The 230686-nt window shown below is 70.3% G+C and carries 192 protein-coding genes, 2 tRNA genes, 3 pseudogenes and 1 riboswitch (2 of these 198 cut by a window edge); of the genes and pseudogenes, 108 read left to right on the top strand and 89 right to left on the bottom strand.

Annotation, left to right across the window (positions count from 1 at the left end; genetic code table 11):
- On the bottom strand, positions 1-2776 hold the 5' portion of the coding sequence (locus CES90_RS19955; protein ID WP_189786090.1) for an nSTAND1 domain-containing NTPase. It extends 1274 nt beyond the left edge of the window; 2776 of the gene's 4050 nt are visible here — the first part of the coding sequence; it begins with the start codon at positions 2774-2776; its stop codon lies off the left edge, out of view.
- Between the two features lie 449 nt (positions 2777-3225).
- Here CES90_RS19955 and CES90_RS19950 point away from each other — a divergent pair, with 449 nt between their 5' ends.
- The 5 genes from CES90_RS19950 to CES90_RS19930 all read left to right on the top strand — a co-directional run bounded on the left by CES90_RS19950 (position 3226) and on the right by CES90_RS19930 (position 7651).
- Positions 3226-3600: a VOC family protein gene (locus CES90_RS19950; RefSeq protein ID WP_189786089.1), complete on the top strand. Its 375-nt coding sequence runs from the start codon at positions 3226-3228 to the stop codon at positions 3598-3600.
- Positions 3601-3798: 198 nt separating this feature from the next.
- A complete protein-coding gene (locus CES90_RS19945) occupies positions 3799-4272 on the top strand; it encodes a helix-turn-helix domain-containing protein (RefSeq protein ID WP_229914180.1) in 474 nt (157 codons plus the stop codon).
- Between the two features lie 414 nt (positions 4273-4686).
- Positions 4687-5214 (top strand): regulator component, encoded by a 528-nt coding sequence (locus tag CES90_RS19940; RefSeq protein ID WP_189786088.1) that lies wholly within the window; start codon positions 4687-4689, stop codon positions 5212-5214.
- Positions 5211-6467, top strand: coding sequence for an MAB_1171c family putative transporter (locus CES90_RS19935; RefSeq protein ID WP_189786087.1), 1257 nt, complete (start codon positions 5211-5213; stop codon positions 6465-6467). Before CES90_RS19940 ends, CES90_RS19935 begins: the two co-directional genes overlap by 4 nt.
- The gene (locus tag CES90_RS19930; RefSeq protein ID WP_189786086.1) at positions 6464-7651 is read left to right on the top strand and encodes a cytochrome P450 family protein; all 1188 of its coding nucleotides are present in this window, start codon (positions 6464-6466) and stop codon (positions 7649-7651) included. The genes CES90_RS19935 and CES90_RS19930 overlap by 4 nt, the downstream gene beginning before the upstream one ends.
- Before the next feature lie 370 nt (positions 7652-8021).
- On the opposite strand, the gene CES90_RS19925 is transcribed toward CES90_RS19930, so the two are convergent.
- The 4 genes from CES90_RS19925 to CES90_RS19910 form a co-directional block, all read right to left on the bottom strand.
- Positions 8022-8381 (bottom strand): hypothetical protein, encoded by a 360-nt coding sequence (locus CES90_RS19925; protein WP_308437898.1) that lies wholly within the window; start codon positions 8379-8381, stop codon positions 8022-8024.
- Positions 8382-8521: 140 nt separating this feature from the next.
- Entirely contained in the window at positions 8522-8848 is a 327-nt protein-coding gene (locus CES90_RS19920; RefSeq protein WP_208921430.1) for a DUF7336 domain-containing protein, read from the bottom strand.
- Positions 8849-8947: 99 nt separating this feature from the next.
- Positions 8948-15094 carry a DNRLRE domain-containing protein gene (locus tag CES90_RS19915; RefSeq protein WP_189786084.1) on the bottom strand — a complete coding sequence of 2049 codons (6147 nt, stop codon included), beginning with the start codon at positions 15092-15094 and terminating at the stop codon, positions 8948-8950.
- Between the two features lie 378 nt (positions 15095-15472).
- On the bottom strand, positions 15473-16498 hold the full coding sequence (locus CES90_RS19910; protein ID WP_189786083.1) for a DUF499 domain-containing protein: 1026 nt from the start codon (positions 16496-16498) through the stop codon (positions 15473-15475).
- A 204-nt stretch (positions 16499-16702) separates the two neighbouring features.
- Between CES90_RS19910 and CES90_RS19905 the strand changes: the two genes are divergently transcribed.
- Positions 16703-17176 (top strand): DUF1772 domain-containing protein, encoded by a 474-nt coding sequence (locus tag CES90_RS19905; protein ID WP_189786082.1) that lies wholly within the window; start codon positions 16703-16705, stop codon positions 17174-17176.
- A gap of 14 nt (positions 17177-17190) precedes the next feature.
- Here the strand turns inward: CES90_RS19905 and CES90_RS19900 are convergent.
- Positions 17191-17400 (bottom strand): annotated as a pseudogene (locus tag CES90_RS19900) (ISAzo13 family transposase); the annotation flags it as partial.
- Positions 17401-18049: 649 nt separating this feature from the next.
- Positions 18050-19645, bottom strand: a pseudogene (locus CES90_RS19895) (DEAD/DEAH box helicase); the annotation flags it as partial.
- Between the two features lie 506 nt (positions 19646-20151).
- Here CES90_RS19895 and CES90_RS19890 point away from each other — a divergent pair.
- Positions 20152-20925: a ferritin-like fold-containing protein gene (locus tag CES90_RS19890; RefSeq protein WP_189783841.1), complete on the top strand. Its 774-nt coding sequence runs from the start codon at positions 20152-20154 to the stop codon at positions 20923-20925.
- Between the two features lie 124 nt (positions 20926-21049).
- On the opposite strand, the gene CES90_RS19885 is transcribed toward CES90_RS19890, so the two are convergent.
- From CES90_RS19885 to CES90_RS19870, 4 genes are all read right to left on the bottom strand, one after another.
- Positions 21050-21322 carry a hypothetical protein gene (locus tag CES90_RS19885; protein WP_189783842.1) on the bottom strand — a complete coding sequence of 91 codons (273 nt, stop codon included), beginning with the start codon at positions 21320-21322 and terminating at the stop codon, positions 21050-21052.
- A 237-nt stretch (positions 21323-21559) separates the two neighbouring features.
- Complete coding sequence (locus CES90_RS19880) at positions 21560-21787, bottom strand: DUF3107 domain-containing protein (RefSeq protein WP_172639037.1); 228 nt, start codon at positions 21785-21787, stop codon at positions 21560-21562.
- Positions 21788-21939: 152 nt separating this feature from the next.
- Entirely contained in the window at positions 21940-22581 is a 642-nt protein-coding gene (locus CES90_RS19875) for a TetR/AcrR family transcriptional regulator (protein WP_189783843.1), read from the bottom strand.
- Between the two features lie 221 nt (positions 22582-22802).
- A complete protein-coding gene (locus CES90_RS19870) occupies positions 22803-23027 on the bottom strand; it encodes a hypothetical protein (RefSeq protein WP_189783844.1) in 225 nt (74 codons plus the stop codon).
- Between the two features lie 205 nt (positions 23028-23232).
- On the opposite strand from CES90_RS19870, the gene CES90_RS19865 reads away from it, so the two are divergent.
- From CES90_RS19865 to moeZ, 7 genes are all read left to right on the top strand, one after another.
- Entirely contained in the window at positions 23233-24348 is a 1116-nt protein-coding gene (locus CES90_RS19865; RefSeq protein ID WP_189783845.1) for an alpha/beta fold hydrolase, read from the top strand.
- 440 nt (positions 24349-24788) lie between these two features.
- Positions 24789-26135 (top strand): DUF3152 domain-containing protein, encoded by a 1347-nt coding sequence (locus CES90_RS19860; RefSeq protein ID WP_189783846.1) that lies wholly within the window; start codon positions 24789-24791, stop codon positions 26133-26135.
- Between the two features lie 189 nt (positions 26136-26324).
- Complete coding sequence (locus CES90_RS19855; RefSeq protein WP_189783847.1) at positions 26325-28139, top strand: DUF3492 domain-containing protein; 1815 nt, start codon at positions 26325-26327, stop codon at positions 28137-28139.
- The gene (locus CES90_RS19850) at positions 28136-29350 is read left to right on the top strand and encodes a hypothetical protein (protein ID WP_229913915.1); all 1215 of its coding nucleotides are present in this window, start codon (positions 28136-28138) and stop codon (positions 29348-29350) included. Before CES90_RS19855 ends, CES90_RS19850 begins: the two co-directional genes overlap by 4 nt.
- A gap of 126 nt (positions 29351-29476) precedes the next feature.
- Positions 29477-30436 carry an NAD-dependent epimerase/dehydratase family protein gene (locus tag CES90_RS19845; RefSeq protein WP_189783848.1) on the top strand — a complete coding sequence of 320 codons (960 nt, stop codon included), beginning with the start codon at positions 29477-29479 and terminating at the stop codon, positions 30434-30436.
- Complete coding sequence (locus tag CES90_RS19840; RefSeq protein ID WP_189783849.1) at positions 30424-31173, top strand: spherulation-specific family 4 protein; 750 nt, start codon at positions 30424-30426, stop codon at positions 31171-31173. The genes CES90_RS19845 and CES90_RS19840 overlap by 13 nt, the downstream gene beginning before the upstream one ends.
- A 63-nt stretch (positions 31174-31236) precedes the next feature.
- Positions 31237-32415 carry an adenylyltransferase/sulfurtransferase MoeZ gene (gene moeZ / locus CES90_RS19835; RefSeq protein WP_189783850.1) on the top strand — a complete coding sequence of 393 codons (1179 nt, stop codon included), beginning with the start codon at positions 31237-31239 and terminating at the stop codon, positions 32413-32415.
- An 83-nt stretch (positions 32416-32498) separates the two neighbouring features.
- Here moeZ and CES90_RS19830 read toward each other — a convergent pair whose 3' ends face one another.
- From CES90_RS19830 to CES90_RS19820, 3 genes are all read right to left on the bottom strand, one after another.
- Positions 32499-34001: an alpha/beta hydrolase gene (locus tag CES90_RS19830; protein ID WP_189783851.1), complete on the bottom strand. Its 1503-nt coding sequence runs from the start codon at positions 33999-34001 to the stop codon at positions 32499-32501.
- A 116-nt stretch (positions 34002-34117) separates the two neighbouring features.
- Positions 34118-35668, bottom strand: a complete 1551-nt coding sequence (locus tag CES90_RS19825; protein ID WP_189783852.1) for an alpha/beta hydrolase — start codon at positions 35666-35668, stop codon at positions 34118-34120.
- Positions 35669-35806: 138 nt separating this feature from the next.
- Positions 35807-38668, bottom strand: coding sequence for a lysylphosphatidylglycerol synthase transmembrane domain-containing protein (locus CES90_RS19820; RefSeq protein ID WP_189783853.1), 2862 nt, complete (start codon positions 38666-38668; stop codon positions 35807-35809).
- 185 nt (positions 38669-38853) lie between these two features.
- On the opposite strand from CES90_RS19820, the gene CES90_RS19815 reads away from it, so the two are divergent.
- The 5 genes from CES90_RS19815 (at position 38854) to nudC (ending at position 48934) form a co-directional block, all read left to right on the top strand.
- Positions 38854-39219 carry an MGMT family protein gene (locus CES90_RS19815; RefSeq protein WP_308437865.1) on the top strand — a complete coding sequence of 122 codons (366 nt, stop codon included), beginning with the start codon at positions 38854-38856 and terminating at the stop codon, positions 39217-39219.
- Positions 39220-39530: 311 nt separating this feature from the next.
- Positions 39531-42929, top strand: coding sequence for an ATP-dependent helicase (locus CES90_RS19810; RefSeq protein WP_189783855.1), 3399 nt, complete (start codon positions 39531-39533; stop codon positions 42927-42929).
- A gap of 36 nt (positions 42930-42965) precedes the next feature.
- Entirely contained in the window at positions 42966-46478 is a 3513-nt protein-coding gene (locus CES90_RS19805) for an ATP-dependent DNA helicase (protein WP_189783856.1), read from the top strand.
- Positions 46479-46488: 10 nt separating this feature from the next.
- Positions 46489-47892 (top strand): dipeptidase, encoded by a 1404-nt coding sequence (locus CES90_RS19800; RefSeq protein ID WP_189783857.1) that lies wholly within the window; start codon positions 46489-46491, stop codon positions 47890-47892.
- Between the two features lie 94 nt (positions 47893-47986).
- Positions 47987-48934, top strand: coding sequence for an NAD(+) diphosphatase (gene nudC, locus CES90_RS19795; RefSeq protein WP_189783858.1), 948 nt, complete (start codon positions 47987-47989; stop codon positions 48932-48934).
- A gap of 16 nt (positions 48935-48950) precedes the next feature.
- Here nudC and CES90_RS19790 read toward each other — a convergent pair whose 3' ends face one another.
- Positions 48951-49193 carry a mycoredoxin gene (locus tag CES90_RS19790; RefSeq protein ID WP_189783859.1) on the bottom strand — a complete coding sequence of 81 codons (243 nt, stop codon included), beginning with the start codon at positions 49191-49193 and terminating at the stop codon, positions 48951-48953.
- A gap of 220 nt (positions 49194-49413) precedes the next feature.
- Between CES90_RS19790 and CES90_RS19785 the strand changes: the two genes are divergently transcribed.
- From CES90_RS19785 to CES90_RS19765, 5 genes are all read left to right on the top strand, one after another.
- A complete protein-coding gene (locus CES90_RS19785) occupies positions 49414-51636 on the top strand; it encodes an ATP-dependent DNA helicase UvrD2 (RefSeq protein WP_189783860.1) in 2223 nt (740 codons plus the stop codon).
- 164 nt (positions 51637-51800) lie between these two features.
- Positions 51801-52124: a hypothetical protein gene (locus tag CES90_RS19780; protein WP_189783861.1), complete on the top strand. Its 324-nt coding sequence runs from the start codon at positions 51801-51803 to the stop codon at positions 52122-52124.
- Between the two features lie 173 nt (positions 52125-52297).
- On the top strand, positions 52298-52666 hold the full coding sequence (locus CES90_RS19775; protein WP_019072119.1) for a WhiB family transcriptional regulator: 369 nt from the start codon (positions 52298-52300) through the stop codon (positions 52664-52666).
- Positions 52663-52986, top strand: a complete 324-nt coding sequence (locus tag CES90_RS19770) for a hypothetical protein (protein ID WP_189783862.1) — start codon at positions 52663-52665, stop codon at positions 52984-52986. The genes CES90_RS19775 and CES90_RS19770 overlap by 4 nt, the downstream gene beginning before the upstream one ends.
- A gap of 149 nt (positions 52987-53135) precedes the next feature.
- Positions 53136-53345, top strand: coding sequence for a hypothetical protein (locus CES90_RS19765; protein ID WP_189783863.1), 210 nt, complete (start codon positions 53136-53138; stop codon positions 53343-53345).
- A gap of 10 nt (positions 53346-53355) precedes the next feature.
- Here CES90_RS19765 and CES90_RS19760 read toward each other — a convergent pair whose 3' ends face one another.
- Both CES90_RS19760 and CES90_RS19755 read right to left on the bottom strand, forming a co-directional pair.
- Positions 53356-54711 (bottom strand): ABC1 kinase family protein, encoded by a 1356-nt coding sequence (locus CES90_RS19760; protein ID WP_189783864.1) that lies wholly within the window; start codon positions 54709-54711, stop codon positions 53356-53358.
- Positions 54704-55969: a TOMM precursor leader peptide-binding protein gene (locus CES90_RS19755; protein WP_189783865.1), complete on the bottom strand. Its 1266-nt coding sequence runs from the start codon at positions 55967-55969 to the stop codon at positions 54704-54706. Before CES90_RS19755 ends, CES90_RS19760 begins: the two co-directional genes overlap by 8 nt.
- 219 nt (positions 55970-56188) lie before the next feature.
- Here CES90_RS19755 and CES90_RS19750 point away from each other — a divergent pair, with 219 nt between their 5' ends.
- From CES90_RS19750 to CES90_RS19735, 4 genes are all read left to right on the top strand, one after another.
- Entirely contained in the window at positions 56189-56785 is a 597-nt protein-coding gene (locus tag CES90_RS19750; protein ID WP_189783866.1) for a M48 metallopeptidase family protein, read from the top strand.
- Between the two features lie 234 nt (positions 56786-57019).
- Entirely contained in the window at positions 57020-58642 is a 1623-nt protein-coding gene (locus CES90_RS19745) for a TerD family protein (protein WP_189783867.1), read from the top strand.
- Positions 58643-58650: 8 nt separating this feature from the next.
- Positions 58651-59328, top strand: a complete 678-nt coding sequence (locus CES90_RS19740) for an AIM24 family protein (protein WP_189783868.1) — start codon at positions 58651-58653, stop codon at positions 59326-59328.
- 28 nt (positions 59329-59356) lie between these two features.
- On the top strand, positions 59357-60109 hold the full coding sequence (locus CES90_RS19735) for an AIM24 family protein (protein WP_149829416.1): 753 nt from the start codon (positions 59357-59359) through the stop codon (positions 60107-60109).
- 66 nt (positions 60110-60175) lie between these two features.
- Here the strand turns inward: CES90_RS19735 and CES90_RS19730 are convergent, their stop codons facing one another.
- Positions 60176-60697 carry an NUDIX hydrolase gene (locus CES90_RS19730; protein WP_189783869.1) on the bottom strand — a complete coding sequence of 174 codons (522 nt, stop codon included), beginning with the start codon at positions 60695-60697 and terminating at the stop codon, positions 60176-60178.
- On the bottom strand, positions 60694-62109 hold the full coding sequence (locus CES90_RS19725; RefSeq protein WP_189783870.1) for a zinc-dependent metalloprotease: 1416 nt from the start codon (positions 62107-62109) through the stop codon (positions 60694-60696). Before CES90_RS19725 ends, CES90_RS19730 begins: the two co-directional genes overlap by 4 nt.
- Positions 62110-62299: 190 nt before the next feature.
- Between CES90_RS19725 and CES90_RS19720 the strand changes: the two genes are divergently transcribed.
- The 4 genes from CES90_RS19720 (at position 62300) to CES90_RS19710 (ending at position 65568) form a co-directional block, all read left to right on the top strand.
- Positions 62300-63412: an SDR family oxidoreductase gene (locus tag CES90_RS19720; RefSeq protein WP_189783871.1), complete on the top strand. Its 1113-nt coding sequence runs from the start codon at positions 62300-62302 to the stop codon at positions 63410-63412.
- Positions 63413-63477: 65 nt separating this feature from the next.
- Entirely contained in the window at positions 63478-63936 is a 459-nt protein-coding gene (locus tag CES90_RS19715) for a molybdenum cofactor biosynthesis protein MoaE (RefSeq protein WP_189783872.1), read from the top strand.
- Between the two features lie 330 nt (positions 63937-64266).
- A complete protein-coding gene (locus tag CES90_RS51285) occupies positions 64267-64398 on the top strand; it encodes a hypothetical protein (protein WP_268257027.1) in 132 nt (43 codons plus the stop codon).
- A 72-nt stretch (positions 64399-64470) separates the two neighbouring features.
- On the top strand, positions 64471-65568 hold the full coding sequence (locus CES90_RS19710; protein ID WP_189783873.1) for a YlbL family protein: 1098 nt from the start codon (positions 64471-64473) through the stop codon (positions 65566-65568).
- 81 nt (positions 65569-65649) lie between these two features.
- On the opposite strand, the gene CES90_RS19705 is transcribed toward CES90_RS19710, so the two are convergent.
- A complete protein-coding gene (locus CES90_RS19705) occupies positions 65650-66192 on the bottom strand; it encodes a PPA1309 family protein (protein ID WP_189783874.1) in 543 nt (180 codons plus the stop codon).
- Positions 66193-66355: 163 nt separating this feature from the next.
- On the opposite strand from CES90_RS19705, the gene CES90_RS19700 reads away from it, so the two are divergent.
- The 4 genes from CES90_RS19700 to CES90_RS19685 all read left to right on the top strand — a co-directional run bounded on the left by CES90_RS19700 (position 66356) and on the right by CES90_RS19685 (position 71792).
- A complete protein-coding gene (locus CES90_RS19700) occupies positions 66356-69301 on the top strand; it encodes a UPF0182 family membrane protein (RefSeq protein ID WP_189783988.1) in 2946 nt (981 codons plus the stop codon).
- A 44-nt stretch (positions 69302-69345) separates the two neighbouring features.
- Positions 69346-69419 (top strand) — tRNA-Met (locus CES90_RS19695).
- Positions 69420-69590: 171 nt separating this feature from the next.
- Entirely contained in the window at positions 69591-71594 is a 2004-nt protein-coding gene (locus CES90_RS19690) for a tetratricopeptide repeat protein (protein ID WP_189783875.1), read from the top strand.
- Between the two features lie 124 nt (positions 71595-71718).
- Positions 71719-71792, top strand: a tRNA-Met gene (locus CES90_RS19685).
- A gap of 124 nt (positions 71793-71916) precedes the next feature.
- Here the strand turns inward: CES90_RS19685 and CES90_RS19680 are convergent.
- The 3 genes from CES90_RS19680 to hisN form a co-directional block, all read right to left on the bottom strand.
- The gene (locus tag CES90_RS19680; protein ID WP_189783876.1) at positions 71917-72333 is read right to left on the bottom strand and encodes a Fur family transcriptional regulator; all 417 of its coding nucleotides are present in this window, start codon (positions 72331-72333) and stop codon (positions 71917-71919) included.
- 86 nt (positions 72334-72419) lie between these two features.
- The gene (locus CES90_RS19675; RefSeq protein WP_189783877.1) at positions 72420-72812 is read right to left on the bottom strand and encodes a CBS domain-containing protein; all 393 of its coding nucleotides are present in this window, start codon (positions 72810-72812) and stop codon (positions 72420-72422) included.
- Between the two features lie 230 nt (positions 72813-73042).
- Positions 73043-73843 (bottom strand): histidinol-phosphatase, encoded by an 801-nt coding sequence (gene hisN / locus CES90_RS19670; protein WP_189783878.1) that lies wholly within the window; start codon positions 73841-73843, stop codon positions 73043-73045.
- Positions 73844-74095: 252 nt separating this feature from the next.
- Here hisN and CES90_RS19665 point away from each other — a divergent pair, with 252 nt between their 5' ends.
- Positions 74096-74707: a TetR/AcrR family transcriptional regulator gene (locus tag CES90_RS19665; protein ID WP_189783989.1), complete on the top strand. Its 612-nt coding sequence runs from the start codon at positions 74096-74098 to the stop codon at positions 74705-74707.
- A gap of 29 nt (positions 74708-74736) precedes the next feature.
- Here CES90_RS19665 and CES90_RS19660 read toward each other — a convergent pair whose 3' ends face one another.
- From CES90_RS19660 to CES90_RS19645, 4 genes are all read right to left on the bottom strand, one after another.
- A complete protein-coding gene (locus tag CES90_RS19660) occupies positions 74737-75060 on the bottom strand; it encodes a DMT family transporter (RefSeq protein ID WP_189783879.1) in 324 nt (107 codons plus the stop codon).
- Positions 75061-75174: 114 nt separating this feature from the next.
- Entirely contained in the window at positions 75175-76188 is a 1014-nt protein-coding gene (gene rsgA / locus CES90_RS19655) for a ribosome small subunit-dependent GTPase A (protein ID WP_189783880.1), read from the bottom strand.
- Between the two features lie 16 nt (positions 76189-76204).
- Positions 76205-77524 carry a 3-phosphoshikimate 1-carboxyvinyltransferase gene (gene aroA / locus CES90_RS19650; protein ID WP_189783881.1) on the bottom strand — a complete coding sequence of 440 codons (1320 nt, stop codon included), beginning with the start codon at positions 77522-77524 and terminating at the stop codon, positions 76205-76207.
- Positions 77525-77752: 228 nt separating this feature from the next.
- Positions 77753-78475: a M50 family metallopeptidase gene (locus CES90_RS19645; RefSeq protein ID WP_189783882.1), complete on the bottom strand. Its 723-nt coding sequence runs from the start codon at positions 78473-78475 to the stop codon at positions 77753-77755.
- Positions 78476-78525: 50 nt separating this feature from the next.
- Between CES90_RS19645 and CES90_RS19640 the strand changes: the two genes are divergently transcribed.
- The 4 genes from CES90_RS19640 to rsrA all read left to right on the top strand — a co-directional run bounded on the left by CES90_RS19640 (position 78526) and on the right by rsrA (position 81274).
- Positions 78526-79341 carry an SOS response-associated peptidase gene (locus CES90_RS19640; protein ID WP_189783883.1) on the top strand — a complete coding sequence of 272 codons (816 nt, stop codon included), beginning with the start codon at positions 78526-78528 and terminating at the stop codon, positions 79339-79341.
- Position 79342: 1 nt separating this feature from the next.
- Entirely contained in the window at positions 79343-80002 is a 660-nt protein-coding gene (locus CES90_RS19635) for an alpha/beta hydrolase family protein (protein WP_229913916.1), read from the top strand.
- A gap of 292 nt (positions 80003-80294) precedes the next feature.
- Positions 80295-80966: an RNA polymerase sigma factor SigR gene (gene sigR, locus CES90_RS19630; RefSeq protein WP_189783991.1), complete on the top strand. Its 672-nt coding sequence runs from the start codon at positions 80295-80297 to the stop codon at positions 80964-80966.
- On the top strand, positions 80963-81274 hold the full coding sequence (rsrA, locus tag CES90_RS19625; RefSeq protein ID WP_189783884.1) for a mycothiol system anti-sigma-R factor: 312 nt from the start codon (positions 80963-80965) through the stop codon (positions 81272-81274). The genes sigR and rsrA overlap by 4 nt, the downstream gene beginning before the upstream one ends.
- 133 nt (positions 81275-81407) lie before the next feature.
- Here the strand turns inward: rsrA and CES90_RS19620 are convergent, their stop codons facing one another.
- On the bottom strand, positions 81408-81773 hold the full coding sequence (locus CES90_RS19620; RefSeq protein ID WP_189783885.1) for a hypothetical protein: 366 nt from the start codon (positions 81771-81773) through the stop codon (positions 81408-81410).
- Positions 81774-81927: 154 nt separating this feature from the next.
- Here CES90_RS19620 and CES90_RS19615 point away from each other — a divergent pair, with 154 nt between their 5' ends.
- The 8 genes from CES90_RS19615 (at position 81928) to def (ending at position 88918) form a co-directional block, all read left to right on the top strand.
- Positions 81928-82302: a hypothetical protein gene (locus CES90_RS19615; protein ID WP_229913917.1), complete on the top strand. Its 375-nt coding sequence runs from the start codon at positions 81928-81930 to the stop codon at positions 82300-82302.
- Positions 82299-83132 (top strand): hypothetical protein, encoded by an 834-nt coding sequence (locus tag CES90_RS19610; RefSeq protein WP_189783886.1) that lies wholly within the window; start codon positions 82299-82301, stop codon positions 83130-83132. Before CES90_RS19615 ends, CES90_RS19610 begins: the two co-directional genes overlap by 4 nt.
- Before the next feature lie 191 nt (positions 83133-83323).
- Entirely contained in the window at positions 83324-83533 is a 210-nt protein-coding gene (locus tag CES90_RS19605; protein WP_189783887.1) for a hypothetical protein, read from the top strand.
- Positions 83534-83627: 94 nt separating this feature from the next.
- On the top strand, positions 83628-84014 hold the full coding sequence (locus tag CES90_RS19600; RefSeq protein WP_189783888.1) for a roadblock/LC7 domain-containing protein: 387 nt from the start codon (positions 83628-83630) through the stop codon (positions 84012-84014).
- A 156-nt stretch (positions 84015-84170) separates the two neighbouring features.
- On the top strand, positions 84171-85616 hold the full coding sequence (locus tag CES90_RS19595; protein ID WP_189783889.1) for an HD-GYP domain-containing protein: 1446 nt from the start codon (positions 84171-84173) through the stop codon (positions 85614-85616).
- Complete coding sequence (locus tag CES90_RS19590; protein WP_189783890.1) at positions 85613-86854, top strand: HD-GYP domain-containing protein; 1242 nt, start codon at positions 85613-85615, stop codon at positions 86852-86854. Before CES90_RS19595 ends, CES90_RS19590 begins: the two co-directional genes overlap by 4 nt.
- A gap of 278 nt (positions 86855-87132) precedes the next feature.
- Positions 87133-88113, top strand: a complete 981-nt coding sequence (locus CES90_RS19585; protein WP_149829382.1) for a tetratricopeptide repeat protein — start codon at positions 87133-87135, stop codon at positions 88111-88113.
- A 154-nt stretch (positions 88114-88267) separates the two neighbouring features.
- Entirely contained in the window at positions 88268-88918 is a 651-nt protein-coding gene (gene def / locus CES90_RS19580; RefSeq protein WP_189783891.1) for a peptide deformylase, read from the top strand.
- A gap of 34 nt (positions 88919-88952) precedes the next feature.
- On the opposite strand, the gene CES90_RS19575 is transcribed toward def, so the two are convergent.
- The gene (locus CES90_RS19575) at positions 88953-89918 is read right to left on the bottom strand and encodes a GlxA family transcriptional regulator (protein ID WP_189783892.1); all 966 of its coding nucleotides are present in this window, start codon (positions 89916-89918) and stop codon (positions 88953-88955) included.
- 93 nt (positions 89919-90011) lie between these two features.
- On the opposite strand from CES90_RS19575, the gene CES90_RS19570 reads away from it, so the two are divergent.
- Complete coding sequence (locus CES90_RS19570) at positions 90012-90281, top strand: hypothetical protein (RefSeq protein ID WP_189783893.1); 270 nt, start codon at positions 90012-90014, stop codon at positions 90279-90281.
- Here the strand turns inward: CES90_RS19570 and CES90_RS19565 are convergent.
- The 9 genes from CES90_RS19565 to CES90_RS19525 form a co-directional block, all read right to left on the bottom strand.
- A complete protein-coding gene (locus CES90_RS19565) occupies positions 90194-91207 on the bottom strand; it encodes a ribonucleotide-diphosphate reductase subunit beta (RefSeq protein ID WP_189783894.1) in 1014 nt (337 codons plus the stop codon). The two genes, CES90_RS19570 and CES90_RS19565, sit on opposite strands and share 88 nt — an antisense overlap.
- A complete protein-coding gene (locus tag CES90_RS19560) occupies positions 91204-93582 on the bottom strand; it encodes a ribonucleoside-diphosphate reductase subunit alpha (protein WP_189783895.1) in 2379 nt (792 codons plus the stop codon). The genes CES90_RS19565 and CES90_RS19560 overlap by 4 nt, the downstream gene beginning before the upstream one ends.
- 125 nt (positions 93583-93707) lie before the next feature.
- Positions 93708-93831, bottom strand: a riboswitch (cobalamin riboswitch).
- Positions 93832-93894: 63 nt separating this feature from the next.
- A complete protein-coding gene (locus CES90_RS19555) occupies positions 93895-94401 on the bottom strand; it encodes a GNAT family N-acetyltransferase (protein ID WP_189783896.1) in 507 nt (168 codons plus the stop codon).
- A 111-nt stretch (positions 94402-94512) separates the two neighbouring features.
- Positions 94513-95508 (bottom strand): nucleoside hydrolase, encoded by a 996-nt coding sequence (locus CES90_RS19550; protein WP_189783897.1) that lies wholly within the window; start codon positions 95506-95508, stop codon positions 94513-94515.
- 202 nt (positions 95509-95710) lie between these two features.
- The gene (gene mctP / locus CES90_RS19545) at positions 95711-97339 is read right to left on the bottom strand and encodes a monocarboxylate uptake permease MctP (protein ID WP_189783898.1); all 1629 of its coding nucleotides are present in this window, start codon (positions 97337-97339) and stop codon (positions 95711-95713) included.
- Positions 97336-97617 (bottom strand): DUF3311 domain-containing protein, encoded by a 282-nt coding sequence (locus CES90_RS19540; RefSeq protein WP_189783899.1) that lies wholly within the window; start codon positions 97615-97617, stop codon positions 97336-97338. The genes mctP and CES90_RS19540 overlap by 4 nt, the downstream gene beginning before the upstream one ends.
- 148 nt (positions 97618-97765) lie before the next feature.
- On the bottom strand, positions 97766-97963 hold the full coding sequence (locus CES90_RS19535) for a YbdD/YjiX family protein (RefSeq protein ID WP_189783900.1): 198 nt from the start codon (positions 97961-97963) through the stop codon (positions 97766-97768).
- Complete coding sequence (locus tag CES90_RS19530; RefSeq protein ID WP_189783901.1) at positions 97938-100073, bottom strand: carbon starvation CstA family protein; 2136 nt, start codon at positions 100071-100073, stop codon at positions 97938-97940. The genes CES90_RS19535 and CES90_RS19530 overlap by 26 nt, the downstream gene beginning before the upstream one ends.
- 111 nt (positions 100074-100184) lie before the next feature.
- The gene (locus CES90_RS19525) at positions 100185-100949 is read right to left on the bottom strand and encodes a GntR family transcriptional regulator (RefSeq protein WP_189783902.1); all 765 of its coding nucleotides are present in this window, start codon (positions 100947-100949) and stop codon (positions 100185-100187) included.
- A 290-nt stretch (positions 100950-101239) separates the two neighbouring features.
- Here CES90_RS19525 and CES90_RS19520 point away from each other — a divergent pair, with 290 nt between their 5' ends.
- The 4 genes from CES90_RS19520 to CES90_RS19505 all read left to right on the top strand — a co-directional run bounded on the left by CES90_RS19520 (position 101240) and on the right by CES90_RS19505 (position 106046).
- Positions 101240-102520: an extracellular solute-binding protein gene (locus CES90_RS19520; protein ID WP_189783903.1), complete on the top strand. Its 1281-nt coding sequence runs from the start codon at positions 101240-101242 to the stop codon at positions 102518-102520.
- 215 nt (positions 102521-102735) lie between these two features.
- Positions 102736-103722, top strand: coding sequence for a carbohydrate ABC transporter permease (locus CES90_RS19515; protein WP_189783904.1), 987 nt, complete (start codon positions 102736-102738; stop codon positions 103720-103722).
- Positions 103719-104561: a carbohydrate ABC transporter permease gene (locus CES90_RS19510; RefSeq protein ID WP_189783905.1), complete on the top strand. Its 843-nt coding sequence runs from the start codon at positions 103719-103721 to the stop codon at positions 104559-104561. Before CES90_RS19515 ends, CES90_RS19510 begins: the two co-directional genes overlap by 4 nt.
- Before the next feature lie 9 nt (positions 104562-104570).
- Positions 104571-106046 carry a glycoside hydrolase family 3 protein gene (locus CES90_RS19505; protein ID WP_189783906.1) on the top strand — a complete coding sequence of 492 codons (1476 nt, stop codon included), beginning with the start codon at positions 104571-104573 and terminating at the stop codon, positions 106044-106046.
- Positions 106047-106212: 166 nt separating this feature from the next.
- On the opposite strand, the gene nagB is transcribed toward CES90_RS19505, so the two are convergent.
- Positions 106213-106998: a glucosamine-6-phosphate deaminase gene (gene nagB, locus CES90_RS19500; protein WP_189783907.1), complete on the bottom strand. Its 786-nt coding sequence runs from the start codon at positions 106996-106998 to the stop codon at positions 106213-106215.
- A 650-nt stretch (positions 106999-107648) separates the two neighbouring features.
- Between nagB and CES90_RS19495 the strand changes: the two genes are divergently transcribed.
- Complete coding sequence (locus CES90_RS19495; RefSeq protein ID WP_189783993.1) at positions 107649-109115, top strand: sensor histidine kinase; 1467 nt, start codon at positions 107649-107651, stop codon at positions 109113-109115.
- 268 nt (positions 109116-109383) lie between these two features.
- Here the strand turns inward: CES90_RS19495 and CES90_RS19490 are convergent, their stop codons facing one another.
- Positions 109384-109641, bottom strand: a complete 258-nt coding sequence (locus CES90_RS19490; RefSeq protein WP_003992873.1) for a WhiB family transcriptional regulator — start codon at positions 109639-109641, stop codon at positions 109384-109386.
- A 318-nt stretch (positions 109642-109959) separates the two neighbouring features.
- Positions 109960-110931: a diacylglycerol/lipid kinase family protein gene (locus CES90_RS19485; RefSeq protein WP_189783908.1), complete on the bottom strand. Its 972-nt coding sequence runs from the start codon at positions 110929-110931 to the stop codon at positions 109960-109962.
- 282 nt (positions 110932-111213) lie between these two features.
- Here CES90_RS19485 and CES90_RS19480 point away from each other — a divergent pair, with 282 nt between their 5' ends.
- Complete coding sequence (locus tag CES90_RS19480; RefSeq protein ID WP_189783909.1) at positions 111214-111666, top strand: hypothetical protein; 453 nt, start codon at positions 111214-111216, stop codon at positions 111664-111666.
- 18 nt (positions 111667-111684) lie between these two features.
- On the opposite strand, the gene CES90_RS19475 is transcribed toward CES90_RS19480, so the two are convergent.
- The 3 genes from CES90_RS19475 to CES90_RS19465 all read right to left on the bottom strand — a co-directional run bounded on the left by CES90_RS19475 (position 111685) and on the right by CES90_RS19465 (position 113877).
- On the bottom strand, positions 111685-112851 hold the full coding sequence (locus CES90_RS19475) for an RNA polymerase sigma factor SigF (RefSeq protein ID WP_189783910.1): 1167 nt from the start codon (positions 112849-112851) through the stop codon (positions 111685-111687).
- Positions 112848-113261, bottom strand: coding sequence for an ATP-binding protein (locus tag CES90_RS19470; protein ID WP_033525425.1), 414 nt, complete (start codon positions 113259-113261; stop codon positions 112848-112850). Before CES90_RS19470 ends, CES90_RS19475 begins: the two co-directional genes overlap by 4 nt.
- A 355-nt stretch (positions 113262-113616) precedes the next feature.
- Positions 113617-113877 carry a UBP-type zinc finger domain-containing protein gene (locus tag CES90_RS19465; RefSeq protein ID WP_189783911.1) on the bottom strand — a complete coding sequence of 87 codons (261 nt, stop codon included), beginning with the start codon at positions 113875-113877 and terminating at the stop codon, positions 113617-113619.
- A gap of 60 nt (positions 113878-113937) precedes the next feature.
- Between CES90_RS19465 and CES90_RS19460 the strand changes: the two genes are divergently transcribed.
- On the top strand, positions 113938-115533 hold the full coding sequence (locus CES90_RS19460) for a Na+/H+ antiporter (RefSeq protein ID WP_189783912.1): 1596 nt from the start codon (positions 113938-113940) through the stop codon (positions 115531-115533).
- A gap of 11 nt (positions 115534-115544) precedes the next feature.
- Here the strand turns inward: CES90_RS19460 and CES90_RS19455 are convergent, their stop codons facing one another.
- Both CES90_RS19455 and CES90_RS19450 read right to left on the bottom strand, forming a co-directional pair.
- Complete coding sequence (locus CES90_RS19455) at positions 115545-116477, bottom strand: 1-aminocyclopropane-1-carboxylate deaminase/D-cysteine desulfhydrase (RefSeq protein WP_189783913.1); 933 nt, start codon at positions 116475-116477, stop codon at positions 115545-115547.
- Positions 116478-116549: 72 nt separating this feature from the next.
- A complete protein-coding gene (locus tag CES90_RS19450; protein ID WP_189783914.1) occupies positions 116550-117140 on the bottom strand; it encodes an N-acetylmuramoyl-L-alanine amidase in 591 nt (196 codons plus the stop codon).
- A gap of 282 nt (positions 117141-117422) precedes the next feature.
- Between CES90_RS19450 and CES90_RS19445 the strand changes: the two genes are divergently transcribed.
- The 4 genes from CES90_RS19445 (at position 117423) to CES90_RS19430 (ending at position 120779) form a co-directional block, all read left to right on the top strand.
- The gene (locus CES90_RS19445) at positions 117423-118829 is read left to right on the top strand and encodes a family 2B encapsulin nanocompartment shell protein (protein ID WP_189783915.1); all 1407 of its coding nucleotides are present in this window, start codon (positions 117423-117425) and stop codon (positions 118827-118829) included.
- Positions 118830-118840: 11 nt separating this feature from the next.
- Positions 118841-119914, top strand: coding sequence for a family 2 encapsulin nanocompartment cargo protein polyprenyl transferase (locus tag CES90_RS19440; protein ID WP_189783916.1), 1074 nt, complete (start codon positions 118841-118843; stop codon positions 119912-119914).
- Positions 119915-120074: 160 nt separating this feature from the next.
- Complete coding sequence (locus tag CES90_RS19435) at positions 120075-120353, top strand: hypothetical protein (RefSeq protein ID WP_189783917.1); 279 nt, start codon at positions 120075-120077, stop codon at positions 120351-120353.
- A 12-nt stretch (positions 120354-120365) separates the two neighbouring features.
- A complete protein-coding gene (locus CES90_RS19430; protein WP_189783918.1) occupies positions 120366-120779 on the top strand; it encodes a YciI family protein in 414 nt (137 codons plus the stop codon).
- Between the two features lie 176 nt (positions 120780-120955).
- Here the strand turns inward: CES90_RS19430 and CES90_RS19425 are convergent, their stop codons facing one another.
- From CES90_RS19425 to CES90_RS19395, 7 genes are all read right to left on the bottom strand, one after another.
- Positions 120956-121744: a VOC family protein gene (locus CES90_RS19425; RefSeq protein ID WP_229913918.1), complete on the bottom strand. Its 789-nt coding sequence runs from the start codon at positions 121742-121744 to the stop codon at positions 120956-120958.
- Positions 121737-122195, bottom strand: coding sequence for a VOC family protein (locus CES90_RS19420; protein WP_189783919.1), 459 nt, complete (start codon positions 122193-122195; stop codon positions 121737-121739). The genes CES90_RS19425 and CES90_RS19420 overlap by 8 nt, the downstream gene beginning before the upstream one ends.
- Before the next feature lie 53 nt (positions 122196-122248).
- Complete coding sequence (locus CES90_RS19415; RefSeq protein ID WP_189783920.1) at positions 122249-122680, bottom strand: helix-turn-helix transcriptional regulator; 432 nt, start codon at positions 122678-122680, stop codon at positions 122249-122251.
- A gap of 54 nt (positions 122681-122734) precedes the next feature.
- Positions 122735-123589, bottom strand: a complete 855-nt coding sequence (locus CES90_RS19410; RefSeq protein WP_208921429.1) for a carbohydrate ABC transporter permease — start codon at positions 123587-123589, stop codon at positions 122735-122737.
- Between the two features lie 2 nt (positions 123590-123591).
- Entirely contained in the window at positions 123592-124590 is a 999-nt protein-coding gene (locus CES90_RS19405; protein WP_189783921.1) for a carbohydrate ABC transporter permease, read from the bottom strand.
- Between the two features lie 347 nt (positions 124591-124937).
- A complete protein-coding gene (locus CES90_RS19400; RefSeq protein ID WP_189783922.1) occupies positions 124938-126293 on the bottom strand; it encodes an ABC transporter substrate-binding protein in 1356 nt (451 codons plus the stop codon).
- 85 nt (positions 126294-126378) lie between these two features.
- Positions 126379-127398, bottom strand: coding sequence for a LacI family DNA-binding transcriptional regulator (locus CES90_RS19395; RefSeq protein ID WP_189783923.1), 1020 nt, complete (start codon positions 127396-127398; stop codon positions 126379-126381).
- A gap of 180 nt (positions 127399-127578) precedes the next feature.
- Between CES90_RS19395 and CES90_RS19390 the strand changes: the two genes are divergently transcribed.
- On the top strand, positions 127579-128934 hold the full coding sequence (locus tag CES90_RS19390) for a glycoside hydrolase family protein (protein ID WP_189783924.1): 1356 nt from the start codon (positions 127579-127581) through the stop codon (positions 128932-128934).
- A 113-nt stretch (positions 128935-129047) separates the two neighbouring features.
- Here the strand turns inward: CES90_RS19390 and sodN are convergent, their stop codons facing one another.
- On the bottom strand, positions 129048-129443 hold the full coding sequence (gene sodN / locus CES90_RS19385) for a superoxide dismutase, Ni (protein ID WP_149829346.1): 396 nt from the start codon (positions 129441-129443) through the stop codon (positions 129048-129050).
- 145 nt (positions 129444-129588) lie between these two features.
- Between sodN and sodX the strand changes: the two genes are divergently transcribed.
- Positions 129589-130038 carry a nickel-type superoxide dismutase maturation protease gene (gene sodX / locus CES90_RS19380; RefSeq protein ID WP_189783996.1) on the top strand — a complete coding sequence of 150 codons (450 nt, stop codon included), beginning with the start codon at positions 129589-129591 and terminating at the stop codon, positions 130036-130038.
- Here sodX and CES90_RS19375 read toward each other — a convergent pair.
- On the bottom strand, positions 129942-130571 hold the full coding sequence (locus CES90_RS19375; RefSeq protein WP_189783925.1) for a CGNR zinc finger domain-containing protein: 630 nt from the start codon (positions 130569-130571) through the stop codon (positions 129942-129944). The genes sodX and CES90_RS19375 overlap by 97 nt on opposite strands.
- 196 nt (positions 130572-130767) lie before the next feature.
- Between CES90_RS19375 and CES90_RS19370 the strand changes: the two genes are divergently transcribed.
- Positions 130768-131526, top strand: coding sequence for a class I SAM-dependent methyltransferase (locus tag CES90_RS19370; RefSeq protein WP_189783926.1), 759 nt, complete (start codon positions 130768-130770; stop codon positions 131524-131526).
- A gap of 70 nt (positions 131527-131596) precedes the next feature.
- Here the strand turns inward: CES90_RS19370 and CES90_RS19365 are convergent, their stop codons facing one another.
- The 3 genes from CES90_RS19365 to CES90_RS19355 are packed head-to-tail and all read right to left on the bottom strand — an operon-like array spanning position 131597 to position 134301.
- Positions 131597-132358 (bottom strand): amino acid ABC transporter ATP-binding protein, encoded by a 762-nt coding sequence (locus tag CES90_RS19365; RefSeq protein WP_269801949.1) that lies wholly within the window; start codon positions 132356-132358, stop codon positions 131597-131599.
- Positions 132355-133296 (bottom strand): amino acid ABC transporter permease, encoded by a 942-nt coding sequence (locus CES90_RS19360; RefSeq protein ID WP_189783927.1) that lies wholly within the window; start codon positions 133294-133296, stop codon positions 132355-132357. Before CES90_RS19360 ends, CES90_RS19365 begins: the two co-directional genes overlap by 4 nt.
- 39 nt (positions 133297-133335) lie before the next feature.
- On the bottom strand, positions 133336-134301 hold the full coding sequence (locus tag CES90_RS19355) for an ABC transporter substrate-binding protein (RefSeq protein ID WP_189783928.1): 966 nt from the start codon (positions 134299-134301) through the stop codon (positions 133336-133338).
- Positions 134302-134921: 620 nt separating this feature from the next.
- Here CES90_RS19355 and CES90_RS19350 point away from each other — a divergent pair.
- The 4 genes from CES90_RS19350 to CES90_RS19335 all read left to right on the top strand — a co-directional run bounded on the left by CES90_RS19350 (position 134922) and on the right by CES90_RS19335 (position 138377).
- The gene (locus CES90_RS19350; protein ID WP_189783929.1) at positions 134922-136163 is read left to right on the top strand and encodes an NAD(P)-dependent malic enzyme; all 1242 of its coding nucleotides are present in this window, start codon (positions 134922-134924) and stop codon (positions 136161-136163) included.
- 374 nt (positions 136164-136537) lie between these two features.
- Positions 136538-137503, top strand: a complete 966-nt coding sequence (locus tag CES90_RS19345) for a zinc-binding dehydrogenase (protein WP_189783930.1) — start codon at positions 136538-136540, stop codon at positions 137501-137503.
- A 101-nt stretch (positions 137504-137604) separates the two neighbouring features.
- Entirely contained in the window at positions 137605-137814 is a 210-nt protein-coding gene (locus CES90_RS19340; RefSeq protein WP_189783931.1) for a helix-turn-helix domain-containing protein, read from the top strand.
- Positions 137814-138377: a Clp protease N-terminal domain-containing protein gene (locus tag CES90_RS19335; protein WP_189783932.1), complete on the top strand. Its 564-nt coding sequence runs from the start codon at positions 137814-137816 to the stop codon at positions 138375-138377. Before CES90_RS19340 ends, CES90_RS19335 begins: the two co-directional genes overlap by 1 nt.
- Before the next feature lie 60 nt (positions 138378-138437).
- Here CES90_RS19335 and CES90_RS19330 read toward each other — a convergent pair whose 3' ends face one another.
- A complete protein-coding gene (locus CES90_RS19330; RefSeq protein WP_189783933.1) occupies positions 138438-139544 on the bottom strand; it encodes a PadR family transcriptional regulator in 1107 nt (368 codons plus the stop codon).
- Between the two features lies 1 nt (position 139545).
- Entirely contained in the window at positions 139546-140868 is a 1323-nt protein-coding gene (locus CES90_RS51990) for a DUF4097 family beta strand repeat-containing protein (RefSeq protein ID WP_189783934.1), read from the bottom strand.
- A 139-nt stretch (positions 140869-141007) separates the two neighbouring features.
- Between CES90_RS51990 and CES90_RS19320 the strand changes: the two genes are divergently transcribed.
- A complete protein-coding gene (locus CES90_RS19320; RefSeq protein WP_189783935.1) occupies positions 141008-141859 on the top strand; it encodes a hypothetical protein in 852 nt (283 codons plus the stop codon).
- Positions 141860-141898: 39 nt separating this feature from the next.
- Here CES90_RS19320 and CES90_RS19315 read toward each other — a convergent pair whose 3' ends face one another.
- On the bottom strand, positions 141899-142078 hold the full coding sequence (locus CES90_RS19315) for a DUF6104 family protein (RefSeq protein WP_003992906.1): 180 nt from the start codon (positions 142076-142078) through the stop codon (positions 141899-141901).
- Positions 142079-142166: 88 nt separating this feature from the next.
- Complete coding sequence (locus tag CES90_RS19310; RefSeq protein ID WP_232791324.1) at positions 142167-145733, bottom strand: multifunctional oxoglutarate decarboxylase/oxoglutarate dehydrogenase thiamine pyrophosphate-binding subunit/dihydrolipoyllysine-residue succinyltransferase subunit; 3567 nt, start codon at positions 145731-145733, stop codon at positions 142167-142169.
- An 18-nt stretch (positions 145734-145751) separates the two neighbouring features.
- Between CES90_RS19310 and CES90_RS19305 the strand changes: the two genes are divergently transcribed.
- From CES90_RS19305 to aspA, 7 genes are all read left to right on the top strand, one after another.
- Positions 145752-147140 carry an aminotransferase class III-fold pyridoxal phosphate-dependent enzyme gene (locus CES90_RS19305; RefSeq protein WP_189785983.1) on the top strand — a complete coding sequence of 463 codons (1389 nt, stop codon included), beginning with the start codon at positions 145752-145754 and terminating at the stop codon, positions 147138-147140.
- 23 nt (positions 147141-147163) lie between these two features.
- Positions 147164-148117 carry a succinylglutamate desuccinylase/aspartoacylase family protein gene (locus CES90_RS19300; RefSeq protein WP_189785984.1) on the top strand — a complete coding sequence of 318 codons (954 nt, stop codon included), beginning with the start codon at positions 147164-147166 and terminating at the stop codon, positions 148115-148117.
- Entirely contained in the window at positions 148114-149571 is a 1458-nt protein-coding gene (locus tag CES90_RS19295) for an aldehyde dehydrogenase family protein (protein WP_189785985.1), read from the top strand. The genes CES90_RS19300 and CES90_RS19295 overlap by 4 nt, the downstream gene beginning before the upstream one ends.
- Positions 149572-149593: 22 nt before the next feature.
- Positions 149594-150532 carry an aldo/keto reductase gene (locus tag CES90_RS19290; RefSeq protein WP_189785986.1) on the top strand — a complete coding sequence of 313 codons (939 nt, stop codon included), beginning with the start codon at positions 149594-149596 and terminating at the stop codon, positions 150530-150532.
- Positions 150533-150577: 45 nt separating this feature from the next.
- Positions 150578-151243: a haloacid dehalogenase type II gene (locus tag CES90_RS19285; RefSeq protein ID WP_059085101.1), complete on the top strand. Its 666-nt coding sequence runs from the start codon at positions 150578-150580 to the stop codon at positions 151241-151243.
- A 48-nt stretch (positions 151244-151291) separates the two neighbouring features.
- Positions 151292-152575, top strand: coding sequence for an NAD(P)/FAD-dependent oxidoreductase (locus tag CES90_RS19280; protein ID WP_189785987.1), 1284 nt, complete (start codon positions 151292-151294; stop codon positions 152573-152575).
- A 91-nt stretch (positions 152576-152666) separates the two neighbouring features.
- A complete protein-coding gene (gene aspA / locus CES90_RS19275; RefSeq protein ID WP_189785988.1) occupies positions 152667-154076 on the top strand; it encodes an aspartate ammonia-lyase in 1410 nt (469 codons plus the stop codon).
- Positions 154077-154092: 16 nt separating this feature from the next.
- Here aspA and CES90_RS19270 read toward each other — a convergent pair whose 3' ends face one another.
- From CES90_RS19270 to CES90_RS19255, 4 genes are all read right to left on the bottom strand, one after another.
- Positions 154093-156774, bottom strand: a complete 2682-nt coding sequence (locus tag CES90_RS19270; RefSeq protein ID WP_229914178.1) for a SpoIIE family protein phosphatase — start codon at positions 156772-156774, stop codon at positions 154093-154095.
- 227 nt (positions 156775-157001) lie between these two features.
- Positions 157002-158099, bottom strand: coding sequence for an ABC transporter substrate-binding protein (locus CES90_RS19265; protein ID WP_189785990.1), 1098 nt, complete (start codon positions 158097-158099; stop codon positions 157002-157004).
- A 458-nt stretch (positions 158100-158557) separates the two neighbouring features.
- Positions 158558-159448 (bottom strand): RNA polymerase sigma-70 factor, encoded by an 891-nt coding sequence (locus tag CES90_RS19260; protein WP_189785991.1) that lies wholly within the window; start codon positions 159446-159448, stop codon positions 158558-158560.
- Complete coding sequence (locus CES90_RS19255) at positions 159445-160542, bottom strand: NAD(P)/FAD-dependent oxidoreductase (RefSeq protein ID WP_189785992.1); 1098 nt, start codon at positions 160540-160542, stop codon at positions 159445-159447. The genes CES90_RS19260 and CES90_RS19255 overlap by 4 nt, the downstream gene beginning before the upstream one ends.
- A 243-nt stretch (positions 160543-160785) precedes the next feature.
- Here CES90_RS19255 and CES90_RS19250 point away from each other — a divergent pair, with 243 nt between their 5' ends.
- Together CES90_RS19250 and CES90_RS19245 are read left to right on the top strand one after the other, a co-directional pair.
- A complete protein-coding gene (locus CES90_RS19250) occupies positions 160786-162309 on the top strand; it encodes an ABC transporter substrate-binding protein (RefSeq protein ID WP_189785993.1) in 1524 nt (507 codons plus the stop codon).
- Between the two features lie 3 nt (positions 162310-162312).
- Positions 162313-164067, top strand: a complete 1755-nt coding sequence (locus tag CES90_RS19245; RefSeq protein ID WP_189785994.1) for an ABC transporter permease subunit — start codon at positions 162313-162315, stop codon at positions 164065-164067.
- Positions 164068-164782: 715 nt separating this feature from the next.
- On the opposite strand, the gene CES90_RS19240 is transcribed toward CES90_RS19245, so the two are convergent.
- Together CES90_RS19240 and CES90_RS19235 are read right to left on the bottom strand one after the other, a co-directional pair.
- Entirely contained in the window at positions 164783-166270 is a 1488-nt protein-coding gene (locus CES90_RS19240; protein ID WP_189785995.1) for an APC family permease, read from the bottom strand.
- 83 nt (positions 166271-166353) lie between these two features.
- Positions 166354-168012 (bottom strand): amidohydrolase, encoded by a 1659-nt coding sequence (locus CES90_RS19235; protein WP_189785996.1) that lies wholly within the window; start codon positions 168010-168012, stop codon positions 166354-166356.
- 180 nt (positions 168013-168192) lie between these two features.
- Between CES90_RS19235 and CES90_RS19230 the strand changes: the two genes are divergently transcribed.
- Both CES90_RS19230 and CES90_RS19225 read left to right on the top strand, forming a co-directional pair.
- Positions 168193-168807 (top strand): TetR/AcrR family transcriptional regulator C-terminal domain-containing protein, encoded by a 615-nt coding sequence (locus CES90_RS19230; RefSeq protein WP_189785997.1) that lies wholly within the window; start codon positions 168193-168195, stop codon positions 168805-168807.
- A 44-nt stretch (positions 168808-168851) separates the two neighbouring features.
- Positions 168852-169415, top strand: coding sequence for an MBL fold metallo-hydrolase (locus CES90_RS19225; protein WP_189785998.1), 564 nt, complete (start codon positions 168852-168854; stop codon positions 169413-169415).
- A gap of 131 nt (positions 169416-169546) precedes the next feature.
- Here the strand turns inward: CES90_RS19225 and CES90_RS19220 are convergent, their stop codons facing one another.
- Positions 169547-170314 carry an IclR family transcriptional regulator gene (locus CES90_RS19220; protein ID WP_189785999.1) on the bottom strand — a complete coding sequence of 256 codons (768 nt, stop codon included), beginning with the start codon at positions 170312-170314 and terminating at the stop codon, positions 169547-169549.
- A 120-nt stretch (positions 170315-170434) separates the two neighbouring features.
- Between CES90_RS19220 and CES90_RS19215 the strand changes: the two genes are divergently transcribed.
- Complete coding sequence (locus tag CES90_RS19215; protein WP_189786000.1) at positions 170435-171397, top strand: helix-turn-helix domain-containing protein; 963 nt, start codon at positions 170435-170437, stop codon at positions 171395-171397.
- A 152-nt stretch (positions 171398-171549) separates the two neighbouring features.
- On the opposite strand, the gene fabF is transcribed toward CES90_RS19215, so the two are convergent.
- The 5 genes from fabF to CES90_RS19190 all read right to left on the bottom strand — a co-directional run bounded on the left by fabF (position 171550) and on the right by CES90_RS19190 (position 177633).
- Positions 171550-172812, bottom strand: a complete 1263-nt coding sequence (gene fabF / locus CES90_RS19210) for a beta-ketoacyl-ACP synthase II (protein WP_189786001.1) — start codon at positions 172810-172812, stop codon at positions 171550-171552.
- A 19-nt stretch (positions 172813-172831) separates the two neighbouring features.
- A complete protein-coding gene (locus CES90_RS19205) occupies positions 172832-173077 on the bottom strand; it encodes an acyl carrier protein (protein WP_189786002.1) in 246 nt (81 codons plus the stop codon).
- A gap of 246 nt (positions 173078-173323) precedes the next feature.
- Positions 173324-174166, bottom strand: coding sequence for an IclR family transcriptional regulator (locus tag CES90_RS19200; RefSeq protein WP_189786003.1), 843 nt, complete (start codon positions 174164-174166; stop codon positions 173324-173326).
- Positions 174167-174349: 183 nt separating this feature from the next.
- A complete protein-coding gene (locus CES90_RS19195) occupies positions 174350-175372 on the bottom strand; it encodes a hypothetical protein (protein ID WP_189786004.1) in 1023 nt (340 codons plus the stop codon).
- Entirely contained in the window at positions 175369-177633 is a 2265-nt protein-coding gene (locus CES90_RS19190) for an MMPL family transporter (RefSeq protein WP_189786069.1), read from the bottom strand. Before CES90_RS19190 ends, CES90_RS19195 begins: the two co-directional genes overlap by 4 nt.
- Positions 177634-178026: 393 nt before the next feature.
- On the opposite strand from CES90_RS19190, the gene CES90_RS19185 reads away from it, so the two are divergent.
- The 12 genes from CES90_RS19185 to CES90_RS19130 all read left to right on the top strand — a co-directional run bounded on the left by CES90_RS19185 (position 178027) and on the right by CES90_RS19130 (position 194591).
- Positions 178027-178752, top strand: a complete 726-nt coding sequence (locus tag CES90_RS19185) for a TetR/AcrR family transcriptional regulator (RefSeq protein ID WP_189786005.1) — start codon at positions 178027-178029, stop codon at positions 178750-178752.
- A 315-nt stretch (positions 178753-179067) separates the two neighbouring features.
- Entirely contained in the window at positions 179068-183744 is a 4677-nt protein-coding gene (locus tag CES90_RS19180; RefSeq protein ID WP_268257038.1) for a type I polyketide synthase, read from the top strand.
- Between the two features lie 107 nt (positions 183745-183851).
- A complete protein-coding gene (locus tag CES90_RS19175) occupies positions 183852-184973 on the top strand; it encodes a Gfo/Idh/MocA family protein (RefSeq protein WP_189786007.1) in 1122 nt (373 codons plus the stop codon).
- Position 184974: 1 nt separating this feature from the next.
- Positions 184975-186690, top strand: a complete 1716-nt coding sequence (locus tag CES90_RS19170; RefSeq protein ID WP_189786008.1) for an acyl-CoA dehydrogenase family protein — start codon at positions 184975-184977, stop codon at positions 186688-186690.
- Positions 186691-186721: 31 nt separating this feature from the next.
- Positions 186722-186895 (top strand): hypothetical protein, encoded by a 174-nt coding sequence (locus CES90_RS19165; protein ID WP_189786009.1) that lies wholly within the window; start codon positions 186722-186724, stop codon positions 186893-186895.
- Positions 186892-187923: an AvrD family protein gene (locus CES90_RS19160; protein ID WP_189786010.1), complete on the top strand. Its 1032-nt coding sequence runs from the start codon at positions 186892-186894 to the stop codon at positions 187921-187923. The genes CES90_RS19165 and CES90_RS19160 overlap by 4 nt, the downstream gene beginning before the upstream one ends.
- A complete protein-coding gene (locus CES90_RS19155; RefSeq protein WP_229914168.1) occupies positions 187920-188663 on the top strand; it encodes an AAA family ATPase in 744 nt (247 codons plus the stop codon). Before CES90_RS19160 ends, CES90_RS19155 begins: the two co-directional genes overlap by 4 nt.
- Positions 188664-188934: 271 nt before the next feature.
- A complete protein-coding gene (locus tag CES90_RS19150; protein WP_189786011.1) occupies positions 188935-190059 on the top strand; it encodes an NADH:flavin oxidoreductase in 1125 nt (374 codons plus the stop codon).
- Positions 190060-190124: 65 nt separating this feature from the next.
- On the top strand, positions 190125-190370 hold the full coding sequence (locus tag CES90_RS19145; RefSeq protein WP_189786012.1) for a hypothetical protein: 246 nt from the start codon (positions 190125-190127) through the stop codon (positions 190368-190370).
- A gap of 104 nt (positions 190371-190474) precedes the next feature.
- A complete protein-coding gene (locus CES90_RS19140; protein ID WP_189786013.1) occupies positions 190475-191539 on the top strand; it encodes a LacI family DNA-binding transcriptional regulator in 1065 nt (354 codons plus the stop codon).
- Positions 191540-191794: 255 nt separating this feature from the next.
- Complete coding sequence (locus CES90_RS19135) at positions 191795-191959, top strand: hypothetical protein (RefSeq protein WP_189786014.1); 165 nt, start codon at positions 191795-191797, stop codon at positions 191957-191959.
- Positions 191960-192158: 199 nt separating this feature from the next.
- Positions 192159-194591, top strand: coding sequence for a SpoIIE family protein phosphatase (locus CES90_RS19130; protein WP_189786015.1), 2433 nt, complete (start codon positions 192159-192161; stop codon positions 194589-194591).
- A 297-nt stretch (positions 194592-194888) separates the two neighbouring features.
- On the opposite strand, the gene CES90_RS19125 is transcribed toward CES90_RS19130, so the two are convergent.
- Positions 194889-198647 carry an nSTAND1 domain-containing NTPase gene (locus CES90_RS19125; protein ID WP_189786016.1) on the bottom strand — a complete coding sequence of 1253 codons (3759 nt, stop codon included), beginning with the start codon at positions 198645-198647 and terminating at the stop codon, positions 194889-194891.
- Positions 198648-199474: 827 nt separating this feature from the next.
- On the opposite strand from CES90_RS19125, the gene CES90_RS19120 reads away from it, so the two are divergent.
- From CES90_RS19120 to CES90_RS19095, 6 genes are all read left to right on the top strand, one after another.
- Entirely contained in the window at positions 199475-200116 is a 642-nt protein-coding gene (locus CES90_RS19120; protein ID WP_189786017.1) for a hypothetical protein, read from the top strand.
- A 112-nt stretch (positions 200117-200228) separates the two neighbouring features.
- Positions 200229-201089, top strand: a complete 861-nt coding sequence (locus tag CES90_RS19115; protein ID WP_229914169.1) for a glycine betaine ABC transporter substrate-binding protein — start codon at positions 200229-200231, stop codon at positions 201087-201089.
- 76 nt (positions 201090-201165) lie between these two features.
- Positions 201166-201528 carry a hypothetical protein gene (locus CES90_RS19110; RefSeq protein WP_189786019.1) on the top strand — a complete coding sequence of 121 codons (363 nt, stop codon included), beginning with the start codon at positions 201166-201168 and terminating at the stop codon, positions 201526-201528.
- A gap of 373 nt (positions 201529-201901) precedes the next feature.
- The gene (locus tag CES90_RS19105; RefSeq protein ID WP_189786020.1) at positions 201902-203248 is read left to right on the top strand and encodes a flavin-containing monooxygenase; all 1347 of its coding nucleotides are present in this window, start codon (positions 201902-201904) and stop codon (positions 203246-203248) included.
- Positions 203245-204120, top strand: coding sequence for an SDR family NAD(P)-dependent oxidoreductase (locus tag CES90_RS19100; protein WP_189786021.1), 876 nt, complete (start codon positions 203245-203247; stop codon positions 204118-204120). Before CES90_RS19105 ends, CES90_RS19100 begins: the two co-directional genes overlap by 4 nt.
- Positions 204117-205547, top strand: coding sequence for an aldehyde dehydrogenase family protein (locus tag CES90_RS19095; protein ID WP_189786022.1), 1431 nt, complete (start codon positions 204117-204119; stop codon positions 205545-205547). The genes CES90_RS19100 and CES90_RS19095 overlap by 4 nt, the downstream gene beginning before the upstream one ends.
- Positions 205548-205594: 47 nt before the next feature.
- On the opposite strand, the gene CES90_RS19090 is transcribed toward CES90_RS19095, so the two are convergent.
- Entirely contained in the window at positions 205595-206656 is a 1062-nt protein-coding gene (locus CES90_RS19090; protein WP_189786023.1) for an AraC family transcriptional regulator, read from the bottom strand.
- A 227-nt stretch (positions 206657-206883) separates the two neighbouring features.
- On the opposite strand from CES90_RS19090, the gene CES90_RS19085 reads away from it, so the two are divergent.
- Positions 206884-207090 carry a hypothetical protein gene (locus tag CES90_RS19085; protein WP_189786079.1) on the top strand — a complete coding sequence of 69 codons (207 nt, stop codon included), beginning with the start codon at positions 206884-206886 and terminating at the stop codon, positions 207088-207090.
- 69 nt (positions 207091-207159) lie between these two features.
- Here the strand turns inward: CES90_RS19085 and CES90_RS19080 are convergent, their stop codons facing one another.
- Positions 207160-208635 (bottom strand): non-reducing end alpha-L-arabinofuranosidase family hydrolase, encoded by a 1476-nt coding sequence (locus CES90_RS19080; protein WP_189786024.1) that lies wholly within the window; start codon positions 208633-208635, stop codon positions 207160-207162.
- A 922-nt stretch (positions 208636-209557) separates the two neighbouring features.
- Between CES90_RS19080 and CES90_RS19075 the strand changes: the two genes are divergently transcribed.
- Positions 209558-210988: an endo-1,4-beta-xylanase gene (locus CES90_RS19075; RefSeq protein WP_189786025.1), complete on the top strand. Its 1431-nt coding sequence runs from the start codon at positions 209558-209560 to the stop codon at positions 210986-210988.
- 100 nt (positions 210989-211088) lie between these two features.
- On the top strand, positions 211089-212390 hold the full coding sequence (locus CES90_RS19070) for an RICIN domain-containing protein (RefSeq protein ID WP_208921878.1): 1302 nt from the start codon (positions 211089-211091) through the stop codon (positions 212388-212390).
- A 666-nt stretch (positions 212391-213056) separates the two neighbouring features.
- Here the strand turns inward: CES90_RS19070 and CES90_RS19060 are convergent.
- From CES90_RS19060 to CES90_RS19045, 4 genes are all read right to left on the bottom strand, one after another.
- The gene (locus tag CES90_RS19060; RefSeq protein ID WP_189786027.1) at positions 213057-213422 is read right to left on the bottom strand and encodes a sensor histidine kinase; all 366 of its coding nucleotides are present in this window, start codon (positions 213420-213422) and stop codon (positions 213057-213059) included.
- A 329-nt stretch (positions 213423-213751) separates the two neighbouring features.
- Positions 213752-215317, bottom strand: a complete 1566-nt coding sequence (locus CES90_RS19055) for a DEAD/DEAH box helicase (RefSeq protein WP_229914170.1) — start codon at positions 215315-215317, stop codon at positions 213752-213754.
- Positions 215318-215970: 653 nt separating this feature from the next.
- Entirely contained in the window at positions 215971-216327 is a 357-nt protein-coding gene (locus CES90_RS19050; protein ID WP_189786028.1) for a hypothetical protein, read from the bottom strand.
- A gap of 72 nt (positions 216328-216399) precedes the next feature.
- Positions 216400-216732 (bottom strand): STAS domain-containing protein, encoded by a 333-nt coding sequence (locus CES90_RS19045; protein WP_189786029.1) that lies wholly within the window; start codon positions 216730-216732, stop codon positions 216400-216402.
- Positions 216733-217144: 412 nt separating this feature from the next.
- Here CES90_RS19045 and CES90_RS19040 point away from each other — a divergent pair, with 412 nt between their 5' ends.
- Positions 217145-217585, top strand: coding sequence for a pyridoxamine 5'-phosphate oxidase family protein (locus CES90_RS19040; RefSeq protein ID WP_189786030.1), 441 nt, complete (start codon positions 217145-217147; stop codon positions 217583-217585).
- 298 nt (positions 217586-217883) lie between these two features.
- Here the strand turns inward: CES90_RS19040 and CES90_RS19035 are convergent, their stop codons facing one another.
- The 4 genes from CES90_RS19035 to CES90_RS19020 form a co-directional block, all read right to left on the bottom strand.
- The gene (locus CES90_RS19035; protein WP_189786031.1) at positions 217884-218348 is read right to left on the bottom strand and encodes a pyridoxamine 5'-phosphate oxidase family protein; all 465 of its coding nucleotides are present in this window, start codon (positions 218346-218348) and stop codon (positions 217884-217886) included.
- Positions 218349-218619: 271 nt separating this feature from the next.
- Complete coding sequence (gene adhE / locus CES90_RS19030; RefSeq protein WP_189786032.1) at positions 218620-221298, bottom strand: bifunctional acetaldehyde-CoA/alcohol dehydrogenase; 2679 nt, start codon at positions 221296-221298, stop codon at positions 218620-218622.
- A 198-nt stretch (positions 221299-221496) separates the two neighbouring features.
- A complete protein-coding gene (locus tag CES90_RS19025; protein WP_229914171.1) occupies positions 221497-222204 on the bottom strand; it encodes a CBS domain-containing protein in 708 nt (235 codons plus the stop codon).
- An 81-nt stretch (positions 222205-222285) separates the two neighbouring features.
- Positions 222286-222681: a hypothetical protein gene (locus CES90_RS19020; RefSeq protein ID WP_189786033.1), complete on the bottom strand. Its 396-nt coding sequence runs from the start codon at positions 222679-222681 to the stop codon at positions 222286-222288.
- Between the two features lie 289 nt (positions 222682-222970).
- Between CES90_RS19020 and CES90_RS19015 the strand changes: the two genes are divergently transcribed.
- From CES90_RS19015 to CES90_RS18995, 5 genes and pseudogenes are all read left to right on the top strand, one after another.
- On the top strand, positions 222971-223663 hold the full coding sequence (locus CES90_RS19015; protein ID WP_189786034.1) for a response regulator: 693 nt from the start codon (positions 222971-222973) through the stop codon (positions 223661-223663).
- A 167-nt stretch (positions 223664-223830) separates the two neighbouring features.
- A complete protein-coding gene (gene gap, locus CES90_RS19010; RefSeq protein WP_189786035.1) occupies positions 223831-224859 on the top strand; it encodes a type I glyceraldehyde-3-phosphate dehydrogenase in 1029 nt (342 codons plus the stop codon).
- A gap of 90 nt (positions 224860-224949) precedes the next feature.
- Positions 224950-225962 (top strand): annotated as a pseudogene (locus CES90_RS19005) (2-hydroxyacid dehydrogenase).
- A gap of 98 nt (positions 225963-226060) precedes the next feature.
- Entirely contained in the window at positions 226061-227050 is a 990-nt protein-coding gene (locus CES90_RS19000) for an Acg family FMN-binding oxidoreductase (RefSeq protein WP_189786036.1), read from the top strand.
- A 298-nt stretch (positions 227051-227348) separates the two neighbouring features.
- The gene (locus tag CES90_RS18995; protein WP_189786037.1) at positions 227349-228554 is read left to right on the top strand and encodes a globin domain-containing protein; all 1206 of its coding nucleotides are present in this window, start codon (positions 227349-227351) and stop codon (positions 228552-228554) included.
- 60 nt (positions 228555-228614) lie between these two features.
- On the opposite strand, the gene CES90_RS18990 is transcribed toward CES90_RS18995, so the two are convergent.
- The 4 genes from CES90_RS18990 to narI all read right to left on the bottom strand — a co-directional run.
- Positions 228615-228950, bottom strand: coding sequence for a cupin domain-containing protein (locus tag CES90_RS18990; protein ID WP_189786038.1), 336 nt, complete (start codon positions 228948-228950; stop codon positions 228615-228617).
- A gap of 12 nt (positions 228951-228962) precedes the next feature.
- The gene (locus CES90_RS18985) at positions 228963-229811 is read right to left on the bottom strand and encodes a class I SAM-dependent methyltransferase (protein ID WP_189786039.1); all 849 of its coding nucleotides are present in this window, start codon (positions 229809-229811) and stop codon (positions 228963-228965) included.
- A gap of 110 nt (positions 229812-229921) precedes the next feature.
- Positions 229922-230479: a vitamin K epoxide reductase family protein gene (locus CES90_RS18980; RefSeq protein WP_189786040.1), complete on the bottom strand. Its 558-nt coding sequence runs from the start codon at positions 230477-230479 to the stop codon at positions 229922-229924.
- A gap of 44 nt (positions 230480-230523) precedes the next feature.
- Positions 230524-230686, bottom strand: the end of a protein-coding gene (gene narI, locus CES90_RS18975; protein WP_189786041.1) for a respiratory nitrate reductase subunit gamma. Its footprint extends 587 nt past the window's final position; the window shows 163 of its 750 coding nt (coding positions 588-750); its start codon lies off the right edge, out of view — the gene reads right to left on this strand; the stop codon is at positions 230524-230526.

Raw genomic sequence — 230686 nt, 5'->3', positions numbered from 1 at the left:
CGGTCAGCGGCGCCCCGAGCGCGGACGCCCGCCCCGGATCGGCCACGTCCCACAGCCGTACGGTGTTGTCCGAACTGCCGCTCGCGAGCGTACGGCCGTCCGGGCTGAACGCGAGCGAGTGCACGGTGGCCGTGTGCCCCTTCAGCACCCGGGCGAGCGGCACCGGACGCCGCGGGTCGGCCGTGTTCCACAGCCGGACCACGTTGTCGTCGCCACCGGTGGCCATGGTCCGCCCGTCGGGGCTGAACGCCACGGCCCGTACGGGTGCGGTGTGGCCGGTGAGCGGTGCGCCGAGCGGCCCGGCCTTGTCCGGATCGCGCACGTCCCACAGCCGTACGGTCGTGTCCTCGCCGACCGAGGCCAGCGTCTGGCCGTCCGGGCTGAAGGCGAGGAGGTAGATCGTGCCGTTGTCGCCGGTCAGGGGCTCGCCGATCGGCTTCGGGGCGGCCGGATCGCGTACGTCCCACAAGCGGATCGTGCCGTCGTCGCTGGCGCTGGCGAGGGTGTGGCCGTCGGGGCTGAAGACGGCGGTGCTCACCCAGCTGGTGTGGCCGGTGAGGGGTTTGCCGAGGGCCTTGGGACGGGACGGGTCGGCGACGTTCCACAGGCGTACGGTCCGGTCGTAGCTGGCGGTGGCCAGGACCTTCCCGTCCGGGCTGAAGCTGGTGAGGTAGACGGCGCCGCCGTGGCCGAGGAGCGGGGTGGCCAGGGGCGCGTTGACGATCGAGACCAGCCGGTTGTTCGTGCCCTCGTCGTCCGGGCGCAGACCGTGGGCGACCAGGTCGAGCTGGGCGGACAGCGACGGATCCGTGTACTGGACGCGGTCGGCCTCGGCGACCACCTGCTCGAACACCGCGTCGTTGCGCTGCTGCCATGCCACCACCGCCGAGCCGACGGCCAGGATCGCGAGGACGACCAGGGCCGACACGGCGCTCCGGCGGAGCCGGACCGTGCGCTTGCGCAGCTTGACCGAGGCCGCCAGGAACTCCACCGCGCTACGGGTCAGCAGGGTGTCACCGGCGGACTTCGCCCAGCTGTGGGCCTGTTCGAGACGCGAGCCCCGGTACAGCAGCGAGGCGTCGCGTTCGGAGTCCTCCCAGGCCCGGCCGTCCTCCTCCAGCCGCTGGCGCAGCAGATGGTCGCCCCGGCCCTCGTCGATCCAGCCGCGCAGCCGGGGCCAGGCGTGCAGCAGCGCCTCGTGGGTGATCTCCACGGTCTCCGCGTCGAGCGTCAGCAGCCGGGCGCGGACCAGCGCCTCCAGCGACTCCTCCGTCTTGTCCGGGTCCGCCGCCCCGTCCGCCAGCTGACGGCGCGTCCCCCGCCGCCGCGTGGCCTGCGTGTCCTCGCCCAGCCGGACCAGACGCAGCAGCAGCAACCGGGCCGCGGTACGGGCCGCCGGGTCAAGCCCCGACCACGCCCGCTCGGCGGTCGCCGCCACCGCCCCCTGGATACCGCCCGCCGCCCGGTACCCGGCCAGCGTCAGCCGCCCCGCCTTGCGCCGCTGCCAGGTCACGAGCAGGGCGTGCGACAGCAACGGCAGCACGCCGGCGTCGTGCGCCCCCCGCGGCCCGTCCGCGCTCACCTCCCGCACGATCAGCTCCGCCAGCCCCGGCTCCAGCTCCAGCCCCACGGCCTTCGCCGGCCCCGTCACCGCCTCCCTCAGCTCGGCGGTGGTCAGCGGCCCGAGCACCATGTGCCGGTGCTGCAACGCGTCGGCCAGCTCCGGATAGCCGAGGCACTGCTCGTAGAAGTCGGCCCGGACACCGAGCACGACAAGCGCCGGCGCCGGTTCACCGCCGCCGCCGGGCGTGCACGCGGCGCTGAGCAACTGGATGAACGTACGGCGGTCGGCCTCGTCGGAGGAGAGAGTGAAGGCCTCCTCGAACTGGTCGACGATGATGACGGGGCGGGTGGGGGTGCGGGTTTCGCCCGGGGTGGGCGAGCCGTCGGGGGAGGGCGTCTCGCGGTGTGCCCACGTCGCGACCGCCTCCCGTACCGCGTCGGCGAACATCGGGGTGCCGGGCTCGTACGCGGCGGACACGACATTCCCGAGCCCGGGTATGTGACGGGTCAGCTCCCCGAGCGGATCGGCTCCCGGCACGAGTTGGAGCACCTCGCCGCCCTCGCCCGGCCCGTCGACGGCCTCGCCCAGCGCGCCCTCCCGCACCGCGGGCACCAGCCCGGCGTTCAACAGGGACGACTTCCCGGCCCCCGACGCGCCCACGAGCATGACCAGCCCGCCCGTTCGTCCCGCCGAGCGCAGCTGGGCGACGAGGGCGTCCGTACTGCGCTCCCGCCCGAAGAACCACCGGGCGTCCTGCTGCCGGTACGAGGCGAGGCCCCGGTAGGGGCAGACACCGCCGGGCACGGGCGGGCCCTCGACGGCGGGGCGCTGCTCCTCCTCGGACGCCGTGGCCGACCCGGCCGTCGCCGGGCGCTCGCCGGCCGGGTCGGCCAGGGCCCGCTCCCACAAGCGCTGCCACTGGGCCATGTCGTACAGGCCCTTGGACACGGGGGTGGGCCGCAGGCGCCGGGCTTCGGGTATCAGGACCTGCAGTACGGCGGCCAGCGCGGCGAACTGCGCGGGCACGTTCTTCGCCCGCCGCCAGTCGCTGATCCGCTGTACGGACACCCGCACGGGCCGCCCGCGTTCGTCGACCCGCTGCAGTCGTACGACGGATTCGGACACGCTTTTGAGGGGAGGATTGCCCGCTTCCTTGTAGAGCAGCGCGAGACGTTCCGCGAAGGCTGTACGCGCGCCTGAGTCGTGACTCAAGGCTTCCTCCCCCTTGCTTCCCCCACTACCTGGACTACCTGGACCACCTGGACATCCGGACCGGAAAACTCACTTTATATGGCTGACCTGCGGCGAAGCCGTCCGGCTGGTTCCGGACCCTCCTCGCCGTGATCTCCGGCTGGCAGGATCATGGCCAACCACCGCGACGACCTGGTGTCCCCGCGCAGGCCACCGGCACGGCGCCGGCGCGATCCTTCACGACGCCATACGTTTTCGGTCACCTTCAGCGACGAAGCCCTCCGCGCCCGCCTCAGCTCCTCGATCCCTGTCCCCTGACAAGGATCGACATCCCCACACCGTCCGGCACCGGTCCCCACGTGGGGAGGGACCGGTGCCGGACGTGTGAGGCCGATGAGTTCGCACCGCCCCGCCGGTCCTAGAAGACTGGAAGCGGTACGAGAACAGGAGCCACTACCCGGGAGGCGATCATGTTCGGTACGACGAAGGCCTTCAGCGGTTTCTCGGTGGACGACATCGACGCGGCCAGGGAGTTCTACGGCGAGACACTCGGACTCCGTGTGTCCGAGCAGAACGGCATGCTGACGCTGCACATCGCCGGCGGCCGCGACATCCTGGTCTACCCCAAGCCCGACCACACCCCGGCCACGTACACGATCCTCAACTTCCCCGTGGACGACATCGAGAAGGCGGTCGACGAGCTCGCCGACAGGGGCGTCCGCTTCGAGCGCTACGACCACCTCGAGGCGGACGACAAGGGCATCTTCCGCGGCGGCGGCCCTCTGATCGCATGGTTCACCGACCCCGCCGGAAACGTCCTCGCCGTCCTCCAGGAACCGTCGTAAACGATCGCGAGGTGGCCGGGCGCACCCCCGTGGAACCCGGCCACCCGCTGTGGAACACTCTGGTGCGAGCAACTCCCCGGAGAACGTACACCGTAGTTGCGGTCTATCGTCAACTAGAGTTGTTCAGAAGCCACCGCGTTCCGTGCTCATCACGCACCAGAGTGGACACAGCGACGATCAGACAAGGACGTACCGGACGTGACAGAGGGCGACGTGACAGAGGGCGGCGAGCCGCGCACCTTCGCGCAACTGCTGGACTACCTGTTCAAAGAGGTCCACCCGGAAAGTCGCGGACCCTACACGTACGCCGAGGTCGCCGAGGGCATCCGGGAGGCTTCCGGAGGCCAGGGCAAGGGACTCACCGCGAGCGCGATCCAGCAACTGCGCACCGGCGTCAAGAAGAACCCCACGATGCACACCATCAAGGCGCTCGCCGACTTCTTCGGCGTACCCGCCGGGTACTTCGTCGACGAGGAGGCCGCCCATCGCACCCGCGCGGAGATCGCCGTCCTCGCCGCCATGCGGGACCAGAACGTCCGCACCGTCGCCCTGCGCGCCAACGGCCTGAGCACGGAGACCCTTCAGATGGTGACGGCGGTGATCGAACAGGCCCGGATCCTGGAGGGCCTCCCGGGCGAAACGACGCCGAACACCCTCAACCTGGACGACTAGAGGGGCCCTGGCCCCAGGGTCTGTCGTCACATTCCCGTCTGCCCCGCGACGCCATGCACGCTCCCCCACTCTCGGCTTCGCTCGAGCGGGAGGGGCCCCATGAGCGGGAGGGGCCCCCACCGCCGCACCGGGCACACACCCAAGTACATCCAGTACGAGGGTGTATGCCCGGCACGCCGAGAGCACGCGCCCACGCGGACATCAGCCGCTGCCGCGGCGGGCGCGGGGCCGCCCTCCGGGCGACGACGGGAATGTGACGACAGGCCCCAGGGGGTGTGAGCGGTTTCCGGCCATCCGGTCAGAGGACCGGGATTCCCTTGGACCCGCCCAGGCATTCGCCTAAGCTTTCGAGCGATCCGGTGCCGGGGATTCCGGATCGCAGACCGGACATGGATACATGGACCTTGGGCGGACATGGACCTTGGGCGGCTTCGCCGCGAGTGCGAAGAGCGCGTGGCCGCGCTGCGGCTGCCCCACCGCTTCAACACCCGGGACCTGTGCGACGCCGTGGCGCAGAAACGCGGCCGCCCGATCATCCTCAGACCCCTGAACACGCTCGGCGCGATCGACGCCCCGTGCGGAATCCGCCTGGAGACACCCGACGCCGACCTCCTCTTCTACGAGGAGGGCACGTCCGCCCTGCACCAGAACCACATACTCGCGCACGAGGTCAGTCACATCATCTGCGACCACCCCGGCAGCCTGGAGCTGGACGCCGACGCCTTCCGCGCCATCGGCTTCAACCCCACCCTGGTCCAGCGGATGAACGGACGCACGAGCTACTCCACGGACGACGAGCGCGAGGCCGAGATGATGGCCACCGTCATCCGGCAGCACATCTACCGCGGACGTGAACTTCCCCCCAGCGAGCCCGAGAAGGGCGCCGAACGCTGGGAGGCACTGTTCGCCAAATCCACCAAGAAGGGCCGCCGGCACCGATGATCGACCTCTTGTTCGCGGGCGTGGCCATCGTGCTGCTGCTCGCCGCCGGCTACTGGGTGCGCGGGCGAGGCGGCCACAGACCGACCGGCACCTGGGCCATGGCCGCGCTGCTGGTGTCCTTCGCCCTGGCCTTCGCCTCGTACGTGTCGTTCGTGGAAGCCGCCGCCGAAAGCGTCGTCCCCGGCGTCGGCCGCCTCCTCAGCAACTCGTTCACGCTGGCCGCCGCGACCTCCGTCCTGGCGTTCATGCTCCAGCTCAACCTGGAGCCCGACCAGGCCAGACGCAGCATCCGTGTGCGGGTGCTCTTCCTCGGGATCTCCGTCGCCGGCATGACGGCACTGTTCGCCGCCGGACAGCTGAACGACGACTCGCCCCAGCTGTACGCGCTCTACGTGCTGATCTACATCACGTATCTCGGTGTCACCGCGAAGGACTTCGGCGCGCAGACCTGGAAACAGGCCAAGCACTCACGGCGCAAGAGCCAGCGCGTCGGACTGCGCATCACCGCCGCCGGCTGCCTCTTCGCCCTGCTGTACGCCGCGTACAAGGTGTTCGGCCTGGTGTCCATCGGGCTCGAACTGAACCTCCTCCCGCACGGCGTCCGCTGCTCGACGCCCATCAGCCCCGTCCGCTGTGTGTTCAGCGTGACGGCGCCGGCCCTGGCCGTACTCCTCATCACCGTGGGACTGACGCTCCCGGCGGTGGCCTGGCCGTTCAGCCAGTTCCTGCGACGCCGATGGGAGTCGCGCTCCTTCGCCGCGCTCGCCCCCCTGTGGGAGGCCGTCACCGGCGCGACACCCGAGGTCGTCCTGACCGTGGCGGGCGGCGGTGTGCCGGGTGATGCGGACGGCGACGCCGACGACGCCGACGATTCCGACTTCCTCCTGCACCGCCGGGTGATCGAGATCAACGACGGCGGGCTCGCCCTCCGCCCCCACCGTTCTCCGCGAGTCCAGGAGAACGCCGAGCGGGCCGTCGCCGCACGCGGCCTGGCCGGCACCCCGGAAGGGGACGCGATCGTGGAGGCGGCGATCCTGCGGGCCGCCGTACACGCGAAGAAGACCGGCGGCGAACCGCGGCCACAACCCGCGCCACCGGCCTCCGGAGCCGCCTCCCGGGCGGGCAACCTCCGCGCCGAGACCGAGTGGCTGCTCCTCGTCGCCCACGCCTACGCACAGGACGAGACCGCACGCACCGCCACCGACGACGCCGCCGACGAACTGGCACCCTCCGGAACGGACCAGCAAGCGTGACCGACCCGTTGCAGGACCCGCGCTTCTTCGCCGACCCCTACCCGACCTACGCCCGACTGCGCGACGCCGCACCGGTGCGGAAGGTGCCCACGGGTTCCGGAGGCCGCTACAGCTACCTGGTCACGGGCTACGCGGAGGCCCGGGAGGCGTTCACCGATCCCCGCCTCTCGAAGAACACCGCACGATTCTTCGCGGACCGGCCCTCACAGCGCGATCTCCACCCGGCCGTCTCCCAGAACATGCTCGCCACCGACCCACCCGAGCACGCACGACTACGGTCCCTGGTGACGAAGGCGTTCACCACCGGCGCCGTCGCCCGCCTGCGCCCCTACATCGCCGCCCTGGTCGACGAGTTGCTCGACGCCTGGCCGGACCACGGCCCGGTGGACCTCGTCGAGACCCTCGCGGTACCCCTCCCGGTCACCGTCATCTGCGAGATGCTGGGCGTACCGGAATCCGACCGCGGGCTCGTGCGCACCTGGTCGAGCGACCTGTTCGCCGCCGGATCCCCCGCCCGGATCGACGCCGCCTCCCACGCCATCGCCCACTACATGACCGACCTGGTCGCCGCCACACGCAAGTCCCCCGGTGAGAGCCTGCTCGACGACCTCATCGCCGCCCGAGACGGCCAGGACGGCCAGGACCGCCTGACCGAGGAAGAACTGGTCTCACTCGCCGTCCTCCTCCTGGTGGCAGGCCACGAGACGACAACCAACTTCATCGGCAACGCGGCCCTGGCGCTGCTCCAACACCCGGAATACCTGGACCGCTTGAGGTCCGCCCCCCACCTCCTCGAGAACGCCCTGGACGAACTGCTGCGCTTCGACTCACCTGTAGGCATCGCCACATTCCGCTACACCACCGAACCGCTCACCCTCGGCGGCACCGAGATCCCCGCAGGCGCCCCGGTACTCATCGCCCCCGGCGCCGCCAATCGCGACCCCCACCGCTTCCCCGCCCCCGACCAACTCGACCTCTCTCGCGCCGCCAACGGCCACCTGGCCTTCGGCCACGGCATCCACCGCTGCCTGGGAGCCCCTCTGGCCCGAGCCGAAGCCGAACTCGCCCTCCGCTGCCTCATCACCCGCTTCCCCGATGCCCGCCTGGCAGTCCCCGCCGAAAAACTGACCTGGCGCCATACCCGCCTGATGCGCGGCCTCACCTCCCTGCCTCTCGTCGTGTGAAGCCGTGCAGGCTTGCAGCACTGTGGGCCAGTCGGGTTGGCGTTGCCGTGCGATCTGGGACGCCGGGTACGGCGCCGGCGTGCGGGGCCCCCGCTCCACCAGAGAGATGGTCCGGGGCCTCCCCGTCGCCTCTGGCCGTACCCATTTGGCCAGGTCGTACAGGCAGGTCGTACAGGGCAGTGTCCATAGCGGCCTCCGGCCGCGGGGGCCTCCCGGGATCGGACCACGCACGGGATGCGTGTCGCCGCCTCGGGGTTGAGTACGCCGGGGACCTGGGGTCCCCCCCCGGACGGAGTCTGGGGGAGCGTCCAAGACCGTTCGGGGCGTGCGGCTGAGTCGGGATCACTCCCGCTCAGTCCCCAGGAACGGTTCAGTGTTGGTCGTGGTGAGTGAGAAGGCCGTCGGCGAGCCGCCAGTAACGACGGTGGTCGCTGGAGCGCCAGGTCTCGGGGGCGGCGAGCGCCTGGTTGATCCACTCGCCGAGTTGGGGCAGTGCGTATGTCCGCAAGGCAGTCCGCGCATCGGCACGATCAGCCGCGGGAACGGGCAGGACATCGATGCGGAAACCGCTCGCGTCGGGATGAATTCCGCGTCCGTAGTTGAAGGGTTGCGCCGCGGTCCACTCAATTCCGAGGACGTATCCCTCTTCGCTGTGCCCGGTGAGGAAGCTGACATCGCTGACGTGCGCCATCTGATCGTCGAGCGCTTCGCTGATATCCGTGGCCGTCAAGGGCCAGGAGCGATGTCGAGGGAGTCGACGATTCCGGGAAGGCATGAAGGAAAGGGTGCCACGCCACGCTCACGGGTGCGGTGCCGATCGGCACCGCACCCGTGAGCGGGCCGATTCCGGCGTACCCCGGTCCAGGCCGTTCAGTCCGTCTTCTCCGTCTCCTCGGAGCCCTCACCGCCGGTCATGACGGTCACGAAGCCGTCCTTCCACTCGTCGGCGTCCACCGTGAACTCCTCGATGTAGAAGCACTCCGGCTCGTCACGGAACCCCGGGAGCAGACGTGCCCGGACGATGCGCTCCTGGGCCTTCTCCCGGCTCGAGTAGACGCCCAGGAGTTTGACGTCGTCCCCTTCCTCCTCGTCGGCCCAGAAGTCGTCGTCCGCGGCGAAGTGCCGGATCTCCGACCCATCGGCCGGCTCGGCGTGCCTGACATGCCACAGCAGATAGGCCCGGCTCTGTCCGTCCATCGTGATCACCTCGTGTCTCAAAAGGGAGACCGCGGCCCGCTCGGCGTGTTCGCCGACGCGGGCCGCGGATCTTCGGTTTCGCTGGGTCCTCAGTCCTGCTCAGTTACGGGACAGATACTTGCGGACCTTGTTGTAGACCGACCTCGGCCCCTTTTGGTACGGCGGACGGTATCCGCCCTTCTTCATGACCCGGTCGGTCGCCTTGTCGAGCGTTTCATTTTTTCCTTTCCGCTCACCCTTGGCGAAGTCGGGCACATCGTTCCCCTTCTCCTTCCCGGATTTGCGGGCCTCGCGCCAGAGCCTCTTCACCTTGTTGATGGCCCATTTCTTGCCCTTCCACCAGATGAGGCCGATGATCGCGACGACCGCGCCCACACCGATCACGGCGAGTACCGTGCCGGCGCTGACGCCGAGGCCGGCCATGCCGACGAGGGCGACCGCCGTCATCCTGCCGTCGAGGTCGACCAGGTTGATGGGGTCGCCGCAGACGTACTCGTAGCTGTTGCAGCTGCCGCCCGTGACGGGGTCGACGGACAGGAACCGGCCGGTGGTGGGGTTGTAGAGGCGGGCCCCCATGAGGACGAGACCGGTGGGGGTCTCGGCGGAGCGCTGCTTGGCGCCGAGCCAGCCGTAGCGGCCGGCGCCGCCGCCCTCGCGGGCGTTGCCGTACTCGTCCGTGTCGACGGCGACGGGTGCCTTGCTCGCGTCCAGCGGGAGCTGGAGCGCCACGTCGCCGTGGACGGTGGTGAACTGCAGCTCCGTGTCACCGGTCTTGCCGGTGACCGCGGCCAGGTCGCCGGAGACGGACCGCACGTTGCGGCTGACGGCTCCGCTCGCGGTGTCCTCGACGATCCAGCGGGGGTTGTCGCTGTCGTCGCCGTAGTGGTTGACCTTGGACGCGGTCTGCGTCCAGGTGGTGCCACTGCCGGTCTCGGCCGTCCAGGAGCGGAAGCGCATGGCCGCGTCGAGCTGCCAGGTCTGCCGCTTGCCGTTCGCCGTCTGACGGTAGGCGAGGTCGTTGGCGTAGTAGTCGACGGTGCCGCCCGGCAGGGCGGTGGTGCGGCCGAAGGCGTCGTAGGAGTAACCGGAGTCGACGAGCCGGTCGGCGCTGTCGTAGGTGTGGCTGGTGGTGGTGCCTCCCGTGGTGGGGCAGGCGCCGGAGGCCTCGCCCGTCGCGGTGGTCAGGCCGGTGCGGTTGGCGCGCTTGTCGAAGGTGTACGTGCGCCGGGTGCACACCTCGCCGACGGTGTCCTCGACCGTGGTCAGACGCCCGGCCCTGTCGTATCCGTAGCGCTGGTCGGACCAACCGGAGTGGCTGGTCGTCCGTCCCTGGACCGAACGGGTCACCACGTCGGTGTAGACGGTGGTGCCGTCGCTGTCCCGGGTGTAGGCCCTGGACGTCGGGGCGCCGGTGGCGTCCTCGGTGACGTTCAGGGTGTAGCCACCGGGCAGCTTCTCGGAGGCGACGGAGCCGTCCGCGTCGTACGTGGCGGAGAAGTCACCGGCGACGGAGTCACTGGTCCTGGTGACCAGCCCGCGCGGCTCGGCGCTGTGGTCGTAGGTGTAGGTGACGGTCGACGGGACGGTGTCGCTGACCTTGACCGCGCGGTCGAGCACGTCGTAGGCGGTGGTGGTCCGGCCGCCGTCGGCGTCGGTGTACGAGACGAGGCGGCCGAGCTTGTCGTACGCCTTGGTGATCGTGCCCGCCGTCGGAGAGGTGATCTTGGTGACCTCGCCCGTGGCAGGGTCGTACTCCACGGTGGACTCCGGGACCGCCTGGCCGAGGCCGCCGGTCACCGTGGTCTTCAACGGCCGGCCCGCGTCGTCGTACGACCGGGTGGTCGTGCGCGACTGGCCGTTGGCGGTGTCGGTGACCTTGGTCGGCTGGCCGAAGTAGCCGTACTCCACGGTGGAGTCGGTCACCTCGTCGGGCCGGCTGCCGCCACCGGTGATCTTTCCGGCGGGTCCGCTCCAGCAGACCTGGTCGGCCCACTCGGGACGGCCCTTGCAGAAGCCGGTGCCGTCGGCCGCCCAGTACTCGGTGACGCGGCTGGCGGCGTCCTCACCGGTGCCGGCCGGAGGCACGACGTCGGTGATCCGCCCCTGTGCGTCGTACGCGGCGCTGGTCGTCAGGTTCAGGCCGCCGGAGTCCTGGATGACCAGCTTCGGCAGGCCCTTGGCCCAGTCGTACTGGGTCTCGGTGACCCGCTTCTCACCCATGACCGAGTAGTAGTCGCGGACACGGGCGCCGACGATCTTGAGAGTGACCTGGTCCCTGACCTTGGCCGTGCCGTCGGTGGGACGTCCCTCGTCGTACTCGTTGACCGTCCAGGTGCGGGCCGGCACGGACGTGTCGGCCTTGACCAGAACGGTGGTTCCGTCCTTGAGGTCCTCGGTCAGGTCCACCCGGTGGAGGGGGCCGAACTCCTCGAGTTCCCGGGTGCCGGCCTCGTTGAACAGGGAGGTGGTCGACAGCAGGTGCGCTCGCTCGGCCGTGGACCGGGAGATGATGCCCAGACCCGTCAGCGTGTCCTTCTGCGCGTCCGTCGTGCCGAGTGCCAACTCGCGGTTGGCTGCGCTCAGTTCACGGACGGTGTTGCCGAACCGGTCGTACTCGGTGGTGCTGATGTGCTTGCCGGGCTCCGCCGTGTTGACGGTACGGCCGGAGGCGTCGAGGTAGTGCACCTCGGCGCGCGTGTAGCCGCCGCCCGTCAGGTCCGCGCCGTCGTGGGACGGCGGCACGGAGTCGGCCGGGAAGACGGCGGTCGCGTCGCTCGGGGCGTCGAGCTGCCCCCACTTCGCGACGTCGCCGGCGCCCATGGAGTGGGGTGCCTTGGTGCCGGTGAGCGGAACGCCGTAGACGACGCTGGTGACCGCTTCGCCCTCGGTGGTGTCCACCGTGCCCTGCTTCAGCGCCGGGCGGGAGACCTTGAGCAGCATCCCCGCGCCGGGGGAGTTGCCGCTGCCGGCGTTGCCGTAGTCGAAGGTGTACGGCAGCACGCCCGGCGGCTGGAACCAGGTGACGCGGCCCTCGTGGTAGGCGTACTGGGTCTCGGCCTGCTGTCCGATGCGCGGGTCCCAGTGCTGGCGCAGCCGACCGACGGAGTCGTACCGGTACGAGGCCACGGCGGTTGCGGTCGCGGCGCCGGCGCCGGGGGCGGTGGCCCACAGCTTGACCTGCTTGACCTGACCGGTGAAGTCACCGAAGTCGGCGTCGGTCTCGGTACCGGTCGCCGTCGTGGCGGTGGCGTAGCCGAACTCCAGTACCCGGCAGCCCTTGGTGGCCGGATCGGCCTCGCACGCGGCGGCGGTGGCGGCCGAGGTGGGGGCGATGATCCGCTTGGGGCGGGCCAGCGTCTTGCCGTCCACGGTCACGGTCTCGGAGACGACCTTGGTGGTGGTGTTGCTCAGACCGTCGATCAGGGTGGTGGAGACCTGCCACGTCGTGGCCGCCGAACCGGGCTTGGCGAAGGTCGTCACCGTGCCCTCGGTGTCGGACAGGGTGAACGAGCCGGTGACGGAGCCCTTGAGGGTGAGCGCCTCGGCGCCGGGCTCGGGGACCCAGCCGGTCTTGGCCGCGTTGGCGGTGAAGTGGACCGCGTCGCCTTCGGACAGCACCACGTCGACCGCGGTGTCGGAGATCTTGCGGATGTGGCTGTAGTCGGACGTGGTGTCGTCCGCGATGGTGCCCGCGACCCACTCCTTGCCGAAGATCGCGGCCTGGCCTTCCTGCTTCGCGCCCTGGTCGGGGTTCCGCGAGGAAGCGGTCCGCGTCACCGTCATGCCGAAGAACGACGCGTCGGTCTCCGACAGTGTGTAGTCACCGGTGAGCAGGTTCAGCGAACCGGGACCGGCTTCGGTGGTGGCCGCGCCGTCGGCGTTGCGGTCCACGACCACGGTCAGCGGTTCGGTGCTGCTGGAGGCGGAGTTCGGCCCGGTGAAGTCGGCCTTGATCTGGACCGTGCCGTCGGGGTCGACGGTGCCGGCGGCGTTCCAGACCAGCGCCGCGTTCCTGCCGCCCGTGAGCGCGACCGGCCAGGCGGTCAGCGCCGTGCCGCCGGCGGTGACGTCCCCGACGGGGATCTTCACCCAGGCGTCGGCCTCGGAGCGGCGCCAGGAGAAGGAGACCTTGTCGTACTTGCCGCCCTCGGCCTCGGCGACCAGCGGCAGCCGGCGTGCGGTGCGCTCGCCCTCGGCCGGCTGGACGAAGCCGCCGGAACCGGCGTGGAAGGTGTACTCCTTCGCCTCGGACTTGTTGTCCGCCTTGTCGACGGACCTCACCTGGAGGGTGTGGGTGCCGTTCTTGGGCGGGGCGATGGAGATCGCCTTGGCCGCGGCGGCGCCGCCGGTGGCGACCCTGGTCCAGGTGACGCCGTCCAGCGACCACTCCAGCCAGTTGTGGTCCGCGGAGGGCGGGGTGACGGTGAAGGTACCGGCCTGGCCGGCACCCTTGACCCACTGGCCGGCCGGGTAGTCGGTGGAGGTGATCTGCGCCGGGGCGGACGGGGCCGAGGTGTCGACGGTGAACGTCTTCCACGCCGACCAGCCGGTGTTGTAGTGCGCCCCGTCGTAGGGGTTGGTGCGGAACTTGTACGTCTTGCCGTTGCTCAGCACCCCGGACGGGACGGTCACCGACGCCGCGGACCCGGAAGCCACGTACTTCGAGACGATCACCTCGCCGACCTGGGTGTTGGTGGCGTTGTCGTAGATCTGGAAGGTGCCGTTGACCTTGTCACCGTCGGCGTCGACGAAGGTGTCGCGCAGCGTCGGTGTGGTGGTGTTCACCATGTAGGCGCCGCCGTAGGAGAAGAACGGCGGGCCGGCCTCCTGCTTGGTGCCCGTCTTCGGCCGGAAGTTGTAGTTCAGCACGAGCTTCGGCGGATTCGCCGCGGCGTTCGCGGAGTTGACCCGCTTCCACTGCGCCACGGCCGTCTCGCTCGTCGCGCGCACACCCATGTGCCCGCGGGCGGCCTTGGCCGAGGCCCACTCCTGCGCCAGCGTGGTCACATCGGCGTTGATCCAGCCGTCCGGCTGGGAGGTGCACGAGGGGTTGCCGCGGGTCTCGGTCGAGGTGGCCTTCTTCGCCGTCATGGTGGGGCGGTTCGTCCACCGGGAGGACGTCGACGCGGCCCCGGCGGACCACACCTCCCATGACTGCGCCGAGCAGTTCGCCTGGTTGCCCGAGTGGAAGTTCCACAGGCTCAGCTTCGCGCTGGAGACCAGGGCGTCGGCGATCGGCGAGGTGTTCCAGCTGATGAAGGACTGCGCCGTGCGGGGTGTCCCGTCTGCGTTGGTGGTGCCCGGGTTACCGAAGTCCAGCTCGGTGTCGGACGACCAGTCGACCGTCTCGCCCTGCTGCACATAGGTGTCGAAGACATTCGACAGCGAGGACGTCGACGGGTCCACCGTCACGGGGTACTTGGTCTCGGGATCGGCGAGGAACTCGGGATCCGGGGTGACCACCAGGTCGACGCCCGCCTCCCTCTCGACCGTCTTCATCGACACCGGCACCCGGCGGGTGTGCTCGCCGGAGCGCTTGTCGACGGTGGAGTCCCACATCACCGGCGCGGGCATGACGGCCCGCTTCTTGTTCTTCTCGTCGGTGAACTGCAGGCCGCCGTTCTTCAGCGGCTCGACCTTCAGCCCGTCGGTCTCCAACGGCAGCGTGTAAGAGAACCCGCCGGTGTCCGGCCTCTTCTTGATCTCGACGTACTGCTCGAAGCCGGTGCGGGTCGCCTCGACGACCACATCCGCGCCGGGCACCGCGTTGACGTACTCCGCCCGCGTCCCGTCCAGTACCGGCTCCGGCAGACCGCCCTTCCAGCGCAGCGTGATCTGCTCATCACCCTCGCCCAGCGTCACCAGGTCGACGGCCTTCGACTGCTGCGCCGCCCTCAGCGACTTCGCGGGCGTACCCGTCTTTCCCGCCAGCCGCAGCCCGCCCGGGTGCGCCACCGGCTCCACGCCGCTGCCCGACTCGCGCAGTTCCACATCGACGTTCACCCACGCGCCGTCACGCTCGAAGCGCACCGGCCCGGCCGACAGCTCCGTCGTCAGGCTGCCGTCCTTGTTCACCCAGGTCGTCGAGGTCTCGGTGCGCTCCGACAGCGCCTCCACCCGCTTCCCCGACAACCGCGCCGCGACCTTCGCCGACGCGATGTCGGCCGCGGCGGTCACCGCCCCCGGCTTGGCGGGCTTCGCCTGCGGGGCGGCCTCGGCCGCCCCCTGCAACAGGCCCACGGACATGACGGCGGCCAGCCCGCCCGCCGTCCAGCGCAGATACTTGCTGCGCTCATGCCAAACAGTCCTTCTCCGGAAAGGAGAGGACGAATCCCCCAGTGGTCTCAACATCCACCCGTGTTCGGTTCTGAGCCGCCCTAAATGTAAGGCTGCTGTAAAGAAGTGTGGTCAATGTGAAACCTAGTCGCTGCCGGAAGCGACAAAAGGACCGATTATCGCAAAGCTGTGCGACGGATCCCTATTGTTATTGTGACTTGGCCCACACAAGCGGAGGGTGTGCGCTCGCTCACGCGGAGGGCGGGTGGGGTGCTCGCTCCGAGGGTTGCACGCAGTCACTCACGGTTGCTCACACAACACGAATCAGGCCCGCCTAATCGGGCCCGCCTAGGAAACTTCCTGGGCGGGCCTGACCCGGTGCTGCGCTGTCGGGGTGGCGGGATTTGAACCCACGACCTCTTCGTCCCGAAGGTGGGCTGCGTCCCCAACGGTGCCTGGTTCGGAAGGCTCGACCCGGTGCTCGGGATCGAGCAGAGCGAGTGTCAGACGAGGTTCGTCACGGACGTCCGCAGAGCCCAGGACGCCGGTCTGCGTCCGCCAGGGGGACTTGGCCGGAGCCACACTCTTGGTGGCCTCTTCCAACAGCTCGGCGATCGTGTCTTCGGGTACAGCGCTCTCGCGCTCCACGATGACCTTGTTCAGGTTGGGTTCGGTGGTGAAACGGTAGCGGCCGCCCTCGTAGCGCATGTACCAGGCGACATTCCTGACGGTGTCCCGGACATCCTCGAGGGCGCCGCGAGACAGCCCCGGTCGGCCCACACCCACAGCCATCTGGGCGTCGGATGCACCCAGGACTCTGTCGGAACCGAAGGAGTTGACGAAGGCTGTCGTGGCGAGTTTGGCCGCGAGTCGCAACCTCTCGATCTCGCCGCCGCGGCGCTGGTCCTCGATGCGGGCTCGGGAGTCCTCGCGGATGATGTCGGCGTTCAGAGTCGACAGGTAGGAACCACCGGTGATCTTCAAAATCTCGGCTCGCACCCCGGGGTCATGCAGAGGGATGTCCCCCGGGTGAATGAGTGGGGAGACACGCCCCTCCGCATGGAGAGCCTTAATGCTGTGCGCGTCGCGCGTGCGCTGGAAGCCGGACAGCGAGCCCCAGCGATGGGTGAGCGGATCGATCAGCTCGGGGTGGAAGGGGTAAGCGGCCTCGATGCGGTCGCGGTAGACAGGATCACGGTAAACAGCCGGGAGAGCACCACCGAACTGCTCGGCGTAGTAGTCGCCGTAAGCGTCCGCGACCGTACGGCGCTGGGCAGGAGTCCCAGTGCTCTGGAACAGCCGGGTATGCAGGACGGGAAAGATGTCATCGCCCTCGACCGGTGTGATGACGTTCTCCGTCCGGCGCGTGATCACCCTGACTCGCGGCCTCCTGGCCATCAAATCGCTGTGACCGTGCCTCTGCTGACCGCCAACACATCCGCGATTCCGCTTCCAGCAGGGGTCTTTCCGCTGTCGGAGCGGCAACTCCTCTATCATCACGGCGGTCGGCCCGAACACATGTACGCGGACGGGCAGGCTGTAGTCCAGTCAGCCGACACGATCTGGGTTTGGTGAAGCATGAACATCCTGATACACGTGCTCCCGGGTATCGCCGTGCTCACCTGTTCGGCTGTATACGGAGCCGATCTGTTCGCGGCCATCGTCCTTCGGTCTGCGCTGTCCGAAGTCGATGATCGGACGCTCACCACCACGATGGGCCACGTTCACCGGTACGGCGACCAGCGGATGCCTGTCCCGTTCGTCCTCAGCGTCGTCACAAGCGTCCTCAGTGTGGTAGCGGCGCTGGTGGCCGGGCGCACGGCGGTCGCGTTGGCAAGCATGCTCGCGGTGGCGGCCCTCCTCTGTTGGATCAGCATCTACCTCCGAGTCAGCGCACCGATCAATCGTGCGCTCACCGCCGCGGCCGCCGAAAAAAGGGCATTGCCCAACGCTCGTACCCTGCAACGGCGCTGGGACCGAGTGGTTCCGCTCCGCCTCTCCCTACAGGCGATCGCCGTTGCCGCGCTGTGCACCGCGCTCGGCCTGGCCTAAGGGCTTGCCGGGAATCAACACGTCGGTTTGATCTTGGTTTTGTCGGGGTCGAGGAACCTGGCGACGTCTTCCCGGGTGCGGAAACGGGCCGTTGAGGCGGGGAGATGAACGCCATGGGCTTCCAGGAGCGGGCGGACGTCTTTCGCTGCGCGGCTGATGGTCATGGCGGTGGTGTGGAACAGCGGGCCCAGAAGGTCCATGGTCGCGAGTTTTCGCAGGGGCAGCGGAGGTCGTGGACCGGGGGAACGAATCAGGGGCCTGATCCACTCAGTGGATCAGGCCCCTGACCGCTTCACTGTCGGGGTGGCGGGTGCTTCTGTGCTGTACGGCGACAGCTCCGGAGAACCTTGGCTCGTTTGCTGTCTACCCAGGTCACAGCCATGGGCTGGAGACCGGTGCTGCGACCTGGTCGCAAATCCGGACCTCAGTCGGCGGGCATCGCCGGGGCGGTGCGCTGGTGGATTTGTCCGGAAAAGATTGCGGTAGGGGGCGGGTAGGGGGCAGAGTCGGGAGGGGGACAGGAGGCGACCGTGACCGTCCTCGCGATGTTTCTTCTCGTAATCGGCGCAATCTTGATCCTGCTTGGGGCGGTCCTGGTCGTCGTCGGGGCAATCGTGATCCTCATGGGGGTTGCCCTGATCGCCGTTGCGGCCTTCCTGTTGATCCGGAGAGTGCTGAGGCGCCGAGAGTAGAAATGGCAAGGCCGAGGGGAGGTGTCCGTGCGTTCGGTCGGTCGGGCGGTGCTGTGGTGTGACCTGCGCCCGAGGGTGAGGCCGGAGAGGCGGACCGGATCAGGCTCAACGCGCGAGCTGCCGTTGACGCCTGGCTAGGCCCAATACCGGCCACAGCCTGGACATCGGCCTGCGTGGGAGAGCCCTCGGCGGTCTTCACCGCGCTCTCCGCGGCCACGGCACCACGGGTGCGGCGACGGCGCGGCTTGGCGGGCTCCTCGGCGGCCTGGTCGGCCTCGACGGGAGTGCCTTCGACCGTCTCCAGCACGGCCTCGGCCGCGCTCGCGGGCTCCGCGGCGGGAGCCGCACCGGCACGGGTCCGGCGACGGCGGCGCGGCGTACGGGGCTCGGACTCCGCGGAGTCGGCGCCCGGAGCCTCCGTCGGCGGTGCGGACTCGGTGACCGCGGCGGCATCCGGGGACGCCCCGTCGACGGTCGCACCACCACGGGTGCGGCGGCGACGGCGCGGCGTACGCGCCGGGCGCTCGGACTCGGCGGACGACGAGCCCGAGGAACGGCCGCCACGACCGCGCGGACCACGGCCGCCCGGCTCGCCGAGGTCTTCCAGCTCCTCGGCGTCCAGCCCGGCCCGGGTGCGCTCGGAGCGCGGCAGGACACCCTTCGTGCCCGCGGGGATGTTCAGTTCCTCGAAGAGGTGCGGGGAGGTGGAGTACGTCTCCGGCGGGTCGTTGAAGCCGAGGTCCAGCGCCTTGTTGATGAGCTGCCAGCGCGGGATGTCGTCCCAGTCGACGAGCGTGATCGCGATGCCCTTGGCACCCGCGCGGCCGGTACGGCCGATGCGGTGCAGGTACGTCTTCTCGTCCTCGGGGGACTGGTAGTTGATGACGTGGGTGACACCCTCGACGTCGATGCCGCGTGCGGCGACGTCGGTGCAGACGAGGACGTCCACCTTGCCGTTGCGGAAGGCCCGCAGGGCCTGTTCGCGGGCGCCCTGGCCGAGGTCGCCGTGGACCGCGCCGGAGGCGAAGCCCCGCTGCTTGAGCTGGTCGGCGAGGTCGGCGGCCGTGCGCTTCGTACGGCAGAAGACCATGGCCAGTCCCCGGCCGTCGGCCTGTAGTATGCGCGCGACCATCTCGGGCTTGTCCATGTTGTGCGCGCGGTAGATGTGCTGCGAGGTGTTCGCTACCGTCGCGCCCTCGTCGTCCGGCGCCGTGGCACGGATGTGGGTCGGCTGCGACATGTAACGGCGGGCCAGACCGATGACCGCGCCCGGCATGGTCGCCGAGAACAGCATCGTCTGGCGCCTGGCCGGAAGCATGTTGATGATCTTCTCGACGTCGGGCAGGAAGCCCAGGTCGAGCATCTCGTCGGCCTCGTCGAGGACCAGGCACTTGACGTGCTTCAGGTTGAGCTTCTTCTGGCCGGCGAGGTCGAGCAGCCGCCCGGGGGTGCCGATGACGACGTCGACACCCTTCTTCAGGGCCTCGACCTGCGGCTCGTAGGCGCGGCCGCCGTAGATCGCGGTGACGCGGACGTTACGAACCTTGCCCGCGGTCAGCAGGTCGTTGGTGACCTGCGTGCACAGCTCGCGGGTGGGGACGACGACGAGCGCCTGCGGGGCGTCGGTGAGGTCCTCGGGCTTGGCGCGGCCGGCCTCGACGTCGGCGGGAACGGTGACGCGCTCGAGGAGCGGGAGGCCGAAGCCGAGCGTCTTGCCGGTGCCGGTCTTGGCCTGGCCGATGACGTCGGTGCCGGAGAGAGCGACCGGGAGCGTCATCTCCTGGATGGGGAAGGGGTTGATGATGCCGACGGCTTCCAGGGCCTCGGCAGTCTCGGGAAGGATTCCGAGATCTCGAAAAGTCGTAGTCAGGGTGCTGCCTCTTCTGTGTACGCGGTGTGGCGCGAGCGCGGGGGTCGTGTCGTCTGACCGTGCCGAGGGGACATCGGCCGCCCTCACGGGCGGGCCGTGTGGCACGGGACCACTGCCGACGCTCTAGCGCTCATACCGCTGAGGGGTCCCTCCGGACGCCGTACGCGGAATGCCGTACGGAAAAGGAGGGCTGTCGGGTCGGAGCCGATCGGGCCACCGACCGGGCATCCTCATGCGTGCGGCCTGTCGAGAGACGGTCGAGATACCCGAGATGTCGCGGGATACGTCGACGTACTCAGCAGGCGCATTACCACCATACCCCGGAATCGCGCACATGCGATGGCCGATTTGGTCACGTAGTCGTCGTCACACTGATTGACCACGCCCTTCCGCCCTACGGCGAGCGAGCTATTGTGCGCTTCATGACGACGTCTGACAAGCCTGAGAACTCCGCCGCCACTGCTGATACGGCCGACACCACCGCCGAGGTCACCGGAATCGCCGCCCAGGACTGGGACCGGGCCTCCGTCGACCCGCAGTACCGCGCCGCCGTGGTCGATCTGCTCGGAGCGCTGGCGTACGGGGAACTCGCGGCGTTCGAACGGCTCGCGGAGGACGCGAAGCTGGCGCCGACGCTCGTCGACAAGGCCGAGCTGGCGAAGATGGCGGCCGCCGAGTTCCACCACTTCGAGAGGTTGCGGGACCGGCTCACGGAGATCGGGGAGGAGCCGACGCGGGCCATGGAACCGTTCGTCGACGCGCTCGACGGCTTCCACAAGCAGACGGCGCCGTCGGACTGGCTGGAGGGGCTCGTCAAGGCGTACGTCGGCGACTCGATCGCCAGTGACTTCTACCGGGAGGTCGCGGCCCATCTCGACGCGGACACGCGCGGGCTGGTGCTCGCCGTGCTCGACGACACCGGGCACGCCGGGTTCGCCGTGGAGAAGGTGCGGGCCGCGATCGACGAGGACCCGCGCGTGGGCGGGCGGTTGGCGCTGTGGGCGCGGCGGTTGATGGGGGAGGCGCTGTCGCAGTCGCAGCGGGTGGTCGCCGACCGGGATGCCTTGTCCACCATGCTGGTGGGTGGCGTCGCGGACGGCTTCGATCTGGCTGAGGTGGGGCGGATGTTCTCGCGGATCACTGAGGCGCACACGAAGCGGATGGCTGCGCTGGGCCTCGCGGCCTGAACGGGGCGCCTGGTCGCCGTGGGGGGCCTGTGTCGTCTGGCGGGTGCGGGTTCGTCGTGGCTTGTCGCGTAGTTCCCCGCGCCCCCTTTACTCCGCTGGGCTCAGCGCTTCTTACCCGTTGCCCTTACGCCGGGGCCGATGAGCTGCGTCGAAAGCGTTCCGTCGGGCGCAGGAGCAGCGAGAGTGAGGCCGATGCGACGATCAGGGCGCCGGTGAGGACGAGCAGGTAGGTGGCGGAGCCCAGGGCGGTGTGGGTGAGGAAGGCGCCGAAGAGGGCGCCGGCGACGCCGGTCGGCAGGACGAGGGTGCGGGACGGCAGGCGGTGCGGCAGTCGGTAGGCCGCGGCGCAGGCCAGGGCGAGGCCAAGGATCGCGGATCCGAGTGCTTCCAAGAACATGATCGGTTTCCCTCCCGCACGGCTATGGCCTGGGCAAATCGGTCGTAGCCGGTCCTACCCGCGAGTCAACGAACGCAATCCTCCTCCGAGGAGGAGTTGTGCGCCATCTGTGTGCGTCGGGCCCAAGGGATTCAAGGGGATCCATGGGGCGGCGACGAGGGACGGGACATGGAGAGGGGCCCGGTGGTTCACACCACCGGGCCCCTCCCTCGGGCCTGTTGAGCTGTGCCCGTTGAACTACAGCGCGCTGAAGCCCACCTTGCGGACGGCCGACTCGCCGATGTCGACGTACGCGAGACGGTCGGCCGGGACCAGGACCTTGCGGCCGTGTTCGTCCGTGAGGCTCAGCAGCGCCGACTTGCCGGCCAGCGCCTCGGCAACGGCACGCTCGACCTCCTCGGCACTCTGACCGCTCTCCAGAACGATCTCGCGGGGCGCGTGCTGCACGCCGATCTTGACCTCCACGGCTATGTCCCTCCGACGGTCAGTGAAGTGCGCGGGCGTCCGCGCCGTACCCAGCACACATTAGCCCGGTGAGGGGACGTCCACGCTCCGCTCAAGAACGCCAACAGCGAACAGAGGGTGGGAACAAAACTCCGGACCGGGCCGTGCTGCGGTCAGTGGTGGTCGGTGCCGTGCAGCGGGAAGCCTGCGATGCCGCGCCAGGCCAGCGAGGCCAGCAGCTGGACCGCCTGCTCGCGCGGGACACTGCGGTCGCTGTGCAGCCAGGACCGCGCGACGACCTGGGCGAGGCCGCCCAGACCCGAGGCGAGGAGCATCGCCTCCGCGCTCGACAGGCCGGTGTCCTCGGCGATGACGTCGCGGATCGCCTCGGCGCACTCTGTGGTGACCTTGTCGACGCGCTCACGTACGGCGGGCTCGTTCGTCAGGTCCGACTCGAAGACCAGCCGGAAGGCGCCGCCCTCGTCCTCGACGTACGCGAAGTACGCGTCCATCGTGGCCCGTACGCGCTGCTTGTTGTCGGTCGTCGACGCGAGCGCGCCGCGTACGGCCTGGATGAGGGACTCGCAGTGCTGGTCCAGCAGGGCCAGATAGAGGTCGAGCTTGCCCGGGAAGTGCTGGTAGAGAACCGGCTTGCTGACGCCCGCGCGCTCGGCGATGTCGTCCATCGCGGCCGAGTGGTATCCCTGGGCCACGAAGACTTCCTGGGCGGCGCCCAGCAGCTGGTTCCGTCGGGCTCGGCGCGGAAGGCGTGTGCCCCGCGGGCGTGCCGCCTCTGTCTGCTCGATGGCTGTCACGCCGCCTCCCAAAATCGTCCACTTGCGGTGTGCGCCGCGCCGCCATCGTACTTTTCGGTAACCCTGGTGTGCGCGGTGCGAGCGCAGAATTTCACGGACCGGACAGCGGGGACAGTGCCTCGGATCACACCGAACAGGGGCAGGCCGGGCAGAAGGACGCCCATTCCGGTCACCGATCGCCAATTTTCAACGTTACTGGCGGTCGTCCCTGGTAGGGCACGTCACCGGTAGTCGTCCTCGTCGAGGGAGACCACTCGGGACTGTTCCACGAGATCGGCCTCGTTGGCGGCGTCGCGGTCCACTTCGGTCAGTGGGTCGTCCTGCTCCGGGGTGACGTTCTTGTGCTGCTCGGCGGCATCGGCCTCGGAAGCCTCGACGTCGTCGAGTTCCACGGAATCATCCTCGGTCTCGGTGAAAGTCCCGGGATCGGTCGGGTCAACGGCCATCGTGGTTTCCCCTTCCTGGTACCTACGAGCCTAGGAGACAGTCGATCGTGGCGCTATGCGGTCCGGCGGTGACTGTGGTGACCGCTTCCTCGACTGTGGTGACCGCTTCCGTGCCGCGGTACCCATAGAGGCGTGGCTGATTTGTGACGCGACCTGTGACGGCGAACACATGAACCACTGCGTGATCGTCTCGTAACATTGCCGCATGTCTTCGACCGAGTTGCCGTCCGTGCTGACCGCCACCGCGTCACCGAAGGCGAGTGCCGTGCGTGTGGCGCCCGGCGAGCGGCTGCGGTCGGTCCGGTTGCCGGGGATCACGCTGACGGTGCGGACCAGACCGCCGGCGCGCGAGGATCTGCCGCCCGCCCTGTTCGTGCACGGCCTGGGCGGTTCCTCGCAGAACTGGTCGTCGCTGATGCCGCTGCTCGACGAGTTCGTGGCCGGTGAGGCGGTCGACCTGCCCGGCTTCGGCGACTCGCCGCCGCCGGACGACGGGAACTACTCGATCACGGCACACGCGCGCGCGGTCATCCGTTATCTCGAAGCGGCCGAACGCGGCCCCGTGCACCTCTTCGGCAACTCCCTCGGCGGCGCGGTCACGACCCGCGTCGCGGCCCTGCGGCCCGATCTCGTCCGGACGCTGACCCTGGTGTCGCCCGCCCTGCCGGAGCTCCGCGTGCAGCGGACCGCCGTGCCCACCGGGCTGCTGGCCCTGCCGGGTGTGGCGGGCCTCTTCACTCGCTTCTCCCGGGGCTGGTCCGCCGAGCAGCGCGTACGAGGGGTGATGGCGCTCTGCTACGGCGACCCCGCGCGCGTCACGGAGGAAGCCTTCCGCAACGCGGTCGAGGAGATGGAGCGACGGCTCCAGCTTCCGTATTTCTGGGACGCGCTGACGCGGTCCGCCCGTGGCCTCGTGGACGCGTACACCCTGGGCGGGCAGCACTCGCTCTGGCGCCAGGCCGAGCGCGTCCTCGCGCCGACCCTCCTCATCTACGGCCGCCGCGACCAGCTCGTCTCCTACCGCATGGCCCAGCGTGCCGCCCGCACCTTCCGTGACTCCCGACTGGTCACGCTGCCCGAGGCGGGGCATGTGGCGATGATGGAGTACCCGGAGGCGGTCGCCGGCGTGTTCCGCGAACTGCTCGCCGACGCGGGGAAGTCGAACGGTGCGAACAACGTGGAGCACGCGGAGAGCGTGGTCGGCGCGGGCCGAGTGGCGGTCCGTGAGCGTGGCTCGGTGGACGGAAGCGGCTCGGCCGGCGGTGACGATTTCGCCGCGGGAGGGTCCGTCATGGGCTCTCCCCCCGGTGTGGGGAGCTGAGGCGCGGCGTGGGACGGCACAGCCGCAAGGGGCGGGCGCCGAAAGGCGAAACAAGCGACATAAGGGCGGCCGGGGCGACAACCGCCGGGCCGGACAACCGCCGGACGGCGGCGCCGCGACCACCGGGCGGACCTGGGACGCCGGCCGATTCCGCGACCCCGGGTACGGGTGGACCGATGCCGCGGGGCGCGACGGGGCCACCGGCTCCGGGGGTCGGCGGGCCGGGGCCTCGGGGTGCCATGGGTCCTCCGTCTCAGGGCGCGACCGGCGGGCTCGGCGGTGCTCCGCGTCACGGGGCGCCCCGACCGCCGGACGGCACGCCTGCGCGGGGGGTGCCCCGCATGTACGACGGGACTCCCGGGCAGGGGATGCCGCGCTTCAACGGCGGCGCGCCCGCACAGGGAGGCCCGCGTTTTGCTGAGGGGACGCCGGCTCATGGGATGCCGCGATTTCCTGACGGCACGCCGGCTCATGGGGTGCCCCGTTTCCCCGACGGCACGCCCGCGCACGGCTTCCCCCGTCTTCCCGACGGCACACCCGCCCGGGGGTTCCCCGAGAGCCGTGGTGGTCACCCCGAGCAGCGTGAAGGGGGCGGCGGCTGGGGGCGGTTGGGCGGCGACGGGCGGACGGCCGGCGCCGGGCAGGGTGTGACGCACGGGGCTCCTTCGGGGGCCCCGTACGGTGCGCCCTCCGGCCCCTCGCCGAGCGCCCCGAACGGCGCGCCCGGCGGGCGTCGCGGCCCGCGCGTTCCCATCCCCCGGCAGCGGCGGGAGGCCTCGCCCGCCGGTGGCCCCCGGCAGGCCTACCTGGACGCCTTCGACGAGGTCGACGAGGTCGACGGCGTCCTCGTGTCCGGCACGGCCCACCGCGTCACCTCGGGTGCCGACACCGATGTACAGGCCGAGACGGCTCTCCAGGAGAAGGCTCCGCCCGAGGGCCCTTCTGAGGGCCCTTCCGAGGGCAAGGAGACGGCCAAGGGCGGCAAGGGCAAGGCGTTCACCGGGATCGCGGCCGCCGCGGTCACCACCGTGCTGGCCGTCATCGTGGGCGGACAGTTCGTGGGCGGGCAGAACGGCACCGCCACACAGTCGCAGGCCGCCGGCGCCGGTGACCGTGACGTGCGCGACACCTCGCGCAGTGACCACCGGCCCACGCCGTCCAGCGCGCCCAGAGCGAGCGCGGCACCGCTGTCGTACGACGCGAAGATGGGCAAGAAGTACACGCTCGCCGCGGACCTGGAGGGAAGCGGGAAGTTCCAGGCCGTCATGGGCTTCGACAAGGCGCCGGGTACGGGGCAGAAGTACCGCTACCGCGTCGACGTCGAGGAGGGGCTCGGGCTCGACGCGGCGCTGTTCGCCGAGGCCGTGCAGAAGACCCTGAACGACGAGCGGAGTTGGGCGCACGGCGGTGGCCGTACGTTCGAGCGGATCTCCTCGGGCCAGCCCGACTTCGTGATCACGCTGGCCAGTCCGGGCACCACCGCCGTCTGGTGTGCCAAGTCGGGACTCGACACGACCGTGGACAACGTGTCCTGCAACTCGTCCGCCACCGAGCGCGTGATGATCAACGCGTATCGCTGGGCGCAGGGCGCGGAGACGTACGGCGATCAGATCCATGCCTACCGGCAGATGCTGATCAATCACGAGATCGGTCATCGCCTCGGCTACGAGCATGAGACCTGCGACAAGGACGGCGAACTGGCTCCCGTCATGCAGCAGCAGAGCAAGTTCCTCACCTATGGCGGGATCACCTGCAAGGCCAATCCCTGGCCGTATCCCGGGAGTTGAGTGATGTGATCGCTTGATTCCGTAGCGCGACAGAACGCGTTCCGCTAGCGAAAGTTACGCCCGTTCACCCCTTTTGGTGGCGCGATGGACAACCGTCCGTCGCGCCACCGCCTTGTCCGCATACGTTCGTCCCGCTGCGAGCCGCCGGGTGAACGGCGGCTCCCCAAACGGGAGATCGGGGGTGCACGCGTGCGCATCGGACTGCTTACGGAGGGTGGCTATCCGTATGTGAGTGGTGACGCCAGGCTCTGGTGCGACCGACTCGTGCGTGGGCTGGAGCGACACGAGTTCGACGTCTACGCGCTCAGCCGGAGCGAGCGGCAGGAGGACGAGGGCTGGATCCCGCTGCCGCCGCATGTCCGCCGGGTCCGTACCGCGCCGCTGTGGACGGCCGAGGACGGCGGGGTCGCCCACGGTCGCCGGGCGCGGCGGCGCTTCGCGGAGGCGTACGGCGAACTGGCGGCGGCGGTGTGCGCCGCGAGGTCGGGCGGGCTGGCAGGGGAAGCCGCCGGGGATGGCTCCGAAGCCGAGGCGGACCGTTTCGGCAACGCGCTGTACGCGCTCGCCGAACTGGCCCGTGACGAGGGCGGACTCGCCAGCGCCCTACGCTCCGAAGTCGCCGTACGCGCACTGGAACGCGCCTGTCGCGCGCCGGGCGCGCTGCGGGCGGCGCGCGAGGCTCGCGTACCGGATCTGCTGACCATCGCCGCACACCTCGAACGCGCCCTGCGCCCCCTCTCGCTCGACTGGTACGAGGACGACGGGCTCGGCTCGGTCGACCTGTGCCACGCGGCGGCGGGCGGCTCGGCGGCACTGCCCGGGCTGCTGGCCCGGCACTTCCACGAGGTGCCGCTGCTGGTCACCGAGTACGGCGTGCCGCTTCGGGCGCACTATCTCGGGGCCTGTGGGGACGCGCCGGTGCGCGCCCTGCTCGCGGCCTTCCACAGACAGCTGACCGTCGAGGTCTACCGGCAGGCCGCCTGCCTCACCCCCGGCAACATCCATGCCCGCCGCTGGCAGGAACGCTGCGGTGCCGATCGCACCAAGATCCGTACGGTCTATCCCGGCATGGACGCGTCCCGCTTCGCGGAGGTGGGCGAATCGCCGGAACGCTCGGATCCGCACACGCTGATGTGGGTCGGCCGGATCGAACCCGCCAAGGACCTGGTCTCCCTGCTGCACGCCTTCGCCGAGATCCGCAGGGCGGAGCCCAAGGCACGGCTCAGGATCGTCGGGGCCGCGGCGGGCAGCGAGGGAGCCGCCTATCTCGGTCACTGCAAAGCCCTGGCCGCACAGCTCTTCCCCGACGAGGCCGACGGCGGGCACGCCGTCGGCGACGACCCCGTCTCCTTCGAGGAGATCGGTGACCCGTCCGTCCCCGACCTGGCGGAGGCGTACGCGGCGGGTGCCGTGGTCGTGCTGTCCAGCGTCGTCGAGGGCTTCCCGATCAGCCTGGTCGAGGCGATGTTCTGCGGCCGGCCCACGGTCTCCACGGATGTGGGCGCGGTCGTGGAGGTCATCGGCGGTACGGGCCTCGTCGTCCCGCCGCGTAATCCGCGGGCGCTCGCCGAGGCGTGCGTGGCACTTCTCCGTGAACCCGAGCGCCGTGCGCGCCTCGGTGCCGCCGCTCGCGCCCGCGCCCTGGAGCTCTTCACCGTCGAGCAGAACGTCGCGGCGTTTCGTGGCATCTACCTCGAGGTCGTCTCCCACGCCCCGGTGCGCAAGCTCGTCCTGGACGACACCGGCGAACCCCTGCCCTTCGGAGCGCCCGCCGAGTCCCGCGTCCCCGGCCGCTGGACCGAGTCCCGGCTGGTGGCGGGGAGCCTCGGCGTCGCCGGGGTGGCCGGCGTCGCGGGCCTCGGCGGAGTCGTCGCCGGCCGCCCCCGCTGGGCCCTCGGCGCGCCCGTACGGGCCACGACACCGGCCCGCGCCACGGGGGTGCCTCCGGTCCCCCCGGTGACGGCCACAGGGGAGCCGGTGCCCGCGGGGGAGGGGGCGCGATGAGCGAGCTGAAGCTGGACGGACTGGGCGATACGGGAGCCGAGGGGGAGGGCGCGCCTGCTGCGGAGGCTTCTTCCGGTTCCGGCGCAGGGCCCGCGTCCGGCGGCGAAAGCCTCACCGCGGCCACCTCCAAACCCGTCACCCGCCGTGGGGCCGTTGACCCGGTGAAGGCTCTGATGCATCGGCACCGGGAGCTGTGTGTGCGGGCAGTCGATCCGTTGGAGATCGCCGCCGGGCTGGAGGCGCACGGTGTCACCGACCGTACCGCTGCCCGCTTCCGGCACCGGGACGTGTTCTCGCTCGCCGAGGAGATCTACGCGCGCGTGCCCCGCGACGGGGAGACGCCCCCCGAGCGCGAACCGGTGCCCGGTGCGCCCGGCGTCGGCCGGGGCTGGGCCGTGCTCGCCCTGCTGCCGGGTGCCCTGTGCGCGGCCGCCGTGGCGGGGGTGCGGCTCGTCGAAGGCCAACCGCGCGTCGTGGCCGCCGCTGCCGCAGTGGGCGCCCTCGCGGTGACGCTCGGCCTGCGCGTGGCCCTCGGGCGAGGGCCCCTGCGTGCCCCGTCCGGCACGACGAGCCGCACGCGCGCGTGGACCTGCTGGCTGATCGCGTACGCCCTCCTCGGTGACGGCCTGCTCGCCGCCGCTCTCGACGGCGGCCCCCACGGCCGCTGGCCCCTCGCTGCCGCACCCGTCCTTGCCCTCGCCCTGGCCTGCGCCCCCGCGATCTGGTGCGCCCACCTCCTCTCGGTACGGGCCCGCCGCAAACTCGCCGCCAGCCGGGGTCTCGCCGAGTTCGCCGACTCCGTGAAGCCCCTGATCCTCGGCGTGTTCGCCCTCTACCTGTGCGCCCTGGCCGCCCTGCTCGCCCTGTGCGGCGCGCTCCTGGACGAGCCCGCCGCGTACGCCGGGGCCGGCGCCCTCGGCGCACTGCTTCTGCTCGCTCGCCTTCTCACTGCGCACGGCTCCGCGCACGCCCCGGCCGTCGTCCTCTGCACGGCGTCCCTGACCGAGGCGTTCGCGCTGGTCACGGTTTTCGCGAGCCGCCTGCCCGGCTGCTCCTTCCTCGCCGTCCCCGTCGAGACCGTCGTCGGCGCCTGGGGGCCCGGCACCGTCCCGGCCCTGGTGTGCGGCACCGCCGCGCTCGTCCTGCTCGTCCACGCCACCCGCACACTCACCCGGGCCTCGGCCCACGCCCTTGCCCCGGAGGAGATCTGACCCCACCTCGGTCTTTCCCGCGGGGCCGACACCGCGGGCCCACCTCATCACTCACGGCACCACCCCATAAGGAGAACGCCAGATGATCACCTCCCGAACCGGAGAGCCCGCCCCGGGAGCCGCCCGATGAGGGTCCTGCTGATCGGAGCCAACGGATATCTCGGCCGCTTCGTCGCCGAACGCCTGCTCGCCGACCCGGCCGTGCAGCTCACCGCGCTCGGCCGGGGCGACGACGCCGACGTACGGTTCGACCTCGCCACCGGCAGCCCCGGCGCGCTCACCCGCTTCCTGGACGCGGTGCACCCGGGAGTCGTCGTCAACTGCGCCGGAGCCACCCGCGGCGGCGCCCGCGAACTCACCCGGCACAACACCGTCGCCGTCGCCACGGTCTGCGAGGCCCTCCGCCGCAGCGGCTGCGGAGCGCGCCTGGTGCAGATCGGCTGCGGCGCCGAGTACGGCCCCAGTCAGCCCGGGTCGTCCACCGCCGAGGACGCCGTGCCTCGCCCCGGCGGCCCGTACGGCGTGAGCAAACTCGCCGCCACCGAACTCGTCCTCGGCTCCGGCCTGGACGCCGTGGTCCTGCGCGTCTTCTCGCCCGCCGGGCCCGGCACCCCCGCCGGCTCGCCGCTCGGCCGCCTCGCCGAGGCCATGCGCCGCGCCATGCAGTCCGGCGACGGCGAACTCAAACTCGGCGGCCTCGGCGTCCAGCGCGACTTCGTCGATGTACGCGATGTCGCCCGCGCCGTCCACGCCGCCTCGCTCTCCGCCGCCCAGGGCGTGATCAACATCGGCTCCGGCCGCGCTGTGCGCCTCCGCGACGCCGCGGCAGTCCTCGCCCGCGTGGCCGGATACGGCGGCGCCCTGCACGAACTCGATGCCCCGCCCGGCACCCTCAGGCCGACCATCGGTCATCCCCGCCCCGAACCGGACCATGCGGGCCCGGTCGCCTACCCCTACCCGGACGGCTGCGGCAGCTGGCAGCAGGCCGACGTCCGCACCGCCCGCGACCGGCTCGGCTGGCGGCCTCGGATCAACCTGGAGGAGTCCCTCGCCGACATCTGGATGGAGGCGGCGTGCCGTATCTGACCCCGGCCGCGCCGGGCACCGCGAACACCGGCTTAAGCGCCGGCTTCGGCATACCCGGCTATGCGCACCCCCTTGTCGCTCCGCTGGAATGGGACGAACTCACCCGCCCCGGCACCCCCTTGCACTGGGTCGTCCTCAATATCTCGGACGGCCCCGGCACCCTTCCCGACCCGCGCTGTCTGGAGGCCTCGGGACGGCTGCGCAACGCGGGCGTCCGGGTCCTCGGCCACCTGGACGTGACCTACGGGGCGCGAGCCTTCGGCGAGATCGTCGCCGACGCGCATCGCTACCTCGACTGGTATCAGGTCGACGGCTATCTCCTGGACCGCTGTCCCACCGAGCGCTCCACGCTCGTCGAGATCAGCCGCACGGTCACCACACTCCGCGCGTTCCTCGGCGGTGGCCACATCGTCCTCGGCCACGGCACCCACCCGCACCCCGGATATGCCGAGACCGCCGACCAGTTGGTCACCTTCTCCGGGTCCTGGAGCGACTACCGCTGGTCGCAGGCGGCCGAGTGGACCGCCGACCATCCGCCCGAGCGCTTCTGCCACCTTGTCCACAGCGTCCCCCGCGGTCACCTCGACGAGGCGCTGCGCATAGCCCGCTGGCAGGGCGCCGCCACGATCTACTTCACCGACCGCACCGATCGCGGCGGCCGGATCGACCCCTGGGAGACGATGCCCGGCTACTGGGACGAAATCGTCTCGCTTGTTGGAACGGGTGTCTCGGAATGAAAAAGGGCGTGGCAGTGTTACGGGGAGAACAACTGTAGTGATTGACCGACCAACGGAGTCCCCGTGTCGCTGCCACCCCTGGTCGAGCCCGCTTCCGAGCTCACCGTAGACGAGGTCCGCAGGTACTCCCGCCACCTGATCATCCCCGACGTCGGGATGGACGGGCAGAAGCGGCTGAAGAACGCCAAGGTGCTCTGTGTGGGCGCCGGCGGCCTGGGCTCGCCGGCGCTGATGTACCTCGCCGCGGCGGGCGTCGGGACGCTCGGCATCGTGGAGTTCGACGAGGTCGACGAGTCGAACCTGCAGCGCCAGATCATCCACAGCCAGGCCGACATCGGCCGCTCCAAGGCCGAGTCCGCGCGCGACTCCGTCCTCGGCATCAACCCGTACGTGAACGTGATCCTTCACGAAGAGCGGCTCGAGGCCGAGAACGTGATGGACATCTTCAGCCAGTACGACCTGATCGTCGACGGCACGGACAACTTCGCGACGCGCTACCTGGTCAACGACGCCTGCGTGCTGCTGAACAAGCCGTACGTCTGGGGCTCGATCTACCGCTTCGACGGCCAGGCCTCCGTCTTCTGGTCCGAGCACGGCCCCTGCTACCGCTGCCTCTACCCGGAGCCCCCGCCGCCGGGCATGGTCCCCTCCTGCGCCGAGGGCGGCGTCCTGGGCGTGCTGTGCGCGTCCATCGGCTCCATCCAGGTCACCGAGGCCATCAAGGTCCTCACCGGCACGGGCGAGCCCCTCGTCGGCCGGCTGATGATCTACGACGCCCTGGAGATGCAGTACCGCCAGGTCAAGGTCCGCAAGGACCCGGGCTGCGCGGTCTGCGGCGAGAACCCCACCGTCACCGAGCTCATCGACTACGAGGCCTTCTGCGGCGTCGTCTCCGAGGAGGCCCAGGAGGCGGCCGCCGGCGCGACGATCACTCCCAAGCAGCTCAAGGAGTGGATCGACGACGGTGAGAACATCGACATCATCGACGTCCGCGAGATCAACGAGTACGAGATCGTCTCCATCCCGGGCGCCAGGCTGATCCCGAAGAACGAGTTCCTCATGGGCGCCGCGCTGGAGAGCCTCTCGCAGGACAAGAAGATCGTCCTGCACTGCAAGACGGGTGTCCGCAGTGCGGAGGTCCTCGCCGTCCTCAAGTCGGCGGGCTTCTCCGACGCCGTCCATGTCGGCGGCGGCGTGATCGGCTGGGTCAACCAGATCGAGCCGGACAAGCCGGTCTACTAGGCATCCGCCCTCCAGAAGGGACACGCTTTCCCGAGAGGGGCTCGGCACTACGCGTGCCGGGCCCCTCTCGGCTGCCGCACCGCCTACGCGCAGACCTTGCCGTCGTCCGGCACCGTCCCGTCCAGCAGATACGCGTTCACCGTCGAGTCGACACAGCTGCTGCCGCTGCCGTACGCCCCATGGCCCTCGCCCTTCCAGGTGAGCACCACGCCGACGTCCTCGCCCAGTTCCTCCGCCATCTTCTGGGCGCCCTCGTACGGCGTCGCCGGGTCGCCGGTGTTGCCCACCACCAGGACGGGCTCCGCGCCCGGTGCGCTCACCTCGGGCGAGTCGGTCTGCCCGGCCACCGGCCAGTCGTGGCACCAGCCCGCGGTGTCCCAGCCCAGGAACTCGCCGAAGACGGGCGAGATCTCCCGGAATTCCGGCAGCAGCTTCTTCGTCTCGTCGGACGTCGGCCGCTGCTTCTGGTCCAAGCACGATATGACCCGTTGGGAGTGGGTCGTCGTGCCGTAGCGGCCTGAGGCGTCGCGCTCGTTGTAGCCGTCGGCGAGTGAGAGCAGCTCGGTGCCGTCCCCGTCCTCGGCCGCGTCGAGTGCACTGGTCAGAGCCGGCCAGCTCTGCTCGCTGTAGAGGGGCAGGACGATGCCGGTGGTCGCCAGCGACTGCGTGAGTTCGCGGCCCGACGTCGTCGACAGCGGCTCGGCGTCGATCCGCTCCAGCAGGTTCGCGATCTTTTGTGTGCCCTCTTCCGGGTCCTGGCCGGTGGACTTGAGGTAGTTGTCGAGGGCGCGCTGGAAGCCCAGGGTCTGGTTCTTGGCGTGGCCGACCGTGTCGGCGGTCGGGTCGACGACCGCGTCCAGCACCAGGCGTCCCACGTTCTTGGGGAACAGGTGGGCGTAGACGCCGCCCAGTTCGGTGCCGTACGAGATGCCGAAGTAGTGCATCTTGTCGTCGCCGAGGACCTGGCGCATGAGGTCCATGTCGCGGGCCGTGTCGGCGGTCGAGACATGTGCCACCAGCTTGCCCGCCGCTTTCTCGCAGCCCGCGCCGAAGTCGGCCGCGTCCTCGAAGAAGGCCGTCTCCTCGCCCGCGTCGTCCGGCGTGGCGTCCACCGACTCGGCCGCCTGGATCTCCTTGTCGCTGCGACAGCGCACGCCCTGGCTCTCGGCGACCCCGCGCGGATCCCAGCTCACCAGGTCGTACCGCTTGTGCAGTTCGCCCGTGAGGCCGGCGTAGGACGGCATTCCGGAGACGCCGGAACCGCCAGGTCCGCCGAAGTTGAACAGGAGCGAGCCGAGGCGTTCGCTCTCGTCGCCGGTGGCCTCGCTCCGGATCAGCGCGAGCCCGATCGTCTCCCCGTGGGGCTTCGCGTAGTCCAGCGGGACCTTCATCGTCGCGCACTGCCAGTCGTCGCCCGGCGCGGGCCCTTCCGATGTCGCTTTGCAGCGCCCCCAGCCGAGCTTCTGCGAGGCGAGCGACGAGGCCGATGTCTCACCGCCGGCCTTCCCGTCGTCCGTGCCGCCGCTGCAACCGGCGACCAGCAGCACCGCCGCTGCCAGAGCCGCTCCCCGTAAGAATCGCGTCATGAACCTTCCCCCCTCGCGATACCGCTCGCCGAATGTCGCGAATGACAGTCATGCCATGGTATGCGGACTGCCGGAAATGGCGATGCGGCCTGTGGATAACTTTCTGACCTGCGGATTCATGCGCAGACGGTGCCGGATCTCGGTACCTTCCCCGCCAACAGATAGCCGTTCACGGCCGCCCGCACGCAGGCATTCCCGCTGCCGTACGCACCGTGCCCCTGCCCCTTGTACGTCAGCTCGACGCCGACTCCCTCACCGAGTGCCTCGACCATTTTCCGCGCGCCCGCGTACGGCGTGGCCGGGTCGCCCGTGTTGCCGATCACGAGGATCGGTGCCGAGCCGGGCGCGCTCACGTCGGGGTGGTCGGCCGCGCCGGGGACCGCCCAGTCGGTGCAGGTGAGCACGGACCAGGCGAGCCAGTCACCGAAGACGGGGGAGGCGGCCCGGAATTCGGCCTGCTTCGCCTCCACGTCCTCGGTGGTGTACCGCGGCTTCTCGTCGGCGCAGTTGATGGAGACGTTCGCCGCACTGAGGTTGCTGTACTCGCCGTTCTCGCCGCGCCCGGTCATCAGGTCGGACAGCAGCATCAGCAGCCGGCCGTCCCCGTTGTACGCCTGCTCGAGTCCTTGGGTCAGGTACGGCCAGAGGTCCTGCGAGTACAAGGCCTGGGCGATGCCGGTGGTCGCGGCGAACTCGGTCAGGTCGCGAGGGAAGATGCCGCTGATCGGCTTGCTGTCGAGGTCCTTCAGCAGCTTGCTGATCCGGTCCTCGACGTCCTGCGCGCTGTCGCCGACCGGGCAGCCCTTCTCCTTCTCCACACAGTCCCGCGCGTAGTTGCCGAGGGCGCGCTGGAAGCCCTTGGCCTGTGCGAGGGAGCCCTGCACGGGGTTCTGCGTGGGGTCGACGACCGCGTCGAACACCGCCCGTCCGACGTTCTTGGGGAACAGGTGGGCGTAGACGCCGCCGAGTTCGGTGCCGTAGGAGACGCCGAAGTAGTGCAGCTTGTCGTCGCCGAGGACCTGACGCATGAGGTCCATGTCGCGGGCGGTGTCGGTCGTGCGGACATACGGCAGGGTCTTCTCGGAGTTCTTCTCGCAGGCCGCGTTGAACGCCTTCGTGTTGTCGAGGAACTCCGTCCGCTCGGCCGCGTCGTCCGGGGTCAGATCCTGCTGGAAGTACTCGTCGAGTTGCTCGTCGTCCTCGCACTTGACGCCCGCGCTGCGGCCGACGCCGCGTGGGTCGAAACTCACCAGGTCGTAGCGGGTACGCAGCTTCGTGTACTGCTTGCCGAAGCCGGGGAGGGCCTTGACGCCCGAGCCGCCCGGGCCGCCGAAGTTGAAGACGAGTGAGCCGATGCGTTCGTTCCTCGCGCCGCTCGATCGGGCACGGATCAGCGCGATGCGGATCGTGTCGCTCTCGGGCTCGCCCCAGTCCAGGGGAGCCTTCATGGTCGCGCACTCCCAGACGTCGCCGTCGGGCAGCGGGGAGGGTGCGGTGCCACCGCCCTCGGACGCCGACGGTGCCGGGCACTTCTCCCAGCTGAGCTTCTGGGCCGTCAGGTCCTCGTTCCCGCCCTTGGCCTCGCCGCCGCAGCCCACCCCTGACAGGGACAGCAGGACGGCCGTGGCGGTCAGGGCGACGGCACGCGGCCGGGGCGAGGTGGGCATGGTTCCCATCCTGGAGCCGCCCGGAGCGGTGCGCTCGGGACGCGGGCCGTGCGGGTGAGGCACAGGACGCGCCTACACGCGCGCGTGAGGCACGGCCGGCCGGTACGCGCGCGTGCCGACCCGCGCGCGTGCGCCCCTCTAGAGTGCGCCCTTGCGTGACAGCTGGTTGAAGGCGAGCCATCCCGGCAGCACGGGCAGCCACAGGGTCAGCAGTCGGAACAGCAGCACCGCGGGAGCGGCGACCTCCAACGGAAGTCCCACGGCGGTCAGACCGACCGTCAGGGTGGCCTCGACGGCGCCCACGCCGCCCGGCGTCGGGGCCGCGGACCCCAGCGCGTTGCCCGCGAGGAAGACGACGGCGACGCTGGCGATGCTGATCGAGGCGGTTTCGCTGCCGAAGGCGCGGATCGAGGCGTCCAGGCACATCACGAAGCAACCGGTGAGGAGCAGCATGCCGCCGATGCCGGTGACCAGCTTCTGCGGCCGCTGGAGCACGTCGAGCATGCGCGGCACGACACCGGCGAAGAGCGACCGCACGCGCGTGACGACGAACTTGCGCAGGAACGGGATCGAGGTCACCACCAGGACGAGCACCGCGACCGTCAACAGGCCGGCGATGACGGTGCGGGAGGGCGACAGGGACGGCGTCTTCTCGGTCCCGGTCAGGTAACCGAAGGCGAGCAGCATCAGGATGTGGCAGCCGAGCCCGAACAGCTGCGACGCCCCGACGCTCGCCACCGCGAGCCCCGGCCGCACCCCGGCGCGCTGCAGGAAGCGGGTGTTGAGCGCCACACCGCCCACCGCGGCCGGCGCCACGATCTTCACGAACGACCCGGCGACCTGCGCCGCCACGGTCCGCGGGAACGGCACCCGCTCCGGCACGAAGCCCAGCAGGCTCATCGCCGCCGCGACGTAGCTCAGCGCCGAGAAGACCACGGCCGCGGCCACCCAGCCCCACTCGGCGTTCTCGATGAGCGGCCCGAACTCGATGTGGGTGAGCTGGGTCAGCAGGAAGTACGCGCCGATGGCACCGGCGATGAGACTGATCAGCGTGCGTGGCTTGACCCGCTCAAGACGAGCCGGTTCGACCGGTGCCTGGGGCCTGATCAGCAGCACCTGGTGGCGGATCTGTGTGAGCAGGTCCTCCTCGCGGGCGCCCTCCAGGGCCTCGTCGATCGTCCGCTTCTCGGCCCGCTGCTCGGCGCGTACGGCCTTCTTGTCGGCCTTGTCGGCCTTGTCGGCCTTGTCGGCCTTGTCGGGCTCGGCGGCCTCCTTGTGCTCCTCCGCGCGGGCCTGCTTGGCCAGCTGGGACGCCTCCAGGACCGCCTCACGCTGGCGTTCCGCCCGCTCCCGGGCCAGTCTGCGCAGGGTCGCGCGCGTGGAGCGCGACAGCGCGATGGGCTGCAGCATCGGCAGACAGTCGGCCACCACGTCGGGCCCGAGCACACTCACCGCCGAGGCCACCGCACGCTCGGCACCCACGCGCAGGCCCAGCGTCGTCAGCAGCTGGGAGATGTCCATGCGTAGCACCAGATCGCCGGCCGCGATCTCGCCGACGCGCAGGTCGGTGAGGATCACCGTGCCGGACCGATCCACCAGGATCGCGTCGCCCACCAGCCTGCGGTGTGCGATGCGCCGCGACTGCAGAGCCTTCACCTGGAGCCAGGTGTCGCGCAGCAGTTCGTCGGTGACCTCCTCGTCCGCCAGCGAGTCCAGGGTGCGCCCGCCGGTGTGCTCGTAGACGAGCATCACGGCGTCCGGCCCGAGTTCGGAGGTAGCGATCAACTTGGGTGCGTTGGCGCCGGCCGCGATGGCCGCGTATGCGAGGAGAGCCTCCTGCTCCAGGGCCTGGCGCAGGGACTGCAGGCTGCGGCGCGTGGTGATGCCGCGCAGCGTCAGCCGCCGCCAGACCCGGTAGAAGAAGCCCTGAGCCTGCTGCTCCCGGTCGACCACGGTGACGTCCAGTGGCGGGCCGTCCTCCAAGGCCACGAAGTACCGGCGGCCCCGGTCGCCGCCCTCCGCCGTGTCCGAGGCCTCCTCGCGGGCCGCGCTGACCGGCTTGAAGCCGACGCGCCTGAGGCCCGCCATCAGCGTCCGTCCCGTGGGCCGTACGTTCGGCGAGCCGACCGTGTATAGCGTCCCGTAGGCGACGGTCCAGCCGATCAGCACCGTCAGGACGATGGAGAACGGTGTGGTGTAGCCGGCGACCAGCATCGAGAAGGCGTCCAGCAGCAGCACGATCCACAGCACCGCGCGCCAGCGAGGTCTGCGGGACATGCCTACGGCGGTCATGTACGCGATGACCGGCGCCAGATAGCCGTGCACGGGGTCCGTGAGGGCGTTGATGTCACCGGGGGAGGGCTGGGTGAGCGCCTCCTGGATCGAGTCGGGGGCGGCCCGGGCGACCCAGAGGTCGGTCGCGAGCGTCACCCCGTGTGCCAGGACCGCCGCGAGGACACCGTCGGCGATGCGCAGTCCGTCCCGCTTGATCAGCCGCTCGATCGCGAAGGCGACCGGTACCAGCAGGATCGCGATGCTCGATCCGAGGCCCGCGAGCTTGATCAACAGGTCGGGCGCCTGCCCCGTCCCCTTGTTGATGTCCTGTTCGAGCCCCGAGGTGGTGCCGTGTGCGAACGCGGCGATCGCCAACAGGACGATGATGCCGAGGATGCCGACCGAGAGCCGCATGAGGTCGGAGGGACGGTGCACGCGCGCGGGGAGCAGCGGTTCGTCGCCCTCGACCTCGTCGGCATGGGCGTGGTCCGGGTTGTCCTCGTGCTGCCCGACCTGCGGTTTCTTGCTGCCAGGCATCTTGTCGGTCGCCTTGGGGGAGGGCGTTTTCTTGGAGGGCGGGGCGGTTTCGGGGTTCTTCCGGGAGGCGGGTTCCGTGCCCTTGCCGTCCCCGTCGGCGGTGTCCGGGGTGTTGTCGGCGGTGTCCGGGCGCGAGGAGGCGTCAGAGGTGCCCGCCGCGTCATCGGGGTGCACGCTCTGCTGCTTCATCGTCTCTTCTTGGTCTCGTATCACCAGTCACCGCCCGCACGATGGTGGCATGCCCGGCGGGTACACAGGGGCATCAGGGTGCGATGCGGGGGCGCACAGTCTGCCCGAAGACCGCCCCCGGGGCGAGGGACGCACACGTCGGCCACCACCTCCCATTGTCGGTGGGGTGCGGCAGGATGGGGCGGATGAGCGAGGAGAGCCTTCCGGTGGACGCCCTGCCGGAGTACGCGGAGCGGGTCCTCGAGGTCGCCGAGCTGATCCCGCCCGGGCGGGTCATGACGTACGGGGACGTCGCCGAATGGCTGGGGGAGGGTGGTCCGCGCCAGGTGGGCCGTGTGATGGCCCTCTACGGAGGAGCGGTGCCGTGGTGGCGGGTCGTCCGCGCGGACGGCGCCCTGCTCCCCGGCCACGAGCTGAGAGCCCTCGGCCACTACCGCACGGAGGGCACACCCCTGCGCGAGGCGAGCCGCTCCACCGAGGGCCATGTGCCGCGCATCGACATGAGACGCGCGCGATGGGACGGCGGCGATCGCGCGGAGGGTCACACCTGACAGCTTCCGCCATCCCACGACCCGGGGTGCGACCCCTGCTCCGGACGGGGGAAGCGGGGCACGTCGGTGGTATGCCGTACGTTCGTGAGGCGAGGGACGCGGGTGCCGCGCGAGTCGGAAGGGAACAAGAGGAAGCCCTGCTTCCGCACCACCCGTCGGCGTAGCGTCGGCTGCACGTGTCCCCCTCACCCCGCGGCCACCGCCCTCCACGAGCAGGGGCCCTCCCACCCGTCGCCCGACGACCACCCCGCAACGACGGCGCTCCGCGCCGGCAGTGACAAACGGCACACCCACCAGGACCGGCGAACCACGTGAGCTCCTCTTCCTCCACCAGGCGCCTGTCGCACACCCAGGTGCGACAGGGGAGCCGTGGCGCTTACCGACTGGTGCGTACCCCACCGGTCCGAACGGACCCCCCTCGTCTGGACGCCGAGCAGCGCGGCGTGGTTGACCACGAGACCGGTCCACTGCTCGTTCTCGCAGGTCCGGGCACCGGCAAGACGACCACACTCGTCGAGTCGGTGGCAGCCCGTATCGCCCGCGGCGCGGATCCCGAGCGCGTCCTGGTCCTGACCTTCAGCCGCAAGGCGGCCGTGGAGCTGCGCGACCGCATGGCGCTGCGCATGGGCGCGGCCCGCGCCCCGCAGGCCACTACCTTCCACTCGTTCTGCTACGCCCTGGTCCGCGCCCACCAGGACAGCGACCTGTTCGTCGAACCGCTGCGACTGCTGTCCGGGCCCGAACAGGACGTGGCGGTCCGTGAGCTGCTCGCGGGCCAGCCCGACCTGGAGCGCCTGGGCCTCGCCCATGTGCGCTGGCCGGACGAGCTGCGTGCCTGCCTTACCACGCGCGGGTTCGCCGACGAGGTCCGCGCGGTGCTCGCCCGCAGCCGCGAACTGGGCCTGGCCCCCGACGACCTGCGGAAATTCGCCACCCGCAGCGGCCGCCCGGACTGGCTCGCGGCATCGGCCTTTCTCGCCGAATACCTCGACGTCCTCGACCTGCGAGGAGTGCTCGACTACGCGGAACTGGTCCACCGCGCGGTGCTCCTCGCCGGCCGCACCGGTGTCGCCGAGCAGTTGGCCGCCCAGTACGACGCGGTCTACGTCGACGAGTACCAGGACACCGATCCCGCACAGGTACGCCTGCTGAGGGCCCTCGCGGGCGGTGGTCGCACCCTGGTCGCGTTCGGCGATCCCGACCAGTCGATCTACACCTTCCGGGGCGCCGACGTGAACGGCATCCTGGAGTTCCCGGTCGCCTTCCCACGCGCGGACGGCCGCCCGGCACCGGTCGCCGTCCTCAGGACCTCTCGCCGCTCGGGAGCCGCCCTGCTCGCCGCCACCCGCCTGCTCACCCAGCGCATGCCGCTGACCCGCCTCCCGGCGGAAAAAGTGCGGGCCCACCGCGAGCTGAGGCCGGCACGGGACGGCGGCCGTGCCGAGGTCTACACGTACCCGACCTCGGGCACCGAGTTGGACAACATCGCGGACATCCTGCGCCGTGCCCATCTGGAGGACGGTGTCCCCTGGGGCGAGATGGCCGTCCTGGTGCGCGCGGGCGCCCGCACGATCCCCTCGATGCGCCGCGCGCTCACCGCCGCCGGCGTGCCCCTGGAGATCGACGGTGACGACCTGCCGCTGCGTCACGAACCGGCGGTACAGCCTCTGCTGACGGCGCTTCGGGCGGTGGCGAGGGCGGAGCTGGGGGCAACGGCGCCGATGGGCCCTGAGGAGGCCGAGGACTCGGTGGAGGCCGGCGCGGCTGAGGGGCCCGAAGCGGGCGCCGAGCCGGGCGAGCCCCACGAGCCGTCCGACTCGCCCGAGCCGCAGCCTTCCTGGCTCGACACAGAAACCGCGCTCACCCTCCTCGCCTCCCCACTGGCCGGTATGGACACCGCCGACCTGCGGCGCCTCGGCCGCGCCCTGCGCGAGGAGGAGCGCGCCGGCGGCAACCCCGTACCGCCGCCCTCGGACGAACTGCTGGCACGTGCGCTGGCCGAGCCGGAGCGGCTGGCCGTGCACGACCCGGTGTACGCGCGGGGCGCCCAACGGCTCGGCGCGCTGCTGCGCCGGGCGCGCGAGCGCCTCGCGGGCGGCGGCACCGCAGAGGAGGCGCTGTGGGAGCTGTGGGACGGCACGCCGTGGCCCCGGCGCCTGGAGCGGGCCGCCCGGCGCGGCGGCGCGGCCGGACGCAACGCGGACCGCGACCTCGACGCCGTGTGCGCGCTGTTCGCCACCGCCGCCCGCGCGGAGGAACGCACCGGCGGCCTCGGCGCCCTCAACTTCCTTGCGGAGATCGAGGCCGAGGACATCGCCGCCGACACGCTCACCGGCAGAGCCGTTCGTCCCGACGCCGTACGCCTGATGACCGCGCACCGCTCCAAGGGCCTCCAGTGGCGCCTGGTCGTCGTCGCGGGCGTCCAGGAGGGACTGTGGCCGGACCTGCGCCGCCGGGGCTCGCTCCTGGAGGCCGACCGCATCGGCCGCGACGGGCTCGCGGAACCGCTCACCCCCGGAGCGCTGCTCGCGGAGGAACGCCGCCTGTTCTACGTGGCCACCACGCGCGCGCGTGAACGCCTCGTCGTCACCGCCGTGAAAGCCCCCGCCGACGACGGCGACCAGCCCTCCCGCTTCCTCACCGAACTCGGCGTCGAGCCCAAGGACGTCACCGGCCGCCCCCGCCGCCCGCTGTCCGTGGCCGCCCTCGTCGCCGAACTGCGCGCCACGACCGTCGACCCGCGCGTGTCGGACGCCCTGCGCGAGGCCGCTGCCCTGCGTCTGGCACGGCTGGCCGCACTGAGCGACGAGGACGGCCGCCCGCTCGTGCCGTCGGCCCACCCGTACCGCTGGTGGGGCATGTTCGAGCCCACCGAGAGCAAGGTTCCGCTGAGGAACCGCGACCAGCCCGTCGTGCTCTCCGGCAGCGCCCTCGACCAGCTCGCCAACACCTGTGCCCTGCAGTGGTTCCTGGGCCGCGAGGTGAAGGCCGACGCACCCGCGACCGCCGCCCAGGGGTTCGGCAACGTCGTCCACGTCCTCGCCGACGAGGTCGCCTCCGGACGCACCTCCGCCGACCTCGATGTCCTCATGGAGCGCCTCGACTCCGTGTGGAACGCGCTCGCCTTCGACGCGCCCTGGAAGTCGGAGCAGGAGAAGCAGCACGCGCGCGTGGCACTCGAACGCTTCCTGAAGTGGCACGTCATGGATCGCACGGGACGCGCCCCGGTCGCCAGCGAGCACGACTTCGACGTCACCCTCGAAGCAGGTGACTACGAGGTGCGCATCCGTGGCTCCATGGACCGCGTCGAGGCCGACACCGAGGGCCGCGCCTACGTCGTCGACTTCAAGACCGGCAAACAGGCCCCGAGCGCCGCCGAAGTGGACCACCACCCCCAACTCGCCGTCTACCAGCTCGCGGTCCGCGAGGGGGCCGTCGACGAGCCCTTCGGCGGCGTACGACCCGAACAGGGCGGCGCCGAACTCGTCCAGCTGAGACAGGGCGCCGCCAAGAAGAACGGTGGTGAGACGCTCCCCAGGGTGCAGGCTCAGGGACCGTTGGAGGGCGACTGGATCGGCGGGCTCCTCGCCAACGCCGCGGGAAAGGTCCTCGACGAACGTTTCTCCCCGACCACGGGACAACACTGTGCACACTGCGCGTTCCGGGCATCGTGCAGTGCCCGCCCCGAGGGCCGTCACATCGTCGAGTGACACCCGCTGTCAGTGGGCGGCGCTAGCCTCTCTGAAATGTCCGCCCGTATCAGCGATCCCGAGCAGCTCAAGGAGCTCCTCGGTATCCCGTTCACCCCGGAGCAGACGGCCTGCATCATCGCGCCGCCCGCCCCGCAGGTGATCGTGGCCGGAGCCGGGTCGGGCAAGACCACGGTGATGGCCGCGCGCGTGGTGTGGCTGGTCGGCACCGGACAGGTCGCCCCCGAACAGGTGCTCGGCCTGACGTTCACCAACAAGGCGGCGGGCGAACTCGCCGAGCGCGTGCGCAAGGCCCTCGTCAAGGCGGGCATCACCGACCCGGACGTCATCGACCCCGACAACCCGCCGGGCGAGCCGGTCATCTCCACCTACCACGCCTTCGCGGGCCGCCTCCTCACCGACCACGGCCTGCGCATCGGCCTGGAACCCACCTCCCGGCTCCTCGCCGACGCCACCCGCTACCAACTCGCCGCGCGGGTGCTCCGAGAGTCCCCCGGCCCGTACCCGGCGCTGACCCGTTCCTTCCCGGACCTGGTCAGCGACCTCCTAGCCCTCGACTCCGAACTCGCCGAACACCTCGTACGCCCCGAGGACCTGCGTGCGTACGACGCCGAACTGCTACGGGACCTGGAGAGCGCCAAGCTCACCAACGCCGACCTCCGCAAGGTCCCCGAGGCAGCCGCAGCCCGGCGTGAACTCGCCGAACTGGTGGGCCGTTACCGCGCGGCCAAGCGCGAGCGGGACCTCCTCGACTTCGGTGACCAGATCGCCCTCTCGGCCACCCTCGCGCAGCTGCCCGAGGTCGGCCGCATCCTGCGGGACGAGTTCCGAGTGGTCCTGCTCGACGAGTACCAGGACACCTCCGTGGCCCAACGCGTCCTCCTGGCGGGCCTCTTCGGCGGCGGCACAGGCCACCCCGTCACCGCCGTCGGCGACCCCTGCCAGGCGATCTACGGCTGGCGCGGCGCCTCCGTGGCCAACCTCGACGACTTCCCCGAGCACTTCGCGCACGCGGACGGCAGCGCGGCCGAGCGCCAGTCGCTCAGCGAGAACCGCCGCAGCGGCGGCCGTCTCCTCGACCTCGCCAACGGCCTCGCCGAGCCCCTGCGTGCCATGCACGCGGGCGTGGAAGCCCTCCGCCCCGCCCCCGGCGCCGAACGCGACGGTGTGGTCCGCTGCGCCCTGCTGCCCACCCACGCGGAGGAACTCGACTGGCTCGCCGACTCGATCGCCCACCTCGTGCGCACCGGCAAGGAACCCGGCGAGATCGCCGTCCTGTGCCGCACGGCCACCGACTTCGCCGAGATCCAGGGCGCGCTCGTCGCCCGCGACATCCCGGTCGAGGTCGTGGGCCTCTCCGGGCTGCTCCACCTCCCTGAGGTCGCCGACCTCGTCGCCGTCTGCGAGGTCCTCCAGGACCCCGGCGCCAACGCCTCCCTCGTGCGTCTGCTCACCGGCCCGCGCTGGCGCATCGGTCCCCGCGACCTCGCCCTCCTGGGGCGCCGGGCCAGGCATCTCGTGTCGCACGCGCGCGTGGAGGCCGACGACGACCCGGACCGTCGGCTGGCCGCCGCCGTCGAGGGCGTCGACCCGTCCGAGGTGATCTCCCTCGCCGACGCGCTCGACACGTTCCTGGAGCTGCCGCTCGAAGCCGAGGGGGAGGACGACGGGCTGCCGTTCTCGCCGGACGCGCGCGTACGGTTCGCCCGTCTCGCCGCCGAACTGCGCGACCTGCGCCGCTCCCTCGCCGACCCGCTCATGGACGTCCTGCACCGCGTGCTCGCCGTCACCGGCCTGGAAGTGGAGCTCTCCGCGTCCCCGCACGCCCTGGCGGCCCGCCGCCGCGAGACACTCTCCAACTTCCTGGACATCGCCGCCTCCTTCGCCGCGAACAGCGAGGGCGAGGCATCCCTGCTCGCCTTCCTCGGCTTCCTGCGCACGGCCGCCCAGTACGAAAAGGGCCTCGACAACGCCCTGCCCGGCGGCGAGAACACCGTGAAGGTGCTCACGGCCCACAAGTCCAAAGGCCTGGAGTGGGACGTCGTCGCCGTCCCCGGCCTGGTCACCGGCACCTTCCCCAGCAGCCAAGGCCGCGAGAAGTGGACCGCCCAGGGCAAGGTCCTGCCGCACGAGCTGCGCGGCGACGCCGACACCCTCCCCGATGTCGAGGCATGGGACTCCCGTGGCCTGAAGGCATTCCAGGAGGCCATGAAGGACCACCAGCACACGGAGGAACTCCGCCTCGGCTACGTCACGTTCACCCGCCCCCGCTCCCTGCTCCTCGGCTCCGGCCACTGGTGGGGCCCGTCCCAGAAGCGCCCACGAGGCCCGTCCGACTTCCTGAAGGCCCTCTACGACCACTGCGCCGCCGGATACGGCGAGATCGAAGCCTGGGCCGACGAACCCGAGGAGGGCGCCGAGAACCCCGCCCTGCACGAGTCGACCACCGAGCACGCCTGGCCGCTCCCCCTGGACGACACGGCCCTGGCCCGCCGCCGGGCGGCCGCCGCGACGGTACTGGCCCACCTGGAAGGCGCCGCCTCCCACGAGGAGGCCCACCGGGTTGCCACCCACACCCCGGACCCCTACGCCCACGACGACCCGGACTGGCCGCCCCCGCCGGACGACGAAGAAGCCCTCTACGAGGAGGACGACTCGGACTGGGACGCCTGGACATCGGACCGCCCCGCACCCGCCGAACGGCCCCTTCACGCGCGCGTGCCACAGCCCGGCCAGGACGAGCGCACGCCTACGGTGCCGCACGCCCGCCGGCACTCCGCCGAACCCGACCTCACCCCCGAGGACGCCCGCACCATAGCTTCCTGGGACCGTGACCTGGACGCCCTCACCGGTGAGCTCCTGCGGTCCCGGGCGACCGTCATCGACGTACCCCTGCCGGCGTCGCTCACGGCGTCGCAACTGGTCCGCCTGGCAGCCGACCCGGACGGCTTCGCGCAGGAGCTCGTGCGCCCCATGCCGCGCCCCCCACAGCCCGCCGCGCGCCGTGGCACCCGCTTCCACGCCTGGGTCGAGGCCCGTTTCGAGGAACTGCGGCTGCCCATGCTGGAGCCCGAGGAGCTACCGGGCAGCGAGGCCGAGATCGCCGACGAACTGGACCTGCAGGCCCTCAAGGACGCCTTCGAACGCACTCCGTACGCGCATCGCACGCCGTACCGGGTCGAGGCACCCTTCCAACTCGGGATCGCGGGACGTGTCGTACGCGGACGCATCGACGCCGTCTACCGGCACACCGACGACGGCGACGGGACGGCGACGTACGAGATCGTCGACTGGAAGACCAGCCGCACCCGCACCGCCGACCCCCTCCAGCTGGCGCTCTACCGGCTCGCCTGGGCCGAGCAGCAAGGTGTGCCCCTGGAGTCGGTGAGAGCCACCTTCCTCTACGTGCGCACCGGTGACGTCGTACGCCCCGAGGACCTGCCCGACCGGATCGCCCTGGAACGGCTGCTTCTGGCGGAAGCGGGCGCCGACGGGACGGAGCCGTCGGCCGAGGAACCGCCGGACGAGCATGTCGGTGCGGGCCGATAGGCTCGTGAGCATGAGCGAGACCCCGGACAGTGTCGTCCGTACGTACATAGAGAACCACCGTGCCGCCTTCCTCGACGACCTCGTGGAATGGCTGCGCATCCCGTCGGTGTCGGCCCAGCCCGAACACACGGCGGACGTACGGCGCAGTGCCGACTGGCTCGCCGCCAAGCTCAAGGCGACCGGGTTTCCCACGGCGGAGGTCTGGGAGACGCCGGGTGCTCCCGCCGTCTTCGCCGAATGGCCCTCCGAAGACCCCGATGCCCCCACGGTCCTGGTCTACGGGCACCACGACGTGCAGCCCGCGGCCCGCGAGGACGGCTGGGACACCGAGCCGTTCGAGCCCGTGATCCGCGGAAACCGCCTCCAGGCGCGCGGGGCGGCCGACGACAAGGGGCAGGTGTTCTTCCACACACTCGGTGTCCGCGCCCACCTCGCCGCCACCGGCCGCACCGCCCCCGCAGTCCACCTGAAGATGCTGATCGAGGGCGAGGAGGAGTCCGGCTCCCCGCACTTCAAGGCCCTCGTCGAGGGGCACACCGAGCGGCTCGCCACGGACGCGGTCGTCGTCTCCGACACCGGCATGTGGGCCGAGGACACCCCCACCGTGTGCACCGGAATGCGCGGCCTCGCCGAGTGCGAGATCGAGCTGTACGGGCCCGACCAGGACATCCACTCCGGCTCCTTCGGCGGGGCCGTACCCAACCCGGCCACCGCCGCCGCCCGCCTGGTCGCAGCCCTGCACGACGAGCACGCGCGCGTGGCGATCCCCGGCTTCTACGACGGCATCATCGAACTCACCGACCGCGAGCGCGAACTCTTCGCCGAACTGCCCTTCGACGAGGAGCGGTGGCTGCGCACGGCCAAGTCGACGGCGACGTACGGGGAGGCCGGACACACCACCCTGGAGCGCGTCTGGGCCCGCCCGACCGCCGAGGTCAACGGCATCGGCGGCGGTTACCAGGGCCCCGGCAGCAAGACGATCATCCCGTCCTCGGCGATGGTGAAGCTGTCCTTCCGGTTGGTGGCGGGGCAGGACCCGGACCACATCGAGAAGGCGGTCCGCGCCTGGACCGCCGAGCAGATCCCCCTCGGCATCCGCCACGAGATCACGTTCAGCGGGTCCACCCGCCCCTGCCTGACACCCCTGGACCACCCCGCCCTGCAATCCGTCGTACGCGCCATGGGCCGCGCCTTCCAGCAGCCCGTCCGCTACACACGAGAGGGCGGCTCCGGCCCCGCCGCCGACCTCCAGGAAGTCCTCGACGCGCCCGTGCTCTTCCTGGGCATCTCCGTCCCCTCCGACGGCTGGCACGCCCCCAACGAGAAGGTCGAACTCGATCTGCTCCTCAAGGGCGTCGAGACCAGCGCGTACCTCTGGGGCGAACTGGCCGAAAGCCCTCGCCAGGCACACTGAAGAAGGCTCCCATGCCCCAGCGCACCCACCCGCCGTACGCCCCGCCGAACCGCCCGCCCAATCAACCGTTCCACCGGGGGAGTTGGAAGCACTCGTGACCACCTGGACCGACCACACCGCCGACCGACCCATCGCGCTCACCGCCCCGAGCGGCATCGACCGGTCGGCCCACCACCGGCTCGACGAGCCCTGGCTCGCGGCGGCCTGGAGTCACCCCACGACCCGCTGCTTCGTGGTCTCCGGCGGCCAGGTCCTCATCGACGAGACGGCTGACGGCACCACCGAACTCGTCATGACCCCTTCCTTCGAGGCCCCGCTCACCGAGGCACACCGCTACTTCCTCGGCACCGACTCCGACGGTGTGAGCTACTTCGCACTCCAGAAGGACGCGCTTCCCGGGCGGATGGACCAGTCCGCGCGCCCGGCCGGACTGCGTGAGGCGGGCATGCTCCTGTCGCCGCGCGACACCGGCCTCATGGTGCACGCGGTCGGTCTGGAGAACTGGCAGCGCACCCACCGCTTCTGCTCCCGCTGCGGCGAGCGCACGGTCATCGCGGCGGCCGGCCACATCCGCCGCTGCCCGGCCTGCGGCGCCGAGCACTACCCGCGCACCGACCCGGCCGTGATCATGGCCGTCACGGACGACGAGGACCGCATCCTCCTCGGCCGCCAGGTCCACTGGCCCGAGGGCCGCTTCTCCACCCTCGCCGGTTTCGTGGAGCCCGGCGAGTCCATCGAGCAGTCCGTGCGCCGCGAGGTCCACGAGGAGGTCGGCATCACCGTCGGCCAGGTCGAGTACATCGCCAGCCAGCCCTGGCCCTTCCCCTCCAGCCTCATGCTGGGCTTCATGGCCCGTGCCACGTCGACGGAAGTGGACGTGGACGGCGACGAGATCCACGAGGCCCGCTGGTTCTCCCGGGAAGAGCTCCGGGCCGCGTTCGAGTCCGGGGAGGTCCTGCCTCCCTACGGCATCTCGATCGCGGCCCGTCTGATCGAACTCTGGTACGGCAAGCCCCTGCCGACACGAGGTCACACCGGCTAGGACCGCCCGCCGGGCGCTACGCGCCGATCTTCTGCTTGACCTGCGCCAGCGAGGGGTTCGTGAGCGTCGAACCGTCGGGGAAGAGAACGGTGGGAACCGTCTGGTTCCCGCCGTTCGCCTTCTCCACGAACGCCGCGGACTCCGGGTCCTGCTCGATGTTGATCTCGTTGTACGTGATGCCCTCGCGGTCCATCTGGCTCTTCAGCCGACGGCAGTAGCCGCACCACGTGGTGCTGTACATCGTCACAGTGCCCTGCATGTCTTTGGCGCTCCTTCACGGTATGAGGGGGTGCGTGGTCGCAGTGAGTGGAACGTACGTGACGGGCCCGCCATTCCCCGCACGCGGGTGGCCTCCGCCGTCGAGGCCGGTGCCCTCGTAGCCCGGGAACCAAGGGACGCCTGCCGCATTAGTACGACTGCGGGCGGGTGCCTGTGGACAACCGGCTCAGCCGTCTCCGGCGACCTGGCAGCATGGCCGTGTGACAGCAGCAACGCATTCCACCCTCTTCCCGCGGGTCCCCGACTCGGCCGACGCGGTGCTCGAAGGGCTCGACCCCGAGCAGCGCGCGGTGGCCACCGCCCTGCACGGGCCGGTGTGCGTGCTGGCGGGCGCCGGCACCGGCAAGACCCGGGCGATCACCCACCGCATCGCCTACGGGGTGCGTGCCGGGATGCTCCAGCCTGCCAGCGTGCTGGCCGTCACGTTCACCAACCGCGCCGCCGGAGAGATGCGCGGCCGCCTCCGCCAACTCGGTGCCGCTGGAGTCCAGGCCCGGACGTTCCACTCGGCCGCGCTGCGCCAGCTCCAGTACTTCTGGCCGAAGGCCGTAGGCGGCGGTATGCCGAGAATCGTCGACCGCAAGATACAACTCGTCGCGGACGCGGCCGCCGCCTGCCGCATCCGTCTCGATCGCAACGAACTACGGGACGCCGCCGCCGAGATCGAGTGGTCCAAGGTCACCCGGACCGTGCCCGCCGACTACGCCGCCGCAGCCGCCAAGAGTGGCCGCGAGGCCCCCCGCGATCCGGCCGAGATCGCCCAGATCTACGCGACGTACGAGGACCTCAAGCGCGAGCGCGCCGTCATCGACTTCGAGGACGTCCTCCTGCTCACGGTCGGCATCCTCCAGGACCGGCACGACATCGCCGAGCAGGTCCGCTCCCAGTACCAGCACTTCGTGGTCGACGAGTACCAGGACGTCAGCCCCCTCCAGCAGCGCCTGTTGGAACTGTGGCTCGGCGAGCGGGACAATCTGTGCGTCGTGGGCGACGCCAGCCAGACGATCTATTCGTTCACTGGCGCAACTCCTGACCATCTGCTCGACTTCCGCCTCCGCCATCCCGGGGCCACGGTCGTCAAGCTCGTCCGCGACTACCGCTCCACCCCTCAGGTCGTCCACCTCGCCAACGGCCTGCTCTCCCAGGCCCGCGGCCGCGCCGCCGACCATCGCCTCGAGCTGGTCTCCCAGCGCGCCCCGGGCCCCGAGCCCCGCTACACCGAGTACTCCGACGAGCCCGCCGAGGCCGAGGGTGCCGCCCGCCGCATCCGCGACCTCATCGCCTCCGGAGTCCCCGCGAGCGAGATCGCCGTCCTCTTCCGGACGAATTCCCAGTCCGAGACCTACGAGCAGGCCCTCGCGGACGCCGGAGTGCCCTACCAACTGCGTGGCGCCGAGCGGTTCTTCGACCGGCCCGAGGTGCGCAAAGCGGGGGCCGCGCTGAGAGCCGCAGCCCGCTTCGGCGGCAACGACACCCTCCTCGAGGACACCGTCGACCTTCCCTCACAGGTACGGGCGGTGCTGTCCGGCGAGGGCTGGACCGGCGAACCACCCGCGGGCTCCGGCGCGGTCAGGGAGCGCTGGGAGTCACTGGCGGCCCTGGTCAACCTGGCCCAGGACTTCGCGGCGGCCAAGCCCGACGCCACACTCGGCGACCTGGTGGCGGAGCTCGACGAACGGGCGAACGCCCAGCACGCCCCCACCGTCCAGGGCGTCACTCTCGCCTCGCTGCATTCCGCGAAGGGTCTGGAGTGGGACGTCGTCTTCCTGGTCGGAGTCGCCGAGGGCATGATGCCGATCACCTACGCCAAAACGGACGAGCAGGTCGAAGAGGAGAGAAGACTCCTCTATGTGGGCGTCACCCGCGCGCGAGAGCAGCTCTCCGTCTCCTGGGCCCTGTCCCGATCCCCAGGAAGCCGCCCGAACCGCCGTCCCAGCCGCTTCCTCAACGGGCTGCGCCCCGGATCGACCGCTATGGCGGGCCGGACCGGCACGAGCGGCTCCGGAGGCGTCGAACCGGGCGCGGCAGGCGGTCGGCCGGGCGAACTCGAGGACGGCGGCACCGTGACCGCTCCGCGCCGTACCAGCCGGACCCCGGCCCGCTGCCGTGTCTGCGGCCGCACCCTGCGGGACGCCGGTGATATGAAGCTGATGCGCTGCGAGGACTGCCCCTCAGACATGGACGAGGGTCTTTACGAGCGCTTGCGTGAGTGGCGGGCGATCCAGGCGCGGCGCAGCGGACAACCGGACTTCTGCGTCTTCACCGACCGGACGCTGATGGCCATCGCAGAAGCGGGGCCGAGCACTCCGCTTGAACTCGGTCGCATCCCTGGTGTCATCGCCCGTAAGCTCCAGCGTTATGGCGCCGATGTTCTCGACATCTGCGCAGGTCGGGAGCCCGGGGGTGACGACGAGAACGACTGATACGAACTCGTCGAAAAAATAGTTTGCGCATGCCCCAGCGATCCCCATAGGTTCTTAGGCACGGGAACGGCGGCCTTCTCGAAGGCCCTGTTGTCGTGGTGTACTTCATATCCGTCGGATTGGTTCGCGCCGGTCCCCCTAGACGCCGAGAGGAGGCGAGTCCAGTGATCAGCATCAACACCAGCTTCATCAGCACGGTCAAAATGACCGATCGCTCGGCCGTCTCCCTGTGCATGCTCGGCGTCTCGAACCTGGGTACCGGTCTGTCCGCCATTCGTGGTGGCCGTCCGGCGTCCTCCGTGTCTCCTGCGGGTCTTCCCGTCCGTGAGCGCAGTGAGCGACCGACCAAGGCACTGGAAGCAGCAGTAACGGCACAGGCCCAGGCCTATGCCTTTGCGGCGGCCGGTGCCGGATTCCGGAAGCAGACGACGCAGCACCACCTGATGTGGGCCTTCCGTGGGCCTGAACCCTGGAGTGATCCAGCCTGATCGACGATCAGGTCGGCGCCTTCAGGGCCGCGGAACCCCATCCGGGATCCGCGGCCCTTCTGTTTGTCTCCGACCGGGGACTGCAGAGCGAAGGGCCTCGGGACAAGAAAAGAACCCGGTACCAGCCGCCACCCGGCCAACCGGCCGGAACGACCAGACGAGGAAGACGAACCGTGCAACTCGAAGCGCACGCCCCGTCCGTACCGCCTTCCGAAACGATCCCCCCGCCCGGCCTCACGGAGGACTCCACCTTGACCCCGCTCACTGCGCTCACCGCGCTCGACGACGCCATCGAGAACCTCGGCGTACCCGTCCCCTGCCGCTCCTACGACCCGGAAGTCTTCTTCGCCGAGTCGCCGGCCGATGTCGAGTACGCCAAGTCCCTCTGCCGCACCTGCCCGCTGATCGAGGCCTGCCTCGCCGGCGCCAAAGAGCGGCGTGAGCCCTGGGGCGTCTGGGGTGGCGAGCTCTTCGTCCAGGGTGTGGTCGTGGCCCGCAAGCGGCCCCGTGGTCGCCCGCGCAAGAACCCGGTCACGGCATGAACATCACCGGAACGATCGATCGCCCCCTGACGCACGACCCCAAGAAGCAGGCCCCGATGAAGCCATCCACGAGCGAGCCCGCAGGCTCCGCGACTCCAGACTTCACCACCACCGGCGCGAACGCCTCGCGCCAGAACAGGACCCGAGAAATGCATCTCATGCCAGAAGCCCTGGCTCGTGCGCATATGCACGAGCGCCTGCACGAGGCCGAGCAGGAACGCCAGGCCATGCGCCTGCTGGTTGCCCGCCGGATGCAGCGCCGGGCCGAGCGCGCCTCGATGCGCGCCCGCCGTGCGCTCGCCATGGCGGTCATGCAGTAGCCGCCACGCGGCAACCGGCATGAACCGGCCGAGTCAGGCACTTCACCACCACTCGTAGCAGTGGCTCCCCGCGGGGGCCGGTCCGAACGGACCGGCCCCCGCGGTGCGTTGTGACCTGGATCTGTCGGCCACGGCGATATCGTCGCCGCGTGACGCGTCTTTCCGGAGACAACGACGACAGTGGCTCCGCCGCAGGACCCCAGCCCCTCGTGTGCGCCCGCTGCGGAGCGACCGCCGAAGTTCCCCAGCCCTTGTGGCTCTGCTCCATGGAGAACGGCAGACGGCACTACTTCTGCGGGGCCTGCGCCCGGGAGAACCTGAGAGCGATCGAGGGTCGGCTGGACTCGTCCTGGTGGTGAGTCAGCCCGCTCACGCCTCCGCGGCCGTCTCGCTGTCCTCTTCTTCCGAGAGGAAGCCCGGCAGCCACTCCTCGAGTTCGTCGCGCATGCGGACCGTTGCGCCGAGCTGGCACAGGACGCCGATGGTGCTCAGGGTCACGCGGTGGATGAGGAGGTAGGACGGGGGCAGGTTCAGCTGTTTGCCCAGTTGGTGGGCGGGGGAGCGGGGGTCGGCTATGCGGGCGGCCTGGCTGCGCATCCAGCCACGGGCGAAGGCGAACTCGTCCGCCCGGGCCGGTTCGATGATGGGGAGCAGATAGTCCAGGACCGCGTCCGGGTCCAGGTCTATCGACTCCTTCACGAATCCCTCCGTGCGGAGCATCTCGTAGACCGCGTCGGCCTCGCCCTCGATGGTCAGCCGCAGAGCTTCCCCGATCGGCGTGGGCAGGCCGCCCGGCAGGCGGTCCACCGTGCCGAAGTCGAGGACGCCGAGGCGCCAGCCCCGCTTCTCGTCCGGCAGGAGGCGGAAGTTGCCCGGGTGGGGGTCGGCGTGCAGGAGGCCGGTGCGGGCCGGGCCGGAGAAGAGGAAGCGGGTCAGCAGCTGTCCTGCTCGGTCACGCTGTTCCTGGGTGCCGTCGGTGATCACCTCCGACAAGGGGGTTCCGTCCATCCACTCCGTCACCAGCACCTGCTCGCACTGGTGGACCACGGCCGGGACCACGACATCCGGGTCGCCCGCGAACTCCTCCGCGTGCGCCCGCTGGGCCTGGGCCTCCAAGCCGTAGTCGAGCTCCTCGGAGACACGGTCCCGTAGTTCCGCGATGAGCGGCTTGATGTCCATTCCGGGGATGAGGGGGCCGAGGAGGCGGGCGAACCGGCTGAGTTGGCCGAGGTCGGAGAGGAGGGCCTCGCCCGCCCCCGGGTACTGCACCTTGACGGCGACCGCACGGCCGTCGTGCCACACCGCGCGGTGCACCTGACCGATCGACGCCGCCGCGGCCGGCTTGTCCTCGAACTCCAGGAACAGCTCCTGCCAGTCCTCGCCGATCCGCTCCTCCAGTACGGAGTGCACCGTGCGGGTCGGCATCGGCGGCGCCGCGTCCTGGAGTTTGGTCAGTGCCGCGCGGTAAGGGCCCGCGACCTCCTCCGGTAGCGCCGACTCGAAGACGGACAGGGCCTGCCCGAACTTCATGGCGCCGCCCTTCAGCTCGCCCAGGACTTTGAACAGCTGCTCCGCCGTGCGCTGTTGGAGTTCGCGGCCCACGAGTTCCGCGGACTCGCCGACGATGCGTTTGCCGAGTCCCCAGGTGGCCCGACCGGCGATGCCGAGCGGGAGCGCGGCGAGCTTGGCGGTCCGGGTGACCGCCTTCCGAGGAAGATCAGACATGCGCCCTCCAAATCCCAGCCGGCCGTGCCGCGTGTGCTTTGCGGGACGCCCTCGTTGACCGCTGATGCCCGGCCATTGTCTCGTGCGGTGCCCCGTCCTTAGCTGTGTGTTCCCCGTTACCTTTCTCGACGGCGCCTCTGTCCGCCGCCCCGCAAGGACAAACGGTATGCGGCCACACCGGGCGGGAGTGCCAGTCGAATCCGGGCACCGAGGCCTCCCAGCGGGCGCCCACGCTGGACGGTACCTGTCCGTCGAGGAAGGCGAGCGCGTGCCCCGCGGCCAGTGCGGCGACGGTCGTGGCCAGAGCGAGATCACAGGCCTCGACCTGGCGCGGACGGCCGGAGCGCCACTGGGCGACCAGACGCGGCCAGGTCTCGTCGCGGTCGGCGCGCCCCTGATCCAGGCAACCGGCGCAGCCCGTCTCACCGGGCAGGACCAGCGGGCCGACGATCCCCGTTCCCTCCACCACCCCGGCGTAGAGATGTGGCGTCCCCGAGTCGATGAGCGGTTCGGAGGCGGCCGGCTTGGGGGCGTGGACATCGACACCGTCACGTGGGGCGAGGATCACCAATGAGAAGCCGGGTTCCTCGCGGAGGCGGTCCGTCGGCGCGCTGTCCGGCCGTTCTGCGGGAAGCTGGGATCCGCGGCGGCGGCGAGGTGGGCGATCGGGTGCCGCGTGGCGAGCCGCTCGGCGGGCCGCCACGTCCCTGCGCTCCCCGATCGACTCGGCCGGCAGCCCACCCGGTGCCACATCCCACGGTTCGACCCGGCCGACGTCACGGACGTCGACGTCGCCGATGCCGGCCCCCGACAGCAGAGAGGCGAGCACTGCCCCAACTCGGCCGGCGCCCCGTACCTGCACTCTCAGTGAGCGGCGGGCGGCCAGGCGCTGCATGGCGTCGCCCGGGGCGGCTGCGATGAGAGAGAGCGTGGCGGCGTCGGGGCGCAACCGGTTCAGGATTTCGGGCTTGCCGCGCAGAACGTCCGCGTCCGGGCCGCCGCCTGTGGCGTCGTCCAGCAGTCCGGACCGGGCCAGCTGATCCACCAGGCCGTCCACATGGCCGTCGGGCAGGCCCATACCGCGGCCCTCCTCGCGCAGCAGTGGCAGCCCGCGTGTTCCGTCGAGCAGGTCAAGGAAGCTGCCTGTCGCCGTGTCCATCGGTCCCAGCACCATGGCGTGCGCCGGCGCGAGTCCGAACTGCACGGTATTGAGGTCCCGCCAGCCGCGCCGGAGCGCGGGCTTCACCATCGGATGCATGATCGACCCCCGTAGTCGGAAGAAAGGTCCCCGTGTGCCGTCGGTGCCAGTGCCTGGTCCGCCGACGAGTGCCAGCATGCACGGACTGCGACGATGCGTGTCGCGAGTTGTCCACAGGTGACGGCATTCGTCGTACAAATCAGGCGCTCGGAGTGCGGATCGATATCGAACCGTCCCGGAGGCGGGACTTCCCCCGTGTGCAGCGGGTAACGTCGGGGCGTGCCCGCCGACCCACTGCACCGCGCCGGAAAGCCACAGCGCAGCACGACGAGCCAGCCGCCAAGCGGCTCGGGGGCGAGCGCGATCGAGGTCCGCAGGAGCGCGCGACGGCGCAGAACGGTCTCCGCGTACCGCGAGGGCGATCGCACCGTTGTTCTCATCCCCGCTCGTATGTCCGAGGCGGAGGAGCGGCGCTGGGTGACCGTCATGCTTGACAAGCTGGCGGCGCAGGAGAGCAAACGGCTCCTCGGTGACGCCGAACTGGCCGAGCGGGCCGCCCGGCTGTCGGACCAGTACTTCGGTGGCCGCGCCCGGCCCACCTCGGTCCGCTGGGTGACCAACCAGAACACACGGTGGGGCTCGTGCACCCCCGCCGAGGGCAGCATCCGACTGTCGCACCGGCTGCAGGGCATGCCCGAATATGTCGTCGACTACGTCCTGCTCCACGAACTCGCGCACCTGCTCGTACCTGGCCACGGCCCCCGTTTCTGGCGACTGCTGGAGGCCTATCCGCGCACGGAGCGCGCTCGCGGCTACCTCGAAGGGGTGGTCGCCGCCGACCGCCTGCCGCATCTGCCCGTCGCTCGAGAAGAGTGACGCCTGCGGCGTGACGAGCGATCTGCCCTCGTGGCCGGGGACCGCGCCGCGCGGCCAGTGACATGAAGCGGGTGCTTCACGCGCGCGTGTATGGGCGTTTACGGGGCAGGCGACCGAAGTCGCGCTTTTGTACCGGCTCTGTACCAGCCTCGTACGACTCCGGACTTTGCAGTTAGCCTGACGCGACGCATTCGCAGGCGTACTTACTTTCGGGATGGGGGACGGTCGTTACGCATGGCCAGGGAATTCCAACGCGGCCACAAGGCCAAGATCAGTGACCTCACCGCGGGCACGGATCTGTACGTGGGTGTACAGATCACGGCCCCCGGGCTGACCTTCGACATCAGCTGCTTCGGTCTGGACGCCGACGAACGGCTTTCGGACGACCGGTACTTCGTCTTCTTCAACCAGCCGAAGACTCCCGAGGAGTCGATCCAGCTTCTGGGCGCCCAGTCGGGTGACACGGAGTCCTTCCGGGTCACGCTCGACAAGATCCCGCCGCAGATCCAGAAGCTGTCGTTCACGGCGACGATCGACGGCAACGGGCAGATGTCGCAGATCTCCCCTGGCTACATCCGCATCGTCGCGGGTGGCGAGGAGGTGGCCCGGTACCCGTTCGACGGCTCGGAGTTCTCCACCGAGCGCGCCGTGATGCTGGGCGACTTCTACCTGAAGGACGTATGGCGGTTCGCGGCCGTCGGACAGGGCTTCGACGGTGGTCTGGACGCGCTGCTGAAGAACTTCGGCGGCGAGGTGGCCGAGGAGGAGCCCGCTGCCGCACCGCAGCAGTCGCAGGCCGACGCCGCGCCCGGCTTCGCTCCGCCCGCGTTCGGCGCTCCGGCGGCTCCCGCACCCGCGCCCGCCCCGGAGCCGGCGCAGGGCTTCGCGCCCCCTGCGCCCTCACCGTCCGTGCACGCCGCGCCGACGATCGCCGCGCCCCTGAACACTCCGCCCGGCGGCACGGTCCCGCCGCAGGCCCCGCCCGCACCGCAGGGCGGGCCCTTCACGCCGCCCGGCGCCCCGCCCCAGGGCGGACCATTCACCCCGCCCGGTGCCCCTCCCCAGGGGGGACCCTTCACGCCTCCTCCTGGTGCCGCGCCGCAGGGAGGTCCGTTCACGCCCCCGGGTACCCCCGGGGCCTTCCCGGGGCAGTTCCAGCCGTTCGGCGGTGGCGCGGCGCTCGCTCCTGTTCCGCCGGACGCGGGCCTGCGCGTCGTGCTGACCAAGTACTCCGAGGCGCCCGTCGGCGACCGCTGGACCGAGCAGAATCCGCAGATGGTCCGGACGACCCTCACCAAGGGTGCCAACATCCTCGCCAAGCAGGGCAGCATGGTCGCCTACCAGGGTGACATCGACTTCGCCCACAAGGGTTCTGGCCTGCTCGGCAAGTTGACGGGGCAGCTCACCGGCCAGGGCATGGCCCTGATGCGCTGTTCCGGAGACGGTGAGGTGTTCCTCGCCGACGAGGGCAGCCGACTTTTCGTCATCCGCCTGCAGAACGAGCAGATCTACACCAGCGCGCGCGGAGTGCTCGCCTTCGACGAGGCGCTGGACACCGAGATCCGCCGTATTGAGGGCGCGGGTCTGCCCGGCGGCGGCCTGTTCAGCATGCTCTTCTCCGGCACGGGAGCGGTCGTCGTCAAGACGCGTGGCGTGCCCGTCGTCCTTCCGGTCGGCCCCGCCACCTACGTGGACGGCAACGCCGTCATCGCCTGGTCCGCCGGTGCGCAGGCCGTCACCACGACCTCGCTCAGGCTGCGCCGCTCCGGGTACGCCCGGCAGACCCAGGAGGCCATCAACCTCCAGTTCCGCGGCGCCCCCGGCAACTTCGTCGTCGTCCAGCCCTTCGAGGTGTGAGGCAGAGCATGGACCTCCAGACACTCAACGCGCACCGCTCCATGCCCACCGGCGTCCGTATGAGCGTTCACAGCTCCAAGACGCTCAAGGTCATGATGGTCACCGGACAGGACCTCCTGGCCAAGGCCGGCTCGATGATCGCGTACGACGGCTATGTGCAGTTCGACGGCCCGCCCGCCACGCTGCGCCGCAGCGCCGAGGAGATGGTCACCGGTGAGGGCGGCAAGCTGATGCTCTGCCGGGGCGACGGGGAGCTCTACCTCGCCGACTACGGCGGTGACGTCCTCATCCTGCACCTGAACAACGAGGCGCTCTCCGTCAACGGCCCCACCCTGCTGGCCTGCGACGCCTCCCTCCAGCTCTCCATCGAGCCGGTCAAGGGCCTCGCCAAGCTCTCCGGTTCCGGTCTGACCAACCTCGTGATCCGCGGCACCGGATGGGTCGCCCTGGTCAGCCGGGGCGAGCCGATCTCCCTCGACTGCGCCGAACGGGAGACGTACGTCGACCCGGACGCCCTGATCGCCTGGACGGACGGCCTCGACATGAAGGCCCGCCGCACCATCAAGGCCAGTGCGCTCATCGGCCGGGGCAGCGGCGAAGCCTTCCAGATCGGCTTCAAGGGACAGGGCTTCGTGGTCGTCCAGCCCAGCGAGGACACCGGCGACCGCTTCAAGATCCGTGGCTGACCGGGGCTGAGAGGAGCACCAGCACACCATGCACAGCACACTCTTCGCGCACATCCCGGTGGAGCACACCGAGCGCTACACGCTGCAGAACCCGCAACTGCTGAAGACCGACGTCACCATCGGCAGCAGCCCCGTCCTCGCCCGGCAGGGCGCGATGGTCGCGTTCGAGGGACAGGTCGAGTTCGACAGCCAGTACCGCAACCGCAGCTGGCGCAATGCCGAGCGGATGACCGGTGAGCGGCTCGAGCTCATGCGCTGCAAGGGCAACGGGATCGTGTATCTCGCCAACTTCGCGCAGTACCTGCACATCATGGAGGTCGGTCGCGGCATCACCGTCGACTCCTCCGCCGTTCTGGCCTTCGACGGTTCGCTCAACGTCGGCATTGTCGCCGTGGACAGCGCCGTCGAGGTGGCCTCGGCCGGGGCTTACAACCTGGAGCTGTCCGGCGGCGGCAAGGTCGTCCTGATGACCTCGGGCGAGCCGCTGGCCCTCGAGGTGACCCCCGAGAAGAACATCTGCGTCGACTCGGACGCCGTCATCGCCTGGTCCACCTCGCTGCGGACGCAGCTCCAGGCGCCCACCTCGACCTCCGCCGTGTGGCGTCGCCGGGGCTCCACCGGCGAGGGCTGGGAGATGCACTTCGGGGGCAGCGGGCACGTCCTGGTGCAGCCGAGCGAGCTGCTGCCGCCGCAGCACCTGCGTACGTCCGGGGTGCTCGGGCAGTTCGGCATGGGCGCCGGCGGGCTGAGCGGGAACTCTCTCGGGGGAAGCCGCAACTGATCGCCCGCGCGGGACATGGGTAAGGGGCGGCCTCAACAGCGGCCGCCCCTTACCCATGTCTCCGGTTCACAGCCGTGCCCGCGTGGCCTCCAGCAGCCGTACGACCGACTCGTCGGCCACGTCCGCGACCTCGTCGTACGGGAACCAGCGGACGTCGAGCGACTCGTCGCTGACCAGGTGCTCGGCGTCCGGCGGGGCCAGCAGCGCATACTGGACGTCGAAGTGGCAGTGGCAGGGCGGTGGGATCGGATGCCGGTCCAGGCGCACCGGTCCGCCCGGGAGCAGCGTCAGCCCGGCGATGCCGGACTCCTCCGTCCCTTCGCGCAGGGCTGCCCCCTCCAGGGAGCTGTCCCCCGGCTCGCAGTGGCCGCCCATCTGGAGCCACATCCGCAGCTTCTTGTGGAGGGTGAGGAGCACCCGGCCGCGCTCGGGGTCGATCACCAGGCCGCTCGCCGTGAGATGCCCGGCGCCGCACGCTTTCCACATGCCGTCCGGGTGAGCCGCCAAGTGGTCGAGGTAAGCCTGGCGCAGCTCGGGCTGGTCCTCGTAGCCCTTCAGTACGAGGACCGCGTCGTCGTACAGGCTCACTCGGTGTCGTCGTCCTTCTTCTTCAGGTCAGGCTTCTCCGTGGAGCCGTCGGCCGCCTCGCCGAGCATCTTGTCCAGCTCGGAGAAGTCCAGCTGCTCGCGGTGGACGAAGCCGTCCGGGTCGTCCAGGTCGGAGGCCGTGGGCAGCATGTCCGGGTGGGCCCACAGGGCGTCGCGGCCGTCGACACCGCGCGCGTCCGTGAGGGAGGCCCACAGGCGGGAGGCGTCACGCAGCCGACGTGGACGCAGCTCCAGGCCGATCAGCGTGGCGAACGTCTGCTCGGCGGGGCCACCCGTGGCGCGGCGGCGCCGCAGGGTCTCGCGCAGCGCGTCCGCGGACGACAGGCGAGGCTTCGCGGCCGCGTGGACCACCGCGTCCACCCAGCCCTCGACGAGCGCCAGGGCCGTCTCCAGACGGGCCAGTGCCGCCTTCTGCTCCGGGGTGTCCTCCGGCTGGAACATGCCCTGCTGGAGTGCCTGCTGCAGTTCCTCGGGGTTCTGCGGATCGAACCGGCCGACCACGTCCTCCAGCTTGGCCGTGTCGACCTTGATCCCGCGCGCGTACCCCTCGACCGCGCCGAACAAATGCGAGCGCAGCCACGGCACATGGGCGAAGAGACGCTGGTGGGCGGCCTCGCGCAGGGCCAGGTAGAGCCGCACCTCGTCCTTGGCGACGCCCAGGTCCTTGCCGAACGCCTCCACGTTCAGCGGCAGCAGGGCGGCCCTCCCGGCCGGGCCTAGCGGCAGGCCGACGTCGGTCGAGCCGACGACCTCGCCCGCGAGCACGCCCACGGCCTGCCCGATCTGCGTGCCGAACATGGCTCCGCCCATGGAGCGCATCATGCCGATCAGCGGGCCGGCCATGGCCTGCATCTCCTCCGGCAGGATGTCGCCCATGGCACCGCCGACCCGCTCGGCGACGGGGTCGACGAGCTCCTTCCAGGCGGGCAGGGTCGCCTCCACCCACTCCGCGCGGCTCCACGCCACGGCGGAGCCCGCGCCGGACGGCAGCGACGTCGCGTCGTCCAGCCACAGGTCGGCCAGGCGGACGGCCTCCTCGACCGCGGTGCGCTCGGCGGGACCGACGCTCTCGTCCTTCGTGCCGTCGGCGGTCCCCTGGGAGACCGTCTGGCGGGCGATCTGCCTGGCCATGTCCCAGTTCACCGGGCCGCCCTCGTACGAGAGCATCTGGCCCAGCTGCTGGAAGGCGGCGCCCAGGTCGCCCGGGTTCATGGAACCGAACATCGCGGCGAACGGATTGTCGGCGCCGGAGCCGCCGGCCCCGGGGAAGGCGAAGCCGAACGGGTTGGCCGGTCCCTGACCACCACCGCTCTGCTGGTCCTTCTTCTTGCCCTCGTCGCCGTCGTCCGGCTCCTCCGGCGGAAGGCCGAATCCGAATGGGGTGTCACTCACGGGATTCCTCGGCTTGTAGGGCCATCGGTTTTCTCCGACGGCACGGCTGCCCGAACACCACCCAGCGTAGACACCACGGCGGGTTAAGGCCTCGGTGCTCCGCCGACCGAAGGCCTGCGGCAGGATGGATGCCACCTGGTACGCACGCGTCACCCGCGTTCGTACTGAAGACAACCGCTGGAGACGCCCGGTGAGTTCCCCAGATCCGCAGGTTCGCGCAGCGCGAAACCACTCAACCAGTTCCGCCGTACGCGGACCCGTCGTCGCGGTCACCGGCGCCGCGTCCGGCGTGGGTGCGCTGCTCACCGAGCGGCTCGCCGAGTCCGACGACGTCCGGCAGGTCATCGCCATCGACGAGCGGCGCGGCGAGTGTGCGGCCGCCCAGTGGCACATCCTGGACGTACGGGACCCGGCGATCGCCGACAAGCTGCGCGGGGCGGACGTCGTGGTGCACCTCGCGGTCGACCTCGACCTCGGCACCGATTCTGCGGCGCGCAGCGCGTACAACGTACGCGGCACGCAGACCGTGCTCACCGCGGCCGCCGCGGCCGGGGTGCACCGGGTCGTGCTGTGCACCTCGGCGATGGTCTACGGGGCGTTGCCCGACAATGAGCTGCCGCTCTCCGAGGACGCCGAGCTGCGGGCGACCGCCGAGGCGACCGGGGTCGGCGACCTGTTGGAGATCGAGCGGCTCGCACGCCGGGCGCCGCGCGCCCATCCGGGCCTCAATGTCACCGTCGTACGGCCCGCTGTCCTCGTCGGAGGTACGGACACCGCGCTGACCAGGTACTTCGAGTCGCCTCGGCTGCTCGTGGTGGCAGGGTCGCGGCCCGCCTGGCAGTTCTGCCATGTCGAGGATCTGTGCGGTGCGCTGGAGTACGCCGTGCTGGAGAAGGTCGACGGGGAGCTGGCCGTCGGGTGCGAGGGATGGCTGGAGCAGGAGGAGGTCGAGGAGCTCAGCGGGATCCGGCGGATGGAGCTGCCGTCGGCGGTCGCGCTGGGAGCCGCGGCTCGGCTGCACCGGATCGGGCTGACGCCTTCGCCGGCCGGGGATCTGGCGTACACGATGTATCCGTGGGTCGTGAGCGGGAGTCGGCTGCATGACGCCGGGTGGCGGCCGCAGTGGACGAACGAGGAGGTGCTCGCGGAGCTGCTGGAGGAGGTTTCCGGGCGGCACACCGTGGCTGGTCGACGGCTGGGGCGGAAGGACGCGACGGCGGCGGGGGCCGCTGGCGCGACGGTCGCGCTGCTGGGTACGGCGGCGTTGGTGCGGCGGGCGCGGAAGGCTCGGCGGCGGCTGTAGGGGTGCCGTCCCACGCAGGTTGTCCGCAGCTGCGAACGGCTGAGCGAGTGAGGCACGATGGGGGCATGGCAGTGAACAATGATCATCCCGGTGAGCACGGGGCTGACGAGCCCATCAAGCTGATCGGTATCCGGGACACACCGCTCTCCGTCGATGAGGTGTTCCGGGCGGTCGGGGACGACGCCTCCGGGGGGACCGCGCTCTTCGTGGGGACGGTGCGGAACCACGACGGGGGCGCCGATGTCGATGCGCTGGGCTATTCGTGCCATCCCAGCGCCGAGGCCGAGATGCGGCGGATCGCGGAGAAGGTCGTCGCGGAGTACCCGGTACGGGCGCTCGCGGCGGTGCACCGCATAGGGGATCTCAGGGTCGGCGACCTCGCCGTCGTAGTCGCCGTGTCGTGTCCGCATCGGGGAGAGGCCTTCGACGCCTGTCGCAAGCTGATCGACGATCTCAAGCACGAGGTGCCGATCTGGAAGCACCAGAGGTTCTCCGACGGCACAGATGAATGGGTCGGCGCGTAGCGCCGTTCGTTGAGGGGTGGTGGTCGGGCGACGGGAGGGAGGGTCGGCGCGTAGCGCCGTTCGTTGAGGGGTGGTGGTCGGGCGACGGGAGGGAGGGTCGGCGCGTAGCGCCGTTCGTTGAGGGGTGGTGGTCGGGCGACGGGAGGGCGGGGCGGAGCCTGCTGAAGCCCGTGACCGGAAAACGCCTGTGAGCGTTCCGGTTGCGTAACCCGCCCCCCAGCGTGAGCGTTGACAGAGCGGACAGATAATCTGCTGATCAGTCAGTTGCAGTCGCGTTAATGGGGTTGGGAGGTCGGCATGGCGGCGCTCGCCTGGTTGCTGATTCCACTTGTGGCTGCGATCGGTGCCGGACTGTGGGGTGGCTGGGCCAGCCGGAACCGCAAGGCCATAGAGGACGGCACCGAGCTCGCGGGCTACACACGCTTCCGTGAGGCCATGGAGCGGTCCCACACGGGCGGCTAGGCCGCCCTTCTCCGTCGCCCCGGACGGCGGCCCCGACAGTGCACTGACAGACCTGTCCCGTACTGTCGTTCCATGCCACGCCGCACCGCGACGATGCTCGCCTCCACCCTGATGCTGATCGCGCTCCTGTGTGCGGGAGTGCTCATTCCCGTGCCGTATTCGGAGATGTCACCCGGGCCGACGGTGAACACGCTCGGGGACCACGGCGGCGAGCCGGTGCTGCAGATCTCGGGACACAAGACCTACGCGACGAGCGGGCATCTGAACATGACCACCGTCCGGGTCACGAGCGCCGACTACAAGATGAACCTCGTCGAGGCCGTGTACGGATGGCTGGCACACGACAACAAGGTCGTGCCCCACGACACGCTGTACCCGGACGGCAAGACCGAGGAGGAGTCGACACAGGAGAACGCCGAGGAGTTCAGCCAGTCCCAGGAGAGCGCCAAGGTCGCCGCCCTGAAGGAGCTGGACATAACGGTGAAGTCCTGGGTGATCGTCTCCACGGTCCTCAAGGACTCCCCGGCCGAGGGCAAGCTGCACGCCGGGGACGTCATCAAGTCCGTCGACGGTACGGCGGTCAAGGCGCCCGAGGATGTCGCGACGCTGGTCACCAAACACAAACCGGGCGAGGACGTCGACTTTGTCATCGTGCCCGCCAAGGCGCAGGCCGCCGCGGAGAAGGAGAACAAGACGGCGACCGAGACCGAGAAGGTCACGATCACCACCGCCAAGTCCGACGACACCGGTGAGGACCGGGCGATCGTCGGGATCTCCGCCGGGACCGATCACACGTTCCCGTTCACCATCGACATCAAGCTCGCCGACGTGGGCGGCCCGAGCGCCGGACTGATGTTCGCCCTCGGCATCTACGACAAGCTGACGCCGGGCAACCTCACCGGCGGCAAGTTCGTGGCGGGCACCGGCACGATCGACGACGAGGGCAAGGTCGGCCCGATCGGCGGCATCGAGATGAAGACGGTCGGCGCGCGCAGCAAGGGCGCCGAGTACTTCCTGACGCCCAAGGACAACTGCGCCGCGGCCGCCAAGGACACCCCCGACGGCCTCACCCTCGTCAAGGTGGACACTATCGACGACGCGCTCGGCGCCCTGGAGGACATCCGCTCCGGCGACACCGCCGACCTGCCGAAATGCACCACCAAGGGCTGACGCGCACAGCGGGGAGCGACGGTACACGCGCGCGTGGGGGCGCCCTCGAAGCCGGGCGCCCCCACGTCGTACCCGCGAAGATCAGTCCACGAACGTCGCCGCCAGCGCCTCCGCAAGCCCCGGTACCAGCTCGGGGCCGGTGAGGACCTCGGTCGGGGAGTCCTTCTCCCGCAGACGGATCGCGCAGTCGCGGGAGCCGTCACGGAGCACCGCGACCGTCATGCGGACCTCCTGGCGGTCGGGGTGCTGGGCGACCCACGCCGTCAGCTTCGTCTCGCTCAGCCCGTGCGGAACCGACGACTCCGCGGACGGCGGCAGCATCAGCCGCTCCACGGTCAGCGCGCAGCCGGCCACGGCGTCGGGCCAGGCGATGGTGCCGAGGAACTCGTCCAGCGCCTTGCCGGCGGGGATCTCGTCCTGCTCGATCGGGGTGAGACCGGTGGTCTCGGACTCGTCCTGAAGACCGAGCTGGGCCGCGAGGGCGGGTTCCTGGGCCTTGAGGCGCGCGGTGTCTACGAGGGCGAAGAGGCGAGCGGGCTGGTCCCAGCCGAGGCCCGAGGCGTACTCGTCGATCTCGAGTACGGCCCGGGTGAGCGGGTTCGCTGCCATGGGAGTGTTGGACATGGTCACAATCCTGCCTCGTTCGTTACCGGAAGCGGGAACCGAGTAAAGCGTGAGTAAGTTGCATAGGTGAGGCCCCTACGATCACGGGGCCCGCTGGCGGGCCCGTAGACGCGGGCCTGACGGATCGACAGCGAACTTCGAGGTGCGCACCTTGGCTTTCCAGATGCCGGACCGCGGCGGAGGCCCGACGGGGCCGCGGATCAGAGTGGGCCGACCGTCCCGACGTGTCCGGACACTGCTCATGACGCTGGGCGTCCTTGCCGCTCTCGGCATGGCGTTCGTCATGTTCGCGGGGTTCTGGACGGACTGGCTCTGGTACCGGTCGGTGAAGTACTCCTCCGTCTTCACCACCACGCTGTGGACGAAGATCGGACTCTTCGCCGTCTTCGGTCTGCTGATGGCGGCTTCGGTCGGCTTCAACATCTGGCTGGCGCACCGGCTGCGCCCGCCGCTGAGTGCCATGTCGATGGAGCAGCAGAGCCTCGACCGGTACCGCATGGGCATCGCGCCCTACAAGAAGTGGCTGCTCCTCGGGATCACCGCCCTGGTGGGCCTGATCGCCGGAGCCTCCGCCTCCGGGCAGTGGCGTACGTGGCTGATGTGGGTCAACGGGGTGCCGTTCGGCGAGAAGGACCCCCAGTTCGGCCTGGACGTCGCCTTCTACGCCTTCGACCTGCCCTGGTACCGCTTCCTGCTCGGTTTCGGCTTCGCCGCCGCCGTGCTGTCGGTGATCGCCGCCGCGCTCACGCACTACCTGTACGGCGGCCTCAGGGTCACCTCCCCGGGCGCGCGTGCCACGGCCGCGGCCACCGGCCACCTGTCGGTGCTCCTCGGTATCTTCGTCGCCCTGAAGGCGGTCGCGTACTGGCTCGACCGGTACGGGCTCGCGGTGAAGTCCAGTGACTTCAAGGCGACGGGCAACTGGACGGGCCTCAGGTACGTCGACGCGAACGCGTATCTGCCGGCCAAGACGATCCTGTTCTGCATCGCCGTCATCTGCGCGGTGCTGTTCTTCGCCACCATCTGGCGACGCACCTGGCAGTTGCCGGTCATCGGCTTCGGCCTGATGGTGCTCTCCGCGATCCTCATCGGCGGGCTGTACCCGGCGATCGTCCAGAAGTTCCAGGTCCAGCCGAACGAGCAGGCCAAGGAAGCGCCGTACGTCGAGAAGAACCTGGTGGCGACACGTCAGGCCTATGGCATCGACGGGACCGAGGTCGAGGAGTACTCGGGCACGAGCGACACCACCGACAAGGCCAAGCTGCGCGCGGACGCCGACACCACGGCGAGCATCCGCATGCTCGACCCGAACATCGTCTCGCCGACGTTCCAGCAGCTGCAGCAGATGAGGAACTACTACGCGTTCCCGACGAACCTGGACGTCGACCGGTACGGCGGCGAGGACGGCGCGGAGCAGGACACCGTCATCGGTCTGCGCGAGCTGAACCTCGCCGGCATCCCGAAGAACAACTGGATCAACGACCACTTCCGCTACACCCACGGCTACGGCGTGGTCGCCGCCAAGGGCACCGAGGCCACCTCCGGCGGCCGCCCGGTGTTCACGGAGTCCGACCTGCCGTCCAAGGGCGACCTGGGCAAGTACCAGCAGCGGGTCTACTACGGCGAGAAGACCACCCAGTACTCGATCGTCGGCGGTCCCCAGAAGGAGATCGACTACTCCGACGACAGCGGTGAGAAGACCACCAGCTACAAGGGCAACAGCGGGGTCAATCTCTCCAACCCGGTCAACCGGGCCGCGTACGCGGTGGCGTTCAGTGAGCCGCAGATCCTGTACTCCGGCGCTATCGGCGACGGTTCGCGGATCCTGTACAACCGCACGCCCAAGGAGCGCGTGGAAGCGGTCGCCCCCTGGCTGACCATCGACGGTGACGCCTACCCGGCCGTCGTCGACGGCAAGATCCAGTGGATCGTCGACGCGTACACCACCACCAACGGCTACCCGTACGCCTCCCGCACCACCCTGGGCGACACGACGGCCGACTCGCTGACCGCGGACAACAGCCAGCGCGCGGTGGTGGCCCAGCAGAACCAGGTCAACTACATCCGCAACTCGGTGAAGGCGACCGTCGACGCGTACACCGGCCAGGTCAAGCTCTACCAGTGGGACACCCAGGACCCGGTCCTGAAGACCTGGATGAAGGCGTTCCCCGGCACGGTGGAGCCGAAGACGGCCATCTCGGACTCGCTGCTGGCCCATCTGCGGTACCCGCAGGACCTCTTCAAGGTCCAGCGTGAACTGCTGACCCGTTACCACGTGAAGGACGCCGAGACGTTCCTCAGCGGCAGCGAGGTGTGGCAGGTCCCGGACGACCCGACCAACACCTCGGGCAGCGCGGTCCCGCCGTACTACCTGAGCATGAAGCTGCCGGGTCAGACGGACCAGGCGTTCTCGCTGACCACGACGCTCACCCCGAACGGCCGGGACAACCTCAGTGCCTTCGTGTCGGTCAACGCCGAGGCGGGCACCAAGGACTACGGCAAGATCAGAGTCCTGAAACTGCCGACCAGCGAACCGATCGACGGACCCAAACAGGTCCAGAGCCAGTTCAACTCCGAGCAGGACATCGCCGAGACCATCAGCCTCCTCAAGAGAGGTGACTCGCAGGTCGAGTACGGCAACCTCCTGACGGTCCCGCTCGACGGCGGACTGCTGTACGTGGAGCCCGTCTACGTACGCGGTGGCGGACTCAAGTACCCGTTGCTGCGCAAGGTCCTGGTGACCTACGGCGGCAACACGGCCTTCGAGGACACCCTCGACGCCGCGCTCAACAAGGTGTTCGAGACGGAGGGTCCGACCACCGAGCCGCCGCCGGACGAGGGCGAAAACGGCACCGACGAGCCGCCGACCACCGGTGACCCGACGGTCCAACAGGCCCTGGAAGACGCCCAGAAGGCATTCGAAGACGGTCAGCAGGCCCTCAAGGACGGCGACTGGGAGGCGTACGGCCGGGCCCAGCAGGCCCTGGAGGACGCGCTGAAGCGGGCCGAGGAGGCGCAGGCCAACGCCGGTGAGACCGGTGAGACCGGCGGCTCCCAAGGCGGCGAGAACAGCGACCAGAGCGGCGAACAGGGCTCCGGGAGCGGGTGATTCAGAGCTCCACCCCGCGCCGTGATACGGTTGCCGAGCAACGGCGCGGGGTGGAGCAGCTCGGTAGCTCGCTGGGCTCATAACCCAGAGGTCGCAGGTTCAAATCCTGTCCCCGCTACTGAAGTTGAAGGCCCGGATCCTCCAAAGGATCCGGGCCTTCGACGTGTTGCCGGGGGACGTGGAGAAATCTGTGTTTGACTTGTCGCTCTGTGGGCATGTCGACAAAACGCTGTAGTGACCTCAATGGCTGCGGTATACCAGGTGTACCCAGGTTGCAGGTGGTGCGACGATGGACGTTATGGGGGACAAGGCAACTCTGTTGGAGACAGGGCGGTTTGCGCAGTCTGTCGACTTTGCGCTGCCTGCCGATCTTGTGCTGCCCGAGGAGTCCGGGCTGTCGGTCGACTCCGTGGGTGCGGCAGGCGAGGACGAGACGGGTGACGCCGCCGAGGAGGCACGTCAGCGGCTCGCCGCCGAAGCCGGTGACGCCGAGGCGATGAGCGTGCTGGGGGCCATGCTGCTGCGCCGTGGCGACCTCGATGGAGCCGAGCCCCATCTGCGTGCCGCCACCGCCGCCGGGGACCGTGCCGCCGCCAACAACTTGGGTGTTCTGCTGCACCAGCGCGGCTACGCCGACGAGGCCGCCAGTTGGTGGCGGATCGCCGCCGTCGCCGGTTCCGCCGCCGCCGCGCACGCGCTCGGCCGGCACCACCGAGAGCGCGGTGACGAACCGGCCGCCGAGTACTGGCTGCGCCAGTCCGCCGAGCAGGGGCACGCACTGGGGGCGTACGCGCTCGCCGATCTGCTTGAACACCGCAGCGATGCCGCCGCCGGACAGTGGATGCGGGCGGCAGCCGAGCGCGGGCACCGCGAAGCCGCGTACCGGCTCGCGCGCGCCCTCGACCAGCGTGCCGAGCGCGAGGAGCGTGCGGCCGTGCGCGAGGGGCGCAGGATCGCACGGGCGGCGCTTGAAATCGGGGGCGCGGGCCGTGAACCCGTACGGGAGGGGCATGCCGCTGTACGAGAAGGTCGTTCCGCCGGGCGTGCGGGGGAGAGCGGGGCTGACAACGGTGACGGGGTGACCGCGGCCGAGGAAGCTGAGCAGTGGTACCGCCAGGCCGCCGCACGTGGGCACCGGCGGGCTGCGCTGCACCTCGGGGCGATCCTGGAGCGGCGCGGGGAGCTCAAGGAGGCCGGGCGCTGGTACCTGACCTCCGCCAAGGACGGCGAGCCCCGCGCCGCGTGCGCCCTCGGGTTCCTGCTGCGGGACGCGGGCGACACGGAGAGCGCCGCCGTGTGGTGGCTGCGGGCCGCCCAGGACGGCGACGGCAACGCGGCGAACGCCCTTGGCGCGCTGCACGCCGAGCGCGGGGAGACGCAGACCGCCGAGCGGTGGTACCGGGCCGCGATGGACGCCGGTGACGTCAACGGCGCGTACAACCTCGGGCTGCTCTGCGCCGAGCAGGGGCGGACCGCGCAGGCCGAGCAGTGGTACCGGCGCGCCGCGTACGCCGGGCACCGGGAGGCCGCGAACGCGCTGGCCATTCTGCTGCTCCAGGTCGGCGACGCGGCCGGGGCCGAGCCGTGGTTCTCCAAGGCTGCCGAGTCCGGCAGCGTGGACGCCGCCTTCAACCTCGGCATCCTGCACGCCGGGCGGGGCGACGACGTGACCGCGCTCGTCTGGTACGAGCGGGCCGCTGCCGCCGGGCACACCGAGGCGGCGCTCCAGGTCGCCATCGCGCGGCTGCGGGACGGCGACGAGCGGGCCGCGGAGCGGCATCTGCGGTGCGCCGCCGGCGGGGGCAGCGCGGAGGCCGCGTACCGGCTGGCCGCGGTGCTCGACGCGCGACGGCCGCCCGCGCCCGCGCATGAGCTGGGGGAGCCGGTGCGGGAGAAGAACGAGTGCGAGGAGTGGTACGAGCGGGCCGCGTCCCAGGGGCATCGGCGGGCGCAGGTGAGGGTCGGGATGCTCGCGGCCGGGCGGGGAGACGTCGTCGAGGCGGCTCGGTGGTACCGGGTCGCGGCGGAGGCCGGGTCTCGGAACGGGGCGTTCAATCTGGGGCTGCTGCTCGCCCGCGAGGGGAGTGAGCCGGAGGCCGCGATGTGGTGGGCTCGGGCCGCCGATGCGGGGCATGGACGGGCGGCTCTCCGGCTTGCCCTCGTCTACGCGCGTCGGGGGGAGCTGGTGGAGGGACAGCGGTGGGCCGATCGGGCCGTGTCGCTCGGGCCGGCGGAGGTTGCGGAGCGGGCGGCGCGGTTGCGGGACGCGCTGCGGGATGAACTGTCGGCGTGAGGGCTGCGCCGGGCCGGGGCTTGAGGGGGACACCCCCCATCGCCCCAGCGGCACGATTGCCGGCAGTACGAACAGAAGTGATTTGCGCTGGTCGGCGGCGTTGACGTAGTGTTCATTTCACCGACGCGGGGTGGAGCAGCTCGGTAGCTCGCTGGGCTCATAACCCAGAGGTCGCAGGTTCAAATCCTGTCCCCGCTACTGATGGCCGAGGGTCCGGGACCGATGAGGTTCCGGGCCCTCGGTTTGTTGTGTGGTCGGTCCGGTCACTGGAAAACCCCCGGCGGGTTGGCGTCGGGGGTTTTGTCGTGGGTAGGCGTTTCGGCTATCGCGTCGCGCAGGTGGGGCAGACGCCGCGGTAGGTGACCTCGACGTCCGAGACGGTGAAGCCGAAGCGCTCGGAGGTGGGGAGGTCGGCGAGGGGGTTGCCCGTGGGGTGGACGTCGCGGATCGTGCCGCACTCGGCGCAGACCAGGTGGTGGTGCGGGCGGTGCGCGTTGGGGTCGTACCGCTTGGCGCGCTTGTCCGTGGCGACCTCGAGCACCTCGCCGAGGGAGACCAGCTCACCCAGCGTGTTGTAGACCGTCGCCCGGGAGATCTCGGGCAGCTTGGCGACAGCCCGCGCGTGCACCTCGTCGGCCGTCAGATGGACGTGTTCGCCGTCGAGGACCTCGGCCACGACGCGCCGCTGCGCGGTCATACGCCATCCGCGTCCGCGCAGCCGTTCCAGAAGGTCACTCATACCGGACAGCCTAACAGCAAGGCAAACAGAATCCGATCAGGTGTGACTTTAGAGCTAGGCTCGACCTGGACTTTGTCCAAAAGTCGCTAGGCCGTCGCGTGCTGTCGCGCCGGAGCCCAGCAGCGGATGATGTCGCGAACCGAGACGATGCCGATGGGGGCGCCCTGGTCGAGCACGATGAGGTGGCGGAAACCGCCGTGCGTCATGGCGCGCGCCGCCTCCTCCAGCGTCCAGGACGGCGTCGCGAACACGACGTCGGTGGTGGTGTGGGCGTGGGCCCGCTCGGTGTCCGGGCTCTGGCCCAGGCCTACGGAGTTGAGGACGTCGCGTTCGGTCAGTATGCCGAGTCCGCCGGCGTCGGGGTCGAGGACCACCGCCGCGCCGACCCGGCGTGCGGACATCAGGGCTGCGGCCTGGCGGAGTGTGTGGTCGGGGCCGATGGTCAGGACCACGGTGGTCATGGCGTCGCGGACGAGCATGGAATACAGCCACCTCCTAGGGAACCCCGACGGTGGACAGTCCAGGCCCGGCACCGGAGGCGCCTGTTGAGCACTGCACAAGTTCACAAGTGGGGGGACTCTCAATGTGGCAGGCAAAGCGGAGGTCAACAAGGGGGCGCGCGTGGTCAGTTCGGGGCGCCCCGGGAGCACTCCGGGGCCCCGTGCGCTACGACGGTATCGGCCGTATCGGCGGTATCAGCGGGGCCGGTTCAGTAACGCTGGTTCAGATACCCCAGCAGTTCGTCGTGGAGCAGGCCGTTCGAGGCCGCCGCGTTGCCGCTGTGCGGGCCCGGGCGGCCGTCGAGGCCGGTGAAGGTGCCGCCCGCCTCGGTGACGATGATCGCGTTGGCGGCCATGTCCCAGAGGGACAGCTCGGGTTCGGCGCAGATGTCGACGGAGCCCTCGGCGACCATCATGTACGGCCAGAAGTCGCCGTACGCGCGCGTGCGCCACACCTCGCGGGTCAGGTCCAGGAAGCCGCCCAGGTGGCCGCGCTCCTCCCAGCCGCTGAGGGAGGAGTACGCGAACGAGGCGTCCGTCAGCTTCGCGACGCGTGAGACGTGGAGGCGGGAGGCCGAACTGAGGCTGCGGCCGCTGAAGGCGCCGTGGCCCTTCGCCGCCCACCAGCGGCGGCCCAGGGCGGGCGCGGAGACCACGCCGACGACGGGCTGGTAGCCTCCTTCGCCCGCCTCCATCAGGGAGATCAGGGTGGCCCAGACGGGGACTCCGCGGACGTAGTTCTTGGTGCCGTCGATGGGGTCGATGACCCAGCGGCGGGGGCCTGTGCCCTCGATGCCGTACTCCTCGCCGAGGACTGCGTCGCGGGGGCGGGCGCGCTGGAGTTGGCCGCGGATGAGTTCCTCGGCGGCCCTGTCGGCCTCGCTCACCGGCGTCATGTCGGGCTTCGTCTCGACTTTGAGGTCGAGGGCCTTGAAGCGGGACATCGTGGTCGCGTCGGCGGCGTCCGCGAGGACGTGGGCGAAGCGGAGGTCGTCGAGGTAGTCGGCCATGTGGCGAACGCTATCTGTCGAGGTCGGTGCGGGGCTACAGGGGGCCGGGGGGACGGGTGGCCGTTGGGCGGGAGGTGGTACCCCCATCGCCCCATCGGCACGACCGCCCGCAGCTATGACGGGCGCGTGAGCCGGGGGGCCGCGTGTGTTGGCTTGTGTGCGCCCCTAGGAGGTGCCGTGGACTCTTGACAGTGGGTTTGTGCGCGTCAAATGTGAGGGCCAGAGTCGCCCGCTCGCACAAGGGAGGCGATGATGCCTGCAGCGCGGGAATCCTTGTTGGACGCCGCTTATACGGCGTTGGCGCGCCGGCCGTGGTCCGCCGTGCGGATGGTGGATGTGGCGGCGGTGGCCGGAGTGTCGCGTCAGACGCTGTACAACGAGTTCGGCAGCAAGGAAGGGCTCGCCCGGGCCCTGGTCCGCAGGGAAGCGGACGGTTATCTGGCGGGCGTCGAACGGGCGCTGGCCACGCCCGCGGACTCCCGCGACCGGCTGGCCGCGACCGCCGAATGGACCGTGGCGGCCTCCCGGAACAACGCGCTCGTGCGGGCCATGCTCACCGGCTGCTGGAGTGAACGCCTGCCCTCGCCGACGCTCTCGGCGGTGCCCTCGTCCTCCTCGGTGCCCGCACAACGCCGCGCGGACGGACCGCTGCCCGCGCCCGCCGACTTCGTGGCCCTCGTCCGCGACCGGGCCGTCGCCGTGCTGTCGCCGCCCGGCACCCCCAAGTCGGACACGGCGGAACTGGCCCGCTTCTGCGAACTCGCCCTCCGCCTCGCCCTGTCCTGTGTGGCGGCACCGCCGGGCGAGGGCGGGGTCACCGATCTCGTACGGACCGCGCTGCCGCGCCAGTTGAGCCGGCCCTGAGCCGGTCCTGAAGCAGTCGTCAAAGTGAACTAGTGTGACGCGCCCGATAGTTGCAGTCCCACGATGCCCACGATCACCAGTGAGATCGAGACGATTTTCAGGGTGGAGACCACGTCGCCGAGGAAGATCATTCCGTAGATCGCGGTGCCCGTCGCGCCGATGCCGGTCCAGACGGCGTATGCGGGACCGACGTCGAGCTTCTTCAGCGACAGGGTCAGCAGGCCGAAGCTGCCGAGAGCGAAAATACAGAAGGCGACGGTGGGCCAGAGTCTGGTGAAGCCGTGCGAGAGCTTCAGACAGACGGCGAATCCGGTTTCCAGAAGTCCGGCCACGACCACCAGCAGCCACGCCATGTCTCGTCCTCCCGTGTCCCCACGTTTCGTGACCGCTTCGGGTGATCTCGTCTGGATCCGACTTGGTGCGATTATGCACTTACCGGGTGGACGGGGGCGCAAACAACGCGGAGGTCAGTCGCCTTCCCGCCGTTCGCGCGTCGCGAGGAGCCTGCGCAGGGAGTAAAGGCGGGCCGGGTCCGCGTGACCGTCCGCGACCCATTGGTCCAGTGCGCAGTCGGGCTCGTCGTGACTGCACGCACGCGGACAGCCCTCTGTGCCCGACTCCAGGTCGGGGAAGGCGTGGATGACCCGGGAGGGGGCGATGTGGGCGAGGCCGAACGACCGTACGCCCGGGGTGTCCACCACCCAGCCACCGTCGGAGTCCGCCAGGGGGAGGGCCAACGCCGAGGTGGTGGTGTGCCGGCCGCGGCCCGTCACGGCGTTCACATGGCCCGTCGTACGGCGTAGGTCCTCGGGGACGAGCGCGTTCACCAAGGTTGTCTTGCCCACGCCAGAGTGGCCGACGAACGCCGTGACCTTGCCGTCGAGGTGTTCGCGTACGCGGTCGGCGGCGCCGCCGGTCTCCAGCTCCTCGCGGCTGGTCACGACATACGGGATGTCGAGGTCGCCGTAGAGCTCCAGGAGTTTGTCGGGGGAGGCCAGATCCGACTTGGTCAGGACCAGGACGGGGTCCAGGCCGCCGTCGTACGCCGCGACGAGGCAGCGGTCGATCAGGCGGGGGCGGGGTTCGGGGTCGGCGAGGGCGGTGACGATCGCGAGCTGATCGGCGTTGGCGACGACGACGCGCTCGAACGGGTCGTCGTCGTCCGCCGTGCGGCGCAGCACCGACGTGCGGTCGGCGGTGCGGACGATGCGGGCGAGCGTGTCCTTCTTGCCGGAGAGATCGCCGACGAGGGCGACCGTGTCACCGACGACCGCGGCCTTGCGGCCCAGTTCACGGGCCTTCATGGCCATGACCACGCGATCCTCGACCAGGCAGGTCAGGCGGCCGCGGTCGACGGTGAGGACCATGCCCTCGGCGGCGTCCTCGTGCTTCGGGCGGATGTTCGTACGGGGACGGTTGCCCTTGCGGTTCGGGCGGCTGCGGATGTCGTCCTCGTCGGTGTGCTTGCCGTAACGGCGCATGATCCCGGTCCGCCCGTCAGTTCTTCCCGAGCATCCCGGTCCACAGGTCGGGGAAGTCCGGCAAGGTCTTGGCCGTCGTCGCCACGTTCTCGATCTGCACACCGTCCACGGCCAGGCCGATGATCGCGCCGGCGGTGGCCATGCGGTGGTCGTCGTAGGTGTGGAAGACGCCGCCGTGCAGTGGGCGCGGGCGGATGTGGAGGCCGTCGGCGGTCTCGGTGACGTCGCCCCCGAGTTCGTTGATCTCCTTGGTGAGCGCGGCCAAGCGGTCCGTCTCGTGGAGGCGGAGGTGGGCGACGCCGCGCAGGGTCGAGGGGGAGTCGGCGAGGGCGGCGACCGCCGCGATGCCGGGGGTCAGCTCGCCGACCTCGCCGAGGTCCACGTCGATGCCGTGGATCGAGCCCGAGCCGGTGAACACCAGCCCGTACTCGGTCAGTTCGCAGGAACCGCCCATCTCGGTGAAGATCTCGCGGAGCTGGTCACCGGGCTGGGTGGTGCGCGCGGGCCAGTCGGGGACGATCACCTTGCCGCCGGTCACCAGGGCCGCCGCCAGGAACGGCTGGGCGTTCGACAGATCCGGCTCGACCGTCAGGTCGCGGCCGAGCAGGGCGCCCGGGGTGACGCGCCAGACGTTCGGCTCGCCGCCCGACTCCGGGGTGTCCACCTGCGCGCCGACCGAGCGCAACATGTCCACGGTCATGCGGATGTGCGGCATGGAGGGGAGCGTCGAGCCGATGTGGCGGACCTCCACGCCCTGGTTGAAGCGCGGGGCGGAGAGCAGCAGCGCCGATACGAACTGGGAGGACGACGACGCGTCGATCCGCACCGGACCGCCGTCGAGGGCGCCGCTGCCGTGCACGGTCAGGGGCAGCGCGCCCCGGCCGTCGTCGTCGATCCGGGCACCGAGGACACGCAGGGCGTCGACCACACCGTGCAGGGGGCGCTCGTACGACCTCGGGTCGCCGTCGAAACGGATGGGGCCGTCGGCGAGGGCGGCCACGGGGGGCAGGAAGCGCATGACCGTGCCGGCGTTGCCGACGTCGACGGTGGCCGGGCCGTGCAGGCCCGTGGGGAGGACGCGCCAGGCCTCGCCGGTGCCGTCGGGGCCGACGCCTTCCTCGATGCCGACGCCCATCGCGCGCAGCGCGGCCGCCATCAGGAGGGTGTCCCGGGAGCGGAGGGGGCGGCGGAGCCAGCCGGGTTCGCTGGCGAGAGCCGCCAGGACGAGGGCGCGGTTGGTCACGGACTTGGACCCCGGGACGTGGACCGTCGCGTCGACGGTTGCGCTCGCGCGCGGGGCGGGCCAGAGGGCGGTGTGGGTGTCTTTCGGGGCCATGGTCCCAACCATAGTGGGGGTTCGCCTTGGGGGGTGCCTCGTGATCGCCGTGGGCGGGTGCGGGTTGTTCGTGGCTGGTCGCTCCCCCACTCTCGGCTTCTCCCCCACTCTCGGCTTCTCCTCCACTCTCGACTTCGCTCGAGCGGGAGGGACCCCCATGAGCGGGGGGACCCCCATCGCGGCGGAGCCGCACATGGATACAGCCCCGCGCCCCTTGGGCAGCCGGGGTCACAAGTTCAGCAGCCAGCGGCCCCCGCCCAGCAGCGAGCACAGTGACACCACGTGGAACATCAGCAGCCACGCCAGCGGCGGTACGTGGGTCAGGCGGGAGAGTTGGTCCGCGTCCGAGTCGCCCGCTCCGCCCCTCCTGCGCTTCGCCTGGAGTTCGAAGGCCGGGCGTACTCCGCCGAGGAGGAGGAACCAGACCACCGTGTACGCGAAGGCCGCCTGGACCTGGGGGCCGGCGAGCCAGGAGACGACCACGAAGGTGCCGCCGGTGATGATCACCGTCAGGGCTCCGTAGGCGTTGCGGATCATGACGAGCATGGCGACCAGCAGGATCGTGGCGAGCCACAGGAGCAGGGTGATGCGGCCGGAGCCGAGGAGGGCGGCGCCGCCGAGGCCCAGGAGCGGGGGTGCGGTGTAGCCGGCCGCGGCGGTGAGGATCATGCCGAGGCCGGTGGGCTTGCCCCTGCTGACCGTGAGGCCGCTGGTGTCGGAGTGGAGGCGGATGCCGGTCAGGGTGCGGCCGGTGAGCAGCGCGATCAGGCCGTGACCGCCCTCGTGCGCGATGGTGATGGCGTTGCGCGAGAGCCGCCAGACACCGTGCGGGACGATCGCGGCGAGCGCGACGGCCGCGGTGGCTATGACGACCCAGGTGTCGGGGTCGGGCTGGCTGCCGACGAGCTCGTCCCAGAGGGAGGCGAGCGAGGTGGCTGCGGTGCTTTCCATTGTCGGTGGTGGCTCCCTTGGGTCGCTTCGGATGTGGAAGTCTGGCACTCATGTGCGGACGGTATGCGGCGAGTCGTAGGCCCGAGGATCTCGCAGGAATCTTTGAGATCGAGAAGTGGGAGCCGGAAGAGACCCTGGAGCCCGACTACAACGTGGCCCCCACCAAGGAGGTCTACGTGGTTCTCGACCGCCCTCTTAAGGACGCCGACGACAAAAGACCGGTTCGCCAGTTGCGCAAGCTGAAGTGGGGGCTCGTCCCGTCCTGGTCCAAGAATCCCGAGGGCGCCGCCCGGATGATCAACGCGCGCGCCGAGACGGTCCACGAGAAGCCGTCGTACCGGCGTGCCTTCGCCACCCGGCGCTGCATCCTGCCCGCCGACGGCTACTACGAGTGGGTCACCGGCAAGCAGGAGCGTGATCTGGAGGTCGAGGGGAAGAAGAAGCGGCCGCGCAAGCAGCCGTACTTCGTGCTCCCCGCAGACGGGTCCGTCTTCGCGATGGCCGGGTTGTACGAGTTCTGGCGGGACCGGACGCTGCCGGACGACCACCCGCAGGCCTGGTGGGCCACCTGCTCGGTGATCACGACGGAGGCCGAGTCGACGCCGCTGGCCGTGGCCCCGGAGCACGGCCCGCACACGTTGGCCGAGATCCACCCCCGGATGCCGCTGATGCTCACGCCCGACCGCTGGGACTCCTGGCTCGACCCGGCCCGCACGGACCTCGACGACCTGCGCCGGCTGCTGGAACCGCCGCCCGCCGGTCTGATGCGCGCGTACCCCGTCTCCACGGCCGTCAGTAATGTCCGTAACAACAGCCCGGAGCTGCTCGACGAGCTGGAGGGGCCCGTGGAGGGCACACTCTTCTAGCGTGACTTCCAGAGCGACTTCCGATGTGACCGGGATCAGAGAAGAGATCGACACCGAGGCGGGTACGGCCCGCGTCACTTGGTGCGCGGCCGAGAGGGCCGATTTCGTGCTGGCTGTCGGCCACGGCGCCGGCGGCGGGATCGAGGCGCGTGACCTTCAGGCCCTCGCCGCCCTGCTTCCGGCGCACGGTGTGACCGTCGCGCTCGTCGAGCAGCCCTGGCGGGTGGCCGGGAAGAAGCTCGCGCCGGCCCCCAGGACGCTGGACGTCGGCTGGCGGGGGTTGTGGCCCGCGTTGACGAAGCCGGGGCTGCCGGTGATCGCGGGCGGGCGGAGCGCCGGGGCCCGGGTGGCCTGTCGTACGGCGACGGAGCTGGGCGCGGCGGCCGTACTCGCGCTGAGCTTCCCGCTGCATCCGCCGGGCAAGCCGGAGAAGTCCCGTGCGGACGAACTGCTCGGGGCCGGGGTGCCCACGCTCGTCGTACAGGGCGGGAACGATCCGTTCGGGCGGCCGGAGGAGTTCCCACAGGGGTCGTACGGCTTGGTGGAGGTGCCGTACGGCGATCACGGGTTCGCCGTGCCGAAGCGGGCGCCCCTCGACCAGGAGGAGGCCCTGAAGGTCATCACCGACGGTGTCGTGGAGTGGATCGCGTCACTCCGTTAGGGGAGTGGAACGCGTCACTCGGTAAGGAGTCGGTGGGAGAACGGGAATGCCGCATGGCCGGCCTCTGTTGTGCGGATCAGACAGCGCGAGAGCGTGCTGGCCGTTCGTAGGAGAGGAAGTCCGCCGCATGGGTTCGACCACCTGCCCGACCCGCAGCAGCCGCGCCGACCTGGACTGGACGGTGCTGCACGCGGCCAAGCGCGGCTCTATTCGGGCGGCGGCGGGCGTGGATCGTCGTCTATCCTCCGATTCTGGTGGTACCGGTCTCGGTATCGCACAGACGCTGGAGGAGGTGGGTCCGGTCACTGGGACCGACGCAGGGACCGAACACGGCCAGGCGGAGCAGCCCGAAGGCACGGAGACCGCCGCGGACCGCAGCGCCCGTTTCGAGCGGGACGCTCTGGAATTCCTCGATCAGATGTATTCGGCCGCGCTGCGCATGACGCGCAACCCGGCCGACGCCGAGGACCTGGTGCAGGAGACGTACGCGAAGGCGTACGCGTCCTTCCACCAGTTCCGCGAGGGCACCAATCTGAAGGCCTGGCTGTACCGCATCCTCACCAACACCTTCATCAACTCGTACCGCAAGAAGCAGCGCGAACCCCAGCGCAGTGCGGCCGAGGAGATCGAGGACTGGCAGCTGGCGCGCGCCGAGTCGCACATGTCGACGGGCTTGCGCTCCGCCGAGTCGCAGGCGCTCGACCACCTGCCCGACTCGGACGTGAAGGAAGCGCTGCAGGCGATCCCCGAGGAGTTCCGCATCGCCGTCTATCTCGCCGATGTCGAGGGCTTTGCGTACAAGGAGATCGCCGACATCATGGGGACACCCATCGGTACGGTGATGTCCCGGCTGCACCGGGGCCGCCGTCAACTGCGCGGCATGTTGGAGGACTACGCCCGTGAGCGGGGCCTGGTCCCGGCCGGCGCCGGAGAGTCGAACGAAGCGAAAGGCTCGGGCTCATGAGCTGCGGAGAGCCGCATGAGACGGATTGCAGCGAGATCCTCGATCATCTCTACGAGTTCCTCGACCGTGAGATGCCTGACACCGACTGCACCAAGTTCGAGCACCACTTCGAGGAATGCTCGCCCTGTCTGGAGAAGTATGGGCTCGAACAGGCCGTCAAGAAGCTGGTGAAGCGGTGTTGTGGGCAGGATGACGTGCCGACCGACCTGCGGGCCAAGGTGATGGGGCGGATCGATCTGATCCGGTCCGGGCAGGCCGTGCCCGAGCACGATGTGACGGCCGGACCGGCGACGCCGCAGGAATCCTGACCGCGCCGCAGGAATCCTGACCGCGCCGCGGAAAGCCTGAATCCTTAATTCCGTTTCTGTGCCTGTTCTCCAAGGGCCGTCCGGCCGTCGGAGAACAGGCACAAGTCGTTTCGGGCAGGCGGGGTAGGAGCCCTCAGACCTCGAGGCCGTTCTCGATGCGCTTGAGGGCGTGCCGGGCCAGCGCCAGGTTGCTGCGGCTGCGGTCCAGCGCGAGGTAGAGGAAGAGCGAGCCCTTGCTGCTGGTCAGCGGGCGGAGCAGGTGGTACTGCCGGCCCAGCGTGATCAGGATGTCCTCGATCACGTCGTTCATGTCGAGCGAGGCCAGCGTGCGCATCTTGGAGCGCACGACCTCGGTGTTGCCGGCCGCCGCGAGTTCGAGGTCGAGGTGCGGCCCGCCGCCGAGGGTGCCGAGCGACATGCCGCTCTCGTAGTCGACGAGCGCGACGCCGAGCGCGCCGTCGATCGCCATGGCTTCCTTGAGTGCGGTCTCGATGTTCATATTGCTGCCCCAATTCCTCAGTGAAGCTGACCGGTCACTGTCCGGCCAACTACGATCGACGCGAGTGACCCCAGCGGTCACAAGCATCAACTTTGTTGCGTGTTGTGGAAGTTGGCGTTCAAAGTACTGTGCGGCACGTGAACGTGGAGGGCGAATGGGGGAACGGGCTACGGCGCTTCAGGCATCCCTGGACCGGCTACTCGAATCTCCCGGCGTCACCGGCGTCGCCCTGATCGATGCCGTGACCGGACTCACCTACGGCGTGGCGGGAGACGCCGCCCAGGCAGGGACCGGCACAGAGGCCTGCGAACTCGCCGCCCTCATCTGCGAGCGGCTCGGCGCGGCGGGGGCCGTGGGGGAGTTGGAAAGTGTGGTCATGACCAGCACGAGACGCCATCAGGTGCTGCTCTCCGTGGACCGGTCGGCCGGCGATCCGCTGCTGCTGGCGGCCGGACTCGACCGGGACCGGGCCAACATCACCCTGGCGTTGCGCGGCCTCGGCGACCGGGCCCGAGAGGTGCTGGCGTGAAGACGCCCTCGGCGCGCAATGTGCCGGCGCTCCTGCATGCTCTGCACCAGGAGGGTTTCAGCGGCACGGTACGGGTCTCCGGTAGCCCGGGCGGCACGATTCACCTGCGCGACGGCCTCATCGGCGCGATCGAGACACCGGGCTCGCCGACCGCGGTGTCCACGCTGCTCACCTCGGGCCGGATCGACGACGACGCCTGGCTGGCGGCGTGTGCGGCGGAGCCCGACCTGGACCGGCTGGACCTGCGCCTGGTGGCCGCGGACCTGATCGGCGCCGCCGAAGTGGAGGTCGTCTGCACGGCGGCCGTCTTCGACGGGGCCTTCGCGATGGCGCCCAGTCCGCCCGATGGCTGGGAGCTGACCGAACGTGAGCCGACACTCCTCACCCGGCCCGGCGTTGAGCCGAGGCCGCTGGCCGAGGAGACCACCCGGCGCATGGCGTTGCTGTCCCGGCTGTGGGGCCCCGCCGGTGAACTGGCCCGCGTCCGGCCCGAACCGGTCCCCGGCCGGGACCCGGAAGCCGACGGCAGGCTGACCCGGCGTCACCGCGAACTCGTCGAGAGCGCCAACGGGCGCCGCACCCCGCGCGACATTGCCTTCGCCCGGGGGCGCGGACTCTACGCGGTGATGCTCGACCTGATCCGGCTGGAGAGGCTCGGGGCCGTCCGGTGGGAGAACCGGACGACACCCGACGGCCGGCCCAGCACCGCACCCCGGGTCGCGCCGCCTCAAACGGCGGCCGACGAGCTGTCACCGAGGGCGGGCCCTCTTCCCAGACGTAGACCCGGTGGGGGATTTCCCTCCGGAGACCTCGGAGCCGGGGGCGGGTAGTGAGCTCAGACGAAGACCCGGCCCGCAAGCGCCGCCGCCGTACCAAGGCCGCGCGTCCCCGGCGGAGCCCGGCTCCGCGAGCAGGGGCGGACGACCGCACGGCACCACCCGCCGCACCCTCACCCCCACCACCGTCCACACCACGGTCCGCCGAGCCCGGGGCCACGGACGCGGAACAGCCACCGTTACCCGTGCGGAAACCCACGCGGGGCACGACAGGGACTTCAGGGCGGAACGACGCGTCGGACAGCCCGGCCGCGCCGCCGTCCCCCTTCCCGCCCCTGTCCCTGCTGTCGGCCGAGGAACTCCTCGCCGAACAACCTTCCATCGACATGCTGCGGCGCGTCCGCCGCGGGCTGCGGGCGCTCCCCGAGTCCGACCAGCGGCACCTGTCCGACTGAGTCGCACGGACCGCACCCACCCGACGCTCGGAACCCATCCGACGCTTGGACCGCACCACCCACCGCAGAGATCCGGACCAAGGAGCACGTTCCCATGACCGCACACGCATCGACCGAATCGCTCACCGGCATCCTGACCTCGCTGCGTGATCGGGTGCTGGGCGTCTCCGAGAGCGTCCTGTCCACCGTGGACGGGCTCCTCGTCGTCGCCGACGTCGACAAGGTCCATCCCGAGTCCATCGCCGCGCTCGCCGCCGCCACGCTCGGCGTCGGCCGCCGCATGGCCGACCAGTCCGGTGCCGGCGCGCTCCGTGAGGTGGTGGTCCGGTGCGGGGCCGGCCACGTCATCGTCGTAGCCGTCGGTGAGCGCACCCTCCTCACCGTCATGGGTGACGACGGGCTGGACATCGCCGCGTTCCAGAGGGAGTCGCCGGCGACTGTGGAGCAGCTCAACAAGGTGTTGGCGGCGGATGTGGCGTAGTTGAGCACTCGAACATGACTTCACTCGAAGGAGTTAATCCAGCCATCGTGGCGCCACCGATTCGGCCGTAGCCGTCTCTGCCCGACCTCGCCCGTCCTAGGCTCCGGAGCCTGGACTCGGGAGGGGTGTCTCGGGAGGGATGTCGGGAGAGGTGTCATGAGGTCGGTTCCGGTGGGGGCGCGGGTATACGTCGCTTGTGTCGCCGTCGGTGCCCTCGGGTGTCTCGCGCCGTTGCCCGGGGTCCGTGTTCCGTGGTGGGCGGTGGTCCTGCTCGCCGTGCTCTACGCCGGGTGCGAGCAGATCACCCGGTGCCGGATCGTGGGGCACCGGGCGCCCAGGGGCATGGGGTCCTTCTTCCCGGTGCTGCTCGCCGGGGCGTTTCTGCTGCCACCGCCCGTCGCCGCGCTCGTGGCGGTGCCGGGGGCGTTGATCGCTCGGGTCGAGCAGCGGCCGCGGTGGTTGCGTCGCGTGTGGCGGGCGGCCCAGCTCGTGCTCGCCGTGTGGGCCGCCTCCCGGGTGCACCGGGCGTTGGGCGGCCGGGACACGGTCGTCGACCCCGACTTCCCGAACGCGTTGCTGCCGGCCGGGGCCGCCGTGCTGGCGTTCTGCGCGGTGCTGACCGTGCTCGACGGCGGGATCCTGGCGCTCGCCGAACGGGTGCCGTGGCGTGGCGCGTGGCGGGGGCTCCTCCCGCGGTCGCTGGCGCCCGTCGCGGTGCATGGGCTCGCCGGACTGATGATGGCGGTGCTCTGGCGCAGCCCGTACGGGCCCGTCGCCGCGCTGCTCGTCCTGTTGCCGATGTACGTGTCCTGCTGGGTGTTCGCGCAGTACCACCGGGAGCGGGCAGCGCACCAGGCGACCATTCGCGCGCTCGTCCAGGCCGTCGACATCAAGGACGGGTACACCCGCGGCCACAGCGAGCGGGTCGGGCAGGCGTCCATGATGATCGCGCGGGAACTGGGCATGGACGACGAGCGGACCGAGGTGCTCCGTTTCGCCGGGATCCTGCACGACGTCGGGAAACTGGGGGTGCCCACGCGGCTGCTCCGCAAGGACGGGCCGCTCACCCCGGAGGAGCGCCGGGTCATCGAACTGCATCCCGAGTACGGCCACGAGATGGTGCGCGGCATCTCCTTCCTCGGCGAGGCCCGGGCGGCGGTGCTGCATCACCATGAGCGGCTGGACGGGAGCGGCTATCCGTGCGGGCTGGTGGGCAGCCAGATTCCGGAGTTCGCGAGGGTGGTGGCGGTGGCCGACGCCTTCGACGCGATGACCTCGACGCGGTCCTACCGGCGCGCCCGGCCGGTCGCCGCCGCGCTCGCCGAGTTGGAGCGGTGTGCGGGCGCCCAGTTCGACCCCGTGATGGTGGGGGCGCTGGGGCGGGCCCTCGGGCGGTACGGCTGGCATCCGACGGTGACCGCCGAACCCTCCCTGGCCGACCCCGCCGCGGCCGACCCCTGCGGAAACGTGTCGCCACCTCGGTCGTCCGGGGCCGACAGGGCAGTAGAACAGGCGGACGCGGGGCGGGCGGGCTCGGGGCGGGTGGAACCGGAGCAAGGGGATGGGAGGAAGGCGGACGCCGCTGGGAGGCGGGTCCCGTGAGCTTTCTCGTCGCCCTTCGTTCCGTCGCCGTGCTCCTCACCCTCCTCGCCCTGGCCCACACCCTCCGGCACGGTCTCGCCGAGCCCGGTGTCGCTCTCGCCTTCGGTGTGCTCGTGGTCGTGGGCGAGCTGTCGCGGTGGAGCGGGGCGGAGGCGCGGGAGACGGCGCCGCTCGGGATTGCCGGGGCGCTGTCGTACGCCTTGCTGGGGCAGAGCGGGGGGCAGGTGTCGCAGCACGGGGTGCTCCAGGTCGTCGCGGTCGTCGCCGTGGCCGCGCTGCTCGGGTGTGTGCCGCATGTTGTCCGGGGGTGCGGGGCGACCGTCGATCACCTCACCCGGCGGGTGCTCACCGTCGCCTTCGCCGCCGTCTGCTTCCAGCCGCTGTACCACCGCGGCAGGCTGTTGGAGTGGAGCGGGGCCGCGCATGTGCTGTTGCTCCTCACGCTGCTCGTGCTGACCGTGCTGTGCGACGCCCTGCTGGCGGCGGCCATGGCGCACGCGCGGACGCGGTGGCCGTTCGGGCCGCTGCTGCGGGACGAGCTGCGGGCGCTGCTCGGGATCGGGTCCGTGGTGTGCGCGACCGGGGTCGTCATGGCCCTCGCGGTCGGCGTCGTCGGCCTGTGGGCGTTGGCGGTCTTCTCGCTTCCCCTGCTGCTGACCCAGCTGTCGTTCCGGCGGTACGCGGCCGTGCGGGCCACATATCGGCAGACCATCGCCTCGCTCGCCCGGGCCACCGAGATCGCCGGGTACACCCCGCCCGGGCACGCCCGACGCGTGGCCGCGCTCAGCCGGGAGGTGGGGCGGGAGCTGGGGCTCAGCGAGCCGCAGCTGACCGTGCTCGAGTACGCGGCACTGATGCACGACATCGGGCAGCTGAGCCTCGTCGACCCCGTGCCGGCCGGGGCCACCACCGGGCTGCCGGCGGCCGAACAGCGCCGGATCGCGCTGCTGGGCGGCGCCGTCGTACGGCAGACCGGAGTGGACAACGAGGTCGCGGTGGTGGTGGAACGGCAGGCGGCCCCGTACCGTGACCAGCCGATCGGCGCCCGGATCATACGGACGGTGAACGCGTACGAGGAGAAGGCACGGGCAGCGGGGCCCGGAGGTCCGCTCAGGGCGCTGGAGGAACTGCGGCTCGCAACGGCCCGCGACTATCAGCCGGAGGTGGTCGAAACGCTGGCCAGGGTGCTGATGCGGCAGCGGGGCAGTGCGACGGGACCCCAGGGCGCCCAGCTCTAGCTCTGAGCAGCTCGGGGCGTCTCGGGCGTTTAGCGCCGGGGCGCCTCTGGCAAGGGTTCCCGGAGGGCCTCCGGCGCGAGGTCCCGGGGAGGTTGGGCAAGGGGTGGTGGGCGACGGGTGGGGCGGTCTGACCGGGTCGAGGGTGGGTAACCCATGGGTAATGAGCGACTCTCCTTCCGTCCGTGGTTGGATGCGAGGGAGAGGGTGTACCGGGGGGCGACGGCCGGCTCACTCCAATGGAACTGGCAGGCGGGAACCGTAACTGGCAGGCGGGAATCGTGAGGATCTTCGGCAAGGGACGGCATCGGCCCTCCGCCTCCTGGCGGCAGGCCACCGATCGTGCGTTCACGCTGATCGGCGACGGACGGTACGAGGACGCGGGCGCGCTGCTGACACGTGCCGCGGATCTGGAGCCGTGGCTGTCCGAGTCCTGGTTCAACCTCGCCCTGCTGCACAAGTTCCGGCACGACTGGGAGCAGGCCAGAGCGGCCGGCCTCCGGGCCGTCGCACTTCTCGACCGCGAGACGGGGGCGCCGGACTGGTGGAACGTGGGCATCGCCGCCACAGCCCTGCAGGACTGGCCGCTGGCCCGCCGCGCCTGGCAGGCGTACGGGCTGCGGGTGCCCGGGGCCGCGAGCGCCTCCGGCGAGCCCGTCGGCATGGACCTGGGCAGCGCCGCCGTACGGCTGTCGCCGGAGGGTGAGGCCGAGGTCGTGTGGGGGCGGCGGCTCGACCCCGCCCGTATCGAGGTGCTCTCCATTCCGCTGCCGTCCTCCGGGCGGCGCTGGGGCGAGGTCGTCCTGCACGACGGGGTTCCGCACGGGGAGCGGACCACGGCCGCTGGGCACGCGTATCCGGTGTTCGACGAGATCGAGCTGTGGGCGCCGTCGCCGGTGCCGACCTGGGTGGTGCTGCTGGAGGCGGCGACCGAGGCGGACCGGGACGCGCTGGAGCGGCTCGCGGCCGACGCCGGGTTCGCGGCGGAGGACTGGTCGTCGTCGGTGCGGCTGTTGTGCCGGCTGTGCTCGGAGTCCCGGATGCCGTCCGATGAGGGCGACGGGGACCATCTGGACCCGCATGACCACAGTGAGCCGGGGCATCCCGGGCCGCTGGGGCATGTCACGGACGGGCAGTTGTGGGCGCCGGAGCGGGAGTGCGGGGTGGCTGCGCCGGCTTCGCTGGTTCGGGGGTTGCTGGACGGGTGGGTTGCCGACAGCCCGGATTCCAGGGATTGGCGGGATTTGGAAGAGGTTTGTTAGGTCGTTGTTCGACTGCGGACCGGTGGGGGCTGGTCGCGCCCACGCGGCGGAGCCGCACATTGACACAGACCCGCGCCCCCTACGGGGGCCCGGGATCCCCGTACCCTGTATCAGCAACTCACCCCCGGTTTTTTCAGGAAGGCGTACGTCTGTCATGGCTCAGCAGGACACCGATCAGCAGCACGTGGGCGTGCTCCCCGTCGATGACGAGGGGTTCGTCGTCGACACGGAGGACTGCGAGGAGCGCGAGCAGGCGTACCGCGAGCGGGGTACCTCGCGGCCGATCACGGTCGTCGGGAACCCGGTGCTGCACAAGGAGTGCAAGGACGTCACCGAGTTCGACGACGAGCTGGCGAAGCTGGTGGACGACATGTTCGCCAGTCAGCGCACCGCCGAGGGCGTGGGCCTGGCCGCGAACCAGATCGGCGTCGATCTGAAGGTGTTCGTGTACGACTGCCCGGACGACGAGGGCAACCGGCACGTCGGCGTGGTCTGCAACCCCAAGCTGGTCGAACTGCCCGCCGAGACGCGCCGGTTGGACGACAGCAACGAGGGATGCCTGTCCGTGCCGACCGCGTACATGCCGCTCGCCCGCCCCGACTACGCCGAGGTCACCGGGCAGGACGAGAAGGGCAACCCGATCAAGGTGCGCGGCACCGGTTACTTCGCGCGCTGCCTGCAGCACGAGACCGACCATCTGTACGGCTACCTGTACATCGACCGGCTGTCCAAGCGCGACCGCAAGGACGCGCTGCGGCAGATGGCCGAGAACGAGCCCCGGTACCCCGTCGTCGCGAACGACTGAGGCCACACCGGGGGCGCGTGTCCTCAGGCCCGGCTCAGGCGGCCTCCGGGCCCCGGAACGTCCTGCGGTAGGCCTGGGGGGTCGTGCCCAGTGACCGTACGAACTGATGGCGCAGGGCGGCCGCCGTGCCGAAGCCGGTGCGCCAGGCGATCGTGTCCATCGTCTCGTCCGTCGCCTCCAGCAACCGCTGGGCCAGCAGCACCCGTTGGCGCAGGATCCAGCGGTACGGGGTGGTCCCGGTTTCCTGCTGGAAGCGGCGGGCGAACGTACGCGGGGACATATGGGCGCGGGCGGCGAGCTGCTCGACGGTGACCTCCTCGTCGAGGTGGCGCTCCATCCAGGCCAGCACCTCGCCGACCGTGTCGCACTGCGAGCGGGGCAGCGGCCGCTCGATGTACTGGGCCTGACCGCCGTCGCGGTGCGGTGGTACGACCATGCGCCGCGCGATCTTGTTGGCGACCTCCGGGCCCTGTTCCCTGCGGACGATGTGGAGACAGGCGTCGATACCGGCCGCGGTACCCGCCGAGGTGATCACCGGGTCGGCGTCCACGTACAGCACGTCCGGTTCGACGATCGCCCGCGGAAAACGCCGGGCCAGTATCTCGGCGTGCCGCCAGTGAGCGGCGCAGTGCCGCCCGTCGAGCAGCCCGGCCGCGCCCAGCACGAAGACTCCGGAGCAGACGCTGAGCACCCGGGCGCCTCGGTCGACGGCCCGGCGCAGGGCGTCGAGCAACTCGGGTGGACAGTCACGGGTGACGTGCCTGTCCGAGGCCGGTACGGCGATCAGGTCCGCCTCCTCCAGGCGCTCGAGGCCGTACGGGGTCGACACCGTGAAGCCGGGGACGTGGGTGCTCAGCGCCCGACCCTCCGCCGAGACCACGGCGAAGTCGTACACCGGCAGGCCCTCGTCGCTCCGGTCGAGGCCGAACACCTCGCAGACGACGCCGAGTTCGAAGGGGTGCACGCCGTCGAGGAGGACGGCGGCGACGTTCTTCAGCATGCCGCCAAGTGTGCCTCGGCAGTGGCAGTAAATCGAGGGTCTACGGCAGTCCTGCCACTTTCTGTCAGGGGTGTCCGGATCGACAGTGGTGTCATGACTACCGCACAGACAGAAGCACTGATCGCCATGCTCGTCGTTCTCGGCATGTTCGTCCTCCTGGTCCTCCCGTCAGTGATCGGGATCGTGCACGACCGGCGCATCGACCGTCAGATCAGGGAGGCCCAGGAGGCCCGCAAGGAGGCGGCGAACTCCGCCGCGGCCACGACTCGGTCGGCTCAGAAGTCCTCGTCCAGGTCGACGGTGCCCTCCACCGCCACCTGGTACGCCGACGGACGCCGCTCGAAGAAGTTGGTCAACTCCTGAACGCCCTGCAGCTCCATGAAGGAGAAGGGGTTCTCGGAGCCGTACACCGGAGCGAAGCCGAGGCGCGTCAGACGCTGATCGGCGACACACTCCAGGTACTGCCGCATCGAGTCGGTGTTCATGCCCGGGAGGCCGTCACCGCACAGGTCGCGCGCGAACTGCAGCTCGGCCTCGACTGCCTCCCGCAGCATGTCCGTCACCTGCTGCTGAAGCTCGTCGTCGAAGAGGTCCGGCTCCTCCTTGCGGACGGTGTCGACCACGTCGAAGGCGAAGCTCATGTGCATCGTCTCGTCGCGGAACACCCAGTTGGTGCCGGTGGCCAGACCGTGCAGCAGGCCCCGGCTGCGGAACCAGTAGACGTACGCGAAGGCGCCGTAGAAGAACAGGCCCTCGATGCACGCGGCGAAGCAGATCAGATTGAGCAGGAAGCGACGCCGGTCGGCCTTGGACTCCAGCCGGTCCAGCTTCTCCACCGAGTCCATCCATGTGAAGCAGAACTCGGCCTTCTCCCGGATGGAGGGGATGTTCTCGACGGCGGCGAAGGCTGCCGTACGGTCCTCCGGGTCGGGGAGGTAGGTGTCCAGCAGCGTCAGATAGAACTGGACGTGGACGGCCTCCTCGAAGAGCTGACGGCTCAAGTAGAGCCGCGCCTCGGGGGAGTTGATGTGCTTGTACAGCGTCAGGACCAGGTTGTTCGCGACGATCGAGTCGCCCGTCGCGAAGAACGCCACCAGTCGGCCGATCAGGTGCTGCTCGGCGGGGCTGAGCTTCGCCAGGTCGGTGACGTCCGAGTGGAGGTCGACCTCCTCGACGGTCCAGGTGTTCTTGATCGCGTCCCGGTAGCGCTCGTAGAAGTCCGGGTAGCGCATCGGGCGGAGAGTCAGCTCGAAGCCGGGGTCGAGGAGATTCTGGGTGCTGGACATCATTGGCAGGCCTCGCAGGACTCGGGGTTCTCAAGGGAGCAGGCGACCGCTTCGGGGTCTGCGGTCTGCTGCACGGGGACAGTGGCCTGGGCCGCGCGGGCGATGCGGGTCGCCGGGCGCGAACGCAGGTAGTACGTCGTCTTCAGCCCCGACTTCCAGGCGTACGCGTACATCGAGGAGAGCTTGCCGATGGTCGGCGTCTCCATGAAGAGGTTCAGGGACTGGGCCTGGTCCAGGAACGGGGTGCGGGCGGCGGCCATGTCGATCAGGGCGCGCTGCGGGATCTCCCAGGCCGTGCGGTACAGCGCCCGTACCTCCTCGGGGATCCACGCGAAGTCCTGCACCGAACCGTTCGCGTCGCGCAGCGCCTCACGGGTGCGGGCGTCCCAGACACCGAGGTCCTTCAGGTCCTGCACCAGATAGGGATTGACCTGGAGGAACTCGCCGGACAGCGTCTCTCGCTTGAACAGGTTGGACACCTGCGGCTCGATGCACTCGTACACGCCCGCGATCGAGGCGATGGTGGCAGTCGGCGCGATGGCGATGAGCAGGGAGTTGCGCAGGCCGCCGATCGCCATTTCGTCGCGGAGCGCTTCCCAGCGCTCTGGCCAGGTCAGCTCGACGTCGTAGTGGTCCGGCTGCAGCCAGCCCTGGGCTGCACGGGTGCGCTCGAACGTCGGGTGGTAGCCGCGGCCCATGGCGAGATCGACGGACGTCTCGTACGCGGCGAGCATGATGCGCTCCGCGATCCGGGTGGACAGGGCCTTCGCCTCGGCGGAGTCGAAGGGCAGCCGCAGCTTGAAGAAGACGTCCTGCAGGCCCATGCAACCGAGGCCGACGGGACGCCACTTGGCGTTGGACCGGGACGCCTGCTCGGTGGGGTAGAAGTTGATGTCGATGACGCGGTCGAGGAAGGTGACGGCCGTGCGGACCGTCTCGTCCAGGCGCTCCCAGTCGATGTCCCCGCCGTTCACGAAGGCGCCGAGGTTGATCGACCCCAGGTTGCAGACCGCCGTCTCCCCGTCGTCCGTGACCTCCAGGATCTCCGTGCAGAGGTTGGAGGAGTGGATCACACCGCCCAGGGCCGTCTGGTTGGAGGTGCGGTTCGCGGCGTCCTTGAAGGTCATCCAGCCGTTGCCGGTCTGCGCGAGCGTGCGCATCATGCGGCCGTACAGGTCGCGGGCCGGGATGGTCTTCTTCGCCAGCCCCTTCGCCTCCGCCTCGCGGTACGCGTCGTCGAACTCCTCGCCCCACAGGTCGACCAGTTCGGGCACGTCGGACGGGGAGAACAGCGACCACTGCTCGTCGGCGTTCACCCGGCGCATGAACTCGTCCGGGATCCAGTGCGCCAGGTTCAGGTTGTGCGTCCGCCGGGCGTCCTCGCCCGTGTTGTCGCGCAGCTCCAGGAACTCCTCGATGTCGGAGTGCCAGGTTTCCAGATAGACCGCGGCTGCGCCCTTGCGCCGACCGCCCTGGTTCACGGCGGCGACCGAGGCGTCGAGCGTCTTCAGGAACGGGACGATGCCGTTGGAGTGCCCGTTCGTGCCCCGGATCAGCGAACCCCGGGAGCGGATACGGGAGTACGACAGCCCGATGCCGCCGGCGTGCTTCGAGAGGCGGGCCACCTGGAGGTAGCGGTCGTAGATGGAGTCCAGCTCGTCCAGGGGGGAGTCGAGGAGGTAGCAGGACGACATCTGGGGGTGCCGGGTGCCGGAGTTGAAGAGCGTGGGGGAGGAGGGGAGGTAGTCGAGGCGGCTCATGAGCCCGTAGAGCGCGGCGACTTCGTCGACGGAGCGGGGGCTGTCGTCCTCGGCGAGGCCGGAGGCGACACGCAGCATGAAGTGCTGGGGCGTCTCGACGACCTTGCGGGTGATCGGGTGCCGGAGGAGGTAGCGGCTGTGGAGGGTGCGCAGGCCGAAGTAGCCGAAGCGGTCGTCGGCGGCCGGGTCGACGAGGGCGTCGAGGCGCGCGGCGTGGACCCGCGCGAACTCCGCCGTACGGTCGGCGACGAGGCCCTCCCGGTGGCCCACGGCGATGGACTCCGTGAACGTGGTGACGCCCTGGGAGGCGGCCTCGGCCCGAATACCGATCGCCAGCAGGCGGGCGGCCAGCTTCGAGTAGGCGGGGTCCTCGGAGATGAGGCCTGCGGCCGCCTCCGTGGCCAGCTCGCGCAGCTCTGCGGTGACCTCGTCGAAGGCCCCCCGAGCGGACCGGCCGCGCAGCGCGGCGGCGGCGACCCGGCCCGGGTCGGCGTCGGGGAGGTCGGCGGTCAGCTCGGTCAGGGTCCGCAGCAACGCGGTACCGGGATCGTCGGTCTCCGTCGCCGCGACGGCGGGAACCAGGGCGGCTGAAGCCGGATCGGCTGGCGCGATGGTCACGTGGGGCTCTCCCTCGCTCGGCAGGGGGCCCTGCGGGAGGGCAGGCAGCAGCACACGAGCGCACGGGGGCGTCGCGTCCACCGGCCCACTCCACGAGGCCCGGACGTCAGGGCACCCGAACCGGACGGCCGGGCGCACTGTCGGCAGGTGCTCGGACTCGGCTCGCGCGCAAACACGCGCAAGTACACCGTTGCGGGACAGTTCCGGATTCGCACCGGATTCCCCTGCGGCGACAGCGAGCATGAGCATACATCTAGTGCCGGGTCGCGGTGTCACCCCCAGATGTTGTGTGGCGTTCGGCTTCGGAGCGTGTCAGAGGGTCAACTCGTAGGTGATCAGGGTGAGGTCGGTCAGGTCAGGGAGGGGGTTCCAGTCCCGCTCGGGTGTGCGGACGAAGCCCAGACGTTCGTAGATGCGATGGGCGGCGTGCATGGTCCGCTGGGTCGACAGGACGACGCGCACACAGCCGTCGACGGCGCGGGCGCGCTCGACGCAGGCGCGTACGAGAGCCTCGCCGGTGCCCCGCCCGCGGGCCTCCGGAGCGACCGCGAGCATCCGTATCTCGGCCTCTCCGGTACGGGCGATGTCGGCCATGGGGCCACCGGCCGGGACGAAGGTCACTCCGCCGAGCACCCGCCCGGCCTCGACCGCGACGAGCACCTCAGTCGCGGCGGCCCGCTTGGCCACGTCGCGCAGCTCACCGAGGTACTGGTCGCTCTTCCCGAAGTCCAGCAGTCCGTCGCCGAGGTAGGCCTGGGCGGTGATCTCGCCGAGAACGGCGTACTCGTCGGGGGTCGCCTGCCTGATCGTGATGTCCATGCGTCGCAGTGTGCATCAGGCGGCACGGCGAGGGTCGGGGAGTGTCCACAGGCACGGGGTGATTGTCGGATGATCGGAACGTGGTGCGCGCCCCAGCGGCTGTAGCGGTTGCTATCGGGTTGTGGTGGCAGGCCGGCGCGGCAGCGTCGTCACGAAGTCCTTGGTGAAGTCGCGGGGGCCCGGGCCCAGGGCGACGCGGCCGGTGGTGCGGAGGCGGGTGGTCAGGGCGGGGGACTCCGAGTAGTAGATCCGTCGGGCGTCGGCGGGGACGAACACGGTCTGGCCGCGCGTCAGTTCGCTTCCGCACTCCACGACGACGGCTCCGTCGGCGGCCGTCACGAACGACTCGTCGCCGCAGACGCCCACCGCCAGCGGGTCGTGCAGTGGGCAGGTGCCGTCGCCGCCGTGGCGGGTGTAGGCGTTCATGTACGTCCGCATCAGCCGGGCCGCGAGTGCCGTGCCGGGGCCCGCGGCCTCCAGTGCCGCGAGGTCCGCGGGGCGGAACAGCCAGCGGTGCGAGGCGTCCAGGTCGACCATGGTGAACGGGATGCCGGAGGAGAGCACCACCTCGGCGGCGTCCGGGTCGGCCCAGATGTTGAACTCGGCGACCGGGGTGATGTTGCCCGGTACCTGCGCGGCGCCGCCCATGAACACGAACTTCTTGACGCGGTGGGCGAATCCCGGGTCCTCCAGGACCGCGATGGCCACGTTCGTGAGCGGGCCCGTGGCGCAGACGGTCAGCTCGCCCTCGTACTCCCGTGAGAGCCGGAGCAATGCCCGCGCGGACGACTCCGTCGGGTGGGCGGCGGTCGAGTCGGGCAGGTCCTCGTTGCCGAGGCCCGCCGGGCCGTGGAAGGCGGAGGCCTCCCGGTACGGGAGCCGGGACAGGGGCCGGCCCGCTCCTCTGTGTACGGGGACGTCGGCGTCGATGCGCAGGGCGCGGGAGAGGGACCGGGCGTTGCGATAGGTCCCCTCGGCGGGGAGATTGCCGCCGACGGATGTGTACGCCTTGAGGTCCCACAGCCCGGTACCGAGCAGGTACTGCAGGGCTACGGCGTCGTCGATGCCGGGGTCGCTGTCGAGGACGATCGGAGCCGGAGCGTTCACCCACTCAGGGTAACCGGATGGATTCGCCCCCGCCGCCCCTGTCCGTCCCATCCCCAGGGGCTGAGCCCTTCACCCACCCCCGCGGTAGAGCTCGGGGGGGTGCCGTTTATGGGGCGGGTGCGGGTGGGTGGGGGCTTGTGGCACAGTTCCCCGCGCCCCTTCAGGGGCGCGGGGAACCAACGCGACAAGCCCGAGCCGGTGGCTAGTGGCTCGCGCCCGCCGTCGCCGGTGGCAGTTCGACCTGGACGCCCGCGTCGCCCGCGTCCGCCGTGTAGTCCTCCGGCTTGGTCTCGTCGATGCCGTCGGGGGCCTTGGCCGCCCGCAGCACGAACGTCAGGACAACCGTCACCACCACGTTCAGGACGAAGGCCGTCAGACCGATGTAGCCGATCTCGCCGATGCCGGGGATCTCCGCGGAGGAGCCGCCGAAGTGCTTCTGGGTCGGCGAGGCGACGCCGTACGCGGCCATCGTGCCGTAGAGCATGCCGACCGCCCAGCCCGCGAGCAGGGCCCAGCGGTGGAACCAGCGGGTGAAGAGGCCGCCCACCAGCGCCGGGAAGGTCTGGAGGATCCAGATGCCGCCCAGAAGCTGGAAGTTGATGGCGACCGTCTTGTCCATCGTCAGGACGAAGGCCAGGGCGCCCACCTTCACCAGCAGCGACACCAGCTTGGAGACCTTGGTCTCCTGCTCCGGCGTGGCGTTCGGCTTGATGAAGTCCTTGTAGATGTTGCGGGTGAAGAGGTTCGCCGCCGCGATGGACATGATCGCCGCGGGGACCAGCGCACCGATGCCGATGGCGGCGAAGGCGACGCCCGCGAACCAGTCGGGGAACATCGTCTCGAACAGTTGCGGGATCGCCAGCTGGCCGTTCTGCACCTTGATCCCGGCGGCGATCGCCATGAAGCCCAGCAGGGCCAGCAGCCCCAGCATCAGCGAGTACAACGGCAGGATCGTGGTGTTGCGGCGGATCACCTCGCGGCTCTTCGACGACAGCGTCGCCGTGATCGAGTGCGGGTACATGAAGAGCGCGAGTGCCGAACCGAGGGCCAGGGTCGCGTACGTCCACTGGTTCGCGTCGCCCGGCACCAGCGCACCGCGCGGCGCACCCGTCGCCGGGTTGGTCTGGGTGTACGCCTCGCCCGCCTTGGCGAAGATGTCGTCGAAGCCGCCCAGCTTGATCGGGATGTAGATGATCGCCACCGCGATGACGATGTAGATCAGGGTGTCCTTGACGAACGCGATCAGCGCCGGGGCGCGCAGGCCCGACGAGTAGGTGTATGCGGCCAGCACACCGAACGCGATCAGCAGCGGCAGGTCCTTGATGAACCAGTTGGTGTTCTCGCCGCCGCCGACGCCCATGACGTCCAGTACGGCCTGGATGCCGACGAGTTGGAGGGCGATGTACGGCATCGTCGCGAGGATGCCGGTCACCGCCACCGCCAGCGAAAGACCCTTCGAGCCGAAGCGGCCGCGTACGAAGTCGGATGTCGTCACATAGCCGTGCTTGTGCGAGACCGACCACAGACGGGGCAGGAAGGTGAAGATCAGCGGGTAGATCAGAATCGTGTAGGGCACGGCGAAGAAGCCGGCCGCGCCCGCCGCGTAGATCGCCGCCGGTACGGCGACGAAGGTGTACGCCGTGTAGAGGTCGCCGCCGAGCAGGAACCAGGTGATCCAGGTGCCGAACGACCGGCCGCCCAGGCCCCATTCGTCGAGGCTGTTCTCGTTCTCGGCCTTGCGCCAGCGCGCGGCCATGAAGCCCATGACCGTGACGGCCAGGAAGAAGAAGATGAAGACGGCGAGTGCCACGCCGTTCACGCCGTCCTTCACTTCGCGACACCCCCGTCCGTGGACCGCTGGGACTTGCGGGCGCGCTGGTCACGCTGCCACAGCACGTACGCGACGGCCGTGAGGGCCGTGGAGATGAGCACCCAGGCCATCTGGTACCAGTAGAAGAACGGGATGCCCATGAGCGCTGGGTCCGTCTTGGCGTAGGAACCGACCCAGAGCATCGCCACGAACGGTGCGAACAGGCACAGGGCGATGACCACCCTGACAGGTGTCACCACCGGTGGCCCTGGTGGTCTCACTTCAGGCGCTTCTGACATGTCCGGGTTCCGTCCCCTCACTGATCAGGCTGATCACCGCTGATCACCCGCATGAACGCGCAGGAAATGTAAGGGACGGGGTTCGCCGTATGGAACCCCCTGTCCGGATAACGGATGCGAAGGTTGTGTGTTCGCGGAGGTGGTGTGTTCAGCAGCAGCGGAACCCCTCCCGGGGATCCGCCTCCTGACGGTCCGTCCGCATCCGCTCGAACTCCCGCCGGGACGGCACCGCCGCGTCCGGGTCGTGCGTACGCATGTGCTCCACGTAGCGGTCGTACGCCGACTCGTCGGTCAGTTCCCGTACGTACCAGCGCACACCCCTAACCACCCGCCGAAGCGACCGCACGGCGCTCGTCCTCCTTCTCCTCCTTGGTCGGGATCAGCCCCGCCGGGGCGACGATCTTCGACTCGACGTACTTGGCCTCGCTCAGCGTGGACAGCGCCGGGCGGCGTACGTGCCGGACGCAGACCCGGACGGCGTCCGCGATCACCACGACGATCAGCAGGGCCAGGACCGCCGACAGCACGCCGTCGACCGTGGAGTTGGTGACGATGGTGTGCATGTCGTCCATGCTCTTGGCGGGGGCGATGACCTCGCCCCGGTCGATGCCGGCCTGATAGACGCCGCGCTGCTCGAAGAAGCCGACCCGGGGGTCGCTGGAGAACACCTTCTGGTAGCTGGCGGTCAGGGTGACCGTCGCGTCCCAGGCCAGCGGAACACCCGTGATCCAGGCCCACTTGAGCCGCCCCGACTTCACCAGCAGCGTCGTACAGACGGCCAGCGCGACCGCCGCGAGCAGCTGGTTCGAGATGCCGAAGATCGGGAAGAGTTGGTTGATGCCGCCCAGTGGTTCGTGGACGCCCACCCACAGGAAGTACCCCCACAGCCCGCACACGATCGCGCTGGTGATGACCAGGCCGGGCTTCCAACTGACGTCCTTGAAGGGGCGGTAGAGGTTGCCGAGGGTGTCCTGGAGCATGAACCGGCCCACGCGGGTGCCGGCGTCGAGCGCGGTCAGGATGAACAACGCCTCGAACATGATCGCGAAGTGATACCAGAAGGCGCGCAGCCCGTCGCCCGTGACCTGCGAGAAGATCTCCGAGACCCCGACGGCGAGCGTGGGCGCGCCGCCGGTCCGGGAGAGCAGGGACGCCTCCTCGACGTTCTGCGCGGCGGCCGCCAACTCCCCCGGCGAGATCGAGTAGCCCCAACTGCCCACCACCTGCGAGGCGTTCTGCACGGTGTCGCCGATGACCCCGGCGGGCGCGTTCATCGCGAAGTACAGGCCCGGGTCGATGATCGAGGCCGCGATCAGCGCCATCACGGCCACGGACGACTCCATCAGCATGGAGCCGTAGCCGATCATCCGGACCTGCGTCTCCTTCTGGATCATCTTCGGCGTCGTACCGGAGGAGATGAGGGAGTGGAATCCGGACAGCGCCCCGCAGGCGATGGTGATGAAGACGAACGGGAAGAGCGAGCCCGCGAAGACCGGCCCGTCGCCCCGCGAAGCGAAGCCGGTCACCGCGTCCATCTTCAGCGTCGGCAGAGCGAACACCACGCCCAGCGCGAGCAGCACGATCGTGCCGATCTTCATGAAGGTCGACAGATAGTCGCGGGGCGCGAGCAGCATCCACACTGGCAGGATCGAGGCGATGAAGCCGTACGCCACCAGCCAGATCACCAGGGTCGAGGGCGCGAGCGTGAAGGTGTCCGCCCACGACGACTCCGCGACCCAGCGGCCCGCGACCAGCGCGAGCAGCAGCAGACCGACACCGATCAGCGACACCTCGGCGACCCGCCCCGGCCGCAGCACACGCAGGTAGAAGCCCATCAGCAGGGCGATCGGGACGGTCATCGCGATCGAGAAGGTGCCCCACGGCGACTGCGCGAGGGCGTTGACGATGACCAGCGCCAGCACACCCAGCAGGATGATCATGATGGCGAAGGCGGCGACCAGCGCGGCGGCCCCGCCGAACGGGCCGATCTCCTCCCGGGCCATCTGGCCGAGCGACCGGCCGTCCCTCCTCGTGGAGAAGAACAGCACCACCATGTCCTGGACCGCGCCCGCGAAGACGACCCCCGCGATGATCCAGATCGTGCCCGGCAGATAGCCCATCTGCGCGGCCAGTACGGGGCCGACGAGCGGGCCCGCGCCCGCGATCGCCGCGAAGTGGTGGCCGAGCAGCACCCGGCGGTCGGTCGGATGGAAGTCGATGCCGTTGTTGAGGCGCTCCGCCGGAGTGGCCCGGGTCTTGTCGACCTTGAGGACCTTGTACGCGATGAACCTGGCGTAGAAGCGGTAGGCGATCGCGTACGAGCCGAGCGCGGCCGCGACCATCCAGGCCGCCGACACGTTCTCGCCCCTGGCCAGCGCGAGCACGGACCAACCAGCCGCCGCGACGAGGGCGACGAGGGTCCAGATGACGATGGTTCTGACGTTCGCGGTACGCACAGCGGGGCCTCCCGTGTCCATGCAGCGACGCAAGGACCGTAGAGCAGGAGCGGCGGTTGCGCTACACCGCGTGCACCACCTGTGACGCGCCCCGGGGGAACCTCAAGTGGCTCAGTCCTGCGGCCGCTTGAGCCGCGCCACGAACTTGTACCGGTCACCGCGGTAGACCGACCGCACCCATTCCACCGGCTGGCCCTCCTTGTCCAGGGAGTGGCGGGAGAGCATCAGCATCGGCAGGCCCACGTCCGTGCCGAGGAGGCCGGCCTCGCGCGGGGTGGCCAGGGAGGTCTCGATGGTCTCCTCGGCCTCGGCGAGGTGGACGTCGTAGACCTCGGCGAGCGCGGTGTAGAGGGAGGTGTACTTGACGAGCGACCTGCGCAGGGCCGGGAAGCGCTTGGCGGAGAGGTGGGTCGTCTCTATGGCCATCGGCTCGCCGTTCGCCATACGGAGGCGCTCGATCCGCAGCACCCGTCCGCCCGCGGTGATGTCGAGCAGCCCGGCGAGGGTGTCGTCGGCGGTGATGTAGCCGATGTCCAGCAGCTGCGAGGTCGGTTCGAGGCCCTGGGCGCGCATGTCCTCGGTGTAGGAGGTGAGTTGCAGTGCCTGGGAGACCTTCGGCTTGGCGACGAACGTGCCCTTGCCCTGGATGCGCTCAAGGCGTCCCTCGACGACCAGCTCCTGCAACGCCTGCCGCACGGTCGTACGCGAGGTGTCGAACTCGGCGGCCAGCGTCCGCTCCGGCGGCACCGGGGTGCCGGGCGGCAGCGTCTCGGTCATGTCGAGCAGGTGCTTCTTCAGGCGGTAGTACTTGGGCACGCGTGCGGTACGGACGTTCGCCCCGTTCTCGTTTTCCGCACTGCTGACGTCGGTCGTCATGCTCCGCCTTCCCGGCTCCTGGTGAATGGCTCATCCTCGCACGTCGCGCGATCTCTCTGTATACCTTCACACCTTCGGCTGGTCTAGTCCACCAAGATGGAATGGTCTACCTGACGAGTGTGACTCAACCGCACGATTTTCGCCGCCTTCTTACTTAAAGGTTCCTGCATATGTAGGTCGCATAACGGCTGGTGAGAGGGGCTCGCACGCTCTTGACACGCCGATTGGTCTGAGCCAAGCTCCGCCTACTGGTCTACACCATTGGTCCAGGTGTTCTGAGGAGGGGTGGCATGAAGCGCAAGCTGACAACCGCGATCTGTGTCGCGGGCATGATGGTCTCCATCGCGGCGTGCGGGGGCGGAGAGGGCGGAAGCTCGGACACGGGTGCGGACACCAAGGAGCTGACCGTCTGGCTCACGGTGGACGCGCAGAACAACTGGCCCGAGCTGGTCGAGGCCGCCGACGCAGCGGTCACGAAGAAGCACCCGGGCATCAAGATCAAGCACGAGTACTACGGCTGGCCCGACAAGAACGCCAAGCTCGACGCCGTACTCGCCACCGACAAGGCGCCCGACGTCGTCGAGATGGGCAACACCGAGATGCTCGCCTACATGGTCAAGGGTGCCTTCGCCCCCGTGGACCCGGCGAAGTTCGACAACGCGGGCGCCTGGCTGGACGGCCTCAAGGCCTCCGTCACCTACGAGGGCAAGACGTACGGCGTCCCGTACTACGCCGGCGGCCGTGTCGCCAACTGGCGCAAGGACGTCTTCGCCGAGGTGGGCGTCAAGTCCACCCCCAAGACGTACGACGAGCTCACCGCCGCCCTCGACAAGGTGCAGAAGAAGCAGGGCGACAAGTTCAACGCCTGGTACCAGCCCACCCGCGACTGGTACGCGGCCATGTCCTTCGTCTACGACGCCGGCGGCTCCATCGCGGTTGAGTCGGGCGGCAAGTGGAAGGCCAACCTCTCCTCGCCGGAGTCCGTCAAGGGCCTGGAGGAGTTCAAGAACGTCGTCGACACGTACATGCACGGCGACAAGACCAAGGACGAGTCCGACCGTTACATCGTCTACGGCCAGGGCAAGTCCGGCATGATCTTCGCCCCTGCCTGGGAGGGCGCGACCGCCGCGGCCAAGGAGAACGACAAGACCGGCAAGCTCGCCGGCAACGTCGAGAACTTCGTGATGCCCGGCCCGTCCGGCAAGAACCTCCCCGTCTTCCTCGGCGGCTCCGACCTCGCCGTGCCGGTGAAGTCCGACGCGCAGACCGTCGCCGCCGAGTGGATCAACGCGTTCGCGGGCTCCGCCGGCCAGAAGGGCCTGATGGAGAAGGGCAACCTGCCCAACAACAAGACCGACCTCGCCACGCTCAAGTCCGACCCGGCGACGGCGGTCCCGGCCACCGCGGCCGAGTCCAACTGGTTCGTCCCGATGGCACCCGGGTGGGGACAGGTCGAGAAGGCGCAGATCCTGCAGACCATGCTCCAGTCCATCGGCACGGGGAAGCAGTCGGTCGAGGAGGCCGCCAAGGAGGCGGACGCGGCGATCGACAAGGTCATCAACACGGAGTGACCTGCGGTCGGCTCGGCCGACATGGTCACGCCCGGTCGGCGGGTCATGAATCGGCCGGTGGGTGACACAAGAAAGTGCCGCGACGGGTTGTTGGTTCGGTGCCGGTGCGTCGTGGCTGGTCGCGTACACGCGGCGGTAGCCGCATATCGACACCGCCCCGCGCCCCTTACGGGGCCGGGGCTGCCGGCCCCTCTTCATTTGCATAGGAGCGCGCGATGAGTGCCGCAGATACGACCACGCCCACGAAGGTGCCGCTGCCGCGGCAGGCACCGCCGCCGACCGCCCCGATCACACCGCCCGGAAGGCGGACCTCCGGCGGCGCCACCGTACCCTGGGCCCTCCTCGCGCCCTGTCTCCTGATCCTCGCCCTCGTTCTCGGCTATCCGCTGGTTCGGCTGGTCACGCTCTCCTTCCAGGAGTTCGGCCAGTCCCAGCTGTGGGGCTTCAAACCGGCGGAGTCGGTCGGCTTCGACAACTTCGCCGAGGTGCTGGGCGATGGTGAGTTCTGGGCCGTCGTCGTACGGACCGTCGTCTTCGCCGCCGCCTGTGTGCTCTTCACGATGGTCGTCGGCATGCTGGTCGCCCTGCTGCTCCAGCGGGTCTCCGGCTGGGTGAAGACGCTCATCAACATCGCGCTGGTGGCGAGTTGGGGCATGCCGATCATCGTGGCCACGACCGTCTTCAAGTGGCTCTTCGACTCCGACTACGGCATCTTCAACGCCCTGCTCAGCAAGCTCCCCGGCGTCGACATGATCGGCCACAACTGGTTCGCCAGCGGCCCCGAGGGCCTCGCCGTCATCACGTTGCTGGTGGTGTGGGGTGCGGTGCCGTTCGTCGTCATCACCCTCAGCGCCGGACTCACCCAGGTTCCTAAGGAGTTGGAGGAGGCCGCCCGCCTCGACGGCGCCGGCGCGTGGGGCGTCTTCCGTTACGTCACCCTCCCCATCCTCAAGCCGATCGTCGTGATGCTGACGACCCTCTCGGTCATCTGGGACATGGGTGTCTTCCCGCAGGTCTTCGTGATGCGCAACGGCCATCCGGAGGCCGAGTTCCAACTGCTCACCACCTACTCGTACGACAAGGCGTTCGTGGTCAACGACTACGCCCAGGGCTCGGCGATCGCCCTGCTGACCGTGGTGTTGCTGCTGGGCGTGATCGGTGTCTACATGCGCCAGATGCTGAAGATCGGAGAGGTCGAATGAGTACTGCCACTGTCTCCGGTCCCCGGAGGTCCAAGCTCGGCTGGAACCTCCTCGGTCTCCTCGTCTTCGTCACCGCGGGCTTCCCCGTCTACTGGATGCTGAACACGGCGTTCAAGCCGGCGAAGGACGCCATCGACCCGGACCCCAGCCTCCTGCCGACGTCGATCACCTTCGCCAACTTCAGCCGGGCGCTGGACATCGCCGACTTCTGGGGCCCGGTCGGCCGCAGCCTCATCGTGTCCCTCACGGTCGTGGTGATCGGCATCGCCGTCGGCATGCTGGCGGCCCTCGCCATCTCCCGCTTCGCCTTCCGCGGCCGGAAGGTGGTGATCGTCGGCATCCTGGCGGTCCAGATGGTCCCGCTGGTCGCGATGATCATCCCGGTCTTCCTGCTCCTGAACGACCTGGGCCAGTACGACCGCCTGACCGGCCTGATCATCACCTACCTGACCTTCATCCTCCCGTTCACCGTGTGGACCCTGCGCGGCTTCATCGTCAACATCCCGCGCGAACTGGAGGAAGCGGCCATGGTCGACGGCTGCTCGCGCACCACCGCCTTCCTCCGCGTGGTGTTCCCGCTGCTCGCGCCGGGCATGGTGGCGACATCGGTCTACGGCTTCATCCAGGCGTGGAACGAGTACCTGTACGCCCTGATGCTGATGAGCCAGCAGAACCAGACCGCGACCGTGTGGCTCGGCAACTTCACCACCAAACACGGCACCGAATACGCCCCGATGATGGCCGGCTCCACCATGATGGCCGTGCCGATCGTCGTCCTCTTCCTCCTCGTCCAGCGCAAGATGGCCGCGGGCCTCACCGCGGGCGCCGTGAAGGGATAAGCGCACCCGATGACGACATTCGCCACTGGCTCGGACACTCTCACGCGGGACGCGCTGACGGTCCTGCAGCCCGGCTTCACGGGCACCACCGCCCCCGACTGGCTGCTGCGCCGCCTCGGCGAGGGCCTCGCCTCCGTCGGCCTCTTCGGCCGCAACATCACCTCCCCCGAACAACTGTCGGCGCTCACCGCCCAGTTGCGCGCCGAGCACGAGGACGTCCTGGTCGCGATCGACGAGGAGGGCGGCGACGTCACCCGCCTCGAGGTGCGCACCGGCTCGTCCTTCCCCGGCAACCACGCCCTGGGCGCGGTCGACGACGTGGACCTGACAAGGGAGGTCGCTCACGCCCTGGGCCGCCGCCTCGCGGAATGCGGCGTCAACTTCAACTGGGCCCCGTCGGCCGACGTCAACGCCAACCCCGCCAACCCCGTCATCGGCGTCCGTTCCTTCGGCGCCGACCCCGATTTGGTCGCCCGCCACACGGCGGCCTACGTCACCGGCCTCCAGGCCGCCGGAGTCGCCGCCTGCACCAAGCACTTCCCGGGCCACGGCGACACCGCCGTCGACTCCCACCTCGCCCTGCCCCGCATCGACGCCGAGCGGTCACTGGTGGAGGCCCGCGACCTGGCCCCGTTCCGGGCCGCCATCGCCGCCGGCTCGCGCGCGATGATGAGCGCCCATATCCTCGTCCCCGCCCTGGACCCCGACCGCCCGGCAACGTTGTCGCACGGCATCCTCACCGACCTCCTCCGCGGCGAACTGGGCTACGACGGCCTCATCGTCACCGACGGCATGGAGATGCGCGCCATCGCCGGCACCTACGGCATCGAGCACGGCAGCGTCCTCGCCCTCGCCGCCGGCGCCGACGCGATCTGCGTGGGCGGCGGCCTGGCCGACGACGAGACGGTACGCCGCCTCCGCGACGCCCTCATCGCGGCCGTACGCTCCGGCGCCCTCCCGGAAGCCCGCCTGGCGGACGCCGCGAGCCGGGTCCGGGCACTGGCGCAGTGGACGGGGGCCGCCTCCCCCGCCGAGGCCCGCCCGGACGTCGGCCTCATCGCCGCCCGCCGCGCGCTGACGGTCACCCACGCCGAGCCGTACGAGCCGGAGACCCGCCCCCTGTACGTCGCCGCCTTCACCCCCGTGGCGAACATCGCCGTGGGCGACGAGACCCCGTGGGGAGTAGGCGCGGAACTGTCCCGCCTCCTCCCCGGCACCGAGACCGGCACCTACACGGGCGACAACGCGGGCCCCTCCGCCCTGACGGCCGCCGGTCCCCACCGCATCGTCGCCGTGGTCCGCGACGAACACCGCCACCCCTGGATGACCACCGCCCTCGACACACTCCTCCGCTCCCGCCCCGACACCATCGTGGTCGAAATGGGCGTACCCCAGTCCGCCCCCCGAGGCGCCCTCCACATCGCGACACATGGGGCGGCCCGAGTCTGCGGCCGAGCAGCGGCGGAGATCATCGCAGGCAAGTAACGCATACGACACGACAGGCGCCGCCCCCTTTCAAAGGGAACGGCGCCTGTCGCGCCGTTTCAGGGGCGCGGGGCTGTGACATATGCGGCTCCGCCGCGGGGGCGCGATCAACCCACGACGGCCCGCAGCCCGCAAAAATCAGGACCCGGCAGACGAAACCGCCCCCTCAAATCCCCTGCCATCCCGGCTTGTTGGCATACGTGTGCCGGAAGTAATCCGCCAGCTTCAACTTCGAAGCGGCCCCCTCATCCACCACCACCGTCACATGCGCGTGAAGCTGCAACGCCGACGCCGGACACACCGCCGCCACCGGCCCCTCCACGGTCGCCGCGACAGCATCCGCCTTACCCTCACCCGTCGCGAGCAGCACCAGGTGCCGCGCCTCCAGAATCGTCCCGATGCCCTGCGTGATGACGTGGTGCGGCACCTGCTCGATGTCCCCGTCGAAGAACCGCGCGTTGTCGACGCGGGTCTGCTCGGTCAGCGTCTTGATCCGCGTCCGCGAGGCGAGCGAGGAGCACGGCTCGTTGAATCCGATGTGCCCGTCGGTGCCGATGCCGAGCAACTGCAGATCCACACCTCCCGCCTCGGCCAGCGCCCTGTCGTACGCCGCGCAGGCCGCCGGCACGTCCTCGGCGGTCCCGTCCGGCCCCATGAACGCCCCCATGCCGAGCCCCAACGGCTCCAGCACTTCCCGCCGCAGCACCGAGCGGTACGACTCGGGATGCTCGGCCGGCAGCCCCACGTACTCGTCGAGCTGCGCGATCCGCGCCCGCGACACGTCCACGGCACCGGACCGCACCTTCGCCGCCAGCGCCGTGTAGACGGGCAGCGGGGTCGACCCCGTCGCCACCCCGAGCAGCGCGTCGGGCTTGCGCCGGAGCAACTGAGCCATCGCCTCGGCTATGAGCTCGCCACCCGCCTTGGCATCCGGAACGATGACAACTTCCACGCTGGGCCTGCCGATCTGGAAAGAAGACTCAACCGGTACCCACAAGGGCCATGCAACCCATGTGGTTTAGACCAATCTACCAGGGTGGGCCAGACGTCCACAGGGGGCGACCCGACCGCCTCGTCGGCCCGCAGAGCCGGGTGGAACAGGCCCCGCCGGGTTCGTCCTGCCTCCGCGCCCTGGAAAAAGTGACGGAGGCCCACTGAGCTCCCCAGGTGTCCGCTACTCTGCGTGTAAGCCCTCGGCAGATGTTGGACGCAGTTGTTCGGACAATGGCACGACAACAAACATCCGCCAACGCATGGACACACGCAGTGGTCTAGTCAACAATGCGGGTAGGGCATGTGATCGATCAGCGGTCCCGACCGTTTCGATCACACGTACGACGAAACAGACCTCCGTCTTCCCCGCACAGGAAGGCGGACCGAGGAACCGGCGCTCTCTGCCCTGACTGCTCCGGCTCCTCATCCTTCGGCCATCTGGGACCGCACACCCCACGGCCGATGCTGCTCCGGGCTGCGGTGCCGGGAGGGTTGAGGGTCCCTCTCAGGCGCCGCGGCCCGCGGGTGCTTCCGGGGGCCGTACCGGCTGTCGAACCACCGTTTCCGGCCATGTCCGTACCGCCAGGTACGCTCGCACACGTGCCCTCCATGAACGAACTCGTCCGCCAGCACACCGCTCTCAGCGACTCCGACCTGGAGTGGCTGCATCTGCTGGTGTCGGAGTGGCAGCTTCTCTCCGACCTCTCCTTCGCCGACCTCGTCCTCTGGGTCCCCACCCACGACGGCACCCGCTATGTCTCCGTGGCCCAGATGCGCCCCAACACGGGCCCCACCTCGTACCAGGACGACATGGTCGGTCACCTGGTCCCACGCGGCCGCCGCCCCCTCCTGGACGTGGCCGTCGACGAGGGCCGCATCGTCCGCGAGGGCGACCCCGAGTGGCGCGAGGAGGTGCCCGTACGGGTCGAGTCCATCCCCGTACGAAGGGAGGGCCGCGTCCTCGGTGTCATCGCGCGCAACACCAATCTGCTGACCGTGCGCACCCCGAGCCGGCTGGAGCTGACCTACCTCCAGAGCGCGTCCGACCTGGCCCAGATGATCGCCGCGGGCGCGTTTCCCTTCCCCGACCAGCAGGTCGACATGGACGCCTCGCCGCGCGTCGGTGACGGGCTGATCAGGCTCGACGCCGACGGCATCGTCCAGTACGCCTCCCCGAACGCGCTGTCCGCGTACCACCGCCTCGGCCTCGCCGCCGACCTCGTCGGCTGCCACCTCGGCCGTACGACCGCCGAACTCGCCCCGTCCCGCGGCCCGGTGGACGAGGCGCTGGCCAAGGTTGCGAGCGGGTGGGCGCCGCGCGAGTTCGAGATCGAGTCCAGCGACGGGGTGATCCAGTTCCGCGCGATCCCCCTCAAGCCCAAGGGTCCGCGCATCGGCTCCCTCGTGCTGCTGCGGGATGTGACGGAACTGCGGCGTCGCGAGCGCGAGTTGATCACCAAGGACGCCACCATCCGGGAGATCCACCACCGGGTGAAGAACAACCTCCAGACGGTCGCCGCACTGCTTCGCCTCCAGGCCCGGCGCATCGAGTCCGAGCGCGGCCGGGAGGCCCTCGAAGAGGCCGTACGACGGGTCGGGTCGATCGCGATCGTGCACGAGACGCTCTCCCAGACCCTGGACGAGCGCGTGGAGTTCGACGAGATCGCCGACCGGGTGCTCGCCATGGTCGCCGAGATCTCCCCGGGCAAGGTCGCCGGGCGGCGCACCGGACGCTTCGGCATCCTGGACGCGGAGGTCGCGACCCCGCTCTCCATGGTCCTCACCGAGATCCTGCAGAACGCCCTCGAACACGGCTTCCGCGAGGGCGACACCGGCAGCGTCGAGGTCTCCGCCGTACGCGGCGGCACCACCAAGGAGACCCGTCTCCTCGTCACCGTCCAGGACGACGGTATCGGCCTGCCCGAGGGCTTCGACCCGCATCGCTCGGGGAACCTCGGCCTGCAGATCGTACGGACGCTGGTGGAGGGCGAGTTGGGCGGCACCTTCGACATGGTCCCGGCCCCCGAGCGCGGCACCCAGGTGATCCTCGACATCCCGGTGCGCGCCCAGAAGTAACAGCATGAGCCGGTGACACCACTCAGCCGGTAACACCACTCAGCCGGTAACACCACTCAGCCGGTAACAGCACTGAGCCGGTAACAGCACTGAGCCGGTAACAGCACTGAGCCGGTAACAGCACTGAGCCCCGGACCAGATCATGGTCCGGGGCTCAGGCAAGTGGCTGATTAAGCGCACCGGGGGCACTGCGCGCTGCGGCTCGGGGGCGGGAGAAGCGTACTCGCTGTACGCGCCGCCAAGCTCAGGCTATTGCTGGGTGGGATTGTCAGGCGGAGGCCTGACGGGCCCGGTTGCGGGCGGCGCGGCGCTTCATGGCGCGGCGCTCGTCCTCGCTGAGACCACCCCAGACGCCGGAGTCCTGGCCGGACTCAAGCGCCCACTGCAGACACTGCTCGATAACCGGGCAGCGACGGCAGACAGCCTTGGCTTCCTCGATCTGCAGCAGCGCAGGACCGGTGTTGCCGATGGGGAAGAAGAGCTCGGGGTCTTCCTCGCGGCAAACGGCGTTGTGACGCCAGTCCATGGCTGCTACCTCTCCTTGGTATTACATGCACGTTGCTTGTGAATGTGAACGCTTTCACGAATCCCTCAACAAGTGAAGGGCCGATCACCAGACGGACTGGTGTGGTCCTGTGATTTGAGGAGGGGTTCTGGCGCTTGCTTGAGCCGGTGTTGCGGGCTGTCCCGAGCGCCACGTAGAGACTCGCAAACCTCAGCGGCGGATACAACCCCTTCCGGAAAGTTTTTTTTGATTCCTCGGTGTCGACTGTGTCACAGCCGTACTTCCATGGGGTGGATCCTGGCCTAAACGTTCGAGTGGAAGGACTTTTGCCCGTTCCGCTCACACAATCACACGCAGTGCACGGCGTACGCCTGTGAACGTCACGCTCGTACGCAGTCCGAGGTGGTCGCCGTCCATCTGGAGGGGGAGGGGGACCTTCGAATGCAAGGTGAAGTCGGTCAGGTCATGCAGGGACGTGGCGTGCTTCCCGTGGGGTCCGCGCTCGGGGGACGAAGTGAGCAACTGTGTGGCATAACGGGCAAGCGCGGGCGTCGACATGCGGCTGAGACCGAGCACATCGAGACCTTTATCGAACGAGGCCTTAGGCGACGCGTACACCGGGCGATTGCCCAGAAACGTCCACGGGGACGTGTTGCAGACTATGGACAGCACAAGATCGGAAATCGGCTCCTCGCCGGCCTGTTCCAAAGTGATCGTGCCGTGTCTGCGGTGAGGCTCTTCCAGGAACTGACGGAATGCCTGACGCAGGTAAAGCGCGTGTGTGGATTTCCTGCCGCGTTCCCGCTGCTGCTCGACCCGGCCGATCACACCCGCGTCGAATCCGAGGCCGGCGCAGAACGTGAACCAGCGGGACGGCACCGCCTCGTCCTCCGTGCCCGGGGTACCCGAGGCCATGCCCAGGCCGACCGTCCGCTCGCGGCTCTCGCGCAGGGCGTCCAGGAGGGCGCCGGTGGCCTCCACCGGGTGGTTGGGCAGGCCCAGGGCGCGGGCGAAGACGTTGGTGGAGCCGCCGGGGACCACGGCGAGGCGGGGCAGGTGATCCGGGTCGGGGCCGTGGTGCAGCAGGCCGTTGACGACCTCGTTGACCGTGCCGTCGCCGCCGAGCGCCACGACCAGCTCGACGTCGCCCTTGCCCTCCGCGGCCTGGCGGGCGAGGTCCCGGGCGTGCCCGCGGTACTCGGTGGTGACCGCCTCGAGCTTCATCTCGCTCGCCAGCGCGTGGATCAGCACATCGCGCGTACGTGCGCTTGTGGTGGTTGCCGCCGGATTGACCACGAGAAGTGCACGCATGCGTTGCAGGGTACCTACTGGGCGGTACTCGGTGCACCGGGGGCCCGGTCGGGGCCGTTCGGGTGAAGGGCTAGAGGGTGATGAAAGTCCTGTGCTGTGGCCCCGCCCGCCGTGGCAGCAGCTGGTGTCACAGCCGGTGCGTGCCCTCGGCGTGCCGGACGAAGGCCCTCGATGGGGGAGGAGCCACTCGGGGTCTGGTGGCCGGTGCGGCGAGGGTGCGTGCCGGGCACCGTGGGTGCTGTGCGGGGCTTTCACCACACCCCCTGGGGCTACCCTTCAGGGGTGAGCCCTGAGCCGAATCCCACGCCGCAGACCTCCGACGCCGAGCCCCGTCCCGGGCGGCTGACCGCCGCGGCGGCGCTGGCCGCGCTGGAGGGGGTGGCGCTGCTGGTCGGCGGCGGGGCCATGCTCGTCCTCGGCCTGACGGGGGACTCGGGCGACCTGAGCACGGCTGTAACCGGGGGTGTCACGCTGATCGCGCTGGCCCTGCTGCCGCTGATCGCCGCGCGCGGGCTGCTGCTGCGGCGCAGTTGGAGCCGGGGGCCCGCCGTCATCACGCAGATCATGGCGCTGCCCGTGGCGTACAACCTGCTCCAGGCCGACAGTGTGGCGATCCCGGCGGGGATCGTGCTGGCTGTCGTCGCCGTGGCCGCGCTCGTCTTGCTGATCAACCCCGCTACGACCCAGGCCCTTGGGATTCAGGGGCCGGGTCGGGCGGAGGAGACGAAGAGGTAGCCGGTCAGGGCGTACCGGCTACTCCTCGACGAGGAGCTTCTCCCGGAGCTGGGCCAAGGTCCTCGCCAGCAGGCGTGAAACGTGCATCTGGGAGATGCCCACCTCCTGCGCGATCTGCGACTGGGTCATGTTGCCGAAGAAGCGCAGCAGCAGGATCCGCTTCTCGCGCGGCGGAAGGTCTTCGAGCAGCGGCTTCAAGGATTCCCGGTACTCGACGCCCTCCAGGGCCTCGTCCTCGGCGCCCAGGGTGTCGGCGACGGCCGGGGACTCGTCGTCGGTGTCGGGGACGTCCAGGGACAGCGTGGAGTACGCGTTGGCGGACTCCAGGCCCTCCAGGACCTCCTCCTCCGAGATGGCCAGCTTCTCGGCCAGCTCGTGCACCGTCGGGGAGCGGCCGTGCTGCTGGGAGAGCTCGGCCGTGGCCGTGGTCAGCGCGAGGCGCAGCTCCTGCAGCCGGCGCGGCACGCGCACCGCCCAGCCCTTGTCACGGAAGTGCCGCTTGATCTCGCCGACGACCGTCGGGGTCGCGTATGTGGAGAACTCCACGCCGCGGTCAGGGTCGAAGCGGTCGACCGACTTGATCAGACCGATGGTGGCGACCTGCGTCAGGTCGTCCAGCGGCTCACCGCGGTTGCGGAAGCGGCGCGCGAGGTGCTCCACGAGCGGCAGATGCATCCGGACCAGCCGGTTGCGCAGCTCCGCGTACTCCGCACTGCCCTCCTTCAGGGAACGCAGCTCTACGAACAGGGCTCGCGCCCCGCTGCGGTCCTGAGGGGCGTGCTGCGTGCTGCGCACGCTCTGCGCGTCCGGCTCGTCGTGTCGCTCGTGCTCGCTCATAGTCCCGCCCGCCGTCACCGTTCCCCCAGCTCTCGACTGTGCGGGGGAGGCCCCAGTCCGCCGTACGGCACCCTCCGGATCCCGCTGCCCGTCGGAGAGCACCTCGCAGTCCTCGTCGGCCGGCTCCGCCCACCGCGACGGTCCGGCCGCCGCCGAGGAGTCGTCCTCCGGGTGCGGCCGGGCCTGCTCCGGGATGCCGTCGACGCCGTCCGCCAGGTGCACCGGCCCGCTCGGGCCGACGTCGCCCGGGCTCTCGGCCTCGCTCGGCCAGGGGAGCCCCCCGCCCTCGGCGGGAAGTTCCCGTGTGCCGCTTTCTTCGTCGCGCACCGGCCCGTCCCCGTTCCTCACGCCGGCCCGGGTCCCGCGCCGCGCTGTTTGTAGAGGCTGATCGAAACGGTTTTGTCGTCGGCGACCGCGGAGGAGACCTTGCCCGCCAGGGCCGACAGCACGGTCCAGGCGAACGTGTCGCGCGAGGGGGCGTGGCCGTCCGTGGTCGGGGCCGAGACCGTGACCTCCAGCGAATCGTCGACCAGGCGGAAGACACAGCTGAGCACCGAGCCCGGCACGGCCTGCTGGAGCAGGATCGCGCAGGCCTCGTCGACCGCGATGCGCAGGTCCTCGATCTCGTCGAGGGTGAAGTCCAAACGGGCCGCGAGGCCGGCCGTCGCCGTACGCAGCACCGACAGGTAGGCACCCGCGGCCGGCAGCCGGACTTCCACGAAGTCCTGGGTCCCGGGCTCGCCTGCGATCTGGGACACCCTCACCTCCAAGGTGGTACAAGCTTCTTCGGGGGCCGAGGGTCGCCCCCCGGGGTAACGCGCTACGTGGTTCAGCGGTGACGCTATCGCGCTACCGAGCACCGTGTCCCCGGGGTCCCGGGGGCCTCGCCCCATGCTGTCACTCATAGTAAGCCTATGAATACGCTCGGTGGCTAGAGGTCTGCGGACCTCAAATAGGAAGAGCGCGCGCCGGATTGACGTACCCAGGCGTCGGACTGCCGAACCGTCTCACACGAGTACGTCGACGAGTCACGGGGTGACTTGGTTCCGTCGTACGAGGTCGCGGACCTGTCCGTCGTGGTCCTGTTCGGGATTCCGGGCGTCGTACGAGTACTCATACGAGGACATGGTCGACGAAGCACCAGCGCCAGCTCTCGCCCGCTTCGAAGGTACGCATGATGGGATGGCCGCTCTCCTTGTGGTGCTCGGTCGCGTGCCGCAGCGGCGAGGTGTCGCAGCAGCCCACGTGCCCGCACTCCAGGCATATCCGCAACTGCACCGGGTGGGCGCCGACGGCCAGGCACTCCGGGCAGGTCTCGCTGAGCGGAGCCGGCTCGGGGTGCGGCAGCGCGTCCGCGTGCATGCACTGTTTCATGATGGCCAGGTTACGACGGTCGCGCGGAAGCACACGCGGAATTGAGGGGGGCGGGAAGCGATGCACTTTTTGCCCGTGCTGTTGCTGGTCGCGGGGAGCGCGACGATCGCCGGCGTCGCCCGGCGTACGCCGGTGCCCGCCCCGCTGCTGCTGGTCGCGGTGGGCCTGGTGGTGTCGTACCTGCCCGGAGTGCCGCACTACGAGCTCGACCCCGAGATCGTCCTGCCGTTGATCCTTCCGCCGCTGCTGTACACGGCGGCCACCGACAGCTCGTACCTCGATCTGCGGGCCCAACTGCGGCCCGTGGCGCTGCTGTCGGTCGGCTACGTGCTCTTCGCGACACTGGCCGTCGGCTGGGCCGCGTACCTGATCGTGCCGGGGCTGCCGCTGACCGCCGCGCTGGTGCTGGGCGCGGTGGTGGCGCCGCCGGACGCCGTGGCGGCGACGGCGGTCGCACGGCGGGTGGGGCTGCCGTCGCGGATCACCACGATCCTGCAGGGCGAGTCCCTGGTGAACGACGCGACCGCGATCACCGCGTACCGGGTGGCCCTGGCCGCCACGATCGGCGAGGGCGCGAGCTGGGCCGGCGGGATCATCGAGTTCCTGGTGGCGGCGGTCGGCGGCGTCGCGGTCGGGCTGCTGCTGATGATGCCGATCCACTGGCTGCGCACGCACCTGACGGAAGCGCTCCTGCAGAACACGCTCTCCCTGCTGATCCCCTTCGTCGCCTATGGGCTCGCCGAGTGGGTCCACGCCTCCGGAGTGCTCGCCGTGGTCGTCGTCGGCCTGTACCTCGGCCACCGCAACTGGCAGGTCGACTTCGCGACCCGGCTCCAGGAGGAGGCCGTCTGGAAGATGGTCGCCTTCCTGCTGGAATCCGCGGTCTTCGCGCTCATCGGACTCCAGCTGCCGGTCGTCCTGGAAGGGCTGGGCGAGTACGAGGGGGCGCGTGCCACCTGGTACGCCGTGGCCCTCTTCGTCGTGGTCGTCGCGTCCCGGTTCGTGTGGGTGTATCCGGCGACCTTCCTGCCACGGATGCTGTCCGCCCGGATCCGGGAGCGCGAGGACAACCCCACCTGGAAGGGGCCGTTCATCATCGGCTGGGCCGGGATGCGCGGGGTCGTCTCGCTGGCCATCGCGTTCTCGATCCCGCTCACGGTGCACGGCGGGGAGGAGTTCCCCGGCCGGAACCTGATTCTCTTCCTGACCTTCACGACGGTCATCGGCACCCTGGTCATCCAGGGGCTGACCCTGCCGCCGCTGATCCGGCTGCTGAAGCTGCCGGGGCACGACGCCCAGGCCGAGACCCTCGCCGAGGCCAATGCCCAGGCCCAGGCGTCAAGGGTCGCCGAGGCGCGCCTCGACGAACTGTTGACGGACGAGCGCAACACGCTGCCGCCGCCCCTGGCCGACCGGCTGCGCGCGGTCCTGGAGCGGCGCCGCAACGCCGTGTGGGAGCGGCTGGGCTCGGTGAACCCGGTCACCGGGGAGACCGACGACGACATCTACAGGCGACTCGCCCGGGAGATGATCGGCGCCGAGCGGGAGGTGTTCGTCAAGCTGCGGGACGGGCGCCACATCGACGACGAGATGCTGCGGACGCTGCTGCGCAGACTGGACCTGGAGGAGGCGGCGGCCTACCGGGAGACCTCTTAGGGCCTCCTGCCCTACTCGGAGAAGGGGCTTCCCGTGATCACCGCGGCGAGCGTCGTCCCGCGCGGGAAGGTGCCTTCGGAGGCCAGGGTGACAAGTCCGTAGAGCAACTTGGCGACATAGAGACGTTCCACGGGGAGGCCGTGCCGGGTCTCGAAGTCGGTTGCGAAGGCGTCCAGTTCGGGGGCGGTGCGGGCATAGCCGCCGAAGTGGAAGCGGTCGTCGAGGGACCAGACGCCACGGCGGCCACCGAAGGCCTGCCGCTGGAGTTGTCGTATCTCCTCTTCGAGGAAGCCGCCCTTGAGGACGGGGATGCCGAGGGCGCGCTGGTCGGGGGCCAGCCCGGCGGCCAGGCCGGCGAGGGTGCCGCCGGTGCCGCAGGCGATGGCCACGACGTCCGCCCGGTCGCCCAGTTCCGTGCCGAGGTCCTGACAGCCACGTACGGCCAGGGAGTTGCTGCCGCCCTCGGGGACGACGTACGCGTTGGCGGCGTCGGCGGCGCGGAGGACGGCGGCCAGCGTGTCCGGGTCGGTCTTGCGACGATATATCGATCTGTCGACGAAGTGCAGGCGCATCCCGTCCGCCGTGCAGCGGGACAGGGAGGGGTTCAGGGGGCGGTCGGCGAGCTCCTGGCCGCGGACCACGCCGATGGTGGGCAGGCCCAGGAGGCGGCCCGCGGCGGCGGTGGCGCGCAGGTGGTTCGAGTAGGCGCCGCCGAAGGTGAGGAGGGGACGTCCGGCCGCCGCGCGCAGATTGGGGGCGAGCTTGCGCCACTTGTTGCCGATCAGCTCGGGATGGATCAGGTCGTCGCGCTTGAGGAGCAGCCGGACGCCGTGCCGGGCGAAGCGGTCGTCCACGACCTCCTGGAGAGGGGACGGCAGCCGGGGGTTCAGGGCGGCGGTGGGATCCGGGGTGGAGGGGTCGGGGGCGGAGGGTTGGCCGGTCACGTGCCCATTGTCGGACACATGACCGGTAGGCGTCGGGTTCGCCAGGGGTGGGGCCCCTGGCCGCGACGAGCCCTACTTCAGGCGGGCACGGATGCGGTTTCTCATGGAGGCCATGGTGAAGCCGCGGGGGTCGATCTTTCCGGGCTGCCATTCGAGGTGGCCGATGACGGAGCGTTCCGTCCAGCCGTGGTGGCGGCAGACGGCGGCGGAGACCCGCTCGATGGCGTCGAGCTGGGGTTCGGGCCAGGGGTCCTTGCCGTCGCCCAGGTTCTCGCATTCGAAACCGTAGAAGTGGCGGTTGCCGTCGGTGTTGGCCTCGTTGTCCGGCGGGAGGGCCTTCTCGGCGATGACGGCCCGCAGGACCTCGTCGTCACCGCGACCGGCGTGGTTGGCTCTGCCGTAACCGACGAGGTGGACGCGGCCGTCCTTGGTGATCACGCCGTGACACAAGGGGCCGGGCAGGCCCGAGTAACCGTCGCGGCAGATGCGGACGGTGCGCTCGCTGCCGGAGGTGACCGTGTGGTGGATCATCACGCCGTGCACGGGACCCCACGGCCCCTTGTGGTTGCGGTTGTGATGTTCCCAGTCGCCGACCTCGACGACCCTGACGCCCTCGTTCCTGAGGAGGGTGAGGAACCTGCCCGCGGACATGGGTGGGGCCATGACCGACTCCTTCGTGCGCTGCGACGGCCGCTGGTCACGGCCGCCTCGTACGCAGGCTTGTACTCCCGGCGGCGAACGGAAGCCAGTTGCGCGTGCGACGCGCGAGTCGATTTGGTCAGATTTGGCGAGGAGCGTGTCGGTCGACAAAGACGGCGGATATGCCCAGTCTTCTAAGATCCATTCCCGCTCTTTCGAGTAATAGCACCGACACGCTCCGTGATGGCAGGCTGATCGCGAGATCGGTGACCGCGATATCAGTGCACACCCGGAGGGGAAATCCGTATGTCGGTAGGCGAAGAGGTCCGTCAGCAGCAGGAAAAGCCGCAGCAGAGTCTCGGCACCGCCGCTGCCCGGAACCTGGCCACCACCACCAAGTCCGCGCCCCAGATGCAGGAGATCAGCTCGCGCTGGCTGCTGCGCACGCTGCCATGGGTGAATGTGCAGGGTGGCACGTACCGGGTGAACCGGCGGCTCACCTACGCGGTCGGCGACGGCCGGATCACCTTTGTGAAGACCGGGGACCAGGTCGCCGTCATCCCCGCGGAGCTGGGCGAACTGCCGGCCCTGCGGACCTACGAGGACATCGACGTGCTGGGCGAGCTGGCCCAGCGGTGCGAGCAGCGGGATTTCGCACCGGGGGATGTGCTGGCCGAGTTCGGCAGCCAGGCGGAGGAGGTGTTCCTGCTCGCACACGGCAAGGTCGAGAAGATCGGCACCGGCCCCTATGGAGACGACGCCGTACTCGGGGTACTGGCCGACGGGGCCTACTTCGGTGACCAGGCGCTGCTCGACGCCGACGCGATCTGGGAGTACACGGCCCGCGCGGTCACCGCGTGCACGGTGCTCGTCCTGCCGCGTCAGGCCGTCGAACAGGTCGCGGAGCGCGCCGAGACCCTGAGCGGGCACCTTCAGGAGCAGCGTTCGATCCCGTCGCAGCGCACCAACAAGTACGGCGAGAAGGAGATCGACCTCGCCGCAGGCCACAGCGGTGAGCCGGACATCCCGCACACCTTCGTCGACTACGAGGCCTCGCCCCGCGAGTACGAACTGAGCGTCGCCCAGACCGTACTGCGCATCCACACACGCGTGGCCGACCTCTACAACCAGCCGATGAACCAGACCGAGCAGCAGGTCCGGCTCACCGTCGAGGCGCTCAAGGAACGCCAGGAGCACGAGCTCATCAACAACCGGGAGTTCGGCCTCCTCCACAACTGCGAGTACGACCAGCGGCTCCAGCCGCACGACGGTGTGCCCAGCCCGGACGACCTGGACGAACTGCTCAGCCGCCGCCGGGGCACCAGGCTGCTGCTCGCCCACCCGCGCGCGATCGCCGCGTTCGGCCGTGAGCTCAACAAGCGCGGACTCGTCCCCGAGACCATCGACATCGCCGGAAACCGCATCCCGACCTGGCGCGGTGTCCCGATCTACCCGTGCAACAAGATCCCGGTGACCGAGGCCAGGACCACCTCGATCATCGCCATGCGTACCGGCGAGGAGGACCAGGGCGTCATCGGTCTGCGGGCCGCGAACCTCCCGGACGAGATCGAGCCGAGCCTGTCCGTGCGCTTCATGGGCATCAACGAGCAGGCGATCATCAAGTACCTCGTGACGGCCTACTACTCGGCCGCGGTCCTCGTCCCCGACGCGCTCGGCGTTCTGGAGAACGTCGAGATCGGCCGCTGGCGGTGACCCTGCCCGAGATGAGGCAGAGCCCGTTCGAAACCCTGGAAAGGCGGGGCCACATCACGATCCCTCCAGACGGGCAGGAGGCGGTGGGGATCCTGGAGCAGGCGCGGCTGTCCGTCGACCCCGAACTGCGCCGTGCGGTCGAGTCGTTGCCCGGCTCGATGCGCCGGGTCGCGCGCTACCACTTCGGCTGGGAGCACGCGGACGGCACCCCGGCGACGGGCAACCCGGGCAAGGCGATACGTCCCGCGCTGGTACTGGCCGCCGTCGAGGCGCTCGGCGGGCGCGAGCCCGCCGCCGTACGGGCCGCCGCCGCGGTGGAGCTGGTGCACAACTTCACACTGCTCCACGACGACGTGATGGACCGGGACACGACGCGCAGGCACCGGGCCACCGCGTGGACCGTGTTCGGTGTGCCGGACGCGATCCTCGCCGGGGACGCGCTGCAGGCCCTCGCCCAGCGGTTGCTCGCCGAGGATCCACACCCGGCGGCGGCCGCGGCCTCCGCGCGGCTCGCGGGCTGTGTCGTCGAACTGTGCGCGGGCCAGCACACGGACACGGAGATGGAGGGCCGCCGTCCCGACGAGGTCACGCTCGACGAGGTGCTCTCCATGGCCGAGGCGAAGACCGGCGCCTTGCTCGGCTGTGCCTGTGCGCTGGGCGCGTTGTACGCGGGAGCGGGGGAGGAGGACGTCGAAGCGCTCGACGCGTTCGGCCGGGAGACGGGGCTCGCCTTCCAGCTGATCGACGACGTGATCGGCATCTGGGGCGATCCGAGCCGTACCGGTAAGCCGGCCGGAGCGGATCTCAGGGTCCGGAAGAAGTCGCTGCCCGTGGTCGCCGCGCTCGCCTCGGGTACTCCGGAGGCCGACGAGCTCGCCGAGTTGTACCGGGCTCCGTACCAGGAGGGCGAGTTGGAGCGTACGGCGCTGGTGGTCGAGCGGGCCGGTGGGCGTGACTGGGCGCAGGTGCAGGCGGCCGATCGGATGGCTCGCGCGATGCACGAACTGTCCCGTGCGGTACCGGATCCGGAGGCCGCGGGTGGGTTGCTCGCGTTGGCCGAATTCGTGACGCGGCGGAGCACCTGACGCGGGAGCCGGGCAGGTGTTTTCCTTCGGTCGGGGCGGATCCCGCGCATCCCCACGGTGCGCGGGGCCCGTCGTGACCGTCCAGGGCCGCGCCGTTCGGGATGCGGACAGTGGCGTACGGCGGGGAGCGCGCGGCCTCCGTCGGCCATACCCTGAGGGCATGGGCACCGACGATTATGTCTGCCCGGTCTGCGGACAGCCTGTGGCCACGGTCGTGCGTCGGCACAAGACGCTGGGCGCGTTCGTACCCGTATGGGGTCCGGGTCCGTGCAGGAACCCGAAGTGTGAGGCGTACGTCGAGGACGCCGTGGACGCCGTCGCGGAGAAGCCCTGGGCCGTGGCCCGGCGGACGCACGGCACGCACGCGGCGAAGACCGAGAGGAAGGCCGTGGAGCAGGTCGAGCAGACGGCCGAGGGGGAGACAGAGGAGCGGGGCTGAAGGAGCTGGCTCATGAAGTACCTGGTGATGGTTCTTGGTACGCAGGCCGACTACGAGGGCATGCGGGGTAAGGCGTCCCAGTACTCGCCGGCCTGGAGCCCGGTTGAGCTGCAGGCCATGTACGACCACATGGGTGCGATCAATGACGACCTTGCCAAGACCGGCGAGCTGATCGACGGGCAGGGGTTGGCCGAGCCGGCTCGGACGCGGTTGGTTTCGGTTGACGAGCGTGGCGAGCCCGTGATCGCCGATGGGCCGTACCGGGAGAGCGAGGAGCTGATGGCCGGGTACTGGCTGCTGGACTGCGCGAGCCTGGACCGTGTCACCGAGATCGCGGCGCGGGTCGCGCGGTGTCCCGGGCCCGAGGGGCTCAAGCAGTATCCGGTGGTGATCCGGCCGGTTCTGGACGGTGTAGAGGGCGTCTGAGCGGGTTTTTGCTCGCCCCCGCTGCCCCTACACCCGTCCCATCCCTCCCAGGGGCGCTGCCCCTTCGACCCCGCACCGACACGGGGCTCCGCCCCGGACCCCGCCAGGGGCGCTGCGCCCCCTGGACCCCCGCAAGGTTTGCATGCGCCGCGGCCCCTGGACCCCGCACCGGGTCTTCAGCCGGCCGGCGGCAATCCTCCCGTCTCCGGGTCGCGGCCCGTGAGGCAGTACGTGCCGCCCGCTGGGTCGCGCATCACCGTCCAGTGGGGGTGGCGGGCCACGCAGGTGGCGCCGAGGTGTTCGTGGCGGGTGCGGGTGGTTTCGATGGTGGTGCAGGCGAGGTCGAGGTGGGCGGTGGCGGGGCGGGGGGTGTCCAGGCGTTGGAGGAGGAGGCGGAGGGGGAGACCCGGTGGGGGTTTCAGGACGTGGAACTCGGGGCGGGAGCCGGGATGGGAATCCCAGCCGGTCAGGGCGGTCCAGAAGGCGACTTCGGTGTCGTACGCGTCGGAGGGTGTGTCCAGGCACAGCTGGTCCAGGCGGCTGCCCTCGACCACGGGTGGGCGTACCGACTCCCCGTGCCAGGGGACCGCGCAGAAGAGCTGGCCGGCGGGGGAGCGAAGCACAGCCCAGCCGGGGTGGGCGGTGACGATCTCGGCGCCGAGGGACGTCGCGGACGCGATCAGGGCCGGGACGTCGGAGACGGAGAAGTCCAGGTGGGCGCCGCCCGGTCCCGAGTCGACCGCCTGGGCCTTCACCGAGGCGTCGGCGTCCGCTTCTTCGGGCAGGAGGGTCACGTACTCCGACCGTTCGCCCCGGGGCTCGGAGAGCTTCGTGCCGGTGACGGCCGTCCAGAAGTCGCAGGCCCGGTCGAAGTCCGCCGCCGGACGGTCGATGAAGGCGTACGCCCAGCGGATCGGCTCGCGGATCGGCTCGCGGATCGGCTCGCGCGGGGGCGTCTCAGCCACGGGTGCCGCTCCCGCGATCCAGGAAGCGCAGCATGTTGCCCGCCGGGTCGCGGAACGCGCAGTCGCGGACGCCGTACGGCTGGTCCATGGGCTCCTGGATGACGTCCGCGCCGGCCTCGCGGACGCGGGCGAAGAGGGCGTCGCAGTCCGCGGTCGTGAAGATGACTCCGCGCAGGACGCCCTTGGTGAGCAGCTCGGCCACGGCCTCCCGGTCGGCGGGAGAGAAGTCGGGGTTCGCGGCCGGTGGCTCCAGGACGATCTCCACGTCCGGCTGGAGCGGGGAACCCACGGTCACCCAGCGCATGTCCTCGTAACTCACATCGTTGCGGACCTCCAGGCCCAGGGTGTCGCGGTAGAAGGCGAGCGCCTTGTCATGGTCGTCGACGGCGATGAAGCACTGGGCGAGCTTCACGTCCGTCGGGGCCGGGGTGGGGCGCTGTTCGATGGCCATGGCTGCACGTCCGTTCTCGGGATCCGCCCGCTCTGGGGATCGACGAGGTCACGCTAGAACGGCCCCTGCCCCTCTGTCGTGCCCATTCGGGGCCGGTGCCGTGTCGGGCGGGTCAGCGTTCTCGTCACGCACGCCGGTATCGCCGCGCTCTGCTCGTGCGAACGCGCCCGGTACGCGCTCGGTGTCTCGCCGACCAGCTCCGTGAACCGGGAGCTGAACGACCCCAGTGACGTACACCCCACGGCCATGCACACCTCCGTCACGGTGAGGTCCCCGCGGCGGAGCAGCGCCTTGGCCCGCTCTATGCGGCGGGTCATCAGATAGCCGTACGGTGTCTCGCCGTAGGCCGCGCGGAAACTGCGCTGGAAGTGGCCGGGGGACATCAGCGCGGTGCGCGCGAGGGCGGCCACGTCCAGCGGTTCGGTGTACTCGCGGTCCATGCGGTCCTTCGCCTGCCGCAGCCGCACGAGATCGTCCCGGTTCATGCCCACAGCATCGCACCGGCCACTGACAATCGGCCCCCGATCGGTTCCCGGTGCTCAGCCCTTGACCGCCGAGCTGGCCACCCCCTGGACGAACCAACGCTGGAAGAAGGCGAAGACGACCAGCACGGGCAGCACCAGGAGCACGCCGAAGGCGAGGATCTGGCCCCAGTCCGGGGGCAGTTGGGCCTGGAAGACGCTCATCTCCAGCGGCAGCGGGCGTACCGCCGGATCGGAGACCATCAGTACCGGCCACAGGAACGAGCCCCACTGGATCAGGAACGTCAGGATCGCCACGGAGGCGAAGGCCGGCTTCGACATCGGGACGATGATGGCGAAGAAGGTGCGCCAGGGGCCCGCGCCGTCGATGCGGGCGGCTTCCTCGATACTCGGCGGGATCGTACGGAAGAACGTGTGGAACTGGTAGACCGAGAAGGCGTTGGCGATGAACGGAAGCGCCAGGATGGGGAGCGTGTTGCGCTGGTCGTTGAACATGTAGAAGAGCGGCACGGCCACCGACTCGAACGGGATCAGCATCAGCAGCAGGATGAGGGTGAAGACGGCGTTCTGCCCGCGCCACTTCAGCCGTGAAAGCCCGTACGCAGCCATCGAGTTGACGAAGAGACCGCCCGTCACGACCACGAACGCCAGCAGCAGCGAGATGCCCATGAAGCGCCAGAAGTAGCCGGTGCTCTCGGAGTTGAGGCTGTCGAGGACGGCTGTGTAGTTGTCGAACGACAGGTTGGTGGGCAGGAAGCCGGACAGACCGTCGAGGACTTCGTCGGACGGCTTGAGGCTGCCGATCAGCAGGTAGATGGCAGGCAGTGCGAAGACGAACGCCAGGACGGACAGGACGGCGTAGTCGAGGAAGCGGCGCAGGGGCGTGCGGGTGAGGCCCGTGTTCATGCTCATGGTCAGTCCTCGTTGTCGGGCCGGACGACGCGGCGCTGGATGAGGGTCAGGACGACGACGATCAGGAAGAAGACGACAGTGATCGCGGACGCCTGGCCGATGTTGTTCTGGTCGAAGGCGGTGGTGACCGCCTGGTACATCACGGTGCGGGCCGCGTCCTCGTGGAGCCCGCCACCTTTGACGAGGACGTAGACCTGGTCGAAGACGCGGAAGGAGAGCACTGAGGTGAGCATGGCGACGAACACGAGGGTGCCGCGTATGCCGGGCAGGGTGACATGGCGGAACTGCTGCCAGCGGGAGGCGCGGTCGAGCTCGGCGGCCTCGTAGAGCTCACCGGGGATCTGCTGGAGCCCGGCGAGCAGGATGACCATCTGGAAGCCGACGCCCTGCCAGATGGAGAGGATGATGATCGAGGCCATCGCGGTGAGGGAGTCGCCGAGCCAGTCGAAGGCGCCCCAGTTGCCGAAACTCACCGCGTCCAGCGCGGAGTTGAGCATGCCCTGATCGCTGCGGGCGAGGATGAGCCGCCAGATCACGGCGACCAGCGCCATCGGGAAGACGACCGGCATGAAGAACAGGGACCGGAACAGGCCGATCGCCTTGAGCTTGCGGTTGAGCAGAATCGCCAGGCCGAGCGCCAGACCGGTCTGCACGGGTACGACGACCGCGGCGAAGGTCAGGTTGTTGAGCAGGGACCTGAGGAACGGGCCGGACAGATCGGGGTCGGTGAACAGCCGCCGGTAGTGCTCGATCCCGAACCAGGTCGGTTCCAGCGGAGAGCCGAGGCGCACGTTGTAGAAGGAGAGGACGACGGCGTAGCCGAACGGGATACCGACGAAGGCGATGAGTCCGACGACGGCGGGCGTGGACATGAGCAGTCCGTGCAACCAGTCGCGGTTCTTGCGCACAGAGCGCGCCGGGCGCGCGGGTTCGACGGAGGTCACGGGTGGAGCCTGCTCCCGGGCATGGGGCGCGGCGTGCGCGGGTTCGACGGATTTCACCTTGTTCCTTCCAGCGTCTCGATACGATGGCTCGGTCGTTCCGTGAGCCTTTGAAGGCACGAACCGGCCTGGCCGGGGAGACGGTTGTACGTGGTGCTGACCGGATCGATGTCGCCAGGACTTCCTGGCGTGGGGCCTTGTCACCGGTCCCGCACCGCATGGCGGTCCGACCGTCATGCGGTGGATGCGACCTGTGACCGTCCTGTCGTAGGGGGCAGTCGGGAGCGCGACGAGGTGTGGATGGCTGAGCGCACAAGCTCGGTCGGTTCACGGCCGAGAAGGTGACGGTGGGTCCTGTTCCCGGTGGGGCGGGCGCGGTGTGTGCGGCCCGCCCCGGCCGATGGGTCCTACGGGATCTCGTAGCCGGCGTTGTCGGAGAAGTCCTGGTCGATGGAGCGGGCGGCCTTCGTCAGGGCGTCCTTGGGGTCGGCGCCGCCGTAGACGGAGTTCAGGGCCTCGGCGAACTTGGCGGTGACCGTGGGGTATCCGGCGGTCAGCGGGCGGGTCACGGCGACGCAGGACTTGGCGATGTCGGTGTCGCCGCAGGGCTTGGCGAGCTGGTCGGAGAACAGCTGGAGCGGGCCACCCTGCTTGTAGAGGTCGCTCGCGGCGAGCGCGGACTTGGTGGCGGGCGGGGCGCCGTTGGCCGTCGTCATCGCGGCGACGTTCTCGTCGTTCAGGAGACTGTCCAGGAACGTGCCGGCGGCCTTGGCGTTCTTGGAGCCGGCGCCGATGCCCCAGGCCCAGGAGCCCTGGCCGGTCTTGGGGCCGTTGCCGAAGTCGGGCAGCGGCAGGACGACGAGGTCGTCACCGAGGGCCTCGCTGTAGGCGGGGTACATCCAGTGGCCGACCCAGCTGAGCGGGACGCGGCTCTTGGCGAAGGCGTTGCCGTCGGTGTTGGGGTCGACATCGGACTTCCAGGACTGGAAGGTCTTCAGGGCCGACACGGTTTCCGGCGAGTCGAGTGAGCCTTCCGCCTTGCCGTCCTTGAGGAGCGAACCGCCGGCCGACCAGACGATGGGGGAGAAGCCGTAGGTGCCCCACTCGGTGGTGAGCCCGTTGTTCTCCTGGATGTCGAGGACCTTGCCGTCGGAGTCCTTGGCCTTCAGTGCCTTGAGCGCGGCGGTGAACTCGTCCGCCGTCCAGGCGTCGTCCACGCTCGTCGGGTACTTCACGCCGGCCGCGTCCAGCAGCTTCTTGTTGCCGTAGATACCCAGGCCCGAGTCGTACTGGCCCAGGCCGTAGTGCTTGCCGTCGATCTCGCCCTGCGCCTTGTTGGCGCCGGTGGCGTTGTCCAGGGTCTTGGCGGAGACGTAGTCGTCGATCGGGGCGAGCTTCTGGTTGTAGACGAAGTTCGCCATGGTCGGGCCGTCGAACTCCATCACGTCCGGAAGCTCCGAGGCGTCGGTCGTCGTGACGGTCTTGGTGTAGTCGTTGCCGGGGATCAGCTTCAGTTCGACCTTGATGTCGCTCTGCGAGGAGTTGAAGGACTTCACCGCGTTCTGTATCGCGGTGTCCTCGCTCTTCTGGCCCTGGTGGGCCCAGACGCTGATGGTTCCCTTGCCGCTGCCGGCCTCGGCGGAGGTGTCGGAGCCGCCGCCCCCGCCGCAGGCGGCCAGCGCCGCCAGGGGGAGGACGAGGGACAGCCCCGTACGGGCCGTACGGCGGAACCTTCTGCTGGTCGGGCTGCTCGTCGAGCTCATGGTGTGTGCCTCCGTGCTGGGCGAGGGTGCGAGGTGCGGTGGTGCGTTCGGGAGTGGTGAGTTCCGGCGTGGGGTGGGCAGTGGGTCACTGCGGGCCGCGCGGGCGCGGTGGGGCCGTGGTGTCGCGCAGGACGAGACGGATGGGCATCTCCACCCGGCCGGCCGGGGCCGAGTCCGGCTCGTCGAGCTGCCGCAGCAGCAGCCGGGCGGCCTCCGCGCCCTGGCCGGCGACCGGCTGGGCGACGGTGGTCAACCCGACCACGTCGGCGAGTTCGTGGTCGTCGAAGCCGACGACGGACACGTCCTCCGGTACCCGGAGCCGATGCCGTCCGATCGCGCGCAACGCGCCCATCGCCATCTCGTCGGACTGCGCGAACACGGCGGTCGGTGGCCGGGAGACGGCCAGCAACTCGGTCATCGCCCGCTCGCCACCGTCGACGGTGTAGTCGCCGTCCGCCACCAGGGCCGGGTCGTGCTCGATCCCGGCCTCGGCGAGCACGTGCAGGTAGGCGGCGCGACGGTCGATGGGCGTGGTCCAGTGCAGCGGGCCGCTCGCCCCGGCGATCATGCCGATCCGGCGGTGGCCGAGGTTCACCAGATGCCGTACGGCGCTCTCGGCCCCCGCCCGGTCGTCGATGCCGACCACCGTGAAGCCGGGCCGCGCGCCCCCGACCGTGGAGGCCAGCGGCACCCCGAGCGAGCGCAGCGCGGCGGACTCCTCCTCGTCCGGGATGAGCAGGGAGAGCACCGCGTCGACCCGCTTGCGGACCGGCATCTTGGAGAAGAATCGCTTGCGCGCCTCGGACGAACCGAGGTTGTACAGCAGCACGTCGTACCCGGCGGCGCTGAACACCTGCTCGGCGGCGTCCAGCACGGTGCCGAAGAACCACCGGCCGATGTACGGGGCGACGACCCCGATCGTGTACGTACGCCCGCTCGCCAGGCTGGACGCCGAACGGGACGCCGTATAGCCGAGTTCGGCGGCGACGGCGGCGATCTGGGTGCGCACCTCGTCCGAGACGCCCGGCCGGCCGCGCAGTGCGCGGGACACGGTGGACGCCGAGACTCCGGCGGCGCGGGCGACATCGGTGATGCTGACCGTCACGGCGCATTTCTCCCGTCGGTTTCACGTCGGTGTGAGCTGTGGGTGTCGTGACCGTAAACCCGACCTCGCTGTTGCGCAAGCGTTTGCGTTCAGTTTTACTGGGGCCGATTTCGAAGTGATGCCTTTGTTATTGATCGTCAGCGCACACGTTTGAGCGCTGTGAGCCGACAGGAACCGCCCATGCGATACGCCCCGCCCGGCCTCTGCGTGAACGACTTCGCCCTGCTCCGCGACGACGACGGCGCCTACGCGGTGCTGCATCTCCAGGGCCCCTGGACCACCGAGTTCGACCATCTGCGGATGGAGACCTCCTACGGCCGGGCCACCTCCACCGACCTGGTCGACTGGCGGCCCGAGGGCACCGTCTTCGGCAACGGCCTGCCCGGCCGCTTCGACCAGCAGGCGGTGTGGACCATGCACCCGTTCCGGCACGGCACCGGGATGGCGATGTTCTACACGGGCGTGAGCGGCCTGACCCCGGACGGCTGGCCCGTCCAGTCGGTCGGCCTCGCGTACTCCGACCGCACCGACGGCACCGGCTGGCGCCGCCACGGCACGGCCCCCGTCGCCGAGGCGGACCCCCGCTGGTACCGCACCGGCGAACGCATGGGCTGGCGGGACCCGTTCGTCGTACGCGACGACGAGTCGGACGGCTGGGTGATGGTGATCTGTGCCGCCGACGCCTCACTCCCGGTCGAGGTCAGCGGCTGCGTGGCCTGGGCCACCTCACCCGACTTGGAGCACTGGACGGTCCACCCCCCGCTGATCTCCCCCGGAGACGTGAACGAGTTGGAGTGCCCGGTCCTGGAACGCCTGGACGACGGCACCTGGTTGCTGCTCGGCTCGATCGGCGCGACACGAGGCTTCGAGGCCTGGACCGCCCCCCGCCTCCGCGGCCCCTGGACCCGCCGGGGCCAGTTGGGCCCCACCGGCTCCTACGCCCCCCGCGTCATCCCCGCCCCCGACGGCACCCGAGTCGTCCTGCACACCACCCCCCGCCGAGTCGGCCTCACCGACACCGGCGCCCACTGCCGAGGCATGCTGGCCCAGCCCAAGTCCCTTGTCGTACACGACGATTCGGCGCCCCGCCTGGAATGGTGGCCGGGCCTGGACGCATGGCTGGGGGAGGAGCAGGAGGGTTCGGTGCTGCACGCGGTCGGCGACATGGACGTACGCTCGGGCCGCCCTGTGGACATCACCCTGCGCACCGAGGCCCCCGGCTCAGCCCTCCCGGCCCTCACGCTGACCTGCGACGGCAAGAACCTCAGGGTGACCGGCGCCCACGCCGCCCCCCTGGCCGAGACGATCCTCCCCGAACCCCCCACCACCCTCCGCATCCTGACCATCGGCGAATACGTCGAGATCTACGCCGACGGCGTCTTCGCCCTGACGACCCTGTCCTACTCGGGCCACCCCGCCCCCTGGACCGCGACCACGGACGGCCAAACCCACACGATCCCCGTCCGCCCCATCCGCCTCCCGTCCCCCCACCGGGACGACGCCTCGTCCGTCTGGCCCGGCCCGACACCGGCCTGATCCCGGTCATCGACCAGCGCCCTGCGCGGCGAAAAACAAAACCGCACCCGACCCATCACGCCACCAAGTTCCACGGCGGCATGGGGATCGGGTGCGGGGAGGGCCCGGGGGTGTCAGGCCTTCTTGGTCTCCCAGAAGATCTTGTCGATCTGGGCGATGTAGTCGAGCGCCTTCTGGCCCGTGGCCGGGTCGGTGGACGCCTTGGCGGCCGAGAGGGCCTTCAGGGTGTCGTTGACCAGGACGTGCAGCTCCGGGTACTTCTCGAAGTGCGGGGGCTTGAAGTAGTCGCTCCACAGGACCGACACGTGGTGCTTGGCGAGTTCGGCGCGCTGCTCCTTGATGACGGTCGCGCGAGCCTGGAAGTGCGGGTCGTCGTTGGCGGCCATCTTCTCCTGCACGGCCTTCACCGACTCCGCCTCGATGCGGGCCTGGGCCGGGTCGTACACACCGCAGGGCAGGTCGCAGTGCGCGCTGACCTTGACCTTGGGGGCAAACAGGCGGGAAAGCATGGAGCATTCCTTCCTCGTGATCGTCTTCTCAGGTGGGACATTACTCCCTGCGTGAGAGGTTTTGGCGAGTGCCCCCATGGGCTTAGGACAAAAGTCCGGGGTCAGACTGGACTGGTGGAGGATGGAACCGGGGAGGTGCCGGATGATGCCGGAGCTGTCGCAGGAGACCGAGCGGGGGAGCGCCGTTCTGCCCTTGGGGGTGGCCGAGGTCACGGGACCGTCCATGGTGCCGACGCTGCACCACGGGGACCGGCTGCTCGTCCACTACGGGGCGCGGCTGCGGGTCGGTGACGTGGTCGTGCTGCGGCACCCCTTCCAGCAGGACCTGCTCGTCGTCAAGCGGATCGCCGAGCGGCGCGACGGCGGCTGGTGGGTGCTCGGGGACAACGCGTACGCCGGCGGGGACAGCACGGACTACGGGGTCGTGCCCGATGAACTCGTGCTGGGGAAGGTGCGGTTCCGTTTCCGGCCCAGGCCCCGCACCGCCGACGGCGGCGGTCAGCGTTCGCCACTCGCGCTCGCTCGCTGGATCGTGTCCGCCGCCCGCCCCGTGCTCTGCGACCGGTCCGCCTCCAGGCGTTTGCGGGCGCGGTAGGCCGCCACGTTGGCGCGGGTCGCGCAGCGGTCCGAGCAGTAGCGCCGGGAGCGGTTGGTGGAGGTGTCGAGGTAGGCGTTGCGGCACGGCGTCGCCTCGCACAGGCCGAGCCGGTCCACGCCGTACTCGGTCAGGTGGAACGCGAGGCCCATCACGGCGATGGCGGCATAGCCCGCGGTCGCGTTCGAGGGGTGGTCCGCCAGGTGCATGTGCCACAGCGGGCGGCCGTCGTCGTCGCGGAAGTCGTGGCCGGAGATCTGTGGACTCACCGGGAACTCCAGCAGCAGCGAGTTCAGCAGGTCCACGGCGAGTGTCTCGTCGCCCCCGTCCGCCGCCTCGAAGACCGCCCGCAGCCGGGAGCGGACCGAGCGGAACCGGGTCACGTCGGCATCCGTGGCGCGGCGGGCCGCCGACTGGTTGCCCCCGAAGAGGTCACGGACCGCGTCCACCGAGGTCAGCGTGTCCTTGCCCCGGGACGGCTCCTCGGTGTTGACGAGACGCACGGCGTAATCCGAGTAATAGGCCAGTTCCACTTGTAGTCCTTACGGGGGCGGTCTATCGTCGTCGATGCGGTCAGTAACAGATGCTCATACTTACAGGGTATTACGAGTGCTGCGGGTATCGCGGGTATCGCGGGTATCGCGGGTATCGCGGGTATCGCGGGTATCGCGGGTATCGCGGGTGCGACGTGGTGCGCGCGACAACGGGACGAGGGGACAAGGGGCTTCCATGACCACCACGACCGGAACCGACTGGCGCGCCTGGCAGGAGAGCTGGGACCGGCAGCAGGAGTGGTACATGCCGGACCGCGAGGAGCGGTTCCGGGTCATGCTGGACATGGTCGAGGCCCTCGTCGGCCCCGAACCCCGCGTCCTCGACCTCGCCTGCGGCACGGGATCCATCACGTCCAGGCTGTTCGCGCGGTTCCCGAACGCCGTCAGCACCGGCATCGACCTCGACCCCGCGCTCCTCACCATCGCCGAGGGCACCTTCGCGGGCGACCGGCGCGTCACCTTCGTCACGGCCGACCTAACCGACCCCGACTGGCCCACCCAACTGCCGTACGACACGTACGACGCCGTCCTGACGGCCACCGCCCTGCACTGGCTGCACAGCGAACCCCTCGCCGCCCTCTACGGTCACGTCGCGGAGCTCGTCCGCGACGGCGGTGTCTTCATGAACGCGGACCACATGATCGACGAGACCACGCCCCGGATCAACGCGGCGGAGCGCGCGCACCGCCACACCCGCATGGAACAGGCCAAGGCGAAGGGTGCCGTCGACTGGGCCGAATGGTGGCAGCTCGCCGCTCAGGATCCCGTCCTCGGCGCGCCGACGGCCCGCCGTTTCGAGATCTACGGCGAGCACGCCGAGGGCGACGCCCAGAGCGCCGACTGGCACACACGCGTCCTGCGCGACAAGGGCTTCGCCGAGGCCCGCACGGTATGGAGCTCGCCGTCCGACGCGCTGGTGCTGGCCGTGAAGTAGGCCTCCGTGTACACGTGTGAGGGGCGGTACGGGATGCCGTACGTACCGCCCCTCACCGCATGCGTACCGGTCAGAGGACCTTGGACAGGAAGGACTGGGTCCGCTCCTCCTGCGGGTTCGTCAGTACGTCACGGGGGTTGCCGGACTCGACCACCACACCGCCGTCCATGAAGACCAGGCTGTCGCCGACCTCGCGGGCGAAGCCCATCTCGTGGGTGACGACGACCATCGTCATGCCGGACTCGGCCAGGTCGCGCATGACGTCGAGGACGTCGCCGACCAGCTCCGGGTCGAGCGCCGAGGTCGGCTCGTCGAAGAGCATCAGCTTCGGTTCCATGGCCAGCGCCCGGGCGATCGCCACGCGCTGCTGCTGGCCGCCGGAGAGCTGGGACGGGTAGTTGCCCGCCTTGTCGCCGAGGCCGACCTTGTCCAGCAGTTCGAGGGCACGCTCGCGGGCCTGCACCTTGTTGACACCCTTGACCTGGACCGGCGCCTCCATGACGTTCTCGGCGGCCGTCATGTGCGGGAACAGGTTGAACCGCTGGAACACCATGCCGATGTCCCGGCGCTTGAGCGCGACCTCGCTGTCCTTGAGCTCGTACAGCTTGTCGCCCTTCTGGCGGTAGCCGACCAGCTCGCCGTCGACGTACAGCCGGCCGGCGTTGATCTTCTCGAGGTGGTTGATGCACCTCAGGAACGTCGACTTGCCGGAGCCGGACGGGCCGATGAGGCAGAACACCTCGCCGGTCTGCACCTCCAGATCGATGCCCTTGAGGACCTCGACGGCGCCGTAGGACTTGTGGATGCCCTCGGCCTTCACCATGGCGGTCATGCCGCGACTCCCTTCGGGCGGCGCGCGGGCAGGACGGCGGCCTTGAAACGCTGGATCGGGGTCGGCGGCAGCGACCGCGTCGAGCCCTTGGCGTAGTACCGCTCAAGGTAGTACTGGCCGACGCTGAAGACGCTGGTCAGGATCAGATACCAGGCGGCGGCGAGGAAGAGCATCTCCACGATCGAGCCCGCGCCCTGGCCGATGTCCTGGGCCGCCTTGAGCAGATCCACGTACTGCACGGTCGAGACGAGCGACGTGGTCTTCAGCATGTTGATGACCTCGTTGCCCGTGGGCGGCACGATCACGCGCATCGCCTGCGGGATCACGATCCGGCGCAGCGTCTTGGCGTGGCTCATACCGAGCGCGTGCGACGCCTCCGTCTGCCCCTCGTCGACCGAGAGCAGACCGGCGCGGCAGATCTCCGCCATGTACGCGGCCTCGTTGAGGCCGAGGCCGAGCAGCGCCGTCAGCAGCGGCGTCATGAACGAGGACCAGTAGTCCTTGTAGATCGGGCCGAGGTTGATGTACTCGAACACCAGGCCGAGGTTGAACCAGACGAAGAGCTGGACCAGGACCGGCGTACCGCGGAAGAACCAGATGTAGAACCACGCGACGGACGAGGTCACCGGGTTCTTCGACAGCCGCATCACGGCGAGCAGGATGCCGCCGACGATGCCGATCACCATGGACACCACGGTGAGCAGCAGGGTGTTCAGGACACCCTCGATGATGCGGTCGTCGAAGAAGTAGTCGGGGACCGCGCCCCAGTTGATCTTCTTCGCCTGCGCGAAGGCGTAGACGATCGCGCCGAGGAGGGCGAGTGCGATGGCCGCGGACACATAGCGCCCCGGGTGCCGGACCGGAATGGCCTTGATGGCCTCCGGACCGGCGGGGGGCGTGTCGGCGGGACCGTCCGTCTTGCTGACGTCAACAGTCACGGGTGGAGCCTTTCAGAAACCGAGCCGACGATCAGAGGGTCAGGAACCGCCGTTGATCTTGGCCTCGGTGACGGCGCCGTCCTCGACGCCCCACTTCTTGATGATCTTCTCGTACTCGCCGTTGTCGATGATCGCCTGGACGGCCGCCTGCAGCGCGTCACGCAGCTCGGTGTTCTCCTTGGCGACGGCGATGCCGTACGGGCCCGCCTCGACCTGGTCGCCGACGATCTCGAAGTACTTGCCGCCGCCCGAGGTCTTCACCGAGTACGCGGCGACCGGGTAGTCGGCGGAGACGACGTCCGCGCCCTTGGACCGCATCCGGGTCTCGGCCTCGGGGTTGGTGGCGAAGTCCTCGATCTTGAGCTCGTCCTTCTTGTCCTTCTTGCACTTCGTCGCCTGCTCCTTGGCGAGGTCGTGCGAGAACGTGTTGCGCTGCACGGCGATCGTCTTGCCGCACAGGTCGTCCCACGTCTTGATGCCCTGGTCGTCGCCCTTGTTCGTGTAGAGCGAGACACCCGCGGTGAAGTAGTCGACGAAGTCGACACCGGCGCCGACCTTCTTGCCGGTGTCGGAGTCGATGCCCTCCTGACGGTCCTTGGTGTCGGTCATGGCCGACATGGCGATGTCGTACCGCTTGGCCGCCAGACCACCGATGAGGGTGTCGAAGGTGGCGTTCTGGAACTCGAACTCCACACCGAGCTGCTCGCCCATCGCCGCGGCGACGTCGAGGTCGATGCCGACGACCTTGCCGGACTCGTCCTTGTACTCGACCGGGGCGTACGCGATGTCCGAACCGACGTTGATCACGCCCTTGTCGCGGATCGACGCGGGAAGCTTGCCGGCCAGCGGGGCCGAGTTCGCCTTGGTGCTGTCCGAGCCGTTGTCCTTGTTCTTGGTCTGGTCACCGCAGGAGGTGAGCAGCAGGGCGCCCGCGACCGCGATCGCTCCGACGGCGGCTGTACGGGAGCGCAGGCCGGTCGTACGACGGGTGGTGCTTGCGGTCATGGTGGATTCCTCCGGCGGGGTGGGTGGAGAAGGTGTGGAGATGCCGACAGGGTCGGTCGGAGCGATACACGCCTTCGAGTGTCGCTACCTTGTGTGATTAGGGCATCTTGCCATTCGGGCATGTGCATTCAGATGACCCGCCATGTCAAAATCGGATAACGGGTCACCCCCGATGCACCACGAACCGCCGCAGACCAGGTGATCAAGCCGAATCTTGTGCGGACTTCCCTTCTCCCGGCCGGAGGATCTTCGGCGCATCTCAGGATGCGGTCGGCTGCGTACCCCGCATACACGGCCGTATGGGACTTGTCACGATCTGTTCGAACCTGTCCTGTCATCCGGCGACGAGTCGCGCCACCCGTGATCGTCTGCAAATGACCTTCGAGTTGTGACCTTCGAGGTATGAACAGGTATGGACTCGTCGTCGGCGCCGTCCGTCCGGTAAGAAGGTTCCTTACACCCCTCATCCGGGGCCCAGGGCGCGTGTGCGGCGCGCCCGTCGCGTCTGAGCCCACAGGTGTCGCCGTACGTATCGGTGACCTGGGACTTACGCGGTGCCCGCCCGTTCCCGAACCGGGAGCGGTCACCCTCAAACCTTGAAGACTTAAGGGGTCAACAACGTGGCAGCGGAGATTGTCAATCCTCGCACCGAGAGCAGCGACGCCGGCACTGGCAATACGGGGCAGGAGGGCAGCGGGGAGCCGCTCGATTCCATCGACCCCGCGTTCGCCCTGCACCGCGGCGGCAAGATGGCCGTGCAGTCCACCGTGCCGATCCGCGACAAGGACGACCTGTCCCTCGCCTACACCCCCGGCGTCGCCCGGGTGTGCACCGCCATCGCCGAGCAGCCCGAGCTGGTCAACGACTACACCTGGAAGTCGTCGGTCGTCGCCGTCGTGACGGATGGTACGGCCGTCCTCGGCCTCGGCGACATCGGGCCCGAGGCCTCCCTCCCCGTGATGGAGGGCAAGGCGATCCTGTTCAAGCAGTTCGGCGGCGTCGACGCGGTGCCGATCGCGCTCGCCTGCACGGACGTCGACGAGATCATCGAGACCGTGGTCCGTCTCGCCCCGTCCTTCGGCGGCGTGAACCTGGAAGACATCTCGGCGCCCCGCTGCTTCGAGATCGAGAAGCGGCTCCAGGAGCGCCTCGACATCCCGGTCTTCCACGACGACCAGCACGGTACGGCGGTCGTGACGCTGGCCGCCCTCCGGAACGCCGCTCGGTTGACCGGCCGTGGGCTGGGCGACCTGCGGGCCGTCATCTCCGGTGCCGGCGCGGCGGGTGTCGCCATCGCGAAGATGCTGCTGGAGGCCGGCCTCGGCGACGTCGCGGTCACCGACCGCAAGGGCATCGTCTCCGCGGACCGCGAGGACCTCACGCCGGTCAAGCGGGAGCTCGCCGAGCTCACCAACAAGGCGGGGCTGTCGGGCTCCCTGGAGGACGCGCTCGCGGGCGCGGACGTCTTCATCGGCGTCTCCGGAGGTACGGTCCCGGAGGCGGCGGTCGCCTCCATGGCCGAGGGCGCGTTCGTGTTCGCCATGGCCAACCCGAACCCCGAGGTGCACCCCGACGTCGCCCACAAGTACGCGGCCGTCGTCGCGACGGGGCGGTCGGACTACCCGAACCAGATCAACAACGTGCTGGCGTTCCCCGGGATCTTCGCGGGAGCGTTGCAGGTGCGGGCGTCCCGGATCACCGAGGGCATGAAGCTCGCGGCGGCCGAGGCGCTGGCATCGGTCGTGGGTGACGACCTTGCCGCGGATTACGTCATCCCCTCGCCCTTCGACGAGCGGGTCGCTCCGGCGGTGACCGCGGCGGTTGCCGCGGCTGCTCGGGCGGAAGGTGTGGCGCGGCGCTGATCCGACGCCGACGGTTGGTTCGACGGCTCCGTCCCGCTGGTGCGGGGCGGAGCCGTTGGTCTTTTCGCCCCCGCCGCCCGGGGCTGCGCCCCCAGACCCTCTGGGCGGGTTGTTTTGGCTGCGGGTGGGTGGGGGCTTGTCGCGCAGTTCCCCGCGCCCTTGTCGCACAGTTCACCCGCACCCGCCTCACACACCGGACTCCCGACCTCTCCCGCGCAGGGGGTCGAAGGGGCGCAGCCCCTGGAGGATGGGACGTGGATGGGACGGGTAGGGGTGGCGGGGGTGCAAACCTTCCCGGGCGGATCCGGTGGCGGGACGCGTGTCACAGGGCGGCCCGGTTCCCTCGCCCCCGGCCTACCCCTATGGTCAGGCGCATGTTCGCTGCCTACGCCGCCCGAATCGACCGTGACCACCCGCTCAACGGACTGGAGTTGGGCGACCGCCCGGCCCCGGAGCCGAGGCCCGGCTGGACGACCGTGAACGTGAAGGCCGCCTCGCTGAACCACCACGACCTCTGGTCCTTGCGCGGCGTCGGCCTCCCCGAGGACAAGCTGCCCATGATCCTCGGCTGTGACGCCGCCGGGGTCGACGAGGACGGCAAAGAGGTCGTCCTGCACTCGGTGATCGGCCAGACCGGCCACGGCGTCGGCCCCGACGAGCCCCGCTCGATCCTCACCGAGCGCTACCAGGGCACCTTCGCCGAACAGGTCGCCGTCCCCACCTGGAACGTCCTCCCCAAGCCCAAGGAACTCTCCTTCGAAGAGGCCGCCTGCCTGCCCACCGCCTGGCTGACCGCGTACCGCATGCTCTTCACCAACGCGGGCGTACGCCCCGGCGATTCCGTCCTCGTCCAGGGCGCCGGCGGGGGTGTCGCCACCGCCGCGATCGTGCTCGGCAAGGCGGCCGGCCTGCGGGTGTTCGCCACCAGCCGGGACGAGGCCAAACGCAAGCGGGCCGTCGAACTGGGCGCGGTGGAGGCCTTGGAGTCGGGGGCGCGGCTGCCGCAGCGCGTCGACGCGGTCATCGAGACCGTCGGCGCCGCCACCTGGTCCCACTCCGTGAAGTCCCTGCGCCCCGGCGGCACCCTCGTCATCTCCGGCGCCACCAGCGGTGACCGCCCCTCCCACGCCGAACTGACCCGCATCTTCTTCCTCGAACTCAAGGTCGTCGGCTCCACCATGGGCAGCAAGGACGAACTGGAGGATCTCCTCTCCTTCTGCGCCGCGACCGGCGTACGCCCCGTCATCGACGAGGTGTTGCCCCTGGACCGCGCTCGCGAGGGCTTCGAACGTCTGGAGTCGGGGGACCAGTTCGGAAAGATCGTCCTCGTCAATCCCTGACGGAATCTGTCGACACGACGGCCGGCCCGGTTCTTCCGGGCCGGCCGTCGTCATGTCAACCGGGGTTGACGCGATCGTCAGTGTCAACGTAAGTTGACGGCATGACCGAAGCAACGGATCTCGCCGAGCGCGCGGGCGACCGTGACCCCCGCATCGGGCTGCGGGCCGTCGCCGCGCTGCGGAGGCTGCTGGAGCAGTTGGAAGCGGTCCAGGTGCGCAGCGCGCGCAATCAGGGCTGGTCGTGGCAGGAGATCGCCACGGAACTCGGTGTGAGCAGGCAAGCAGTACACAAGAAGTACGGGAGGCATTGATGTTCGAACGGTTCACGAAGGACGCCCGTGCCGTGGTCCTGGGCGCGGTCGACCACGCCGAACGCACTCACGCGAACGAGGTGACCGACGAGCACCTCCTGCTGGCCTTGCTGGACCGTGAGGCCAGCCGCGCCTCGTTCGCTTTGACCGCGCTGGGGCTTGCCGACCGGCGGGACTCGGTGGAGCGGGCCCTCACCGAGGCCCGCCGCCGCGGAGGCCTCTCCCGCGCCGACGCCGACGCCCTCTCCGACCTTGGCATCGACCTCTCGGAGATCGTCAGCCGTGTCGAAGAGGCCCACGGGGTGGGTGCGCTGGAGTCCACCGGCAAGCGCAAGGGGCGCCGCTCGGGCCACCGCCCCTTCACCCGTGACGCCAAGGACGTCCTCACCCGCTCCCTCCGCACCGCTCACGCCCACCGTGACCGGCACATCGGTGACGAACACCTCCTCCTCGCCCTCACCACCCGCCCCGGCCTCCCCGCCGAGGTCCTCGCGGACCACGGCGTGACCTACGAGGCGCTGGAGCGGGTCCTTTACGGCACCGGAGAGGCCAAGGCGGGGTGAGCCGGGGGTGGGGTGTGCCGGGGTGAGCGTGGGAAGTCCTCTCGGCGTCCGCCCCCGGCACTACGCCTTGGGTGTCCTCAGAGCGGCACCGATGTGAGCTGCCGCTGTTGACAGGTGGCGGCGGGCGTCGCGGAGTTGGTCCTCCGTCACCCCGTGGTCGCGGGCCACGTCACGGAGGTCGTCACGGAAACGGTCCAGAAGTCGGTCGAGATCGCGGCCCGGGTCACCCGTGGACGCTTCGTGCACCCAGGCGGGTTCGTACGTGCCCGGGAAGTCCTCGGAAGTCGTCGAGTACTCGGGCTCCCCGAGGCCCCTACCAGTCGCTGAGCCGGTGCCAGCGCCAGTACCAGTGCCGGTCTCCGTCCCCGCTCCCGTCCCCGCGCGGCCGAAGCCCAAATCCTTGCCGAACTCCTTTCCGAAGTCCTTCCCGAACTCGCCGAACTCCTTGGCCAGTTCGGTCAGCCCTTCACGTACGCCCGTCGGCCAGTCGCCCCGGGTGAAGTGGTCCTGGACGTGGTCCTGGACCCGCTTGGCGATGCGCTGGAGTTCTTCCTGGGCCTGGGTGCGGGCCCGGTCCTGGGCCTCCTTGGCCTGGCGGCGGGCGCGCTGGGCCTCCTCGCGGGCCCGGCGGCTCTCGTCCTTCGCCCGCCGGGCCTGCTCCTTCCACTCCTGCTTGACGCGGCGCATCTCCTCCTTCGCGGCGCGCCAGGCCTCCTTGTCGGCGTACTCCCCGAACTCCCCGAGCGGCCCCTGCTCACCGGCGCCCACCCCGCCGCCCTTGCGTGCCTCGGAGGCGGCCGCCCGCATCTCGCGGCGCAGATCACCTGCCGCGCCCCGTACGTCGGCCCGGATCTCGGCGGCCAGCTCCGCCACCGACTCGCGGATCTCCAGCTCCAGGTCGGCCAACTCGCCACTTCGATCGGCGAGTTCGGTGCGGCCCGCGTCCGTGATCGCGTACACCTTGCGGCCGCCCTCGGTGGTGTGGGTGACCAGCCCCTCGGCCTCCAGCTTGGCCAGGCGCGGATAGACGGTGCCGGCCGAGGGGGCGTACAGCCCCTGGAAGCGTTCCTCCAGCAGCCGGATCACCTCGTAGCCGTGGCGGGGCGCCTCGTCCAGCAGCTTCAGCAGATACAGCCGCAGGCGTCCGTGGGCGAAGACGGGAGGCATGTCAGAGCACCTTCTTCTCGGTCGTGCTGGAGTTCGTGCCGTCGGCCGAGCTGGGGACCGAACCGTCGGGCGAGGGCCCTGTTGGTCCTTCGGCCGTCGCGTGGCCCGATGGGTCGTCGGACGGCTCAGTCGCGTCGGCAAGCGGCTCGGGTGAGCCGGCAGCCGACGCGGTGAGGTCGGTGGACTGCTCGGAGGAGTCGGCAGACGCATTGTCGGTCACAACACCGGCCCGCTCGGCCGGTGGGGCGCCGGGCGGGGCCTCGTGTGCGCCGGTACTCGAATCCGTGCTCGAAGGCGGCGCTGTGTCGCTGCTCAGCCCGGAGGAGTCCGTCCCCGCCCTCGGACTGCCGCCGTCCGCCCCCGCGCCCCCGTCCCCAGACCCACCGCCGGGTGGCCGTGCGTCGCGTGGGCCCGCGTCGGCTGGCCGCCCAGTGTCGCGTGACCCAGCCTCCATGCCCCCTGTCTGCTTGCCCCTCATCGCTTCGGCCCCCATGTCCCCATCCCATGGCTCGTCTTCCGCCGGAGGCCTGCGGAGGAGGGCGATGGAGCCGGAGACAGTCGTCGCCCTCAGGCGGCCGTTGCCCTTGCCGAGGCGGCCGGTGACTTTGTGGGCGCCCCAGGGGCCGCTGACGCGGAGGTCGTCGAAGGCGTTGGCGATGGTGCCGCTGGCGGTGTTGGCCTCGACCTCGGCGTCGGTGGGGTGGGGGAGGCGGATGGCGATCTCGCCGGAGACGCTGTTGAGGCCGACGTCGGTGGGCCCGCCCGTGGGACCGAGGTCGAGAATGATCGAGCCGCTCACCGAGTCGGCCTTCAGGGTCGGGCAGGACCCCTCGATGACGGTCAGGTCGCCGGAGACGGAACTCAACCGGAGATCCCCGGTCAGGGCCTGTGCCTCCACGTTCCCGGACACCGTCGTCGCGCGCACCGGCCCCGATAGGCCGACCAGGGTGGTGTCGCCCGAGACCCCCTTCACGTCCGTACGCCCGCCCACTCCGGAGACGACGGCGGTGGCGCCGAGCACGCCCACCTCGACCCGGGTGCCGGCCGGAACGGCGAGCGAGACCAGCGCATTGCGACGCCAGCCCTTCCGGTCGAGCCACTTCAGGAAGCCCTTCCAGGGCAGATCGTCGTACGCGATGGTCAGGGTGCCGTCCGTCTGCGTCACCGTCAGCGGTGGGCCCTCCAGATCGGAGACCTCCAGACGGGTGGAACCCTCGTCGGTGCCCACGACGTTCACCGTTCCGTTGACGACTCGCACATGGAGTGCTGTCACCGGTTCGTCGAATGTGAGCTTTCGTGGCTCGGCGACGGACCACTCGGACATGGCGCTGACCTCCTCCACCCCATACGCGCAATATCGCGTCTCATGTAATTCACGATATATCGCGGTCGCCGAAAGTCAATACACCCGTTCTGGTGATCCCGCGGGGATGTATGTGAACAAATCGCCCTAGCGTGGGTTCATGCCGACGGAAAACTCCCCAGGACCGCCGGGCTTCCGGCCCGCCCCCGCCCCCGGCGCTCTTCTGCTCTGCCGGGCGGACCCCGACTCCGTCGCCCCCGTCGCCCAACTGCTCCGCGAACGCATGCTGCTCACCTCGGCCGGAACCGAGTGGAGCGTGCTCGTGCCCGAGGGCAAGCCGTGGCTGGAAGGCGGTGAACCCGTCGATCGCGTCCTCACCGGCTGGGCCACCGCCCTCGCCGTCGGCGCCTCCTGGCCCGTACTCGCCCTGTGGTGGGACGCGGACCGCAGCGGTTACACCCTTGCCGCCGGCTTCCGCCGCACCGTCGGCTACGTATGGCTCGCGAACGGCACGCCGGTCGGCGAGGACGAGGCGATGCGTACCTTCGCCGCCCGCCTGGGACTGGACCCGGTCATCGACAAACAGTCCCTGTACGACCTCACGAAACCCGACCCGACGGCGAGGGCCCGCACCCGCATGCTGAGCCTCTTGGCGGTCCTCGCCCGCGCGGGAGTGGCCCTCCCCGCCGGCCTGACCCCCGGCGAACCGGCCGACCGCCTGCGCGAGGTCGCCCGCGTCCAGCCCGACGCCCAGCGCATCGAATGGACCGGCTGGCGCGGAGCCGTCCGTACGGAACTGGATGCCCTCCAACGCGGCCAGCTGGGCCCCTGGCTCCCCTGGGCCGGCGCCCCAAGAGCCCGCGCCCTCGCCACCGCCCAACTGGTGGCCGGCCTACCGCTCATGGCCTGGGGCCTGTACCGCCGCGGCGGAGGCTGGATCGTCGCGGGCGGCCTCCTGATCGCCCACGGCGCCCTCGGCCTGCTCTACGACTTGTCCCACCCCCGCGACTGACTCCTCCCGGACCCGGCCCGGACGCGGGCCCTGGGGCTCCTACTCGTCGTCCTCGTCGTCCAGCCGCGCCAGCCAGGTCGCCAGGCGCTCCACGGGGACCTCAAAGTCCGGGTTCAGATCGACGAACGTCCGCAGCTGCTCGGCCAGCCACTCGAAGGTGACCTCCTCCTCGCCACGCCGCTTCTCCAGTTCCTCGATGCCACGGTCCGTGAAGTACATGGGTCAAGGATAAGTGCGCGGAAACGGCCGGGCCGCACCCCCGCGAGAGGGGTGCGGCCCGGCCGCGTACGGATGAAGCCGAGAGCGATTACGCCTCGAACACCTCCCGCACCAACTGCTCCTGCTCGGCCTGGTGCCGCTTCGCCGAACCCACCGCCGGCGAAGAGCCGTGCGGGCGGGAGATGCGGCGCAGGCGCTCGCCGTGCGGGACGTCGGCGCCGACCGCGAGGTCCAGGTGGTCGATCAGGTTGAGGGCGATGAAGGGCCACGCGCCCTGGTTCGCCGGCTCCTCCTGGGCCCACAGGTACTTCTCGGCGTTCGGGTACTTCTGGATCTCCGCCTGGAGCTCGGCACCCGGGAGCGGGTACAGGCGCTCGAGGCGGATGATCGCCGTCTCGGCAGCCGCAGGGTCCGTGGCGCCGCGCTTCTGACGCTCGGCCTCGAGGTCGTAGTAGACCTTGCCGGCGCAGAAGACGACCTTCTTGACGGCGGCCGCGTCGACCGTGGTGTCGCCGATGACGGGGCGGAACTGGCCCGTCGTGAACTCCTCCGCCTTCGACGCGGCGGCCTTGAGGCGCAGCATCGACTTCGGGGTGAAGACGACCAGCGGCTTGTGGTGCGGGTTGTGCACCTGCCACCGCAGGAGGTGGAAGTAGTTCGACGGGAGGGTCGGCATGGCGACCGTCATGTTGTTCTGGGCGCAGAGCTGGAGGAAGCGCTCCGGGCGGGCGGAGGAGTGGTCCGGGCCCTGGCCTTCGTAGCCGTGCGGCAGCAACAGGGTCACGCCGCTCGTCTGGCCCCACTTCTGCTCCGCGGACGAGATGAACTCGTCCACGACCGTCTGGGCGCCGTTGACGAAGTCGCCGAACTGGGCCTCCCACATCACGAGGGACTCGGGGCGGGCCAGCGAGTAGCCGTACTCGAAGCCCATCGCCGCGTATTCGGAGAGGAGGGAGTTGTAGACGTTCAGCCGCGCCTGGTCCTCGGAGAGGTACATCAGCGGCGTGAACTCCTCGCCCGTCTCGCGGTCGATGATCACCGCGTGACGCTGGCCGAAGGTGCCGCGCTGGGAGTCCTGGCCCGCCAGGCGGACCGGGGTGCCCTCCAGGAGGAGGGAGCCGATGGCGAGGGTCTCGCCCATGCCCCAGTCGATCGTGCCGTCCTCGACCATCGACGCCCGGCGCTGGAGCTGCGGCAGCAGACGCGGGTGGGCGGTGATGTGGTCGGGGATGTTGACCTGGGACTCGGCGATGCGCTTGACGACCTCGGCCGTGACCGCGGTGTTCACCGAGACCGGGAAGCCGTCCTGCGGGTCGTGGGTCTCGGCGGAGCCCGGCTGCGACGTCGCCTCGCGGACCTCCGTGAAGACCTTCTCCAGCTGGCCCTGGTAGTCCTGGAGGGCCTGCTCGGCCTCCTCGAGGGTGATGTCGCCCCGACCGATCAGCGATTCGGTGTACAGCTTGCGCACCGAGCGCTTCTTGTCGATCAGGTCGTACATCAGCGGCTGGGTGAAGGCCGGGTTGTCCGACTCGTTGTGACCGCGGCGGCGGTAGCAGATGAGGTCGATCACCACGTCCTTGTTGAACGCCTGGCGGAACTCGAAGGCCAGGCGCGCGACGCGGACGACCGCCTCGGGGTCGTCGCCGTTCACATGGAAGATCGGGGCCTCGATCATGCGCGCCACGTCCGTGGCGTACATCGAGGAGCGCGACGACTCGGGCGCCGCCGTGAAGCCGACCTGGTTGTTGATGACGATGTGGACCGTGCCGCCGGTGCGGTAGCCGCGCAGCTGCGACATGTTCAGGGTCTCGGCCACCACGCCCTGGCCCGCGAAGGCCGCGTCGCCGTGGAGGGCCACCGGCAGGACCGTGAAGTCCGTGCCGCCCTTGTTGATGATGTCCTGCTTGGCGCGGGCGACGCCCTCCAGGACCGGGTCGACGGCTTCGAGGTGCGACGGGTTCGCGACCAGCGACACCTTGATCTGCTCGCCGTCCAGGCCCGTGAACGTGCCCTCGGCGCCCAGGTGGTACTTCACGTCGCCGGAGCCGTGCATCGACTTCGGGTCGAGGTTGCCCTCGAACTCGCGGAAGATCTGGGCGTACGACTTGCCGACGATGTTCGCCAGGACGTTCAGTCGGCCGCGGTGGGCCATGCCGATGACGACCTCGTCGAGGCGGGACTCGGCCGCCGAGTCGATGACCGCGTCCAGCAGCGGGATGACGGACTCGCCGCCCTCCAGGGAGAAGCGCTTCTGGCCGACGTACTTCGTCTGCAGGAAGGTCTCGAAGGCCTCCGCCGCGTTCAGCCGGCGCAGGATGCGCAGCTGCTCCTCGCGCTCCGGCTTGGTGTGCGGGCGCTCGATGCGGTCCTGGATCCAGCGGCGCTGCTTCGGGTCCTGGATGTGCATGAACTCGATGCCGGTCGTACGGCAGTACGAGTCGCGCAGGACGCCGAGGATGTCGCGCAGCTTCATCAGGGACTTGCCCGAGAAGCCGCCGACCGCGAACTCGCGCTCCAGGTCCCACAGGGTGAGCCCGTGCTCGGTGATGTCCAGGTCGGGGTGCTTGCGCTGGCGGTACTCCAGCGGGTCGGTGTCGGCCATGACGTGGCCGCGGACCCGGTAGGAGTGGATCAGCTCGAAGACACGGGCGGCCTTCGTGACGTCGTCGTCGTGGCTGGCGTCGATGTCCTTGAGCCAGCGGACCGGCTCGTAGGGGATGCGCAGGGCCTCGAAGATGTCGTCGTAGAAGCCGTGCTCGCCGAGGAGGCGGTTCGCGACGAGACGCAGGAACTCGCCGGAGGCGGCGCCCTGGATGACCCGGTGGTCGTAGGTCGACGTGAGCGTCATGACCTTCGAGATGCCGAGCTTGTTGAGGGTGTCCTGGCTGGTGCCCTGGAACTCGGCCGGGTAGTCCATGGAGCCGACGCCCATGATGACCGACTGGCCGGGCATCAGGCGGGGCACGGAGTGGACGGTGCCGAGGCCGCCGGGGTTGGTCAGGGAGACCGTGACACCGGTGAAGTCGTCCATCGTCAGCTTGCCGTCACGGGCGCGGCGGACGATGTCCTCGTAGGCCTGCCAGAACTCGAAGAAGTTCAGCGTCTCGGCCTTCTTGATGCCCGCGACGACGAGCTGGCGGTCGCCGTTGGGCTTGACCAGGTCGATGGCGAGGCCGAAGTTGACGTGCGGCGGCTTGACGAGGGTGGGCTTCCCGTCCTTCTCCGCGTAGTGCCAGTTCATCGACGGCATGGCCTTGATGGCCTGCACCATCGCGTAGCCGATCAGGTGCGTGAAGGAGATCTTCCCGCCCCGGGCGCGCTTGAGGTGGTTGTTGATGACGATGCGGTTGTCGAACAGCAGCTTCACCGGGACGGCGCGCACGGACGTGGCCGTGGGCAGCTCCAGCGAGGCGTTCATGTTCTTTGCGACCGCGGCGGCGGGGCCGCGCAGCGTGATCAGCTCCGGGCCGTCGGCGGCCGGGGCCGCGGCCTGCTTCGCCGGAGCGGCGGCCGCCGGCTTGGCGGCTGCCGCGGGCGCGGCGGCGGGCTTCGGGGCGGCCGGGGCCGGGGCCGGGGCAGCGGCGGCGGGCTTCGGGGCGGGCTCCGGACGACAGGGCTCCCTGCTCTCGGTCGAGAACACGGCAGGGGTCGCCAACCCCGGAGGCGAGACGGTATGACCACCGCCACCGCTCAGCTGACCGCCGCCACCGCCACCGCTCAGCGGCACCTGCTGCTGAACATGACCGCCAACGGTTCGCTCGGCCCGGACGGCGAGGACCTCCTCATCGTCCAGCGGGGGGAGGGACCGTACGTCGAGGACGCGGACGGCAGACGGTACATCGACGGTCTGTCGGGGCTGTACTGCTGCCAGCTCGGCTACTCCTACGGCCCCGAGTTCGCCGAGGCGGCCGAACGGCAACTGCGTGAGCTGTGCTACAGCCCGCTGTGGACCGGCTCCGCGCACCTCTCGGCCATCGAACTCGCCGAGCGGCTGTCCCGGATCGCCCCCGTCGACATCGAGCACACCTTCTTCTCGAGCGGCGGTGCCGAAGCCGTCGAGACCGCCTGGAAGATAGCCCGGCGTTACCATGCCATGCGCGGTGAGCCGGGACGCACCAAGGCGATCGCCCGGCGCGGCGCTTACCACGGGCTGACCGTCGGCACCCTGTCGTTCACCGACGAACCCGGCCTGACGGAGCCGTATGGTCCGCCGGCGATCGAGACCCGGTTCGTGTCGAACACCAACCGCCTCGGCCTCGCACCGGAGTTCGCGGACGACGACGTGTACACGGCGTGGCTGCTCGCGGAGCTGGAGGTCGCGATCCTGGGCGAGGGCCCGGAGACCATCGCGATGCTCATCGCCGAGCCGGTGCAGAACCGGGGCGGCTGCATCACCCCGCCCAAGGGCTACTGGCAGGGTCTGCGGGCGCTGGCCGACCGGTACGGCTTCCTGCTCGTCGCCGACGAGGTGATCACCGGCTTCGGCCGGATCGGGGAGTGGTTCGGCGGGGACCGCTACGGCGCCCGCCCGGACATGGTCACCGTCGCCAAGGGCATCACCGCCGGATACGCGCCCCTGGGCGCGACCCTGGTCAGCAGCAAGGTCACCGAGGTCATCAACCGGCCGGGCGCGGTCCTCAACCACGGCTACACCTTCGCCGGACACCCGCTGAGCACGGCCATCGCCCTGCGCAACCTGGAGATCATGGAGCGGGACCGGATCCTGGACAACGTCCGCGGTCTCCAGGACGACCTGGCCAAGCGCATGGCGGCGCTCAAGGACCTGCCGATCGTCGGCGACGTCCGCGGCACCGGGTTCTTCTACTCCTGCGAACTCGTCGGCGACCTCGACGACGGCGGTTTCAGCAGCAAGGCCCGAGCCGATCTGATCGGCGATCTGATCCCGCGCCGGCTGCGCGAGGCCGGCCTGCTGGCCCGTGTCTACGACCGCTCCGCGCCGCTGGTCCAGATCGCGCCCCCGCTGATCAGCGACCGCGCCGTCCTCGACCGTATCGCCGCGATCATCGCCGGCACCCTCGCCGAGGCATCCGCCCGCATCTGATCCACGTTTTGGGAAGGAACCACATGTATTCCATCGGTCCGCTGACCGTCGCCCCGGGCGAACGCGCCCAGGGCCTCATCCCGGTCGGCACCAGCAGCTACGGCGTGGAGCTCGGCATTCCGCTGATCGTCGTCAACGGCGCCCAGGACGGCCCGGTCCTGTGTGTGGACGCGGGCGTGCACGGTGACGAGTACGACGGCCAGGAGGCCATCCGGCGCGTCCTCGCCGGCATCGACCCGGCCACCCTGCGCGGCACCGTCGTCGGTATCCCCTGCCTGAACACTCCCGCCTTCGAGGCGGCCGCCCGCGCCAGCGGCATCGACCACCTCAACCTCAACCGCATCTTCCCGGGCGACGCGGAGGGCTCCTACTCCCAGCGCCTGGCCGCCACCTTCGTCGAGAAGGTCGTCCCCGCCGTCGACGCCGTGGTCGACCTGCACACCGGTGGCGCCTACGGTGAGATCGCCCCGCTGGTCATCCTCCAGGGCGGCTACGAGGACCTGGCGACGGACCTGGCGCTCGCCGCCGGGCACGAGCTGGTCTGGAAGGGCGGCAAGTGGGGCGGCACGGTCCGCCACCCCGTTCTCGAAGCCGGCAAGCCCGCCATCACCATCGAGTGCGGTGGCGCCACGTACCGCGAGACCAACGTCGAGCATCACATGCACTCGATCCGCAACATCCTGCGCAGTCTCGGCATGATCGACGGCGAGGCGGAGCTGCGGGACACCTACACGACGGTCTCCGGCACGTTCGCCCGCTCCGCCGCAGGCGGCTTCTTCGTCGCTCACGCCGAGCCGGGGGAGACCTGCAAGGAAGGCGACCTGATCGCCACCATCACCGACCACTACGGCAACACGCTGGAGGAGGTCACTGCCCCGCAGGAGGGCATCGTGCTCTGGGTGCGCCGGATCCGCACGGTCCGTCCCGGCGACGAGGTCGTCATCTTCGGCGAGGTGCTGGGGGAGATCCAGCGATGAGCGGCGAACTTCAGCTGACAGAGCTGCTGATCGACGGCAAGCACCTCCCCGCCGCCGACGGGCGTTCCTTCACCGTCGTGGACCCGTCTGACGGGACGGCGATCGCCCAGGTGGCGCTGGGCGGCAAGGCGGACGTGGACCAGGCGGTGGCAGCGGCGAGAGCGGCCTTCACCGCCCCCGAGTGGGCCCGGATGCGTGCCGCCGACCGGGGCAGGATCCTGTACCGGATCGCCGAGGCCATCCGCTACCAGGGCGAACGGCTGGCGCGACTGGAGAGCCAGGACGTCGGCAAGCCGCTCCGCCAGGCCAAGGCCGATGTCGAAGCGGCGGCCCGCTACTTCGAGTTCTACGCGGGCGCCGCTGACAAGCTCGGCGGCACGACGATCCCTCTCGGCCCCGGCCTGATCGACTACACGGTCCGTGAGCCGATCGGTGTCTCCGGACAGATCATCCCGTTCAACTACCCGCTGCAGAACACCGCGCGGGGCTCGGCTCCGGCACTGGCCGCGGGCTGCACGGTGGTGCTCAAGCCGTCGCCGGAGGCGCCGCTCACGCCGCTGGAGATCGGCAGGATCGCCCTCGAGTGCGGTCTTCCGCCGGGCGTGCTGAACGTGGTCCCGGGTGACGGCGAGACCGGCGCGGCCCTCGCCGGCCACCCGGACATCAACCAGGTCACCTTCACCGGCTCGGTACCGACCGGTATCAAGGTCGCCCAGGCCGCCGCCGCCAACGTGGTGCCGTCGGTCACCGAGCTGGGCGGCAAGTCGCCGGTCGTCGTCTTCGCCGACGCCGACTTCGACCTGGCGCTGACCGCCATCGCGGCCTCGGCCTTCGGCAACGCGGGCCAGACCTGCTCGGCCGGCACCCGGCTGCTGCTCCAGCGCGGCGCCGAGGAGTTCCTCGAGAAGCTGGTCGCGCACGCCGCGTCACTGCGCGTCGGCCCGGGGCTCACCGACCCGGACATCGGTCCGCTGGTCGCCGCACGGCAGCGCGACAGGGTGCTGGGCTACCTGGACGTGGCCCGGCAGGAGGGCGCGACGGTCCGCGTCGGCGGCGCCCCGTCCGACCCGGCCCTGGCCGACGGCTACTACGTCGAGCCGACCGTCCTCACCGGCGTCACCAACGACGCCCGGTGCGCCCGCGAGGAGATCTTCGGCCCCGTCGTCACCGTCATCGAGTTCGACGACGCCGACGAGGCCCTGGACATCGCCAACGACAGCCCGTACGGCCTCGCCTCCTACGTCTGGACCCGCGACATCGACAAGGCGATGCGGCTGGCCGAGGGCATCCGGGCCGGTCAGGTCTACGTCAACGCCACCGGTGTCGGCACTGGCGTCGAGCTCCCCTTCGGTGGCTTCAAGCACAGCGGCTGGGGCCGGGAGAAGGGCCTGGCGGGCCTGGACAGCTACCTGCAGACCAAGAACGTCTGCATCGGATTCGGCCGCCGGTCGTGAACGCCATGCGAGGAGGCCGGTCATGAGATACCGCGCGCTCGGTGACCGCGGCCCGACCGTCTCCGTGGTGGGCGTCGGCGGCAACAACTTCGGCTCCCGCCTCGACGAGGACGGAACGAAGGCCGTCGTCCACGCGGCCCTCGACGCCGGGATCACCCTCTTCGACACCGCCGACATGTACGGCGGGTTCGGGGAGAGCGGCACCGGGCGCGGTGACGGCGAACGGCTCCTCGGCGCCGCCCTCAAGGGGCGCCGTGACGAGGTCGTGCTGGCCACCAAGTTCGGCATGGAGATGGGGTCCGAGGCCGACCTGTACGGTCGGCGCGGCTCCCGCGCCTACATCCGGTACGCCGTCGAGGCGTCGCTGAGCCGGCTCGGCACGGACCGGATCGATCTGTACCAGTACCACGAGCCGGACGGCGTCACCCCGCTGGAGGAGACGATCGCCGCGCTCCGAGAGCTGGTGGACGAGGGCAAGATCCGGTACATCGGCTGCTCCAACCTTCCGGCCGAGGACCTCACCGACGCCTTCGTCTCCACCCAGGCCCGCTACCACCTGCTCGACCGGGTGGTGGAGCGGGACGTGATCCCGGCCTGTGTGCGCCACGGCGTCGGTCTGCTGCCGTACTACCCGCTGGCCAACGGCCTGCTCAGCGGCAAGTACCGGCGTGGCGAGCAGCCCCCGCCCGGCAGCCGGCTGTCCTGGCGGCAGGGCTGGCTCACCGACGCCGCCCTCGACAAGGTCGAGGCGCTCACCGCGTACGGCGCCGAACGCGGCCTGACCCTCCTCCAGGTCGCGGTCGGCGCACTGGCGGCCCTGCCCGCCGTCGGCTCCGTCATCTGCGGCGCCATGACCCCCGAACAGGTCACCGCCAACGCGGCGGCGGCCCACTGGATCCCGAGCCCGGCCGACCTGGCCGTACTCGACGCGATCGTCGCCCCCGGCGAACGCGTCGTCTGAAGCCCCCACCCCTCTGAAAACCCCGAGAGAGCAAGGCTGGACACCATGCGAGAGATCGTCACCTTCGACGCCTACGCCACCCTGATCAACTTCGAGCTCGGTCCCACGACCCTGAAGGTCCTGGAGGACCGGCTCGACCTGGACAACCTGGACGTCGACGAGTTCCTCGACGACTTCCGCGTCATGCGCTTCCAGGCCGTTCTGGAGGCCTACCGCCCCTACCACGAGGTCCTGCACTCCAGTCTGCGCAACGCCATGCGCCTGCACGGCCTGGAGTACCGGGAGACCGACGGCGAGGCCCTCGTGGACGCCGTCCCCACCTTCGGCCCCTGGCCGGAGGTCCCGGAGGCCCTGCGGCAGCTGAAGACCAAGTACGAGATCGCCATCATCTCCAACTCCGACGACAACCTGATCGCGCGGAACGTGGAGAACATCGGCGTCGAGTTCGACTACGTCATCACCGCCCAGCAGGCCGGCGCCTACAAGCCGGACCGCCAGACCTTCAAGCACGCCTTCCGGACCATGGGTGTCGAGTCGTCGCAGGTCATCCACGTCGCCCAGGGCTGGGAGTACGACCACATCCCGACCCGCGACCTCGGCCTGAAGCGCCGCGTGTGGATCAACCGCTACGGCCGCAAGGGCAGCGCCGACTACCAGCCGTACGACGAGCTGCCCGACCTGTCGGGCCTGCCGAAGCTGCTCGGCTGCTGACCGACGGCGCAACGGCGAAACAGACCGAGAACACAGAGGACGCACGCCATGAAGCAGATCCCCTACTGGATGGACACAGCCCCCGCCCTGCCCGACCGTTCCGGGAAGGACCTGCCCGACGAGGCGGATGTGGTGGTGATCGGCGGCGGCCTCACTGGCCTGTCCACCGCTTACCACGCCGCCCGTAAGGGTGCCCGGGTCGTCCTGGTCGAGAAGGACCAGGTCGGTTCGGGAGCCTCCGGGCGCAACGGCAGCCACTGCAACCCCGGCATCACCATCAGCCCGGCCCAGGCCCGCCAGCGCTACGGGCAGGAACGCGCTCGCGAGCTCTACGACGCGTTCCGCGTCGCAGTGGACCTCGTCGAGGAGATTGCGGTCAAGGAGAAGATCGACTGCGACTTCCACCGTGCCGGGCGCCTCGGCTTGGCCTGCAAGCCCAAGCACCTCGAGGGCATGCACGCCAAGCAGCGCGACCTGGCCGAGAACTTCGGCCACGAGACGGTCGTCCTGAGCAAGAGCGAGCTGCGCGCCGAGCTGGGCTCGGACTACTACCACGGCGCCCTGCTCGACCCGCTCGGCGCAGCCCTGCACGTGGGCAAGTTCGTTGTCGGCCTGGCAGACGCCGCCGAGCGTGCCGGTGCCGAGATCCACGAGCGCAACGCCGCCACCGGCCTCACCCGGCTCCCTGGCGGCGGCTTCGTGGTGGAGACCATGCGCGGCACCATCCGTGCCAAGCAGGTCATGGCGGCGACGGATGCCTACACCGACAATTCGATGCCGTGGTTCCGCAAGCGGCTGATCAACGTCGGCAGCTTCATCATCGTCACCGAGCCGCTGGGGGAGGCGCGCGCCAAGGAGCTCATCCCCAACGGCCGCCTGCTGGTCGCCCATAAGAATGTCGGCAACTACATCCGTCTCACGCCGGACAACCGCCTCGCCTTCGGCGGCCGGGCCCGATTCGCCCCCTCCAACCCGGCGTCCGACGTCAAGAGCGGTGACATCCTCAAGCGGGAGATGACGGAGATCTTCCCGCAGCTGGCCGGGACACGGATCGACTACGTCTGGGGCGGCATGGTCGGCTTCTCCTGGGACCGCATCCCGCACGCGGGTGACGTCAACGGCCTGTACTACTCCATGGGTTACTGCGGCCATGGCGTCCAGATGGCCACATACATGGGCCGTGCGGTCGCCGAGATGATGGACGGCAATCCCGAGGCCAACCCGATGCGCGGCTTCGACTTCCCGAAGGTGCCCGTCCCGTTCTACAACGGCACCCCCTGGTTCCTGCCGTTCGGCGGCGCCTACTACAAGGCGAAGGATCGCCTGCTCTGAGCAGGTACCGACACCGGTGACACCACGGGGGCCTTCCGCGCAGCAGCGCGGGAGGCCCCCGCGATGCCCTCTGAGAGAAGGCCGTACACCCATGACCGCCGTCACCCGTAGCGAGCACGATCTTCTCGGCGACCGTGACATCCCCGCCGACGCCTACTGGGGTGTCCACACCCTGCGCGCGACCGAGAACTTCCCCATCACCGGCACCCCCATCTCCGCCTACCCGCACCTGATCGACGCCCTCGCCGCCGTCAAGGAGGCCGCCGCCCTCGCGAACGAGGAGCTCGGTCTGCTGGAGCCGAAGAAGGCCGCCGCGATCGTCGCCGCGTGCCGGGAAATCCGGTCCGGCAAGCTGCACGACCAGTTCGTCGTCGACGTCATCCAGGGCGGCGCCGGCACCTCGACCAACATGAACGCCAACGAGGTCGTCGCCAACCGGGCGTTGGAGCTGCTGGGCCACGCCAGGGGCGAGTACCGGCACCTGCACCCCAACGAGGACGTCAACCTCTCCCAGTCGACCAACGACGTCTACCCGACCGCCGTGAAGGTCGCGACGGTGTTCGCGGTGCGCGGGCTGCTCAAGGCGATGGCCGTCCTCCAGGACGCCTTCGCAGGCAAGGCCGTGCAGTTCCGTGACGTGCTCAAGATGGGCCGGACCCAGCTGCAGGACGCCGTGCCGATGACGCTGGGTCAGGAGTTCTCCGCGTACGCCGTCATGATCGAGGAGGACCGGTCCCGGCTTGCCGAGGCCGTCGAGCTGATCCATGAGATCAACCTGGGCGCCACGGCCATCGGCACGGGCCTCAACGCCCCCGCGGGGTATGCGGAGTCGGCTCGCCGCCACCTCGCCGAGATCACCGGCCTGCCGCTGGTCACCGCCGCCAACCTGGTCGAGGCGACCCAGGACTGCGGGGCGTTCGTGCAGGTGTCCGGGGTGCTCAAGCGGATCGCCGTGAAGCTGTCGAAGAGCTGCAACGACCTGCGCCTGCTGTCGTCGGGGCCGCGTGCGGGCCTGGGCGAGATCAACCTGCCGCCGGTGCAGGCCGGTTCGTCCATCATGCCGGGCAAGGTCAACCCGGTGATTCCCGAGGTCGTCAACCAGGTGGCCTTCGAGGTGATCGGCAACGACGTCGCCATCACCATGGCCGCCGAGGCCGGACAGCTCCAGCTCAACGCCTTCGAACCGATCATCCTGCACTCCCTGTCGGAGAGCATCACGCACCTGCGCAACGCGTGCGTGACGCTCGCCGAACGCTGCGTGTCCGGCATCACCGCCAACACCGAGACGCTGCGCCGGACCGTGGAGAACTCCATCGGCCTGGTCACCGCCCTCAACCCGCACATCGGCTACACGGCGGCCACAGCCATCGCCAAGGAGGCCCTCGCCAGCGGTCGCGGGGTGGCCGAACTCGTCCTGGAGAAGGGGCTGCTGCCCGCCGAGACCCTCGCCGACCTGCTGCGGCCCGAGGCCGTCGCCGGAGCCGGTCAAGTCCTGGCCTGACGTGCGGGGCACATCGTCACCAGTCCGCGTCGCCCCATTGGTCCAGCAGGGCGTCGGCCATGTCTGCGTCGGGTTCGGTCGTCGTGCTGTGGAGTGATTGCTCGGTCCAGATCACTTTGCCGCGCGCCAGGTAGCGGGTGCCCCACCGCTGCGTGAACTGGGCGACGAGGAACAGACCCCGCCCACCCTCGTCGGTGTCGGCCGCCCGGCGCAGGTGCGGTGAGGTGCTGCTGCCGTCGGTGATCTCACAGATCAAGCTGGTGCCGTCGCGCAGAATGCGCAGCCGCCTCGGGGCGGTGCCGTAGCGGATGGCATTGGTGACCAACTCGCTGATCACCAGTTCGGTGGAGAAGGCGAGCTCCTCCAGCCCCCATTCCTCCAATCTGCGGGAGACCTGGGCTCGGATCCCGGAGACGGCGGCGGGATCACCGGGGATGTCCCAGTCGGCGACCTGGGAGGGATCCAGCAGGCGGGACTGGGCGACGAGCAGGGCGATGTCGTCGCTGGGGCGGGCCGGCAACAGGGCGTCGAGGACGGCATGGCAGGTCTCTTCCGGGGTCCGGCCGGGCCCTGTCAGGGCGTCGTGCAGCTTCGCGAGGCCGGTGTCGATGTCCCGGTTCCGGTCCTCGATCAGCCCGTCGGTGTACAGGACCAGCCGGGAGCCCTCGGACAGGGTGAAGTCGGCCTTCTCGAAGGGGAGGCCGCCACCCAGCCCCAGCGGTGGGGAGACCGGCACCGGCAACTGCTCAACGGTGCCGTCCGGGTGTACCAGGGCCGGTTCCGGATGCCCGGACCTGGCCAGTGAGCACAGCCCTGCCACCGGGTCGTAGACGGCGTACAGGCAGGTGGCACCCGTAATCCCTTCGCCGTCGCTCCCCTCGTTGTCGACCCGGGTGACAAACTCGTCCAGGTGCCTGATCAGCTCGTCCGGGGGCAGATCGAGAGACGCGAAGGTACGCACCGCGGTGCGCAGCCGGCCCATCGTGGCCGCCGCGTGCAGACCGTGGCCGACCACATCGCCCACCACCAGCGCCACCCGGGCCCCGGGCAGCGGGATGACATCGAACCAGTCGCCGCCCACGCCGGCCCGGGCGGGCAGATAGCGGTGAGCGACCTCGACGGCGGACTGCTCGGGCAGGGAACGAGGCAGGAGGCTGCGCTGCAGGGTCACGGCCAGGGCATGCTCGCGCGTGTAACGGCGGGCGTTGTCGATGGCCACCGCGGCCCGGGCGGCCAGCTCCTCGGCGAAGGCCAGGTCCTCTTCCTCGAAGGCATCCCGCTCCCCACGCCAGAAGTTGACCATACCCAGAACCACTCCGCGGGCCTGGAGCGGCACGGTGATCAAGGAGTGCAGGCCGGAATCCAGGATGCGCCGGGCGCGTTCGGGATCCTGGGCCCGCCAACCGTGGGAGGCGGTCAGGTCGGCAGCGAGGACGGGCCGACCCTGCTGGACGCTGACGGCCACGGGGTTGCCGGGGACGAAGCGGATGAGCTCTCCCACGGGGAAGAGGGGCCAGGCACCCTTGGCACTGTGAACCGCCGCGCGGCGCATTTCCGGACTCGGCCCGACGGGCTCGTCACCCTCCAGTACCGGATCCTGCAGGTAGACCGTGGCGAGGTCGGCGAATCGGGGGACTGCCACCTCGGCCAGTTCCTCGGCGGTGCGCACCACATCCAGCGAGGTCCCGATCCGCACCCCGGCCTCGTACAGCAGGCGCAGCCGCTCTCTGGCCACGGCCGCCCGGCCCGCCAGCGCCTGCAGCTCCGTGGTGTCGCGCAGCGTGGCCACGCTGCCCCGCTTGCCGCCGTGCTGGTCGACGGGCCGGATGTTGACCGCCAGCAGGCGGTCGCCGGCCAGGTGGACCTCGTCGGTGGCTGCCCGGCCCGAAACCAGCAGCTCGGCGGTGCCCGCTTCCAGGCCCAGATCGGTGACGTGGCGCTGCTCGGCGTCCGCGGGCAAGGCCAGGAGTCGCCGTGCCTCGTCGTTGGCCAGCAGCAGCCGTCCGTCACCGCCGATGATCAGTACGCCCTCCCGCACCGCGTGCAGCACCGCGTCGTGGTGCTCGTACATCCGGGTCATCTCAGCCGGACCCAGGCCGTGGGTCTGCCGTCGCAGCCGCCGCGACACCAAGGCCGTACCGCCCGTGACCAGCGCCAGCGCGCCGCCGACGGAACCGAGCAGGATCGGCATCTGGCTCCGCACCACGGCATTCACGTTCTCGACCGTGACCCCGACCGACACCAGGCCGACCATCTTCCGTCCTCCTGTGTCGAAGACGGGGACCGTCGATTCCACGGCGAGGCCCAGGCTGCCCTCGAAATCCTGGGTGAAGGGCCGGCCGGCAGCCGCTTCCTTGCGAAGGGCGAAGACATGCTCCCCGATCAGATCGGGGTCCGGGTGGGTCCAGCGGTAGCCCCGCGGATCGATCGCGACGACGAAGTCGACGCCGGTCAGCTTGCGCGTGTCCTCCGCGCGGGGTTGCAGCACGGCAGTCGGGTCGGCGGACTTCATGGCGTCCACTGTCCCCGGCGCGCGCGCGAAGGTCTGGGCGACTCCCAGGGAGAGCCGGCGGGCCTCCTGCGTGGTCGAATGCCGGGCCTGCAGGACGAGCGCCACGCCCGCGGCGGCCGCGAACAGGACCACCAGCACCAGCTGCCAGAGGAACACCTGACCGGCGACGCTGCGCGCGCTCAGCACGGAACGCACACGGGGTCCGGACGGCTGGGCAGGGGGTTTGCCGGGCCGGTCCTGCCCCTTCGGCGGGGGCGCGGCAGATGCCACACGGGAACGACGAAAGATGAACCGATCGGACAACCGGCCGAAGATGCTGGTCATGTCCAAGGGATGTCCTTCCCGGTGCCCGGCATGAGGTCGGTGGTGTCGAGAGCGCCAAGCCGGACAGGCCGGTCCTCTCCCACGTCATCTCAAGACCGCACCCACTCCTGCCAGCGCCTGGTCACGTGTTCCTTGTTCTTCACCCACCAGCCGACGTCCAGGTCGAAGCCGGTGAAAAGGTGTTCCGGGGAGCTGGCCAGGTCCGCGGCGGCTCTGGGCAGGTACTTGTACGCGGCCGGCACGACCGGGCCCATGGGGTAGATCTCGGCGAAGGCGGCCTGAACCTCGGGGCGCAGGGCGAAATCGATGAGCTTGTAGGCGGCATCGACATGCCGGGCGCCCTTGGGTATGCCGAAGCCGCTGCTCTGCCGGCGGGCGCCGTTCCACTGGTAGGCGAGCGGCGCACCCTGCTGGATGAGCTTGTGGGGGCGGCCGTGCCAGACGCTTGAGGCAGTCACCCGCCGGCGTTCCAGCAGCAGCCCGGGCGCGGCGCCGTCGGCCCAGAACTCGCGCACGGCGCCCTTGATCTCGTCCAGAGCTGCGAAAGCGCGGTCGACGTCGAGGGGGTAGAGCCTGTCGAGGGAGACACCGTCGGCGAGGAGGGCGAACTCCAGCTCGGGTGGGCCTGCGTCCGGGCCCTGGAGGGCACGGCTGCCCGGAAAAGCACCGGCGTCCCAGAAGTCCGCCCAGGACTCCGGTGTCCTCCCGCCGAAGGCGTCGGTGCGGTACGCCATGACGCTGGCCCAGTAGTTCTTGCCGACGCCGTGGGAGGTGAGCAGCGACTCGGCGATGCCGGCATGACGTGCGTTCTTCAGCCGGTCGTAGTCGAGCTCCTGCGTGGCCTCGTCCCTCTCGAAACGGGCCAGTGCGCTCATGTCGATGTCGATGACGTCGAACCGGGGACGACCTTCCTTGATCTCGGCAAGCATCTGTGCGTACCGGGGGATGTTGACCACGTCGACCCGGAGGCCGGTCTCCTTGCTGAACGGCTCGTAGACCGCCTTGCGGTTCGCTTCACCGTAGGCGCCGCCGATGTCGCGGACGACGAGCGTCTTGCTGCTCCCGGCGCCGCTGGTCGCCCGGTCGGCGGGGGCCTGGCATGCGGCGGACGCAGTGGCGGCGGTGCCTGCCGCGGCCGCACCGATCCCGCGGAGGAACGCCCTTCGACCGATTCTGACGTCCTTCACCGTGTGCCTCCTGCGGAGCCGGGTGCAGTGCCCTCCGACGAGGCGGTTCGCGGGTAGGCCGCCGACGCTCGTTCGTGGGGGCGTAAACCGGATTGTGTGTCAGTTGGGGCCACGGTGAGCCCGGTGGCGTCATGGTAAAGCCATATGGTCGCGAAAGCGGTGACCTTGCACGCTGCGAATGCGACGGCCTCGAGGAACATCGGTACAGCGCCTGTCGCTGAAGTCGATCTTGGCGGGCAGCGGCGCGGTACTCCGGGAACCCGGGGTGCGCGCGCTGCATGCCTCGCCCTTCGTCCGATGCCGTCCGGCGATCACTCGGCGGTTCTGGTCCGGGTTTGCGCCGGCGTTCCGCCACGACGTCGGTCGTGCCGTCCACGGTATGCCGGACCAGGTCGTTCATCGCCTCGTTGCCGGTCCCGTCCAGGACCTGCCGTGTGAGGCGTACCAGAGCCCTCGGGTCACACCTTGACCGCCGTGAGCTTCTCCGGGTTGCGGACGCAGTAGATGGCCGTCACGACACCGCCGCGGATCTCGAACGAGGTCACCTGATCCAGTTCGCCGTCGATGCGCACCACGGCAGAGTGCATCCCGTTGTAGGCGCCGATGCGGACGTCGAGTTCGCCCATGCGGGCGCCCTTGGCCAGGAGCCCGAGAAGCAGCCTGGCCACCTTGTCGGGCCCGACCACGGGTCGCCGCACGGCGTTCACGACCCCGCCGCTGTCAGCCAGGAACACCACATCGGGTGCGAGCAGGTCCATGAGACCTTGGACGTCACCGGTCGCGGCCGCCGTCATGAACTGTTCGGCGACCGGCCGTGCCTCATCAGGAGTGGCGACCGCGGTGTGTCGCCTCGCGCGCACACTGTTGCGGGCACGCTGGTTCAACTGCCGCACCGCGGCCTCGGACTTGCCCACCGCGGCGGCGATCTCCGCGTAGTCGAAGCCGAACACCTCGCGCAGCACGAACACAGCGCGCTGGGTAGGGGTCAGGGCCTCCAGAACCAGAAGCATCGCGGTGGTCACGGCCTCGCCGGTGAGTACGTGGTCGATGCCGTCGGGTGCGTCGTCGGCGGCGTCGGTCACGAGCGGCTCGGGCAGCCACGGCCCCACGTACCGCTCCCGGCGGCGGACGGCCGACCGCAGTACGCCGAGCGCCTGCCGGGTGACGATCTGCGCCAGATAGGCCCGCGTGTTCTCCACCGAGGTGTGCTCCACCGACCGCCACCGCAGGTAGCTGTCCTGGAGGACGTCTTCGGCGTCGGTCACCGACCCGAGGATCTCGTAGGCGATCGAGAACAGCAGAGCCCTGTGCGCGGTGAACTCGTCCACGGGATCCGGCTGACCGGTCACTTCGAGCCCCGCAGCCAGGCGTAGGTGGCGGTGCGGGCGCCGAACCTCGCGTAGCGACCGACTCGCTCCTTGGCCACGGCCGCGGTGCGCCCGGCGAAGTAGAGCCGCCGCACAGTGTCGTTCCTGCGGCTGAGCTGCACGAGCCCGTCGAGCCGGCCCAGGCTCAGTGCCTGTCCGGTGTAGCCCATGGAGTAGGGCTTGGGCTTACGGCCTTGGATCATCCGCGCCAGCGTATCCGCCGCGTGTGCGCCCTGAGGCATGGCCGTCGCGCAGGCCGCTCGGGAGCCGGGAACCGCCGCGCAGTCGCCGACGACGAAGATCCGCGGGTCGGTCACGCTGCGCAGATGTTCGTCGACCACCGCACGCCCGCCGGCATCCACCTCGAGTCCGCTGCGGGCGGCCAGGCCGGGCACGCTCCCGATGATCGCCCACAGCGTGAGGTCGGAGGTGAACTGCGGGCGCGAACCGAGACGCACCATGTCGCCTCCTCCTTCCCCGGCGCCAGGGGCGATCTGCGTGACGGAGTCCTCCACGACCTCCACGTTCAAGCGGTCCAGGCCAGTGCGCACACGCTTTTGCGCTCCTGCCGACAGGCTGGCGGCAATCGTCTGCCCCACGATCCGCACGCGGAGGTCGGGTCGGCCGAAGGCGATCTCGGATGCCGTCTCGATGCCCGTCAGCCCGCCGCCGATGACGGTGACCGCCCTCCCGCCGGGCAGCTCGGCCAGCGCGGTCCGCGCCTCCTCCGCGCCCTCCCAGCTCCCCACCGCAACGGTGCCCGGCAGCGGTTCGACCGTGCTGCCCACCGCGAGGAACAGGTGGTCGAAGTCGAGACTCGCGCCGTCGCCGAGAGTGACCCGGCCGTCGCCGATCTTGTCGACGGTGCCCAGCCGCGCTGCGACCCCTTCGCTCAGCATCGACCTCAGCGGGCTCGCCGCGGCTCCGGTCCCGGCGATCCGCTCGTGCAGCCGCACCCGCTCGACGAAGTCCGGGCGGGGGTTGATCACCGTGATCTCCGCGGCCTTCACCTTCTTGGCCAGCCGGTTCGCCGCGATCGTTCCCGCGTAGCCGGCTCCCACCACCAGGATCCTCATGTGTGCCTCCTGTTGTGCGTTCAGTTCACGCATGGGATGGCACCCACCTGGCGTTTGTGACGGGCAGGCGGAGTGACGTGGATCACTCGCTGCCGGCGTGGGCGTGCCTCAGCCGTTCCATTGATTTGAAATTCACCCATCGAGGTAGATCAAGTTAGGGTCGCCTTATATGCTGACGCAGCCCCTCCGATTCATTCGGCGTGCAAGGGGCCAAACCCTCTTCTTCCGCGTGACAGGACCTTCATGCGTACCACCCCCCGCCGTCTCGCGGCGGCACTTGCTCTCACCCCACTGCTGGTCGGCTGCTTCGTGTCCGGCGAACAGGGCTCCGGTTCGGATGCGAAAGGCGGGTCGGCCGGTCGGCTGAGGGTCGCGCTCGCCCGGCCGCCGGTGCAGGCACTGTCCCCGTACAGCGACGACGCCACCTTGCTGGGCAAGCTCTCCGTGGTCGAAGGGCTCACCGCGCTGGACAAGAACGGTGCCGCCGCGCCCGCGCTGGCGAAGTCGTGGAAGCAGAAGAACGACACGACCTGGACCTTCGAGCTGCGCAAGGCCACCTTCCAGGACGGCACGCCGGTCACCGCCGAGTCCGTGGTCAACGCGCTCGGCCACGCGGGTGCCGCAACGCCCAAGCCCCGCGTCCTCAGCGACGTCACCCTCACCGCGAAGGCCGACGACACCGACACGGTCACCATCAGCACCAAGACCGCCGACCCGGTGCTCCCGCTGCGCCTGGCCAGCCCGGTGCTGGCCGTCCTCTCCGCCAAGGCGTACGCGAAGGACGGCACCGCCAGCCCGATCGGCACCGGAACCGGCCCCTTCAAGGTCACGAAGCTCACCGGCAAGTCCAAGGCCACCCTCGACCGTTACGACGGCTACTGGGGCGGCAAGGCCAAGGCGCCCGGCATCGACGTCACCTGGATAGCCGACGGCACCGCCCGCGCGGGCGTCCTGCGCGGCGGCGACGTCGACATCGCCGAGTGGATCCCCACCTCCCAGGCCAAGCTGCTGGACGAGAAGACCCGTCACGAAGTGCCCTCCGTGCGGACCGACAGCCTCATCCTCAACACCGGCAACGGCATCTTCACCGACCCCGCGCTGCGCGCGGCGGCCCGCGAGGCAGTGGACGGCTCCGCGCTCGTCGACTCGATCTTCAGCGGCTACGCCGACCCCGCGCAGGGCCTGTTCGGGCCCGCCGTGTCCTGGGCGGCCGACAAGCGTGTCGAGGTCACCGGCCGCGCCAAGGCCGCGACACCCGCACAGGTCAGGTCCAAGACGAAGGGCAAGATCCTGCGTCTGGCCGCCTTCACCAACCGCGCGGAGTTGCCCGAGGCCGCCACCGTGCTGCAGCAGCAGCTGGAGAAGGCCGGGTTCACCGTGAAGCAGGACGTACGCGAGTACACGCAGATGGAGGCAGACCTCCTCGCCGGCAAGTACGACGCCCTCGTCATGTCCCGGGTGGTGCTCCTCGACACCGGCGACGCGGTCGCCTACCTGACGAGCGACTACAAGAGCGAAGGCGTGTACAACATCGCCCGTCTGAAGGACCCCAAGGTGGACCAGGCCATCAAGTCCGCCGCCGTGGAAGGCGACGTGACGAAGCGGCAGCAGAAGATCATGGCCGCCGAGGCGGAGATCCTGCGCACCGACGCCGTCGTCCCGTTCGTCCACGAGAAGGTCGTGCAGGGCATCGCCACCGATGTCGAGGGCGTGCTCCTCGACCCGCGCGAGCGCTCCCTGATCGACGTCGACACCCACCTGAAGTAGCCGATGAGCGTTATGTCGGCCGGTACCGAGGCCGGCCCGTCCCGGTGGCGCGCGGGCCTCGGCCGCCTCGTCGCGGGGGCCGCGCTGCTGACGGCCGTGGCCCTGCTGCCCTGGCTGTCCGGCAACGACCCCGCGCTGACCGTCCTGCGGGCCCGCTCCGCCGACCAGGGCCCGACTCCCGAGCAGCTGGCCGCTGTTCGGGAGCAACTGGGCCTGGACGAAGGTCCGTTCACGCACCTCGCGCACTGGCTGGGCGGGCTGCCGCGAGGCAACGCGGGCACGTCCTGGGTGTCGGGCGAACCGGTTCTGCCCGAGGTGACGACCGCCTTCGCGGTGTCCGTGACGCTGGTGCTCGGGGCGCTCGTCGTCACGCTCGCGGTGGCCGCGCTGGTCTGCACCCCCACCCTGTACCTCGGCTCCCGGCGAAGGCTGCGACGAGCCCGGGCGGGCACCGCGGCGGCCCTCCTCGCCGCGCTGCCCAAGTTCCTGCTCGCCTCGTTGCTCGCCACGGTGTGCGGGGTGTGGCTGGGCTGGTTCCCGTCCAGCGGCTGGGAGGGACCGGCGTCGATGGTGCTGCCCGCGCTCGCCTTGGGCGTGCCGTCGGGAGCGATGATCGGCGGTCTGCTCGACCAGTCGCTGCCCGCCGCTTTTCAGGAGCCCTGGGCACGTACCTGGCACGCCTTCGGGTTCCGGCCCGGCACCGTCGCCCGCAACGCCCTGCGCCGCTCACTGACGGGTGTGCTGCCGCAGCTGCTGCCGACCGTGGTGGGCCTGGTCGGTGGCGCGGTCGTGGTGGAGAAGATCTTCAACATTCCCGGGCTCGGCCGCCTGGCCCTGGACGCCGCCATCGCCCAGGACCTCCCGCCCCTGCAGACGGCGACACTGGCCCTGGTACTGCTCGGTGTCGTCGCCGGCCTCCTCATCCAGGCCCTGCGGCGCGCACTGCTCGGTCCTGCCCTGCGGGACGGTGCCCTGCCCGCCCTTCACGCACCGGCCCTGGCGCGACGGCGTTCCACTCGATGGATCGCCGGGTTCTGTGCCGTCGCACTGCTCGCCCCGGTCGTGGTGGGGCTGCTGCGCGATCCCCTACAGGTGGACACGGCCGCCCGGCTCCTTCCACCGTCCGCCGCGCACCCGTTGGGCACGGACTCGCTCGGCCGCGATCTGCTGGCCCGGCTCGGCCACGGCGCGCTGCGCACGGCGGCCGTGGCCCTCGCGGTGACGGCGGTCAGTGTCCTCGTCGGGCTGTTACTCGGCAGCGCGGCACGGATGAGCGCCGGGCTGATGGAGGTCGCGTCGACGCTCCCGGCCGTTCTCGCCGGGCTGTTGACCACCGCGGTGACCGGGCCCTCGGTCTGGGGTGCCGCGCTCGCGGTGTGCCTGGTCGGCTGGACGCCGTACGCCGCCCAGGCCGCGGCGCTGATCGAAGAGGAACGGGCGAGCAGCCACATGCAGGCGTCGCTCTCGTTCGGCGCCGGCCCGTGGCATCTGACGCGCCGCCACTACCTGCCCGCGGTCCTGCCCGCCGTCCTGCGCAACGCCCTGCTGCGACTGCCCACCACGGTCCTCGTGCTGGCCTCCCTCGGCTTCCTCGGCCTGGGCGAGCAGCCGCCCACGCCGGAGTGGGGCCGCCTGCTGTCCGAGAACCAGCCGTACGTCGAACTCGCGCCGTGGACCGTCCTCGGCCCCGCCTGCGCGCTCGTCCTGCTCTCGGTTCTTGCCGTGTCCGGTACGGCCTTGGGCCGGAGCCGGCGTTGATGGCGCTCGTTGAACCGACCACCCCCTAGCCAGCCAGCCAGCCAGCCAGGTCCAGGGACGGGACGGACTGTCCAGGGTGGGCGAAGCCCAGCGCGTAGCGCCGGGCGAAGGCGCCCTTGACCGGCCGGCACGGCCCGCACACTCCACGAGCGGGCGGCCCCGGTCGACAACCTGCGGGGCGCTCGTTGAAGCTCCCCATTCCGTGGAACGCCGGACCGAGTGGGGCGACGAGTAGCCCTGGCCGTTTTCAAAGGTTCTCATCAGCGTCGACGGGCGGCCGACCGATGAGAGCCACGCTGTCCTGCTGATCAGGCAGTCCACAAGGACGAGGGCGAACGCGACACCCACGGCCCGGCTTGTCACCCGCTGGGGATGGCCGTGGTCGGGGGGCGCTGGTTGGTGTCACCGCCCGGACGGGCTGAGTCGGGCTCGGCGGTCAGTGCCATGGCCGCGCATGCGTCACCGGGGGATCAGCGGCGTCATGGTTCGCGACCTCGGCGACACCGTCCGCGTCGAGGTGGACTCTCCGCTCGTCGAGCGGACGGCGAGCCGGCGGGCGAGATCTCCCCGACCCAGGAGGGCCGGCATCCGGCGGAAGTCCGCACTGCCCCGGCCGGGCAGGACACACCCGCCGTTCGGCACGTGGCGGCCGGCAGTCGGCTCTGGCGACCCGTACGCCAGGTTCAAGCCCGGCGACGGGCCGCCCAGGTGTCGGTCACACGGAGTCGACGTCGGTGGTGGAGAGCCTGGCGTAGACGTCGGGCCGGTTGCGGCGGATCCGCATCGCGAGTGCCACTCCGGTCGCGAAGACGATCGGAGTCAGCGCGACCAGCGTCCAGTTGACGGTCGGCGAGGCACCGGTGAAGAGCTGCAGGCGCGTGCAGACCAGCCCTGTGATCACGGCCAGGAGGAGCGCGGCGGCCACCGGTGCGGCGACCGTGCGCAGGCGTCCCGCCGCGTTGGCGGCGGGGTTGCGGCGGAAGAAGACGGCCACGGCGCAGGCCGCGAGCGTCTGCAGCGCGAGGATGCCGACCACGCCGGGGGTGTTCACCCACAGCAGGAACTGGTTGTACGGGTGCACGCCGATCGCGGCGAAGACAGCGGTGACGACGACCGCCAGCACGGTCTGCGCGATGCCGGAGATCCAGGGCGAGCCGTGCCGGGGGTGGATGCGGCCCAGGGGGGCGGGAGCGGCGCCCTCGACGGACAGCGCGTAGCCGTAGCGGGTGATGGCGTTGTGGAAGGCGAGCAGGGAGGCCAGGAGGCTGCTGACGATCAGGACGCGCTGGAGGTCGGTGGCCCAGTCGCCCACGTAGCGGGTCATGGCGGTGAAGAACATCTCGGCGGGGTTCTGTGCCGCGGTTCCGACGGCTTTGTCGTCGCCGAAGGCCTGGACGATGACCCAGACGATGAACGTGTAGAAGAGGCCGAGGAAGCCGACGGCCAGGTAGGTGGCGCGGGGCACGGTGCGGTCGGGATCGCGGGCCTCCTCGCGGTAGAGGACGGTGGACTCGAAGCCGATGAAGGCGGCGATGGCGAGGCCCAGCGGTGCGCTCATCTTTGACGTGAAGACGTTGGAGGGGGCGAAGGAGGCCAGGCTCAGGCCGTCCGCACCGCCCTTGACGAGGATCGCGCCGGCCAGCAGCACCAGGATGGCGGTCTCCGCGATCAGCAGGGCGGCGAGGACCTTGGCGCCCACGTGGATCGACCGGAAGCCGAGGAACCACACGATGCCGATTGCGGCGAAGGCGTAGACCGGCCAGGGCAGGTCGACGCCCAGGAGGTCGTTCATGGTGCCGGCGGCGAAGAAGCCGAAGGCCCCGTAGGTGCCGATCTGCAGGGAGTTGTAGGAGAACACCGCGAGCAGTGCCGCTCCCACTCCGGCAGGGCGGCCCAGGCCCCGGGAGACGTACGCGTAGAAGGCGCCCGCGTTGCGGATGTAAGGCGTCATGGCGGTGAAACCGACCGCGAACAGGCACAGTACGACGCCGGCCGTCAGATAGGCCACCGGGGCGCCGATACCGCCGAAGACGATCGCGAGGGGGGCGATGCCCGCCATGACGGTGAGCGGGGCGGCGGCCGCGATGACGAAGAAGACGATGTCGGTGACGCCGAGCGAGGCGCGCTGGAGGCGTCCGGTCGGGTCCGTCCCGGTGGCCGTTGGAGGTTGTTGGGGAGCGGTGGAGGTGTGGGGCTCGGTCATGGAGGTCTCCGCGTGCTGCGTGAGGACGACGGGGGAGGGGACTGTCTCTGGTACGCGGGCCCGGCCGTGACGACGCCGTGAGGCTATCGGGCCACGGTCGGCACGGTGACGGGGGTGCCGGAGCCGTGTGTGCGTCGGCCGGCGAGCCAGGTGCCCAGGACGGGCAGGTGCGCGAGGTCGCCAGGTGCGGTCTCGACCGGGTCTGCGGCGAGATGCACCAGGTCGGCCCACATTCCGGGGCGCAGGACGCCCCACTTCTCCTCCTCGAACGCCTGGTAGGCGCATCCGGCGGAGTAGGCGGCCAGGGCGGTCGCGGTGTCGATCCGCTCCTGGGGGAGCCAGCCGCCCTCGGGGATCCCCTCGGGCGTCTGGCGGGTCACGGCGGTGGCGATGCCCCGCAGCGGTTCGTGATCGGTGACCGGCCAGTCGCTGCCGAACGCGATGCGGGCGCCGGAGGCGAGCAGGGCGGCGATCTGGTACTGCCGCGTGCCGCGCTCCGGGCCGATCTTCGGCAGGATGAGATCGGTCATCAGCCGGTCGGGCTGCGCCCACAGCGGCTGGAGATTGGCGATCACCCCTAGTTCGGCGAAGCGGGGCAGGTCGGCGGGGTCGATCAGCTGGGCGTGGGCGATGACCGGGCGGCGGTTGCGGGGGCCGTTGACGCGGGCCGCGGCCTCGATGGCGTCGAGGGCGACCCGGACACCGCCGTCGCCGAGCGCGTGGATGTGCGGCTGGAAACCGAGGGCGTCGATGGCTGTGACGGCCTCCGCCAGTTCGCTCGGTGTCCAGTTGGCGATGCCGTGGGAGTGCGGGCAGTCGGTGTACGGCTCCAGGAGGGCGGCCGTGCCGGATTCGATGACCCCGTCGGCGAAGAACTTCACGGTGTGCGCGGTGAGCAGCCCGGGAGCGGCACCTTCCACACGCTCCCGCTCGGCGGCGATCCGGGGGAGCTGCTCGCGCCAGTGCTCCGGTCCCAGGAAGAACCCGAGGTCGGCACGGATGGGAAGCCCCGGGCCACTGGTCGCCGCAGTGATCCAGACGTCGGCGTGGTGCGGTTCCACCCAGGCGTCCTGTACCCAGGTCACCCCGGCGGCGGCGAACCGGGCGGCGGTCTCGCGCAGCGCGCCCACCTGCGCTTCGTGGGGCGGCTGGGGTACGAGGCCGAGGACAGGCAGCACAGCACCGAACTCGCGCAGTGTGCCCAGCGGTTCGGTGGAGCCTTCCCTGCGCACGATCTCCCCGCCGTCCGGGTCGGGAGTGGCGGCGCTGAACCCGGCCCGACGCAGGGCCTCGCTGTTCACCCATGCGGTGTGGTGGTCCATCGTGCGCAGCACCACGGGCCGGTCGGGGACGGCCGCGTCCAGCCAGCGGGCGTCGAACCGGCCGTCGGGGGCGAGCCAGGCGTCGAAACCGTCGCCGGTGATCCACTCGGCCTCGGGGTGCTCGTCGGCCCAGTGTCGTACGGCCTCGACGATCCCCTCCACGGAGGTGCACTCGCGGACGGGCGCTCCCAGCAGGCCCAGTCCGCCCATCACCGGGTGCACGTGCCCGTCGCCGAACGCGGGCAGCAGGGCGCCGCCTTGCAGGTCGACCACGGTGGTGTTGCTGCCGCGGGCGGTGGCGAGCGCCTCCGCCCCGAGCGCGCTGATCCTGCCACTCGTGACGGCGAGGGCGTCGAACACCGGGCCTTCGGGGCCTCCGGTCCTGACGGTCCCTCCGGTGAACACGATGTCGGCATGCATGGCGGCGGCACCTTCCCGTCGTAACGACAACCGAACTGAAACCGATTCGGTTTCGGTAATGTAGGCGGCACCGGGGCAGTCAGGAAGAGTTTTACTGAAAGTCATTCGGTAAAGTTCGGGTGACAACCCGCGGGCGGCCGTGCCGCCGCCCGGCGGGGAGACGTACGAAGAGGAGCCCATGTGGCAAGGCCGCGCACCCCTCTGCTGGACCGCCGACGCATCGGCGCCGCAGCGCTGAGAATCGTCGATGAGCAGGGCGTCCTCACCATTCCCGCCCTGGCCCGAGAGCTCGGCGTCGCCCCCTCCGCGCTCTACCACCATGTGTCCGGCCGAGACGAGATCATCTCGCTCATGAGGGAAGCGCTGGCCCTGGAGACCGCAACCGACGACTGGGACCCGACACAGCCCTGGGAACAGGCCCTGGAGGCATGGGCCCGCACCTACCGCGCGGCCTTCGCCACCCACGCCGGGGCGGTGCCCCTGCTCGCGACGGCCCCGTTGGCCGAGCCCTTCATGCACGCGATGTACGAGAAGGTCGCCGAGCTCCTGCTGACCGCCGGCTTCGCCACCGGCCAGGTCATGCTCCTGATCAACGCCCTGGAGAGCTTCATCCTCGGCTCGGCCCTCGACCTCGTCGCGCCACCGGTGATGGTCTCCGACGTGCCCCGTGAAACCGCTCCCCACCTCGCCGCCGTACTCGACGACACCCCCACCGACCACCGCCGGGCCGAGCTCGCGTTCGACACCGGTCTCCGTGCCCTGCTCACCGGTTTCCGGGCGCTCCTTCCCCGGTGACCGGCTCGCACGGCCCCACGCACCCATCGCCCAAGGAGCCCCTCATGACCGCCGCCTTCCACGTCCTGACCACCGGTTACGCCGAAACGCGGGTGGCCGGCACCGTCACCCTGCTCGTCGACGGCGAGACCGTCGCGATCGTCGATCCCGGCATGGTCGCGGACCGCCGGCTCATCCTGGATCCGCTCACGCACCACGGACTGAGCCCCGAAGACGTCACCGACGTGATCTTCAGCCACCATCACCCGGACCACACGCTGAACGCGGCGCTGTTTCCCGAAGCCCGCTTCCACGACCACATGGCCATCTACCACGACGACATCTGGGAGGACCGGGACGCCGACGGCTACCGCCTCTCCCCGTCGATCACGCTCATGACGACCCCCGGCCACACCGCCGAGGACGTCAGCACCCTGGTCACGGCGGACGAGGGTCTGGTGGTCCTGACCCACCTGTGGTGGACCGCCGAGGGACCGGCCGACGACCCGTTCGCGCCCGACCGTGAGCAGCTGCGAGCGGCCAGGGAGAAGGTCCTGGCCCTCGGCCCGGCGCTGATCGTGCCGGGACACGGGGCACCGTTCGTACCGTCGGCGTCGACCCCGATCTGACAGCTCCATCGAGCACCGCGCCGTCGGACACGACACGGCGGACCGAGCGCCTGTGACCCCGTGGCGGGACGGGACCGTCCTCCCGTGCACGTGCTCATGTCCGTAGCCCGTAGCCCGTAGCCCGTAGCCCGTCACCCGCAGGACCGCATGTGCTGGGACACGGCGTCGGCCGTGGTGGAGACCGGGGGCAGCAGTTTCGCCGGGTGGAACGTGTCCGCCTGCGCCACCACACCCACCGCAGCCATCACAGCCCCGTCGGCGGAGCGCACGGGGAACGCGACACTGCTGGAGTCCGGGTCCAGCGTGCGGTGTGTCACCGCGTAGCCCTCGCGTCTGACCTTCGCGAGGGCCTGCCGCAGCGCGGCGCCGTGGACCGGCGTCGCCGGTGTGTACGCGCGCAGCGGCCCCGCGCAGACCTCGTTCTGGACGGCCTCGCTGGCGTACGCGAGCAGGACCAGCCCCGCGGCGCAGGCGTGCAGCGGCCTCCGGTCTCCCGACTCGATCCAGCTCATCAGGGAGTCCGGCCCGTGGACCACGAACGAGAGACAGACCCCCTCGACACGGTCGCGGATCAAGAGGAACGCCCCGGCCGAGGTACGGGCGTGAAGCTCCATCAGATACGGCTGAGCCGCCTCGGCGAGCGGCGAGCAGCGAGGCGCCAGCGTCCCCGTCTCCCACAGTCGTAAGCCGATGCTGTATCCGCCGTCCTCGCTTCTCTCCAGGGCTCCCCAGCTACGCAGCTTGTTCACGATGCGGTGCGCCGTCGCGAGCGGGAGCCCCGAGCGTCGACTGATGTCGCTCAGTGTCAGAGTGCGGTTCTGCCGGTCGAACGCTCCAAGAACGCTCAGGGCGCGATCGACGACCGAGCGCTCCGGCATGCCGGAATGAGGTATGATCATCCCGCCTTGTTCCTTTCCTGTGCACACAAGGGTATGTGCCAGCCATGACCCGGCAACGGGCGGCCGCCCCTATAATTCAACCTTCAAGATGTACGGGAAAGGTTGATTCCGGTAGCTTCTATGGTCGATTTCGACTCCTTGCCGATCCCTGTCATTCCCTACTCCTCGGTATGCCGACCGGGAAGCGGAATCGCTGCGACCTCGTACCAGGAACTCACGAAGTGGGTTTCCAGGGAGTTCCTCGCCTCCCCGCACCGGTACGAGTTCCATCAGATCCTGCTGGTCGACCAGGGGACCGGTACTTTCTCACTCGACTCGATGCGCTTCGAGTGCCGTCCGGGAAGCCTGCTGTGGATCCGGCCGAACCAGATCGTCCAGGCCGCGCCGCAGCACGACCTGACGGGCGACCTCATCATGTTCACCGAGGCGTTTCCCCTGCGTGTGAATGCCCGCATGGGGATGCTCGACGATGTGCTGCGGCCCTCGCACTGGAGGCTGGGCGAGCGCGAACGGGCGGACCTCGGACGGATCCTCGACCTGATGCGGGAGGAATTCCAGCGGCCCGAACGGGAGTTGGGCGAGGATCTCCTCAAACATCTGCTGGCTGTCTTCGTGCTGAACGTCGATCAAATATGCAGGTCGCAGGGCGAGTGCGGGACCCCGTTCGCCCCGGTCGGCGACAACGGCTGGGGGGAGCTGTTCCTGCGGTTCCGAAAGGAGCTGGACCGCTCCTACCGCACCACCCGCCGGGTGGAGGACTACGCCGCCGCGCTGAATTGCACGACCCGCGCCCTGTCCCGCGCGTGCCGGGCCGGCGCCGGCACCACCGCCAAGGATCTCATCGATGCCCGGGTGGCTCTCGAAGCGCGCCGTCTGCTGATGCATACGAGCCTGCCCATCGGCGCCGTGGCCCGACAGTTGGGATTCACCGAGGTCACCAACTTCACCAAGTTTTTCATGCGCCGCGTCAGGATGACGCCCGGAGCTTTTCGGCGCAGTCGCGACACGCTTGTTCAGGCATCGGGAAACGAACACAGATGGCCCTGGAACGACGTTACCGGCCGGTTTCCAACCGGCCGGTAACTTATTTCTGGCAAATTTACGCCTGTAAAATCCGGTGTCCTTTCCGCTCTCCGGAAGGGCGGTTGATCAGGGTTCGGCTTTCTGGGGAGACTGCATCCGTGTGCGTCGGGCGGCCACTCCCGAAAGCAGCCTTGTCCGGCGACTCCCGAGGGTCAGACCGTGCGGAAGGCGAGCACCACGTTGTGACCGCCGAAGCCGAACGAGTTGTTGAGGGCGGCGATCGGCCCGTCGGGCAGAGCCCGGGGCTCGCCGCGGACGATGTCGGCCTCGACCTCCGGGTCGAGGTCGTCGAGGTTGATGGTCGGCGGGGCGAGTCGATGATGCAGGGCGAGAACCGTCGCCACGGTCTCCACACCGCCGGCCCCGCCGAGGAGATGCCCGGTCATGGACTTTGTGGCCGACACCGCCACATGGTCCATGTCGTCGCCGAAGACCTTGCGCAACGCCTTCACCTCGGCCACATCGCCCCGGGGGGTCGACGTCGCGTGTGCGTTGACGTGCACGACCTGGGCCGGCTTCAGATCGGAGGAGTCCAGCAGCGCGGTGAGCGCGGCGGCGATGCCACGACCCGTCGGTTCGGGCTGAGTGATGTGGTGGCTGTCGGCGGAGAGACCCTGCCCGACGGCCTCCGCGTAGACGCGGGCGCCGCGCCGCGCGGCATGCTCCGCCGTCTCCAGCACGATCACACCGCAGCCCTCGCCCATGACGAAGCCGTCGCGGGCCGAGTCGTACGGGCGCGAGGCGGCGGTCGGGTCGTCGTTGCGCTTGGACATGGCCATCATGTTGCCGAAGCCGGCTATGTTCAGCGGGTGGATCGCCGCCTCGGTGCCGCCGGCGACGACGATGTCGGCCCGGCCCGTGCGGATCATGTCGATGGCGTATCCGACCGACTCGGCGCCCGAGGCGCACGCGCTGACGGGTGAGTGCACTCCGGCCCGGGCGTTGAGGTCCAGTCCGACGTTGGCGCCCTGTGTGTTCGGCAGCATCATCGGGATGGTGTGGGGAGACACCTTGCGGACGCCCTGGTCCCGGAAGACGTCGTACTGCTGGAGCAGGGAGGTCACCCCGCCGATGCCGGAGGCGATGACCACGCCGAGCCGGTCCGGGTCTACGGAGGTGTCCATGCCCGCCGGGGCGGTGAACCCCGCGTCGGCCCACGCCTCGCGCGCCGCGATCAGGGCGAACTGGGCGGAGCGGTCGAGCTTGCGGGCCTCGACCCGGGACAGGCATTCGGTGGGTTCCACCGCGATCTCCGCGGCGATCCGCACCGGGGTCTCGGCGGCCCAGGCGTGCGTCAGCAGCCGCACGGCGGAGCGGCCCGCCATGAGTCCCTGCCACGTGGTCGTGCTGTCACCGCCCAGCGGTGTCGTCGCTCCGACGCCGGTCACGACCACCTTGCGATCAGTCGGTTGCATGAGAATGACTCCAAAGCCGTCAGTGGTGGGCGAGGATGTAGTCGATGGCGTCGCTCACGGTCTTCATACGGCCGGCCGCCTCGTCCGGGATGGTCACCCCGAACCGTTCCTCCGCCGCGACCACGACCTCGACCATGGACAGGGAGTCGACGTCGAGATCGTCGGCGAAGGTCTTGTGGGGCAGCACCTCGTCGTGCGGGACCCCGGCTATCTCGTTGACGATGTCGGCCAGACCGCTGCGGACTTCTTCCTGTACGTCGTTCATGTGCGTCTCCTCGTGCTCGTGACGGCGTTGCTCTCGGCAAGCCGGTATCTGGGGGAGGGGCGGACCGCCCATGGGAAGACGGGGCTTGGGATCACGGGATGCGGGTCGTCGGAACGAGCCGGGCTCTGGAAGCGTCCTGAAGATCTTGAAAATGTGCCCGGCTTGCCCTGGTTGATGGCGATTGACATCTACCGGCAATCCGGGGTGAGCCGGGTGGCCGGAGCAAGATCTTCAGAGGTCCCCTAGCTAGGCGCAGGCGCCCTGGGTCCGATGGGTGCGCGACCCGGTCGCCCGCGTGGTCGGCGCCGCTTCGTCGCGGGGTGCCTGAGGGTCGGCGAGGGCTCGGGAGACACGCCGGGCGACCGCCAGCAGGGGGCCGACGGCACCCGGGACATGGGTGCTCGCCGCACCGACGGTGATCAGGCCGATGGCGCCCAGGACGACCCCGTCACCGTCGTGGATCGGCGCGGCGACCTCCACCACGCCGTTCAGCAGCTCGCCGTCGGACACGGCGTATCCCTGCCGCCGGGCCTGTTCGACTAGGCCGCGCAGGACGGAGGGGGCGCGGACGGTGCGCTCCGTGTACGTCCGCAGGTCGCCGCCGTAGACCTCGTCCTGGACGGCTGAGCCGGCGTCGGAGAGGAGGACCCTTCCGCAGGCCGTGGCGTGGAGGGGGAAGCGGTGCCCGCGGGACCACGAGCGGTGCAGGGGCCGGGCGCTTCCCGAGACGCTCTCCAGGCAGATTCCTTCGTTGCCGTCCCGCGTGGAGAGCAGGACGGCGCAGTGGGTCATGGAGCGCAGTTCGAACATGGAGGGGATGACCGCTCCGCGCAACGCGGAATACCGGGGGGCCAGGAGAGCGACTTCCCAGAGACGGAGGCCGATCGTGTACTTGTTGTCCTCCGTGCGTTCCAGCGCTCCCCAGGAAACAAGTTTCGAGACTATACGGTAGGTCGTGGCCACCGGTATTCCTGACCGTCTGCTGATCTGGCTCACGGTCAGCCTCACGTTGGCGGCGTCGAAGGCGCCCAGGACACCCAGAGTGCGCTCGACGACAGAACGGTCCGTCGGGGTGGATGACGTCGACATTCGGCAGGATCCCCTCTCTCGTTCATTGCGAAACGGTACTTGTCATTCAGGGCCGTGTGCAGCGATGAGGTCGGGGATCTCCCATTGTTTTCTCAGCTGTCGAGGTCGGTGAACGCGGATACCGAGAATTCATGTCCCGTCCGCCCGGTCCCGTGCATGCCGGACAGGGCGGACGGGAGGAATTCAGGCGGACGTGGTCCCGGCCCGCTCGCGGCGAGGATGGCGGGGCCGTGCCGAGGGATCGGTCGCGGGATAGCCCACCCGGAAGAAGACCAGGGGACGCTCCCCGTCCCTCGCCCCGCACACACGGGTCAGGTCGCCGACCGTGTCGGGGCAGTCGATGACATGGCTCTGCGGATGGACGTAGATTCCGTCTCGGAACAGGTCCAGCCACAGCCGGGTCACCAGCCGGCCGGCCTCGACCTCGCTCGCCGGGTCGTTCCCTTTGCCGAGGATGACCATGACGACGCCGTCGCCGCTGGTCGCGCTGGAGGACAGCGTGGTCAGCAGCCGGACCAGGCCCAGCGGCCGCAGTGCCCGGTACACCACGGGGGCGAAGAACATCCGCATGGCGGCGGCCTCGGCCTTGTTCAGGACCAGCATCACGTCGTTGAGCCCGTCCCGCTGGTAATCGGGGTGGCGGGGGGAGAGCCTGGCCCAGGCCAGCAGTTCCCGGGCGATCCCGGCATGGCCGAAGAACCAGTGGTAGGCGCGTACGAGGAGCGGCCGGGCGGCGTCCGTCGGCACGACGGCCACCCGGAAGCCGGACTCCTCCGCGGTCTTCAGGGAGCGGCCGATCACAGCCGGGGGCACCTGCTGCGGGGTCCAGGCGCCTCGCCACACGCGCCGGGCCTCGACGTCGGCCACCGAGCGGGTGCTCGGCTCCAGCCACTGGCCGGGCACGATCCGTCCCACGCGGGCGGCGGTGGCGTCGTAGTCGGGCTCGAAGCGCAGGGCCATCCCGGCCTCGGCGGCGCAGAGCAGCAGGCTCTCGATGTAGGTGCCCAGCGACAGCCTGAGATCCCGGTGCGACGGGTCGCTCGGGCCCAGCGCGTACTCCGCGCGCCAGCCCACCTCGACATGGTCGGGGCGGTACCGCAGGTCCCATGGCTGGGTGTTGTGGGCGTTGGCCGCTCGGGCCGCCGCATCGGCGACTCTGCGCAGGCGGTCGAGGGGGTAGATGGGTGTGCTCTCGGTCTCGGTCACGGCCGTGATCCCGTCGTCTGAGGCTCGGTGGCGGAGGTGAGGTGAGGGGTCGGTGCCGGTGCCGGTGCCGGCTCTTCCTCGGCGGATTCCTTGATGCCGAACCGGCGGTGGAGTGCTTTGAGGGGGGCCGGGGCCCACCAGTTGTAGGGGCCGACGGCTCGCATGAAGGCCGGCACCAGCACCCCGCGCACGAGGACCGCGTCGAGCACGATGGCGAGGCCGGTGGCCATGCCGTACATCTTGATCAGGGAGACGCCCGAGGTGAGCATGGCGAAGAAGGACACCGCGAGGATGGCCGCGGCGGCGGTGATGACGGGGCCGCTCGCGCCGAGTCCCTCCCTTACGGAACTCTCCAGCCGGCCGGTGCGGTCGTAGCGTTCCTTGATGCGGGCGACGAGGAAGACCTCGTAGTCCATGGACAGGCCGAAGGCGATGCAGAACATCAGGACCGGCATCGACACCGCGAGCGGCGACGGGGTGAAGCCGAGCAGGCCGGAGAGGTGGCCGTCGACGAAGACCCAGGCGGCGACGCCGAGGATGCCGACGAGGCTGAGGCCGTTGAACAGCAGCGCCTTGACGGGCATCAGCACGCTGCCCGTCAGCAGGAAGAGGAACAGCAGGCTCAGGACGCTGATCAGGACCATCGCCAGGGGCAGCTTGTCCGCGATGGAGCGGGTGATGTCGACCAGCTGGGCCGCCTGACCGCCGACCAGGACCTCGCTGCCGCCGGGCGGATCGACCGCGCGGACGTCGCGGGCCAGGTCGCCGCCCTTCTCGGAGTACGGGACCACGTCGGTCTGCACCTGGAAGCGGACCGCGTCACCGTCCCGGAAGGCGGCGGCCGTCCGCGGGTCGAGTGCGGTGATCCGGGAGCCGTCCCGGAACACCCCGGCGGCGCTGACGACCCGGGTGACCCCGGAGGTCCCGGAGAGGTCCGCGGAGTACCGCTCCAGTTCGGCGTCCGTTCCCTTCCACTGCTCGGACACCACGTTCAGCGCGCGGTCGTCGCCGACGCCGAAGTCGTCGCGTACGGCCTCGGTCACCAGACGGCTCTCGGTGTCCGTGGGCAGCACCCGCTCGTCCGGTACGCCGAACTGGGCGCCGGTGAAGGGCACTGCCATGATCAGCAGCAGCGCGATCACCGGGGTGGCGAGCAGGGCGGGACTCCGGAAGGCGAGGCCGGCCATCCGGCCCCAGAAGGTCTCGGCGGCCGGGGCCCGCCGGGTGCGCCGACGGCGGCCGAGGGCGTCGATCCTGTCGCCGAGCAGGACCAGGGCCGCCGGCAGCAGGTACAGGGAGCCGAGGACGGCCCACAGCACCACCGCGATGCCCGCCAGCGCGAAGGAGCGCAGGAAGTACTGGTCGAAGACGAGGAGCGTGGCGAGGGCGGCGCCGACCACGGCACCGCTGACGGCCACCGTGCGGCCGGCGGTCGCGCGGGTGACGCGCAGTGCTTCGGCGTTGCTGCGACCGGCCTCGCGTTCCTCCCTGTAGCGCGTGACGATCAGCAGGCTGTAGTCGACGGAGAGGCCGAGCCCGAGGGCGGTGATCAGGTTGACGGCGAACACCGAGACGTCGGTGAACTGCGCGGCGACGTTGACGGCGGCCAGCGACCCGATGATGGTGAGCACGGCCAGGAGCATCGGCAGCAGGGCGGCGATCAGCCCCCGGAAGACGATCACGAGCAGCAGCAGGGTGATCGGGATCGCGATGCTCTCCGCGGCGATGATGTCCTTCTCGACCTGCTTGTTCATGTCGTTGTTGATGGCGGTGATGCCACCGAAGGACACCGACACGGCACCGTCCGGGTCCGACAACTTCTCGTGCAGCGTGTCGGCGGTCCGCATGCTCTTGTTCTCGTCGCCGTCGACCCGGACGAGGATCAGAGCCGCGTCACCGGAGCGCAGGCTCTTGTCGCGGCTGTCGAAGTAGGAGGCGACGACCCGGGTGCCGGACGTGCCGGAGACCGTCTTGTCGATGGTTTCGGCCTTGGCGCGGGCCGTGGCACTGCCGGGTCCGCCCTTCGGGTCCTCGACCAGGATGACGAGATTGGGCTGGCTGCCGGGGAACGAGCGCTCCAGCGCCTCGGCGGCGGCCACGGAGTCGGAGCCCGGGTCGTCGAACCCGCCCGACTTCAGGTTGGCCAGCACCCCGGAGCTCGCGGCGCCTGCGACCAGCAGGAGCAGTAGTCCGGCGAGAAGGGTGAACCAGGGGCCGCGACGTTTCTTCCTGTCGCTCCCGGACGGCACCGGAGTGACCATCACGCTGGGGTCCTTTCTTCAGCTGTGCCCGCGGGCCCGTCAGGAGTCGGCCGGGGGCTGGATCGGTGGAATGGGGGAGTGGCCGCTACGGGACCGGCGGCCGGATACGGGCGTGAAGCCCGCCCCGGCGCATGGCGGTGCGCGGCAAACGAGCGCGGACCGCATCCCTCGTGACAGCACGGCCTTGTGCTGCGGACGCAGGGACGGATTTCCGTCGGCCAGCTGCTGACCTGGGAAGACACGGGCGTGACGAGTGCTCTGGTCGGAGAGCGCCTGCTCTTCGCCGAGAGCAGTGTTGCAGCGAACGCCGCTTCGACACAAGAGCAGCGATCTCTTTCTGAGAGCACTGCTCTCACGCTTGGGCGGTGCTCTCGTAGGTGGCAGACTGCTCTCATGGATGTCATCCAAGGAGCCAAGGAGAGAGTCCGCGCCGAGGTCGCCGGCGCCATCAAGGGCGAGGCCTGCAGACAGCTCGCCGCCGAGGGCGCGGCGCGGCTCTCGCTGCGCGCGGTCGCACGGGAACTGGGCATGGCCTCGTCGGCGCTCTACCGCTATTTCCCGAGCCGGGACGATCTACTCACGGCGCTCATCGTCGACGCCTACGACGCCATCGGGCAGGCCGCCGAGAGCGCCTTCACGAGGGCGGGCGTCACGGACCCGCAGCACGCATGGGTCGAGATCTGTCGCGCCGTGCGGGCGTGGGCGCTGGAACATCCGCACGAGTACGCGCTGATCTACGGTTCACCCGTGCCCGGCTACGCCGCCCCGCAGGACACCGTGGCCCCGGCCTCCCGGGTCGCGCTGGTCCTGCTCGCGGTGGCGGAGGCCGCCCACGACGCCGGCCTTCTCGCCGAGCCGGACCTTCCGGCGGCGGACTGCGACGCGGTCGTCGCCGAGGAGATCCGCCGGCTGCTGGAACAGCCCGACCGCATCCTCCCGGGGGCGGTCGTGCCCCGCCTGGCCGCCGCCTGGGCCCAGCTGTTCGGTCTGATCAGCTTCGAGGTGTTCGGACAGTTCAACCGGGTCATCGACGACCGCGACACCCTCTTCGAGAACGCGGTCGTCGCGCTCGCCCTCCAGGTGGGCCTGCGCTCCACGGGGCCGGACGCTCGAGCCTGACGGCGGCGCCGCCCGGTCCTCGTGTGTCCTCGCGTGCGGACCGGGTGGCGGCTCGAAGCGAGCCGAGTTCCTCTTCCGTTCGCCGCTTCGAACCGCCGGTCAATCGCATCCGAGCCTTGCTCCACCGTTTTGCAAGCTACTCACAGGTTTCCTTTCCGCTGGTTGAGAAGACCGCTTGCGCGCGCTCCGTAATCACGGCCAAGCTCTCCGTTGTCGGTGTCAGTGGCGGCCACACGTACTTTTGTCGCCTCTCTTTTTCTGGCGCCGAGCCATTTTCGCAATCGATGTTGGATCGAGGTAGCGTTCGTGGCTGATATGGCTATTGTCGGCATGTCGTGCCGATTTCCCGGAGCCGCCAATGTCGGCGAATTCTGGAAAATGCTGGTGAATGCCGAGTCGCAGTTCTCGGCGGTCCCCGCGAGTCGTTGGGACCACTCCGCCTACCATCGGCCGGGCGATTTCAGGGAGCCGCACGGCGTCTACACCGACCAGGTCGCTTTTCTGCCCGAGGTCGAGCGGTTCGCCCCCGCCCACTACGGCATTCCGCCCCGCCGGGCCCGCACGATGGACCCGCAGGCCAGGCTGTTCGTGGACCTGGCGCGGGAGGCGCTCCAGGACGCCGGCTGGGAGCGCACCGGCTTCGACCGGTCCCGCACAGGCGTCTTCGCCGGGGTGAGCTCGATCGACTACCGGGACATCAGCGTCTCCCGCGTCAGCGCAAACCTGCTGGCGGACGGCTCCCTCCATGACGGGGAGCGTGACCCGGAGCTGCTGGCCCGACTGCACGAGGCGACCGATTCCTCGCTGATGCCCATGAACTCCTTCACCATCCCCGGGTGTCTGGCCAACATGGTCCCCTGCGCCGTCAGCGAGGTCCTCGACCTCGGCGGCCCCTCCGTCTCGCTCGACGCGGCCTGCTCCTCGGCGCTCGTGGCGCTGGACGCGGCGGTGCGCAGCCTGCGCTTGGGCGCCTGCTCCATCGCTCTCGTGGGCGGCGTGTACATCAGCCTGTCACCGGCGCCCCTGGTCGGCTTCGCCCGGGCTGGCGCGCTGTCCCGCCACGGTGTGTGCCGGCCGTTCGACGAGCGCGCCGACGGCTTCGTGCTCGGTGAGGGCGGCGCCATCCTGGTGCTGCGCCCGGTGGAGGACGCCGTCGCGGCCGGCGACCGCATCTACGCCGTCATCACCGGGGTCGGCTCCGCCAATGACGGCCGGGGCGGCGGCCCGATGACACCGCAGGCCCAGGGGCAGCTCGCCGCCCTGCGCGCCGCCTACCGGGACGCCGGGATCACCCCTGGGCAGATCGACCTGCTGGAGGCACACGGTACGGGCACGCCTGTCGGCGACCGGACCGAACTCGAGGCCATCGGGTTGCTGCGCTCGGAGTCCGGCTCCGCGCAGCCGTGCTACGTCTCCTCCTCCAAGGCGCTGATCGGGCACACGCTGTCCGCGGCCGGGGCGGCGGGGCTGGTGAAGGCCGCGCTCGCCGTGCACCACGGCGTCGTACCGCCGCAGCCCGCGGAGATCCAGGTCAACGGCGCCCTTGACCTGGAGGGCTCCGGCCTGCGTCTGACCACGACCGCCCAGGAGTGGCCGCACGACGGCGTCCGCCGGGCGGGCGTCAGTTCGTTCGGCTTCGGCGGCACGAACGTGCACGCGGTCCTGGAAGGCGCTCCGGCCACCGACCCGGACCCGAGTGTCGGCCAACTCCCCGCCGAACCCTGGCTTTTCCTGCTCTCCGCCGGGTCCGTGGCGGACCTCGCCCGGCACGCGGAGGACGTGCGCCGGACGGTCGCCGCGGCCCCGGACGCCACACCCGCCGAGGTGGCCCACACCCTGGCCCGGCGTGATCTGCTCACCGCCCGCCTCGCGTTCGTCGCCGCGACCCGTGAGGAGCTGCTCGACCGGCTCCAGCTCGCCGCGCAGCGACTGGCGGACGGCGCGGTCGGGGAACTGGCTCCCGGCATCCACGCGGCGGCGAAGCCACTGCCCGCGGAGGAGCGCCGGATCGCGTTTGCCTTCCCGGGCCAGGGCTCGCAGCGGCCCGGCATGCTGGCGGACCTCGTCCGGCGGTTCCCCTCGCCGGCCCACCGAGCGGCCGAGCTGGCCGCGCTGACCGCCGAGGACTCCGACACGGTGCCGCACGCGCTGCCCGGACTGCTGTGGGAGGCGCACGACGCCGACGACAGCGACGCGCAGGCCGCTCTGATGGTGACCGACATGTGCCAGCCGGGCCTGGGCATCACGGGTGCCACCACCGTCGAGCTGCTCGCCGCCTTGGGGATCCGGCCCGATGTCGCAGTCGGCCACAGCGTCGGCGAGTTCCCCGCCGCGGTCGCGGCCGGGGCGTTCGCTGCTTCCGATGCTGTCAGGTTCATGACGCAAAGGGGGGCGGCGCTGGCCGCCGCCGTACCGTCCGGGACCGGTGCCATGCTCGCCGTACAGGCTCCCGCCGCCGAGGCCGAGCGCCTCGCCCTGGCCATCGAGGGGGTCTGGCCCGCCTGCTACAACCACGAGGGCCAGCTCGTGTTCAGCGGCGGCATCGAGAGCGTGGAGGCGTTGCGCGCCCACTGTGCCGAGCAGGGCGTCGCCGCGGTCCGGCTGCGGGTGTCGCACGCCTTCCACTCGCCCCTGGTCGCGGCCGCCGACGAGGTGATGGCGGAGACGATCGCAGGCCTCCCGCTGACCGAGCCCACCCGCACGTTCATCTCCGGCGTCAGCGGCCAGGAGTGCCGGGAACCGCAGGAGATCAAGGACCTGTGGGCCCGTCACAACACCGCCCCTGTACGGTTCACCGACGCCGTGCGGTCGGTCGTCGCGACCGGCGCCCGCTTCCTCGTACAGGTCTACGGCGGCGACACCCTCCTGCGCATGGCCAAGCGCGGCGCGGCGGGAGCGGACCTGGAACTCGTACCGCTGACGACGAGCCGGTCGGACGACGGCCGCGCCTTCCTCACCGCGCTCGGCCGGCTCGCCGTGGCCGGGGCGCCGGTGGACCCGGCCGCGCTGTTCCCCGCGGACGGCGGTCGGCTGCTGTCCCTCCCACCGTCCCCCCTGGAGACGGCGGTGTACACGGTCCGCACCGGCACCGGCCGCAACCGGCGCCGCACGGTGATTCCCAGCCCCGCCGCGACCACCACGCCCGAACCCTCCGTCGCCCCCGTCCCCGAGCCGAGTCTGCGCACGGTCATTCCCTCCCCCCTTGCCACCTCCCCGATCGGAGAGCCGAGGATGAGCGGTCTCATCGAGTTCCTGCACGCCCAGGTGTCCCTGCTCCAGTCCTTCGACCCGGCCGGCCGGAACCTGCCCTACGCGGCCGTCCCGACGGTCACCGCACCCGTCCAGGAGCCGCTCCAGGAGAAGCTGTCTGAGGCCGTCCGTGCGGGACGGGCGCCTCAGGCTCTCTCCCTCGAACCCGCCGCACCGCCGGTCCAGGCCGGGACCGACGAGGTGCGGGCGGCCGTGTACGCCGGGATATCCAAGGTCAGCGCCTACCCCGAGGACTTCCTGCGGCCCGAGCACGTCTTCGCCACCGACCTCGGATTCGACTCGATCATGCTGGCGGAGCTGGCCACCCGGCTGCGCGGCAGGTGGCCGGACCTTCAGGTGAAGGCCGCCGAGATGATGGACATCGCCACGATCGGCGACCTGGTCACGACCATCGAGGACCGCCTCGGAGTGGCACCCGCGGCGCGCCCCTCCGCCGCCCCGACGCCGGTCGCGGAACCGGTGTCGGCGCTCGCCGCCCCCGTACCCGCCGAGCGGCGCCGCAGCACGGAGGACCGTCGAGAGGCCGCCGACGTCCGGGTGTTCCCCGAGGTCCTCGCCTCACTGGAGCGCAAGCGGAGCCTCGAGGCGTCCGGCGTCGTCAACCCGTACTTCCTGCCGCACGAGGGCACCATCCGGGACACCACCCGGGTGGCCGACCGTGAGCTGATCTCCTTCTCCAGCTACAACTACCTCGGTCTGTCGGGCCACCCGGCGGTCGCCGCGGCGATCCAGGAGGCCGTCGAGCGCTACGGCTCCTCGGTGTCCGCCGCCCGCATCCTCTCCGGCAACCGCCCGCTGCACCAGGAACTCGACCGGGGCCTGGCCGAACTCGTCGGCGCCCAGGACGCCGTGAGCCTGGTCAGTGGGCATGCCACCAACGTCACCGTGATCGGGCACCTGATGGGCCCCGGCGACCTGATCCTGCACGACTCCCTCGCGCACGACAGCATCATCCAGGGCTGCCGCCAGTCGGGCGCCGCCCGGCAGCCCTTCCCGCACAACGACCTGGTGGCCCTCGACCGCATCCTCGACCATGTGCGGGACAACTACCGCCGGGTGCTGATCGTGGTGGAGGGCGTCTACAGCATGGACGGTGACACCGCGGACCTGCCCGCGCTCATCGCCGTCAAGCAGCGGCACGACGCCCTCCTCATGGTCGACGAAGCCCACAGCATCGGCGTGATGGGCAAGACCGGCGGCGGCATGGCCCAGTTCTCCGGGGTCAACCCCGACGACGTGGACGTGTGGATGGGCACCCTGTCCAAGTCCCTCGCCAGCTGCGGTGGTTACGTGGCCGGACGACACGAGCTGATCGAGCACTTCCGGTACACCCTGCCGGGCTTCGTGTTCAGCGCGGGGCTGCCCCCGGCGTCCACCGCCGCTGCTCTCACCGCGCTCCGGCTGATCCGCGAGGAGCCCGAGCGCGTCACCCGGCTGCACGACAACGCGGCACTGTTCCTGCGGCTCGCGGCCGAGGCCGGCGTCGACGTGGGCACCAGCGAGGGCACCCCGGTCGTGCCCGCGATCACCGGCGACTCCGAGAAGGCGCTCCGCCTCGCCGACCGCCTCTACGCCCGCGGCGTCAGCGCCAACCCGATCCTGCACCCGGCGGTGGAGGAACGTCTCGCCCGGCTGCGGTTCTTCATCACCTCCGAGCACACGGAGGAGCAGATCACCACCGCGGTCCGCATCCTCGGAGAGGAACTGGCCGCGTTGTCCTGACCCTCCCCGAACGGCACCGGGGTGGAATCGGCCGATTCCACCGCCGTCGGTTCCGCTCCGGTGCGCTCCGCACTCCGTCCCGTCCCTCCCCAGACGAGGAAGAAGCCATGACCGAACCGATTCGTGTAGGTGTCATCGGCGCCGGCACCGAACGGGGCTGGGCCAAGGCGGCACACCTGCCGGCCCTGAAGGCCCTGCCGGACTACGAGCTCACGGCGGTCGCGACGACCCGCGCCGGCAGCGCCCGCCGCGCCGCCGAACAGCACGGAGCAGCCCACGCCTTCACCGACCCGGCCCGGCTCAGCGGCCATCCCGAGGTGGACCTGGTCGTCGTCGCGGTGAAGACACCGGACCATACCGACCTCGTCCTGCCCGCCCTGGAGGCCGGCAAGCACATCTACTGCGAATGGCCGCTCGCCCGCACCACCAAGGAAGCCGAGGTGATGGCCGAGGCCGCCCGGCAGGCAGGCGTCCACCACACCGTCGGCCTCCAGGCCCGGCAAGCGCCCGCCGTCCGCCACGCCCGCCGGCTGCTCACTTCCGGCGCCATCGGCAGGGTCACCGGCGTCAACGTCTTCGCCACCCGAGCCAAGGGAGCCGGCGGCACCCTCACCTCCGACGCCGTCTACACCGTCGACCGGCGCAACGGCGCCGGAACCCTGGAGGTCGCCGGCGGGCACACGCTGGACCTGCTGGAGTTCCTGTGCGGGCCCGTCGGCCGGCTCTCGGCGTCCCTGTCCGTGCAGCAGCCCAGGCTGACCGTCTCCGACACCGCTGAGAGCATCGGCGTCACCAGCGCCGACCACATCGTCATCGGCGGGTTCCTGGTCACCGGCGTCCCCGTGTCGGTTCACATCCACGACGGCAAGACCGGCCACGCCCGCACCCGCCTGGAGTTCTCCGGCACCCGCGGCAGCCTCGCCCTCGTCTCCGAAGGGCCCGCCGCGGGACACGGCATCCAGATCAGCGACATCCGTCTGTACGAGGACAAGGGCGCCGCCACCGACGGCCGCCGGGAAGTGCCCGTGCCGCCGGAATGCCGTACCGCTGTGGACGTACCCGACACCGCCGTGCGCAACGTGGCGGAGCTCTACACCGCGCTGGCCCGGGACATCCGGACCGGCTCGCACACAGTGCCCGACTTCGAGGCCGGCCTGAGACTGCACCGGCTCCTCGACACCGTCCGCTCCGCCGACCAGGCCGCGGCGAGCCAGGTCCGAGAGGTGTGAGATGACCGTCCAAGTTTTCGCGGAGCGCCCGACAACGCAGGTCGCGCCAACGTTCGCGCCGACCTTCCTGACCGCCCTGACCGGCGGCGACCCGGCATGGGACGTCCGGCGCGGCGCGTCCGCACCGGAGAGCGTTGAACAGCCGACGGAGGTGGTGCGGATCCTGGCCTTCCTCGACACCGAGGTCGACCCGGACGCCGTCGACCGGGAGGGAGAGATCCCCCCGTTCCTGATCGCGCGCCTGCGAGACCTCGGCGCCTTCAGGCTCGCGACGAGCCAGGACCTCGGCGGGCTCGGGCTGACGCCGTACACGCTGTTCCGGGCCGTCGAGGCGGTCGCCTCCCGGTCCGCCGCGATCGGCTTCATGCTCGGCGTCCACAACGGCATCGGGGTCGCCACGTCGCTGCTGCCGACGCTGCCGCACGGCTCGCTGCGCGACCTCATCCGGCGCCGCAGCGCCGAGGGCATGATCTCCGGCTTCGCGGACACCGAGCCCGCCGGACAGGGCAACCGGTGGCCGAGGACGACCGCGGACCCGACCCCCGACGGCTCGGCGTACGTGCTCAAGGGCGACAAGCTGTTCATCAGCAACGGACCCGTCGCCGACCTCCTCGGGGTCACCGTGACCGTACGCGACGAGGACGGCCCCCGCGTCGGCCTCGCCGTCGTGGACACCCGGAGCCCCGGATTCGAGGTACGGGCCGACCTGGAGTACCTGGGCGTACGGGGCCTGCCCAACGGCTGGCTGCGCCTGAAAGGGGTCACCATCCCCAGGGACCATGTGGTGACGGTCGCGCAGGGCGACCCCCGGCACACCCCGGAACGGATGTCGGCCTACCTGACCGCGCGGATGCTCATCCAGGCGGCCCCGGCGCTCGCCATCGCCCGCAACTGCCTGCGCTGGTCACGGGAGTTCACCGCGCGCCGACGCGTCGACGGCATCGGGCTGGGGGAGTACGACCTCATCCAGCGCACGCTCGCGGCCAACGCGGCGGAAGTACGCGCCATGGACGCGGTGGTGCGCTGGAGCCTCGGTGCCCCGGCCCCCGGCGACCGCTGGTTCGAGCGCATGTTCGCCCGTAACTTCTGCACCGAGGCGGCCGCCCGGGTTGTGGACCGCACGGTCTCGCTCCTCGGCGGCGAAGGAGTGGAAACCGACCGCTCCAAGCGCCGGCGCGGGGCACCGTCCGTTCCGCTGGAGCGGGCCTTCCGGGACATCAGGATGCTGCGGACGGCCGGAGGCGTCGATGACCTGGCCGACGCACAGGCGGCCCAGGCGCTGCTCGCACACGTCGCGGATACGGCCCCGGCCGGCCTCGCAGCCGACGCTTTCGCGGACACACTCCCGGCCACCGAGAACCTCTCCCCGCGCAACGCCCGCCATCTGCGGGACCTGTACGAGGACTTGGCCCGCTTCCCCGCCGCCTGCCGCGACGTCGGCGCCCGCACGGCCGGGGAGCGGGAGCGACGCGCCCAGCAGTACCCGCTGCTGCTGCTCGGCCGGATCGCCCGCGAACTGCTCGGCACCGCGGCGGTCCTCGCCACGGCCGAACAGGACGGGCACCAGCGACTCACGGACGTCCACTGCACGGCCGCCCGGTTCCGGCTGCGCGACCTGTGGGCGCAGCTCGACGCACCGGATCACCCGGACCACGCCGGCATCGCACGCGCGGTGCTGTCCCGGGACCGGCACGTCGACGACCTGCTCGGCCTGTGACCCCGCCCGCAGACCCGACAGGAGGCCCGTCATGCACGCCGCCACCGCACACCCCACAGCCTCACCGCCCCCATCCGTGGACCCTGACCGGACGACGGCCCCGGCCGCGCTCCTGCTCTCCTCGCACGAGATGTTCCACCAGATGATGGCCGCTCCCTGGGCGAGCCGCCCGCTCACCCGGACCGTCTCCACGAGGTGCCCGTGACGGGCCCGGCAGGGGCCCGGCTGGTCGTCCCCGCCATCGACGACCATCTCGGTCCCGGTGAGCACCGTTATTTCGGTGGCGGCTTCCGCCGCGTGCGGCACCGGCTGGAGGCCATCCGGGTCTCCAGCCGGGCCGAGTCCACCGAGGCGACCGCCCGCGCGTCCGTGAGCTACCCGGCCGACTGGTCCGCGAAGGGCACCGGCGAACTCGTCCCCCACCTCAGCAGCATCGACGCCCTGGCGCTGGGCGCGCAGCTCGCCGAGATCCTGCTCGGCCACGCCTACGGTCTCGACGCCGGCACGCGCTCGCGGATGTGGCTGCGCGGGGTACGCCTGCGGGCCGGCGTCCATCCGCAGGAGGACCTCGACCGCCTCGCCGTGCACGGCGTCGTCCGTCCCGCCGAGTCGGCGCACGTCACCGACGGTCTGCGCGCCTCGCCGATCCGGGCTCGCATCGGCTCGATGGAGGTCTGGTGCGAGGTCCAGCACGAGGTGGCGGGCGGATACCGGCCCGACCACGCCGAGGCGCGCCACCCGAGCGCCGAGGACGTCCTGGGGGAGCCGTACCGGCGGTACTTCGCCGAGCTCTTCCGGCACCGCGGCCAGCGCGTCACAGACCTCACCGTCGACCGGGAGGCCGGACGCGTGGACGCCACCGTCCACATCACGCCCGCGCCCGGCGAAAGCCGTCTCCGGCCCACCGGCCTGGAGTCCGCCTACCTGCCCAGCGCGTCCATGATCGACGCGATCACCGTGATGGGCCAGCTCGCCCAGGTCCTGCTGTACGAACTCGACGGCATCGACCGCGGCGACAGCGACACCCTGTGGCTGCGCCAGGCAGTCCTGTCCACCCCTATGCCGCTGCGGGGACTGGATCGCGCGTTCCCCGTGCACGCGCGGATCGAGGACACCCGCTTGCTGTCCATCGCCGACGACACCTGGCGGGTCTGCGATCTCGGCTACGCGTTCCACGGCATCACCGGAGGCTTCTCCGTGGCACACCGACTACCCGGCCGAGGGCTGCGATGACGACGACAGGGCTCGCCCCCACGAGTGCGGTGCGGAACTGGACGGCCATGCGGAGACTGGCTGTCTCCGGGACGTACAGCACGGGCAAGACCACGACGACCATCGCGCTCTCCCACCTCACCGGAGTACCGCGCACCCACGCCCGGACCATGCGCGAGATCCTCGCCGACGCGCTGCCGGGCAAGCGTCTGGAGCAGTGCACGGCCGCCGAACTGATTCAGCTCGGCATCCGTCGGTTCACCGAGCGCGCCGTGCACGAGTCCCACCTCCCCGACGGCTTCCTCTCCGACGGCTCCTCCCTGCACGAGTGGGTGTACGGCAAGGTCCGCGTCCGCGCCGGGATCCATCCCACCGACGGCTACGAGGCCGGCGAGCAGGCGCCGGGCTTCTACGAGGAAGTGATCGACGCCATGGGCGCGGTGCTGAAGGATCACGCGCGCCGGGCCTACGACGTCTTCGTCCATCTGCCGGTGGAGTTCGACCTGGTCGCCGACGGGCACCGGCCGGTCTCCAAGCGCTTCCGGAGCATGTCCGACGAGCTGCTGCGCGGCACGCTCGACGAACTCCGCATCCCGTACCACGTCGTGGGCGGCACCCTCGAACAGCGGCTCGCCACCATCGTCGACATCTTCGGCCTGCCCGCGCGGATGAGCCTGGAGCGCGCCGTGGAACTGGCCCGCCGGGAGACCGCCGACACCTACCGACAGGTCTCGGAGGCCGCCGAGCGTCGCCCCGCGTGAGGGCGCGACGGGGGCCGAGGGGCTCTCGTCCGCGGACGGGAAACGCGAGTGTGATGACCGTCCCCGCGTTCGGGCACCGGCTTCCGGCGCCGCAGGGCACGCGGGCACCAGCGGCTGACACCAGGCCCCGTGAGGGCATCCGTCCTTGAGCTCATCGCGCCGTACGTCATGGCCACGTGCTCGACCGAGTGGCCTCGCGCTTCGGGCCGCCCGCCGCCCACGCGTCACCACCAACCCCTGACTCCTGACCCCCGACTCCGAGGGAGCCTCCATGCCCGCCACCACCCCCGCCCCCCGAACCACCGTCCCCGCGCCCGCTTCCGTCCCCGCGGTGGCCCCGCTGTTCCGCTCCTTCTCGGTGGGCGGGCTGCGTCTGCCCAACCGGATCATCATGGCGCCGATGACACGGAACTTCTCGCCGAACGGCGTTCCCGGCCCCGAGGTCGCCGAGTACTACGCGCGCCGGGCCCGGGGCGGCGTCGGTCTCATCGTCACCGAGGGGACGGTCGTGGGCCACGCCGCATCCGCTCCCACCACGACCGTGCCGTGCTTCCACGGCGAGGACGCCCTCGCGGGCTGGGCCCGGGCCGTGGAGGCGGTGCACGCGGAGGGCGGCCGCATCATCCCGCAGCTGTGGCACGCGGGCCTGGAACGCAAGGGCGACGACGTCCCCGACCCGCAGGTGCCCGCAGCGGGGCCCGCCACGCTCTCCGAGTCCGGCATCGCCGAGGTGGTCGCCGCTTTCGCCCAGGCCGCCGCGGACGCCAAGCGGCTGGGCTTCGACGGTCTCGAACTGCACGGCGGACACGGCTACTTGATCGACCAGTTCCTCCGTCCGGAGATCAACACCCGCACCGACGGATACGGCGGTGACCTCGGGGGCCGCACCCGGTTCCCGGCCGAGGTGGTGGCGGCGTGCCGGGCCGCGGTGGGCTACGACTTCCCCATCTTCCTGCGGATCTCCCAGTGGACCGTCGGCGACTTCGGAGCCCAGCTGGCGGCCACCCCCGACGAGCTGGAACTGATGCTCGGCCCGCTGATCGAGGCGGGCGTCGACGTCTTCGACTGCTCGACCCGGCGTTTCTGGCTGCCGGAGTTCCCCGGTTCGGACCTTTCGCTGGCAGGCTGGGTGAAGAAGCTGACCGGTCTGCCGACGGTCGCCGTCGGCTCGGTCGGGCTCCACGACAGCGAGTTCCTGAGCGCGCTCATCGAGGGCAAGGGCGCGGCGAACGGTTCCCTGGACCGGCTGGTGGAGTTCATGGAGCGGGACGAGTTCGACCTCGTAGCCGTCGGGCGCCTGCTGCTCTCGGACCCGGAATGGGTGGCCAAGATCCGCGACGGCCGCCAGGGCGAACTGCGCCCGTTCTCCGCCGAGGCCCTGCTGAGCCTGGACTGAGACGGTCCCGGTCACCAGCGGGGAGGGTCTTCACAGCCGTTGAGCTGTGAAGACCCCGTGCACCGATGGGCCGACTTCCGTCGGTGCCGACGGACACCGCCTGTGCCCGTGTGCTGCTCTTGGTCGCGGTGAACACCCGCCCGTTCAGCACCACGGTGGCCACCCGCACCGGGGGCGTGCCGGTCGCTGCCCGGGCGGCCGTACCGGCACCGGCCACCGCGAGGGCGCCCCGCCCCGGCCGAGGCCAGGAACGTCCGCCGCTGCGGCGGGCCGCCCGCGGACCCTGCAAGGGTGCTGTCGAAGACATCTGACATCTGATAACTCCTCACCCGGCGGGCCGTACCGGCCGCCGTCGCCCGGTACGGTGTGTGATCAATGTCCTAACCACAAGCCGTTCAGGGCTGTTGGGGTACAGATGACGATCTCGCGTGTCTGGCGGCGTCCCACGCTCGGCGCCGTGGCCGCACGGGCCGGAGTGTCCACGGCCACGGTGTCGAACGCGCTCAACGGCACCGGCCGACTGTCCGAAGCGACCAGGCAGCGGGTGCTCGCCGCGGCACGCGAACTCGGGCACGCCCCGGCCAGCACGGCCCGGGCCCTGGCGCGCGGCGGCACCGGAGTGCTCGGCCTGACCACGACGACGTACGGCGACCTTCCCGTCTCGTACATCGAGATTCCCTATTACGCACAGCTGACGCTGAGCGCGATGGCGGCGGCGCACGAGCGCGGCTACATGCTCATGGTGATGCCGAGTTCCCTGTCACCGTGGACGTGGCTCAACACGCCGATGGACGGCGTCATCCACGTCGAACCGCGCGCCGACGACCCGGTGTGTTCCCTCCTGCGGGAGCGGGGCATCCCGATGGTCAGCGAAGGCCGGCCGTCCCAGCCGTGCTGGGACGACGCGTGGGTGGACACCGACCACGAAGCCGGCATGCGCCTGCTGCTCGACCACCTCGCGGAGTCCGGCGCGCGGCGGATCGCGCTCTCCCAGCCGCTTCACGACGACGCGTACCCGATTCTGATCGGACGCGCGTACGCGTCCTGGTGCGCCGAGCGCGGCATGCCCGCCCTCGTCGAGGAGTACGCCGCGCTGCCCGACTACTTCACGTCGGAACGGGACGCGGTCGGCCGGCTGCTCGCCCGCGATCCGCGACCGGACGCCGTCATCGGCGTCTACTCCGACTCCGGTCACAACATCCTCGCCGCCGCCCGGCACCATGGGATTCGGGTGCCGCAGGATCTGCTGGTGGCGTGCATCAGTGAGGACCCGGACTACGCGACGACGACCCCGCCCGTCACCACGCTCAGCCTCCGCCCGGACCGGGTGGGCGCCGAAGTGGTCGATCTGCTGATCGCTGTCATCAACGCCCGCAGCGGTGTGGAGCGGCGTCGGCTCGTGCAACCGGTGCTGCTCCCTCGCCGGTCCACACGGCGCGCGGCGCGGCGGAGGAACGGTACACCGACCAGCACACCGTGACCCCACGATCCCGCCAGGGCTGCGGAGACCCGGGCCGCGCGGCATCCGCCGCCTGCTGGGCATGGGGCGGCTGGTGACGCTCACGGGAGCGGGCGGCGTGGGCGCGAGGCGGTGGGCGCTGAGGGCCGTCGGCGGAAGCGCCGATCACATGCTCGCAGTTGTCCAACACGATCAGCGCTTGATGCCGGGCCAGGTGACTCGCGAGCTGGTCGAGGATGGGCCTGGCGCCATCACCGTTCCGCGGCGCTGCGCGGCATGACCGCCATGGTGATCGGCCCGCTGGTGTCCACTGCGGTCACCACGGCCGTGGTCCTCGTACGCGTCGGACCGCGGATGTCCTCGCTCGCACAGTGGCTGAACCATGAGCTGTCCCCGCTGACCTGGGGGAGCGGCAAGTGTGCGGCCTGGTACCGGGCCTGATGGTCTCCGCCGACATCAGCGGGACGATCAGCAAGACAGTCCCCGTGTCCGGCTGAAGCCGAGCACTCGCCTGTGGTCACTGGTGTCTGGGCCGCCGGTTGAGCGGGGTGCGCTGCGGCGGGATGCTGGAGGCAGCGCCCGTGAGGGGTGAGTCAGCGCCCGCGCCGGGGCGCGGCAGGCACGAGGTCGGGATACATCCATGGACAACGAGCCCGACACCACCACAGCAACAGGGGGCGAAGCAGCACCCGAGGACTTCGCGGTGGTCATCGACACCCGCGGAGCCGTCATGATGTGGAGCGCCGGAGCCGGGCGACTGCTCGGGTACGAGCGCGAGGAAGTGGTCGGTCGGCAGGCCACCGGCCTGCTCGCCGGGAGAATGCCCGTCGCGATGCGGCGCCACCTGGCCGCCGGGGAACCGTGGACGAGCGACGTGGCGCTGCGGGACCGGGACGGAGACCGTGTCACCGTGCAGCTCCGGGGCACGCCGCTGGCGGACGCGCACGGCGGCACCCACTGGATCGTCACCCCGGCGGCGGTGACGTACGCCTCCGGACCGACCGATGCGGGGACGGCGGACCTGTGGGACCTCACGCTCGCGCAGCTCCCGTTGCCCGTGGCCGTCTACGACAGTGAGGCGCGGTTCGTGACCTGCAACCAGGTGATGAGCCAGGCCATGGGGCTGAAGCCGGACGAGATGAAGGGCCTGACGTTGTGGGAGATCTATCCCACCCCGCCCCTGGACGAGATCGACCGCCTTCAGCACCAGGTCGTGCGCACCGGTGAGATGATCTTCCGCGAGGAGCAGCCGTTCCGGGGCTCGGGTGAGGTCCGCGATCACGCGTGGTCGCTCTTCCTCTCCCCGCTGAAGGACCGGGCGGGCGCGGTCCTGGGGATGTCGGCGTTGGTGATCGACATCACCGAGCAGTACTGGGCCCGGCGTCGACTGGCGGTCCTCAGCGACGCCGGCGTGCGCATCGGCAGGACCCTGGACGTGACCAGGACAGCCGAGGAACTGGCCGACGTGGCGGTGGCGGGGTTCGCCGACTTCGTCGCCGTCGACCTGCTGGAATCGGTCGTCAAGGGACACGAGCCGCAACCGATACCGCCCGCCACGCCGGTCGTCTGCCGCTGTACCGCGCAACGGTCCGTGCTCCCGGGGTGCCCGGAATCCGTGACCCTGCCGGGCGGCACCGACGTCTACACCCCCGGCTCCCCACCCGCCCAGGCCCTGATCACCGGCCGGGGTGCCTTCTACCGTGTGGGCGACCCGCTGCTGCGCGAGTGGGCGTCGGCCTCCCCGGCCCGTGCCGAGAGCATGAGGCGATCCGGGATCCATTCGGTGATGATGGTGCCGCTGCGCGCGCGGGGCGTCACTCTGGGGGTGATGCACCTCCTGCGGCACCGTACCGAGGACCCCTTCGTCGAGGACGACCTGGTGCTCGCCGAGGAGATCGCCGCCAGGGCCGCGGTGAGCATCGACAACGCCCGCCGCTACACCCGCGAGCACCGGACTGCCCTCACCCTCCAGCGCAGCCTGCTGCCCGAGCGGCTGCCGGGAGCGGAGGCGGTGGACCTCGCCTACCGGTACCTCCCAGCCGGTTCGGGCGACGAGATCGGCGGAGACTGGTTCGACGCGATCGCCCTGTCCGGGGGACGGGTCGCGCTGGTGGTGGGCGACGTCGTGGGCCACGGCGTGCACGCCTCGGCCACGATGGGCCGCCTGCGCACCGCGGTACGGACCCTCGCCGACGCCGATTTCACGCCCGACGAGCTGCTCACCCGGCTGGACGACCTGGTCATCCGGCTCGACCGGGAGGAAGGCCCGGATGCGCGACGGGAGGCGGAGGAGGCCTCGGGTGAGGTCGGGGCCACCTGCCTCTACGCCGTCTACGACCCCGTCGCCGGCCGATGCGACCTGGCACGGGCCGGGCACCCACCGCCCGTCCTGGTGACCTCCGACGGCACCGCCCAAGTCCTGGACCTGCCCGCCGGGCCACCGCTCGGCATGGGCGGACTGCCCTTCGAGGCAGCCCGGATCGACGTGGGCGAGGGCAGCCTGCTCGCCCTCTACACCGACGGCCTGATCCAGGCCCCCGACCGCGACATCGACGTCGGACTCGGCCTGCTGAGTGAGGCGCTGCGTCGCCCGGCCGCCGACCTGGAGGAAACCTGCGACGAGGTGCTGCGCAAGGTGATGCCCGAACCCCCTGCCGACGACATCGTGCTGCTCCTGGCCCGCACCTCCACGCTCGGCGCCGACCAGGTACACACCTGGCAGCTGCCCATGGATCCCGCGGCCGTCGCCGGCGCCCGCAAGGTGGCGGGCGAACAGCTGGACGCCTGGGGGCTGGCCGAGCTCGAGTTCGCCACCGAGTTGATCGTCAGCGAGCTGGTCACGAACGCCATCCGTTACGGCCACGACCCCGTCCAGCTGCGGCTCATCCGCGCCGACGCCCTCATCTGCGAAGTCTCCGACGGCAGCAGCACCGCCCCGCACCTGCGGCGGGCCCGCATCTACGACGAGGGCGGGCGCGGACTGCTGCTCGTCGCCCAGGTCGCCGAGCGCTGGGGCAGCCGCCAGACCTCCGACGGCAAGACGATCTGGGCCGAACAGCCCCTGCCGGATTGACGTCGGACACCAAGAACAACCTGATCGAGGCGACCAACGCGTACAAGGTCGCCGGCAACGACCGTGACGGCTGCTTGCCGTGATGTCGACGCTTCCTGCCGGCCGGGGGGCGACCTCAGGTCGTGGCCAGGACGGCGGAGATCAGGGCCCGCAGGCAGGCCCGTTCGGCCTGCTCGTCCGAGAAGGCATCGGCCGAGCGCGGGCTCGCGCCCTCCTCCGCCGCCGAGAGCGGGTGAGTACTTCAGCCGGGTTGTCCGACGGCTCGGGCGTGACCAAACCCGAGACCGAGACGCCGCATCACTCGTCGCAAACCTTCCTATAAGGCACAGCACCGACGTACGTCCGCCACTGTGCCCGCGTCAGTTCAGCGCGCCCCGCGCGAGCGCACACCTCGGCGACCGCCCGCCCCGGATCGACGACATAGCGCTGCAGCGGGACATGTGCCCCGGCGGCGTACAGCGTCTTGCCGTCCGGGCTGAAGGACAGGGAGGCGACCGCGTCGCCGGGTGTGGTCAGCGGCTCGCCGAGGGGCTGCTGGGTCTCGGTGTCCCACAGTTGGAGCGTGCCCGCGGTGCCGCCGACGGCCAGGGTGCGGCGGTCGGGGCTGAGCGCCACCGCGCCGACCGATTCCGGGGTGGGGCCGAGCGGGGCGGGGAAGACGTTGGGCAGGATGCCGGCGCGCTGCCGCAGCCGCCCGTCCCACAGGGCGACCCTGCCCGTGACGCCGCCCGCGGCCAGCCGCGAGCCGTCGGCGCTGAAGGCGAGGGCGGTGACCTCGTCGTCAAGGACGAGGTCCCGGTCGGTCACCGGACCCGAGGGCAGGGTGGCCCTGCGGTTGCCCATGACCAGGAGGCGTCCATCGGGGCGGACGGCGAGCGCCAGGCCGGTCACGTCGGCCGGTCCGGTGAGCACCCGGGTGCGGCGGGCGCGTGCGGTGTCCCAGACCTCGGTGCCCAGGACGCCGGAGCGCTGGTCCCGGCCGGCGTAGACGGTACGGCCCGACGGGCCGAGGGCCAAGGTCAGCACGGGGCCGGTCGCTACGGTCGCCAGGTCCACCTCGGCGCGTGCGCGGCCGTGTCGTACGTCCCAGACGGCCAGACGCTGTGGTGACGCTTGGCTGACCGGTGCCGAGACGCCGTAGGCGAACATCGTGCCGTCGGCGTCGAACGCCATCAACGGCAGGGTGTCCGCCGCGACGACCGGCCGACGGGGGTCGCGGGAGACCGGGAGCGTCGGCGCCGGCAGGGTGCGCAGGACGTGGCCGTCACGGGTCGAGCGGATCTGGAAGGTGTAGCGGGACCTGGAGCGCTGGGCGGTGGCGAGGGTGTGACCGTCAGGGCTCAGCAGGAGCTTGTCGAACGGACGGTCCTGCCAGGCGGACGTGACCGCCGCGGTCACGTCGAGGGAGTGGACCGTACCGCCTTCCAGGTAACGCAGGACCGGGCGCGAGGGGTCCCAGGCAAGGCCGCCGTACGGCCGCTGGTTGTTCAGGTCGTGCCGGAACACCGGGGTGTCGGGGACCGACAGCCGCCAGACCCGCACCTCTCTGCCGTCCGCTGTCGCCAGGAAGGCGCCGTCGCCGCTCAGGGCCGTCTGCTGCACGCCTGACTCACTCAGCTCGGCCACTTGGCGGCCGGTACGGGTGTTCCATACGAGGACGCCCGCGGATGACACGGTCAGCAGACGGTCGCCGGAGGCGCTCAGACTCATCGTCGTGCCGGCGTACGTCACGCCGGTGAGCCCGTCGGTCGAGGTGCAGAGGCCGGAGGTGTCCCCCCATTCGCCGAGCAGCCTGCGGTGGCTGGTGACGTCCCAGACCTGCGGTGTGCCGTCGGCGGGGCAGACCGCGACCAGCCGGCCGTCGGCGCTCAGGGCCGGGGCCACCACACCGGGTGACCGGGTCTCGAAGAGGACGCTGCCGTCGTCGACGGAACGCACCCGCACCCGTTCGTCGTCCGACTCCTGGACCAGCGCGCCGCTGCCGATCTCCACCCTCGTCCACAGCGGCATGGGGTTCGAATCCCCCGTCCACCGGCCCGCCCTCGTGTCCCACAGCCGTACTCCGTCGGGTTGGGAGACGGCGAGGACGCGGCCGTCCGGCGCTGCCGCGACCACGTCGCCCTGCGGCAGCCTGCCCGTCCCGGTCTTCTTGTGGGTGTTCACGTCCCAGGTCATCCAGCGGCCGGAGACGGCACTGAGCAGGGTACGGCCGGAGTCGGTGAGGAAGCCGCCGGACTCGGCGCCGGGGGCCGGGTCGGTGAAGGCGTCCTGTTCGGGCTGGGCCAGCGAGCCCAGCAGGGCGCGGCGGGACTCGGGCAACGGGGACACGCGCCAGGCGGCCACGCCGAGCAGCATCGCGGTGCGCGGGTCGGTGGTGCGCAGGCCGTCGGCGACGGAGGCGATGCGGCGAGCGGCGGTGTCCGTGGCCTGCCGCTCGTTGTCGAGGTGCTGGCTCCAGGCGGTCAGGCCCACCACCAGCGCGGTGGCCAGGACGGCGGACAGGGCCGTGAGCAGCGCGCGAGAACGGCGGGCGGTGCGGGTGGCGGCCCGCTGTTCCGCGTCGCGGGCGTCGAGGGCCGCGGTGAGGAAGGCCTGCTCCGTCGCGGTGAGCAGGTCGCCGTCCGGGAACAGCTTCTCGGCACGGGTGAGCGCGTTACCCCGGTACAGGGCGCCGGGGTCGCGGCCGTGCTCCTGCCAGGCGTGGGCCACCGCGGTCAGCCGGCGGTGGTGGCGCAACCGTTCGCGGTCCTCCTCGATCCACTCGGACAGCCGCGGCCAGCAGGTGATCAGTGCCTCGTGGGCGAGCTGGACACCGTCCTCGTCGGCGGTGACCAGGCGGGCGCGGGCGAGCCGGTCCACCACCAGCCGCACATCCGGATTCGGGTAGTCCTGGAGCTCGGTCCGGGTCAGCGGGCGCCGGGTGTCGGGGGTGGTGCCGTGCCCCGGTTCGACCATGCGGAGCAGCAGGTGCCGTGCGGTGCGCGCCTGATCCGCGGTCAGCTGCCCGTACACCTCCTCGGCGGTCGCCGCGATCGCGCCGCGTACCCCGCCGGCCGCCTCGTACGCGGCCAGGGTCAGCAGCCGGCTCTTACGTCGCCGCCACGTCTCCAGCAGGGCGTGCGAGAGCATCGGCAGCCCGCCGGGCTGGCCGTCCACCTCCTCGACGATCCGCGTGGTCAGCTCCCGCTCCACCAGGAGCCCGACTTCCTGCGCCGGTTTGACGACCGCCTCCCGCAGTTCGTCGGCCGTCATCGGACCGAGCAGCAGCCCGGCGCGGCACAGCGCGTCCGCGAGATCCCGGTGTTCGGCACAGCGGGCGTAGAAGTCCGCTCGTACGGAGATGAGCACCTTCAGCCGCCTGTCCGGGTCGCGGGCGGACAGCAGCATCTCGATGAAGCGGGCCCGCTCCCCGGTGTCCCGGCACAGCGTGAACACCTCCTCGAACTGGTCGACCACGACCCAGCTCTCCGGCTCGTCCTCGGCGGGGGCGAGGAGACGGCCGTATGTCTCGGCCGGCCGTGCCCCGGGAGTGAACACCCGCAGCACCGCCGGATGCCCGTGCTCGGCCATCGCCTCCCGCAGCCGCGGAATCAGCCCGGCCCGCAGCAGCGAGGACTTGCCACTGCCGGACGACCCGAACAGCACGGCGAGCCGCTGGTCGCACACGATCCGCCTCAGGTCCTCGACCATCCGGTCACGGCCGAAGAAGAGGTGACGGTCCTCAGGTTCGAAGCGGGCGAGACCCAGGTACGGCGCTGCCGCGTCCGCTTCTTCCTCCCGGACCGCGCCCGTGGTCGCCGCCTCGGCTTCCTGCCAGCGTGGCTCCCAGTCCGCGGGGTCGCCCTCGCAGGCCCGGACGTACCCCTCGACCACGGACCAGGACGGCAGCCGCTCACCGGCGGCCGCCTGGGACAACGTGGTCGGTGCGAAACCGGCCTTCTTGGCCATGGCCCGGTACGAGGGGCTGCCGACGGCCTGGCGTAGCTCCCGCAGCTCGTGCGCGAGCCGCTGGACAGGACCGGCCTCGGGGTCCACAGGTCTTTCAGGACGACCCACCGGGTCCCACCTCCGACGGAGCATGACTGGAGCGAACGGCGACTCGGGGCTACCCCCTGCCGTAGCAGCAGATGCTCTCCGCCCCTGGTGGGGTTCCGATGTTCCGATGACATCGACGCAACATTCCGGCAAAGACGGGACGTGCTCCGCTCACGAGGAACGTTGAGGTCGCCCACAGGAACGAGAGTCGGCCACGGCCACCATCCGTGGGCCATGTCCTCGGTCTGTTCGGCACCCCGGTGACGACGGTCGCGGGAATCGCCTCGGCGTACTCGATCGCCGCGCCCCTGTGGTCCTGGTCGGGGCGGTGGGGCCGACCAGTCCGGGGGCGCTGCCGCACTGTGCGACACCGATGCCGGGCGGCCCTCCGGCCTCCTTCCTGGGATGCACGGGTGACTTGGTGCTGGTGATCTCGTTCATGGTGGTCGCCGCAGCCGTTCCATTTCGGAGTTCCCGCAGGCGGACGAGCGGAGCCTGAACGTGCGGTTCATGGGCATCGACGCGAAGGTGATCCATTCATGGCTGGTCGGCGTCCATTCCTCGGCGGTTGATTTTCGTGATCGAACCGGGGTGCTGATCAACTCCGTGCCGGGCAATGTTGGGTCTCGCCAGCCCGGACCTCCGGCGTCGACCACGCCCGGCGGCCCGGTGAGCGGGCACCAAGAGCCCGACGGCGGCACGCTTCCCCCCTGTGCCGGCCGACGGGCGTCCAGGGCCTCCGGCGGCACGCTCTCCCCCCCTGTGCCACCGGAGGCCCTCACCCACCGCACGGTTTCCGCCGCCGATTCGTCCGGCGGCCGTCTCCTCATCCCCCCAGGGAGCTGTTCATGGAATCCGCACGTCGCGGAATCAAGTCCGTCAAGCGTCTGTCCCGGACCGCCGGGGTCGTCGCAGCTCTCACTGTCGGCGCCTCGTTGCTCGCAGCCCCGCAGGCCTCCGCCGAGGACACCCCCAGCACAAGGCAGCTGCTGGAGGCCTGCAACTGGGCCGACCTCTGCGAGTTCCACCCGCAGAGCTACTCGACGTACACCGGCCCGGCCCACCAGGTGGGAAGCACGGCGTACAACTGCGCGAGCCAGACCAACCCGCACCGGATCGACTGGTCGGACACGACCGCCACCACCAACTCGGTCGGCGTCTCGGTCGAAGTGACCGCCAAGTACTGGCAGACCTTCGAGGTCTCCGTCGAGGCCACCTACCGGCACGACTGGACCGCGTCGCACACCGACACGGAGAGCAACTCGGTCGACATCCCGCCCGGATACAAGGGCTGGGTGGAGCGTGGCACGGCCAAGCAACAGGCCACGGGCTGGTACGAGATCCACTTCCCGAGCAGGTACTACGGCCACTACATCTGGTACGTCCACGACTACCAGGCGTCCGGATCCACCAGTGACCGCCCCGACCTGGACTACGTCAACCTCAAGGACGCGCCGATGACAGAGGGCGAGCGCGCAGCCCACTGCTGAGCCACCCCGCAGACCGGTGTGCGGCTCCGTGAGGCCCGCCGTTCTCGCGGAGCCGTATGCCTCCTTCCTCTGACGACAGAAGTGGTCTTCCGTGATGCCAGGAATACGGCCCGTGCTGCGCACACTCGCTCTCGCCGCCTCCTCGCTCGTCCTGCTGTCCGGCTGTGCCGGCGCGAGCACGAGCGGGACGACCGTGAGCGCCGCGGACAGACAAGAGGCGACGGTGATCGGCACCGACCGCTCCGCGGAGAGCAGGGTGGTGGCGGCTCTCTATGGCGAACTCCTCACCGCCGCCGGGCAGGAGGTTCGGTCAGCGCCCACCACTTACGCATCTGCCGCGGACGCCGTCAAGGCCGTGCTGGCGGGAGAGGTCGGGCTCGCGCCCGCCTACGAGACCGCCACGCTGCGCGCGTTGCCCCGAGGGGACACGCTGCCCGGAAACATGGCGGCGACGCTGAGCATGGCGCTGCCGCCGGGGATCGTGGCGTTGAAGCCGGCGGCCGCGGAGCGCGGTGTGGTCCTCGCCGTCACCCGGGCCACCGCCCGGCGCCACTCGCTGCGCAACCTCGCTGACCTCAGCAGGACCGGCGGTCGCCTCACGCTCGGCGGTCCCGCTTCCACGGACCCGGACGCCCCGTCGGCCTCGTCGCTGAAGAAGGCGTACGGTGTCACCCTCGCCCCTGCCGGCCCCTCGCGCACCGCCGATGTCCTGGCGCTGCGCGGCACTGCCCCATCGATCCGCGAGGACGGCCTGGTCGTGCTGACCGACCCCAAAAGCGTCATACCGCCCGAGCATGTCTTCCCTCTGATCAGCGCCCCCAACGCGGACCCGACCGCTCGCAGGGCCCTCGTCGGCGTCAACGCCCGGCTGACCACGGAGCAACTGGCCGGGCTCGTCGCGTCCGTCGACGCCGGTCGGGCGCCCGGCGAAGTGGCCCGGACCTGGCTGCGTGCCGAGGCCCTGCTGAGCTGAGATCCGGATCCACTTCGATCCGCTACGACCACACCACACGTACGACCACACCACACGAGAAAGTGATGGTTTTGCCATGCGTACTGCCATGAACAGATTCACGGCATCTGCTCTCGCCGTGGGCGCCCTCTGCCTCGGCCTGGCGTTTCCCGGAACGGCCAGTGCGGACCAGGTCGACTCCGTGCAGCTCCAGGTCTGCAACAACAACCCCCGGCTGATGACGTTCTTCGTCGTCGGCTTCAACCAGTACCACGACCGGACCGGCTCACGATTCTGGGAAGTCCAGCCGAACTCCTGCACCACGGCGTCGGAATACTGGTGGCAGTCGAACCGTTCGGTCGAGTTCTACTACCAGCGGTCCGACATCGGCTGGCACAGCACGATCGTGTACATCCCTGCCCAGGACGACGGCGCCACCTGGACCTATTCGACCTCATGACGGCGCCTCGCCGTGCCGTGCCCGGTCCCGCCGACCGCAAGCCGGTCGGCGGGACCGCCGCATCGACGGCTGTGGCCGCCGGGATCCGACGTCAGCGCGGCGACCGCCGAAGGCAAAAGGATCAACCTGCGGACGGCAACGGGTAGCGCCGTCCGCGACACCGCCCGCACGGCAACCGCGGCCCCCTCGGTCACCACGACCGAGGGGGCCGCGCTCACTCCTGCCCGGCTGGACCGCATCCGGCCCGGTCCCGACGCCGAGGCCCGTCTCTGGCCGCTGCGGTCCCCTCTGTGGCCGCGGGAGTCAGTTCCCGCCGACCGCCCGGTGCGTAGGTTCCCCACATCGTGAGAGATCGGGGAAAGGAGGCGGGCTGGTGAGTGAGTACCAGTACGACACCTGCGTGATCGGTGCGGGACCCGCAGGGCTGGCGGTCGCGAGGGCGCTGGCCGAGCGGGACCTGCCGTACACGCACATCGAGCGCCACACGGGGCCGGGCGGGCTGTGGGACATCGACAACCCCGGCAGCCCTATGTACGAGTCGGCCCACTTCATCTCCAGCAAGTCGCTCTCCGGCTTCGGCGGCTATCCGATGCCGGACCACTTCGCCGACTACCCGCCGCACCGGCAGATCCTGTCCTACCTGACGTCCTTCGCCGAGGCATACGGACTCAGGGACCGGATCGAGTTCGGCACCGAGGTCCGCAGCGTGGACAAGAATCCGGACGGCACCTGGACGGTCACCCGGGCCGACGGCCGGGCCGGCACACACCGGCAGGTCGTCGTGTGCACGGGCGCGCAGTGGCACCCCAACGTCCCCGACCTGCCCGGCGACTTCACCGGAGAGATCCGCCACACGGTCACCTACCGCAGCAGCGCTGAACTGCGGGGCAAGCGGGTGCTGGTGGTGGGTGCGGGGAACTCCGGGCTGGACATCGCCTGCGACGCGGCGCGGTCCGCCGATTACGCGGCGATCAGCATGCGACGTGGTTACTGGTTCATCCCCAAGCACCTGTTCGGCCGGCCGGTGGACACCATCGCCGCGGGCGGCCCCCACCTGCCGATGTGGCTGCAGCAGAAGCTGTTCGGCGGCCTGCTGCGACTGATCAACGGCGACCCGCGCAGGCTCGGTCTGCAAAAGCCCGACCACGAGCTGTTCGAGACCCACCCGGCCATCAACTCGCTGCTGATCCACCACCTCCAGCACGGGGACATCACGGCCAGGCCCGGCATCGCACGCACCGAGGGCCGGACGGTGCACTTCACCGACGGCACCAGCGACGACTTCGACCTGATCCTGCTGGCCACGGGATACGTCCACAAAGTCCCCGTGGCGCAGAAGTACTTCGGCGACGAGCAGCACCCCGACCTCTATCTGTCCTCCTTCTCCCGCGAGCACGAGGGCCTGTTCGGGGTCGGCTTCGTGGAGACCAACTCCGGGGCCTACCAGCTCTTCGACAACCAGGCCCAGTTGATCGCGTCCTACATCCGGGACGCGCGGGCCGGGCTGCCGACCGCCGAGCGGTTCGCCCGCATGATCCGCAGTGACCGGCCGGACCTGTCCGGCGGACTGAAATTCGTCGACTCGCCGCGCCACACCGGCTACGTCCACAGCGACGCCTTCGTGAAGTACCTCGGCAAGGTCGCCGAGGGGATGGGCTGGCGTACCGCGGGCCTGCCGCCTCGGGCAACGTCCGTACGACAGGAAGCGGTGGCGTCATGACGTACGACTTCCGTGACAAGGTCATCCTGGTGACAGGCGGCGCCGGAGGCATCGGCAGCGCCCTGTGCCACCGCTTCGCCGCAGGCGGTGCCCGCCTCGTCGTGGTCGACATCGACGAGGCGCGGGCCAAGCGGACCGCCGCCGATCTGCCGGGGAGCGGGCATGCCGGGCTGGGCTGCGACCTGCTGGACCACGCCGCGGTGGAGCGGATGCTCGACATCGTCGCGGCCACCCACGGCCGTATAGACGTCCTGGTGAACAACGTGGGTATGACCAGCGCCGAACGGTTCGACGTGCGCAGCGTCGAGAGCATCGAGCGGGAGATCGACCTCAACCTGGTCTCCCCATTGGTCACCACCCGGATCGCCGTCCCGCTGCTGCGGGCCTCCGGCGACCCCCGGGTCATCACGACCGTGTCCCTCGGCGGGATCTTCCCGCTGGGCGAGACCCCCATCTACACCGCCGCGAAGTTCGGGCTGCGTGGCGCGATGCTCGCCATCGGGCTGGACCTGCGAGGCAAGGGCATCCAGGCGGGTTCGGTGCTGCCGTCGGCGACCGACACGCGGATGCTCCGTCAGGAGGCCGTCGACGGCGGGAACTCCATGCAGTTCCAGGACGCACCGCAGCAGCCGTCCGATGTCGTCAGGGCGGTCGTGAGCCTGCTGGACAAGCCCCGCCTGGAGTCCTACGTCCGGTCCGGCGAGTCCCGGCTGGTGCGGTTCGCGATGCTGGCGCCGAACCTGCTGCCCAGGCTCTTCCCGCTGTTCCGCAAGCGGGGTGAGCGGGGCATGGCCCGCTATCTGGAGGACCTGCGCCGCAGAGGGCTGGCCCGCCAGGTCGGCGGCCGGTGGGAACTGATGGAGGAAGCATGAACGGGACGGACATCATGGGCATCGAGGAGACGCTCGACGTCGTCAATCCCACCACAGGTCAGCTGATCACGACCGTACCGGCGGCGAGCGAGCAGGACGTCGTGCTGGCGGCCGAGCAGGCGCACAAGGTCTTCGAGAGCGGCGTCTGGGCCGGCCGGTCCCCGCGGGAGCGAGCCGCTGTCCTGCTGCGCCTGGCCGACCTCATGGAGCGCCACGCCGGGTTCCTGGCCCGGCTGGACTGCGAGGACGCGGGCAAGCCGATCACGGAGTGCCGTACGGGCGACGTGCCCGGGGCGATCGAGTCGATCCGCTGGTTCGCGGAGGCGGCCGACAAGGTCTTCGGCCGCGTCGCCCCCACCGGTCACGAGAGCCTGGGCCTGGTGAGCCGGGAACCGGTCGGGGTGGCCGCCGCGATCCTGCCCTGGAACTACCCGCTGGCCATGGCCGCCTGGAAGGTCGGCCCCGCGCTCGCCGCGGGCAACTCCCTGCTGCTCAAGCCCGCCGAGGCCACCCCGCGCTCCACCCTGCACCTTGCCGCTCTGGCGGCCGAGGTGGGCCTACCGGACGGTGTGCTCACGGTGCTGCCCGGCCGCGGCTCCGTCACCGGCAGGGCGCTCGCCCGCAACCCGCTCGTGCGCGCACTGTCGTTCACCGGGTCCACCGCCACCGGACGCCGCATCCTGGCCGACGCGGCGGAGACCAACTTCAAGCGGGTCTCCTTGGAGATGGGCGGCAAAAGCCCCCAGATCCTGATGGCGGACGCGCTCGAGTACGGCGACGAACTGATCGACAACATGATCGAGGCCGCGTTCTTGACCATGGGGCAGAACTGCACCGCCGGCTCCCGCGTCCTGGTCCACCACAGCATCGCCGAGGAAGTGCTGGACCGGTTCACCGCCGCCGCGAAGAGCCTCACCATCGGCGACCCCGCCGACGTACGCACCCAGGTGGGGCCGCTCATCAACCGTGCCGCCTTCGACCGGGTCGCGGCGGCGGTGGACGCGGCCCGCTCCGCAGGGGCTCACGTCCACACCAGCGGGCTGCCGCACGGGCTGCCGGCGCGCGGTGCCTACTACCCGCCGACCGTGATCAGCCGGGCCCCGGCGGGCAGCGACGTGCTCACCAAGGAACTGTTCGGCCCTGTTGTCACCGTCCAGACCTTCACCACGGAGGGCGAGGCGGTGCACTTGGCGAACGCCACCGAATACGGGCTCGCCGCCTCGGTGTGGACCCGTGACCTCGACGCCGCGCTCCGGCTCGCGCGGGGCATCGAAGCCGGTGTGGTTTCCGTCAACGCGTACAGCGAAGGCGACATCACCACGCCCTTCGGCGGGTGGAAGCAGTCGGGGTTCGGTGGCGCGGAGAAGTCCACCGACGCCTTCGCGCAGTGGACCAGAGAGAAGACCGTCTGGATCCGCACGCGTTGACCCGGTGACCCAGGGCGCGGTGGCGCGGCGGCGCGTGGGCACTCCCTTTACTGCACTCCGGCCTCCCCGCGCAGCCGGGCCGGGGCCACCCCGTGCCAGCGGTGCACCGCCCGCCGCAGTGCTCGCACGTCGGAGAAACCCGCCTGTCGGGCGATGTCCCGCAGGGTCAGTTCTGGCCGGCGCAGCAGCTGCTCGACCCGCTCGCGGCGTACTCCGTCGACTACCGCCTCGTACGTCGTGCCGCACTCGGCCAGACGACGGCGCAGTGTGCGCTCGCTGGAGGCGTGCCGTCGGGCCTGCTCGACGAAGGACGGCACGTCGGGCAGGCTCTGCGCGATCGAGATCTCCAGGACCTCCAGCAGATCCTGCTGATCGCGCCTCGACGCCGCCTGCTCCTCCAGGAGCTCCACGACGGCGGCGTAGGTGACCCGGTCGTGGCCCGGCATCGGCCGCGCGGCCCACGCCGTGGGGAACACCAAGCGGTTCCCCACGGCGTCGAACCGTACCGGGCAGCGGAACAGCTCGGTGAACGGCCCGAAGTCGCGTGGCGCGGGGAAGGCGAACTCGACGCTCTGCGGGGTGAATTCCTCCCCGGAACTCAGCCGTGTGAGGGTGACGACGCTGGCGAACGCCTCTTCCACCAGGAAGACCGCGACCGCCGGATCGAGGGCGGGATCGGGCAGCTCGGCCCGCAGCACGTAGCCGACTTCCTCCGGACCGGCCGACCAGACCACCATCGCCCCGGACAGGTTCTGGAAGCGCACACCCGTCTCGATGGCTTCCCGCAGCGTGTCGGCGGCCATCTGGGCGAATCCCAGGAGACCCCAGGAGGTCAGGTGCTGCGCGGCACCCACCCGCAGGCCCAGGTGAGCGTCACCGGTGAGCTCCAGCGCACGCCGGATGACGGCACTGCCCTGGCGGTAGGAGACCCGCAGCGCCGCCGAGCGCATCATCGCCTCGTCCAGCCCGACCCGGCTCAGCTCGGGCCGAAGGTCCACTCCGTACCCGTCGGTGACCGGCGTGAGGCAGCGCAGGATGTTCGGCGGGATGGTCGCCGAAGTGCTGCGACTGGTTCCCGGGGACTGCGCCGGGGCGGGGCTGTCGGGCATGGCGTTCCTCGTGGCCGGGCGTTGCTCGCTGCGCACACAGTAGGCACTCTTCGACAGGTGCGCTGTCCACGTGGGCCCCGCCCGGGGCCGAACGGAGCCTCGGTGAATCTCGCCGTTGAATGTTGGTACGGGGCCCAGTTGGTCGGGCCGGCGTTGCCGCCGTCGGCGTCTCGGCCTTCATCGTCGCCGGCACGTCACCCGGAACTGCGTGGGGACGCGCGGGCGGTGTGGCCGAGCGCCTCGAAGTACTCGACGGGACCGGCATGCCGGGGATCCCGTTCCGGCTGTACTCCGGTGGGGACCCAGCCGAATGCGCTCGCCGCGCGGGCCAGAGTATCGAGGTCCTCTTCCGCGACTACGCCAAGTTCCTGGACGGCGTCCGGGAGCAGGCCGGCTGCCTCATCGAGCAGTCCATGCGAGCGAAAGGCGCCTGAGGGCGGGCCCGGCCTTACGCCGAGCCCGCCACGCCGGCTCCCTACCGGGGCCGGACCCGAGTCATACCGTCAGCGCTGCCGTGTCAGCAGACCCGGACGGTAGGGCCAGAAACCGTACTCGCCGCCGGAGTTGGGGCTGCGCCCCTGGTAGAGCAACTGCAGATTGCAGGGGTCGACGGTCATGGTCTGATCAGGGCTGGTGCGGATCAGCTCGCCATGGCTGATGTCGTTGGTCCAGGTGGCGCCACTGTTGGCCTTGCCGGCGAAAGGATTGCTCTGGGTCGCGGCCTGGGGTGTCCATGAGCCGTTCAGACTGGTGGCCGTGAACGAGCGGAAGTAGCGGCCCTGCGAGCCGATCGCCTCGACGATCATGAGGTAGCGGTTCTGGCCCTGGAGCTTGTAGACCTGAGGGGCCTCGAACAGGTTGTCCCTCGTATCGCTCATGATCACTGTCGAGGTTGAGCCGAAGCTGCCCGGGAAGTTCCCGATCGGCATACTGGCCCGGTAGATCTTGCCGTTGTCACCGGCGAAGAACAGGTACATGTTCGTCCCGTCGGCGATGAGCGTCTGGTCGATGGGTCCGGTTCCGGAGTCGGAGATGCTTCCGGAGAAGAGCACCTGCTCGGATGACCAGCCATTCGGGTTGGTGGGGTCGCTCGACGTCCGGTAGACGAAGGCGGTCCTGCCCCACTGGTAGGCGAGCACCCAGATGTTCTTCGGCGCGAAGTAGAAGAGCGTGGGCGCGACCGTGGAAGCCGACATCGTGTTCTGGCTGGCCGAGGCCATCTCCGACCAGTTGGTGAACGGGGTGAAGTTCATCGAGCCCCAGGCCCTTCCCGTTCCCGCGGCGCCGTGTGTCGTCGCATAGACGAGCTGCTTGCCGTTGTAGGGGACGACGGTGAAGTCCTTGAGCGAGGCCCACCCCGGCTTGGGCTGCGCCAGCGGGCCCGTTGACGTCCAGCGGTATGTCGACGGGAGATCGCACGCGCCGGGGTTGTCGGCGCCGACCTTGACGAGCTGCCACTGCTGGTTGCTGCCGCCCCAGTCGTCGTACTGGACGATGTTCGCGTTGTCGGCGGTGGAGGCACCTTGTACTTCGAGGGCCTTGTTGCTGTGGCGCGAGATGAGCCGCACGTAGCCATCAGAGCTGTCGGCCAGCCGCCACTGCTGGTTGGTGGCGTTCAGGTCGGCCCACTGGACGATCGAGCCGCCGTTCGCGGTGGACCAGTTGTTGACGTCCAGCACCTTGCCCGAGTGCCGGGACTTGATGCGGTAGTAGCCGCCCCCGGAATCGACGAACTGCCACTGCTGCTGGTTCTGATCGTTCCTGGCCCACTGGGTGATGCGGGCGCCGTCGCTGGTCGCCATGTTGTAGACATCCAGGGCTTTGCCGCTGTTGCGGTTGACCAGCACATACGAGGCGTTGGGGTCTACGGTCGCCGCGCTGGCGGGCTGGGCGCCGAGGAAGGCAGCCACGAGCAGCAAGGGCGCAAGGACGGCGAGTAAGCGTCTTGGACGAACCGGGGACGGGTGGCGAAACCACATCAGAGGGCCTCCTTGGGGGCGGGGTGAGGTGACGCCGATGAACCGCGAAGCGGCCGTACCGGGGCCAGGGGACAGCTTCGAAACATTCGAAGAGATCCCCGAACCTTTGACGCCACAAGCTAGGAATGCAGGGCCCTCTGGTCAAGGTCTGTCGCCGATCTGTCCACAAACAGTTCCTCCCCTTTGGGCTTGGCGAGCTGTCGCGCCGACCGGAAGCACTCCGGAAGTTCGCGATACGGCTCGCCAGTCCAAGGGGCCGCGTCCAAGGGTCCGCGCAGGGAGGGATGTTGAGCAAGCAGCGTCCGCACACTCGTACTGGTTCCGGTCCGGCCCTACGGGATCCGCCGAAGGCGGCGCTGAACGGCCCGTCGTCCGGCTCGACGGGATTCCGAAAGTTTCGGGATGGAAACGGAAACATTCTCTGCGGTGAGTATTGACGATTCACTGTCAATCCCGCAATCTTCCCTCCCTGGGTGACCGGCCACAGTTCGGGATTTCGAATCATGCCGGTCCTGAGTAAACGGTGCTGCACGGCAGATCACGCACATCATCTGCACCGCAGATCCGCGCACCGAAGCACCTGCGCCACCCCGTTCCGTTCCGGTGAGGTTCGCACCGGCGCATCCTGGCTCTTCTTGCAGTTGGAGAGGTACGCGACGCCGCGTGACGGTCCCCCGGCTGAGCCGCGATGGAGTGCCCCCATGCCTGTGTCAAAACACCACCGCTCCCCGCCGTACGTCCCCCGACGGCCGACCGGGTGCCGTCCGTGCCGGTTGAGATCGTCCCGGTCCCATGACCGCGGTGTCCGGTGATTCCGTGCTGCCCGGGTTCCGGCTCGCCCCGTCCGTCTGCCGAGTGGGAGCGGACGACGCATTCCCCTGCGCTTCAGTCCTTCCGTGATTTCTACCTTGGAGGCACAGTCATGGGCCTGTATGCCCTTCCCAGACCCGTTGTCCGCCGGAAGATCCGCGGCCTGCTGCTGGCGCTGGTCGTCGGCGCCCTCGGTACGGTCGCCGCACTGGTCGCGCCGCCGACCGCACACGCCGCCGAGAGCACGCTCGGCGCCGCGGCGGCGCAGAGCGGCCGCTACTTCGGCACCGCCATCGCCTCGGGCAGGCTGGGCGACTCGGCGTACACGACGATCGCGGGCCGTGAGTTCAACTCGGTGACGGCCGAGAACGAGATGAAGATCGACGCCACCGAACCGCAGCGGGGCCAGTTCAACTTCACCGCCGGTGACCGCGTCTACAACTGGGCGGTGCAGAACGGCAAGCAGGTGCGCGGTCACACCCTGGCCTGGCACTCCCAGCAGCCCGGCTGGATGCAGAGCCTCAGCGGCAGCACGCTGCGCCAGGCGATGATCAACCACATCAACGGCGTGATGGGTCACTACAAGGGCAAGATCGTCCAGTGGGACGTCGTGAACGAGGCCTTCGCCGACGGCAGTTCGGGAGCCCGGCGCGACTCCAACCTGCAGCGCACCGGCAATGACTGGATCGAGGTCGCCTTCCGCACCGCGCGCGCCGCAGACCCTGCCGCCAAGCTCTGCTACAACGACTACAACGTCGAGAACTGGACCTGGGCCAAAACCCAGGCCATGTACGCCATGGTCCGGGACTTCAAGCAGCGCGGCGTGCCGATCGACTGCGTCGGCTTCCAGTCGCACTTCAACAGCGGCAGCCCCTACAACAGCAACTTCCGCACCACACTGCAGAACTTCGCCGCCCTCGGCGTCGACGTGGCCATCACCGAACTCGACATCCAGGGCGCCTCGGCCACGACCTACGCCAACGTGACCAACGACTGCCTGGCCGTCCCGCGCTGCCTCGGCATCACCGTCTGGGGTGTGCGCGACTCCGACTCCTGGCGACCGGAGCACACGCCGTTGCTGTTCAACCGCGACGGCAGCAAGAAGCCCGCCTACACCGCCGTCCTCAACGCACTCAACGGCGGCTCCACTACGCCCCCTTCGGGCTCCGGACAGATCAAGGGCGTCGGTTCGGGCCGCTGCCTGGACGTGCCCGGCACCAGTACCACCGACGGCACCCAGCTCCACCTGTGGGACTGCCACAACGGCACCAACCAGCAGTGGACGTACACAGCCGCCAATGAGCTCAGGGTCTACGGCAACAAGTGCCTGGACGCCGCCGGCACAGGCAACGGCACCAAAGTCCAGATCTACAGCTGCTGGGGCGGCGACAACCAGAAATGGCGCCTCAACTCCGACGGATCCATCGTCGGAGTCCAGTCCGGCCTCTGCCTCGAAGCCGCCGCAGGCGGCACCGCCAACGGCACCCTGATCCAGCTCTACTCCTGCTCGAACAGCAGCAACCAGCGCTGGACCCGCACGTGAGGGGACCTGCCACAAACGAAAGGGTGAATCGATGAAGACCTACGGTGCGGCCTCCTCCGCCCCTCCACACGGACATCGCTGGTGGTCCCGGGTCGCCGCCCTGGTGGCGGCGACCCTCGCGATCGGCATGCTCGCCGTGGTGAATCCGGCGCCCGCCGAGGCGGCGACGGTGGACACCAATGCCTGGTACGTCCTGGTCAATCGCAACAGCGGCAAGGCGCTGGACGTCTCTGGCGCGTCCACCGCCGACGGCGCGCGGGTCAGCCAATGGACGCGCCACGACGGAGTCAACCAGCAGTGGCAGTTCGTGGCCTCCGGCGACGGCTTCTACCGCCTCAAGGCCCAGCATTCGGGCAAGGTTCTCGACGTGGCCGGCGCCTCGACCGCAGACGGTGCCGTGATCCAGCAGTGGGCCGACCACAACGGGGCCAACCAGCAGTTCCGCCTGGCCGACTCCGACGCGGGCCACGTCCGGCTGATCAACCGCACCAGCGGCAAGGCGGTGGAGGTGCAGGGCGCCTCCACCGCCGACGGCGGCAACGTCGTCCAGTACGCCGACCAGGGCGGCGCCAACCAGCAATGGCAGTTGGTCAAGCTGTCGTCCGGTGGCGGCGGTGGATGCGGCAGCGCCCCGACTCTGACGAGCGGTACGCACACGATTCAGAGCGGCGGCAAGAGCCGCAGCTTCATCCTCCGGGTTCCCGCCAACTACGACAACAGCCGCCCCTATCGGTTGATCTTCGCGTTCCACTGGCGGGGCGGAACCGCCGGCGAGGTCGCCTCGGGCGGCACGAGCGGGAACGCCTGGTCCTACTACGGCCAACAGGAACAGTCGAACAACAGCGCGATCCTCGTCGCCCCCCAGGGCCTCGGCAACGGCTGGGCCAATTCGGGTGGTGAGGACGTCACCTTCGTCGACGACATGATCCGGCGGATCGAGGGCGGCCTCTGTGTCAACCCGGCACAGCGTTTCGCCACGGGATTCAGCTGGGGCGGCGGTATGAGCTACGCACTCGCATGCAGCCGGGCGAATGTCTTCAGGGCCGTTGCGGTCATATCCGGCGCTCAGATCAGCGGGTGCAGTGGCGGCACCCAGCCCATCGCCTACTTCGGAATCCACGGCATCAGCGACTCCGTCCTCAACATCGGGCAAGGACGGTCCCTGCGCGACAGGTTCGTCAGCAACAACGGCTGCACCCCCCAGAGCCCGCGCGAGCCCGCGCCGGGCAGCCGAACGCACATCACCACCACCTACTCGGGCTGCCGTGCCGGATTCCCGGTCCAATGGGCCGCGTTCGACGGAGGCCACGCACCCGGTCCGGTCGACGGCTCCACCGGCGACAGCGGCGTCGCCACCTGGACCAAAGCAGAGATCTGGAGGTTCTTCGCACAGTTCCAGTGACACGCCCGCACCACGGAGTGGAGCCAGGATGATCCTGGCTCCACTCCGTCGACGCCTATCCCAGAGCGAAGGACGGAGATTCAGGAGAGCTCCCACGCCTTCGGACTGGTCACGGCCGCTGGCGCCGTCCGGGCGCCGGTAGCACGCTGGGCGACGACGACGCCGTGCGGCGCTGGTTCGGCGCCGGAATGCTCGACAACGTGGTCGCCGTGCTGGGTCTGGCCGACATCGATGAGCCGTGGGCGCACGTCCTCAGCGCTCGATGACCCGACACCGGCAGTTTGGCGACGACGGCCCCGAGTCTTCCTCGTAGCCCGGCTCGGCCGATGGGGCTCGGCTTCTTCGCCCGGCCGCGGGCAGGCTACTTCCGGGTCAGCCTCCTCGCGGGTCGGCGCCGCGGCCCGTCCTGCTCGGCCAGCCCGTTCAGGACCGCTCGGCGATCACGCGTTCCTCCCGCTCGGCCTGGACCTACTGCAGTTGCTTGGCCAACTCCGCAGGGAACGTGTCCAGTTCACTCCGGCGAGTGCGAGCCGTGATCCGCTCCAGCTCCAGCAGCCCCACGTCCTCCCGGCATACCTGCCCGGCCATGGATCGTACTTCCGCCCGGCACGCCGAGAGCACGCACCGAACGCCGCTCCTTCTTCCACGGAGATCCATCAGAAGGGCCTAGGGAAGCAGCACGGCGAAGCGAGCGCCTTCGTCGGGCGCCGTCCTGAGTTCGACGCGGCCGCCGTGGGCCTCCAGGATCGCGGCGGTGATGGCCAGGCCGAGTCCCGTGCCGCCGCGGACGCGGGCGCGGGCCTGGTCGACCCGGTAGAACCGGTCGAAGATGTTCGGCGCGGCCTCCGGCGGCACGCCGGGCCCTTGGCCGATCACTTCCAGCACGACACGGCCGCGCGATTCCGGACTGCCTGCCACGGCTACGGGAGGTTCTGGCCCTGTGACGGACATGCCTACGCGGATGTGCACGGGCGTGCTGGGCGGGGAGTGGGCCAAGGCGTTGCTCACGAGGTTCGTGATCACCTGGCGCATCCGGTGTTCGTCCACCGTGACCCGGATCGGCTTTTCGGCGCTTTCGAGGATCAGTGGCCGCTGCGGGTCGCTTGCGGCGCAGCGGTTCGTACGTGTCTCCCGGCTTGGTCTTGCCCTCCTCCTGCCGCTTCTGGAACGTCTCGCGGCGCTCACGTTCCTTGTCGGCGGCGGCTTCCTCGACCTTGCCCACCAGCTCTCGCGTGGAATGGACCGGTATGGTCACCTGCCGCTGGAGGCTGCGCAGGACCTCTTCGGTCTTCATGGCGCTCGTCACGACTGCCCCTCCCCAGGTCGGATGTCCGGTCAGCCGTGCACGGCCGACCGGTCACTCAGTCGAACAGCGGCGCCAGTACGTTCGGGCCCGCGAGAATGCGCCACGCGGGGACACGGAGAACTCGCTCGACGCTGCCGGCCTTCGCACCCCGGCCGCCGGATGGCAGCCCGATCAGCAGGTCGGTTCGCTGGTGCATCAAGCGCAAGTGCCGTGCCGGATCACGGCCGGGCAGTGGTCCAGCGTCCACCAGGACCGCGGTGTTGCCCTCGGGCGCGGTGAACAACAGGTCGATCCGCTGTCCGCCGATGATGGCATCGCGTTCCAGCTCGACGATGCCTCGCGAGGCGAGGAACTGCTGCAGGGTGTCGGTGAGGTCCCTGCGGTCAGGGTCCTGCCGCGGGCCGGGCTCGGGCATGGGAGCTTGGTGTGGACCGACAGCCCGTGCTCGGTTCCACAGGACCGAGCGGGACGACAGCAAGTGAGGGAGACCGGTCTGCTGCTGCCAGTAGCCATGGTTGCCCACGGTGATCAACTGGGACTTCGCGCGGGTGATCGCGACGTTCCAGAGATTGACCTGGCTCGCCACCCAGTGAGCCGTCCTCGGAGGTGTGTTGGCAGTCGCCACCGGGCTGAGGACCATGACGTCGCGCTGGCCGCCCTGGAAGGCATGGACTGTGCCCACGCGCACCCGGTCGCTGCCGACCATGCGCTCCAGGGCGTCCTTCTGCGCGCGGAAGGGGGTCACTACGCCCACCGTTGCAGTTCTTGGCAGGTGGTGCAGCAGCTCCCTCACGATGCCGGCCACGGCGGCGGCCTCGGACGGGTTGTGCCACGACTTTCCGCCTGGCCCCTGCGCCGACTCGCTGGACGGTACGTTGGCCCAGGCCAGTACGGGAGCGGTTTCCCCGGTGTCCATGAGGTCGACGGCGGGTACCTGGCCGCGTACGTCCGTCATGATCTCCAGGGCGCCGGAGTAGCAGTGGCCGTTGACGACGTCGGCGATCTCCGGATGGCAGCGGTAGTGCTCGTCGAGCAGCAGGGCGGCCTCGCCGTTCTGCGCGGCGGCGTGGTAGGACGAGTGGACGTGGTAGGCGAGTCGGCGGTCCTCAAGCCAGGCCGCGCTGAGCTCCGCCCTGACACGGGCCTGGCGCTCCTGCTCCGGTGAGATGCCGGGGATGTGACTCAGCTGCATCGGATCACCGATGATCAAAGCGCGCCGGGCGCGGAACAGCAGGGGCAGCACCGAAGCGATCGAGCACTGACTGGCCTCGTCGATGACGACCAGGTCGAAGAGCTTCGCGTCCGGCTTCAGCTGACGCACCGCGTGCGTGGTGATCGCCCACCCCTTCAGGTGGCGTAGCAGATTCAGCTGGCTGCGCTGGGTCCCTTTGCGCTGCCGCAGCGTCTGAAGTCGCTGGTCCAGCAGCGAGCGCCCCCGACTGAGCGCCTCCGCCGACAATGCCGCACACAGCTCCGCCGACAGTTCGGCGCGGGCCGTGGCACAGCCCGCGCGAGCCTGACGTATGGCCTCCTCGTCGTAGGTGAGCTGGGCAGGTGTGAGCTCACGCATCTGCCGCTCCAGGCCCGTCACGTCTGCCAGCTTGTTGAGAAGGTCCGACATGACGGGCCGTTCGCCTGTCCACGCCGGCAGTTGCGTGGCCACACCCGGACCCGCAGCCGACACGAACGCTTTCATGGCACGCTTCCGCCGCCACAGCGTCCCCACCAGCCCGTCGCCATTGCCGCCATGCGAGCTCGAACTTCCCAGCGGGCGAGCGCCGAATGGTCGCCGGTCGCCCACATCTGTGCCAGGAGCGAAAGCGGAAGTCCGATCTCCTCGGCGGATTCCGCACGCTGCTCCAGAACCGCAGCCAGTTGCACCTCACCCTCGACCTGTCGGCCGGCCTGGTCGCGCAAAACGCCGGCCCGAGCGCGAAGGTTACGGAGCTCGCCCGCCACAGTCGCCGAGCAAACTGGTCGCCGGCCACCCGTGTGCGGACCTGCGCCCGCAGGTACGGCAGTTCGAGCGGCTGGGTGTGGAAGGCTGCCATGACCCGGTGGGCGGCGGCGTGCAGCAGGACCCGCTGGAGTGCCTGACCGGCGCGCAGCCAGTCCTCCCGTGTGTCGTGCTGGGTGGTGATCAGGGCGATCAGGCCGGTGCGTGCCCGCCATATCCGTGGCGCGGTGGGCCGGATCCGGGTGATGCCGAGGAAGTCCCGGCCCGCGAGTGTGGTGCGGTCCGAGTGGAAGGCGCACGTCTCCAGGGGCACTCCGTCAGGGCTGCCGCGTGCCGCGCGGGTCTGCGTCCGGCTCCGCGTATGAGCCCCGGTCCACGCGGGCCAGATGGGTCCTGTTCCAGGGGTTGGGAAAGGCGTGGACGACCGGCACGAAGCCCAGGTGTCGCATGGCAAGGCGTACGTTGGACAGGGCCGCGCCGCAGCTGATGACCATCTCGCGGCTGTCCGGATCGGTGAGCGGCAGCCGGCGGGCGGTGTCCGCGTACAGGTCGAGGCGGGTGCCCCGGCCGGTGAAGAGCCACGGCTGGGTGTTGTGCACCGAGGGTGCGGTGATCGCGGCGCGTACCAGGTGGGGGGTGGTTGCGTGGTCGACGCCGGTGTGCGTTGCGTACATGGTGGATGCTGCCGTTCGTCGTCCGTCGTCGTACAGGGGTGGCTGAGCGGTCGGGGGTGGGCCGGAGGGTCTTCAACGGTACGTCTCGAAGACACCGGCCAGGCCGGTGCAGCGAAGGATCCGCTGGAAACGGGGACTGTCGGCAATCAACCGCAGCCGGCCGCACCGGGCCAGGACCCGGTTCCTCGTCCGGCACAGCAGGGCGAGTCCGCTGCAGTCGATGAACGACACGGGACGGAGGTCCAGCACCAGGTCGGGGCAGGGCCCGGCGGTGAGCGTGTCGAGGCGTGCCACAAGGGCCTGCGCCGTGAGTAGGTCGATCTCCCCGCGCAGTTCCACCACGGTTGTGCCACCGACGACACGTTCCGTGTGGCACGGCGCGGGCATGGTGTGGGCTTCGGACATGCCCAGAGACAACCCGAGGGGGCGGGCCGCGGGGAAGGGCCGTTCGGCCCGTTTACGCAGCTTCGCATGCGCCTGTGGGACCGCGCACCAGGTCGCCCGGACCGGACGGTCTCGTCCGGCCGGTTGACAGGGTTCGACTGGCTGAAAGCAGCACCGATCACCTCTCTTGGTCCGTCTGGGCAGAGGGCGGATCCGGTGTGCCTTTCGTCCATGGGCAGAGCAAACCTGAGGGACAGAGCTCGTCCGGCTCCTGGACGGGCCGAGCTCTCCCCGATGGGTGCCGACGGGGCATATTGGCACCCCAGCGGGGGCCGCTCTCAGGCACAGGGGGGACTCATGGCCTCTCATCTCCGATGCCGAGGCTACGGACGATGGAGTGCGAGCGTTGCCCTGCGTGAGAGACGGACTGGCTATGCATTCCAACGATGGTTTCCGTGAACTCGGTCGGCAGGAATGTCTGGGTCTGCTGGCGAAGGTGTCGGTCGGCCGCATCGTGTACACCCGGCAGGCACTGCCCGCAGTCCTGCCGGTCAACTTCTGTCTGGACGACGACGGTGCGGTGCTGCTGCGCACCTGTGCGGCTTCGGAACTGGCCCGTGCGGTCGACGGTTCGGTGGTCGCCTTCGAGGCGGACGAGGTCGACGCGGTCGCCCGGGCCGGCTGGAGTGTCGTCGTGACCGGGCGGGCGGCAGTGGTGAACGACCCGGCCGAGCACGAGCACCTGAACAGGGTTGTTCCCTGCTCCTGGGCCCCTTCGCCCGTGGAGGTCTTCGTGCGTGTCGAGCCCGAGCTGGTGACCGGGCGGGAGCTGGTCGGCGGTCGCACGCTGTACGGGGTGCGGCTCTCCGGCTGACCGGGGCCCTGCGCAGGGGCCGAACAGCCCCATGGCAAAGGGGCCGGACGGTCGCGGTGACGGGTTCCTGGCGGCCCTGCCCTGATCGCCCTCGCGGCGGCGGGTGCCGGCGAGGTGACACACGCGACGATGACGACGCTGCGTAACCCTGCAATCGCTCTGCATAGCCCCCCGGGGTCGGTTGCTGGAACCGCAGGAGAAGTGAGGAGCCTCTTTCTCAGAAGAGCCTCTTTCTCATCCGGTGGCGAGCCCTGCAGGAGCCCGCGGAGCCCTGCACTGGATCGCTGATCCGTCGGGGTCAGGCGCTGATGGTCTCGTCCGCGGCTGTGAGCCGGATTCCCGTGACCAGGTCGGGGTGGATGCGGACGGCGTAGTCCATGACCTGTTTCACCCAGGGGTGGAGCAGTGCCTGGTAGCGGGCCAGTTCGTGGGGGTCGGTGATCAGGCGGGCGTAGCCGGTGACGACCACGCTCCAGCCGAGGTGGGTGTCCGGGTCGATGGCGTCGGCCTCGTAGGCGACGACGACGCCTGAGCCGTTCGCATGGCGGGTGTGCGAGGTGATCGCCGAGCCTTCGTGGGTGCGGATGATGATGTCGCCGTCGTCGAGGATGTGGTTGACCGGCCGGATCGTGGGGAGCGCGTGCTGGGTGAAGACGATCCTGCCCAGGGAGACGCTGCCCAGGAGTCGCAGGGCCTCGGCGCTGTCGAGTTCCACGCTGTGTCGTGGTCCGGCGGTGGCGGGCGGGGCGTTGTTGGTGGTCATGGTGGGTTTCCGTGGGGTTTCGTCGCTCACTGCGCGGGTGCTTCGGTAGGAGTGCCGTTGCCGTGACGGCGCTGGTCGCCGCGGTGTCGGTGGCCGCGGGGCCGGTACCGCATCTGCGTGTCCCTTCGAAGATCGGTGGCAAGAGACCCGCCGAGGTCTCGGGGTGGAGCCCGGTGGACGGCGGGTCACGGGCGGGGGTGGATCAGACCATTTGAATGCGGGCAGTGAGGGGCGCGGTAGGGCCGAACGGCCCTACCGCGCCCAGGTCGGCCTATGCGCTGGGAGCGTCCTTCTGGCCGTAGTAGGCCGTGCGCATGAGTTCCTGCATGTCGTCGAGCATCGGCATCCGTGGATTGGCGGGTGCGCACTGGTCCTCGTAGGCGTTCAGGGCCTGCTGGGGCAGGGCGTCGAAAAACGCGCGCTCGTCGACGGCGAGGGCGCGGAACGACGGCTCGATGCCCACGCTGTCGCGCAGGCGTTCCACAGCCGAGGCGAGCGATTCCACGCCCTCCTGAGGCGTGGCGGCGGGCAGGCCGAGGGTGCGGGCGATGTCCTGGAAGCGTTCGGGGGCGCGGTAGTGCTCGTACTTGGGCCAGCCGGTGAGCTTCGTGGGGACGGTGCCGTTGTAGCGGATGACGTGCGGCAGCAGGACCGCGTTGGTGCGGCCGTGTGCGATGTGGAACGTGGCGCCGAGGGTGTGGGACATGGCGTGGACGATGCCGAGGAAGGCGTTGCCGAAGGCCATGCCCGCGATGGCGCCGGCGTTGTGCATCTTCTCCCGGGCCTGAGGACTTCCCGCGCCGTCGTTCACGGAGGCCGCGATGTTGTCGAAGACGAGGCGGATCGCGTGGAGCGCCAGGCCGTCGGTGAAGTCGTTGGCGTAGACGGACACGTACGCCTCGATGGCGTGGGTGAGGGCGTCGAAGCCGCTGTCGGCGGCGAGCGCGGGGGGCAGTTCGGTGGTGAGCAGCGGGTCGACGATGGCCACGCTGGGGGTGAGAGCGTAGTCGGCGAGCGGGTACTTCTTGCCGGTGGCCGGGTCGGAGATGACGGCGAAGGGGGTGACCTCGGCGCCGGTTCCGGACGTGGTGGGCACGCACACCAGGCGGGCGAGCTTTCCCAGGACGGGGAAGCGGAAGGCACGCTTGCGGATGTCCGAGAACTTGTGCCGCATGTCGGCGAAGTCGACGTCCTTGCCGTCGGCCTGCTGCTCGTACAGCAGCCACATCACCTTGGCCGCGTCCATGGGCGAGCCGCCGCCGAGCGCGATGATCGTGTCGGGGCGGAAGTCGCCCATGAGGCGGGCGCCGCGGCGGACGGAGTCGATGCTGGGTTCGGGTTCGACGTTGTCGATGATCTGCACGGTGACCGGTTCGCGGCGGCGCTGCAGGATGCGGGTGACGCGGTCGACGAAGCCGAGGCGGGTCATGGTGGCGTCGGTGACGACGGTGACGCGGTGGATGTCCGGCATGGACTGCAGGTAGCGCAGGGCCTGCGGCTCGAAGTAGATCTTCGGCGGGACCTTGAACCACTGGAGGTTGTTGCGGCGGGTGGAGACCCGCTTGATGTTGAGCAGCTGGGCGGCGGAGACGTTGTTGGAGACTGAGGTGCTGCCCCAGGAGCCGCAGCCGAGCGTCAGCGACGGCAGCAGGCCGTTGTAGATGCCGCCGATGGCACCCTGCGAGGATGGCGAGTTGACGATGACCCGTACCGTCTTGATGCGGCGGCCGTACGCCTCGGCGAGCGCGGGGTCCTCGGTGTGGATGACGGCGCTGTGGCCCTGGCCGTGGAAGGCCACCATGTCCGCGGCGAGGTCGAAGCCCTGCTGTTCGGAACCGGCGCGCAGCACGGCGAGCACGGGGCAGAGCTTCTCGCGGGTCAGCGGCTCGTCCCGGCCGACCCGCTCGGCCTCGACCAGGATGAGCGAGGTGTCGGCAGGCACGGTGAACCCGGCCTGTTCCGCGATCCAGGCGGGGCTCTGTCCTACGGCCGTGGAGTTGACCTTGGGCTCGCAGCCGCTGCCGGCCGTCCTGCCGGTCGGGAAGAGGAAGGCCTCCAGCTTCGCCTTCTCCTCGGCGGTCGCCAGGTGGGCGTGCAGGGTGTGGAACTCCGCAAGGGCGGCGTCGTAGATCTCGTCGTCGAGGATGACGGCCTGCTCGGAGGCGCAGATCATCCCGTTGTCGAAGGACTTCGACAGCACCAGGTCGTTGACGGCCCGGCGCAGCTTCGCGCTCTTGTGCACGTAGGCGGGGACGTTGCCGGCGCCCACGCCGAGGGCGGGCTTGCCGGCCGAGTAGGCGGCCTTGACCATGGCGTTGCCGCCGGTGGCGAGGATGAGGGAGATGCCGGGGTGGTGCATCAGGGTGCGGGTGGCCTCGATGGACGGGGTCTCGATCCACTGGATGCAGTGCTCGGGCGCACCGGCGGCGACGGCGGCGTCGCGCACGACGCGGGCCGCTTCGGCGCTGCACCGCTGGGCGGAGGGGTGGAAGGCGAAGACGACCGGGTTGCGGGTCTTCAGCGCCATCAGCGCCTTGAAGATCGTGGTGGAGGTCGGATTGGTGACCGGGGTGACCGCGGCTATCACGCCGACCGGTTCGGCGATCTCCACCAGGTCCTCGACGTCGTCACGGGCGATCACGCCGACGGTCTTCATGTGGCCCATGCTGTGCGTGACGTGCTCGCACGCGAACATGTTCTTGGCCGCCTTGTCCTCGAACAGGCCGCGTCCGGTCTCCTCCACTGCGAGCCGTGCCAGCGCGGTGTGCTGGTCCAGAGCGGCGACCGACGCCTTCCTGACGATGTGGTCGACCTGCTCCTGGTCGAGCTCCTCGTAGTCGGCGAGCGCCTTCAACCCGGCCGTCACGAGCCGGTCCACCGCGACGGTGGTGTCGGACGGAGCCTCGGTGAGAGGAGTCGTGGTCGTGGTCCCGGCTTCCTGTCGGGTCATGGGAGTGCGCCTCCGGTACGTCGGTGCCGCCGGAGGTGATCCGGCGGGGCGGTACGGGAGCGGCACCGTGAGGGATGTCGGTGCCGCTCCGATTCCACTCTCGTCCGAGGTGCGGCCCGGCCGCAGACGCCGTTGGTCCTTTCCTCTGCCCGTCCGGCCTGGTCGGGGAGGGCCGGACGGCCCCTCGGCAACGGGACCTCACGCGGGCGGTCCCTGAACGGGTTCGTCAATGGGGCGCGGCTTGGCCGGGTGGCAGTCGTCGACGCTGTAGGTCAGGCCGTTGACCACTCCGACGGCCCCCTCGACCCGCCAGGCCGATCGGATCGCCAGGGGGATGTCGCTCCGGCGTTCCAGGCGTCCCTTCAGTGTGACCACGCCGTCCCGGACGAACACGGTGACCGCGTCGGAGGACAGGCCGAGGGCGCCGACCAGGACCTCGTCGATCACCTGCCGGCGGATCTCCTCGTCCGTGCGCAGGAAGACACGCAGGAGGTCGCGGCGGGTGGCGATGCCGATGAGGCGGTCCTCCTCGTCCACCACGGGAAGCCGCTCAATGTGGTGACGCTCCATCATCCGGGCGGCCTCCGGGACCAGTTGCTCCGGATGCACCGTGACCGCAGGTGAGGACATCAGCTCCGCCGCGACGAGCCCCGGGGCCCCGCTCGCCGGGACGCGCACCGGACGGCGCAGGCCCGGCAGGCGGATCCGCCGGTCGGCGCGGTCCGCCTGCCCGCGGACGAGGTCGGTCGCAGAGATCACCCCGACCACCTTGTCGTCCGCGTCGACGACGGGCAGTCCGCCGATCCGGTGCCGGTTCAGCAGCCGTACGAGCTCCTTGAACGTCGTCTGCCGATGTGCCTGGATGACCTCACGGGTCATCACCTCTCCGACGGTGTGGGTCTTCACGCCCCCCTCCTTCTCTCTCAGGGCCGCTGGACGGGCCGGGTGCGGGAGGGGGAACCCCCTCCCGCACCCGGCTCCAGGTCCCTACTCCTGCCGTCCGTCCGCCGGGCCGCCGCGCCAAGGCGGTGGCGTGGCCGACTTGCGGGCCGCGTCCCCGCGGTGCACGACCCGCTCCACCTGGCCACGCAGCCGGTCGTGCAGCCGGTCCGCGAGCTCGTGGGCGGTGGCCTCCTCGGCGTGGACGACCAGGAGGTCGCGGCCCACCCGGATCTCGGCCCCTGCCGTCCACGGGTGCCCGGCGTGGTGCGCCGCGGCCTTTTCGATCCGCACCTCGCCGCTGACGGGCGGCAGGCCCGACCGGCCGAGGACCGCGTCGACCTTGGTGCGGACGTAGGCGAGCGCCCGCTCGTCCACGTCGCCTGTGCCTCGGACACGTACGGTGGTGGGGGTCTGCTGGATGTCGGTGTCCCTGACGGTCATCTGTTCCGCTCCTTGTGATCGTTCCGCGGCTCCAGCCTGATGCGAGCTCCCGGCCCGGCCCCAGGGCCACCCGGCCCCGGAACCGGGACCGTGGGGCCCCGTCACCCGCTGCCGGCCGACGCCCCTGTTCCTCGACGGCTTCGACCGGCGGCAGCGCGTGCTCGGGGAAACAGGGCCGACCGGCCCTGGGCATACGGCCCCGAACCGGGAAGGATCTCCAACGAGACGACCCACCGCGTCCACGCGGACACCGGCGTGGAACGCGGCATACGCAGAACAGGAGCATTCGATGGCGGACGGCGAGCAGCCCGGCCCCGACAACCCGATCCAGGTCTTCCTGATGGACGACCACGAGGTGGTACGGCGCGGGGTGCACGACCTGCTGAACGACGAACCGGACATCACCGTGGTCGGCGAGGCCGCCACGGCGGAGCAGGCCCTTGTCCGCGTCCCCGCTCTGCGCCCGCAGGTCGCGGTCCTCGACGTGCGCCTGCCGGACGGCGATGGTGTCACGGTGTGCCGGGAGCTGCGTTCGCGCATGCCGGACCTGGCCTGCCTGATGCTGACCTCGTTCGACGACGAGGAAGCGCTGCTGGACTCGATCATGGCGGGCGCATCCGGTTACGTACTGAAGCAGATCCAGGGCTCCGACCTGGTGGCGGCCGTGCGCACGGTGGCCCGGGGCCAGTCGCTGCTGGACCCGAGCGCCACCACCAAGCTGATGGCCAGGCTGCGCGGCGGACAGCAGAAGGAGGAGGAGCCGGACGCCCTGCCGGGTCTGACCGACCGGGAGCGGGAGATCCTGGCCCTGATCGGGGAGGGACTGACCAACCGCCAGATCGGTCAGCGCCTGTACCTGGCCGAGAAGACGGTGAAGAACCACATTTCCCGTCTGCTCGCCAAGCTCGGCGTGGAGCGGCGCATCCAGGCCGCCGTGATCGCCACCGAAGCCCGGGACCGGCTGAGGCAGGAAGGCCGCTGACGCGACGTGCGACGCGGCAGCCGGCGCCGGGCAACGGCGAAGCCCGACTCGGGGCCGAAGGTCCCGCAGTCCGCCCCCGTCCGGCCCCTGCCCCTCTCGATTGTCCGCGCGCAGGCTGGGAACCCACCCAGGCACACCGCCGGGCATCGATCGGGAGGACGACGGACATGAGCGTGCGCGTCGGCATCAACGGCTTCGGCCGCATCGGCCGCAACTACCTGCGCTGCCTGCTGGAACGCGCGGAGCGTGGCACCGGCACACCGGTCGAGGTCGTGGCGGTCAACGACATCACCTCACCGGCCACGCTGGCGCACCTGCTGGCGTACGACTCGACGTACGGTCGCCTGCACCGCACCGTCGAACACGACGACGACTCACTGACCGTCGACGGACACCGCATCGCCGTCACCGCCGAACGCGACCCGGCCGCCCTGACCTGGGGCAGCCTTGGCGTGGACGTCGTCATCGAGTCCACCGGCCGCTTCCGCACCCGCGAACAGGCCGGCCTGCACCTGGAGGCCGGCGCGCGCAAGGTGCTGCTGTCCGTGCCGGGCAAGGGTGTCGACGCCACCGTGGTCATGGGCGTCAACGAGGGTACGTACGACCCGGAGCGGGACCACGTGGTCTCCAACGCCTCCTGCACCACCAACTGCGTGGCGCCGATGGTGAAGGTCCTCGACGAGTCCTTCGGTATCGACAAGGGCCTGATGACCACCATCCACGGCTACACCAACGACCAGGTCGTTCTCGACGGCCCGCACAAGGATCTGCGCCGCGGCCGCAGCGCCGCCGTGAACATCATCCCCACCAGCACCGGAGCCGCGCGTGCCGTCGGTCTCGTCCTGCCGGAACTGTCCGGCACCCTGGACGGCATCGCCGTACGCGTCCCCGTGGAGGACGGCTCCCTGACCGACCTGAGCGTGGTCCTCGACCGGGCCGTCACCGCGGAGGAGGTCAACACCGCGTTCCGGGAGGCCGCCGATGGGCCACTGAAGGGCGTCCTGCGGGTTTCCGAGGCGCCCATCGTCTCGCGGGACGTCGTCGGCGACCCCGCCTCCTGCGTCTTCGACGCGCCGCTGACCCAGGCGCACGGCGAGCTGGTGAAGGTCTTCGGCTGGTACGACAACGAGTGGGGCTACACCAACCGCCTCCTCGACCTCACCGAGTACGTCGCCGCTCGCCTTCCGCTGGGCTGACTGCAGCATCGGCGCGGGCCGTGGGCTCCACACGAACCCACGGCCCCTAGGGTGGAGTGAAGATCGCCTTTCCCTGTGGGAGGAGCCCCCATGGAGATCGTCGCGTACGGCGTCCTCGCGGACGAGGAGGCCCTGCTGCGACAAGCGTTCGACCGGGTCCTTGCAGGCCGTCATGAGCTGCGTTGTCTGGGGATGTTCCTGGACCGGGACACCGCTCCGACCGCAGCGGGCCACGAGGTCGTGCTCAGCGGTGTCAATGACACCTTGGACGCGCAGGTTCTGAGGCTGTGGCGGAAGGCGGAACCCGGATGATCGCCCAGCGGTCCACCGGCTACAACAACATCGACCTGTCCGCTGCCGAGAAACTCGGGTTGACGGTGGCCCGGGTGTCGTACTACTCGCCCTATTCGGTCGCCGAGTTCGCGTGGGCGCTGGCGCTCGCGGTCAACCGCAGGATCGTACGAGCCGCGCACCGCACCCGCGAGTTCGACTTCCGCCTCGACGGTCTGATGGGCCGCGACTTCCGCGGACGTACGGCCGGAGTGGTCGGCACCGGCAAGATCGGCGCCGCGTTCGCCCGCATCGCCCATGGCTTCGGGATGCGGCTGCTCGGCTGGGACATCACCGAGAACCCCGACTGCCTGGACCTCGGCTTGGAGTACGTCCCGCGTGAACAACTGTTCGCCGAGTCCGACCTGGTCAGCCTGCAAGTGCCACTCCTGCCCGAGACCCATCACCTGGTGGACGCCGAGGCACTGGCACTGATGAAGGACGACGCGATCCTGGTCAACTCCAGCCGCGGCGGCCGGGTCGACACCGATGCGTTGCTGGCGACGTTGCGTGCGGGGCGGCTCAGTGGTGTCGGTCTGGACGTGTACGAGGAGGAGGCCGGGGTGTTCTTCCTCGACAAGTCCCTGGAGGTGATGACCGACGAACGACTCGCCCGGCTCATGACCTTCAACAACGTCCTGGTCACCTCCCACCAGGCGTACTTCACCCGCGACGCGGTCGGCCAGATCGCCGAGACGACCGTGGGCAACGTCGAGGACTACCTCGCCGGCCGGACCGGTGACAACACTCTCGTCCGTCCGCCTGGGGTCTGAGCACGCGTACTTCGGCGAGGCGGGCAAGGCTCTTCGTCGAAACACTGGAAGCAACCGCCCCGATACAGGCACTCGTCAGGTGAGGAGGTCGCACGGCCATGCCACAGCTGGACGTGAAAACGGTGACCACTCTGGTCGCTGAAGCCACATCAGCCCCTTCCATGCACAACGCCCAGCCGTGGAGCTTCCGCTTCGTCACCGACGAGGGCGTGCTGCTGCTGCGCGCCGATCTCGAGCGGGCCATGCACCGCACCGACCCCGGCCACCGCGCCCTGCACATCGGGTGCGGGGCGGCACTGTTCAATCTGCGCGTCGCCGCCGCCCACGCCGGAATCACCGCGGAGGTACGGCTGCTCCCCGAGCCCGCGGATCCGCTGCTGCTGGCCGCCGTACGCCTGGGCGGCTCCGCAGCGCCGGAGACGGACGGGGACGACCTTGCGCGGTTGCATCCTGCGATCGGACAGCGCCACACCGGCCGCTATCCCTTCGAGGAGAAGGACATCCCGGAGGACGTACGGGCCGCACTGCAGGCAGCGGCGGCTCGGGAGGGCGCCGAGCTGCTCTTCCCGGGGGCCTGGCACATCGAGTCCCTGCTGGAACTGGTGCGCGACGCGGAGAGCCGCGACGCTCTGGATCCCAGCGGGATGGAGGACCTACGCCGCTGGACCCGGCTCGGACCGGAGGCGGACGTCGCCACCGACGGCGTCCCCGAGTACGCTTTCGGGCCGCGTCGGCGGGACGGCAAGGCGCCCCTCCGCGACTTCGCCGGGCGGCGGCCGGTGGCCGACCGCGGCACCACCGCGTTCGAGCAGCACCCGCACCTCGCACTGCTCAGCACACGGGGCGACACGCTTGCCGACTGGCTGGTCGCTGGACAGGCGCTGGAACGCGTCCTGCTCGAAGCCACCCTCGCCGGCCTCGCCACCTCCCTGACGTCCCACCCCCTTGAGACACCCGATCTGCGCCTGCTGGCCCGCGATCCGGTGTCGGGCAGGGGCCACGTCCAGATGGTGCTGCGCGTCGGTTACGGACCTCAGGGCCCCGCCACACCCCGCCGCCCCGTCCGGGAAGTCCTCGACATCGCATAGAGCCCCGGGCGGCCAGGCCGCGTGTGCGCAGGGGGGTGTTTGCCCTCCGCCGTGCTGGGGACCCGCGCACGACCCGGGCTCGCAACCGGGATGGACGGACAGGCCGGTAGGGCCGTCCGGCCCCGATGCGCTCCACATTTGCCGGGCCCAAGGGCCTGACCTGCAGAGCCGTTGGGCCTCGATCGAGCCGAGGAGGCCGACAAGGGGGCCGATCGGCGGATAAATGGATTGCGGTTGTGATGTGTGAGCCGCGTGCCCGCGCACGTCTGCACTTCAGTCTGCGTTTCTGAGGAGACCCATGCTTTCGCCCGAGTCCGCCGCTGTCGTCCGTGCCACCCTGCCTGCCGTGGGCGGGGCCCTGGACGAGATCACGACGCGCTTCTACCAGACCATGTTCAGCGAGCACCCCGAGCTCCTGGACGGCATGTTCAACCGCGGCAACCAGGCCAGCGGCGAACAGCGGAAGGCACTGGCCGGGTCCATAGCGGCCTTCGCCCAGGCGCTGCTCGCCGACCCCGACGCCCGCCCGGACGCCCTGCTGTCCCGGATCGCCCACAAGCACGCCGCGCTCGGCGTCACCGAGGACCAGTACACGGTCGTCCACAAATACCTGTTCCGTGCCATAGGCGACGTACTCGGCGACGCGGTCACCCCCGAGGTCGCCGCCGCCTGGGACGAGGTGTACTGGTTGATGGCCGGCGCACTCATCGCCCAGGAGGCCCGCCTGTACCTGGAGGCACAGGTCGACCCGCGGCACCCCTGGCGACAGTGGACCGTGGTCGAGCGGCGCGAGGAGACCCCCGACGCCGTGTCCTTCCTGCTGCGGCCGGCTGACGACGCCCCCCTGCCGCCCGCCCGCGCCGGACAGTACGTCAGCGTCCGCGTCCGCATGCCCGACGGCGTGCACCAGACCCGCCAGTACAGCCTGTCGAACGCGCCCCGTGACAAGCTGCGGCGCATCACGGTCAAGCGGGTCGCGAGCGTCGCCGACGCCCCCGAGGGCGAGGTGTCCAACCAGCTGCACCGCACCGTCCGGCCCGGCGACGAGCTCACCCTGTCAGCACCGTTCGGCGACGTGACTCTCGACGACGCCGACACGCCGCTGCTGCTGGTCTCGGCGGGCATCGGCTGCACCCCGATGGTCGGCATGCTGGAGCACCTCGCGGCCACCGACAGCGACCGTCCGGTCCATGTGCTGCACGCCGATTGCTCCCCGGTCGACCATGTGCTGCGCGCCGACACGCTCCGACTGCTCGGTGAACTGCCGGACGCCCGGGCCCAGTTCTGGTACGAGCAGGACGCCACCGACGAACCCGGCGCCCGCACCGGCCTGATGGACCTCAGTGACCTGGACCTCCCGGAGAACACGGACGTCCACCTGTGCGGCTCGGTGCCCTTCATGCGCGCCGTGCGCTCGCAGCTGCTGCGCGCCGGCGTCCCCGCCCGGCACATCCGGTACGAGGTCTTCGGGCCCGACCTCTGGCTGGCCCACACGGAGGGCTGAGCACCAGCAACCGGCCCCCACACCGCCGATGACATCGATGGTGTGGGGGCCGGTGCCGTGTCATGCCGCAGCGGAGGCCTCCGGCGCGGCGAGCATGGTCAGCAGCATGATGGTGGGCTCCGTGGCACGGACCGAGTGCGGCAGCCGCGCCGGCAGATGGATCCATGTACCGGGCAGCGCTTCGGTCTTCTCCTCGCCGAGGACGAGGTCGAGGTGGCCCTGGACGACCTGGATGATCACGGGCAGGGCCGAGGTGTGCTCGGTGAGCTCCTGGCCGGTGGCGAACGCGAAGCCGACCACGCGCAGCCGGTCGTCGCGGTACAGGACGCGGCTGAGGGTGCCGTCATCGGTCAGAGGAAGTTCGGCGGCCAGGTCGGTGATCACGGTGGCGGACATACGGGTGCCTCCTCAGAGGGCGGACGGGGTGGGGACGGCGATCAGGCTGATGGCGCCCAGATGAGCCTGGTGGCGGTGGAAGACGTGGCGCATGTGCAGGACGCGGCGGCGGGCTGCCGGGGCGCGCAGGGCCCGGCCGGCGATGCCGAGCGCCCGGCCGAGTCCTTCGTCGGCGACGAGCCGGCGCGGCTCGAGCAGTGCCATCGGTGCCGTCCTGTGGCTGGTGACGGTGAAGCCCCCGTCGGCGAGGAGTGCACTCCAGGCGGCTGGGGTCAGGGGGCGGGCACCGACGTGGATGGCCTCGGCGAGGTCGGCGGTGATCCTTTCGGCGAGCGCCGGGTCGAGGTCGTCGGGCAGCAGGCACAGTTCGTGGATGCCGTAGCGGCCGACGGAGCCGTCGAGCAGGCGGTGTGCCTCCCGGATGATGCGGCGCTTGGCGGGTTCGGGCTGCATGGTCAGCATCGCCTCGCCGTAGACGACGGTTGCGTCTCCCGTGCGCAGGCCGGTCTTCGCAGCGTCCGCCTGTACGGCACGGACGTCGGACGCTCCGGGGGCGGTGAAGGTGCTCAGGGCTGCCACCGCGGCGGGGTCACGGTCGAGGGCGGTGTAGGAGGCCGGGGCACGGTCGAGGGTCAGCCCGGCGGTGGCGCCGAGACCAGCGGCCAGTTCCACCACCCGATCGCCCTGGCCCACGGCCAGGGTGTCGAGCATCCAACGGGTCAACTCCACGCCGCCCGGGCGCAGGACGCGCTTGCCCAGGCGGGCCAGCAGCCAATGACCGGGCATACGGGACGCGTCCAGCCCCTCACCGGGGACGGGCACGTCCTGAGGAAGGGGCTGGTCGTGGTGGGCGGTCGCCATGGGAGTGCCTCACTCTCTGCTGCACGTTCGGCATTACTTAGGCGAGCCTAAGTTCCATGGTTTGGCGCTGTAGGGGGCCAAAGGTCCCGGAACGCGCATCCGATCGACCCTCACAGCAGGCCACTCCAGTAGGTCCAGAAGCGAGTGAGGACGAGCAGCGCGATCACGCCGTACCAGCCGGCGAGGAGCACCCAGTGGCTCTCCAGCACCAGGTTCAGGGTGCCGCGGCCGCTGCGGGGTACGGGGATGACGTCGTGCTTGAGGTTGCGCAGCGTCACGTACCAGAACAGGGCGATGGTGACGACCCAGACGACGGCGCAGTACGGGCAGAGGCGGTTGATCTCGTACAGCGACTGCCAGATCAGCCAGTGCGCGAAGACCACACCCACGAACGCCCCGGCATTGAGGGTGAGCCACAGCGCCCGGTGCAGGCGCGCCCCGCTGAGTACGGCCACGCCCAGGGTGGTTACCGCGGCGAACGCGCCGAGACCGAGCAGCATGTTGGGGAAGCCGAAGAGGTTGCCCTGCCGGCTGGCCATCGCGCTGCCGCACCCGATCACCGGGCTTACGTCGCAGGACGGCTGGTAGGCCGGGTCCTTGAGCAGACGCCAGTCATCGACCGTGAGACGGAAGGCGGCGAGCCAGCCGACGACACCGGTCAGAGTCATGAGCCAGCCGATGCGCCGTCCCGGCGCCGCTGTGCGCGGCGCTCTCATGCGGCGCGTCGGGTACGCTGCCGGTTCGCCCGGGCGCTGGGCGTCTCCGGTGCCGGGGCGGTCGCTCGTCGGCGGTAGACCAGGTACGGGCGGGCGAGGTAGCCGATGGGTGCGCTCCACACGTGCACCAGCCGGGTGAACGGCCAGGCCGCGAAGAGC

It is taken from the genome of Streptomyces capitiformicae (assembly GCF_002214185.1).
Classification (GTDB): domain Bacteria; phylum Actinomycetota; class Actinomycetes; order Streptomycetales; family Streptomycetaceae; genus Streptomyces; species Streptomyces capitiformicae.
The sequence above is the reverse complement of the archived record's forward strand: the minus strand, read 5'-3'. Positions and strand labels throughout refer to the sequence as shown.

Bases quoted from the DNA above. Each gene is read 5' to 3' on its own strand.
- CES90_RS19675 (WP_189783877.1), bottom strand. From the start codon at position 72,812: ATGCTCGTCCGCGACGCCATGACCACCGTGGTCCTGACCATCGGCCCC.
- CES90_RS19050 (WP_189786028.1), bottom strand. From the start codon at position 216,327: ATGTACGCAACGCACACCGGCGTCGACCACGCAACCACCCCCCACCTG.
- CES90_RS19220 (WP_189785999.1), bottom strand. From the start codon at position 170,314: ATGATCATACCTCATTCCGGCATGCCGGAGCGCTCGGTCGTCGATCGC.
- CES90_RS19865 (WP_189783845.1), top strand. From the start codon at position 23,233: ATGTCTTCGACCGAGTTGCCGTCCGTGCTGACCGCCACCGCGTCACCG.
- CES90_RS19575 (WP_189783892.1), bottom strand. From the start codon at position 89,918: ATGCTGAAGAACGTCGCCGCCGTCCTCCTCGACGGCGTGCACCCCTTC.
- CES90_RS19020 (WP_189786033.1), bottom strand. From the start codon at position 222,681: ATGACCGTCAGGGACACCGACATCCAGCAGACCCCCACCACCGTACGT.
- CES90_RS19400 (WP_189783922.1), bottom strand. From the start codon at position 126,293: ATGAGCTCGACGAGCAGCCCGACCAGCAGAAGGTTCCGCCGTACGGCC.
- CES90_RS19235 (WP_189785996.1), bottom strand. From the start codon at position 168,012: ATGCATGCCGACATCGTGTTCACCGGAGGGACCGTCAGGACCGGAGGC.
- CES90_RS19165 (WP_189786009.1), top strand. From the start codon at position 186,722: ATGCACGCCGCCACCGCACACCCCACAGCCTCACCGCCCCCATCCGTG.
- CES90_RS19465 (WP_189783911.1), bottom strand. From the start codon at position 113,877: ATGAAACAGTGCATGCACGCGGACGCGCTGCCGCACCCCGAGCCGGCT.
- CES90_RS18995 (WP_189786037.1), top strand. From the start codon at position 227,349: ATGCTTTCGCCCGAGTCCGCCGCTGTCGTCCGTGCCACCCTGCCTGCC.
- CES90_RS19410 (WP_208921429.1), bottom strand. From the start codon at position 123,589: ATGAGCATGAACACGGGCCTCACCCGCACGCCCCTGCGCCGCTTCCTC.
- CES90_RS19705 (WP_189783874.1), bottom strand. From the start codon at position 66,192: ATGTCCAACACTCCCATGGCAGCGAACCCGCTCACCCGGGCCGTACTC.
- CES90_RS51990 (WP_189783934.1), bottom strand. From the start codon at position 140,868: ATGTCCGAGTGGTCCGTCGCCGAGCCACGAAAGCTCACATTCGACGAA.
- gap (WP_189786035.1), top strand. From the start codon at position 223,831: ATGAGCGTGCGCGTCGGCATCAACGGCTTCGGCCGCATCGGCCGCAAC.
- CES90_RS19940 (WP_189786088.1), top strand. From the start codon at position 4,687: ATGGACCTTGGGCGGCTTCGCCGCGAGTGCGAAGAGCGCGTGGCCGCG.
- CES90_RS19640 (WP_189783883.1), top strand. From the start codon at position 78,526: ATGTGCGGACGGTATGCGGCGAGTCGTAGGCCCGAGGATCTCGCAGGA.
- CES90_RS19250 (WP_189785993.1), top strand. From the start codon at position 160,786: ATGCGTACCACCCCCCGCCGTCTCGCGGCGGCACTTGCTCTCACCCCA.
- CES90_RS19390 (WP_189783924.1), top strand. From the start codon at position 127,579: ATGCGATACGCCCCGCCCGGCCTCTGCGTGAACGACTTCGCCCTGCTC.
- CES90_RS19090 (WP_189786023.1), bottom strand. From the start codon at position 206,656: ATGCCCGACAGCCCCGCCCCGGCGCAGTCCCCGGGAACCAGTCGCAGC.
- CES90_RS19755 (WP_189783865.1), bottom strand. From the start codon at position 55,969: ATGCATCCGATGGTGAAGCCCGCGCTCCGGCGCGGCTGGCGGGACCTC.
- CES90_RS19790 (WP_189783859.1), bottom strand. From the start codon at position 49,193: ATGCAGGGCACTGTGACGATGTACAGCACCACGTGGTGCGGCTACTGC.
- CES90_RS19700 (WP_189783988.1), top strand. From the start codon at position 66,356: ATGCCGGACCGCGGCGGAGGCCCGACGGGGCCGCGGATCAGAGTGGGC.
- CES90_RS19805 (WP_189783856.1), top strand. From the start codon at position 42,966: ATGTCCGCCCGTATCAGCGATCCCGAGCAGCTCAAGGAGCTCCTCGGT.
- CES90_RS19215 (WP_189786000.1), top strand. From the start codon at position 170,435: ATGGTCGATTTCGACTCCTTGCCGATCCCTGTCATTCCCTACTCCTCG.
- CES90_RS19200 (WP_189786003.1), bottom strand. From the start codon at position 174,166: ATGTCGACGTCATCCACCCCGACGGACCGTTCTGTCGTCGAGCGCACT.
- CES90_RS19515 (WP_189783904.1), top strand. From the start codon at position 102,736: ATGAGTGCCGCAGATACGACCACGCCCACGAAGGTGCCGCTGCCGCGG.
- CES90_RS19870 (WP_189783844.1), bottom strand. From the start codon at position 23,027: ATGGCCGTTGACCCGACCGATCCCGGGACTTTCACCGAGACCGAGGAT.
- CES90_RS18980 (WP_189786040.1), bottom strand. From the start codon at position 230,479: ATGACTCTGACCGGTGTCGTCGGCTGGCTCGCCGCCTTCCGTCTCACG.
- CES90_RS19495 (WP_189783993.1), top strand. From the start codon at position 107,649: ATGAACGAACTCGTCCGCCAGCACACCGCTCTCAGCGACTCCGACCTG.
- CES90_RS19060 (WP_189786027.1), bottom strand. From the start codon at position 213,422: ATGCGCCAGGTGATCACGAACCTCGTGAGCAACGCCTTGGCCCACTCC.
- CES90_RS19615 (WP_229913917.1), top strand. From the start codon at position 81,928: ATGGGGGAACGGGCTACGGCGCTTCAGGCATCCCTGGACCGGCTACTC.
- CES90_RS19365 (WP_269801949.1), bottom strand. From the start codon at position 132,358: ATGACCGCCATGGTGAAGGCCGAGGGCATCCACAAGTCCTACGGCGCC.
- CES90_RS19435 (WP_189783917.1), top strand. From the start codon at position 120,075: ATGGGCACCGACGATTATGTCTGCCCGGTCTGCGGACAGCCTGTGGCC.
- hisN (WP_189783878.1), bottom strand. From the start codon at position 73,843: ATGGCCGACTACCTCGACGACCTCCGCTTCGCCCACGTCCTCGCGGAC.
- CES90_RS19620 (WP_189783885.1), bottom strand. From the start codon at position 81,773: ATGAACATCGAGACCGCACTCAAGGAAGCCATGGCGATCGACGGCGCG.
- CES90_RS19665 (WP_189783989.1), top strand. From the start codon at position 74,096: ATGCCTGCAGCGCGGGAATCCTTGTTGGACGCCGCTTATACGGCGTTG.
- CES90_RS19095 (WP_189786022.1), top strand. From the start codon at position 204,117: ATGAACGGGACGGACATCATGGGCATCGAGGAGACGCTCGACGTCGTC.
- CES90_RS19420 (WP_189783919.1), bottom strand. From the start codon at position 122,195: ATGGCCATCGAACAGCGCCCCACCCCGGCCCCGACGGACGTGAAGCTC.
- CES90_RS19570 (WP_189783893.1), top strand. From the start codon at position 90,012: ATGACTACCGCACAGACAGAAGCACTGATCGCCATGCTCGTCGTTCTC.
- CES90_RS19415 (WP_189783920.1), bottom strand. From the start codon at position 122,680: ATGAACCGGGACGATCTCGTGCGGCTGCGGCAGGCGAAGGACCGCATG.
- CES90_RS19505 (WP_189783906.1), top strand. From the start codon at position 104,571: ATGACGACATTCGCCACTGGCTCGGACACTCTCACGCGGGACGCGCTG.
- CES90_RS19245 (WP_189785994.1), top strand. From the start codon at position 162,313: ATGAGCGTTATGTCGGCCGGTACCGAGGCCGGCCCGTCCCGGTGGCGC.
- sodX (WP_189783996.1), top strand. From the start codon at position 129,589: ATGCCGGAGCTGTCGCAGGAGACCGAGCGGGGGAGCGCCGTTCTGCCC.
- CES90_RS19845 (WP_189783848.1), top strand. From the start codon at position 29,477: ATGAGGGTCCTGCTGATCGGAGCCAACGGATATCTCGGCCGCTTCGTC.
- CES90_RS19185 (WP_189786005.1), top strand. From the start codon at position 178,027: ATGGATGTCATCCAAGGAGCCAAGGAGAGAGTCCGCGCCGAGGTCGCC.
- CES90_RS19055 (WP_229914170.1), bottom strand. From the start codon at position 215,317: ATGTCGGACCTTCTCAACAAGCTGGCAGACGTGACGGGCCTGGAGCGG.
- CES90_RS19130 (WP_189786015.1), top strand. From the start codon at position 192,159: ATGGACAACGAGCCCGACACCACCACAGCAACAGGGGGCGAAGCAGCA.
- CES90_RS19120 (WP_189786017.1), top strand. From the start codon at position 199,475: ATGGAATCCGCACGTCGCGGAATCAAGTCCGTCAAGCGTCTGTCCCGG.
- CES90_RS19355 (WP_189783928.1), bottom strand. From the start codon at position 134,301: ATGACCGCAAGCACCACCCGTCGTACGACCGGCCTGCGCTCCCGTACA.
- CES90_RS19100 (WP_189786021.1), top strand. From the start codon at position 203,245: ATGACGTACGACTTCCGTGACAAGGTCATCCTGGTGACAGGCGGCGCC.
- CES90_RS19150 (WP_189786011.1), top strand. From the start codon at position 188,935: ATGCCCGCCACCACCCCCGCCCCCCGAACCACCGTCCCCGCGCCCGCT.
- rsrA (WP_189783884.1), top strand. From the start codon at position 80,963: ATGAGCTGCGGAGAGCCGCATGAGACGGATTGCAGCGAGATCCTCGAT.
- CES90_RS19830 (WP_189783851.1), bottom strand. From the start codon at position 34,001: ATGACGCGATTCTTACGGGGAGCGGCTCTGGCAGCGGCGGTGCTGCTG.
- CES90_RS19300 (WP_189785984.1), top strand. From the start codon at position 147,164: ATGTATTCCATCGGTCCGCTGACCGTCGCCCCGGGCGAACGCGCCCAG.
- CES90_RS19915 (WP_189786084.1), bottom strand. From the start codon at position 15,094: ATGTCCGTGGGCCTGTTGCAGGGGGCGGCCGAGGCCGCCCCGCAGGCG.
- fabF (WP_189786001.1), bottom strand. From the start codon at position 172,812: ATGCAACCGACTGATCGCAAGGTGGTCGTGACCGGCGTCGGAGCGACG.
- CES90_RS18990 (WP_189786038.1), bottom strand. From the start codon at position 228,950: ATGTCCGCCACCGTGATCACCGACCTGGCCGCCGAACTTCCTCTGACC.
- CES90_RS19430 (WP_189783918.1), top strand. From the start codon at position 120,366: ATGAAGTACCTGGTGATGGTTCTTGGTACGCAGGCCGACTACGAGGGC.
- CES90_RS19745 (WP_189783867.1), top strand. From the start codon at position 57,020: ATGGCCAGGGAATTCCAACGCGGCCACAAGGCCAAGATCAGTGACCTC.
- CES90_RS19815 (WP_308437865.1), top strand. From the start codon at position 38,854: ATGAGCGAGGAGAGCCTTCCGGTGGACGCCCTGCCGGAGTACGCGGAG.
- CES90_RS19280 (WP_189785987.1), top strand. From the start codon at position 151,292: ATGAAGCAGATCCCCTACTGGATGGACACAGCCCCCGCCCTGCCCGAC.
- aroA (WP_189783881.1), bottom strand. From the start codon at position 77,524: ATGGCCCCGAAAGACACCCACACCGCCCTCTGGCCCGCCCCGCGCGCG.
- CES90_RS19800 (WP_189783857.1), top strand. From the start codon at position 46,489: ATGAGCGAGACCCCGGACAGTGTCGTCCGTACGTACATAGAGAACCAC.
- CES90_RS19155 (WP_229914168.1), top strand. From the start codon at position 187,920: ATGACGACGACAGGGCTCGCCCCCACGAGTGCGGTGCGGAACTGGACG.
- CES90_RS19565 (WP_189783894.1), bottom strand. From the start codon at position 91,207: ATGATGTCCAGCACCCAGAATCTCCTCGACCCCGGCTTCGAGCTGACT.
- CES90_RS19205 (WP_189786002.1), bottom strand. From the start codon at position 173,077: ATGAACGACGTACAGGAAGAAGTCCGCAGCGGTCTGGCCGACATCGTC.
- CES90_RS19485 (WP_189783908.1), bottom strand. From the start codon at position 110,931: ATGCGTGCACTTCTCGTGGTCAATCCGGCGGCAACCACCACAAGCGCA.
- CES90_RS19905 (WP_189786082.1), top strand. From the start codon at position 16,703: ATGAACATCCTGATACACGTGCTCCCGGGTATCGCCGTGCTCACCTGT.
- CES90_RS19740 (WP_189783868.1), top strand. From the start codon at position 58,651: ATGGACCTCCAGACACTCAACGCGCACCGCTCCATGCCCACCGGCGTC.
- CES90_RS19190 (WP_189786069.1), bottom strand. From the start codon at position 177,633: ATGGTCACTCCGGTGCCGTCCGGGAGCGACAGGAAGAAACGTCGCGGC.
- CES90_RS19490 (WP_003992873.1), bottom strand. From the start codon at position 109,641: ATGGACTGGCGTCACAACGCCGTTTGCCGCGAGGAAGACCCCGAGCTC.
- CES90_RS19320 (WP_189783935.1), top strand. From the start codon at position 141,008: ATGCCGACGGAAAACTCCCCAGGACCGCCGGGCTTCCGGCCCGCCCCC.
- CES90_RS19305 (WP_189785983.1), top strand. From the start codon at position 145,752: ATGACCACCGCCACCGCTCAGCTGACCGCCGCCACCGCCACCGCTCAG.
- CES90_RS19950 (WP_189786089.1), top strand. From the start codon at position 3,226: ATGTTCGGTACGACGAAGGCCTTCAGCGGTTTCTCGGTGGACGACATC.
- CES90_RS19525 (WP_189783902.1), bottom strand. From the start codon at position 100,949: ATGACGACCGACGTCAGCAGTGCGGAAAACGAGAACGGGGCGAACGTC.
- CES90_RS19290 (WP_189785986.1), top strand. From the start codon at position 149,594: ATGAGATACCGCGCGCTCGGTGACCGCGGCCCGACCGTCTCCGTGGTG.
- CES90_RS19710 (WP_189783873.1), top strand. From the start codon at position 64,471: ATGCCACGCCGCACCGCGACGATGCTCGCCTCCACCCTGATGCTGATC.
- CES90_RS19225 (WP_189785998.1), top strand. From the start codon at position 168,852: ATGACCGCCGCCTTCCACGTCCTGACCACCGGTTACGCCGAAACGCGG.
- CES90_RS19600 (WP_189783888.1), top strand. From the start codon at position 83,628: ATGACCGCACACGCATCGACCGAATCGCTCACCGGCATCCTGACCTCG.
- CES90_RS19140 (WP_189786013.1), top strand. From the start codon at position 190,475: ATGACGATCTCGCGTGTCTGGCGGCGTCCCACGCTCGGCGCCGTGGCC.
- CES90_RS19645 (WP_189783882.1), bottom strand. From the start codon at position 78,475: ATGGAAAGCACCGCAGCCACCTCGCTCGCCTCCCTCTGGGACGAGCTC.
- CES90_RS19000 (WP_189786036.1), top strand. From the start codon at position 226,061: ATGCCACAGCTGGACGTGAAAACGGTGACCACTCTGGTCGCTGAAGCC.
- aspA (WP_189785988.1), top strand. From the start codon at position 152,667: ATGACCGCCGTCACCCGTAGCGAGCACGATCTTCTCGGCGACCGTGAC.
- CES90_RS19015 (WP_189786034.1), top strand. From the start codon at position 222,971: ATGGCGGACGGCGAGCAGCCCGGCCCCGACAACCCGATCCAGGTCTTC.
- CES90_RS19885 (WP_189783842.1), bottom strand. From the start codon at position 21,322: ATGTTCTTGGAAGCACTCGGATCCGCGATCCTTGGCCTCGCCCTGGCC.
- CES90_RS19735 (WP_149829416.1), top strand. From the start codon at position 59,357: ATGCACAGCACACTCTTCGCGCACATCCCGGTGGAGCACACCGAGCGC.
- CES90_RS19850 (WP_229913915.1), top strand. From the start codon at position 28,136: ATGAGCGAGCTGAAGCTGGACGGACTGGGCGATACGGGAGCCGAGGGG.
- CES90_RS19920 (WP_208921430.1), bottom strand. From the start codon at position 8,848: ATGGACGGACAGAGCCGGGCCTATCTGCTGTGGCATGTCAGGCACGCC.
- CES90_RS19315 (WP_003992906.1), bottom strand. From the start codon at position 142,078: ATGTACTTCACGGACCGTGGCATCGAGGAACTGGAGAAGCGGCGTGGC.
- CES90_RS19045 (WP_189786029.1), bottom strand. From the start codon at position 216,732: ATGTCCGAAGCCCACACCATGCCCGCGCCGTGCCACACGGAACGTGTC.
- CES90_RS19335 (WP_189783932.1), top strand. From the start codon at position 137,814: ATGTTCGAACGGTTCACGAAGGACGCCCGTGCCGTGGTCCTGGGCGCG.
- CES90_RS19180 (WP_268257038.1), top strand. From the start codon at position 179,068: ATGGCTATTGTCGGCATGTCGTGCCGATTTCCCGGAGCCGCCAATGTC.
- CES90_RS19255 (WP_189785992.1), bottom strand. From the start codon at position 160,542: ATGAGGATCCTGGTGGTGGGAGCCGGCTACGCGGGAACGATCGCGGCG.
- CES90_RS19555 (WP_189783896.1), bottom strand. From the start codon at position 94,401: ATGGACATCACGATCAGGCAGGCGACCCCCGACGAGTACGCCGTTCTC.
- CES90_RS19860 (WP_189783846.1), top strand. From the start codon at position 24,789: ATGCCGCGATTTCCTGACGGCACGCCGGCTCATGGGGTGCCCCGTTTC.
- CES90_RS19035 (WP_189786031.1), bottom strand. From the start codon at position 218,348: ATGACCACCAACAACGCCCCGCCCGCCACCGCCGGACCACGACACAGC.
- CES90_RS18985 (WP_189786039.1), bottom strand. From the start codon at position 229,811: ATGGCGACCGCCCACCACGACCAGCCCCTTCCTCAGGACGTGCCCGTC.
- CES90_RS19170 (WP_189786008.1), top strand. From the start codon at position 184,975: ATGACCGTCCAAGTTTTCGCGGAGCGCCCGACAACGCAGGTCGCGCCA.
- CES90_RS19510 (WP_189783905.1), top strand. From the start codon at position 103,719: ATGAGTACTGCCACTGTCTCCGGTCCCCGGAGGTCCAAGCTCGGCTGG.
- CES90_RS19715 (WP_189783872.1), top strand. From the start codon at position 63,478: ATGGCAGTGAACAATGATCATCCCGGTGAGCACGGGGCTGACGAGCCC.
- CES90_RS19445 (WP_189783915.1), top strand. From the start codon at position 117,423: ATGTCGGTAGGCGAAGAGGTCCGTCAGCAGCAGGAAAAGCCGCAGCAG.
- CES90_RS19760 (WP_189783864.1), bottom strand. From the start codon at position 54,711: ATGTCTGATCTTCCTCGGAAGGCGGTCACCCGGACCGCCAAGCTCGCC.
- CES90_RS19080 (WP_189786024.1), bottom strand. From the start codon at position 208,635: ATGTGGTTTCGCCACCCGTCCCCGGTTCGTCCAAGACGCTTACTCGCC.
- CES90_RS19295 (WP_189785985.1), top strand. From the start codon at position 148,114: ATGAGCGGCGAACTTCAGCTGACAGAGCTGCTGATCGACGGCAAGCAC.
- CES90_RS19440 (WP_189783916.1), top strand. From the start codon at position 118,841: ATGAGGCAGAGCCCGTTCGAAACCCTGGAAAGGCGGGGCCACATCACG.
- CES90_RS19145 (WP_189786012.1), top strand. From the start codon at position 190,125: ATGGGCCGACTTCCGTCGGTGCCGACGGACACCGCCTGTGCCCGTGTG.
- CES90_RS19595 (WP_189783889.1), top strand. From the start codon at position 84,171: ATGAGGTCGGTTCCGGTGGGGGCGCGGGTATACGTCGCTTGTGTCGCC.
- CES90_RS19450 (WP_189783914.1), bottom strand. From the start codon at position 117,140: ATGGCCCCACCCATGTCCGCGGGCAGGTTCCTCACCCTCCTCAGGAAC.
- CES90_RS19370 (WP_189783926.1), top strand. From the start codon at position 130,768: ATGACCACCACGACCGGAACCGACTGGCGCGCCTGGCAGGAGAGCTGG.
- CES90_RS19075 (WP_189786025.1), top strand. From the start codon at position 209,558: ATGGGCCTGTATGCCCTTCCCAGACCCGTTGTCCGCCGGAAGATCCGC.
- CES90_RS19680 (WP_189783876.1), bottom strand. From the start codon at position 72,333: ATGAGTGACCTTCTGGAACGGCTGCGCGGACGCGGATGGCGTATGACC.
- CES90_RS19935 (WP_189786087.1), top strand. From the start codon at position 5,211: ATGATCGACCTCTTGTTCGCGGGCGTGGCCATCGTGCTGCTGCTCGCC.
- sodN (WP_149829346.1), bottom strand. From the start codon at position 129,443: ATGCTTTCCCGCCTGTTTGCCCCCAAGGTCAAGGTCAGCGCGCACTGC.
- CES90_RS19660 (WP_189783879.1), bottom strand. From the start codon at position 75,060: ATGGCGTGGCTGCTGGTGGTCGTGGCCGGACTTCTGGAAACCGGATTC.
- CES90_RS19520 (WP_189783903.1), top strand. From the start codon at position 101,240: ATGAAGCGCAAGCTGACAACCGCGATCTGTGTCGCGGGCATGATGGTC.
- CES90_RS19460 (WP_189783912.1), top strand. From the start codon at position 113,938: ATGCACTTTTTGCCCGTGCTGTTGCTGGTCGCGGGGAGCGCGACGATC.
- CES90_RS19240 (WP_189785995.1), bottom strand. From the start codon at position 166,270: ATGACCGAGCCCCACACCTCCACCGCTCCCCAACAACCTCCAACGGCC.
- CES90_RS19285 (WP_059085101.1), top strand. From the start codon at position 150,578: ATGCGAGAGATCGTCACCTTCGACGCCTACGCCACCCTGATCAACTTC.
- CES90_RS19345 (WP_189783930.1), top strand. From the start codon at position 136,538: ATGTTCGCTGCCTACGCCGCCCGAATCGACCGTGACCACCCGCTCAAC.
- CES90_RS19690 (WP_189783875.1), top strand. From the start codon at position 69,591: ATGGACGTTATGGGGGACAAGGCAACTCTGTTGGAGACAGGGCGGTTT.
- rsgA (WP_189783880.1), bottom strand. From the start codon at position 76,188: ATGCGCCGTTACGGCAAGCACACCGACGAGGACGACATCCGCAGCCGC.
- CES90_RS19330 (WP_189783933.1), bottom strand. From the start codon at position 139,544: ATGCCTCCCGTCTTCGCCCACGGACGCCTGCGGCTGTATCTGCTGAAG.
- CES90_RS19040 (WP_189786030.1), top strand. From the start codon at position 217,145: ATGCATTCCAACGATGGTTTCCGTGAACTCGGTCGGCAGGAATGTCTG.
- CES90_RS19825 (WP_189783852.1), bottom strand. From the start codon at position 35,668: ATGCCCACCTCGCCCCGGCCGCGTGCCGTCGCCCTGACCGCCACGGCC.
- adhE (WP_189786032.1), bottom strand. From the start codon at position 221,298: ATGACCCGACAGGAAGCCGGGACCACGACCACGACTCCTCTCACCGAG.
- CES90_RS19770 (WP_189783862.1), top strand. From the start codon at position 52,663: ATGAACATCACCGGAACGATCGATCGCCCCCTGACGCACGACCCCAAG.
- CES90_RS19110 (WP_189786019.1), top strand. From the start codon at position 201,166: ATGCGTACTGCCATGAACAGATTCACGGCATCTGCTCTCGCCGTGGGC.
- CES90_RS19340 (WP_189783931.1), top strand. From the start codon at position 137,605: ATGACCGAAGCAACGGATCTCGCCGAGCGCGCGGGCGACCGTGACCCC.
- CES90_RS19820 (WP_189783853.1), bottom strand. From the start codon at position 38,668: ATGAAGCAGCAGAGCGTGCACCCCGATGACGCGGCGGGCACCTCTGAC.
- CES90_RS19540 (WP_189783899.1), bottom strand. From the start codon at position 97,617: ATGTCAGAAGCGCCTGAAGTGAGACCACCAGGGCCACCGGTGGTGACA.
- CES90_RS19175 (WP_189786007.1), top strand. From the start codon at position 183,852: ATGACCGAACCGATTCGTGTAGGTGTCATCGGCGCCGGCACCGAACGG.
- CES90_RS19135 (WP_189786014.1), top strand. From the start codon at position 191,795: ATGACCGCCATGGTGATCGGCCCGCTGGTGTCCACTGCGGTCACCACG.
- def (WP_189783891.1), top strand. From the start codon at position 88,268: ATGGCTCAGCAGGACACCGATCAGCAGCACGTGGGCGTGCTCCCCGTC.